The organism is Vibrio sp. 10N.261.54.E10, assembly GCF_002877735.2.
Lineage (GTDB): Bacteria > Pseudomonadota > Gammaproteobacteria > Enterobacterales > Vibrionaceae > Vibrio > Vibrio crassostreae_C.
Window position 1 is genome coordinate 633,931 of sequence record NZ_MCXE02000002.1, and the last position, 230,686, is coordinate 864,616.

At 44.3% G+C, this 230,686-nt stretch carries 197 protein-coding genes and 10 pseudogenes (2 of these 207 running past the window's edge); 88 read left to right on the forward strand and 119 right to left on the reverse strand.

All coding sequences use genetic code 11. The annotated features are described in order from the left end of the window. Window positions 1–185: the beginning of a carbohydrate porin gene (locus BCU07_RS13940; protein ID WP_081229325.1), read on the reverse strand. It extends 1,162 nt beyond the left edge of the window; the window shows 185 of its 1,347 coding nt (coding positions 1–185); its start codon is at window positions 183–185; its stop codon lies beyond the left edge, outside the window. 433 nt (window positions 186–618) lie between these two features. On the opposite strand from BCU07_RS13940, the gene glgX reads away from it, so the two are divergent. From glgX to BCU07_RS13955, 3 genes are all read left to right on the forward strand, one after another. After that, window positions 619–2,604 (forward strand): glycogen debranching protein GlgX, encoded by a 1,986-nt coding sequence (gene glgX / locus BCU07_RS13945; RefSeq protein ID WP_102428466.1) that lies wholly within the window; start codon window positions 619–621, stop codon window positions 2,602–2,604. A gap of 240 nt (window positions 2,605–2,844) precedes the next feature. Continuing rightward, the gene (locus BCU07_RS13950; protein ID WP_102428465.1) at window positions 2,845–4,587 is read left to right on the forward strand and encodes a diguanylate cyclase; all 1,743 of its coding nucleotides are present in this window, start codon (window positions 2,845–2,847) and stop codon (window positions 4,585–4,587) included. Between the two features lie 131 nt (window positions 4,588–4,718). Continuing rightward, window positions 4,719–5,447 (forward strand): tRNA (adenine(22)-N(1))-methyltransferase, encoded by a 729-nt coding sequence (locus BCU07_RS13955; protein ID WP_017069730.1) that lies wholly within the window; start codon window positions 4,719–4,721, stop codon window positions 5,445–5,447. 105 nt (window positions 5,448–5,552) lie between these two features. Here the strand turns inward: BCU07_RS13955 and BCU07_RS13960 are convergent, their stop codons facing one another. Then, entirely contained in the window at window positions 5,553–6,497 is a 945-nt protein-coding gene (locus tag BCU07_RS13960; RefSeq protein WP_017063993.1) for an acyltransferase, read from the reverse strand. 331 nt (window positions 6,498–6,828) lie between these two features. On the opposite strand from BCU07_RS13960, the gene BCU07_RS13965 reads away from it, so the two are divergent. Then, window positions 6,829–7,629, forward strand: a complete 801-nt coding sequence (locus tag BCU07_RS13965) for a ferredoxin--NADP reductase (RefSeq protein WP_102428464.1) — start codon at window positions 6,829–6,831, stop codon at window positions 7,627–7,629. 612 nt (window positions 7,630–8,241) lie between these two features. Then, on the forward strand, window positions 8,242–9,234 hold the full coding sequence (locus BCU07_RS13970) for a 2-hydroxyacid dehydrogenase (protein ID WP_102428463.1): 993 nt from the start codon (window positions 8,242–8,244) through the stop codon (window positions 9,232–9,234). Window positions 9,235–9,354: 120 nt separating this feature from the next. Here the strand turns inward: BCU07_RS13970 and BCU07_RS13975 are convergent, their stop codons facing one another. Together BCU07_RS13975 and BCU07_RS13980 are read right to left on the reverse strand one after the other, a co-directional pair. Next, the gene (locus BCU07_RS13975; protein ID WP_065583767.1) at window positions 9,355–10,227 is read right to left on the reverse strand and encodes a patatin family protein; all 873 of its coding nucleotides are present in this window, start codon (window positions 10,225–10,227) and stop codon (window positions 9,355–9,357) included. A 217-nt stretch (window positions 10,228–10,444) separates the two neighbouring features. Next, entirely contained in the window at window positions 10,445–11,896 is a 1,452-nt protein-coding gene (locus BCU07_RS13980; RefSeq protein ID WP_017066332.1) for a catalase, read from the reverse strand. 386 nt (window positions 11,897–12,282) lie between these two features. Between BCU07_RS13980 and BCU07_RS13985 the strand changes: the two genes are divergently transcribed. Beyond that, entirely contained in the window at window positions 12,283–12,492 is a 210-nt protein-coding gene (locus BCU07_RS13985; protein WP_065583766.1) for a hypothetical protein, read from the forward strand. 163 nt (window positions 12,493–12,655) lie between these two features. Here BCU07_RS13985 and BCU07_RS13990 read toward each other — a convergent pair whose 3' ends face one another. The 6 genes from BCU07_RS13990 to BCU07_RS14015 all read right to left on the reverse strand — a co-directional run bounded on the left by BCU07_RS13990 (window position 12,656) and on the right by BCU07_RS14015 (window position 18,210). Beyond that, complete coding sequence (locus BCU07_RS13990; RefSeq protein WP_065583765.1) at window positions 12,656–13,537, reverse strand: L-ribulose-5-phosphate 3-epimerase; 882 nt, start codon at window positions 13,535–13,537, stop codon at window positions 12,656–12,658. A gap of 8 nt (window positions 13,538–13,545) precedes the next feature. Then, window positions 13,546–14,193 (reverse strand): 3-keto-L-gulonate-6-phosphate decarboxylase UlaD, encoded by a 648-nt coding sequence (locus BCU07_RS13995; RefSeq protein WP_017064001.1) that lies wholly within the window; start codon window positions 14,191–14,193, stop codon window positions 13,546–13,548. A 4-nt stretch (window positions 14,194–14,197) separates the two neighbouring features. Then, on the reverse strand, window positions 14,198–15,019 hold the full coding sequence (locus BCU07_RS14000) for a pyridoxal phosphatase (RefSeq protein WP_102428462.1): 822 nt from the start codon (window positions 15,017–15,019) through the stop codon (window positions 14,198–14,200). Between the two features lie 109 nt (window positions 15,020–15,128). After that, window positions 15,129–15,827: an L-ribulose-5-phosphate 4-epimerase gene (locus tag BCU07_RS14005; RefSeq protein WP_017064003.1), complete on the reverse strand. Its 699-nt coding sequence runs from the start codon at window positions 15,825–15,827 to the stop codon at window positions 15,129–15,131. Between the two features lie 10 nt (window positions 15,828–15,837). Then, window positions 15,838–16,305, reverse strand: coding sequence for a PTS sugar transporter subunit IIA (locus BCU07_RS14010; RefSeq protein ID WP_017069724.1), 468 nt, complete (start codon window positions 16,303–16,305; stop codon window positions 15,838–15,840). Between the two features lie 66 nt (window positions 16,306–16,371). Beyond that, window positions 16,372–18,210, reverse strand: coding sequence for a PTS ascorbate-specific subunit IIBC (locus tag BCU07_RS14015; RefSeq protein WP_017060920.1), 1,839 nt, complete (start codon window positions 18,208–18,210; stop codon window positions 16,372–16,374). 339 nt (window positions 18,211–18,549) lie between these two features. Between BCU07_RS14015 and ulaR the strand changes: the two genes are divergently transcribed. The 4 genes from ulaR to BCU07_RS14035 all read left to right on the forward strand — a co-directional run bounded on the left by ulaR (window position 18,550) and on the right by BCU07_RS14035 (window position 21,472). After that, a complete protein-coding gene (ulaR, locus tag BCU07_RS14020; RefSeq protein ID WP_017064005.1) occupies window positions 18,550–19,305 on the forward strand; it encodes an HTH-type transcriptional regulator UlaR in 756 nt (251 codons plus the stop codon). A gap of 120 nt (window positions 19,306–19,425) precedes the next feature. Continuing rightward, the gene (ulaG, locus tag BCU07_RS14025) at window positions 19,426–20,493 is read left to right on the forward strand and encodes an L-ascorbate 6-phosphate lactonase (protein ID WP_017060922.1); all 1,068 of its coding nucleotides are present in this window, start codon (window positions 19,426–19,428) and stop codon (window positions 20,491–20,493) included. Window positions 20,494–20,561: 68 nt separating this feature from the next. Continuing rightward, window positions 20,562–20,804 (forward strand): hypothetical protein, encoded by a 243-nt coding sequence (locus BCU07_RS14030; protein ID WP_017060923.1) that lies wholly within the window; start codon window positions 20,562–20,564, stop codon window positions 20,802–20,804. Between the two features lie 206 nt (window positions 20,805–21,010). Further along, a complete protein-coding gene (locus BCU07_RS14035; protein WP_017060924.1) occupies window positions 21,011–21,472 on the forward strand; it encodes a hypothetical protein in 462 nt (153 codons plus the stop codon). Between the two features lie 43 nt (window positions 21,473–21,515). Here the strand turns inward: BCU07_RS14035 and BCU07_RS14040 are convergent, their stop codons facing one another. The 5 genes from BCU07_RS14040 to BCU07_RS14060 form a co-directional block, all read right to left on the reverse strand. Continuing rightward, window positions 21,516–23,747, reverse strand: a complete 2,232-nt coding sequence (locus BCU07_RS14040) for a hypothetical protein (RefSeq protein ID WP_102428461.1) — start codon at window positions 23,745–23,747, stop codon at window positions 21,516–21,518. Between the two features lie 431 nt (window positions 23,748–24,178). Then, window positions 24,179–24,517: a Fis family transcriptional regulator gene (locus BCU07_RS14045; RefSeq protein ID WP_065675754.1), complete on the reverse strand. Its 339-nt coding sequence runs from the start codon at window positions 24,515–24,517 to the stop codon at window positions 24,179–24,181. A 240-nt stretch (window positions 24,518–24,757) separates the two neighbouring features. Next, a complete protein-coding gene (locus tag BCU07_RS14050) occupies window positions 24,758–25,978 on the reverse strand; it encodes a winged helix-turn-helix domain-containing protein (RefSeq protein ID WP_102428460.1) in 1,221 nt (406 codons plus the stop codon). 34 nt (window positions 25,979–26,012) lie between these two features. Then, the gene (locus tag BCU07_RS14055; protein ID WP_102428459.1) at window positions 26,013–26,660 is read right to left on the reverse strand and encodes a DsbA family oxidoreductase; all 648 of its coding nucleotides are present in this window, start codon (window positions 26,658–26,660) and stop codon (window positions 26,013–26,015) included. A gap of 189 nt (window positions 26,661–26,849) precedes the next feature. Continuing rightward, on the reverse strand, window positions 26,850–27,647 hold the full coding sequence (locus BCU07_RS14060; protein ID WP_017069716.1) for a Cof-type HAD-IIB family hydrolase: 798 nt from the start codon (window positions 27,645–27,647) through the stop codon (window positions 26,850–26,852). Window positions 27,648–27,909: 262 nt separating this feature from the next. On the opposite strand from BCU07_RS14060, the gene BCU07_RS14065 reads away from it, so the two are divergent. The 5 genes from BCU07_RS14065 (at window position 27,910) to arsB (ending at window position 31,870) form a co-directional block, all read left to right on the forward strand. Then, window positions 27,910–29,073 (forward strand): glycosyltransferase, encoded by a 1,164-nt coding sequence (locus tag BCU07_RS14065; protein WP_017064013.1) that lies wholly within the window; start codon window positions 27,910–27,912, stop codon window positions 29,071–29,073. Further along, window positions 29,070–29,732: an START domain-containing protein gene (locus BCU07_RS14070; protein ID WP_102428458.1), complete on the forward strand. Its 663-nt coding sequence runs from the start codon at window positions 29,070–29,072 to the stop codon at window positions 29,730–29,732. The genes BCU07_RS14065 and BCU07_RS14070 overlap by 4 nt, the downstream gene beginning before the upstream one ends. A gap of 31 nt (window positions 29,733–29,763) precedes the next feature. Further along, on the forward strand, window positions 29,764–30,171 hold the full coding sequence (locus BCU07_RS14075) for a glycine zipper family protein (protein ID WP_029235181.1): 408 nt from the start codon (window positions 29,764–29,766) through the stop codon (window positions 30,169–30,171). A 192-nt stretch (window positions 30,172–30,363) separates the two neighbouring features. Then, window positions 30,364–30,705 (forward strand): ArsR/SmtB family transcription factor, encoded by a 342-nt coding sequence (locus BCU07_RS14080; RefSeq protein WP_017064015.1) that lies wholly within the window; start codon window positions 30,364–30,366, stop codon window positions 30,703–30,705. 109 nt (window positions 30,706–30,814) lie between these two features. Next, window positions 30,815–31,870, forward strand: coding sequence for an ACR3 family arsenite efflux transporter (arsB, locus tag BCU07_RS14085; RefSeq protein WP_017065681.1), 1,056 nt, complete (start codon window positions 30,815–30,817; stop codon window positions 31,868–31,870). An 89-nt stretch (window positions 31,871–31,959) separates the two neighbouring features. Here the strand turns inward: arsB and BCU07_RS14090 are convergent, their stop codons facing one another. Beyond that, window positions 31,960–32,850: a LysR family transcriptional regulator gene (locus tag BCU07_RS14090; protein ID WP_017066099.1), complete on the reverse strand. Its 891-nt coding sequence runs from the start codon at window positions 32,848–32,850 to the stop codon at window positions 31,960–31,962. A 130-nt stretch (window positions 32,851–32,980) separates the two neighbouring features. Between BCU07_RS14090 and BCU07_RS14095 the strand changes: the two genes are divergently transcribed. From BCU07_RS14095 to glpD, 5 genes are all read left to right on the forward strand, one after another. After that, complete coding sequence (locus BCU07_RS14095) at window positions 32,981–33,355, forward strand: PACE efflux transporter (RefSeq protein WP_102428457.1); 375 nt, start codon at window positions 32,981–32,983, stop codon at window positions 33,353–33,355. A 448-nt stretch (window positions 33,356–33,803) separates the two neighbouring features. After that, a complete protein-coding gene (locus tag BCU07_RS14100) occupies window positions 33,804–34,658 on the forward strand; it encodes an MIP/aquaporin family protein (RefSeq protein ID WP_004732234.1) in 855 nt (284 codons plus the stop codon). A 59-nt stretch (window positions 34,659–34,717) separates the two neighbouring features. Continuing rightward, window positions 34,718–36,238 carry a glycerol kinase GlpK gene (gene glpK, locus BCU07_RS14105; RefSeq protein WP_102428456.1) on the forward strand — a complete coding sequence of 507 codons (1,521 nt, stop codon included), beginning with the start codon at window positions 34,718–34,720 and terminating at the stop codon, window positions 36,236–36,238. A 260-nt stretch (window positions 36,239–36,498) separates the two neighbouring features. Then, a complete protein-coding gene (locus BCU07_RS14110) occupies window positions 36,499–37,293 on the forward strand; it encodes a DeoR/GlpR family transcriptional regulator (protein WP_004740378.1) in 795 nt (264 codons plus the stop codon). Window positions 37,294–37,581: 288 nt separating this feature from the next. After that, entirely contained in the window at window positions 37,582–39,141 is a 1,560-nt protein-coding gene (glpD, locus tag BCU07_RS14115) for a glycerol-3-phosphate dehydrogenase (RefSeq protein ID WP_102428455.1), read from the forward strand. 246 nt (window positions 39,142–39,387) lie between these two features. On the opposite strand, the pseudogene BCU07_RS14120 reads toward glpD, so the two are convergent. From BCU07_RS14120 to BCU07_RS14155, 8 genes and pseudogenes are all read right to left on the reverse strand, one after another. Beyond that, a pseudogene (locus tag BCU07_RS14120) lies at window positions 39,388–40,696 on the reverse strand (IS4 family transposase). A gap of 124 nt (window positions 40,697–40,820) precedes the next feature. Further along, window positions 40,821–41,717, reverse strand: a complete 897-nt coding sequence (locus BCU07_RS14125; RefSeq protein WP_102428071.1) for a LysR family transcriptional regulator — start codon at window positions 41,715–41,717, stop codon at window positions 40,821–40,823. 192 nt (window positions 41,718–41,909) lie between these two features. After that, entirely contained in the window at window positions 41,910–42,146 is a 237-nt protein-coding gene (locus BCU07_RS14130) for a YdcH family protein (protein ID WP_065606862.1), read from the reverse strand. Between the two features lie 267 nt (window positions 42,147–42,413). Continuing rightward, entirely contained in the window at window positions 42,414–43,286 is an 873-nt protein-coding gene (locus BCU07_RS14135) for a radical SAM protein (RefSeq protein ID WP_102428072.1), read from the reverse strand. A 199-nt stretch (window positions 43,287–43,485) separates the two neighbouring features. Next, a complete protein-coding gene (locus tag BCU07_RS14140; RefSeq protein WP_258182976.1) occupies window positions 43,486–43,608 on the reverse strand; it encodes a hypothetical protein in 123 nt (40 codons plus the stop codon). Between the two features lie 223 nt (window positions 43,609–43,831). Then, window positions 43,832–44,527, reverse strand: coding sequence for an aspartate/glutamate racemase family protein (locus tag BCU07_RS14145; protein WP_102428073.1), 696 nt, complete (start codon window positions 44,525–44,527; stop codon window positions 43,832–43,834). A 208-nt stretch (window positions 44,528–44,735) separates the two neighbouring features. Next, window positions 44,736–45,719, reverse strand: a complete 984-nt coding sequence (locus tag BCU07_RS14150) for an HAD family hydrolase (protein ID WP_102428086.1) — start codon at window positions 45,717–45,719, stop codon at window positions 44,736–44,738. Between the two features lie 236 nt (window positions 45,720–45,955). Continuing rightward, on the reverse strand, window positions 45,956–47,200 hold the full coding sequence (locus BCU07_RS14155; protein WP_102428074.1) for an NADH:flavin oxidoreductase/NADH oxidase family protein: 1,245 nt from the start codon (window positions 47,198–47,200) through the stop codon (window positions 45,956–45,958). Between the two features lie 279 nt (window positions 47,201–47,479). Between BCU07_RS14155 and nfsA the strand changes: the two genes are divergently transcribed. Beyond that, window positions 47,480–48,202, forward strand: a complete 723-nt coding sequence (gene nfsA, locus BCU07_RS14160) for an oxygen-insensitive NADPH nitroreductase (protein WP_017060948.1) — start codon at window positions 47,480–47,482, stop codon at window positions 48,200–48,202. 136 nt (window positions 48,203–48,338) lie between these two features. On the opposite strand, the gene BCU07_RS14165 is transcribed toward nfsA, so the two are convergent. Both BCU07_RS14165 and BCU07_RS14170 read right to left on the reverse strand, forming a co-directional pair. Further along, window positions 48,339–49,871: a phospholipase D family protein gene (locus tag BCU07_RS14165; RefSeq protein ID WP_102428075.1), complete on the reverse strand. Its 1,533-nt coding sequence runs from the start codon at window positions 49,869–49,871 to the stop codon at window positions 48,339–48,341. A gap of 443 nt (window positions 49,872–50,314) precedes the next feature. Further along, entirely contained in the window at window positions 50,315–51,196 is an 882-nt protein-coding gene (locus tag BCU07_RS14170) for a LysR family transcriptional regulator (RefSeq protein ID WP_102428076.1), read from the reverse strand. A gap of 281 nt (window positions 51,197–51,477) precedes the next feature. On the opposite strand from BCU07_RS14170, the gene BCU07_RS14175 reads away from it, so the two are divergent. Further along, window positions 51,478–52,665 (forward strand): MFS transporter, encoded by a 1,188-nt coding sequence (locus BCU07_RS14175; protein ID WP_017062388.1) that lies wholly within the window; start codon window positions 51,478–51,480, stop codon window positions 52,663–52,665. 81 nt (window positions 52,666–52,746) lie between these two features. Here BCU07_RS14175 and BCU07_RS14180 read toward each other — a convergent pair whose 3' ends face one another. The 5 genes from BCU07_RS14180 to BCU07_RS14200 all read right to left on the reverse strand — a co-directional run bounded on the left by BCU07_RS14180 (window position 52,747) and on the right by BCU07_RS14200 (window position 57,183). Next, complete coding sequence (locus BCU07_RS14180; RefSeq protein ID WP_017064028.1) at window positions 52,747–53,307, reverse strand: sugar O-acetyltransferase; 561 nt, start codon at window positions 53,305–53,307, stop codon at window positions 52,747–52,749. Window positions 53,308–53,509: 202 nt separating this feature from the next. Beyond that, on the reverse strand, window positions 53,510–54,508 hold the full coding sequence (locus BCU07_RS14185) for a LacI family DNA-binding transcriptional regulator (protein ID WP_102428077.1): 999 nt from the start codon (window positions 54,506–54,508) through the stop codon (window positions 53,510–53,512). Between the two features lie 99 nt (window positions 54,509–54,607). Continuing rightward, window positions 54,608–56,047 (reverse strand): 6-phospho-beta-glucosidase, encoded by a 1,440-nt coding sequence (locus tag BCU07_RS14190; RefSeq protein WP_017072131.1) that lies wholly within the window; start codon window positions 56,045–56,047, stop codon window positions 54,608–54,610. 170 nt (window positions 56,048–56,217) lie between these two features. Further along, window positions 56,218–56,742, reverse strand: a complete 525-nt coding sequence (locus tag BCU07_RS14195; protein WP_102428087.1) for a hypothetical protein — start codon at window positions 56,740–56,742, stop codon at window positions 56,218–56,220. Window positions 56,743–56,793: 51 nt separating this feature from the next. Then, window positions 56,794–57,183, reverse strand: coding sequence for a VOC family protein (locus BCU07_RS14200; protein ID WP_017064032.1), 390 nt, complete (start codon window positions 57,181–57,183; stop codon window positions 56,794–56,796). Between the two features lie 197 nt (window positions 57,184–57,380). On the opposite strand from BCU07_RS14200, the gene BCU07_RS14205 reads away from it, so the two are divergent. After that, a complete protein-coding gene (locus BCU07_RS14205) occupies window positions 57,381–58,280 on the forward strand; it encodes a DMT family transporter (RefSeq protein ID WP_102428078.1) in 900 nt (299 codons plus the stop codon). Here the strand turns inward: BCU07_RS14205 and BCU07_RS14210 are convergent. Further along, window positions 58,277–59,179: a LysR family transcriptional regulator gene (locus BCU07_RS14210; protein WP_017059462.1), complete on the reverse strand. Its 903-nt coding sequence runs from the start codon at window positions 59,177–59,179 to the stop codon at window positions 58,277–58,279. The two genes, BCU07_RS14205 and BCU07_RS14210, sit on opposite strands and share 4 nt — an antisense overlap. Window positions 59,180–59,367: 188 nt before the next feature. Between BCU07_RS14210 and BCU07_RS14215 the strand changes: the two genes are divergently transcribed. Beyond that, entirely contained in the window at window positions 59,368–61,440 is a 2,073-nt protein-coding gene (locus tag BCU07_RS14215; RefSeq protein ID WP_102428079.1) for an alkyl/aryl-sulfatase, read from the forward strand. 127 nt (window positions 61,441–61,567) lie between these two features. Here BCU07_RS14215 and BCU07_RS14220 read toward each other — a convergent pair whose 3' ends face one another. Next, entirely contained in the window at window positions 61,568–61,978 is a 411-nt protein-coding gene (locus BCU07_RS14220) for a LysR family transcriptional regulator (protein ID WP_017059460.1), read from the reverse strand. A 9-nt stretch (window positions 61,979–61,987) separates the two neighbouring features. Then, window positions 61,988–63,361 (reverse strand): MATE family efflux transporter, encoded by a 1,374-nt coding sequence (locus BCU07_RS14225; RefSeq protein ID WP_017064035.1) that lies wholly within the window; start codon window positions 63,359–63,361, stop codon window positions 61,988–61,990. Window positions 63,362–63,807: 446 nt separating this feature from the next. Between BCU07_RS14225 and BCU07_RS14230 the strand changes: the two are divergent. The 3 genes and pseudogenes from BCU07_RS14230 to BCU07_RS14240 form a co-directional block, all read left to right on the forward strand. Continuing rightward, window positions 63,808–63,966 (forward strand): annotated as a pseudogene (locus tag BCU07_RS14230) (enoyl-CoA hydratase/isomerase family protein); the annotation flags it as partial. Window positions 63,967–64,176: 210 nt separating this feature from the next. Then, window positions 64,177–64,998 (forward strand): SDR family NAD(P)-dependent oxidoreductase, encoded by an 822-nt coding sequence (locus tag BCU07_RS14235; protein WP_102428080.1) that lies wholly within the window; start codon window positions 64,177–64,179, stop codon window positions 64,996–64,998. 215 nt (window positions 64,999–65,213) lie between these two features. Then, entirely contained in the window at window positions 65,214–66,089 is an 876-nt protein-coding gene (locus BCU07_RS14240; protein WP_102428081.1) for a radical SAM protein, read from the forward strand. Between the two features lie 90 nt (window positions 66,090–66,179). On the opposite strand, the gene BCU07_RS14245 is transcribed toward BCU07_RS14240, so the two are convergent. The 3 genes from BCU07_RS14245 to ascF form a co-directional block, all read right to left on the reverse strand. Next, window positions 66,180–66,797, reverse strand: coding sequence for a bifunctional 4-hydroxy-2-oxoglutarate aldolase/2-dehydro-3-deoxy-phosphogluconate aldolase (locus BCU07_RS14245; RefSeq protein WP_065583747.1), 618 nt, complete (start codon window positions 66,795–66,797; stop codon window positions 66,180–66,182). 31 nt (window positions 66,798–66,828) lie between these two features. Then, window positions 66,829–68,259, reverse strand: coding sequence for a 6-phospho-beta-glucosidase (gene ascB / locus BCU07_RS14250; protein ID WP_102428082.1), 1,431 nt, complete (start codon window positions 68,257–68,259; stop codon window positions 66,829–66,831). 71 nt (window positions 68,260–68,330) lie between these two features. Next, on the reverse strand, window positions 68,331–69,809 hold the full coding sequence (gene ascF / locus BCU07_RS14255; RefSeq protein ID WP_017064040.1) for a PTS cellobiose/arbutin/salicin transporter subunit IIBC: 1,479 nt from the start codon (window positions 69,807–69,809) through the stop codon (window positions 68,331–68,333). Between the two features lie 242 nt (window positions 69,810–70,051). Between ascF and BCU07_RS14260 the strand changes: the two genes are divergently transcribed. Then, the gene (locus BCU07_RS14260) at window positions 70,052–70,576 is read left to right on the forward strand and encodes a gluconokinase (RefSeq protein WP_017059452.1); all 525 of its coding nucleotides are present in this window, start codon (window positions 70,052–70,054) and stop codon (window positions 70,574–70,576) included. Beyond that, window positions 70,573–72,369: a phosphogluconate dehydratase gene (edd, locus tag BCU07_RS14265; RefSeq protein ID WP_102428083.1), complete on the forward strand. Its 1,797-nt coding sequence runs from the start codon at window positions 70,573–70,575 to the stop codon at window positions 72,367–72,369. The genes BCU07_RS14260 and edd overlap by 4 nt, the downstream gene beginning before the upstream one ends. 73 nt (window positions 72,370–72,442) lie before the next feature. Here the strand turns inward: edd and BCU07_RS14270 are convergent, their stop codons facing one another. Together BCU07_RS14270 and BCU07_RS14275 are read right to left on the reverse strand one after the other, a co-directional pair. Next, window positions 72,443–73,450 (reverse strand): LacI family DNA-binding transcriptional regulator, encoded by a 1,008-nt coding sequence (locus BCU07_RS14270; RefSeq protein ID WP_102428084.1) that lies wholly within the window; start codon window positions 73,448–73,450, stop codon window positions 72,443–72,445. A 105-nt stretch (window positions 73,451–73,555) separates the two neighbouring features. Beyond that, entirely contained in the window at window positions 73,556–74,257 is a 702-nt protein-coding gene (locus BCU07_RS14275; RefSeq protein WP_017059449.1) for a biotin/lipoate A/B protein ligase family protein, read from the reverse strand. A gap of 185 nt (window positions 74,258–74,442) precedes the next feature. Here BCU07_RS14275 and BCU07_RS14280 point away from each other — a divergent pair, with 185 nt between their 5' ends. Together BCU07_RS14280 and BCU07_RS14285 are read left to right on the forward strand one after the other, a co-directional pair. Further along, window positions 74,443–74,727: a damage-inducible protein J gene (locus tag BCU07_RS14280; protein WP_102428085.1), complete on the forward strand. Its 285-nt coding sequence runs from the start codon at window positions 74,443–74,445 to the stop codon at window positions 74,725–74,727. Then, window positions 74,724–75,002 carry a type II toxin-antitoxin system mRNA interferase toxin, RelE/StbE family gene (locus BCU07_RS14285; RefSeq protein WP_017059447.1) on the forward strand — a complete coding sequence of 93 codons (279 nt, stop codon included), beginning with the start codon at window positions 74,724–74,726 and terminating at the stop codon, window positions 75,000–75,002. Before BCU07_RS14280 ends, BCU07_RS14285 begins: the two co-directional genes overlap by 4 nt. 149 nt (window positions 75,003–75,151) lie before the next feature. On the opposite strand, the gene BCU07_RS14290 is transcribed toward BCU07_RS14285, so the two are convergent. Beyond that, window positions 75,152–75,439 (reverse strand): type II toxin-antitoxin system RelE/ParE family toxin, encoded by a 288-nt coding sequence (locus BCU07_RS14290; protein WP_017064044.1) that lies wholly within the window; start codon window positions 75,437–75,439, stop codon window positions 75,152–75,154. Further along, the gene (locus tag BCU07_RS14295) at window positions 75,436–75,717 is read right to left on the reverse strand and encodes a type II toxin-antitoxin system Phd/YefM family antitoxin (RefSeq protein ID WP_011080399.1); all 282 of its coding nucleotides are present in this window, start codon (window positions 75,715–75,717) and stop codon (window positions 75,436–75,438) included. The genes BCU07_RS14290 and BCU07_RS14295 overlap by 4 nt, the downstream gene beginning before the upstream one ends. 372 nt (window positions 75,718–76,089) lie before the next feature. On the opposite strand from BCU07_RS14295, the gene BCU07_RS14300 reads away from it, so the two are divergent. Beyond that, window positions 76,090–77,046: an IS110 family transposase gene (locus BCU07_RS14300; RefSeq protein WP_206360870.1), complete on the forward strand. Its 957-nt coding sequence runs from the start codon at window positions 76,090–76,092 to the stop codon at window positions 77,044–77,046. Window positions 77,047–77,068: 22 nt separating this feature from the next. On the opposite strand, the gene BCU07_RS14305 is transcribed toward BCU07_RS14300, so the two are convergent. After that, window positions 77,069–77,662 (reverse strand): hypothetical protein, encoded by a 594-nt coding sequence (locus BCU07_RS14305; RefSeq protein ID WP_133154759.1) that lies wholly within the window; start codon window positions 77,660–77,662, stop codon window positions 77,069–77,071. Between the two features lie 336 nt (window positions 77,663–77,998). Between BCU07_RS14305 and BCU07_RS14310 the strand changes: the two genes are divergently transcribed. Next, window positions 77,999–78,955, forward strand: coding sequence for an IS110 family transposase (locus BCU07_RS14310; protein WP_413286171.1), 957 nt, complete (start codon window positions 77,999–78,001; stop codon window positions 78,953–78,955). A 36-nt stretch (window positions 78,956–78,991) separates the two neighbouring features. Here the strand turns inward: BCU07_RS14310 and BCU07_RS14315 are convergent, their stop codons facing one another. Further along, a complete protein-coding gene (locus BCU07_RS14315; protein WP_102427902.1) occupies window positions 78,992–79,615 on the reverse strand; it encodes a DUF4145 domain-containing protein in 624 nt (207 codons plus the stop codon). Between the two features lie 667 nt (window positions 79,616–80,282). On the opposite strand from BCU07_RS14315, the gene ltrA reads away from it, so the two are divergent. After that, a complete protein-coding gene (gene ltrA / locus BCU07_RS14320; protein WP_102428970.1) occupies window positions 80,283–81,629 on the forward strand; it encodes a group II intron reverse transcriptase/maturase in 1,347 nt (448 codons plus the stop codon). Between the two features lie 107 nt (window positions 81,630–81,736). Here the strand turns inward: ltrA and BCU07_RS14325 are convergent, their stop codons facing one another. Continuing rightward, window positions 81,737–82,039, reverse strand: coding sequence for a type II toxin-antitoxin system RelE/ParE family toxin (locus BCU07_RS14325; RefSeq protein ID WP_017040380.1), 303 nt, complete (start codon window positions 82,037–82,039; stop codon window positions 81,737–81,739). Beyond that, window positions 82,027–82,284 carry a type II toxin-antitoxin system Phd/YefM family antitoxin gene (locus BCU07_RS14330; RefSeq protein WP_017038125.1) on the reverse strand — a complete coding sequence of 86 codons (258 nt, stop codon included), beginning with the start codon at window positions 82,282–82,284 and terminating at the stop codon, window positions 82,027–82,029. The genes BCU07_RS14325 and BCU07_RS14330 overlap by 13 nt, the downstream gene beginning before the upstream one ends. A 152-nt stretch (window positions 82,285–82,436) precedes the next feature. Between BCU07_RS14330 and BCU07_RS14335 the strand changes: the two genes are divergently transcribed. Next, window positions 82,437–83,465, forward strand: coding sequence for an IS110 family transposase (locus BCU07_RS14335; RefSeq protein WP_017041084.1), 1,029 nt, complete (start codon window positions 82,437–82,439; stop codon window positions 83,463–83,465). A gap of 341 nt (window positions 83,466–83,806) precedes the next feature. Here the strand turns inward: BCU07_RS14335 and BCU07_RS14340 are convergent, their stop codons facing one another. Beyond that, window positions 83,807–84,709, reverse strand: a complete 903-nt coding sequence (locus tag BCU07_RS14340; RefSeq protein ID WP_017065221.1) for a hypothetical protein — start codon at window positions 84,707–84,709, stop codon at window positions 83,807–83,809. A gap of 90 nt (window positions 84,710–84,799) precedes the next feature. Here BCU07_RS14340 and BCU07_RS14345 point away from each other — a divergent pair, with 90 nt between their 5' ends. Together BCU07_RS14345 and BCU07_RS14350 are read left to right on the forward strand one after the other, a co-directional pair. Next, complete coding sequence (locus BCU07_RS14345; RefSeq protein ID WP_102332345.1) at window positions 84,800–85,825, forward strand: IS110-like element ISVisp6 family transposase; 1,026 nt, start codon at window positions 84,800–84,802, stop codon at window positions 85,823–85,825. Between the two features lie 587 nt (window positions 85,826–86,412). Continuing rightward, window positions 86,413–87,369: an IS110 family transposase gene (locus tag BCU07_RS14350; protein ID WP_017064050.1), complete on the forward strand. Its 957-nt coding sequence runs from the start codon at window positions 86,413–86,415 to the stop codon at window positions 87,367–87,369. Window positions 87,370–87,395: 26 nt separating this feature from the next. On the opposite strand, the gene BCU07_RS14355 is transcribed toward BCU07_RS14350, so the two are convergent. Further along, on the reverse strand, window positions 87,396–87,932 hold the full coding sequence (locus tag BCU07_RS14355) for a hypothetical protein (RefSeq protein ID WP_102428552.1): 537 nt from the start codon (window positions 87,930–87,932) through the stop codon (window positions 87,396–87,398). 177 nt (window positions 87,933–88,109) lie between these two features. Continuing rightward, window positions 88,110–88,574, reverse strand: a complete 465-nt coding sequence (locus BCU07_RS14360; protein WP_102428551.1) for a DUF2846 domain-containing protein — start codon at window positions 88,572–88,574, stop codon at window positions 88,110–88,112. A gap of 172 nt (window positions 88,575–88,746) precedes the next feature. On the opposite strand from BCU07_RS14360, the gene BCU07_RS14365 reads away from it, so the two are divergent. After that, window positions 88,747–89,772, forward strand: coding sequence for an IS110-like element ISVisp6 family transposase (locus BCU07_RS14365; RefSeq protein WP_102332345.1), 1,026 nt, complete (start codon window positions 88,747–88,749; stop codon window positions 89,770–89,772). Between the two features lie 585 nt (window positions 89,773–90,357). Then, window positions 90,358–91,314, forward strand: a pseudogene (locus BCU07_RS14370) (IS110 family transposase). Window positions 91,315–91,343: 29 nt separating this feature from the next. Here the strand turns inward: BCU07_RS14370 and BCU07_RS14375 are convergent. After that, window positions 91,344–91,703: a hypothetical protein gene (locus tag BCU07_RS14375; RefSeq protein WP_102429208.1), complete on the reverse strand. Its 360-nt coding sequence runs from the start codon at window positions 91,701–91,703 to the stop codon at window positions 91,344–91,346. Window positions 91,704–91,855: 152 nt separating this feature from the next. Further along, a complete protein-coding gene (locus BCU07_RS14380) occupies window positions 91,856–92,419 on the reverse strand; it encodes a hypothetical protein (RefSeq protein ID WP_133154782.1) in 564 nt (187 codons plus the stop codon). Between the two features lie 90 nt (window positions 92,420–92,509). Here BCU07_RS14380 and BCU07_RS14385 point away from each other — a divergent pair, with 90 nt between their 5' ends. Then, on the forward strand, window positions 92,510–93,535 hold the full coding sequence (locus tag BCU07_RS14385) for an IS110-like element ISVisp6 family transposase (protein ID WP_102332345.1): 1,026 nt from the start codon (window positions 92,510–92,512) through the stop codon (window positions 93,533–93,535). A gap of 755 nt (window positions 93,536–94,290) precedes the next feature. Here BCU07_RS14385 and BCU07_RS14390 read toward each other — a convergent pair. From BCU07_RS14390 to BCU07_RS14405, 4 genes are all read right to left on the reverse strand, one after another. Next, window positions 94,291–94,596, reverse strand: coding sequence for a hypothetical protein (locus BCU07_RS14390; RefSeq protein WP_017067214.1), 306 nt, complete (start codon window positions 94,594–94,596; stop codon window positions 94,291–94,293). 184 nt (window positions 94,597–94,780) lie between these two features. Beyond that, on the reverse strand, window positions 94,781–95,260 hold the full coding sequence (locus BCU07_RS14395) for a hypothetical protein (protein WP_102428907.1): 480 nt from the start codon (window positions 95,258–95,260) through the stop codon (window positions 94,781–94,783). Beyond that, window positions 95,250–95,597 (reverse strand): hypothetical protein, encoded by a 348-nt coding sequence (locus BCU07_RS14400; protein WP_054776246.1) that lies wholly within the window; start codon window positions 95,595–95,597, stop codon window positions 95,250–95,252. The genes BCU07_RS14395 and BCU07_RS14400 overlap by 11 nt, the downstream gene beginning before the upstream one ends. A gap of 225 nt (window positions 95,598–95,822) precedes the next feature. Next, window positions 95,823–96,959 carry a hypothetical protein gene (locus tag BCU07_RS14405; RefSeq protein ID WP_065622837.1) on the reverse strand — a complete coding sequence of 379 codons (1,137 nt, stop codon included), beginning with the start codon at window positions 96,957–96,959 and terminating at the stop codon, window positions 95,823–95,825. 347 nt (window positions 96,960–97,306) lie between these two features. Between BCU07_RS14405 and BCU07_RS14410 the strand changes: the two genes are divergently transcribed. From BCU07_RS14410 to BCU07_RS14425, 4 genes are all read left to right on the forward strand, one after another. Then, entirely contained in the window at window positions 97,307–98,263 is a 957-nt protein-coding gene (locus tag BCU07_RS14410) for an integron integrase (protein WP_102428906.1), read from the forward strand. A 109-nt stretch (window positions 98,264–98,372) separates the two neighbouring features. Then, entirely contained in the window at window positions 98,373–99,272 is a 900-nt protein-coding gene (locus BCU07_RS14415; protein WP_102428905.1) for a homocysteine S-methyltransferase family protein, read from the forward strand. Window positions 99,273–99,385: 113 nt separating this feature from the next. Continuing rightward, complete coding sequence (locus BCU07_RS14420) at window positions 99,386–100,396, forward strand: Gfo/Idh/MocA family protein (protein WP_102428904.1); 1,011 nt, start codon at window positions 99,386–99,388, stop codon at window positions 100,394–100,396. A 10-nt stretch (window positions 100,397–100,406) separates the two neighbouring features. After that, the gene (locus BCU07_RS14425) at window positions 100,407–101,927 is read left to right on the forward strand and encodes an SgrR family transcriptional regulator (RefSeq protein ID WP_102428903.1); all 1,521 of its coding nucleotides are present in this window, start codon (window positions 100,407–100,409) and stop codon (window positions 101,925–101,927) included. A 96-nt stretch (window positions 101,928–102,023) separates the two neighbouring features. On the opposite strand, the gene BCU07_RS14430 is transcribed toward BCU07_RS14425, so the two are convergent. The 4 genes from BCU07_RS14430 to BCU07_RS14445 all read right to left on the reverse strand — a co-directional run bounded on the left by BCU07_RS14430 (window position 102,024) and on the right by BCU07_RS14445 (window position 106,213). Further along, a complete protein-coding gene (locus BCU07_RS14430) occupies window positions 102,024–103,118 on the reverse strand; it encodes an HDOD domain-containing protein (protein WP_102428902.1) in 1,095 nt (364 codons plus the stop codon). Window positions 103,119–103,353: 235 nt separating this feature from the next. Next, the gene (locus tag BCU07_RS14435; protein WP_102428901.1) at window positions 103,354–104,409 is read right to left on the reverse strand and encodes an alcohol dehydrogenase family protein; all 1,056 of its coding nucleotides are present in this window, start codon (window positions 104,407–104,409) and stop codon (window positions 103,354–103,356) included. Further along, window positions 104,406–104,924, reverse strand: coding sequence for a TetR/AcrR family transcriptional regulator (locus BCU07_RS14440; RefSeq protein WP_065583851.1), 519 nt, complete (start codon window positions 104,922–104,924; stop codon window positions 104,406–104,408). Before BCU07_RS14440 ends, BCU07_RS14435 begins: the two co-directional genes overlap by 4 nt. Window positions 104,925–105,079: 155 nt before the next feature. Next, window positions 105,080–106,213 (reverse strand): multidrug effflux MFS transporter, encoded by a 1,134-nt coding sequence (locus tag BCU07_RS14445; protein WP_102428900.1) that lies wholly within the window; start codon window positions 106,211–106,213, stop codon window positions 105,080–105,082. A gap of 97 nt (window positions 106,214–106,310) precedes the next feature. Here BCU07_RS14445 and BCU07_RS14450 point away from each other — a divergent pair, with 97 nt between their 5' ends. Then, window positions 106,311–107,084, forward strand: coding sequence for an AraC family transcriptional regulator (locus BCU07_RS14450; RefSeq protein ID WP_102428899.1), 774 nt, complete (start codon window positions 106,311–106,313; stop codon window positions 107,082–107,084). Window positions 107,085–107,169: 85 nt separating this feature from the next. Here BCU07_RS14450 and BCU07_RS14455 read toward each other — a convergent pair. Together BCU07_RS14455 and BCU07_RS14460 are read right to left on the reverse strand one after the other, a co-directional pair. After that, a pseudogene (locus tag BCU07_RS14455) lies at window positions 107,170–107,928 on the reverse strand (glutathione synthase); the annotation flags it as partial. Between the two features lie 181 nt (window positions 107,929–108,109). After that, window positions 108,110–109,057 (reverse strand): LysR family transcriptional regulator, encoded by a 948-nt coding sequence (locus BCU07_RS14460; protein ID WP_017061092.1) that lies wholly within the window; start codon window positions 109,055–109,057, stop codon window positions 108,110–108,112. Window positions 109,058–109,183: 126 nt separating this feature from the next. Between BCU07_RS14460 and add the strand changes: the two genes are divergently transcribed. Continuing rightward, the gene (gene add, locus BCU07_RS14465; RefSeq protein ID WP_017061091.1) at window positions 109,184–110,182 is read left to right on the forward strand and encodes an adenosine deaminase; all 999 of its coding nucleotides are present in this window, start codon (window positions 109,184–109,186) and stop codon (window positions 110,180–110,182) included. A gap of 118 nt (window positions 110,183–110,300) precedes the next feature. Beyond that, window positions 110,301–110,867, forward strand: a complete 567-nt coding sequence (locus BCU07_RS14470; protein ID WP_102321248.1) for a sugar O-acetyltransferase — start codon at window positions 110,301–110,303, stop codon at window positions 110,865–110,867. Here BCU07_RS14470 and BCU07_RS14475 read toward each other — a convergent pair. Together BCU07_RS14475 and BCU07_RS14480 are read right to left on the reverse strand one after the other, a co-directional pair. After that, complete coding sequence (locus BCU07_RS14475) at window positions 110,864–111,058, reverse strand: hypothetical protein (RefSeq protein ID WP_017072485.1); 195 nt, start codon at window positions 111,056–111,058, stop codon at window positions 110,864–110,866. The two genes, BCU07_RS14470 and BCU07_RS14475, sit on opposite strands and share 4 nt — an antisense overlap. Before the next feature lie 37 nt (window positions 111,059–111,095). Then, a pseudogene (locus BCU07_RS14480) lies at window positions 111,096–111,718 on the reverse strand (HAD family hydrolase). A 277-nt stretch (window positions 111,719–111,995) separates the two neighbouring features. Between BCU07_RS14480 and BCU07_RS14485 the strand changes: the two are divergent. Continuing rightward, window positions 111,996–112,703: a GntR family transcriptional regulator gene (locus BCU07_RS14485; protein WP_086775952.1), complete on the forward strand. Its 708-nt coding sequence runs from the start codon at window positions 111,996–111,998 to the stop codon at window positions 112,701–112,703. Window positions 112,704–112,925: 222 nt separating this feature from the next. Here BCU07_RS14485 and BCU07_RS14490 read toward each other — a convergent pair whose 3' ends face one another. Beyond that, window positions 112,926–114,125: an enolase C-terminal domain-like protein gene (locus BCU07_RS14490; RefSeq protein WP_102428897.1), complete on the reverse strand. Its 1,200-nt coding sequence runs from the start codon at window positions 114,123–114,125 to the stop codon at window positions 112,926–112,928. A gap of 260 nt (window positions 114,126–114,385) precedes the next feature. Between BCU07_RS14490 and BCU07_RS14495 the strand changes: the two genes are divergently transcribed. The 3 genes and pseudogenes from BCU07_RS14495 to BCU07_RS14505 all read left to right on the forward strand — a co-directional run bounded on the left by BCU07_RS14495 (window position 114,386) and on the right by BCU07_RS14505 (window position 117,455). Continuing rightward, on the forward strand, window positions 114,386–115,819 hold the full coding sequence (locus tag BCU07_RS14495; RefSeq protein ID WP_102428896.1) for a PTS transporter subunit EIIC: 1,434 nt from the start codon (window positions 114,386–114,388) through the stop codon (window positions 115,817–115,819). Between the two features lie 113 nt (window positions 115,820–115,932). Beyond that, window positions 115,933–116,808: pseudogene (locus BCU07_RS14500) on the forward strand (sugar kinase). Between the two features lie 17 nt (window positions 116,809–116,825). Beyond that, a complete protein-coding gene (locus tag BCU07_RS14505; RefSeq protein ID WP_017065855.1) occupies window positions 116,826–117,455 on the forward strand; it encodes a bifunctional 4-hydroxy-2-oxoglutarate aldolase/2-dehydro-3-deoxy-phosphogluconate aldolase in 630 nt (209 codons plus the stop codon). Window positions 117,456–117,874: 419 nt separating this feature from the next. On the opposite strand, the gene BCU07_RS14510 is transcribed toward BCU07_RS14505, so the two are convergent. The 4 genes from BCU07_RS14510 to BCU07_RS14525 all read right to left on the reverse strand — a co-directional run bounded on the left by BCU07_RS14510 (window position 117,875) and on the right by BCU07_RS14525 (window position 120,001). Continuing rightward, window positions 117,875–118,930: an AI-2E family transporter gene (locus BCU07_RS14510; RefSeq protein WP_102428895.1), complete on the reverse strand. Its 1,056-nt coding sequence runs from the start codon at window positions 118,928–118,930 to the stop codon at window positions 117,875–117,877. A gap of 99 nt (window positions 118,931–119,029) precedes the next feature. Next, entirely contained in the window at window positions 119,030–119,242 is a 213-nt protein-coding gene (locus BCU07_RS14515; protein ID WP_102333542.1) for a hypothetical protein, read from the reverse strand. Next, on the reverse strand, window positions 119,229–119,717 hold the full coding sequence (locus tag BCU07_RS14520) for a hypothetical protein (RefSeq protein ID WP_065583857.1): 489 nt from the start codon (window positions 119,715–119,717) through the stop codon (window positions 119,229–119,231). Before BCU07_RS14520 ends, BCU07_RS14515 begins: the two co-directional genes overlap by 14 nt. A gap of 35 nt (window positions 119,718–119,752) precedes the next feature. Next, window positions 119,753–120,001: a hypothetical protein gene (locus BCU07_RS14525; RefSeq protein WP_010431939.1), complete on the reverse strand. Its 249-nt coding sequence runs from the start codon at window positions 119,999–120,001 to the stop codon at window positions 119,753–119,755. A gap of 305 nt (window positions 120,002–120,306) precedes the next feature. Here BCU07_RS14525 and BCU07_RS14530 point away from each other — a divergent pair, with 305 nt between their 5' ends. After that, window positions 120,307–120,735, forward strand: a complete 429-nt coding sequence (locus BCU07_RS14530; RefSeq protein WP_010431941.1) for a DUF2383 domain-containing protein — start codon at window positions 120,307–120,309, stop codon at window positions 120,733–120,735. Window positions 120,736–120,842: 107 nt separating this feature from the next. Further along, window positions 120,843–121,253 carry a hypothetical protein gene (locus tag BCU07_RS14535; RefSeq protein ID WP_010431943.1) on the forward strand — a complete coding sequence of 137 codons (411 nt, stop codon included), beginning with the start codon at window positions 120,843–120,845 and terminating at the stop codon, window positions 121,251–121,253. Between the two features lie 188 nt (window positions 121,254–121,441). Here BCU07_RS14535 and BCU07_RS14540 read toward each other — a convergent pair whose 3' ends face one another. The 6 genes from BCU07_RS14540 to BCU07_RS14565 all read right to left on the reverse strand — a co-directional run bounded on the left by BCU07_RS14540 (window position 121,442) and on the right by BCU07_RS14565 (window position 125,628). Continuing rightward, complete coding sequence (locus BCU07_RS14540; protein WP_017065202.1) at window positions 121,442–122,359, reverse strand: mechanosensitive ion channel family protein; 918 nt, start codon at window positions 122,357–122,359, stop codon at window positions 121,442–121,444. A 41-nt stretch (window positions 122,360–122,400) separates the two neighbouring features. Beyond that, the gene (locus tag BCU07_RS14545) at window positions 122,401–124,014 is read right to left on the reverse strand and encodes a diacylglycerol kinase family protein (protein WP_102428894.1); all 1,614 of its coding nucleotides are present in this window, start codon (window positions 124,012–124,014) and stop codon (window positions 122,401–122,403) included. Window positions 124,015–124,164: 150 nt separating this feature from the next. Then, window positions 124,165–124,593 (reverse strand): hemerythrin domain-containing protein, encoded by a 429-nt coding sequence (locus BCU07_RS14550; protein WP_010431952.1) that lies wholly within the window; start codon window positions 124,591–124,593, stop codon window positions 124,165–124,167. Window positions 124,594–124,663: 70 nt separating this feature from the next. Next, window positions 124,664–124,861, reverse strand: a complete 198-nt coding sequence (locus BCU07_RS14555; protein WP_010431955.1) for a hypothetical protein — start codon at window positions 124,859–124,861, stop codon at window positions 124,664–124,666. Window positions 124,862–124,869: 8 nt separating this feature from the next. Continuing rightward, window positions 124,870–125,040, reverse strand: coding sequence for a DUF1328 domain-containing protein (locus BCU07_RS14560; RefSeq protein WP_010431958.1), 171 nt, complete (start codon window positions 125,038–125,040; stop codon window positions 124,870–124,872). Between the two features lie 42 nt (window positions 125,041–125,082). Continuing rightward, a complete protein-coding gene (locus BCU07_RS14565; protein ID WP_017065851.1) occupies window positions 125,083–125,628 on the reverse strand; it encodes a BON domain-containing protein in 546 nt (181 codons plus the stop codon). A gap of 335 nt (window positions 125,629–125,963) precedes the next feature. On the opposite strand from BCU07_RS14565, the gene BCU07_RS14570 reads away from it, so the two are divergent. After that, on the forward strand, window positions 125,964–127,304 hold the full coding sequence (locus BCU07_RS14570; RefSeq protein WP_010431963.1) for a sigma-54 interaction domain-containing protein: 1,341 nt from the start codon (window positions 125,964–125,966) through the stop codon (window positions 127,302–127,304). Between the two features lie 123 nt (window positions 127,305–127,427). Here BCU07_RS14570 and BCU07_RS14575 read toward each other — a convergent pair whose 3' ends face one another. From BCU07_RS14575 to BCU07_RS14595, 5 genes are all read right to left on the reverse strand, one after another. Beyond that, window positions 127,428–128,852 (reverse strand): aspartate kinase, encoded by a 1,425-nt coding sequence (locus tag BCU07_RS14575; RefSeq protein ID WP_017065849.1) that lies wholly within the window; start codon window positions 128,850–128,852, stop codon window positions 127,428–127,430. Window positions 128,853–128,930: 78 nt separating this feature from the next. Next, window positions 128,931–129,317 carry an ectoine synthase gene (locus tag BCU07_RS14580; protein WP_010431969.1) on the reverse strand — a complete coding sequence of 129 codons (387 nt, stop codon included), beginning with the start codon at window positions 129,315–129,317 and terminating at the stop codon, window positions 128,931–128,933. A 13-nt stretch (window positions 129,318–129,330) separates the two neighbouring features. Continuing rightward, window positions 129,331–130,596: a diaminobutyrate--2-oxoglutarate transaminase gene (ectB, locus tag BCU07_RS14585; RefSeq protein ID WP_102428893.1), complete on the reverse strand. Its 1,266-nt coding sequence runs from the start codon at window positions 130,594–130,596 to the stop codon at window positions 129,331–129,333. Between the two features lie 35 nt (window positions 130,597–130,631). Continuing rightward, window positions 130,632–131,165, reverse strand: coding sequence for a diaminobutyrate acetyltransferase (gene ectA / locus BCU07_RS14590; protein ID WP_010431975.1), 534 nt, complete (start codon window positions 131,163–131,165; stop codon window positions 130,632–130,634). A gap of 466 nt (window positions 131,166–131,631) precedes the next feature. After that, window positions 131,632–131,892, reverse strand: coding sequence for a DUF5062 family protein (locus tag BCU07_RS14595; protein WP_102428892.1), 261 nt, complete (start codon window positions 131,890–131,892; stop codon window positions 131,632–131,634). Window positions 131,893–132,340: 448 nt separating this feature from the next. Here BCU07_RS14595 and BCU07_RS14600 point away from each other — a divergent pair, with 448 nt between their 5' ends. Then, a complete protein-coding gene (locus BCU07_RS14600) occupies window positions 132,341–132,556 on the forward strand; it encodes a hypothetical protein (RefSeq protein WP_029235681.1) in 216 nt (71 codons plus the stop codon). Between the two features lie 162 nt (window positions 132,557–132,718). Here the strand turns inward: BCU07_RS14600 and BCU07_RS14605 are convergent, their stop codons facing one another. Next, entirely contained in the window at window positions 132,719–133,375 is a 657-nt protein-coding gene (locus BCU07_RS14605; protein WP_102428891.1) for a Qnr family pentapeptide repeat protein, read from the reverse strand. Window positions 133,376–133,694: 319 nt separating this feature from the next. Between BCU07_RS14605 and BCU07_RS14610 the strand changes: the two genes are divergently transcribed. Further along, window positions 133,695–134,285 carry a TetR/AcrR family transcriptional regulator gene (locus BCU07_RS14610; RefSeq protein ID WP_102428890.1) on the forward strand — a complete coding sequence of 197 codons (591 nt, stop codon included), beginning with the start codon at window positions 133,695–133,697 and terminating at the stop codon, window positions 134,283–134,285. A gap of 115 nt (window positions 134,286–134,400) precedes the next feature. Here the strand turns inward: BCU07_RS14610 and BCU07_RS14615 are convergent, their stop codons facing one another. The 13 genes and pseudogenes from BCU07_RS14615 to BCU07_RS14675 form a co-directional block, all read right to left on the reverse strand. Continuing rightward, a complete protein-coding gene (locus BCU07_RS14615; protein ID WP_102428889.1) occupies window positions 134,401–135,648 on the reverse strand; it encodes an anaerobic sulfatase maturase in 1,248 nt (415 codons plus the stop codon). A gap of 118 nt (window positions 135,649–135,766) precedes the next feature. Beyond that, window positions 135,767–137,512: an arylsulfatase gene (locus tag BCU07_RS14620; protein WP_102428888.1), complete on the reverse strand. Its 1,746-nt coding sequence runs from the start codon at window positions 137,510–137,512 to the stop codon at window positions 135,767–135,769. 108 nt (window positions 137,513–137,620) lie between these two features. Beyond that, window positions 137,621–137,689 (reverse strand): annotated as a pseudogene (locus tag BCU07_RS14625) (sel1 repeat family protein); the annotation flags it as partial. Then, window positions 137,679–138,020 (reverse strand): annotated as a pseudogene (locus BCU07_RS14630) (hypothetical protein); the annotation flags it as partial. The pseudogenes BCU07_RS14625 and BCU07_RS14630, both read right to left, overlap by 11 nt. A gap of 72 nt (window positions 138,021–138,092) precedes the next feature. Next, window positions 138,093–139,508 (reverse strand): coniferyl aldehyde dehydrogenase, encoded by a 1,416-nt coding sequence (locus BCU07_RS14635; RefSeq protein WP_102428887.1) that lies wholly within the window; start codon window positions 139,506–139,508, stop codon window positions 138,093–138,095. Between the two features lie 286 nt (window positions 139,509–139,794). Then, on the reverse strand, window positions 139,795–140,277 hold the full coding sequence (locus tag BCU07_RS14640) for a MarR family winged helix-turn-helix transcriptional regulator (RefSeq protein ID WP_004732429.1): 483 nt from the start codon (window positions 140,275–140,277) through the stop codon (window positions 139,795–139,797). A 362-nt stretch (window positions 140,278–140,639) separates the two neighbouring features. After that, on the reverse strand, window positions 140,640–141,851 hold the full coding sequence (gene choV / locus BCU07_RS14645; RefSeq protein WP_102428886.1) for a choline ABC transporter ATP-binding protein: 1,212 nt from the start codon (window positions 141,849–141,851) through the stop codon (window positions 140,640–140,642). Between the two features lie 2 nt (window positions 141,852–141,853). Further along, window positions 141,854–142,696 (reverse strand): choline ABC transporter permease subunit, encoded by an 843-nt coding sequence (gene choW, locus BCU07_RS14650; RefSeq protein WP_102333552.1) that lies wholly within the window; start codon window positions 142,694–142,696, stop codon window positions 141,854–141,856. Window positions 142,697–142,803: 107 nt separating this feature from the next. After that, window positions 142,804–143,775, reverse strand: coding sequence for a choline ABC transporter substrate-binding protein (locus BCU07_RS14655; RefSeq protein WP_017070132.1), 972 nt, complete (start codon window positions 143,773–143,775; stop codon window positions 142,804–142,806). A gap of 119 nt (window positions 143,776–143,894) precedes the next feature. Then, window positions 143,895–145,607 carry a choline dehydrogenase gene (gene betA, locus BCU07_RS14660; protein ID WP_102428885.1) on the reverse strand — a complete coding sequence of 571 codons (1,713 nt, stop codon included), beginning with the start codon at window positions 145,605–145,607 and terminating at the stop codon, window positions 143,895–143,897. 72 nt (window positions 145,608–145,679) lie between these two features. Then, the gene (gene betB / locus BCU07_RS14665; RefSeq protein WP_102428884.1) at window positions 145,680–147,140 is read right to left on the reverse strand and encodes a betaine-aldehyde dehydrogenase; all 1,461 of its coding nucleotides are present in this window, start codon (window positions 147,138–147,140) and stop codon (window positions 145,680–145,682) included. Between the two features lie 105 nt (window positions 147,141–147,245). Then, entirely contained in the window at window positions 147,246–147,848 is a 603-nt protein-coding gene (gene betI / locus BCU07_RS14670) for a transcriptional regulator BetI (protein ID WP_048610022.1), read from the reverse strand. Between the two features lie 429 nt (window positions 147,849–148,277). Continuing rightward, entirely contained in the window at window positions 148,278–149,375 is a 1,098-nt protein-coding gene (locus BCU07_RS14675) for an alpha/beta hydrolase (RefSeq protein ID WP_102428883.1), read from the reverse strand. A gap of 288 nt (window positions 149,376–149,663) precedes the next feature. Here BCU07_RS14675 and BCU07_RS14680 point away from each other — a divergent pair, with 288 nt between their 5' ends. The 5 genes from BCU07_RS14680 to BCU07_RS14700 all read left to right on the forward strand — a co-directional run bounded on the left by BCU07_RS14680 (window position 149,664) and on the right by BCU07_RS14700 (window position 156,777). Beyond that, window positions 149,664–150,368 carry a response regulator gene (locus BCU07_RS14680; RefSeq protein ID WP_029235682.1) on the forward strand — a complete coding sequence of 235 codons (705 nt, stop codon included), beginning with the start codon at window positions 149,664–149,666 and terminating at the stop codon, window positions 150,366–150,368. Between the two features lie 36 nt (window positions 150,369–150,404). Next, entirely contained in the window at window positions 150,405–151,724 is a 1,320-nt protein-coding gene (locus BCU07_RS14685; protein ID WP_102428882.1) for a sensor histidine kinase, read from the forward strand. 135 nt (window positions 151,725–151,859) lie between these two features. After that, on the forward strand, window positions 151,860–152,135 hold the full coding sequence (locus BCU07_RS14690) for a hypothetical protein (RefSeq protein ID WP_017065177.1): 276 nt from the start codon (window positions 151,860–151,862) through the stop codon (window positions 152,133–152,135). Between the two features lie 572 nt (window positions 152,136–152,707). Next, a complete protein-coding gene (locus tag BCU07_RS14695) occupies window positions 152,708–155,077 on the forward strand; it encodes a M4 family metallopeptidase (protein ID WP_102428881.1) in 2,370 nt (789 codons plus the stop codon). A gap of 143 nt (window positions 155,078–155,220) precedes the next feature. Continuing rightward, the gene (locus BCU07_RS14700; RefSeq protein WP_102428880.1) at window positions 155,221–156,777 is read left to right on the forward strand and encodes a M28 family metallopeptidase; all 1,557 of its coding nucleotides are present in this window, start codon (window positions 155,221–155,223) and stop codon (window positions 156,775–156,777) included. A gap of 143 nt (window positions 156,778–156,920) precedes the next feature. Here the strand turns inward: BCU07_RS14700 and lhgO are convergent, their stop codons facing one another. From lhgO to BCU07_RS14720, 4 genes are all read right to left on the reverse strand, one after another. Then, complete coding sequence (lhgO, locus tag BCU07_RS14705; RefSeq protein ID WP_065584461.1) at window positions 156,921–158,135, reverse strand: L-2-hydroxyglutarate oxidase; 1,215 nt, start codon at window positions 158,133–158,135, stop codon at window positions 156,921–156,923. A 26-nt stretch (window positions 158,136–158,161) separates the two neighbouring features. After that, window positions 158,162–160,339 (reverse strand): TRAP transporter permease, encoded by a 2,178-nt coding sequence (locus BCU07_RS14710; protein ID WP_017065173.1) that lies wholly within the window; start codon window positions 160,337–160,339, stop codon window positions 158,162–158,164. A 212-nt stretch (window positions 160,340–160,551) separates the two neighbouring features. Next, window positions 160,552–161,565 (reverse strand): TAXI family TRAP transporter solute-binding subunit, encoded by a 1,014-nt coding sequence (locus BCU07_RS14715; protein WP_016789976.1) that lies wholly within the window; start codon window positions 161,563–161,565, stop codon window positions 160,552–160,554. Between the two features lie 318 nt (window positions 161,566–161,883). Next, window positions 161,884–163,227, reverse strand: a complete 1,344-nt coding sequence (locus BCU07_RS14720) for a sigma-54-dependent transcriptional regulator (protein WP_102428879.1) — start codon at window positions 163,225–163,227, stop codon at window positions 161,884–161,886. Window positions 163,228–163,457: 230 nt separating this feature from the next. Here BCU07_RS14720 and BCU07_RS14725 point away from each other — a divergent pair, with 230 nt between their 5' ends. Continuing rightward, window positions 163,458–165,521, forward strand: a complete 2,064-nt coding sequence (locus BCU07_RS14725) for a sensor histidine kinase (protein ID WP_102428878.1) — start codon at window positions 163,458–163,460, stop codon at window positions 165,519–165,521. A 158-nt stretch (window positions 165,522–165,679) separates the two neighbouring features. Further along, complete coding sequence (locus BCU07_RS14730) at window positions 165,680–166,987, forward strand: IS4 family transposase (RefSeq protein WP_029235596.1); 1,308 nt, start codon at window positions 165,680–165,682, stop codon at window positions 166,985–166,987. Window positions 166,988–167,064: 77 nt separating this feature from the next. Here BCU07_RS14730 and BCU07_RS14735 read toward each other — a convergent pair whose 3' ends face one another. The 6 genes from BCU07_RS14735 to BCU07_RS14760 form a co-directional block, all read right to left on the reverse strand. Beyond that, the gene (locus BCU07_RS14735) at window positions 167,065–169,515 is read right to left on the reverse strand and encodes a family 20 glycosylhydrolase (RefSeq protein ID WP_102429061.1); all 2,451 of its coding nucleotides are present in this window, start codon (window positions 169,513–169,515) and stop codon (window positions 167,065–167,067) included. A gap of 141 nt (window positions 169,516–169,656) precedes the next feature. After that, on the reverse strand, window positions 169,657–170,286 hold the full coding sequence (locus BCU07_RS14740) for a bifunctional 4-hydroxy-2-oxoglutarate aldolase/2-dehydro-3-deoxy-phosphogluconate aldolase (protein WP_102429062.1): 630 nt from the start codon (window positions 170,284–170,286) through the stop codon (window positions 169,657–169,659). A gap of 20 nt (window positions 170,287–170,306) precedes the next feature. Further along, window positions 170,307–171,254 carry a sugar kinase gene (locus tag BCU07_RS14745; RefSeq protein WP_017070149.1) on the reverse strand — a complete coding sequence of 316 codons (948 nt, stop codon included), beginning with the start codon at window positions 171,252–171,254 and terminating at the stop codon, window positions 170,307–170,309. A 90-nt stretch (window positions 171,255–171,344) separates the two neighbouring features. After that, on the reverse strand, window positions 171,345–172,859 hold the full coding sequence (locus BCU07_RS14750; RefSeq protein ID WP_048660497.1) for a sodium:solute symporter family protein: 1,515 nt from the start codon (window positions 172,857–172,859) through the stop codon (window positions 171,345–171,347). 206 nt (window positions 172,860–173,065) lie between these two features. Further along, window positions 173,066–173,458, reverse strand: coding sequence for a RidA family protein (locus tag BCU07_RS14755; RefSeq protein ID WP_017065166.1), 393 nt, complete (start codon window positions 173,456–173,458; stop codon window positions 173,066–173,068). A gap of 103 nt (window positions 173,459–173,561) precedes the next feature. After that, the gene (locus tag BCU07_RS14760) at window positions 173,562–174,995 is read right to left on the reverse strand and encodes an N-acyl-D-amino-acid deacylase family protein (protein ID WP_102428088.1); all 1,434 of its coding nucleotides are present in this window, start codon (window positions 174,993–174,995) and stop codon (window positions 173,562–173,564) included. A gap of 176 nt (window positions 174,996–175,171) precedes the next feature. Here BCU07_RS14760 and BCU07_RS14765 point away from each other — a divergent pair, with 176 nt between their 5' ends. Further along, window positions 175,172–176,446 (forward strand): amino acid deaminase, encoded by a 1,275-nt coding sequence (locus BCU07_RS14765; protein WP_102428089.1) that lies wholly within the window; start codon window positions 175,172–175,174, stop codon window positions 176,444–176,446. Window positions 176,447–176,644: 198 nt separating this feature from the next. Beyond that, entirely contained in the window at window positions 176,645–177,508 is an 864-nt protein-coding gene (locus tag BCU07_RS14770; protein ID WP_017062019.1) for a MurR/RpiR family transcriptional regulator, read from the forward strand. Here the strand turns inward: BCU07_RS14770 and BCU07_RS14775 are convergent. Further along, entirely contained in the window at window positions 177,505–178,044 is a 540-nt protein-coding gene (locus BCU07_RS14775) for a hydrolase (protein ID WP_017065162.1), read from the reverse strand. The genes BCU07_RS14770 and BCU07_RS14775 overlap by 4 nt on opposite strands. 192 nt (window positions 178,045–178,236) lie before the next feature. Here BCU07_RS14775 and BCU07_RS14780 point away from each other — a divergent pair, with 192 nt between their 5' ends. The 6 genes and pseudogenes from BCU07_RS14780 to BCU07_RS14805 all read left to right on the forward strand — a co-directional run bounded on the left by BCU07_RS14780 (window position 178,237) and on the right by BCU07_RS14805 (window position 183,498). Further along, window positions 178,237–178,821, forward strand: a complete 585-nt coding sequence (locus BCU07_RS14780; protein ID WP_102333566.1) for a porin family protein — start codon at window positions 178,237–178,239, stop codon at window positions 178,819–178,821. A 231-nt stretch (window positions 178,822–179,052) separates the two neighbouring features. After that, window positions 179,053–180,675 (forward strand): phosphoethanolamine transferase, encoded by a 1,623-nt coding sequence (locus tag BCU07_RS14785; RefSeq protein WP_017067114.1) that lies wholly within the window; start codon window positions 179,053–179,055, stop codon window positions 180,673–180,675. A 327-nt stretch (window positions 180,676–181,002) separates the two neighbouring features. Then, window positions 181,003–181,938 (forward strand): CorA family divalent cation transporter, encoded by a 936-nt coding sequence (locus BCU07_RS14790; protein WP_017062015.1) that lies wholly within the window; start codon window positions 181,003–181,005, stop codon window positions 181,936–181,938. Beyond that, entirely contained in the window at window positions 181,938–182,513 is a 576-nt protein-coding gene (locus tag BCU07_RS14795; RefSeq protein ID WP_017070158.1) for a mechanosensitive ion channel family protein, read from the forward strand. The genes BCU07_RS14790 and BCU07_RS14795 overlap by 1 nt, the downstream gene beginning before the upstream one ends. A gap of 18 nt (window positions 182,514–182,531) precedes the next feature. Beyond that, a pseudogene (locus tag BCU07_RS14800) lies at window positions 182,532–182,731 on the forward strand (AraC family transcriptional regulator); the annotation flags it as partial. A gap of 134 nt (window positions 182,732–182,865) precedes the next feature. Then, window positions 182,866–183,498 (forward strand): esterase/lipase family protein, encoded by a 633-nt coding sequence (locus BCU07_RS14805; RefSeq protein ID WP_050647609.1) that lies wholly within the window; start codon window positions 182,866–182,868, stop codon window positions 183,496–183,498. A gap of 151 nt (window positions 183,499–183,649) precedes the next feature. Here the strand turns inward: BCU07_RS14805 and BCU07_RS14810 are convergent, their stop codons facing one another. Then, a complete protein-coding gene (locus BCU07_RS14810; protein WP_102428090.1) occupies window positions 183,650–184,624 on the reverse strand; it encodes an arginine deiminase-related protein in 975 nt (324 codons plus the stop codon). A gap of 586 nt (window positions 184,625–185,210) precedes the next feature. Here BCU07_RS14810 and BCU07_RS14815 point away from each other — a divergent pair. Together BCU07_RS14815 and BCU07_RS14820 are read left to right on the forward strand one after the other, a co-directional pair. Then, on the forward strand, window positions 185,211–187,061 hold the full coding sequence (locus BCU07_RS14815; protein WP_102393785.1) for an ABC transporter ATP-binding protein: 1,851 nt from the start codon (window positions 185,211–185,213) through the stop codon (window positions 187,059–187,061). A 286-nt stretch (window positions 187,062–187,347) separates the two neighbouring features. Next, window positions 187,348–188,052 carry a hypothetical protein gene (locus BCU07_RS14820; protein WP_017065155.1) on the forward strand — a complete coding sequence of 235 codons (705 nt, stop codon included), beginning with the start codon at window positions 187,348–187,350 and terminating at the stop codon, window positions 188,050–188,052. Window positions 188,053–188,160: 108 nt separating this feature from the next. Here BCU07_RS14820 and BCU07_RS14825 read toward each other — a convergent pair whose 3' ends face one another. Next, a complete protein-coding gene (locus tag BCU07_RS14825) occupies window positions 188,161–188,649 on the reverse strand; it encodes an Lrp/AsnC family transcriptional regulator (RefSeq protein WP_004732526.1) in 489 nt (162 codons plus the stop codon). Window positions 188,650–188,927: 278 nt separating this feature from the next. Between BCU07_RS14825 and BCU07_RS14830 the strand changes: the two genes are divergently transcribed. Continuing rightward, window positions 188,928–189,098, forward strand: a complete 171-nt coding sequence (locus BCU07_RS14830; RefSeq protein WP_017071239.1) for a hypothetical protein — start codon at window positions 188,928–188,930, stop codon at window positions 189,096–189,098. A gap of 637 nt (window positions 189,099–189,735) precedes the next feature. On the opposite strand, the gene putP is transcribed toward BCU07_RS14830, so the two are convergent. From putP to BCU07_RS14850, 4 genes are all read right to left on the reverse strand, one after another. Beyond that, window positions 189,736–191,226 (reverse strand): sodium/proline symporter PutP, encoded by a 1,491-nt coding sequence (gene putP, locus BCU07_RS14835; RefSeq protein WP_029235685.1) that lies wholly within the window; start codon window positions 191,224–191,226, stop codon window positions 189,736–189,738. Between the two features lie 183 nt (window positions 191,227–191,409). Next, window positions 191,410–192,114, reverse strand: a complete 705-nt coding sequence (locus BCU07_RS14840; RefSeq protein WP_017065152.1) for a 1-pyrroline-5-carboxylate dehydrogenase — start codon at window positions 192,112–192,114, stop codon at window positions 191,410–191,412. An 11-nt stretch (window positions 192,115–192,125) separates the two neighbouring features. Then, window positions 192,126–195,263, reverse strand: coding sequence for a bifunctional proline dehydrogenase/L-glutamate gamma-semialdehyde dehydrogenase PutA (gene putA, locus BCU07_RS14845; protein ID WP_017065151.1), 3,138 nt, complete (start codon window positions 195,261–195,263; stop codon window positions 192,126–192,128). 181 nt (window positions 195,264–195,444) lie between these two features. Continuing rightward, a complete protein-coding gene (locus BCU07_RS14850) occupies window positions 195,445–196,269 on the reverse strand; it encodes an AraC family transcriptional regulator (RefSeq protein ID WP_017065150.1) in 825 nt (274 codons plus the stop codon). A gap of 483 nt (window positions 196,270–196,752) precedes the next feature. On the opposite strand from BCU07_RS14850, the gene BCU07_RS14855 reads away from it, so the two are divergent. The 3 genes from BCU07_RS14855 (at window position 196,753) to BCU07_RS14865 (ending at window position 201,078) form a co-directional block, all read left to right on the forward strand. Next, window positions 196,753–197,856 carry a PEGA domain-containing protein gene (locus tag BCU07_RS14855; RefSeq protein WP_017065149.1) on the forward strand — a complete coding sequence of 368 codons (1,104 nt, stop codon included), beginning with the start codon at window positions 196,753–196,755 and terminating at the stop codon, window positions 197,854–197,856. Window positions 197,857–198,100: 244 nt separating this feature from the next. Further along, window positions 198,101–199,930: a formylglycine-generating enzyme family protein gene (locus BCU07_RS14860; protein WP_102428091.1), complete on the forward strand. Its 1,830-nt coding sequence runs from the start codon at window positions 198,101–198,103 to the stop codon at window positions 199,928–199,930. Between the two features lie 365 nt (window positions 199,931–200,295). Continuing rightward, entirely contained in the window at window positions 200,296–201,078 is a 783-nt protein-coding gene (locus BCU07_RS14865; protein WP_102428092.1) for a PAS domain-containing protein, read from the forward strand. A gap of 102 nt (window positions 201,079–201,180) precedes the next feature. On the opposite strand, the gene pdxH is transcribed toward BCU07_RS14865, so the two are convergent. Continuing rightward, window positions 201,181–201,816 (reverse strand): pyridoxamine 5'-phosphate oxidase, encoded by a 636-nt coding sequence (gene pdxH, locus BCU07_RS14870; protein WP_017061203.1) that lies wholly within the window; start codon window positions 201,814–201,816, stop codon window positions 201,181–201,183. A 167-nt stretch (window positions 201,817–201,983) separates the two neighbouring features. Between pdxH and BCU07_RS14875 the strand changes: the two genes are divergently transcribed. From BCU07_RS14875 to BCU07_RS14900, 6 genes are all read left to right on the forward strand, one after another. Then, entirely contained in the window at window positions 201,984–203,891 is a 1,908-nt protein-coding gene (locus tag BCU07_RS14875; protein ID WP_102428093.1) for a sensor histidine kinase, read from the forward strand. Between the two features lie 84 nt (window positions 203,892–203,975). Continuing rightward, window positions 203,976–205,262, forward strand: a complete 1,287-nt coding sequence (locus BCU07_RS14880) for a sigma-54-dependent transcriptional regulator (RefSeq protein WP_017066341.1) — start codon at window positions 203,976–203,978, stop codon at window positions 205,260–205,262. A 112-nt stretch (window positions 205,263–205,374) separates the two neighbouring features. Continuing rightward, window positions 205,375–206,766, forward strand: coding sequence for an HlyD family type I secretion periplasmic adaptor subunit (locus BCU07_RS14885; protein ID WP_017061206.1), 1,392 nt, complete (start codon window positions 205,375–205,377; stop codon window positions 206,764–206,766). A gap of 59 nt (window positions 206,767–206,825) precedes the next feature. Continuing rightward, complete coding sequence (locus tag BCU07_RS14890; protein ID WP_019823329.1) at window positions 206,826–207,494, forward strand: transglutaminase-like cysteine peptidase; 669 nt, start codon at window positions 206,826–206,828, stop codon at window positions 207,492–207,494. Window positions 207,495–207,499: 5 nt separating this feature from the next. Beyond that, window positions 207,500–209,410, forward strand: coding sequence for a LapD/MoxY N-terminal periplasmic domain-containing protein (locus BCU07_RS14895; RefSeq protein WP_102428094.1), 1,911 nt, complete (start codon window positions 207,500–207,502; stop codon window positions 209,408–209,410). Window positions 209,411–209,428: 18 nt separating this feature from the next. Beyond that, complete coding sequence (locus BCU07_RS14900) at window positions 209,429–211,543, forward strand: type I secretion system permease/ATPase (RefSeq protein WP_102428095.1); 2,115 nt, start codon at window positions 209,429–209,431, stop codon at window positions 211,541–211,543. Window positions 211,544–211,666: 123 nt separating this feature from the next. On the opposite strand, the gene BCU07_RS14905 is transcribed toward BCU07_RS14900, so the two are convergent. The 4 genes from BCU07_RS14905 to BCU07_RS14920 all read right to left on the reverse strand — a co-directional run bounded on the left by BCU07_RS14905 (window position 211,667) and on the right by BCU07_RS14920 (window position 218,141). Then, entirely contained in the window at window positions 211,667–213,337 is a 1,671-nt protein-coding gene (locus BCU07_RS14905; protein WP_102428096.1) for a DUF342 domain-containing protein, read from the reverse strand. 419 nt (window positions 213,338–213,756) lie between these two features. Further along, window positions 213,757–215,850 (reverse strand): GNAT family N-acetyltransferase, encoded by a 2,094-nt coding sequence (locus BCU07_RS14910; protein WP_102428097.1) that lies wholly within the window; start codon window positions 215,848–215,850, stop codon window positions 213,757–213,759. A gap of 93 nt (window positions 215,851–215,943) precedes the next feature. Next, window positions 215,944–216,918: a ParB/RepB/Spo0J family partition protein gene (locus BCU07_RS14915; protein ID WP_017061212.1), complete on the reverse strand. Its 975-nt coding sequence runs from the start codon at window positions 216,916–216,918 to the stop codon at window positions 215,944–215,946. Window positions 216,919–216,923: 5 nt separating this feature from the next. Beyond that, on the reverse strand, window positions 216,924–218,141 hold the full coding sequence (locus BCU07_RS14920) for a ParA family protein (RefSeq protein ID WP_017061213.1): 1,218 nt from the start codon (window positions 218,139–218,141) through the stop codon (window positions 216,924–216,926). Between the two features lie 1,259 nt (window positions 218,142–219,400). Between BCU07_RS14920 and BCU07_RS14925 the strand changes: the two genes are divergently transcribed. Beyond that, window positions 219,401–221,380: a replication initiator protein RctB domain-containing protein gene (locus BCU07_RS14925; protein ID WP_017065140.1), complete on the forward strand. Its 1,980-nt coding sequence runs from the start codon at window positions 219,401–219,403 to the stop codon at window positions 221,378–221,380. A 380-nt stretch (window positions 221,381–221,760) separates the two neighbouring features. On the opposite strand, the gene BCU07_RS14930 is transcribed toward BCU07_RS14925, so the two are convergent. Both BCU07_RS14930 and BCU07_RS14935 read right to left on the reverse strand, forming a co-directional pair. Next, window positions 221,761–222,279 (reverse strand): transcriptional regulator, encoded by a 519-nt coding sequence (locus BCU07_RS14930; RefSeq protein ID WP_102320933.1) that lies wholly within the window; start codon window positions 222,277–222,279, stop codon window positions 221,761–221,763. Beyond that, window positions 222,276–223,064: pseudogene (locus BCU07_RS14935) on the reverse strand (ABC transporter ATP-binding protein); the annotation flags it as partial. The gene BCU07_RS14930 and the pseudogene BCU07_RS14935, both read right to left, overlap by 4 nt. A gap of 284 nt (window positions 223,065–223,348) precedes the next feature. On the opposite strand from BCU07_RS14935, the gene BCU07_RS14940 reads away from it, so the two are divergent. Together BCU07_RS14940 and BCU07_RS14945 are read left to right on the forward strand one after the other, a co-directional pair. Continuing rightward, window positions 223,349–223,543, forward strand: coding sequence for a hypothetical protein (locus BCU07_RS14940; protein WP_017061218.1), 195 nt, complete (start codon window positions 223,349–223,351; stop codon window positions 223,541–223,543). Between the two features lie 189 nt (window positions 223,544–223,732). Further along, a complete protein-coding gene (locus BCU07_RS14945) occupies window positions 223,733–224,293 on the forward strand; it encodes an NADAR family protein (protein ID WP_102428098.1) in 561 nt (186 codons plus the stop codon). 174 nt (window positions 224,294–224,467) lie between these two features. Here the strand turns inward: BCU07_RS14945 and BCU07_RS14950 are convergent, their stop codons facing one another. After that, a complete protein-coding gene (locus BCU07_RS14950) occupies window positions 224,468–225,226 on the reverse strand; it encodes a substrate-binding periplasmic protein (RefSeq protein ID WP_065584480.1) in 759 nt (252 codons plus the stop codon). Between the two features lie 88 nt (window positions 225,227–225,314). Here BCU07_RS14950 and BCU07_RS14955 point away from each other — a divergent pair, with 88 nt between their 5' ends. Continuing rightward, window positions 225,315–227,747: a response regulator gene (locus tag BCU07_RS14955; protein ID WP_102428099.1), complete on the forward strand. Its 2,433-nt coding sequence runs from the start codon at window positions 225,315–225,317 to the stop codon at window positions 227,745–227,747. Window positions 227,748–227,898: 151 nt separating this feature from the next. On the opposite strand, the gene BCU07_RS14960 is transcribed toward BCU07_RS14955, so the two are convergent. Continuing rightward, a complete protein-coding gene (locus BCU07_RS14960; RefSeq protein WP_017061222.1) occupies window positions 227,899–228,651 on the reverse strand; it encodes an SDR family NAD(P)-dependent oxidoreductase in 753 nt (250 codons plus the stop codon). A 12-nt stretch (window positions 228,652–228,663) separates the two neighbouring features. Next, window positions 228,664–229,359, reverse strand: a complete 696-nt coding sequence (locus tag BCU07_RS14965) for a sulfite exporter TauE/SafE family protein (RefSeq protein WP_017066352.1) — start codon at window positions 229,357–229,359, stop codon at window positions 228,664–228,666. A gap of 362 nt (window positions 229,360–229,721) precedes the next feature. On the opposite strand from BCU07_RS14965, the gene BCU07_RS14970 reads away from it, so the two are divergent. Further along, on the forward strand, window positions 229,722–230,686 hold the 5' portion of the coding sequence (locus tag BCU07_RS14970; RefSeq protein WP_017066353.1) for an aspartate aminotransferase family protein. Its footprint extends 352 nt past the window's final position; only the first 965 of its 1,317 coding nucleotides appear in the window; it begins with the start codon at window positions 229,722–229,724; its stop codon lies beyond the right edge, outside the window.

A 230,686-nucleotide genomic window follows, 5' to 3' on the forward strand; every position in this document is an offset into this window, starting at 1 on the left:
AAACGACCAACTGCATGCCCAAATGTAGTAGGGCCACCATTACCATAACAATATTGCGAGCCACCATCAGCATTCATACCGAAGCCTGCGCGCATATACCCATGAAAATCAACTTCGGCAGCGAAAGCTGAACCAGCCATCAATGTCGAAGCCACTGCTGCAGCAATCAAACTTACTTTTTTCATTCTTAACTCCATTAAGGACGATTTATTTTAGGTTTTTATATTTTTGCTCTCTTGCGGCAACCAAAGGCAGTAATGGTAGTCGTAAGATAGAGAGGTTTAGGGTTTCCCCTGATTCGTTTCAACGGGGTCAATATTAAGAGGGGATGACAAGTTTGACTTCCTCCGCCCCTAAGTTAATTAAGGGGGACTAGAGGGGAGTAGAAAATATACAGAATGGTGTTTTAAAGAGGTAGATCACTTAATATAGGAGGAGTAGACAGCACACAGATCTAATTATTCAACATAAGTGAGATCTAGCTCAAATATATAATTTGAACTTCATCGATGAATTATTTTTTTACCGTAATTAATCTGTGAAGTTGCTTGACCTTACTGTGACAAAGCCTTTTACTAATAGTTCACTGATGTTGATAAACGAACAAGAAATCAAGCAATGACTAGAACGCTCGCTCGCCCTTATCCGCTAGGCGCAACGCTAGGTAACACTGGCTGCAACTTCTCTATTTATTCTCCTGACTGTAAATCTCTTTCACTCGCTCTTTTTGACGAGAACGACGAATTCACCACTTATAAATTGGAAAATGAATACGCTGATATCAGATATGTCTTTATTGATGGTATTAAAGCGGGGCAAAAATACGGCTTCATTGCCGAAACGGACAATGGCCCTATCCTGCTTTCAGACCCGTATGCCAAAGCAATAAGCGAACCGCTCGATTACGTCACGCCATATACCAATGAAAAAAGCTTTGCTATGGCGAAATGTGTCGTTGTTGATGACACCTTCGATTGGCAAGATGTAGAAAAGCCACGCATTAGCCGCGAAGATACCGTTCTTTTTGAAACGCATGTAAAAGGTCTATCTCAACTGCACCCAGAAGTGGCTGCCAATACTAAAGGACGCTACTTAGGGTTAGTGAGCCCTGAAATGCTTGCGTTCTACAAACAGCAAAATATCAACTCTCTACAGCTTTTGCCCATTGCCGCATGCATGCATGAACCACACCTATTAGACATGGGTAAAGTGAACTATTGGGGTTACAACCCATACTTGTTTATGGTGCCTGACCCTCGCTACGCAGAGAAAGATGCCGTAAACGAGTTAAAGACTGCGATTCGCGAACTGCACCGCAATGGCATCGAAGTCATTCTAGACGTGGTGTACAACCACACAGCAGAAGGTGGGGAAGGCGGAACCACCTTCAACCTAAAAGCACTCGATAGCCGCTACTACATTAAACATGGCTGCCATTACGCGAACTTCACTGGCTGTGGAAACACCGTCGACCTTACCCACCAGCCCGCACTCAACTTAGTGATGGATACGCTTCGTTACTGGGTGAGTGAATTCAAAGTCGACGGCTTCCGTTTTGATTTGGCCGCGACGCTGGGACGTGAAGGCGATAATTACAACCCTGAAGCTGCTTTTTTCAAAGCCGTTGCTCAAGATCCTGTGCTCAAAGAGACCAAGTTGATTGCAGAACCGTGGGATATTGGCCCTAACGGTTATCAAGTAGGTAACTTTCCACTAGGCTGGAATGAATGTAACGACAAACTGCGTGATATCACACGTAGCTTCTGGCGCGGTGATCAAGGCTATCTAAAAGAGTTTGCGACGCGCTTAATGGGATCTCGCGATATCTACAGCGCAGCACACTGGCCATACAGACTAACCGTAAACTACATCACGTATCACGACGGCTTCACAATGCAAGATCTTGTCTCTTACAAACACAAGCACAATGAAGATAACGGCGAGAACAACCGAGATGGACACGGTGATAACCGCTCTGATAACTACGGTGTTGAAGGGGAAACCGAAAACCTATTGGTTGTTGCCACACGCGAAAAACAGAAACGTAACTTCATGGCGAGTCTGTTGTTTGCCTTTGGCATTCCACATATTCTGACAGCTGATGTGTTATCTCACACTCAAAAAGGTAACAACAACGCTTACTGCCAAGATGGCGTGACCAGCTGGCTTAACTGGGAAGATTCAGAGCGCAAGACTTACTTCAAGACTTGGTTATCTGAAATGATCTCTGCTCGTCAGCAATACATGGTGCCGTTTATTAAGGCATTCAGTGGCGAAAAGCGTAACTCTAACCGCATCTTCTGGAGCCGTGTCGATGGCACACTTATGGAGCATGACGACTGGAACCGCTTAAGCTCAGTCGCTTTGCATTTAGGTATTGGTAAAGATGGCGACGAGTTAATTTATCTTATCAACCAAACCAATGCGCCAGCACGTTTCTCGTTACCGAATGACCGTGAACAAAACTGGGTAACCATCTGTGATACCAACTTGCGAAACGTTAAACCCGGTCATGCAGAAGGTGAAATGTTGTTGTCGCCAACTTCGATGGCAATTTTGCACTATTCGCCAGATCAGGCTGATTTGATTAAAGCAAAAGCTTAGTCAGCTTAATAAAACACCGAAAACCATAGAAGCCAGTTATATTTATAGCTGGCTTTTTTGTTAGCTGAATATCACAAAAATCATTCATCCATATGGAATCATTTGCATTGATGTGGTTAATGAAACTGTTTAGTATTGCCGTACTATAAAAATGAATCTATAACGTCTTTGGATATCATGGCTTTACCTAAAACATTAATTCGGCTTTTTAAACCATACATTATTTTATTAACTGGAGGGATGCTCTATCTTGCTATGACTCAGCTTGAAAAAGTAGAAACAGCAGCAACAGAACAATCATCATCAAACATTCGTATCGCAAGCTCTACCATTCGTTCCAACATCGAAGCCACATTCGGCAAACTCTATTTTTTAGAAACCAGTCTAGGCTTGCCTAAAACGGCTCCAATCGGTGATAAAAAATTCAGAGAATTGAGTGATAATATTCTAAGAAGAACACCAAATTTCTCCGATATCGTTCGATACCAACCTAACTCCCAACATTATGTCTCCACTCGTGGCCTTCCTCTTTCCAATGAACAAATCGCCACAATACAATGGCATTCAATAGACGGTGTTGTAGAAGATTTTTACATCTCTTCGATTTACCAAAAAGCAGATGGTCGTTGGGTGTTCGCAGTTAAACATACAGCGGAAAGATTGAATGAAGAAATATGGATTGAGTTTGACCTTTTACACACCACACAAGGATTAAGAGACTTAAAAACGCTTAATCACGGCTATGTATTTGTCGTTGACCGAGCAACAGAGCGACTGGTATTCCACCCGGATCCACAGCGTATCGGTTCTAAATCCATCAGCTTCCATGCAGGGATAAGCCACCAACTCTCACAAGGTGAAACCGTTGGTAAGCACGAATATTACTATCAAGATAACTTCAAAATATCGGTATTTGACGCAGACAACAGCTTAAATTGGGTGTTCATTGCGGGCACTGACCGCCATGACATCTTAACCAGCTCACATCAATTTACGTTGACGGGCTTAGTACTGGGCTCACTCCTGCTATTGTGGATTGGTGCCAACTATCTGGCTTATCGTTTGAACGTGTCCTTGTCGCAACTGAATAAAGTCGATGACCTTGTAAGCTTTAAGCGAGAGTTAAAATCCATACTGGATAGTTTCACCTACCAAAAAGGCATTCAATTCTGTCTCTATCAGCTTGAGAACCACGCATTCAGTACCATCGACTATCACGGAAACAAATCCACGGTACATTGTGACAAAGCCCTTGCAGAGCGATTTACACCGGACACTATGGCTTACCGAAGTGGTAAGTACGCCGATCCACTGGCGTGTAAACTCAAAATACACCAACGTCATTACTGTATTCCTTTGCACTCTCGTCAGCAGTTGATCGCAGTGTTGTACGTAAACGTAAACTTACCGATCAGCCAGAGTATTCTACGAATGATCCGTGATTACACTGAAGTCTCTTTGTCTAACTTACTGCTTCAACATCAATTGAGCAGCAAAGATCTGATGACGCAGTTAGACAATAAGAGCAGTTTCAGCATCGCCATCGAAAACTACGTGAGCGAGCCCGATACCTATGTCGCTCTGCTTGATATCGATAACTTCGACCACGTAAACCGAGCCTACGGTGAAGCGGTTGGCGACAAGATGATCAAGCTGACTGCAGAATCGATACGCAGTTACTTCCCCAAGCCAAAGGGACTTTGCTTGGCTCGTGTTGGAGGAAAGGAGTTCGCAGTATTATTCAAAGCCAATGATGTGAAAGATGCCAAATTCCAGCTAGACCAGTGCAGAGTCGCAATCGCGGAGAAAACCATCGTCACTCCAGATATCACCTTATCGCTAGGGGTTAGCGTGGGATACTCGCAAATAGAGGGTGAAACAGACTCAGCTTTAGCGCTGGCGGAACAAGCGAAACTTATCGCGCAACAACTTGGTAAGAACCGAGTGGAAGGCCATATCAGAGCCGTTGCCAAAGCATCGTAAACCTATACTTACATTTCTGTAGCCACTACAAAGCACCTAGGATTCATACCCTAGGTGCTTTTGTTTTTATGGAAAGTCATTACAATGCGCGTTCAACACGACAATACCCCTTTTCTAACGACACGAGCCTTATGAAGCTAAGTAACCGACTGCAAACTCTCCATTCCCTTGTCAGCAATGACTACCAACATATTTGGGACTGTTGTTGTGATCACGGCTTCTTGGGTGTTCAACTGTTGTCGGATAACAAAGCACCTCAGCTTCACTTTGTCGATATTGTCCCGTCTCTTATGAGCGATTTGGAAAGCAAACTTACGCGTTACTTTCCGCAAGGTGCAATAGCAGAACAGAAAGTGACTAGCCAATGGCAAGTCTACTGTATGGATGTCGCCGCTATCCCGCTTGAGAAACATACTGGCAAACACCTGGTGATTATTGCGGGCGTCGGTGGCGATCTTACTCAAAAGCTCGTCGATGATATTCATCGTCAACACCCAGACAAAGCGATCGATTTCTTGCTTTGTCCGGTGCATCAGCAATTCGAGTTGAGAAGCCATTTAAAGGCGATCCATTTTGGTCTTATTGATGAAGTGTTGATTGAAGAGAACCGTCGTTACTACGAGATTTTATTGGTGAGTAATAGTCGCGGTGATTCAGAAAAGAGCCAAACCGTTAGCGAGATATCAAACGTCGGTGACAAGATCTGGACACCAAGTTGTGATGAACAAGTGAAGGTATCACAGCAATACAAAGCCAAAACATTGCAGCACTACTTACGTATCCATCAAGGACAAGAGAAGCAAGGCAAACCTAGCCAAGTAAAGCATATTATTGATGCTTACCAGGCGGTTAAGCCATAGTAAGTACTAACTTAATGGTTTGAATATTAAGAAAGTCAAATTAATAAAAAAGCCGATAGTTCAATGAGCTATCGGCTTTATTAATGCTATCGATTCAGTTTTAGCTTACTGTTCTTGTTTCTTATAAGCCACATCAGGCTCGTCAACTGTCTCTACCTCAGAAGGCTTATCAACCCCATAAACCGTATCAAGGTAGACGTCTTTCTCTTTCCACGTGCTGTTCAACCAATTGTGGAAGCGACGTTTAAAAGCCTTATCTTCAAAGTAATTACCGTTCACGTTCTCATCCATTGGATGCAATTTAATACGCACAACGACCTTAGTCATTTTGCCCTTCAGCATATCTTCAAACGGAGAGGTTTGGTTTTCAGGGTAAGCTAAGGTCACATCCACGATGCCATCCAAAATTGGGCCCATTGCAGATAAAGCAAATGCCACGCCCCCAGTTTTCGGCTTCAATAAGTGGCGATAAGGGGTCTTTGCTGACGCCAGTTTCTCGTGGTTTGCACGAGTCCCCTCAACAAAATTAACCAATGTTGTCGGTGCTAATTTGAACTTAGTACACGCTTTATTGATTGCATTAAAATCATCATTACGGCGTTCTGGGTTGCGTAATAGGAACTCACGAGAGTGGCGTCTCATGAATGGCATATCTAAGCCCCAGCAGGCCAAGCCAACAAATGGTACGTACAACAATTCATGTTTCAAGAAGTACTTCGTCATCGGCATTTTGTCTTTTAGGATTGAAGACAAAATCACAATATCTGCCCAGCTTAGGTGGTTAGACATCATCAAATACCACTGCTTGGTCGAAATATCTTCCCCCCCTTCCACTTGCCATTCGATATCGTTATTGGCGTTCAACATCCATAAATTAAGAGAAGCCCAACACCAGAATGTGAAGTTAGCTAAGCGAGTGCATGATTTTTGAACGACAGAAATTGGCAAAATAAGTTTGATTAGGGCAAACAGGCTCACAGCCAATGCGGTGAATGCAGTATTAATGGTCACGAACAATACGTTCAAGGCCATACGAAGATTATCAAGCATAAAACACAGTTATATTGAGAACGAAAGCCGCCATTATACGCATCTATAAATTATTCTCTTCAGTAATTGATTGAATATCCTAGGGGTCAAACCACTCAACCTATGTTAACTATGTTCAACCAGCTAAAGTCTATTAAAACGAAATCAAAACACATGCACGAGTCATTTGGACTCAAATAGTATATTGTCTTTTTGACAACATTCGACCCAATAATTAACCTTTAATCAGTATTGATAAGCATTCTCATTATTGGCGTGATACATGCAACTCTAAAGTGTAAATAGTTGAGTATCCTTAATGAGATAACTTCTCTTCTTAAAGGTGGATGATATGACAGATATTCCTCATGGTTTAGTTACAGGCAAAGTCCTAAACAAAACAGAATGGACAGATCAATTGTTCTCACTCCAGGTTAGTGCACCTGTCTCTTCTTATCAGGCAGGTCAGTTCACGAAACTTGGCTTACTTAACAGTGAGGATGAGTTCGTAAGACGCGCCTATTCGATGGTGAACGCGCCAGAGCACGAACAAGGTCATCAACATCTGGAATTTTTGATTATTAAGGATCAGAACGGTCAGCTTTCACCTCAACTTCATGAGTTGAAGATGGGCGATGACATCTTTGTCGGCAAAGACCCAAGTGGCTTTATGACCTTAGATGAGATCCCAGAGATCGCCGACGATCTATGGATGCTTTCAACCGGAACCGCGGTAGGCCCATTTATCTCAATACTTGAGAGCATGCAGATACAGCAAAATGAGTTGGCTTCAGACAAAGCCTCTTCATTCAAGAATCTGGTTCTAGTGCATGCTGTAAGAACAGAGCAAGACCTGACTTATCGAGATCGTATCACTCAACTCGTTAATCACTTTCAAGGGAGACTTAAATATGTGCCAATTATTTCTAGAGAATCAGTTACCGGAACTTTGCGCGGACGAATCCCAAATTTGTTACTTGGAGGCGGCCTCGAGCAAGCCGCGTCTGTCGCTTTCAATCAAACCCGCAGTTTTTTCTACCTTTGCGGCAATCCGCAAATGGTTCGTGACACAAGCGAAGCGCTAACTAGCTTAGGTTTCGAAAAGCACTTACGCAGAAAACCCGGTCAATTCAGCAGTGAGAACTACTGGTAAATAACAACCGCCACTCGTTAGACAGAAGCACAACTTTCAAAGAACAGTTAGAGAAGAGGTTTTATATGAGTCATTTACGTATTCCGTCACACTGGAAAATTCAACGTTCCACACCCGAAAGTAAGATTCATTCAATATTGATGAACTTATAAGCAAGCAACCTCGTAATGTGATTTTTAATGTTCAATAAGTGAAGACAAAAGATCAAATAACCTTAGCAATTACAATGACTAATGGTGATAGACAAGAGAAAAAAACTCTAGCACACTGAATAGAGTTGTAGGGCATGTTGACCTATCGAGCTGATTTTTGCAGCCGTTTGTGGGTTATTTATACAAGGCAGAGAATTCGACGTGTAGCTCGCCTACATGAGAATTCGATAACGCTGTAGAAAGGAACCACAAACACTGCCCGAAGGGTTCGGCTAAAATCGTTTTACTCTTTGTTGAGAGGGTTTTGCTTAGAATGACTAGGCGGCAAACCTCTCGTCGCGATTAAAACGATTTTATCTCGAACAAAACTTAACCGCGAAAGGTCAACATGCCCTTGTTTTAATCCCGTTTCAGAGAATGAATTAGTGGGTTATTTATATTTTAGGTAAGAGAGGAAGCCATGCTCAACATTGCTTTTTTTAGCTCAAAATCATACGACGAAAAATCATTCGAACTGGCAAAAGGCGAACTCAACGCTGAGTTTCATTTTCACGATTTTCGACTCACCACAACAACAGCAAAAATGGCGCACGACAACGAAGTGGTTTGTGCGTTTGTAAACGATGACCTATCGCGAGACGTGTTAGAGATTCTTGCTCAAGGCGGCACCAAGTTAATCGCGATGCGCTGTGCGGGCTTTGACAAGGTCGACCTAGACGCAGCCAAAGAGTTTGGTCTGCAAGTGGTTCGCGTTCCGGCTTACTCACTAGAATCGGTAGCAGAACACACGGTTGGCATGATGATGTGTTTGAACCGTAAACTACACAAGGCATACCAACGCACTCGTGATGCGAACTTCTCTCTTGAGGGGTTAGTTGGCTTTAACTTCCACGGTAAAACGGTCGGTATGATTGGCTCGGGTAAGATTGGCCTAGCGACGATGCGAATTCTGAAGGGTTTAGGCATGAATATCCTATGCTATGACCCATATCCAAACCCGTTAGCTGTTGAGTTAGGCGCTAAATACGTTGAACTCGACGAACTTTACCAAGAGTCTGATGTGATTTCTCTGCACTGTCCGATGAGTAAAGAGAACTACCACTTATTGGATGCAACGGCATTTGAGAAGATGAAAGATGGCGTGATGATCGTCAACACCAGCCGTGGTGAACTGCTGGATTCAACCGCAGCGATTGAAGCGCTCAAACAAAGCAAAATCGGCGCGCTTGGTCTTGATGTTTACGACAACGAGAAAGAGCTGTTCTTCCAAGACAAATCTAACGATGTGATTGTCGATGACGTATTCCGTCGCCTATCTGCTTGTCACAATGTATTGTTCACAGGTCACCAAGCTTTCTTGACCAAAGATGCTCTGTTCAATATCGCGAACACAACACTCACCAGTGTTGATGCTTTCTTTGCTGGCAACACCAGCGGCAACGAACTCGTTTAATAACAGATTGAGTTAACAGCAGGCTGAGTTAAAAACAAACTAGGTCTACAGATACAAAGCCACGCTATTCTGAAGTGAACAGCGTGGCTTCGTCGTTTATTCAGTATTCTAAAACCGTTCCTAGACGCAGAAATGACAATCTTCAGTGTCTAAACCATAAACGCCTTTTCTAATAGCAAGGTGCTCTTCACCGGCTTTGACGCCCATCTCGTAACCTGTATTAAGAGTACTTTGATCCATAGTTAAACGCTTAACCGCGAAGGCTTCAGGTGGCGCTATCACTTTAATAGTCGCATCTTTGGGTGGGTTACGAATGAACTCCAGAGACTGGTTGTAGTTTTCAGCACGCACCGCCATCGATTCAGCAATATTTGGGAATTTCTTTAATAGTTTCTTCAGCATCCATTGGTGCTTTTGAGGCTTCATTCGGTAGCTCAATGGGTGAGACAGAATCACGGTAATATCGCGTGCGCCACGGCGATATGCTTCACGAACCGGAATCGAATCGGCTACACCGCCATCGGTATAACAGCCACCAGAGAAACACGGAGTTTCACGGTAAGCGATAGGTAAAGCCGTTGTTGCTTCAACAACATTAGAAAGGTTTTCTGGCTTAATATGGTAGTAGTCTGCACTGCCCGTATCGACATTTGTGACAGCAGCAATGAGTGGGATACTTGAAAATAGCTCGCCACAGTCCAGCGGATAACGTTGATTGGATTCGTTCCATAACCACTTAACGTCCACTAAGTTACCGCCCTTGGCAAAGCGAGCAGGGTTAAAGAAGGTCTTATCCGTCGCCATCGTGGTGATCACATCATAACTGCGTTTTGGTGCATGAGATAAGTAGCCAACCAGATTCGACACACCTGCAGATACGCCGATGGCAAAGTCATAAGGACGGAAATCGTCTTGCATAAAGGCGTCTAAAACTCCGGCAGCAAAAATGCCTCTCATTGCTCCACCTTCAACGATTAATGCGCTCTTATTCATCTCAAACTCTTCTACTTTATAAACTGATAGTCGTAGAATAATCCCATCACTCTTACAAAGATAATGGGATAGATTTATCAATTCGATAGGTAAAAACTATCAATGTGGATTGTTATATTTTTCAATAACTTAGGGTTGCTTGATATTCAGCGAGATCAAAAAAGGCCATCGAGTAGTTCACTCAACGGCCTTTCAATTAACGAATCAAGATGATTGATTACGACTTAAATTCGCTCACATCGATTTCAAGCAGTTTACCAATGCCTTCACCGTATGCAGGGTCAGCTTTGTAACAGTGTCTTAGGTGACGCAATTGAATCTCTTTTGGCACGCCGCCTAGGTTGCGAGCAGTGTTATCAAAAAGAATCGCTTGCTTCTCTGGTGTCATTAGGCGGAACAAGTCACCCGGTTGCGAGAAGTAATCTTCATCTTCGCGGTGATCCCAGTGTGCTGCTGCGCCATCTAGGTTCAGTGCTGGTTCAGCGAAATCTGGTTGCTCAGCCCATTGACCTTCGTTGTTTGGCTCATAACCTAATGTGCCACCGAAGTTACCATCGACACGCATCGCGCCATCACGGTGGTAGCTGTGTACTGGGCAACGAGGCGCATTCACTGGAATGTGCTGATGGTTTACACCCAAACGGTAACGTTGTGCATCACCGTAAGCAAACAGACGACCTTGCAGCATCTTGTCTGGCGAGAAGCTGATACCTGGAACTACGTTCGCTGGGTTGAATGCTGACTGCTCTACTTCTGCGAAGAAGTTTTGCGGGTTACGATTTAGCTCAAATTCGCCCACTTCGATCAACGGGTAATCTGCATGAGGCCAGATCTTAGTCAAATCGAACGGGTTGTATGGAACCTTCGCTGCATCCGCTTCTGGCATCACTTGTACTTTCAACGTCCATTTCGGGAAATCTTGGTTATCGATGCTGTCTAGCAAATCACGTTGGTGGCTTTCGCGATCATCACCGATCACTTGTGCCGCTTCTGCATCAGAAAGGTTCTTAATACCTTGCTGAGATTTGAAGTGGAATTTCACCCAGAAACGTTCGTTATCAGCGTTGATGAAGCTGAACGTGTGGCTACCAAAGCCGTGCATGTGACGGTAAGTCGCAGGGATACCACGGTCACTCATTACGATAGTAATTTGGTGCAGAGCTTCCGGCAAAGAAGTCCAGAAATCCCAGTTGTTTTTCGCGCTACGCATGTTGGTGCGTGGGTCACGTTTCACCGCGTGGTTTAAGTCAGGGAACTTAAGAGGATCACGAAGGAAGAATACTGGCGTGTTGTTGCCCACCATATCCCAGTTGCCTTCTTCAGTATAAAACTTCAATGCAAAGCCACGAATATCACGTTCAGCATCGGCAGCACCGCGCTCACCCGCAACTGTTGTGAAACGTGCAAACAAGTCGGTTTTTTTACCTATTTCAGAGAACAATTTTGCCTTGGTGTATTTTGTGATGTCGTGTGTAACGGTAAATGTGCCGTAAGCACCTGAGCCTTTCGCGTGCATACGACGCTCTGGAATCACTTCACGATCAAAATGGGCCAATTTCTCCAAAAACCAAACGTCTTGAAGAAGTTGTGGACCACGTTTGCCCGCCGTTTGAACATTCTGGTTATGAGCGACAGGACAACCTGCTGCTGTAGTTAGTTTTTTACTCATGATCGATTCCTTAGAGGGTAAATGTGCACAATCGTTGTGACACCGTAAATTTAAGTAGACCCAGCATTTAAACCATTGAATTAGTGTGGATAAAGAATAGGTCGGCATTAAAAATAAACATAATCGTTTCTATTTATCTTTGTTATAGATAAAACCTATCAAGTTGACTGTTCATTTCTTCACACGAGACTGAACAACAACATCCCCGCCAAAGTTGGCATAATCCCATAAGAAAGACCATGGTATCAGTTTGCGATCAAATTTCACTACTTGCATATTGAAATCATAGTTTGAGGGCATCGTTCAAAACTTTGGGCTTAGCAGAGTGGCGTTGAATTAATCGATGATGATATAGTCCACCATAATAAAATATATTGGATATTATCATGCACTCTAGCGACATTATGAAACTGGCAAATTTGGGCGTTAATATCGAAATTTCAAAAGATTCTTCATTGCATCCTTCTGATGCGTTAGAGGTCGTGAAGATTGTTGCTGAAATCGGTAGCCAAATCGTCATCAAGAAGAAATACCATACGGACTACCTAATTAAGATGGCTGAAGTAGGCCGTGATCATGTGACTATTGCTGTTTAAGAACAGCCACTATTTCGAAATTGACATAACCTCAGCTTCAACAGTTTAGAGCGACATGTTGATATAAAAATGCAGCATATTGGGGGGCAATATGCTGCATTTTCTCTTTTCGTTAGGAGCATTGAGAACGCAAAGAGAAACGGGTTAATCATTCTAAGTAGAGCTAGTGGTCAAACAACATCGGAACACCCGTTTGCACACATACCTCGTTCAAACGCTTTTGTGCCGTCAGAATATTCTCTTTCCAACGCTCATCTTGAGCCCACATCTCAATCACGAGTGGTACGACGCACTCAGTCTCTTTCAACGTTTCAAAAATGGCATTAAAGTCGACTTCACCATCACCAATCACTAAGTCTCGAAATTGACCTTTGTATTCGTCAGTCACTTTATAAGTGTCTTTGAGGTGGATCTGAGTGATATGAGGCTTGCTCAACTTTAGTTCCGTCACTATGTCGTAATTCCAACCGGAGATATTACCCACATCTGGATACGCCGTGAAATACGGTGAATTGACTTCACGACTCAGCACTTCAAACTTGCTCAAAGAGTTCAAGTAATCGGTATCCATGATCTCCACAGCGAGCATAACGCCCGACCTTTCCGCCAACTGCGCAGAAAGCTTCATGCCTTCAATGAACCTCTGGTGAGTCACCTTATCCGCAGGCTCGTAGTAAACGTCATACCCAGCCAATTGGATGGTACGAATACCCAATTTGTAAGCGAGTGAGATCGCTTTTTCCATATGGATAGCCGCTTGTTCACGAATCACCGGATCTGCAGATCCAAATGGGAACTTGCGATGCGCGCTTAAACACATGGATTGCAGCGGTACACCATGCTTTTCACACAGGCGACGTAAGACATACACTTCATCGTCATTCCAATCCAAACGGCTACGGCGCTCGTCTGATTCATCTACCGATATCTCAAGAAAATCAAAGCCGAGCTCTTTGGTTGTTGCCAGTTTGTCTTCCCAGCTGAGTTCGTTAGGTAGGGCCTTCTCATAAAGCCCTACTCGGTGGCGTAATAAGTTTTGGTACATAACGCCTCCTAATTCCAGTAACGGTCGATCTGAGCTTTTAGTGCTTCTGCTGTTTCTTTACCTTTTTCACCCGCAAGTGCGCGACCTGCAATAAAGGTTTTCGCTTTAATGCCTTCAAATAGGTAAAGGTCTTCAGGCACGATGCCACCTGTGATAGAAAGCTCGATGCCCATTTCAGACAATGCACGCATCTTCACAAGATCTTCTTCAGTCCAGCCCACACCAGCTAATTCAGCGTCACGAGAACGGTGATAGATAGCTTGAGAGATACCTAGGTCGACCCAAGATTGAGCATCGTCCATTGTCCAATTGCCGTAAATTTCGATTTGTATTTCACCGTTAAATTCGTCAGCGACTTTCTTACACGCACCAATGGTTGCGATGTGTGCAGCCGCAGAAACGGTTATCCAATCAGCACCCGCTTCGAATGCCATTCGAGCCAAAATTGCGCCGCCATCGGTGGTTTTCATATCGCACACAAGGATATGGTCTGGGTGGTTTTTACGAAGGGTAGAAACCGCTGTCATACCTTCAGCAAAAGCCAAAATAGTGCCCACTTCAATCACATCAACAAAGCTTTCAACGTTGTTTGCCACTTCAATTGCGGCAGGAAGATTTGTTTGGTCTAGGGCGATCTGAATCATTGGTTTAGTCATGTTGTTATCCTTTAATTTGTTCACGTATTAGACGGGCTAAGCCATCATGGTTGTTATCTGTTGAGCACACGCGTTGAACGTGTGATTTGACGATGTCATCAGCATTGAGCATCGCTACACCGAATCCGGCGTACTTAATCATGGATATGTCGTTGTGGTTATCACCGACGGCAATGACGTCATCGGCGTGATAACCGAGTTCTGCGATGTATTCAGCAAGGCGTAGGCCCTTACTGTTACCTTTTGCAGCAAAGTCGATTCGGTTTGACCAAGAACGCTCACCGTTGAAGTTCTCTCCTATCCATGGGTGTTGCATTAAACGGTCGACGGAATCTTGGCTCCCCTCTACCACAAACTTCCAAACGTGTTCAGCTTGTTGAGCTGTTTCTATGAATGATTCCACTTGGTAAATTTGTGGGCGATGTTGCTCTGGTGCCGTTTCAGCCCAGCTTTCCAATGCCAACATGTAGGCAAATGGGTTGTACTGTGAGTACGTCATGGCATGAGTTATATACATCACCATCTTGAGCTGAAACTCGTCAGCCATGTTAATGAAAGTAAGTGCCTTATCTTTCTCTATCGCGTTTTGAGTCAGTACCGTTTCAGTCTGATAGTCGTAAACATAAGTGCCGTTACAGCAGATGATTGGCGTATCTAACCCCAATTCGTAGTAATAAGGTCGTGCAGCTGTGTGGTGTCGACCAGTCACAATCACGACATGACAACTTTGTTTGGCTTCTTGGATCGCTTTTTTCAGTTCTGGATGAATCGTGTGATCATCCTTTAACACGGTTCCATCGAGATCTAACGCCAGCACTTTATACATAGAGTCCTCTCACTTATTCCCTGAAGTCGGGCCTAATCAATATTGAAACTACTTAGAGTCGAAGCTCGTAACGGCTTACTTAAACGGCTTATTTAAACAAAAAGCCGATTTACTGTTGGCCGTAATAAGCATTTTCACCGTGCTTACGTAAGTAGTGTTTGTCGGATAGTTCTGGCTGAATTTTGATGCCGCTATTCAAGGTGCGCGTTGCCAACGCCATTGCCGACACTTCTTCTAATACCACCGCGTTATGAACGGCGTCGTTGGCATCTTTGCCCCAAGAGAACGGCGCATGTCCTGCAACAATCACACTTGGAACGGCCATTGGATCGATTCGACGTTGCTTGAACTCTTCAATAATCACCAAGCCAGTATTTTTCTCGTACTCTTCAGAAATTTCAGAGTGAGACAATCGACGTGTACATGGGATGTCACCGTAGAAATAATCAGCGTGAGTGGTGCCTAAGGCTGGGATGTCGATACCCGCTTGTGCCCAAATGGTGGCACTACGTGAATGCGTGTGAACAATGCCACTCACTTCAGGGAAAGCTTTATAGAGCTCTAAGTGCGTTGCGGTATCGCTTGAAGGATTGAGTTTCCCTTCAACAACCTTGCCTTCGAGATCGACGACCACCATGTCTTCAGCCGTCATATCACTGTATTCGACACCTGATGGTTTAATCGCTATCACTCCGTTAACACGGTCAAACTCAGAGACATTACCCCAAGTAAATGTCACCAAACCGTATTTCGGAAGTTGCAAATTGGCTTCTAAAACACGTTGTTTCAATTGGCTATATTTAGACATCGTTGCCTCCTTACGCCGCTTCCGCTTGAAGCAATGCAGCATCAATTAAACGCGCCACTTCTTCTGGGCTTTTGCACGCGCGAAGTTTTGAGAAGTCTTCATCGAATTCAATCAAGTTCGCCACTTGCATGGTGCCTTCGATGTGCTCTTCTGAGTCCTTACCCGCTAGTGTTATCAGCACATCTACAGGCTCATCAACACCTTCAAACGTAATTGGCGTTTCAAGCACGGTTAGCGCAAACCCAGTACGAATAACACCGTCTTCAGGGCGGCAATGAGGCAGTGCGAACGCATCGTGAATACAGATATAAGGGCCTTCTTCGCCAATCGCTTTAGTAATCGCGTCGTAGTAACGCTCTTCAGCCACGCCCGCTTTCACCAATGCGTCAGTACCTAGCTTAATCGCCGCTTTCCAGTCAGCTGCTTTTGCGTTCAGTAGGATAGAGTTATTCTTGATAAGAGATTCTTTTAAGTTCATGTTATTGCTCACTTATATAATTGTTTTTATTGGCTCAGCAGTGCGACACCACTGAGCCGTTTTTAATTATTTATGGAAGTTGTTCTCGATGATGGAAACAAGTTCGTCGCCGAAAGTTTTCACCATAATCATGTTCTTAACCGCTAACTGTTGCTTACCTTCCGGCAGACCCGTGATCTTCGCTGCAAGAGCAACCGAAGTAACGATGATGTCGAATGAACCAAGGTGTGATTTGTAATCAGTGATGGCGCTGTTAAAGGTCGAGCTTGGGATGCCTTTCTTGTCCAAATACTCTTTGATTTTCTTAGAGCACATCATTGAAGAACCTTGTCCTGAGCCACAGCACACTAAGACACGAACCGGTTTCTGGTCAGCGGCTGGTGAGATTCGAGTTTCTGATGTTGTAGAAGCTGCCGTTGTTGAAACAGATGGTGCTTCAGCGGTTGCTGTCGATTGTTGTGGAACCGCGACTTCAACCTCAATACCTTCAGGCGTTACTGCGGTCATTGTTTCAGCAGCAGCTTCTGCGTCTTCTTCAGCTCGTAGTTGCTTAGAAGCGAAGTACATGTAGATGCCAGCCAAAGCCAAAATCACAAAGAAGAACATGCTAGAGCTTGAGATACCTTGCATGATTGGTGGGAATACCAGAGCCCAGTCAGCCATGCCCATCCAGCCATTAAACTCAGTACCTGATTGAGCGAAGATATGGATTGCCCACGCAGAGCCAACCACTTCGATGATGCCCATCACGAAACAGATCTTCATCACCGCTTTCCAGCCACCAAAGTGGTTAGCAAACACACCGATAGTGGCGTTCGAGAAGAACATTGGGATAAAGCCAGGAATGATCATGATTGGTGCGTCAAACGCTAGCATTGCAAGAACAGCGGTGAATTGACCCACTGCGCCCCACATGAAACCAAATACCATTGCGTTAGGAGAGTAGGCGTAAATAGCAGCACAATCGATTGCTAAAACAGCGTTAGGAATAAGGCGTTGAGAAATACCGTTAAATGCCTCGGACAGTTCCGCAACGAACATGCGAACACCAGTAACGATGACTTGAATGGCAACAGCGAATTTCAAACCAGTTTCAAAAATGTAGATAAACCAGTGCGTTTTACCTGCCATGTCCTGAAGGTTATCAAGACCGAACGAAAGAAGAATAATGCCGAAGAAGCCAGTCATTACTAACGTTGTTGCAGCGATACTGTCGTGGAAAATGTGTAACCACTTAGGCAGTTTGATGTGGTCAACACTGTCGTTCTTGTCGCCAAGCTTCGGTGCAACCTTGGTGGCTACCCATGAAGCAAACTGTTGTTGGTGACCAATCGAGAAACCCGCACCACCAGTGACTTCTTGAGTCGGCTTGAACATGATGTTTGAGGAGATACCCCAGTACAACGCCATCAATATTGCTGAATAAATAATGGTTTCCCACATACCTGCACCAAGCACGAAGTAGAAAACAGCAATGAGGCCAGCTTGCTGGAACATGATATGCCCAGTCAGCATGATGGTTCTGATACCCGTAATACGTCGGAAGGCAACAAGTAGAATGTTTAGCCCAAGAGCCAGTAATACTGCATACCCAACCCAAGAGTAGTTGTCGCCCATGGTTTCCATGGTGGACATCATGGAGGTGTACGGGTCAATTACCGATCCCGTTAATCCATGTATTTCACTCATTTTTTCAATAACCGGTTTAAAACCCGCTACCAATGTTCCTGCACCTACCTGCACTATCATGAAACCAACGATGGTTTTAATAGAGCCGGAGATAACAGTTGTTGCGTCACGTTTTAGAAGGATGTAGCCGAGACAAGTAACAAGACCGAGTAGCAACGGTGCTTTGGTCATTACCTGACTGTAAAAAATATAGAAAATATCATATAAGAATTCCATATCTTTACCCCTGATTGATTTTTAATTTTAATGATTTGTAGGATGTGATGATTCTAGTTTTGCTCACGAACTAGACTTTACCAATCAAAAGTAATCATTCAATGCTCACTTGTGATTACTTTGATTTATATCAATTAACCACACCCAGAATGTGCTTAATTGAGCTTTAGATCACACATAAAAATTATAAATACAATAAAATCAACCACTTATAAAACATTGTGATTAATGTCTGGTTTTTATAGCGATGTGGTTTGACAATCATGATGGTGATTATTAGAATCAAAACAAATCAAAAGTAATCATTAAATTGTCACAACGACAAAAAGAGTGATAAATATGAATGAAGTACAAAGACATAACGGCATCTTGTCGCTGTTAGAAGATATGCAGACAATCAACGTCTCTCATATTATTGATAAATTTAGCGTTTCTCCTGCTACTGCTAGGCGCGATATCGCTAAGTTAGATGAAGTTGGCCGACTTAGAAAAATTCGAAATGGTGCGGAACGAGTAGAAACTCAGAAGAGAAAGTGGTCACCACTGAATATCAACAGCACTGAGTTCTATGAAGAGAAATCAGAGATTGCTCAAGCAGCTGCAGGGCTTTGTCAGGCTGGCGATACAGTCGTGATCAACTGTGGTTCGACGGCTTTCCTACTCGGTCAGCAATTATGTGGCGATGACGTTCAAATCGTAACGAACTACTTTCCACTCGCAAGCTACTTGATCAACGAAGATCATGACGATGTCATCATCATTGGTGGTCAATACAACAAAGCGCAGAACATCTTTCTAAACCCTGCCCCTAATTCATTAGGCGGCTATGCGGGAAACTGGATGTTCACCTCAGGTAAAGGCTTAACCGATGCCGGGCTGTACAAAGCCGACATGTTAACGGCCGTAGCCGAACAACAAATGCTCGAACAGGTCGATAAGCTTGTCGTCGTGGTCGATAGCTCAAAAGTTGGACAACGTACCGGAATGCTCTTTTGCAGCACCAAGCAAATAGACATCGTCATCACCGGTAAAGACGCCAATCCCGAAGTCGTAAAACTGATTGAAGCTCAAGGGACGCAAGTCATCCTAGTTTAAATCGCAGGGCTAACTAGCCCACCAATAATAATAAATTTAGCTCAGTGCCTTAATCCAAATTAAGGCGCTCGGCTCCCTACATCCAAAATTAATCAAATTATTGAAATAAAAGGTATTATCATGAGCAATGTAAACGAAATCACTCGCGAGTCTTGGATCCTAAATACATTCCCTGAGTGGGGCACATGGTTAAATGAAGAGATTGAACAAACAGTTGTGCAACCGGGTACCTTTTCTATGTGGTGGCTGGGTTGTACAGGTATTTGGCTAAAATCAGAAGAAGGTGCAAACCTATCAATGGACTTCTGGTGTGGTACTGGTAAAAAAACACAAGCCGTTCAAAAAATGAAAAACCAGCACCAAATGATGCGTATGGGCGGTGTGGAAGCACTTCAACCAAACCTACGTACCGCGATCTTCCCATTGGACCCTTTCGCTATCAAAGAGATCGATGCAGTTATGGCATCTCATGACCACGGCGACCACATTGATATCAACGTTGCAGCGGCAGTTCTACAAAACTGCGGCGACCACGTTAAATTCATTGGCCCTAAAGCGTGTGTTGATTTATGGATGAAATGGGGTGTGCCAGAAGATCGTTGTGTTATTGCTAAAGTTGGCGACGAGATCAAAATCAAAGACGTGAACATCAAGGTTCTTGACGCATTCGACCGTACAGCTCTAGTGACACTTCCTGAAGGAACATCTTCCCTAGACAAAGAAATTCTAGACGGAATGGACGACCGTGCAGTGAACTACCTAGTAGAAACAACAGGCGGTTCAGTTTACCACTCTGGTGATTCTCACTACTCAAACTACTATGCTAAACACGGTAATGACCACAAGATCGACGTTGCACTGCTTTCTTACGGTGAGAACCCACGTGGCGTAACAGACAAAATGACATCTTCAGACATTCTTCGTGCTGCTGAGTCTTTGAACTGTGAAGTAGTTGTTCCGTTCCACCACGACATTTGGGCTAACTTCCAAAATGACCCGCGTGAAATCGAAATGCTGTGGAACATGAAGAAAGAACGTCTTCAATACGGCTTCGCACCTTTCTTCTGGCAAGTTGGTGGTAAATACACATACCCAACAGATAAAGGCCGCATGCACTACCAGCACTTCCGTGGCTTTGCAGACATCTTCACAAATGACCCAGAACTGCCATACCGCGCATTCTTGTAAACATTAAGAAAAGCACTAACTAGGGAGCAATGCGCTCCCTTTTTTTATCATCGAATAAGGATGTTGATATGGTATTACGTGAGTTCAAAAAGCATTTCAGTCATGGCGACCTGAAAGCAGCAATTGGTGTCGTATCACCCGGCGCCAATGGTTATTACTTAATGGTCAAAAGTCATAAGTGGGGAGTAAACAGCTTTCTTGAATCCGACAGAAAAATGCAACCCAGAGTATTCAAGACTCAACAAGCTTTGTTGAACGCCGCTAAAGCGATCGGCTTTCCTTACCACTCGATCGATATCCAACATCTCTAACCGCTCATATTCCGATTAAATTAAGATCGGAGAGAGCCGTTATTCCAGCGGAACAAGCAAACCATTCGCCTAGCGAATAAAAGAAAACAGAAAGCATTTATTAATCCACTCGACAAAAATAATTCTTACAATTAAGCGTTTATATTCATTAATAATATTGGCGGCGGGCGGCATAATAGCCGCGAATCCTTCTAACGAGTTTGGTTATGTTCTACAAGCGTCTTTTGGTATTGGCTTTACCGCTTACTTTTGTGTTTCCCATCCATGCTGAAACGTTTGGTGAGCGAATGGCGCGTATCGAACAAGAGAATGTACTGGCGAAAACCATGAGTGAAGAACAAGTTGAGTTGATACAAAAAGTCGTACAGACCAATCACTGCGCTAAAGTGGCGTTAACCCATCACCAACGCATTTTGGGCCAATATAAGGTTGAGACATCTTCTTCTGAGTTATTTGTAAAATGGCGTCAACTCGGTAAGCAGTTAGACGCTCAATACGAGACAGATTACCCCGGCTACCCTAAGCACGCTTTTCAAGAATATCCTGCGGCTTCAAGCAAAGTCGATGGCTACCTTTTTGCTCTAATCGACAATGGTTTAAACGAGCAATCGTGGATCGCCAAAGAATTTAAGCAGTGTAAAAAGAATAAGCTCATATCCCGAACCTAAGCTCTAGTCTGCTCTGGTTCGAGAGTGCTCACTCGCATTAGTTCTAATAAAGTAAGAACAGCCCTTCATAACCGCCAATTTCTATTTCACTCACATAGTCACCAACGTTACCGTTAGCATCAACAGGTTTCATTGGAACATCCAGCGCGATGGTGAGTTTTGCCGCGTCATAAAAGCTCGGATTCTTACCGTGGAAATCCGTGCGATACAACACACGACCATTGCTGAACTCTCTCGCTAACACCATGTCCTCAGGGCCACCAGCAACCACCTGATTTTCAGATTGATACATAAAGTACGTGAACGTCGGTAGAACGTGAGTGATACCATTGGGCAGATCAGCATGCACCATTTCGTTCATCGAGGAATCGCCAACGATGGTGTAGTCAGCAGGCTGAGGTGTCGTTGTCGAAAGCATCAAAGGAATCGGCGCAAAGCCATGTGGGATTTGATGACTCGGCTCTCCCAAATCAACAGCCAATAACGAACTGGGTTGGTAGGCGATGTTTTTAGGGACACCACTTTGCCAGAAAGTGTCAGCCGTCGTATTGCCACTTCCATAGACGTAACCATTGTTCCACTGATTAAAGTAGCTATGTTGAGCGTGTCGATTGAGGTGGTAGATCGCTAGGGTCGAGTATTGGTCTTGCTTCCAATTATCTTCACTATTTCCAAGATACTGAACTCGCCCATAACGCGTTGTCGCCTGAAAAATAACACTTTGCCCATTGTAGGCGAGCGCAGAATTATCCCAGAATTTTGAGATCCCCGAGTAACCACTAAACCCAGTAGACGGAAAAATGTAGTGCTCGCGTAAATACAGAGAGCCCGCCTCGCTAAGATGAGACTGTCCATTTCGACCCAGTAAGTTCGCGGTTCCGATATTCAACCCAATCGACGCATCACTTTCTAAAGCAGAAAGATTTTTGAGAAACGCTGAAAATTGTTGCTTGTAGAGATCATCCGCTTGATTCGAACCCGCAACAGCTCCTAACTCTTGAACATGCCCGCCAGAGTGAACATAGAACTGGTTCGAGCCAATGAGTTTATTTGTGTCGTCGTTGTACGCACCATTCAAACCTTGTCTTGCCCAGCTTTGCTTGTAGTAGCGATGAATAGCAGATAGATAATCCGCGTTTGCGACGTTCGTTAGCGACCAAGATGAGTTAGCGCTCCACATTCGACCAAATGGCACCACTCTTGATTCCCAACGAAAACGTGCTGTCGCGTTCTTATTGGTTCGATTTCGATACTCGCTTGGCGACAAGTAGTTATCACCATCTAGGTCTGCAGACACATCAAAACCACGGATTTTTCGCCATTGGCTGATAGCATTGCCGTCCGGGGTTGAAGTCGGAGCATCGGTTAACTTGACGGTTGGAAAACTGTTTTTGAGTTTTACTTCTTTTAAACGCGGCCTGTCGTCGGCATTCTCACTTTGCCAACGAACTCTCACAACGTATAAGCGCCCACCATCTCTCAAAAAGGTTGAACCAAAATACTGGCCGCCGCCATAACTCGCACCGCTCCCATCATGAGTTGTAGCTCTTAACCAGTTATCCGGAAGGTTCCAGATCACCGATTGGTTTTTGGTCATATTGAGCGTTTTGTCTTTCTTTACATCAAGCCTTTCCCATTGTGAAACCCTACCCTGAGAATCAATAGCAGTTGGGTATTCAATCCAAAATTCACCGCTGCCAGCAAACTGTGAGAACTTAAAGGTCAGCCGTTCGAACTGTTCAGCATGATAGACATACAAAGCCCCACCCTGTTCGAAATTCTCAAACACATCGGCATCCCACGGAGGCTCTTGATACAACCAAAAACCAGCATGGTCTTCACTGGCTGTATAACCCAAGATCATAGGTTTTCGGTTTAAAAGGGTCTTTTCGCCATGAGTTTTATCAACTTCGGCAATGACAGTATCTTCAGAAAAGTGCAGGAAATAGTCTTCGAAATTGAGGCCTTCTAACTCAGCTTGGTTACGGAGATCATTCTCCAACCAACCCGAGTTCATCGCCATGACTTGGTTGTACATATAACCAATTGTCGTGGCCCGCTCATTGTCGGCTTTGTCGGCATAAGCTCCGAACACAATGTCACTGTTGGTAATTTCCCAATCAATGACAGCATTCGCAGATAGTGGGGAGCCCGAAAGATCAACACCCGCTTCATGTTGCCCTGGCAGCACAACTGCTGTACCAACAGCAAAAGCGTAGCCAGCGATTAAACATGACGGTATGAGTGCGAGCAGCCCAGAAATGTAGGTTTTCATGATTCAAATTTCCTAATCGATACTGTCATGCCTTAAATCACAAGACGAAAAGTCAGCCAACTTACGTGTCAATTTAGGAATCAAAATACGAAAAAAGTATCGACTACATGGCTCTATTGTTCAAGTGCTCGTCTGTCTTGTTTCATCGGTGGCAAGTAAAACGAGCAAATGCCGATTCAAAATCAATGCATTAAGGAAAATATAAGTTTTTGTGATTTTAATTTTATTTGGAAACCAAGTATCTCCGGCTAACGAGAAATCAGCTCAGATTTTCTCAAAATGAGAATAATACGGTTTGGAAGATGAGAAGTTATCAGAGCCTAGAACTCAGAATAGGACTTGGATTTGCTGTATCGAATCTCAGTTTGAGCGCCACACTATTGAAACTCAATTTGGATAGGCTGTCTAAACAAGAACGATGACAACGCACCTTAAAGCCTCTTGTTCCACTTCCCTTGGTGGTCACGGTCGCAATTTTCTTGTGTATCGTAACTAACATGCTTATCGATATTCTTCAGTTGAATCCCAACTTGATTGAACGCGTGTTGGATAGCCCCAGAGGCACTCTGTTGACCTTCGCCACTTAAGAAGTTCGTTCTATCCTGATTGGTATCGAATACACAGACAATTTTCAAACTTTGCGGAAAAGATGAGAAGTTGACCGAGTGAGTCACCCATAAAAAACCATCGAAGCCTTTCAGCGTGTCTTCACAAACGTCAGTTAACACGTCTCTGATTTGATTCTCGATTTTCTTATCTGATTTACGCATGCGGCAAAGGTCCTATTTAACACCCTAAAAAATAAGGTTTTTCGGTCAGTTTCGTACTACCTGATATTGGACACTGTGGCGGTTTCAAATGCAAAGTATTTATTGGGGAGAGTCGACTGGAAGATATAGAGGAAACGCCTCATGTTTGATCGCTTACGAGGCAATCATACATGAGGCGAATATAGAATTTACGACGATGTTAGCTCGCCGCTTGTTCCCAATCAGTCAGTAACTTCATGATCACGCGAGAGTCTTGGTGGGTTGCCATTGGCTCATCAAGCGCTTGCCAAGATCAGAGGGCGTGGTGTTATGGACGATCATCTCATCACATTGGTTGAACACCATGAAGTGTTTTAGTTCATCGCATAAAGCATGAACCAACAACTCATGGTTTTTAATTCGCTCTTCCACAACCAAGTTACGGATATTGAGCAAACCACTCTTCCTGTCGACCTTGCAATCCATTCGTGCCACCAGCTCACCTTGCCACAGAATCGGTAAGCTAAAATAACCAAACTGACGCTTGGCCTCTGGAACATAGCATTCTAGGAGGTAATCAAAGTTGAACAATGATTGCATTCGCTTTCGTTGAATCAGCAGGTTATCAAACGGAGACAGTATCTTAAGCTTGGTTCTGGAAAGAGGTTGATTCAGCAGTTCAAAAGCACCTGGCAGGACATAGTAATCAGAGCCTTGAATATCTACTTTCAGAACCTGCTTATCTTCAAGCATCTGTTGGAGTGCTCTCTGAATCAAAGGCTTTGTGTTCTTGAGTAGGTAGCTCATTTCCGACGCTATTCCAACTCCGTTAGCCTCTAAATAACGTGTTATCAGATGCTCGATGTACTCTTGTTCTGTCGGCTCAGAGGTATCAATTCCGCTCGGTAAAACTCGCTCGGTTAGGTCATACACCTTATGAAAGTTAACTCGGCTTGGCACCATTAAGTCGCCTTGCATGAACAATGTTTCTAATGCTTGCTTGGCCGGTTTACCGCCCCAACCGCCGGGGTTTGGCCTATCCCCTTCAAAATCTTTCGCCATCAACGGCCCTTCATTCTCAATACGTTTGAGAACATGAGCCATCAGTGCGTCATTCTTTTTATACCAATGCTTGAGCTTACCGCTCGCAAAGCCATTCTTGCGGTGTAGGCTGAATCGGAAGTCACGCATGGGTAAATACGCGGCGGCATGCGACCAATACTCAAATACTTCTCGACGCTCTAACAGCTTATCAAGATGGTTCAGTTGGTAATCTTGATTGCGATTCCAAAGCGTGTGGTGGTGAGCTCGCTGAATCACAGAGATGGTATCAATTTGCACATAGCCAAGGTTTTCAATCGCAGACAACGTGTTCGCCAAAGCGCCCCCATTGCGTTGCTTTTTAGGTGGCAACTTCTTAGGCGGCAGCTTTTGCGAAAGCAATACCAGTTTTTGCGCTTGAGCGAGTGACAGTGATTCCATGAAATTCAGACTCTAATTGATAGCAATGATCCGTTTATGATTCAGCAATAAGCTCTTGAAGAATCTGCTTGTAGGTTTCTACCGTCTGCGCGCCCGTTACTGCACTCTTACGGTTGAACACCACAGCAGGAACCGCAGAGATCCCCATGCGTTGCCATTCAAACTCTTGCGCTTCAATTTGCTTCAAGTTGTCGGTGTTCTTTAGGCGCTTCAGTGCCTTCGTTGAGTCTAAGCCAACCGCTTCAAGCTCTTGTGCAATGACTTCAAGATCGGACAGGTCTTTTTGCTCTGTGAAGTGAGCAGCAAAGAAGCGTAGCTTTAACTCAGTCTGTTTGCCGTGCGCTAGTGCAAAATCGAGAAGTACATGTAGATGACGTGAATTGACCATTCTCATACTGTCATAGAAATTGAAATCGAAACCAACCGCTTGGCCGCGAGCCGAAAGCTGTTCTCGTGAACGTTGGCTCTCTTCTGCGCTAGAACCGTATTTTCTCATGATATGGGCACGCAGGTTTTCGCCCTCTTGCGGCATGTCAGGGTTAAGCTCAAACGGCTGCCATTCAAGTTCAATCTGGTCTTCTAAACCAAGTTCCGCAACGGCTAGCTCTAAGTTTTTGTAACCGACTACGCACCACGGGCACATTACGTCAGAAATAATATCGAGTTGAAGTTTCTTGCTCATCGTCATTCCAAATATAGTTGATAAGGCATGTCTACAGTAAAAGCAGGCATCCAATTTATCTTCAGACTACAACAACCTGAACAATCGTTCAAATTCAACTAATACCAATCACAGCACCTGTAGCCAACAAAAAAGCCAACTCATTTTCACGAGTTGGCTTTGATAAAAATCGAATCTAGCTTAAGAGCGTTACGCTAGCAACTTCTCAAGTACTTGGAACACACCCGCGTCAACGTTACTTGGCGCGCCAAAACGCGCGATCTCTTTTAACTTTGGATGCGCGTTTTCCATCGCGTAAGAGTGGTAGCTCTCTTTAAGCATTTCCAAGTCATTTAGGTAATCACCAAAGCTCATGGTCTGCTCGTAAGTGAAACCTAATGTGTTCTGTAGATGTTTAATCGCCGCACCTTTTGACGCTTCAGCGTTCATCACATCTAACCAAATTTTTGCGCTTACAACCACTTGGTAGTTCTCACCGAATTTGGCATCAATAGTTGGGTTCACTTTCTCTTGTGAACCGTCGAAGTGACAGATAGCCACCTTGATGAAATCGTCTTCTACCGCCAGTAAGTCTTCTACTTGCTCACGGCGATGGTAGTACTTAGAGATCTCCGCCAGAGCACGCTCATCTTTGGTTTCGATGTATGCCGATTTCTTACCGCATAGCACCACATGCGCGCCTTCAATAGCTCGAGCTTCTTTAATGATCTCTTTAATGGCATCGGTATCAAGCAAGCAGCTGTAAAGTTCTTGGCCTTTGTGCATCACTAATGTGCCGTTTTCAGCAATAAACATCATGCGATCTTTAAGCGGGGAAAATGTTTCTAGCAAGCTGTAATACTGGCGGCCAGACGCGGCAGCAAAAATAATATCTTGCGCTTCTAAGCGCTCATAAAGATTGAAAAACTCAGGGTCGAGCTTTCCATGCTCATCGAGTAAGGTGCCATCCATATCAGTCGCGATAAATTTGATGTTTTGTTGGGGCATGTCGGGCGTACCTATTATTGGATTATGATCATTCGTTATCTTGAGTAACGGTTCTGGGTTCGATTATATCGCTAGAGTCGCTGGTGAATACAATGCTTATTTTACCGCCTGTCAGTCACTGTTTCACATCTTTCCAAGGCAAACGCTAACAGAAGCGCATTCCAGTTTGAAGGGTTAAGTCCTACATACAAGATGTGCGTTAGATCACACTCCACTATATTCTTTCCCGTCTCTCCATCACTTTATTCCGACCACAGTCATTATGATTTTAGCTATTATTACGACCTTGCTTTGCATCGTTACCGTCAAGTTTCTAATCACACTTGCGAACTTAGAGCGCCATCGTATTCACATTGAACCTAAAATATCGTTCAAAAGAACTGAGTGGCCGACTGTTTCCGTCATTATTCCTGCGCGAAATGAAGAAGACAATATTGAAATCAGCCTTGGCTCTCTATTGAAGCAGAGCTACCCAAAAGACAAGTTTGAAGTCATTGTTGTTGATGACTTTTCTACTGACTCAACCCGTGCAAAAGTAGAAGCATTGATCAGTAAGTTCGACGTTAACGCGCGCTGTATTTCAGGTAGAACGTTACCGACCGGATGGCTTGGTAAGAGCAATGCATGTATGGCTGGCGCACTCAACGCGAGCGGTGAATATGTGTATTTCATTGATGCAGATACCGATTCAGCACCCGCGATGCTACAGAGCGTTATCGACTTTGCTATCCAACAAAAAACTGATCTCTTATCGTTTAATCCAAAACAAACTTTTGCGTCTGTGGCAGAAAAAGCGACCTTGCCGGGCATCTTTCTATCGATCGCATCTTATATGAACTTTAAAAACTCGAACGACATGACTAAGGAAGAAGCGATTGCTAACGGTCAGGCGATGTTGTTTACCCGAAAATCCTACGACGCAGTCGGTGGACACGCCGCAGTAGCAAACGCGATATCGGAAGACATCGCCTTTGCAAAAGTCATGAAGGTCAATGGATTTAAGATTTTCTGGGCATTTGCAGACAAACTAATGAGTACGCACATGTATTCAGACTTCAACTCAATCTGGGCTGGCTTTTCCAAAAACATGAATCTTATTGTGAATTGTCAATCGCAAGCACAAGCTTTAAAAGTCTTCATCAAAGCCAACATCATCGCATGGGCGGGACCGCTTTTGATGCTGGTATCGGCGAACGCCTTCATCAGTGACATGTCTGCCATTCATGCTTATTCGCTCATTGTCAGCTCTGTGATGCTCTTGGTGTCGATCGTCACCTACTTCATTTTGGTTAAGGAACTGTTTGTTCCCGCAAAATTTGCGTTAACCGTACCCTTCGGTATTTGTGTTCAAAGCCTACTCGTGCTGAACAGTTACCGCTTATCTAAAACCAATAAAATCAGCTGGAAAGGGCGCTCATTAACATGATGAATAAGATTATTACTTTGCTTCTTCTTGCTTGTTCAGTTTCGGTGTTTGCATCAGACACCGATGGCTGGTCACTGGCACGCGATAAAAAAGGCATCGAGGTTTATAACCGTAAAATTGAAGGCAGTCACTTTAAAGAATTTCGAGCAGAAGGCGACATCAACGCGTCCCTCGCTTCTATTATCGCACTCTTTATCGATACCTCTGTTGGCACGCAATGGGTAGAAAACATCGATGACATGGAAGAAATAGAGCATTTTAGTGCGGCGCACACGATCACCAAAACCTATACCAAGGCACCTTGGCCAGTTGCCGATCGTGAAGCTATCGTAGAGAACGTCATCACTCAAGATCCAGAGACGATGGTTGTCACCATTGATCAGCATGGTAGGCCTGATTACCTGCCAAACAATAATAAAAAAATCATCAGAGTGGCTGAATTAGAGGCGAGTTGGATCCTGACACCAATCGACGAAAACACCACCCATATCTCTTATCGAGTATTGAGTGATCCAGGTGGCGATATTCCGTATTGGCTCATTAACATGGTGGCCGTTTCTCAGCCTTACAACACGCTTCGCGGGTTATCTAAGATGTTGGATTCTGGTGAGTACACCGATCGTCGCCTTGATTTCATCGAGAACTACACGTCACTTTAACAATGCAATGAATACTCTAGAGGTCTATATTGTGAAATTTCCATTCTCTCCAATCGCAGCGATATTGCTTGTAGCATCAAGTTCAGTATTTGCTAATCAAATTATTGTCGATACTAAAGGTGTTGATGAAACACAGTATCACGCCGATCTGTATGAATGTGAGCAATACGCTCAACAAGTGAAGCCTGAAGAGGTCGATTCTCTTGGCAGCGATATTGTCGGTTCAACCGCTAAGGGTGCAGCGCTGGGTGCGGTTGGTGGAGCCGTCTCTGGCGGGAGTGGTCATGATGGTGCAAAAATTGGTGCTGGCATCGGTATTATCAGCGGCGCTTTAAAGCACGGTGCTCAAAAAAGACAATCCGCCGAGCTATCTGAGCAGCAGAAGTTTCAAGTGAATCGTAACTGTATGATCAACCGAGGCTATACCGTTCTTAACTAGCGGATAACCGAGCAAAATGGCGTTTAATCGATGTTCACGCCATTTTGCGTAGCTGAGTCAAAGCAGAGTTCAACCATAGTCCCTGAATCGCCACCTTAAAGTTCGTTCAAATAGACAGTGAGCATTGACCTCTATTTAAAATAGGCTTATCATTAATCGTCTTTTAACGATTAATGAAAGTGAGACGTCAATATGAACTCAACTTGCTCGACATCTGGTGGCTGTTCTCTGCCCATCGAACACGGTGATGCTAAAGCAGAAAAGCAAATGGCCGCACTGGCGAAAGCACTCGCTCACCCAGCAAGAATACGTATATTGAGTATCCTTTCCACGTTAGAAAAATCGGGCGGCTGCTTGAACAGTGATCTGGTGAGTGAATTGGGTTTAGCTCAATCAACGGTATCAGAGCACTTAAGAATATTGAAAGCCTCAGGTTTTATTACGGCTGAGTCGATTCCGCCGAAGATGTGTTACCGCATCGACCGCGACAATATTCAACGCTTCGAATCGATATTTAACAGCATTTTAAAATAGAAGTTCACGCTTGAATGATCGGCTTTGATAGCCTTTACTTTTAAGCGTGTTTTTTTGCCACAACCAATCGTTTTTCGACGATTTACGATATCAACTAAGAGAGATTATCATGAAACCAAAGTTAGGTTTTCTAGATCGCTACTTAACACTGTGGATTTTTATTGCCATGGGCCTTGGTGTACTACTCGGCACCCTATTCCCACAGATCGAACAGTGGAACGATTCAATGTCTGTTGGCACCACTAACATTCCGCTTGCGATTGGCCTTATCTTAATGATGTACCCACCTCTGGCTAAGGTTAACTACAACCTGCTAGGCACTGTGGTAAAAGATAAGAAAGCCATTAAGCTCTCTTTGATCATGAACTGGATCGTTGGTCCAATTCTGATGTTTGTATTGGCACTAACTTTCTTGGGAGACCACCCAGGTTACATGGTTGGGGTGATTCTGATTGGTCTTGCTCGTTGTGTGGCGATGGTTCTGGTTTGGAACGACATCGGCGGCGGTAACAAAGAGTACGGCGCGGCATTGGTTGCTCTAAACAGTGCATTCCAAGTGGTGAGCTACAGCTTTATGGCGTGGTTGTTCATCAGCGTTCTTCCACCAGTATTTGGTTACGAAGGCATGTTGGTTGATATCTCGATGATCGACATTGCACACAGTGTACTTATCTACCTAGGTATCCCATTCCTAGCGGGCTTCCTAAGCCGTAAGATCCTTGTGTCGATGAAAGGCGAGCAGTGGTACAACGACGTATTTATTCCACGCATCTCTCCAATCACACTGATTGCACTACTGGCAACCATCGTTCTGATGTTCAGCCTGAAAGGTGAAATGATTGTTGAACTGCCAATGGACGTTCTATTAATTGCGGTTCCACTGACTATCTACTTCACTGCGATGTTCTTCATCAGTTTCTTCATCGGTAAAAAGATGGGCATCGAGTACGACAAGAACGCATCAATTGCATTTACAGCAACAGGTAACAACTTCGAGCTAGCGATTGCCGTGGCTATCTCAGTATTCGGTATCAACTCAGACCAAGCGTTTGCAGGCGTTATCGGTCCACTGATTGAAGTCCCTGTGCTGATTTACCTTGTGAACGTGGCGCTTAAGATGAAAGACAAGTACTACAACGGTCAGACGGTTAAACCTAGCGTATAGCATCTACGTCTACACCTAGAACTAGAACTAACAAAAAGCAGCATCACTTTGAACAGAAAGGCTCACACGTTAAACGGTGAGCCTTTTCTTTATTCAGTTTCGTCTAATAGGCCTTTCAATGCTTGTTCAAGCCAAAGTAATGCAGGACCTTTTGAGCGTGTTTTAGACAGAACAAGATCAACCGGAGGCGACCAAGTTTTATGGTCAAATGACACATTCACCTCTACCAAGCGCTGTTTAATAAGCTCTTCTTCAACAAGGTGTTTCGGTAAGTATGCCCAACCGATATCGCTACCAAGAATCATCTCTTTAATGACGATAAAGCTGTTTGACCACCATACCTTTCCGGCAATCAGCGGAAACTGATCCATCACCTTACCTTTGTCTCCCCTCAACATTAACTGACGATGCGGGAGTAAGTCAGAGAGTTTCGCCACACCTGTTTTTGCGAGCGCATGACTTGGATGACACACAGCAATAAACGGTAAGTGACCGATAAAGCAAGGCTCAGAACCGACATCAAAAGCCAAGTTAGTAAACATTAATCCAATGTCGGCCCTCTCTTCGATAATTAACGGATTGACCTCTGTCGTGGTACACGCAACCAGTTCCACTTCAGTCGCAGGGAATTGTTGACTGAACTGACTAAGGATCTTAGATAGATTCGGGACCAATAGTGAATCATCTAATGCAATTTTGATGAGCCCCTCTTCACCACTGCCCATCGCACTAACCGTCACATTCAGATCTTCAACCTGAAGCACGATCGCTTTCACCTGTTTAAATAACTGCTCGCCCGCTTTGGTTAGTGAAGGCTTTCGAGTCGAACGATCAAAAAGCTCAACATTAAAATCTATTTCAAGATTACTGATGCCTTGGCTCACCGCCGACTGCACCTTCCCCAAATGACGAGCACTGGCAGAAAATGACCCTAATTCAACGGCATACACAAACATTTTCAGTTGTTCAATGTTGTACATTCGGTGTCTCCCAAAACTTACTATCACTATATGTGATGCTAACTATCTTTATATTATCACTTAAGTAGATATTATTTAGCCAAGTCATTAGCCCATCGGCGGCTATTTAATCGTAAAGAGAGTTAGAAAAATGTCACATAAAGAACGCATGTTGCACATGGTGCTATTTGAAGTGTTCGCACTGATCATGATGGCGGGGTTAGCACTTGCGATGTCGCTAATAGCAATGGCTTGGAACTACGTCTACGACAAAATCTTCGGGGCAGACAGAACAAAACGAACGAAGAAAACCCGAGTTTTACACGGATTGGGGTTTGAACTTGGCTTAATGACAGTGACTCTACCTGTCTTGATGTGGGTTCTACAACTCGATTTCCTAACCGTACTGATCATGGACATCGGCCTAGTTATTTTCTTCGTACTTTACGCGATAGCGTTCAACTGGGCGTATGACTCGGTTCGATATCAATTGGTTGCGAAAGGAAAAGTGGCAGCTCTGGTTTAGAGCGGTAAGTTCGTCTCGTATAACAAGAACATACACCCAAATGAAAACTGCCAAACTACAAAATAGTTGGCAGTTTATTCATTTATGCATATAAGCTCATTTGTTAACTCCCTTGTTACATAGCAAAAACATCACACAGCCCTCCCTAATTAAGTCTAATAATCCGCCACTCACGAAGTAGCATCACAAATCCAAACATAAACTCCTCGTACCAGTTGCGCATTCATTTACATATAGGTAGTTTGAGCGGCTTCGCAACCTATCAATTCGAGCAATGACGTTCATGCGAGCATCTTTTTCGAGCAAAAGTGTTCGGATTAACATTTCAAGTGACTTTAATTAACAATTTTATGCTCAAACGCTCACTTTTGATGTTCGTTTATTTTCGAGTTCGCAAATATATGCACAATACACGTGCTAGATAAGCAAAACTAAAAAGGACTCGAACATGACAACAAACAAACACCCTTCTTTATTTGGGCAATGCTTGGCTGAATTTATCGGTACAGGATTACTCATATTCTTTGGCGTTGGCTGTGTGGCCGCTCTGGTATTAACCGGTGCGACATTCGGACAATGGGAAATCAGCATCATCTGGGGCTTCGGTGTTGCGATTGCAATTTACTGTACTGCCGGCGTTTCAGGCGCACACATCAACCCAGCCGTAACGATTGCACTGGCCATGTTCCATGGTTTTGATAAAGCGAAAGTGGTGCCTTACATCATTTCGCAACTGCTTGGCGCTTTCTGCTCTGCAGCATTGGTTTACAGCCTGTACAGCAACCTATTTACTGACTACGAAATCGCACATAACTTTGTTCGTAGCAGCCAAGACGCACTATCAACTGCTGGTATCTTCTCGACTTACCCACATGCTTCACTTTCTTTCTTCGGCGCTTTTGCTGTGGAATTCGTGATTACTGCAGTGTTGATGTTTGCCATTTTAGCGTTAGGTGATGAGAACAACGGCGCATCTCGCGGTGCAATGAACCCTCTACTGATCGGTATTCTTATCGCGGTTATCGGTGGTTCTTTAGGTCCACTGACGGGCTTTGCAATGAACCCTGCTCGTGACTTCGGACCAAAACTGTTCGCTTACTTTGCAGGTTGGGATTTCGCACTAAGCGGTGCACGTGATATTCCTTACTTCATCGTTCCAATTCTTGCTCCAATTGCTGGTGCGTGTTTTGGTGGTTGGTTGTACCCACGTGTTATCGGTGCTTACCTACCAGTAGAAGGCCAAGGCTGCACAATTCCAAACCAATGTGAAACAGAAGAAGAAGCTGAACAAGCTCAAGCTTAATCCCTAAGCGACCTTACATTTACTAAAATATAAATAACGAAAGAAAAAGGATTCTTACCATGACCGAGCAAAAATACATTGTTGCCCTAGACCAAGGCACCACAAGTTCTCGCGCTGTAATCCTCGATCACGATGCAAACATCGTTAGTTCTTCTCAACGAGAATTCACTCAGATTTACCCGAAAGCGGGTTGGGTTGAGCATGATCCAATGGAAATCTGGGCGACTCAAAGCTCTACATTGGTTGAAGCTCTTGCTAAAGCAGGCATCCGCAGCGATGAGCTAGCGGGCATTGGTATCACGAACCAACGTGAAACCACCATTGTTTGGAACAAAGAGACAGGCAAGCCTGTTTATAACGCAATCGTATGGCAGTGTCGCCGTACTGCAGACATCTGTGAAGACCTAAAAGCGCGTGGCCTAGAAGACTACGTACGTGACAATACAGGCTTAGTCCTTGACCCGTATTTCTCAGGTACAAAAGTAAAATGGATTCTAGACAACGTTGAAGGCGCTCGCGAAGACGCTGAAGCTGGCAAACTATTGTTCGGTACCGTTGATACTTGGTTGGTTTGGAAGATGACTCAAGGACGTGTACACGTTACGGATTACACCAACGCGTCACGTACTATGTTGTTCAACATCAACGACCTATGCTGGGATCAGAAGCTACTTGATGAAATGGGCATTCCAGCAATCATGATGCCTGAAGTGAAGCGCTCTTCTGAGGTTTACGGTCAAACGAACCTTGGTGGTAAAGGCGGTACTCGTATCCCAATCGCGGGTATTGCAGGTGACCAACAAGCAGCGCTTTACGGTCAAATGTGTGTTGAAGCTGGTCAAGCGAAAAACACATACGGCACGGGCTGTTTCCTACTGATGAACACAGGCCAAGAGAAAGTAACATCGAAGAACGGCCTATTAACGACATTAGCATGTGGTCCTACAGGCGAACCAGCTTATGCACTTGAAGGTGCGGTATTCATGGGTGGCGCATCTATCCAATGGTTACGTGATGAAATGAAGCTACTGGCTGGCGCAGAAGACTCTGAGTACTTCGCAACTAAAGTAGATACGTCAAACGGTGTTTACGTTGTTCCAGCCTTTACTGGTCTGGGCGCACCATACTGGGATGCTTACGCTCGCGGTACGATTGTTGGCTTAACACGTGGCGTTAACTCTAACCACATCATCCGTGCAACACTGGAAGGTATTGCTTACCAAACTCGTGACGTATTGGATGCGATGCAAGCGGACTCTGGCATCAAGCTAGCAAACCTACGTGTTGATGGTGGTGCAGTAGCGAACAACTTCCTAATGCAATTCCAATCAGACGTACTAGATACAGAAGTTCACCGTCCTGAAGTAACTGAAGTAACGGCTCTGGGTGCAGCATACCTTGCTGGTCTAGCAGTTGGTTTCTGGGACAGCATCGATGAGCTTCAAGACAAAGCAGTACTAGACCGTACGTTCTTGCCACACCACGATGAAGAAAAGCGTAACCGCCGTTACAAAGGTTGGAAGCGTGCTATCAAGTGTGCACAAGTTTGGTCTGAACTGCACGATGACGACGAAGAGTAAAATCGAGCGTTCGAATAATCACTCTCTTATCGATTGAATTGTTCGTTCCTCAGTAAACGAAACTAAAAAGAGCACTATTTTGTGCTCTTTTTTGCGTTTGGAGCCAATTTTTCATGTTTTGATCAACGTTTTTGCGGTTTGGACATAATTCCTTACTATCATTACTTCTCTCTCCTCATCAATTCGAGCACAATAGCGCGAGTTAATATTTTCGATTGTGACGCGCTAGAGCCCATAGCGTGCAGGGAGTGGTAAGTTAAGTGAAGCAGATACCAAGACACCAGCAGATTGTAGACCTGGTAAAAACACAAGGATATGTGAGCACCGAAGAGCTCGTAGAGAAGTTCGATGTTAGCCCACAAACCATCAGACGAGACCTCAATGAGCTGGCTGATAGCAACAAAATCCGTCGTTATCACGGTGGTGCAACCATTCCTCTTAGCTCAGAAAACACCTCTTACAACACGCGTAAAGCGCTTAACTTCAATGAAAAAGATGTGATTGCCGACGAGCTGGTAAAACACATTCCAGATGGTGCAACCTTGTTCGTTGATATCGGCACCACACCAGAATCCGTGGCACGCGCGCTGAACAAAAACCACAAACAACTCAGAGTCGTGACTAACAACATCAACGTTGCCAGTATCCTGCTACCAAACCCAGAGATAAAAGTTATCTTGGCAGGTGGCGAGGTAAGAAACCGTGATGGCGGTATCGTGGGTGAAGCAACACTCGATTTCGTGAAGCAGTTCCGCCTCGATTTCGGCATTCTAGGGATCAGCGGCATCGACTTTGACGGCTCACTGCTTGATTTTGACTACCATGAAGTTCGAGTGAAGCAAGCTATCATCGAAAACAGCCGCAGCATCTTCCTGGCAGTCGACCACAGTAAGTTTGGTCGCAACGCAATGGTTAAGCTGGGTAACATCTCTCAAGCACACATGGTGTTCACCAATAAACAGCCACCAGAAGAGATCCTGAACATCCTCAAGGATTCATCGATCCCATTGGAAGTGATCGAGACCGCGTCTCAACCACTAGCGTCGGACGAATAAAAAAACGCTCAGAAATCATGTTCATTAAAAGAGCCCATTATTGATAGATCACTTTATCGATAATGGGCTTTTTTGTTACTTGGAAAGTCGCACTTGAACATGATTAATATCACTTCTATGCTCGAATGAGAGTTATTTGGAACCTTCGCTGTCATAAGCGAAGGTTTTTTTATGCGCAAATCACATAAAACGCGCATAAACGAAAATAATAAATGACCGCAAACGAAAGTTAATATACGATTCAATTATGTTCTAAAATGCTCGTTCGCTCAGAAAGAGGTCAAAACCATGAGTGCTCAACAAACTAATTCAAACAATAGTACATCTTCAACTCTAGACTTAATCGTTATTGGCGGCGGCATCAATGGTGCGGGTATCGCGGCAGACGCTGCTGGTCGTGGTCTAAACGTTGGTTTATACGAAGCAAATGATTTCGCCTCTGCGACGTCTTCTGCAAGTTCAAAGCTAATCCACGGTGGTTTACGTTACCTTGAACATTATGAATTTCGTTTAGTTTCAGAAGCACTTGCAGAGCGTGAAGTGTTGCTGAGAAAAGCACCTCACGTTGCACAACCAATGCGTTTCCGTTTACCGCACCGACCATTTTTACGCCCGGCTTGGATGATCCGCTGTGGCCTATTCCTTTACGATAACTTAGGTAAACGTACGACTCTTCCTGGAAGTAAAACGGTGAACTTGGCTCAATCAGGTTTGCTTAAACCAGAAATGAAAACAGGTTTCGAATACTCAGACTGCTGGGTCGATGATGCGCGTATGGTATTGCTGAACGTATTAGCGGCGAAAGAAAACAACGCAGAAATACGCAACTACTGCCGAGTTGAAAAAGCGCACCGCGAAGGCGACATTTGGCACGTAACGATTCTTGATGTGATGACAAACCAACGTTTCGAGCGCAAAGCGAAAGCATTGGTCAACGCAGCTGGCCCTTGGGTGAAACAGTTCTTTGATGATGGTTTAGAGCAGGCTTCGCCTCGTAATATTCGTCTGATCAAAGGCTCGCACATTGTTGTGCCACGCATTCACGACGAACCACAAGCGTACATTCTGCAAAACAAAGACAATCGTATTGTGTTCATGATCCCTTACCTAGATAAGTTCTCGATCATCGGCACTACCGACCTTGAATACAAAGGCGACCCACGTAACGTCGCAATTGATGATGTCGAAGTAGATTACTTGATTGATATCGTTAACCAGCACTTTGTTAAACAGCTTGGCCGTGAAGACGTGGTTTGGACATACAGTGGCGTAAGACCGCTTTGTGATGATGAATCTGACTCGCCACAAGCGATCACTCGTGACTACACACTGGAGCTGGATGCAGAAATGGATCAAGCACCACTGCTATCTATCTTTGGTGGCAAGTTAACGACTTATCGTAAACTCGGCGAAGCGGCACTGAACAAGCTAGAACCTTACCTGAAACACATGGGCGCACCTTGGACAGCTAACGACACACTACCGGGTGGTAACTTCAGCTGCAGCAGAGAACAGCTCGCTAAGATGATCCACACCAAGTACCCTTGGATATCAGAAGCACTGTTACTACGTTATGTGACTCAATTTGGTACTTACACTTGGAAGCTGCTGGAAGGTGCAACGAGCGAAGCTGATCTTGGTACCCAATTCTCAAGCGAAGCACACGGCGTTTATCAAGCTGAGATCGATTACTTGATCAATGAAGAGATGGCGATGACTGACGAAGACATCTTGTGGCGCAGAACCAAGCTTGGCCTGTACTTAAGTGAAACAGAGCAGCATGCAGTTTCTAGCTACTTAAAAGAGAATCTTGAAAGCACTGTGGTGAACTTTTCTCAAGTCGGTTAGTTCTTCTAGCAAAACCATCCGCTCCTGAATATAAATAATGACAAAGCTTAGCGCTCCCCACGCTAAGCTTTTTTATTGTCTACTATTCCGCTCAGCCTGAGACTTTATTCACACCTCTATTTTCAACAAAAACTAAATAGTGTTTTATTAATCCGGTTGATTATCAACTTCACAAAAGGTTGCTATTCTTTATCTCAACGAAACAACACATTTAAAAACGCTCACCATGTCAGTAATGCCGTTCACTTAAGAGTGAACGGCATTTTTGTTCTTAGCATACCGTTGTGGTCTGGGTTTAACTCTTCTAGGGAATGTCCTTTCCCTTCGCCCTTCAAGTATTAAGCTTTCAGCCATGTTGTGGAACCCCTTTAGCTGACGAGGTATTGCGCCTGGTGTTGAATAAGGTAAGCCTACAAGTAACGCTGATACATGAGCTAACGTGCCGTTAAAACTCAGTTGATAAGGAAGGTAATTTCCCTTTAAATTGAAGCAGAGCTCGACCATCTGATATCGGATTAAATTGTAAGTAAGCAAGATGCCCCATAACTCCTGCTTGACCAGCTCTGGTAAACGACTTCGCAGCGTAAGACGGTTTCCAAGCATGTATTGTTTTTGCTCTCGGTAGCCCAGCTCTATTTCCCAACGATGCTCATAAAGGCCTGCAATATCTTTTGATGGGTAACGCAGGGAGTCCGTCATGGAGGTTAATATTTGGTAGTCTTTTCCTTTAATTTTACGAGTGACAAGTCGAGCGGTTATCGACTTTGGTAAATCAGGCCATAGCTTTCTAGCTCTTGGATTACTGTGTAATTGAACAAGTTTGTCATTTCGCCCTAAAGATTGAACAATGTCATATTGTGTATTTTTCTTGAGGGGGGATAAGCCAATGGCGCTCTGAGCCAGAGTCTTGCCATTTATGTAATAAACCTAAAGAATAGAACCCCTTATCGAACATTGTTACGCTATGGTTTGGTGTTGTTTCTATCAGTTTTTCAGCTAATATCATTTCGTTTGTATTGTAATTATCAAATGCACTGGCCGTAATAATGTGACTGCTTAGTTCCATTTGGCAGACCATTCTCACTTGCGGATATTGCGTCCCTTTTTGTCGAGAAAATGCTTTTTCATTTTGCGGGTTATCGGGCGTTCGCCAAACAACGCCATCGACGCCAAGCAGCGTTAATCCATTCCATTGGGGTAACTTTGCACTGTTTAACCATGACGTAGTCATTCGCTCAAAGACCGCTTTAATTGCGTCTTCACCCAACGTCTTTCGACGTTGAGTTAACGCACTCGGTGCGACAAAAGCTTTACCTGTACGGTCGACAATATCAAGTTGGTTCACTAAATCTTTCATGGATTTACTGTTATAGATAGCCATTCCAACAAGCAGCCACACCATGGATTCTAAAGTTAATTTCCTCTTTCTCATCGTGACAGTATCAGTAAGAGAATAGGCTTCGTCGATGAGTTCAATTGGAAGCAAGTCAGACAAAGTCTCAACGCTGCTAGGTTTCCAATCATTAATTATGTTTAGAGCTTGAGAAACATCCATAAAAAAATCCAAGTGCATTAAATACACTTGGATTTTGACAGCTCTGAAGGATCCTTCAACCGATCGCTTTGGCTTTAACTGATCGGCATTACTCACCATGTCAGCGCTTTAATAACGTTTGTCTCTATGTTTTCTCCCAATACGGCGGATTACCATAATATTCAGAGAAGTAGTCAATGAAGGCTCTCACCTTTGGTGCAAGTAACCTTGTGCTTGGGTACACAGCCCAAATTGCAGGCTCTGATGTTAATGGGTAATCTTCTAATATTTGAACCAGCTGACCGCTTTTCAGTTGTTCATAGGCACACCAATTCGATGTCACCGTGATACCCATACCACCTGAGGCTGCGTCACGCAGTGCTTCTCCGTTATCTGCCCTGAACGACCCAGATGCCTTAATCGTCTTAGGCCCGCTTTCAGTATTGAACGTCCAGTTTTCTAAACCAATTAAGCTAATACACTGATGATCATTAAGATCTCGAGGTGTGGCTGGCTTACCATATTTGATTAAGTAATCAGGCGATACACACACAATACGCTTGTCTGTCGCAAGTTTTCGGGCAATCAGTGTCGAGTCTTTCAGCTCCGAGATGCGAATCGCGATATCAAAGCCACCTTCAACAACATCCACCATCGAATCTGATAGTCTGAGATCGACTTTTAACCCAGGGTAGCGCTCTAAGAATCCAGGTAAAGCAGGGACAAGATGCAAACGCCCAAAAGACGCAGATGCGGTAACTCTCAGCGTTCCGGTTGGAGAGTCACAGCCCACACCAACCGCCGATTTGGCAGCATCGACGCTCGATAACACCTCTTCAGCATGAGGCAAGAACGCTTCCCCCTCTTCGGTTAAAGAGACCTTACGAGTGGTTCTATGCACCAAGCGAACGCCTAAATTGTCTTCCAGTTTACTAATGTGCGAGCTTGCAACAGCAGGAGACAAACCAAGCTCTTGCCCAGCCATGCTGATGTTATGTGTGGAAGCTAAACGAACAAACAATTTGAGGTGTTCAATATTCATGAGATTACCAATAAAATCTTAAAAATCGTGTACCAGTAACCCTCATTATGCGTCATTAACATAACAATACAACGTATTAACTCAGTTGAATTGTGAAGAAGTGATTGAGCCAAAACGAAAAAAAACTCCCGAAGGAGTTTTTGTCTAAGTCTGTAATTCGCCATTTAGCTAGTCAGCAAAATTGCCAACTCACTAGCCAGTTAAACGAGCATGCAGTGAATCTTTAAGTTCAGAACGATCATGTTTCAATTGGTGCATCGAGCCGTCATCAATGGGTGAATCTTTCAGCTCTAGTTTACGAATCTCTTTATCAAGGTTGTCGTATGTCTTCATATCTTCTGCAAAGCCATCGTCAGTTTTAGCAAGCTCAGCAATTTTGTCTTTCATTTCAGGAAATTCGTGAACAAGAGAGTGATTTTCACCTAGCATAGAAACCTCTTAAGTTGAGTAAAGTGATTGGTAGTACACATTCATTATTTACCTTAGCAAGGGACTCAAATAACAAATGAGATCCAGTACACAGCCTAGAATATAGACAGTTCAGATTCACAAATTTACAACATCCACCAAGAAAATGGCTTTACTGATTTTGAATTGTCTCAGTAACGGAAGTAGGCTTATGGCGATTATCCCGCCTCGAAAACAATACTTCTTTCGATTTTTACTTAGCCTGCAAGTATCGTTTTTAACTAAACGCTACCAAGCAAACGTCTGAATAACACTGTCTTTAGCCATTGGGTTTGATGCTATCGCATGGTTCACCTTAGCCAAAAATTGCTCTCTTGAATCAAGCAGGAAACCTTTCTGAGTCACGATGTTATTACCATGGTCGCCCCAATAGAAAGTGTCGATGTTTAGATTCTCAAGCAGATACTTTTCTTCTTCTAAGATCTGAAGTTGCGTCGGCATAACGAACTTGCCACCTTTTACTTCTTGTTCCATCACGGTTCCTGGCTGAATCGCTAACGCCATTGGCGCTATCTGCTCAGGCTTCATGATATTCAGTAATCTTGTGGTCTCGACAATATGTTCACGTGATCGATCACGACCGCCAAGGCCGAAGATAAACGAAAGTAAGGTTTCAATGCCGGCTTCTTTGGCTAATTCCATGCCTTCGATCGCTTGTTCTGGTGTCATGCGCTTTTTGATGTTGTCGAGTACAACCGCATCGCCTGACTCCAACCCCGCATAAGACATAGTGAGACCGGCACTTTTAAGCTCTTTAAGTTCGCTCAAGCTTTTACGACGGAAATCGTTCAAACCACTATAGAGCGATACTTTTCTGCTTTCTGGAAAGGTATGACGAAGCTTATCCAAAATCTTAAGGAGATAATCCGTGCGGGCGGCCATCACGTTGCCATCGATAAGGAAAATTGATTCAACATAAGGATAAATCAGGCGAGCTTCTTCGATATCTTTAAACACATCCTCAATATCACAAACCTTGAATCGTTTATCGCTGAACATATTACAGAACGTGCACGTGTTGATACTGCAACCTAAAGTGGTTTGAATCAGAATGCTCTTCGCCTCTGTCCATGGACGATATACTTTTCCCTCGTAATTCATATTGGTTTCTCCGGTCTATAAGCACGAGAGCGTGCTTTAATAAAACAGAGTTTATCAACACCAGTATTCATTGATAATTCGCGATATAGTCGAATCAGTTTTTAGATTTTGTATAAAATAAAAGCCTTGTGACAACACAAGGCTTTGTAGGGGTAACTCTCTACCGGAGCAGCTGAAAATGTGTTTCCACAAAAGAAGATTAGCTGCTGCACCCTTGGGTATGAACTCGATTCATGTCGTCACCGACTTGTGCTTCTTGAGACCCCGTCGATTGGCATCCTGCCACGAATAACAGCGTTACAGATAAGATAAGCCATTTCATAATAAATCCTCTTTCGGTCATGACTAAAGCATAGTGCTTAAAAGCGCGGATACCTCAGTCATTAACTAAAACCTTACCTACCGATAAGGCCTTGGTTAATGAACAAAGCATCGCTTCTTTAACTAACGACCTGCTTTTGTACAAAAAACTTTCACTTCAACGAATGAAAATCGTACAAGAGCGAAAATAGGACAGCTATGGAACTAAGAATAAGAACTAGAAGTTAGTCACTCGTCGCCAAACGTACAGCCGCTTCTGCATGAATGGCTGTGGTATCAAACAAGGGAACATCAGTGTGTTGCTGCTGAATCAGGAGGGCGATTTCAGTACAGCCCAGAATAACGGCTTCTGCACCTTGTTGGCCTAGCTTCTCAATGATTTGACGGTATACATCTCGAGATTCTTCTTTTACTTGGCCTCGACACAGCTCTTGATAAATGATGTTGTGGACTTTCTCTCGGTCACTCTCATCAGGAATCACCACATCGATACCGAATTTGTTAGTCAGACGGCCTTTATAGAAATCTTGTTCCATGGTGAAAGCGGTACCGAGTAATCCAACTTTCTTTACACCCTGTTCAAGCAACTTCTGCGCTGTGGTATCAGCGATGTGCAAGATAGGAATCGTGACCTTCTCTTCGATCTCAGGAACGACCTTATGCATGGTATTGGTACAAATCAGAATGAAATCAGCCCCGCCCTTCTCTACCGATAAAGCCGCGTCCGATAAGATATCCGCCGTCTCAGCCCAGCGACCTTGATGTTGAAGCTTTTCTATCTCATCGAAGTTCACGCTGTACATACAAACCTTTGCAGAATTGAGCCCGCCGAGTGTGGCTTTAACGCCCTCGTTGATGGATTTGTAGTAGCTCACTGTCGACTCCCAACTCATACCGCCGAGCAAACCGATCGTTTTCATTTTTCTATTCCTTTAATTTCCGACTAACTCGATTAAACCGTCATGCATTGAAAATTTATAGTACGTTCTTGCTTAAAGCGAACCCATAACACCTTATTCCTTTCAAACGATTGCTTTCAAACCGTTCATTCCCAAAACCTCCGCTCACAAAAAAGGCTCGAATTTAAAATCCGAGCCTTTGAAGTTTTGACCAAGGGTATACTTGGCGTTAGTACACCTCACACCAATCGGATTTCATGTCGATCAGTGTCCAATCCTCTCTGGAATTCGGCTCATCTAGCGCTTTATCAAGCTTGCCAACGTGAGACTCACGATCGTACTGCCACTCGCGCTCAGCATCAGTGTGATGAACAATCATCGCCATTGAATTGGGTTGGCTCGTTGCCCATTGCATCATCGCTTGGTCACCGTCTGAGTTGCCGACCGCTAGAATAGGTTTCTTGCCGATAATATGCTGAATGTTAGTGACCTTTCCGGCTTTGTCATCAATGGTCAAAATCAACGAATCTTTGGTCACCGTTGGTTTGCCATCGTTGTAGCTGTAGTTGTATTTAAGCGCACTACCGATGATTTGCTCTGTAGGAATATTGTAAGCTTGTGGAGCCCACGCCCTCATGAAATCAACGCCTCCGCCCGACACAATATAAGTCTTAAAGTCATGCTCTTGCAGGTAAGTCAGCATCTCTTTCATTGGCTGATAAGTAAGGTCTGTGTAGGCTTTGTTGAAACGTTTATCTTTTGCTACCGTCAGCCATTGCTCAACGTCTTGCTGGTATTGCTCAACAGTCATACCAGAATGTGTCGCCATGATGATTTTCAATAGCCCTTCTTCACCGCTGCCCAGAACGCTCTCAATATCATCTTCGAGTACAAACTTAAACGGTGCTTCGGTTTTCCATTCAGGGTGATCAGGCGCCATCTCTTTTACACGATCTAGTGCAAAGGCTAATTGGAAGTAATAAGGCTTTTCCGACCAAAGCGTACCGTCGTTATCGAACACGGCAATGCGATCTTCAATTGCCACGAACGTATCAGACTCAGCTTTAGTGGCTTGCCCAACAAAGTCGACGATAGCGGATTTGCTCTCGCTGTCCTTCCAAGAAGGCAGCAAGTTGGGATCACAATCTTTAGCAAAAGATGAGAAAGAGAGACTGGATAAGATCGCGACAGATAAGAGGGTTATTTTCATCATAGCAACTACCATGTTGTTGAATTAATTGTAGGGTTTAATTCAATTCATCCTAGTTGGTCTACTCTGATTTGCCACTTATGAACACTATAACCAATGCTCATGTTGGTATTAGATTAGTACCACAGCTAAGCTGGCTGAGGGTGCTCTGCGATGTATTTATCGAGAACTTAAAAGGAGACAAACAAAAAAGCAGAACTTCAATTCCTCAAAGTTCTGCTTTAACAATCCATGACTGCTTACGCTCTGCGCTTTTTGAAAGCGTGCCAGCCGGCGCTGAAAATTGTTTTTACCACCACGCTTAATGCGCTAAGTTTAGGGTCAGCATTCTTGCCAGAGGCAATGCGCCACATCTGATGTTCATACCAAACCAGCCCGACCATCGCCACCTTGTCTAATGCGGGTTTTCCTGTGGTTGGCACCGTTAGTGGCATGCCGTGGCTAGGGTTTTCAATTAACTTGTTAGGGAAATCAGGATCAACCGCCATTGTTCGCGCAATACCAATAAAATCGGTCGCCGAGGTGTTTAATGCTTCATTCATTGCTTGCGCGGTTCGAAAACCACCCGTGACCACCAGCGGAGTGCTGACGAGTTTTCTCGCCTTAACCATGTAATCCATAAAATACGCTTCACGTTTTACTGTGCTGGCCTTGATTGGTTCAGTTTTGCTTTTCGACCCCATCATTGATGGGCTTTCATAGGTGCCGCCGGAGATCTCAATCAGGTCGATACCATTGTCACTGAGTGTTTGTACAACCTGCATCGACTCTTCTTCAGTGAAGCCACCTTTCATGAAATCAGCACTATTGAGCTTAATTCCGACAGGGAAATCGTCACCGACCTCTTTTCGAATCGCGCGATAAACCTCAAGCACGAAACGAAGTCTGTTTTCGAGTGAGCCACCCCATTTGTCTTGGCGTTGATTATGTCTTGAAGACAAAAACTGACTCACGAGATAACCATGAGCACCGTGGATCTGCACACCGGTAAAACCCGCTTGTTTTGATAGCTTTGCACTCAGCGCAAATTTATCAATGATTGCGATTATTTCCGTCTCAGTCAGAGCTCGTGGCGTATTGAAGCCTTTCTCTAATCCACGCTCTAAAGAGATAGCCGAAGGAGCAACCGGGCTATCACATAAGAATTTAGGGATTTGCTTTCCTGGGTGGTTCAATTGCATCCATATCTGCGAACCATTTTGTGTTCCAGCCTTCGCCCACTCACGAAATACGCTTAAGTCACTTTGTTCATCCAACACAACGTTTTTAGGTTCACCAAGCGCGCCTCTATCGACCATCACGTTACCCGTTATGGATAGACCAATTCCTCCTTGAGCCCAACGCTGGTAAAGCGTGACTAAACCTTGCTTAGGGTTATGATGTTTATCACCTAGCTGTTCACTCATTGCCGATTTGAACAGGCGATTTTTGATCACTTGGCCATTAGGAAGAGAAAAAGGGTCGTTGAGGCAGATCGGATTCATGCGCGTGGTTACTTTCTTGGGTTTATATATTGAGTCCAGTATGCCCTATTTTATCCGACAGTTTTTATCATTTAGTGCCTATTTCGAAGCAAGTTTCGCTCAATAATAAAATGCCAGCGGCATAGCAGCTGGCATTAATCGATTATAAATAGAATCTCAAAAACTGGGCTGACGCTGCTGAAATATGTCAACCAGAAAGGCTCGAACACCCTTTACGCTCATGGTAATTGTCGTTATTGTGATTCTCTACGCCATCATCACAAGGACTGTCTGAGAGTTATGAACAGCACGATTGAAACTATTCTGGGGCACCGCTCCATTCGTCAATATACAAATCAACCGATTGAAAAAGCACAACTTGATGTGATTATTCAGGCTGGTCTCGCGGCTTCATCATCGAGCTTACTGCAGGCTGTTTCTATCGTGAGAGTGACAGACACAGAGAAGCGCAAGTTGCTAGCTGAATACGCAGGCAATCAAGCTTACGTGGAGAACGCGGCTGAGTTTTTGGTGTTCTGTATCGACTATCAACGCCACGCTCAAATTAACCCTGAAGTGAAAACCGACTTTACTGAACTGACCCTGATTGGCGCGGTCGATTCTGGCATCATGGCGCAAAACTGCATGCTGGCTGCTGAGTCTCTAGGTTTGGGTGGCGTTTACATTGGCGGGTTGCGTAACAGCGCACAACAAGTCGATGAACTGTTAGAACTGCCACAGCACACCGCCGTGTTGTTCGGGATGTGCTTAGGTCACCCGGCACAACAACCAGAGGTGAAACCTCGCCTCCCTGCTCACGTAGTAATGCACGAAAACCAATACCAACCGCTGAGCCTAGATGAAATTGCCAGCTACGATGATTCGATGCAAAGCTACTACGCAAGCCGTTCAAGCAACCAAAAGCAGAGCAGTTGGTCACAGCAGATCACACAGAAACTCTCTGGTGAATCTCGCCCACATATCCTGCCTTACTTAAACAGCAAGCAGCTGACCAAGCGTTAAGCCGTTAAGCCGTTAAGCCGTTAAGCCGTTAAGCCGTTAAGCCGTTAAGCGATTAGAGCTAGCAGCAAACAGCAGTACAAACAAAAATGTCAGCGTAATATACGCTGACATTTTTATTTATCCGGAGGCGGCTAGCTTACAGATATTTCTCAATCGGTAACAACTGTAGGAAACCTGATTGCATTCGTTCCCATTGACCAGTGTCAGGTTCGCTGTCCCAACGTTGATCGCCTGAATACCAATACACATCACCGTCTTCCAGTTCCAAGCGCCAGCTATTATCTTCACTCATCGCTTGCTCAATGGTGTCAGCTAACATTTCAGCAATCTCTTTGTTCTCGATGATCAAAACCGATTCCGTATTGAGGTAGGTAGAACGCAAGTTGAAGTTAAATGAGCCAATGCTTGCGATGCTGCGGTCGAATACAACTGATTTAGCGTGCAAACCATAGGCCGTCTCAGGCGCACATTTAGACACGTCTTGAGTCGATGCTTCACACAGCTTAGATTCTGGTTTTAGCTCAAACAGATCGATGCCATGCTCCAACATGTCGTAACGTCTGCCTGCATAAGCAGAATGATTAGTCACCAGATCATTAGACGCCATAGAGTTAGTTAGCGCTTTTATCTCAACGCCCTTGTTGTTCAATACCTGCCACTCTTCAAGCTGACCATCATCGAATACAAGGTAAGCGGATTCCAGCAAGATCTCTTGTTTCGATTCTCTCGCTAATTTCCCTAGAAGAATCGCAGTCGCTTTCGGTTCATCGGTATTGTCTGAATCATCAGGGACGGGTTGATCGTAAACAAAACGAGCATTCACCCATGTCATCTCACCAATCACCTCTTTCAGCAAACTATCAGCAGCCTCACGGTCTAATGGTAATTCAGGGTAATTTTGATAGTGCGGAACGACAATATTATCTATCTTTGAGAGATCAGGTTGTTCGTCATCCCCCAGCATATCGACAGGGTAAGACCAACGACTGTTCCAGTATTCAACAAAACTGGTTTGGATGGTGTTAACTACCGAGCCCATGACTAATACATCGCGGTCTCGGAAATTGATTTCATCAGAAAGGTCAAAGTATTCATCACCGATATTACGGCCACCCACCACAGACAAAGTACCATCTACGGTAAACGACTTATTGTGCATACGGCGATTTAAGCGAGAAAAGTCACCGACAAAGCTCAGCCATTTACTGAAACCGCGGCGTGTTGGTGTTGGATTGAAGATACGAATCTCGACGTTCGGGTGCGCATCCAGTGCCGACAGCAAACCTTCACGTTCGTTGAGGTTGATATCATCCAACATTACGCGCACCTTCACACCACGCTCAGCCGCGGCTAACAAACGGCTAGCGAGATAGCTGCCCGATTCGTCAGAGTTCCAGATGTAGTATTGAATGTCGATGGTGTGCTCGGCACTTTCGACCAGTGCTAATCGCTGTGCCAAGGCATCCCAACCAGACTCTTGCAGACGAACCGCGGTGGTGCCTTGCTCTAAAGCTTCAGGCTGAAATTCATTGGTTAGAACCGATAAAGAACTAGGTGCAGGAGAGGTTGGCGGTTCTGTTGGATGATCGATGCCTTCAGGAAGTGAAGAACACCCACCTAAAACGGCGATTAAGATTAACGTTAAACTGATGCGTTGGAGCACAGGCATGTATCTGACTTCCTTTTCACGATGCGTCTTTAGAAACTTTCCGTACAGCTTTTCAATGAACAAGCTATTCCGATCTATTCATTGATTATTACTGCTAAATCCTGAAATTTATAGGTAATTATCCAGTATAAATTTGAAGATCAGTAAATTGACCTACAAATCACCTAAGTTGAGTGAGTGTCAGGCAATATAAACTTAGCGGGTTTTCTACCATTTCGATGGTGAGTCTGTTCGGTCTGGGTGATGCTTCACCATTGTTTGGAGATCTAGTTTCACCGCTTGATTTCACACTAACAGGCGTGTCGACTTACTTATATGAGATTGTGCAAACGCATTACTTACGTAAGCGCTAAAGCTGTTGTTGATCTAAGGGGCATGTAAGGATCAACACCGAAAACATTGTTCACGCTACATAACGTTTATCGTCCCTACACAAGCCTTCCCTACAAGCTCAAACGGGGCTGAATAAAGTCAATAAACGCCGAGATACGTTTAGAGACAGAGGACGACTTGTAATAAACCGCATTCACTCGCTCTCGGTCTGTGTTGGCAAGTTTGTCTTGTTCCAAGATAGGGATTAGACGCCCTGCTGCCATATCTTCCTGCACCATAAACCCCGATAAACAAGCAATCCCATTTCCAGCTAAGACTAGTTGACGCACGGTTTCACCATTACTGGCTGTCACAGTAGGCGCGACATCACTTTGGTTTGGTAAAGGCCAATGGTTAAGCACTTTGTTACCCGCAAACCCCACAATTTGATGCGAACTCAAATCTTCAGGTCTGGTGGGCAGCCCACGCTTAGCGAGATAATCAGGTGACGCAACAATATGGAGTAAACTTTTTCCTAACGGGCGAGCGTGCAGTGTTGAATCGGACAACTTACCGATTCGAATCGCAACATCAGTTCTCTTTTCGAGAAGATCAACGAAGCCTTCGTTGGAAGTGAGTTCCAACTCAATGTCTGGGTAAGCCTCTTTGAATGACTGCACCAACGGCACTAGCTGATGGAATACGAATGGACTGGCGGCATCGACTCTTAAACGACCTTTTGGCAACTCTCCGCGCGACACGATTTCTTCTTCCGCGCTCTGAATCATCTGTAATCCCACCCTGACTGAATCGACAAACTGCCGTCCTTCCTCCGTCAATTCCACGCGTCTCGTTGTTCGGTTGAATATTGAGACGCCGAGTTGCGACTCAACCTTACTCACCGAACGAGATACCTTGGCGACCTGCACATCCAGCGCCTCTGCCGCCGCAGAAAAACCACCAGCATCGACAACGGTGAGTACCATTTCTAAATCATCTGAACGGGTTAACATAAGGCTCCTTCGCTATCTTCATTTTGTTTAATGTCATCTCGCTTGTGCTCATCACAGCTCAAATCATCTGTGTCTTTTCGATCTCATCAGCTTAATCCAATGATCGGTTAACTCTCCAATTATTGCAAATAACACAAAGGTTATTTGTTAATAGCGTCATTTATCACAAATATATATTGCTAGATAATCCTCGCCATCAAACGAAGCGCTCCTATTGCAGTCACAAGCTGCCCCATTTTATCGCGCTCGGTATTTAACAAAGAACAGTAAGAGAGATGATTATGCCATTAGCATTACTTGCATTGACGCTCAGCGCCTTTGCCATCGGAACCACAGAATTTGTCATCGTAGGCTTGATTCCTACCATGGCGAGCGACTTGAATGTATCTCTGCCATCGGCAGGCCTATTAGTCAGTTTATACGCGCTTGGCGTTGCCATTGGCGCACCAGTATTAACGGCATTAACCGGCAAATGGAATCGTAAGGCGGTGTTGCTGACCGTGATGGCATTGTTTGTCATTGGTAACTTATTGGCGTGGCAAGCTCCGGGTTATAACACGCTGATCGCCGCACGAATTTTGACTGGCCTTGCCCATGGCGTGTTCTTCTCGATTGGATCGACCATCGCGACAGGTTTGGTTTCAAAAGATAAAGCAGCCAGTGCCATTGCGATCATGTTTACGGGTTTAACGGTTGCATTGGTAACCGGCGTACCACTGGGCACTTATATCGGGCAAACCTTTGGCTGGCAAGCGACCTTCTTGATCGTGGCTCTGCTTGGTCTTATTGCTCTTATCGGTAGCGCTATCTTGGTTCCAAGCAACCTTAAGCAACCACCAGCGGCGAAGATTTCGGCACAACTAAAGGTTCTAACTCAACCACGCTTACTGTTGGTTTACGCTATCACAGCACTAGGTTATGGCGGCACATTCACAGCGTTTACGTTCCTTGCTCCAATACTGGAAAATGTATCAGGATTTGATTCGAGCTCAATCAGCTTAATCATGTTGGTTTACGGTGTGTCAGTGGCGGTCGGTAACATCTGGGGCGGAAAAATGGCCGACAAGATGGGCCCAATTAAAGCACTGACCGTTATCTTCTCTGGTTTAGCCGCAGTACTGGTGGTATTCAACTTTACCGCAGTAAACCCTTACGCAGCTGTTGCTACCATTTTGGTTTGGGGTGCATTCGCATTCGGTAACGTTCCAGGACTACAAGTGTATGTTGTGAAACTGGCTGAGAAATACACACCTGACGCCGTCGATGTCGCTTCTGGGTTGAACATTGCAGCCTTCAACGTCGGTATTGCATTGGGATCATGGGGTGGTGGTTTGATTGTCGCGAAATCTGGATTAATGAACACCCCTTGGGTAGGTGCTGTGATCGTTTTGATCGCTCTTGTTCTGACTCGATTCAGTGGTGCGTTAGATAAGAAGCAAGCACAACAAGCTGTTCCATCTAGCATCTAGCATCTAGCATCTAGCATCTAGCAAGAATAGAAAAAACAAAGCCCGAACCTAGGTTCGGGCTTTATCAATTCAATCTGATTATTACTCGTTATCGATCGCTTTCAGCACTTTACATGGATTACCGACTGCAACCACATTGGCTGGGATGTCTTTGGTTACGACACTGCCCGCGCCAATCACGCTGTTTTCGCCAATGGTGACACCGGGGCAGATAATTACACCACCGCCAAGCCAAACATTGTTGCCAACATTAATCGGTGTGCCAAACTCAACGCCTTCTTCTACACGGCCTTTCACATCGAGTGGGTGACCTGCAGTCAGGATTTGAACGTTCGGACCAAGCAGCACATTGTCGCCAATAGTCACTTCAGCCACATCCAAAATCACGCAGTTAAAGTTAGCGTAGAAGTTCTTGCCTAGCTTGATGTTCGAGCCGTAGTCACAACGAAATGGAGGTTCTAAATGCGCATTTTCACAGTCCGGAATGAGCTCTTGCGTTGCTGCTTCCCATTCAGATGTGCCAGGAATACTGTTATTGAGTTTTTGAAGCACCTTGCGACATTCGATACGAGCTGCATAAAGCTCTTTATCCCAAGCCTGATAAGGTTCACCTGCTAGCATTTTTTGTTTTTCTGTTTTCACGTTACTTACCTGTTCTCACATCAATTAGCTATTTTCATATTACTTATCTAGCTTCACATTACTTAACTAATGGTGGTCAATTCATCGACCAAAAACGCAATATCGCACATCTAAATAACAGTGAATAAGGAGTGTTTGAGCTTGGTTTAAGAGATGCGCAGCTCGTCACTTTTTGTAGGTAAAATATGAAATTCGAACAGTGCTAATTTAGCTTCGCTATCGAATCACGTAACACCAAACTACCAGTGGTATTGATGGTGGTCGCTTGCTCTGTTTCACCGACAATTTGCAGGATCGCCTTTTGCGTCATTTGCTCTAATGGCACACTCACAGACGTTAAGCTTGGCGTTAAAAACGCCCCCACTTTGCTGTTATCAAAGCCGACGATCGAAACATCTTGAGGCAATGAGTACCCAAGTTCGGTTAACGCCTTAATCGCACCAATCGCCATATCATCGTTTTCAGACAAGATAGCAGTGAATGTGGTTCTGCTTTTTGCCAAAGCCTGAGCCGCGTGATAACCGCTCTCCATCGTCCAATCACCTTGAACAACGTTGGACTCATCCAATGCAACACCATATTTAGTTAACACATCTTGATAGGCTTGGTAACGCAGCTCATCGGTCGAAGAACCGGCTTTACCACGAATCACTGCAATATCGGTATGACCCTGCTCGATGATGTGTTCAACCATCAAACAAGCGCTCTGATAATGGTCGGTGGTAATAGCATGATTGGGCTTCGACGGCATTTCTCGGTTGAGTACCAGAATCGGAGTGTCAGTGCTTTCGATGATCTGAGCTATCTCGCTTTCGGTTAAACATTGCGGATAGATGATGATGCCCGCGCACTTCATATCCAGCAGGAAATTGATCGCCTTTCTTTCGTCTTCAGCGCTGTGTTTGCCATCGGTGATCACCAATTGGTGATTCGACTTTTCGCTATAAGAAGCCGCGTGATACATCAAGGAAGAGAAGTAAGGGCCATTGAACAACTCATTGGTAATTACAAAGCCGATGAAATTGGTCTTCTTGGTCGCCAATTGCTGAGCCAACAAGTTCGGTCGATAACCTGTTTCTTGAATCGCATCAAATACCTTTTTCACCACATCTGGGCGCACGATGTTCTTGCCATTTAAGACACGAGAAACGGTCGATTTAGATACGCCTGCGCGGTTTGCGACATCAAGCATGGTTACCATTCGCTTCTTTTCCTTTATAAAAAATTAGCCGACATAGGCCGACTAATTCATTGCAAAATGACAGCTCACAGTTCACATAACTGCGCTGGGGAATTCATTCTAAATAGTGGCACCGTTAGATGCAATCACACCTTTATACCACTCGAAAGACTTCTTGCGCTTGCGTTCTAGTGAGCCAGATTGATCGTTGTGCTTATCTACGTAAATGAATCCGTAGCGTTTTTTCATCTCGCCCGTGGTGAACGAAACTAAGTCGATACAGCCCCAAGGGGTGTAACCCATCAAATCAACACCATCAATCGCAACGGCTTTTTTCATCTCTTTGATGTGGTCGCCAAGGTAAGCGATACGGTAGTCGTCATTAATGCTGCCATCTTCTTCAATGGTATCAACAGCGCCAAAACCGTTCTCAACGATGAACAATGGCACTTCATAACGTTCATACAGAGACGCTAAACAGAAACGCAAACCGGTTGGGTCAATTGGCCAGCCCCAATCGCTAGACTGGATAAACGGGTTATCGACCGAGTTTTCATGACCGCCGTCCATCGCTTCTTCAGTCGATTGGTGAGAAGAAGAATCCAAGGTATTAGACATGTAGTAGCTAAAGCCTAAGTAATCAGCCTTGCCTTCTTTTAGGATCTGCTCATCTTCGGGCTGCATCTCAATATTGAAGCCTTTGATTGCCCAGTCATGCTTAGCGTAATTTGGGTAATGACCACGCACCATTACATCCGAGAAGAAATAACGGTCACGCATCGCTTGCTGTGCCACCATGATGTCTTCTGGCTTTGAAGAACGAGGATAGAAAGGCACCATCGCACACATTGCGCCAATTTGAAGATTTGGATTGATCTCGTGACCTTTCTTAACCACCAAAGCACTTGCAACAAACTGATGGTGAACCGCTTGATACATGGCTTCTTGCGGCTTTTCACATTGCGGGAACTTCACGCCTGAGCACAACCAACCGAAGATGTCTGCCGAGGTGTTCATCTGGTTGTTGATCTCGTTAAACGTCATCCAGTATTTCACTTTGTGCTGGTAACGCTCCATCACCGTAGTTGAGTACTTAACGAAGAAGTCGATCACTTTACGGTTCATCCAGCCACCATATTCGTTAGCTAGATGGTAAGGCATTTCAAAGTGACTCAGTGTTACCACTGGCTGAATATCGTATTTCAACAGCTCATCAAACAAATCATCGTAAAACGCTAAACCCGCTTCACACGGCTCGGCTTCATCGCCATTTGGGAAAATACGCGTCCAAGCAATACTGGTTCGGAAGCACTTAAAGCCCATCTCAGCAAATAACTTAATGTCTTCTTTGTATCGATGGTAGAAATCAACAGCGACTTGGTTTGGATAGTTTTCGCCATCAATCACACCATCGGTGATTCGACGTTGTACGCCATGAGCACCCGCTGTTAAAACATCAACAACACTGACACCTTTACCATTCGCATCCCAGCCGCCTTCTAACTGATGCGCTGCAACCGCACCACCCCATAAAAAATCGTTCGGAAATTCGTTGTTCATACCATTACTCGCTACAAGTTATTCGTGAAAAAGATCAGGATTAGAGCTGCGGCCACAGCTCTGAAATCGGTTTCAATAAAAGCCAAGATACAGATTGAAACCGGTTTCAGCAATAACTAAACGATCTTTTTCTGATCGAACTACAGACTAGTTAAAAGTCAGCGTTACGATCAGTGCTCTTCAAAATATTGATTATGTGTGTGTTTGCTAGATTGGTCTTGAGTTCCCGGGTAGAACTGAACGAGGGTCTGATCGGCTAGTGTGAGGTGAATCCAACCCTCTTTGACTTTCAGCCAATTGGTGCCGTTGGTCTCGTAGACGGCAGGAAAACTACCCCAGCCTGATTCTGATACCTGCAACTCTTGAAAGCGATTAATCGGGGTGAGTTTATTGCTTCTGAAGTCAGCCTCGGAGTAAACCAAAAGAGGCTCGATAGCATCGTTTGGCTTAAACGTATAACAGCTTACAGAGGCGGAGGTGCGATCAAACCACTGGTAAGGTTGTGCGCCTGTTAGATCATAGACCGTACAGTCGTTAAATTGAATGGCCCACTCTTGGTGAGCTTTAAAACCGAGGTAGCCTATTGGCTGTGATGGTTCAGGTTTCGAGTCAGCTTCTGGTTCATACACAGGTTCTGAGGTAGCACATCCCATAAGCCCAAGACTAAAAAGGAAAGTCACAGCAAGCTTCATCATTGTCATACCTCAGTTCCGTTAGTAGATGAGTAACTCAATTAAGTCTCTACATTAAACGGTAAGTTCCAAACGATTACCATCCGGATCGAGTACACAGCTCTCATAATAGCCATCGCCTGTTCTTCTTGGGCCATCTAAGCGCTCATAGCCGTCTTCGACCAAGTGTTGAGTCAGTTGATCGACCGCCTGTTCCGAACCTAATGATATCGCCATGTGAATGAAGCCTGTGAACTGGTCATAGATGTCGTCTTTCGATTCAGGGACAGAGTCCATTTCCATAATCTCTAAACGACTTCCCGTATCAAACGAGAGGAAGTATGAAGAAAACCCTTTGGTTGGGTTGTGATATTTTGAGTTCAATGTCGCGCCGAAATAATCTTCATAAAATCGCTTCAGTACTTCGAGTTGTTTGGTCCAAATTGCGATGTGTTCAATCTTCATTTTGTTTGCCTAAGTTTGATGTCTAACGCTAGATTACTCATCAAATAAGGAACAATAAACAGAACGAAATTCATCGAAATTGTTCCTGATTAACGGGCTCGATTTTATGTCCATAACTGCACAGTATTGGCATCTATGTTTGTGTAATAGTTATCTTTCCTCCATAGTCAGGTTTTACACAATCTGAGATTCAAACTGTGAGCTTTTTAAAACTGATACTACTTGCGGCTATATGGGGAGGCTCGTTTCTTTTCATGAGAATGGCCGCCAATCCATTAGGGCCCGCAGTCTTAATTGAAGCGCGAGTTCTGTTTGCAGCACTTACTCTGCTTTTAGTTTCTTTCTATTTAAAAAAGAAGCTCTCTTTTCATGATCACGCAAAACACTTCTTCATTCTCGGCCTGTTTAACACCACACTTCCTTTTTTGCTTTTCGCTTATGCCGCGCAGACACTTAACGCCTCGACACTCGCCATCTTGAACTCTACCGCGCCAATATGGGCGGCAATCATTGGTGCAATATGGACCAAAACAGCACTCGAGGCGAAAGTTCTATTGGGACTTGGGATTGGGGTAACAGGAGTTGGCGTGTTAGTCGGTTGGGATGCGATGAACATTGGCCGTGAGGCTATGCTTCCTATCTTTGCAGCAGTGATGGCGGCCTTTAGCTACGGAATAGCGTCAAACTATACCAAACAAGCCCCTAAAGTTGAGGCATTCAACAATGCTCATGGCAGCATGTGGGCTGCGGTATTGCTGGTTTTGCCGTTTGTATTCTTTATTCCGATGAGAGAAACACCCGACGTTACGATCACTACATCGGTTGTCTTATTAGGCGCGGTATGTACTGGGTTAGCGTATCTACTTTACTTCAATCTCGTCTCTGAACTCAGCGCACCTTCAGCCCTGTCCGTGACCTTCATCATTCCGGTATTTGGTATTCTATGGGGTAACTTATTCTTAGATGAAGCAATTGGCATCAATACGATTGTTGGTTCAATTCTGGTTATCACCGGCACCATGTTGGTGACAGGAATGACGCCTTCTAAGATGATAGAGAGCGCCAAACAGAAACGAGCAGCAAGAGCGGCTCGTTAATCAGCCATATATTGCTGAATCTTGTTTCTCAGCCACTGATGAGCAGGGTTCAAATCGGTTCTTTTATGCCAAATCATGTATTGCTGCATCGGTAAGATTTCAAACGGCTGATCAAGGACTTGAAGCTGGAAGGATTCGGAAAATTGATTGGCAAAATCACGCGATGTACTGCCGACACAATCTGAGCCCGATACCAGCACACACATGGTCATCAGCGAGTCACACTCGGCACTCACTTTTCTCTGTTTCAGTGGCGACTTGGTAAAATAATCTGCCGTGTATAAACGGGTTCGACGCATTCTAAAAGTAACATGCTTTTCGTTGTAATATTGCTCTTGCGTCACAGAGCCATTGATTCTCGGATGCCCCTTTCGAGCTATCAGCACCAACTCATCTTCAATCATCGGCTGCTTCATGTAGCCGTTAACTTGCGGGTAATGGATATCAATCGCTAAATCAGCTTGTTGCATGCTCAAGCCTTGCAATAATTCTTCTTCGTTGTTCGGCACCATATTGAATTCAATCGAGATATTGCCCAACGTCTCATCTTGCTCGACGAGAGGTTGAAGCTTGGTTAATCCAATCTCATTCACCAGGATACGAAACACATGATGCTGCTGATTATCAAATGTCTTTAAAGTGCTTACTGCGCTGCTTATCCCTTCTAGAGCAGGCTCTACTCGGTCTGCCAATTGCACCGCAGCGTTAGTCGGAATAATCCCACGCCCTTCACGAATAAACAGGTCGGTATCAAGCTGAGATTGCAATCGCTTCAATGCCCCGCTAACCCCAGGCTGAGTCATACCAAGCGATTCTGATGCAAGCGTGATCGACTTTAATCGATACACTTCTAAGAACACGCTCAATAGATTTAAATCCAACTTTTCCACGTCGCTCACCGTTACTCTCCCTGTCAATGTGGTCTTAATCAATCATAGGTCAGGATTCGCCTTCGTTCCCCAACCATTGCATGACTCAATACATAGCCAATCGTGATGTATTAAATAAAGCTTACTTTATTTTTTGCTATATGTCTTATTCCTATAATCGCCTCAACGAAACAAAATTCTGAAATGAAGAGGCTCTTATGACAACTTCTCGCACGTTCAAAAATGCATCACTGTTCCTAGCTATCTCGCTCGCATTCCCTGCAGTTGCAGCTAACCATGACCACGCACACTTCAGCGAAATTGGCGACCAAGGTGGCAAAAGCGCAACCGAGATGACGACTAAGGCAAACCAAGAGTTCGCAAAAACACTTAACTTTGCCGACACTCGCGCTTTCGACAATAACAACAAGGGTCTTATTGCTAGCTTCGACCAAGAGACGGGCGACATCATTCGCAATAGCTTTAACTTTATCGACCCAAGTGTGACGAATGCAGACCAAGCACCAGATTCAGTAAACCCTTCACTGTGGCGCCAAGCGGTATTGAACCAAGCGGCGGAAGGTTTATATGAAGTTGTTCCGGGTAAAGTTTACCAAGTTCGAGGTGCAGATTTAGCGTCTATCTCTTTCATTCGTAGTGACAACGGTTGGATCGCCTACGACGTTCTTCTTACCAAAGAATCAGCCGCCAAATCACTCGAATTCTTCAAGAACAATGTGCCTGACGGCGGTGAACTGCCAGTCGTTGCCATGATTTACTCTCACTCGCACGCTGATCACTTTGGTGGCGCAAGAGCAATCAAAGACGCGTATCCAGATGTAAAAGTGTACGGTTCGAAAAACATCACTAAAGAAATCGTCGACGAAAACGTATTGGCGGGTAATGCAATGTCTCGTCGTACCGCATATCAATATGGCGCAACCCTGAACCGACACGAACACGGTATTGTGGATGCGGCACTGTCTAAAGGCCTATCAACCGGTAGCATTACTTACGTATTGCCAGACTACGAGCTGAACCATAACGAAGAGATTGAAACTCTGGTTATCGACGGCCTAGAAATGCAATTCATGGATGCTTCAGGTACCGAAGCGGCCTCTGAAATGGTGACATATATTCCAAGCATGAAAGCACTTTGGACTGGCGAACTGACCTACCAAGGCATGCACAACCTGTACACGCTGCGTGGCGCTAAAGTACGTGACGGCTTGAAATGGTCTAAGAAGATCAACGAGATGTTAGTCACTTGGGGTGAAGATACTGAGGTGCTGTTTGCGTCTCACTCATCGCCAATCTGGGGCGAACAAGAGATCTCTGATTACCTAAAAATGCAGCGTGACGCTTACGGTTTTACTCATAACCAAACGCTTCGCTTAGCCAATAACGGTGTGGTTCTACAAGACATCGGGGACGAGATTTACAAGGTCATGCCAGACAGCATCCAACAGTCTTGGCACACCAACGGTTACCACGGTACTTACTCTCACAACGCCCGCGCGGTGTACAACATGTATCTTGGTTACTTCGACATGAACCCAGCTAACCTAAATCCACTACCAATCAAGCCAGAGTCAGTGAAGTTTGTTGAGTACATGGGCGGCAGCGACGCTGTGATTGAAAAAGCGCAGCAAGACTTCCAAGAAGGTGAATATCGCTTCGTTGCAACAGCACTGAATAAGGTGATTCAAGCAGAACCAGAGAACAAAGTTGCACGTGGCTTATTGGCAGATACGTACGAGCAATTGGGTTATCAATCAGAAGGTGCAGGTTGGAGAAACATCTACCTAACGGGCGCTCAAGAGCTTCGTATTGGCACACAACCGGGCGCACCGAAAACTGCATCTCCGGATGTGTTAGCGAACATGACGATTGAAAACCTACTCGATTACTTAGCCGTAAAAGTGGATTCGCTAAAAGCACAAGAAACACCATTTACATTGAATATTCAGTTGCCTGATGTAAAAGAGTTCTACTACGTTGAGATGTCTAACGGCAACCTGAACAACATCCAAGTATCAGAGCTGCAAGATGCGGATACGACACTGATCATCAATAAGTCTGACGTGTCTGACATCGTGCTTAAGAAAACAAGCCTTGGAAAACTGTTAGAAGACGGACAAGCAGGCGTGAAAGGTGATAAGACATCACTTAACAAACTGCTGTCTTCATTGACAGAAGCTGACACCTCTTTTGAGATTGTACCGCGTCCAAAAAAAGGCGAAGAAGTTGATGCAGAGCTATACCAAGATTCAGCGGTACACGCTCATTAAACGCCGGATACACTAAATAAAAACAACAGCAGTTAGCTAGAAAAACGTTCTATAAAGAACATAAAAACAAGCCCCTCCCTTTTGGTTAGGGCTTTCTTATTTGTTCTCAATATATGCTTCTGAATCGCTATTGAGTTTGCCCGTTTACGTCGCAATCCCAATAAGAAGGTGAACCATAATATTGAACAAAGTAATCGATAAATACGCGCACCTTTGGTGCAAGTAACTGAGCACTCGGGTATACCGCCCAGATAGCCGCCTCATCCTTTAAAGGGTAATCCGGCAACACCTCAACCAGCGAACCTTCCGCGAGCTGCTTGTATGCTATCCAACTCGCGCACATGGCAATGCCCAAGCCATCGACACATACATCCCTTACCGCTTCACCGTGATCGACGCGGATAGCACCTAGGCTCTCTTCGAGTTTTCCGATATGAATACTGGCTACCGGAGGTGACAACCCAAGCTCTTGTCCTGCTTGACCTATATTGTGCGTAGACGCGAGTCGCACAAACAATTTTAGATGTTCAATGTTCATCAATAATGGCTAGCCTGCGCTGAGTACACGCTGCTTATTGGCCGCAGCGGCACGGGGAATAATGTGAGTTTTAATATAGGCATTAAGCTTAAACCATGCAAAAGCGCCCGCTAAAACATTGGCGACTGTCGCAGCAATAACCGCATTGACCATGTCTCCGGTTATCGAGCCGATCCATAAAGCGGGAATGTAGAAAACAAACAAGCGTAGGAAAGAGACATTCAAAGCTTTACGCGGCACACCCAAGGCATTAAAGACCGACGCAACCAACATGCAAAGCCCAAGCGGCCCATAGCTGAACGGTATAAATAACAAGGTCACTTCAAACCAGCTGCGTATGCTTTGTTCTTCCGAGATAACAGGAATAATCCAGCCACTAAACAGCGCCAACAATGTTGCCATCACGGTGTGGAAAACCAATAAGAACTTCGCTGTTGTATTCAATAGCTCAGGGATTTTGCATCGCTGCTGCGCCCCTAGGTAACGACCAATCATAGGCGGGATAGACATCGTCAGAGCAAGAGAAAACACCAGCATAAAACTTTCAACACGGGCGAGTAAGCTCCAAAAAGCCATCTCATCGGTTCCGATTCTCGCAATCAATAGCATTGAGAAGAACGCGCTGACCGCAGGTAATATCTGATTCGCAGTGGTTGGCATTACCGTCTTGAATAACTCAAAACTGTAGCCTTTGATTCGGTTACTGCACGCGCCATTGAAGCCAAACCAACCTTTGCCGCGAGACTTGATTAGCATGTAGATTGCGCCGAAAGCGTAGCCAATGCTCGATGCGATCGCCGCCCCTGCGATGCCCATATCCAATCCAAAGATCAGAATAGGGTCGAGAATTAGGTTAATCACGCTAGCAGCCAAGAACATGCTTCCGGTTGTTTTGGTATCGCCATTGGCACGATAAACGCAGGTGGCCAGATAAAGCACCGCCACCATCAATGCACTGAACAACCACAGTGGCCAGTACACATTAAAAATAGACAGCATGGATTGGTATTGAGCGTCAGAGACATCATTCACAAACGACGCAAAAACAGAATCGCTAAAAACAATCAGCCCTATGCAGATCAAAGCAATCACCAACACTCCAAATCCAACCGACAACGTCGCAATTGAAGTAGATTTACGTTGCTCTTTTGCCCCTACCGCTTGAGAAATAATGGACGTTGCCGCGACACCGATTCCCACTTGAACCCCGGTAAACGCCGCTTGAAATGGCAAGGTGATACCGTGAACCGCCAACTCATTCACCCCTAGCTGACCAATAAAGATCGAATCGACCAATTGAACCATCATGATCGCAAACACACCCAGCGTCAGTGGCAGCGTTTTCTCAATGATGGTTTTCAAAGTCGCGGATCTCATCTGCATAAGTCGGTTCACTCTTGTCTGTACCTTGGGGCTAATTACCTAGTTGAGCAGTATACGAAGCTAAATGAAAAGGATAAGAGCACCAAACAAGGAATGAGTTTTTAGATTTCGTTGACAATCGAATTAGCAAGATACCTTCAACGTTAAAATATCCATCTAAGACACTGAATAAATTGAAATTATAAAACCCGCCAACACTCTTAATAATTCGTTAATAGTGTTTCGTTTAATGGTTAATTGTTGGTTCGAACATTCCTCGCTAGCCTGAATTTAGGTCGCATTCACACTGAATAGGCTGAAATGAAATCTCTCAGAAGGAATATGGAAATGGTATATCAAGGTTATACAACGTTTAAAGCTCAAGCCGAGGATGGGATTCTTACCGTCACTTTTGACTTCGGTACTGTGAATGTTCAAGGGCAAGAGACTTTGATGCTGACGAAGCCGAAGCACTCAAAGCGGAAGCTTATTGGTTGTATCAAGCTACGAGCAAAACCCCTGCGGTTAAGCGCTTCCAAATTGCCGATGAGCAAGGCCTAGAGCACGATATGGAAAACCAACGTAACTGGGAAACTCTGGTTATGAACGTTCAAGACATCAAGTAACTCGGTCACTTCTCTTAATTTGGGTCAGTCACAAACTGACCCATTGTCTTACTTAATCGTTAAACGCCAACGGTTAACCACCAAGTGTTAAAATGGTCATTATTTGCCCCATAGACTCACATTTGAGTCTTCAGCTTGTGAGCCAAATGCAACTATGTGTCATTAATCTTTGTTATAACGTTGTTCAAACTATTTTTTGAAGGACGGAATATGCAAAAAATAATTCTGATCACAGGTGCCACGGATGGCATTGGTTTAGAGACCGCAAAAGCACTAACGCAGCAAGGGCACCATGTTCTAATTCATGGCCGCAACCCAGCTAAGGTCAATAAAGTCGTGACCGCTCTGTCTCGCCTGTCTAAGAATGCAATCATCGAAAGCTACATCGCAGACCTATCGACGCTCTCCGAAGTTGAGGCGCTCGCAACCCAAATCAAAAGCGATCACAAACGACTCGATATACTCATTAACAACGCAGGTGTGTATAAAGTGTCGGACATCACCACTCCAGACAATCTTGATGTGCGTTTTGTCGTAAACACCATTGCGCCGTATCTCCTGACACAAAAGCTGCTTCCTCTTTTTGATGCGACAGGTCGTATCGTCAACCTATCTTCAGCAGCCCAAGCACCCGTAGATTTAGATGCATTAATCAGTCCGAATGCAGGTGAACTGGATGGTCCGGTTTACGCACAAAGTAAGCTCGCGCTAACGATGTGGTCCATCGAATTAGCCAATACTCTTTTAGACAAAGGCACTGCAATTATCCCTGTAAACCCAGCCTCTTTCCTTGGCAGTAAATTAGTAAAAGATGCTTATGGCGTTGATGGCAACGACCTTGCGATTGGAGCCGATATTCTTTGTCGTGCTGCGCTCAGTGATGAGTTTGCCAACGCTTCTGGTCAATATTTTGATAATGATTCTGGGTTGTTCAAAGACCCGCACGCCGACGCATTAGACAACACCAAGAACCACAAGCTGGTGACCGTGCTTGATCAATTGCTCGAAGAAAAGCTGTGCGTTACGCACTGATCATTAATTAATAAAAATACCACTAACACTCCCCCCCACCACCACACACACAATCCAAGCCGCAGTTCTATCTATACAGACAAAGAACTGCGCGCTCTTTCGATTATTAAGATTTCTTTAATACTGATTCCCCGCTTTGCCCAATTATCACCCAAGATGCAGATTGCTAAACTTGCCCCCGTCGAAACAACACAGGCTACGGCCGAGGAGCATTTATGCGTTTTGAAGGTAAAGTTTATCGTCCTTGGATGGAAGCAGAGAGCGTACTCATCCAGACAACATTGGGGTGCAGTAATAACCAGTGTACCTTCTGCACGATGTTTGATGATAAGCGTTTCAAAGTAAGAGACATCAAAGACATCTTTGAAGATATTGATGCGGCGAGAAAAATCTACCCGCATGTTGAATCTATCTTTTTGGTCGATGGTAACGTGATGGCTATTAGAACCGAGATGCTGATTTCGATTCTGGATTACATCAAGATCACCTTCCCAGAGAGCAAGAACATTTCTCTGTATTCGGGGTTCAATGACTTCCGTCGTAAGAGCTTGTCTGAATTAAAAGAGATTAAGTCGGCAGGTTTAAGCATGGCCTATTCTGGCTTGGAGTCCGGTGACCCAATTGTGCTTGAACACATTCAAAAGCGCATGACGCGTGAGCATGCAATTGAAGGTATGAACCTAGCCCGTGAAGCAGACATCAAGGTGCTGGCTTCATTTATCTTTGGCCTTGGCGGCAAAGAGCGTTCTATAGAGCATGCGATTAATACCACCAGCTTGTTGAACATCATGCAGCCAGATGCGATTGCACCGATGGCTTTAGCCGTTCAACCGGGATCGGTATTGGAAAAAGAAGTAAACCGTGGCGAGTTTGTTTTACCAACGCCATTGCAGATTCTGGAAGAAGAAAAATACTTGCTCGAAAACCTAGAAGATTTCGATTGCTACTACTGGGGTGACCACGGCAATAACATCTCACCAATGCGTGGCATGTTGCCTCAGGCTCGTAAGCCGTTTCTTGATAAGATAAATCAAGACATCGCGCATAACCCAATCACTAAGCAAAACGTCATTAAAACCTTTGCTTGGTAACGAGTAACCTCTACATCGTTTGAAGCAGCCACAAAAAGGGCCAGTGTCAGCTGGCCCTTTCATTTTCTAGCTATGTATCTCTCTATCGAACTATCTGGAGCCGACCGCTCGGACTAATTCTGCGATTCCATCCCAATCACCCTTGTCCATTTTGTCTGTCGGTACCATCCAAGTTCCACCGCAGGCAACGACTGATTTCAGTGCTAAGTAAGACTCAACGTTCGCTGGGCTTACACCGCCTGTAGGCATAAAGTTAACCGGGTAAACAGCCGTCAACGCTTTCAACATTGCGACACCGCCAGATGGCTCGGCAGGGAAGAACTTTAGTGTCTTAAGCCCCATTTCCATTGCTTGTTCAACCAAGCTTGGGTTACTCACTCCAGGAACAATCGTAACCCCTCTTTGCTGACAGTATTTGACTGTGGTTGGATTCAAACCTGGGCTGACAATGAAATCAACACCCGCATTAATGGCAGTATCCACCTGCTCTGTAGTCAGCACAGTACCTGCGCCAATCAGTAACTCAGGGTAAGCTTCACGCATCAAACGAATCGACTCTGCTGCCGCTTCTGTACGAAATGTCACTTCAGCACAAGGCAAGCCATTTTCAACCAGTACTTTCGCAAGCGGCACAGCCTGAGCAACGTCATTAATGGCGATCACCGGAACGATGCGAATATCTCTGAGTCGCTGTTCAATTGTTTTCATTGTTCATTTCTCTCATTATCAAACAGACAAATTAAGCCAAGTCGCTGCCGTTGCTTGCGATCACTTTTTTGTACCAGTGGAATGACTTTTTAGGAATACGATTTAACGTACCATTGCCTAGGTTGTCTCTGTCCACGTAGATAAACCCATAGCGCTTGCTCATCTCTCCGGTCGACGCCGCAACAAGATCGATACAACCCCAAGGTGTGTAACCCATCAATGGTACACCGTCTTCCATTGCTTCATGCATCGCAACAATGTGCTGACGAAGGTAATCAATGCGGTAATCATCGTTCACTTCTCCATTGTCATCCAAGGTATCATGAGCACCTAAGCCATTTTCTACCAAGAAAAGTGGTTTCTGGTAACGGTCATAGAGTGTGTTCATCGTAATTCGAAGACCTGTAGGGTCAATGACCCAGCCCCAATCACTTGCTGGAAGATGAGGGTTTTTGATGGACTTAACGACGTTCGCTGCACTCGTATTTCCTGCATTCATATCAGCGGAAGCACAGCGTGAAGCGTAATAACTGAAAGAAATGAAATCGACGGTGTTCTTTAGAATCTCGAAATCTTCATCTTGTGTTTCAAGCACCACACCTTTGTTATCAAACACTTTTTGAGCATAAGATGGGTAGTAACCACGCGATTGAACATCGATAAAGAACAGGTTCTCGCGGTCTTTTTCCATAGCCATCAGCACATCTTCTGGCTTACATGAATATGGATAGAAGTTACCGCCCGCCAGCATACAACCCACTTGGTTTTGCTCATCAACTTCATGGGCAATCTTGGTTACCAAAGCGCTTGCTACTAGCTCATGGTGAGCTGCTTGGTACTTCACTTGATCGTGATTTTCGCCTTCCTGAAACAACAATCCAGCACCAGAAAACGGGCTCGCTAGTAAAATATTGATTTCGTTGAAAGTTAACCAGTATTTCACCAAGCCTTTGTAGTTTTCGAAACAGGTTCTCGCGTAACGGCTAAAGAACTCAATCATCTTACGATTACGCCACGAACCATACTCGTTGACCAAGTGCATAGGCACATCGAAATGGCACAAGGTAACGAGCGGCTCAATACCGTATTTCTTACACTCTTCAAAAACATCACGGTAAAAATCTAAGCCAGCTTGGTTCGGCTCTAGCTCGTCACCTTTTGGAAAGATTCGGCTCCAAGCGATGGATACGCGGAAGACTTTAAATCCCATCTCTGCCAGCAAGGCGATGTCTTCTTTGTAACGGTGATAAAAGTCTATCGCGTTATGGCTTGGGTAGAACTCGTCTTCGCTGAGCGTCACCTTATCAACCTGACCAAGCTTAATTGGCATGCGGTTCTCACCATAAGGGATCATATCTACGGTTGTTAGGCCTTTACCACCCGCTAAGTGAGCGCCTTCAGACTGGTTTGCAGCAATAGCGCCGCCCCATAAGAAATCTTCGGGAAATTGAATGTTTGACATCGAATACCTCGGAAACAATAAAAGTCACCTTACGCTGAAGTAAGGTGACTGAATAAATTAATCAATTCTAATTAAGACGCGGACACTACTGTCGGCTTGTCTTCTGCCTTACCAGCTTCTTTGTTTGCTGACTCTGAAGTTGCTTTCTCATCGGCATCATCTTCTGGAACATCTTCAAAGCCTAAAACTAGGGTTAGAACAAATGACAGAACAATAGACAATGCGATCAGACCGAACACCCAAACGATACTCATTGGGTCATTCACATCGAAGAACTGAACACTCGTAAACAAGCTTGGTGCTGCCATCGAGTGACTCGCAAGGCCACCCATGCCCGCTAATGCACCTACGATAAAACCAGTAATCATTGTTGCGATAAGTGGACGTTTCAGACGAACAAGCACGCCGTACAATGCAGGCTCAGAGATACCGGCGAAGATAGCTGAAGCACCTGCGGCTAATGATGTCTGCTTTAGTGCGCTGTTTTTGGTTTTGTAAGCAACAGCCAGACACGCACCACCCATACCGAGGTTGGCACCGATTTCTGAAGGCATAACCATACCTTCACGACCCGTCTCAGCAATGGTTTGAATAATCGTTGGAGTAAATACACGGTGCATACCAGTAAGAACAAGTAGAGGCCACAGTGCGCCCATGATAGCAACCGACAACCAACCTAATGTGTCATGAATTGTGTAAACAAGCGCTGAAAGTGCAGTACCAACCCAAATACCAAATGGACCGATAAGTACGATAGCAACCGGAGCTGCAATCAATACGATAAGCATAGGTTTCAGGAAGTTTTTAGTCACAGCAGGGGTAATGCTATCTACCCAACGTTCTATGTAAGAAAGAGCCCAAGTCATCACAAGTACAGGAATAACCGTGTAGGTGTATTTCACTGACGTGATTGGGATACCGAAGAAATCAACGTGCTTGCCTTCTGCTGCTTGCGCCATCAATTCCATAAAGTTCGGGTGGATTAAGACACCGGCAATCGCAATGGAAAGAGACATATTGGTCTTGAATTTGATCGATGCGGAAGCGGCAACCATAACCGGTAGGAAGAAGAAGGCGCCATCGCCAATCGCTTTCAAGATAATCAAGGTAGGTGCATTTGGCTCAACCCAGCCCAGCATCTCAAGTACCATGGCGAGCAGTTTGACCATTGAAGCGCCAATGATTGCTGGGATAAGAGGCGACATGGTACCAACCAGTGCGTCCAACATTTTCGCACCAATTGACTTAGCCGTTAGCTTCTCTTTTTTAGCAGGAACCTCTGACTCAGATACAGTGGATAGCTCACAAAGCGCCATCACTTCTTTGTATGCATACGATACCTCGTTACCAATGATAACTTGTACTTTGTCTCCATTATCAACAACACCCATCACACCTTTCAGTGCTTTTAGCTTGTTAATATCGACGCCATCTTGGCTGTGTAAAACGAATCGTAGTCGAGTCATACAGTGTGTTAGGGCAGCCACATTTGTCTTGCCCCCAAGATGCTCAACAACAGATTTCGCAATTGCGCGGTAATCGTTGGCCATTTTATCCCCCAAAGATCTCTTTCCAGTGATTTTTAAACGCGAATATAGTGAGATGTGACTAATTTTCCGTCAGTAGGATGCAAAAACAATCACAATTGTTGTGAATTGTTGTTTTGTGTCCTTCATCACACTTCCTTAAGTTACCGGTAACATGTTACCGGTAACGCTTATAAGATAAAGCCATATTTACAAGCGATGTTCAAAATTGAGATCACGCGCAAATTTGTTAAGAGGATTGAGTTATGGCTGGTAGTAGTGTCATCGTCATGGGTGTCAGTGCTTGTGGGAAAAGCACGATAGGCGAGCAGTTGGCAAAAAAACTTGGGCGTAAGTTCATTGATGGTGACGACCTTCATCCTCGAGCAAACATTCAAAAAATGGCGTCAGGCCAACCTCTTAATGATGATGATCGCATTCCATGGCTGGAACGCGTTCGTGATGCAGCGTACAGCCTAGAAAGTAAAAATGAGCACGGCATTATTGTGTGTTCTGCGTTGAAGAAGAAGTACCGCGACCAAATTCGCGAAGGGAACAAAAACCTCACCTTTCTCTTTTTAGATGGCAACATTGACCTGATCTTGCATCGAATGCGTCAGCGCCAAGGCCACTTCATGAAAGAGAACATGATTAAAAGCCAGTTCGAAACATTAGAAAGACCCGATCACGAGCCAGATACGGTTGTCATCAGCATTGATGGCGATATTGATGACGTTGTGGACTGTGCTGCGATTGTGCTTTCAATGACTGATGAGGCAGAAACAGCATGACCCTTCCAACCATCCAAGCGGTGACTCAACGATTAATTGAACGAAGCAAAGAGACTCATGAAGCGTTTCTAAACCGAACCCAACACCAATCCTCTGCTGGCAAAGGTGGTAAAGGGCTTTCTTGCGGCAACTTGGCTCATGCTGTCGCAGCTTCTTGCTCCGATGAGAAACGCTCGATTCTTGACCTCACTAAATCCAATGTGGCGTTAATCAGCTCTTACAACGATATGTTAAGCGCTCACCAGCCGTATCAACACTATCCAGATCAGATCAAAAAGGCGTTAGCTAAGTTCGGCCACACCTCTCAAGTAGCGGGCTGTGTTCCCGCGATGTGCGATGGGGTAACTCAAGGCCAACCAGGCATGGATATGTCTTTGTTTTCAAGGGACTTGATTGCTCAATCGACCGCTCTTTCACTGAGTCACAACGTGTTTGATTCAACCCTATTGCTTGGCATTTGCGACAAGATAGCTCCAGGACAACTGATGGGCGCGCTCTCTTTTGCGCATCTACCAACTGCCTTTGTTCCGGCAGGCTTGATGGCAACGGGCATCAGCAATGATGAGAAAGTACACATTCGCCAAGAGTACGCGGCTGGCAAGGTAGGAAAAAGTGCCTTGCTGGACATGGAGTGCAACGCTTATCACTCAGCGGGCACCTGCACTTTTTACGGCACAGCCAATACCAATCAGCTGGTATTTGAAGCGATGGGGCTGACGCTTCCGGGCTCAGCGTTTGTTCACCCTGACTCTGAATTGCGCGCATCACTCACTCAGCATGCCGCCATTGAAATTGCTTCAATGACACCACAAGCCGCAAACTTCCGCCCACTTTCTGAAGTCTTTACCGCTAAAAGCTTAATCAATGGCATTGTTGCCCTACTCGCATCAGGTGGCAGTACCAACCACAGCATTCACATGGTCGCGGTAGCACGCGCAGCAGGATTTATTCTGACTTGGCAAGACATCAGCGATCTATCCGATGTGGTGCCTTTACTTGCTCGAGTTTATCCCAACGGCCCAGCAGATATGAATGCGTTCCAAGCGGCAGGAGGAGTTCCCGCGCTGTTACGCCGTTTAGATCAAGCCAACTTACTGCACCGAGATGTCACACCTACCTTTGGCTCGTTTGAAGATCAAATGAGTATTCCAGAGCTTGAAAATGGAAAGCTAACGTGGAAAAAATGCAAACAGTCGGCAGATGCAGAGGTAATTGCAGGCCAAGAACAGGTATTCCAAAGCACAGGCGGAACGCGAGTCCTTTCAGGGAACCTTGGCAACGCAGTGATTAAAGTGTCAGCGGTTGCAGAAGAGCAACGTGTAATAGAAGCACCTGCGGCAGTTTTTGATTGCCAACATAAGGTGGAAGCCGCGTATCAACGAGGTGAACTCAACAAAGATTGCATTGTTGTGGTAATAAACAATGGCCCAGCTGCGAACGGTATGCCTGAACTGCACAAGCTTATGCCGATTCTAGGTAATGTTCAGAAACAAGGGTTTAAAGTGGCTCTGGTTACTGATGGGCGCCTTTCTGGAGCCTCAGGAAAGATCCCATCCGCGATTCATGTCTCACCAGAGGCCATTCGAGGAGGAACTATTGGGCTTGTTCGCGAAGGCGATATCCTGCGCTTAGATTGCGCGAGTGGCGAACTCAATAACCTCAACGACATGCAATCTCGCCAAGCGAGAGTGTTTGAGGTAGACGCTAACCAGCAAACCATGGGGCGCAACCTATTTAGCGTGATGCGCCAAAGCGTTTCGAGTGCAGAACAAGGGGCGAGTTTTATCGTCTAGCTGTGTCATCGCTTAAATGTAAAAGCAAAAGGGGCATCATTTCGATGCCCCTTTCAGTTTCCACGATACTTGGTTAAACGCTTTCGCCATCCGTGATGCGATAGCCCATATCCACTACCGTTTCCGTGACTGGCTCACCTTTCAATCGGGCAAGCAGTAGCTCGGCACTTTTCTTACCTATTTCATAACGTGGCGTATCCACGCTAGTCAGTTTTGGGCGTATGGTTTGACCGATATCTAACGCGTTATAGCCCACCACAGATAGCTGTTGCGGCACTTGGATTCCACGTTGCTGGGCAATGAGCAAGGTACCTATCGCGATGTCATCATTGGTGCAGAACACGCCATCTAGATCTGGGTAATCCGCAAGAGCGCGATCAAGCAGATCTTCAGCCAAAGAGAAGTTAGAGTGCTGTTCAGTCAACACGTGTTTAGGCTCTAATCCAGCCTCATACATCGCTTTGTCATAGCCTTGCAAACGCAACTTGGTTCGCGCATCCAATCGAGCGCCAAAGTAAGCAATAGAGCGTTTACCAGCTTCAATCATTCGCTTCACGACATGGTAAGAAGCATCAATATGGTCCAAGCCAACAACCATATCGATCGGATTGGTTGGGAGTTCCATCGTTTCAACAACAGAAACACCTGAATTCTTGAGCATCTGTAACGTGCGGGGGGTGTGGTGGCTTTCCGTCAATATCAACCCATCAACTTGATACGAAAGCAGCGAAGCAATCTTTTCCTCTTCTTCCACAGCATCATAGCTAAAGTGAGCAAGCAACGTCTCGTAGCCATTCTCTTTAGTAACCGTTTCGATACCTTGAACAAACGCGGCAAAGATTTGGTTTGATAACGAAGGGAGCAAGATACCGATCGCTTTACTCGACGATTTAGAGAGCATAGCTGGCGCTTTGTTTTCGATGTATCCCATCTCTTCAATAACCGCTGCAATTTTAACGCGAGTTTTGGCTGCGACTGAATCGGGATTGCGCATGTAACGAGAGACGGTCATCTTTGTGACCCCCACTTTGTCTGCAACATCTTGAAGTGTGGTTCGAGTTTTCTTCTGCTGTTCTGTCATAACTATTTGAACTCTTTATTATGTTACAAGTAACATTATAAAGTTCTCACCGCCTTAAGTTCAACCCATCCGACAAATTAGCATGGCGTTAACGAAAGGTTGGTATCACGCATGCTTGATGAAAGCTTGGCTTAACTGCTGAAAGAGTGAGTCTACGTTGGGTAGAGTTGTCAGATGTGCGGACAACGGAGTATGAACTTGCGCGTCCACCACGGTTGGATTGCCACAAACTTGATTATAAAAATTTACGGGTGCAACGATGTTCTCTAGGTCGACATCCAACAAGATACAAGCTTGCGAAAGTACGATTTGGCCGCCCCCTTGTTTAAGCAAAACACGCTGCGCCGTGCCCACTATTTTTTGTTTATTGATATTGAGGTTGTAGTCACCATCACAATAAGAACCGGGAGTCGCGTGTACATCCACATCGATGCCCAGTTCTTTAAAAAACAGGGTTAAGACATTGCACAGATGTAGATACGCTTTTTGGATGTTGTAGGCTTCATCACGAGGCCAATGGTAAATGTGCGATAAGTTAATGATCCCCGGCAGTTGGGGAACGGGAGCGCCGCCTGTTTTACGTGAGGTGAGTTGCCAACCTTGTGCCGCGAGTTGTTTTCTAGACTCTACGGTCACAGGCCACTTTTTACCTGCGGGCAAAACAAGTGTCGGCGCTTTTGCTTGCCACAACATTAAGGCTTGCCCAATCTCACCCGCCTGAATTTGCTGCAATAATTCAGCTTCTTTTTCAAACGCACGATCAACATCAATGTGCGGGTAACGTACGAGTTTATTGGTTAACTTCAATGCACTTTCCTCTACAGATTGTGGTGACCTATCATTTAACGTTCTGCAATGGTTGATGAGATATGGGACTATGTGCGATGAAACATAGCACCAAAAGTTAGTTATTGGCGCCATAGTAGCTTGTCAGTTGCCCATCTCAAAGGTGAGTGCTAACATTTGTACACACACCAATAAAGGAATACATCATGGACACTAGAATTCAATTTCGTGTTGATGAAGAAACAAAACGCCTAGCTCAACAGATGGCTGAGAGCCAAGGTCGCACACTGAGTGGTGCTTGCCGTGAGCTTACTGAGCAACTCGCTGAGCAACAAAGACAGACATTATCTCACGATGCATGGCTAACTGAACAAGTAAACCTAGCATTTGAGAAGTTTGACTCAGGAGAATCCGTTTTCGTTGAACACCAAACTGCTAAATCTCGAATGGAAGTACGCAAAGCCAGAATACGTAATCGAGGTAAGCAATGATTTTATGGGAAGAAGAATCACTCAATGATCGTGAAAGGATCTTTGAGTTTATCTATGACTTCAACCCTGATGCGGCAGAAAACGCTGACAACCTCATTGAAACAAAAGTAGAAAACTTGCTTGAGCAGCCTCTAATGGGTGTACAGAGAGACGGCATTCGTGGGCGATTACTTATAATTCCTGAGATTTCAATGATCGTCTCCTATTGGATCGAAGGCGACATTATCCGAATTATGCGCGTACTCCACCAGAAACAAAAGTTCCCAATGGATTGATTACTTCCTCTGGGCAACTAGCCCAATTAAGGGGTGAACAACGCCTCCACCCAACCTAAAGCATTGTGCCATAAACACTTAACTTGAAGTAGGAGCAAAAGTGCCAAGCGTTGTGAATCCCTCTTAAATTGCTTGTTATAACACAATTGCTACACGTCACTTTCCGTTAGTATCTGACGACAATTTCGCACTGTAAGGACGCGAATTTCATGGCTGAGGCTATATATGATTCGATAGTGACCAAACAAAATTTCACGGTAATTGGTATGAGGCAGCTCAGGAACCATTCGCCCCATGTCAGGCATACTTGAGAGTAAATCAGTTTTATCAAAAACCTCATTAACCCAGTTTTCTGCCGCCACTGGATTATCCAGTGAAATAAACTCGGCTGCATCACCTAACTTTTGTAATGCTAGTGGTGACCAGACTACTTTCATTTCTTAATGCGCCCCAATACTTGAGCACGAGCGTCTTCATTGGAAACACCTAAACCTGAAGCTAATTGTGCTTCAGCAGTACGCATTTCTTCCAGTAACTCGATCTTCTCTTGCATTGCTTCATATTCTGCAACATCAAGGACAACCGCAACACCCTTACCACGTTGTGTGATAACTAGTGGTCTGCGAGTTTCGTTAATCTGTTTAATAAATGACGTCACGCCAGCACGAAATTCAGACAAAGGCTGAATATCTTGATCAAAATGGATGCGGCTCATGTTGAACTCCCTATGGTACAATTTAATGTACAAATAATAGTTCAAATAGCAATTTTGAGCAATAGCCTGATTTTGTGTTATAGCCGCGTTAAGTAGTGAGCGACGCTTGGCTATACTTGAGCGAAGCGAAACTGCCAAGCGTTGCGAATCACTCTTAAATGCTTTGTATGGATAATAAGCGCTCCAATCGGGTAATGTGAGACCCAGGCTTTAGCTGCAACTAAAGCTTTCTATGTAGCAGTTCGTTTAAACGCTGGCTCCTCTATCGAGAGACCGATAACAAACATGAACGCTACATAGGACTTCAAGCATAAACCTCGAATAGTCGACTGGGTCTCGAACCCGCATTACGCAAGCATGAGTTAGCTTATTATGAATACTAAAATCAATCAAAGCATCAACGTTGGAGTTGATACCGGCAAAACACAATTAGACATCCACATCAGGCCACTAGACCTATTTTTCTCAGTAGAGAACAATGATAAAGGCATCAAAAAAGCACTCAAAACGATTAAGAGTCACAGTCCTGAACGAATCGTTATTGAAGCTACAGGCCGATTAGAAATGCCTTTTGTTCTTGCATGTGCAGAGGCTCAATTACCTATTGTCAGAGCAAACCCTGTCCACATAAAACGATTCGCTGGTGCTATTGGCCGCAGAGCCAAAAATGATCGTTTAGATGCAGAATTGATCGCTCACTATGGAGAAGCAATCAAACCAGCTCTTACTGTCATAAAGCCAAAAAACATACGCCTAATGAGTGACTTAGTCATTCGCCGAAACCAGTTGTTATCCATGCAAACCATGGAAAAGAACCGAATCCAGATACTTCCCGCCTCTCTCCATCCGACTATCAAACCAATGCTAACCACGATAAAAAATCAAATCACCAAGTTAGAAGAAAAGCTCGTTAAACTCATTGAAGATAGCCCTGAATACCAAGCTAAAAACACAATATTGCAAAGCGTCCCAGGAATAGGAAACATTGCCGCTGCATCAATAATTAGCAACGTACCTGAACTTGGTTACATCACGAATAAACAAGCAGCATCACTGATTGGTGTCGCTCCAATAACACGCGAAAGTGGGCGCTACAAAGGTAAGCGCGTGATCCAAGGCGGTCGAGCGCAAGTACGAACCGTTTTATACATGGCGATGATGTCAGCCATGCAATGTAACCCCATATTCAAAGCGACTTATGCTCGACTTTTAGCTGCTGGGAAACCTAAAAAAGTCGCAATAATCGCGTGCGTACGAAAGATGGTTGTGACACTTAACTCTATGCTCAGAGATGGCGCCATGTGGGATGAAAACACAGCCAAAAATTAATCATTGACGCCATAGTCGTTTGTTATGTTTTTGTTTTCTTGAGCTTTTTGTACGCTTCAGACCATTCAAATGAGATATGTATCATAGCCAACGGACTAAACAAAGCAGAAATAAAACCAAAGCTAGTATCACCTGTTAATTCATCAACAATTGGGGTACACAAGAAGCAAAGATAGACCCAACCGTAATGTTTACGAAAGTGCTTGCTGTTAGTGAAAACAACTCGGAAATGATTTGAGAACAAAGAAAAACTAGCAACGATACCCAACACACCAACCACTATATTTCCTTGTATCACAGCTAAGGAAAGAAGGGCAGCACCATAAACTGAAAACCCAATTAGACCCGCTTTATGAGTTATTGAGTAAACTTCCCATTGTAACCTGTCTTTCTCAACGTTACTGCAAGGACCCAAAACGTCAAAACCAGAGTCATTACTTTTCGACAAGTTAACACTTAGAACGCACAATACTGCGCCACATATGAACATCAATAATGGTGGCACTATCACCCCAAAGAAATTAGTATTAGTCAAATCTAAAGAAGCAAACAAAGCACAAAAAACCAGCACCATACCCGTCCATAGAGCTAGATTTCTAAGCAGTATTCTCATCATTCCTCCTCGGAAACATAGCCCTGTTAAGGGGTGAGCAACGCAATACCGAAGCCGCCGCATACCACCTTAATCACTTAAACCAACGCATAGTGAAAATGCCACGCGTTGCGAATTCCTCTTGAACAGTTTGTATGGATAATAAGCACTCCAATCGGGTAATGTGAGACCCAGGCTTTAGCTGCAACTAAAGCTTTCTATGTAGTAGTTCGTTTAAACGCTGGCTCCTCTATCGAGAGACCGATAACAAACATGAACGCTACATAGGACTTCAAGCATAAACCTCGAATAGTCGACTGGGTCTCGAACCCGCATTACGCAAGCATGAGTTAGCTTATTATGAATACCAAAATCAATCAAAGCATCAACGTTGGAGTTGATACCGGCAAAACACAATTAGACATCCACATCAGGCCACTAGACCTATTTTTCTCAGTAGAGAACAATGATAAAGGCATCAAAAAAGCACTCAAAACGATTAAGAGTCACAGTCCTGAACGAATCGTTATTGAAGCAACAGGCCGATTAGAAATGCCTTTTGTTCTTGCATGTGCAGAGGCTCAATTACCTATTGTCAGAGCAAACCCTGTCCACATAAAACGGTTCGCTGGTGCTATTGGCCGCAGAGCCAAAAATGATCGTTTAGATGCAGAATTGATTGCTCACTATGGAGAAGCAATCAAACCAGCTCTTACTGTCATAAAGCCAAAAAACATACGCCTAATGAGTGACTTAGTCATTCGCCGAAACCTGTTGTTATCCATGCAAACCATGGAAAAGAACCGAATCCAGATACTTCCCGCTTCTCTCCATCCGACTATCAAACCGATGCTAACCACGATAAAAAATCAAATCACCAAGTTAGAAGAAAAGCTCGTTAAACTCATTGAAGATAGCCCTGAATATCAGGCTAAAAACACAATATTGCAGAGCGTCCCTGGAATAGGAAACATTGCCGCTGCATCAATAATTAGCAACGTACCAGAACTTGGCTACATCACAAATAAACAAGCGGCATCACTAATTGGTGTCGCTCCAATAACACGCGAAAGTGGGCGCTACAAAGGTAAGCGCGTGATCCAAGGCGGTCGAGCGCAAGTACGCACAGTGTTATATATGGCAATGATGTCAGCCATGCAATGTAACCCCGTATTCAAAGCAACTTATGCTCGACTTGTAGCTGCCGGAAAGCCTAAGAAAGTCGCAATAATCGCGTGTGTTCGAAAGATGGTTGTGACTCTTAACTCTATGCTGAGAGATGGCGCCATGTGGGATGAAAACACTGCCAAAAATTAATCATTGACGCCATAGTCGTTTGTTAAGTGTTTTTAGCTATCCGTCCCTTTTTTCTACCGCTTTTAAAGCACCTTTAGGTAACTTGCCATAGAGCTCAGCAACTTTTTTGGGACGAGATATGCGATCCTCTACTATGAAATTAACCATTTCAAATAAGCTATGTGCAATATCAGGATTATCTGTTAACTCTATTTCTCCCGGATGTACACCATTGTTACCGACAACTCTGCAGTAATCTAAAGCTTGTTGAACCTCGATGGGTAATCCTTTTTTTACAAGGGCACCGATATCATCGTTTATGTTTTTACCTTTTTCTCCTAGTTCAACCATTAACTTCTGGACGCATAAACGAAGTAAAGCGGCTGCAGCTCTTGGAGAACGTGCAACAATATCTCTTGCTTCATCATATTCAGATATGCAAGTTTCTGGTAAATCTTTATGAGCGGGAGGCACTGGTGCTTCAGATGGTACAACCATACGATCTTTATACCAGTACGAGTTGTCATAACAGTGTGAGCATTGGCTAAACTTAAAGTCCGTGGTGTGAGAACCTTGATAATTGCTCCACCTTAAATCTACCCAAGTTTGCTTTGCATACACACCGCATAAAATACAATGAAATTTTTCTTCACCAAATATTGGAGGGTAATACTTGCCCATTTTCTTCCCTTTATCTGATATAAACACTGACACTTAACGCCCGCTTAAGTGGTGAGCAACGCAATATGGTGTTTCCGCATACCACCTAAATCACTAAAATCAACGCATAGTAAAAATGCCACGCGTTGCGAATCCGTCTTGAAGCGTTTGTGTACGCCCAGCATGGGCATGAACTAATGAGGTGAAAGTCCTCTGTAGGAAGATCACCGTTCAAATAACGTACTGTTATTAAACGTTAACTACTAGCGAATGGCAAGGGCTTACCCGCGAGGGTTGGTCTAGAGGAAGCCGCTAGCAAATTTGCGAGCTGATGAACAAGAACATCATATGAGGCGTAGGCTAGAGGTGAGTTGGCACAAGACGACGAAACCACGTGATCTAATGGCTACCGTAAATGATGCAGCAGTGCAAAGAAAGTTCATGTTCTTATCTGGGGAGGTCTGCTTAGCAAGCGATCGTTAACTTAACCAGCTTGGCCTCTGGTTCAACGGGCCTGGCGTGTGAGCATCATCAACTTATGCGAGCGAAAGTGATGAATAACGATAGCGCGGATCGGAGCAATTCGGTCTGTGATTAAGCAGAAGTCAGCAGACGGCATAGTAGCCCAACGCCCATCGTAATGGATGGGACATGGTGAAGGCCTGAACATTTAGAAGAAGGAGGAGTCATGTCAAACTTGCCGATACCCACTACGTCGCCAGACGATTACTATCTGCAGCGTCTTGATCTGCAACCGGCCTTCAACAACGATCTATTTCAGCAACTGCTCAAGCCTGAAAATTTACACCGAGCATGGCGTCAAGTTAAAGCCAATAAAGGCGTGGCAGGCATCGATGGGATGACCATCGACGCTTTCCCGCAATGGATGCAACAAGGCGGCTGGCAACAGTGTAAAACCCAGCTTGAGTTAGGAGAATATCAACCTTCAGCGGTCAGGCGCGTAGAGATCGATAAGCCCGATGGCGGTAAACGTAAATTGGGGATCCCTAACGTTATTGACCGTGTCATACAGCAAGCGATTGCCCAAATACTCACCCCGCTATTTGACCCATTTTTCTCGGCTAACAGCTTTGGCTTTAGGCCGAACAGAAATGCCAAACAAGCGGTATTGCAAGTTAGGGATATCATCAAACAGAAACGCAATTTTTCCGTGGATGTTGATCTGTCTAAGTTCTTTGACCGAGTTAATCATGATTTACTCATGACTCAGCTAAGGAGTAAGGTTCAGGATAAGCGCCTATTGGCCCTTATTGGTCGTTACCTACGGGCTGGTGTGATGGTCAATGAGCAATTTGAAGCAAGCTTTGAAGGTGTTCCTCAGGGCGGCCCCCTCTCGCCATTACTATCAAATATTATGTTAGATAGTTTGGATAAAGAGCTGGAAAGCCGAGGGCATCAATTCGCCCGCTACGCGGACGACTTTATCATCTTGGTAAAGTCTCAACGAGCAGGTGAACGGATACTCAAAAGTATTACTCATTACCTAGCCACTAAGCTGAAACTGGTTGTTAATGAACAGAAAAGCCAAGTGGTTAAAGTAAGTCAAAGTAAATTTCTAGGTTTTACATTTAACCGAGGCAAGATCCAGTGGAATGCTAAAACGCTGCACATTTTCAAACAAAAGATGAGACGGCTGACGAACCGAAACTGGGGCGTAAGCATGAGTTATCAACTGTTTAAAGTGCGGCAATACCTGCAAGGTTGGATCAACTACTTTGGCATTGCCAATGCCTATCAAGGGTGTGTCGACCTAGACCATTGGATCCGTCGTCGCGTACGTATGTGCTACTGGCGTCAATGGCGAAAACCACGGACTAAAGTACAAAACTTACTTAAACGTGGTGTCAGGATCCAATCAGCCGTTGGCTGTGGTATCACAAGTAAAGGTCCATGGCGAAGTTCGAAGACCCCCGGAATACAGCAAGCACTGAGTAATGAATACCTTAAGAAAGCGGGACTATTTTCACTAAGAGATGGATGGATCGCAGTTCATTACCCTAACCAGAAAGTTTAGGTTAGGCGTTCTAAATGAACCGCCCTGTGCGGAGCCGCATGCAGGGTGGTGTGGGGGCTGAGGGTTAGACACCCTCGGCTACCCGATTAGCCGTTCATTCCCAAAGGTTATTGCCTACTCAACAGGAACTTACGCAAATCTCTTTCAGCTCGCATAACAAACAGAATAAAGACCTTGTCACCGTCTTGTTTATAGAAAACACGGCACGGATTAACGACAACTTCACGATAACTTAAATGTTCTAGTTCGGGCGGAATACGACCTGATTCTGGAAAAGTTTCTAGGCGTTCAACTTTAGAGAAGATCGTTTGTACCAACTGCTTTGCAGCTACAATATTTTCAAGTGCTATGTATTCAGCGATATCGTTGAGGTCAGATAGCGCTGGCTCAGTCCAGATTATTTCAGCCATTTTGACATTTTGTCCTTGGCTTCATCATGACTTACCACTTTACCGTCAGCTAGTGCACGCTCGCCTCGTGCAATGCCCTCCAGAATAACCAAACGATTTTGCATAAACTCGTAATCATCAACATCAACTAGATACGCTGATGGCTTACCATGCTCAGTAATTAATACTGGTTCTTTAGTGTCGTGGAGATCAGCGAGGATCTTGGTTGCTTGACGTTTAAGTGATGTAACTAGTTCTACTTTCATGAAAGCTGCTCCAAAGGAATACTAGAGTGATACTATTCTATCACTTTAAGTATAGCAAGCTCCATGACGGCTAACGAATGATATGGACTCCCTCTACCTGACACTCTGCGTGCCATACTTACTTAGTACACGCTGAAGAACTGGAGGTTACTATGTCCACCATTCAAACTATTGGCGTTGACCTTGCCAAGAATGTGTTCAGTATTCACGGCGTTGATGCATATGGCAAGTGCGTCCTACGCAAAACTGTCAAAAGAAACAAACTCTTAGACACATTCGCGAAGTTACCTCCCTGCCTCATCGGTATGGAGGCGTGCTCTGGTGCACACCACTGGGCGAGAGAGCTACTGAAACTAGGTCATAACCCGAAAATTATGGCGTCCAAATTCGTTATTCCATATCGACAAAATGAGAAGAACGATGCCAATGACGCAGAGGCCATCTGTGAAGCGGTATCTAGACCCAAAACACGATTTGTCTCTATAAAAAGTGAAGAGCAACAAGCTGTGCTTTGCCTGCACCGTATTCGACAGGGGCTAATTAAAACAAGAACGGCGACTATTAACCAGCTCAGAGGTTTGCTTTCCGAATTTGGTATTGTGATGCCTCAGGGGCGCTACTCGGCTCAAAACACTATTGGTAGTGTCCTTGAAGATGCAGAAAATGGTTTGCCTATACTCGCTCGAGAGCTACTTCAAGATCTATCGAACAAGATTCAACACCTTAACCTAGAAGTATTGCACTATGATCGTAGAGTCTCTGCTTTAGTTCGTGAGATGGCTTCAGCCAAAGCGCTCATGGATATTCCAGGTGTCGGTGAACACAGTGCAAGTGCCATTGTCGCAACCGTCAATGACGCCAAACAATTTGGCTCTAGCCGCCAATTTGCCGCTTGGATAGGGTTGGTTCCAAGACAATACTCAACAGGTGGTCATGTTCATCTTGGTCGCATCAGCAAAAGAGGCGAAAAACACATTCGCACTCTACTTATTCATGGCGCAAGAGCCGTTATTGCACGATGTAAAGAGAAAACCGATCGCAACAGTATTTGGTTAAATCAACTCGTTGAACGACGAGGTTATAAACGAGCAGCTGTCGCCCTAGCAGCAAAAAATGCTCGTATAATATGGGCATTATTAACAACAGGAAAAGAGTACAAGATTAACTATGTAAACGGTTAACACTCACCGAGTCAAAGCAATAGCAAATGATGACAATACGACCAGACCGAGATGCCTAAACCTGTTTAATTGGGAAGTAATAAATACTGTTTAACGAATGAGGCTGGCATCAAGCGAATATCATCAAGGTGACGGAACGATTCCGATTAAACACCGAATGTAGAGCTGCTGTCCGATCCACTGTTGTCAGCGGGAGCTATTGTTGACAAAAGAGGGAGTCCATGTAGCCCAATTAAGGGGTGAACAACGCCTCCACCCAACTTAACGTATTGTACCGTAAACACTAAATTTGAAGTAGGAGCAAAAGTGCCAAGCGTTGTGAATCCCTCTTAAATTGCTTGTTATACGGTGGGAACTTCTCCCATCTGTTTTAGGTTAACAAGCGTTGTCATGAACTCTACTGCATTGTATTCACTGGATACTTTTGGCTCTTCAGCATTCCTTAGGCGAAACTTGCCGTAAACTAAAAACTGTTTGTCAAAATCAATTATGGGTAATTTTAGTTTTTTGGAAATCCGGATTATTGGATAGTATTTAGTACCTTTTACATTCTTGGGTTTACACTCAAAGTATTCAAAGTCGTCAACCACACCAGAAAAAACTTTGCGAGTAATTTGAAGATCAATCGCTGCATTTACGTATTTATCTTTAGTAAGGCAATGCTGAAAGTAACGGTATTGTCCAATGCCAAAGAAAAAGTCTTTCCACTTAACAGTGCTTTTATTAACCTTTATTTCGAGGCTATCCCTTTCTTTAGGGTTTTCCTTTCCATATATATACAGCTTCGCAAGGTCACTACAGGCTTTGACGTAACAGGGCATCTTACCCTTGTTATAAAAAACACGTTTAGTAGTATCTTCGGGAAGCTGGTCGGCAAAAACTTCTTCTTTTTGCTTTAACTGAGAAGCTTCGTCATGGTTTAAAATATGAACCCGAAATAAAGTCTCACCGTCTGCGATTGCGTCTTCGACATTGGAAGTTCCAATTTTCGCCTCAATTTCGTAGTTACCTGAGGTTTTAAAACTGCAGCTATCTGAGTGATCGAAGTTTTGATAAAGACGAAAGATAGCAGGAATTAACTTGCCGGTGTTTCTCCTTTTATGACCAACAACATGTGTAACTCGTGTCCCACAACCTCTACCTCCGCAAAAAATTGGTGTCGGATAGCCTAGATCTTCATACTGATCGATGTAAATCGTATTCCCTATCCTGTCTTTGACAAACGGAATTGCAACTCCGCTCATGTTAAATTACCTCCGTATAACGAATGACATGGATTCCCCCTACCGAGGATCTGCCACACTTATGTGGTACTTAAATGCATCGGAGGCACCATGTCTGATTATTCTTATTTCTGCGGTATCGACCTAGCTAAAAACCACTTCAGTCTTCATGCCGTAGACCAAAATGGTAAGGTCATACTTCATAAGTCGGTAACTCGCTCTAAACTACTGACTACAATAGCAAATATGCCACTCATGCGTATAGGCGTTGAAGCGTGTGGTGGTGCACATTATTGGGCAAGAACACTCAATAAACTTGGGCACGACGCCCGCATTATGGCCGTTAAATACGTGGTTCCTTATCGAACTAAAGGAAAGAACGACCTTAATGATGCTGTTGCCATATGCGAAGCTGTTCAGCGTCCATCAACTCGCTTTGTGCCCGTAAAATCCCCCGAGCAACAAGCCATCTTATCGGTACATAGAATGAGAGAGCATTGGGTTCGTGAACGCACCGCGCTTATGAATCGCATGCGCGCCCTACTCTCTGAGTTCGGGTTAATCATTCCTGTTGGCCGCTCTTCATTAATGAAACACGTTCCCTTAATGCTTGAAGATGCAGAAAATGAACTGCCACATCTCGCAAGAACGGTGATTGCCGATGCTTATCACCACCTTGGAGAGTTGAATCAACGTATCGCCGATACTGAACAAGTCTTCGACTCTTTTGCTAAGGTCAGCGCTAATGTTCAACGAGTGATGAAGGTTCGTGGCATTGGACCGCAAACCGCTACTGCGATACTTGCTTCGATAGGCAATGGTTCTCAATTTGATAAAAGCCGTGATTTCTCTGCTTGGCTAGGACTCGTACCAAAGCAATATTCGACGGGAGGAAAGCCTCGCTTAGGTCGGATAACCAAACACGGCGACAAATACTTGCGAACACTATTAGTTCACGGGGCAAGGACCGTGATTGCCAACCTTGGCGACAAGCAAGATAAGCTAAGTCAGTGGTGTCGAGGCGTTCTAGAACGAAGAGGAATGAACCGAGCGATAGTGGCACTGGCCGCGAAGAACGCACGAATTATATGGTCGCTTTTACACAATCAAACCGAATATGAAAACTATGCTGCTTAAGTAGAAACCTAAGCAGCATAGAGAGTTAAACCCACCGGGTCATTGCAGACGCTAATGATGGAGATAGGTTAAGACCACTTGCGGAGAGCCTGTTAATGCGGCGGACACACTAGATGTCATCTAACGAATAAGGCACCGCAGTCGCGCAAAGTCATCAGGGCCACGACGTATGCGAATCGTCGATAAGTAGGCCGAATGTAGAGCGGCAGTCCAAAACCCATCAACATAAGTTTAGCGGATGTTTGACAACCGGGGGAATCCATGTAGCCGCATTAAGGTGTGAGCAACGCTACCACGAAACTTAACCCAACCACCGTAAACACTAAACCCAACGATGGAATGAAAAATGCCATGCGTTGGGAATCACTCTTAAATGCTTTGTATGGATAATAAGCGCTCCAATCGGGTAATGTGAGACCCAGGCTTTAGCTGCAACTAAAGCTTTCTATGTAGCAGTTCGTTTAAACGCTGGCTCCTCTATCGAGAGACCGATAACAAACATGAACGCTACATAGGACTTCAAGCATAAACCTCGAATAGTCGACTGGGTCTCGAACCCGCATTACGCAAGCATGAGTTAGCTTATTATGAATACTAAAATCAATCAAAGCATCAACGTTGGAGTTGATACCGGCAAAACACAATTAGACATCCACATCAGGCCACTAGACCTATTTTTCTCAGTAGAGAACAATGATAAAGGCATCAAAAAAGCACTCAAAACGATTAAGAGTCACAGTCCTGAACGAATCGTTATTGAAGCTACAGGCCGATTAGAAATGCCTTTTGTTCTTGCATGTGCAGAGGCTCAATTACCTATTGTCAGAGCAAACCCTGTCCACATAAAACGATTCGCTGGTGCTATTGGCCGCAGAGCCAAAAATGATCGTTTAGATGCAGAATTGATTGCTCACTATGGAGAAGCAATCAAACCAGCTCTTACTGTCATAAAGCCAAAAAACATACGCCTAATGAGTGACTTAGTCATTCGCCGAAACCAGTTGTTATCCATGCAAACCATGGAAAAGAACCGAATCCAGATACTTCCCGCTTCTCTCCATCCGACTATCAAACCGATGCTAACCACGATAAAAAATCAAATCACCAAGTTAGAAGAAAAGCTCGTTAAACTCATTGAAGATAGCCCTGAATATCAGGCTAAAAACACAATATTGCAGAGCGTCCCTGGAATAGGAAACATTGCCGCTGCATCAATAATTAGCAACGTACCAGAACTTGGCTACATCACAAATAAACAAGCGGCATCACTAATTGGTGTCGCTCCAATAACACGCGAAAGTGGGCGCTACAAAGGTAAGCGCGTGATCCAAGGCGGTCGAGCGCAAGTACGCACAGTGTTATATATGGCAATGATGTCAGCCATGCAATGTAACCCCGTATTCAAAGCAACTTATGCTCGACTTGTAGCTGCCGGAAAGCCTAAGAAAGTCGCAATAATCGCGTGTGTTCGAAAGATGGTTGTGACTCTTAACTCTATGCTGAGAGATGGCGCCATGTGGGATGAAAACACTGCCAAAAATTAATCATTGACGCCATAGTCGTTTGTTAGCTATTTGATAAATGAATTACTCTTTTCATACTGAGATACCATTTTCGCTGAATACGACTTTAATTCTGATAAGTATTGAGAGATATTCTTAGCTTCTTGTGAATCTGCGTCATGAGTTATAGTTGTTTCATCAATAGTAAGAACAAAATTTGGGTGAAACTCTGACTGATAGGTTACCTTAGTAGTTAGGGTAATTGTCGCATCTTTAGTCCAAGTAACACTATCGATTGACAATGGCTCTTGTTTATCTGCCACCCTACTTTTATTTACTTTGTCTAACATCTCTATTAGATCTTCACGAGCAGAAGAATAGAGATCTTTAGTATTAGCATAAACAGACGTTGAAGCACGTTTATCACCATCAAAAGTAACTTCATATGAAGTACTAAGTGTCTCACGATAAACTTCACCAAGCCTAATTTTTCCTGATGTTACTTCTATGACATTTCCAAACTGTTTAAAATTATTGAGTTGTTCTATACCGAGAAGCCCTGAAGCCGCGATTATAGACGCACCTAATACCAACATACGTTTCATTTTTTGACCTTATTATATATACAAATTTTGACTCGGATAGCTAGCCGCATTAAGATGTGAGCAACGCAACCAACTGACCTAAAGCATTGTGCTGTAAACACGAAACCCAACCTTGAACTCAAAATGCCAAGCGTTGGGAATCATTCTTAAATGCTTTGTTATAGCGCTGCTCGCCCTTTAGATGGAAGGACAGCTACCTTTTTCTGCCATATCTACTTTGAGAACTTCCGCTTTGCCCTTGTTCTCGTCAACTAACTCAACACCCGCACCACCAACAAATACACCCATTTTGATGTATTGGTTGATAAAGTAATTACGACCTTCCTCGGTATAGATAGTTAGATGATTCTCTGAGAACTCTGACTCTGTGCTCACCTGATGCTCTTTATTACCTTCTACCTCATGGTAAAAGAAGACACCCGGAGCAGTCTCACCTATACACTTACCATCAACGTAAACATATTTTTTGAGCGCCGCTCCAACAAAGCTATCCTCTCGATAAATGTAAAGTCCAGAATTACCTTCTTGGGGAGCTTCAAATGACTTGGCTTCATTTGAGATTGTTGAATCGACCGTCGGAACTGAAGCACAACCTGATAATCCCAACAGAAGAGCAGAGCACAAAATTACTTTATTTTTCATATCATTAACCTAGCCTTAGTAAAATTTGAGGCCAACGATACTATATGTCTGCAACCAAATTAATAACCATATTTTAAATCTGTGATTAACTCGGCGCTATAACGAATGACATGGATTCCCCCTACCGAGGATCTGCCACACTTATGTGGTACTTAAATGCATCGGAGGCACCATGTCTGATTATTCTTATTTCTGCGGTATCGACCTAGCTAAAAACCACTTCAGTCTTCATGCCGTAGACCAAAATGGTAAGGTCATACTTCATAAGTCGGTAACTCGCTCTAAACTACTGACTACAATAGCAAATATGCCACTCATGCGTATAGGCGTTGAAGCGTGTGGTGGTGCACATTATTGGGCAAGAACACTCAATAAACTTGGGCACGACGCCCGCATTATGGCCGTTAAATACGTGGTTCCTTATCGAACTAAAGGAAAGAACGACCTTAATGATGCTGTTGCCATATGCGAAGCTGTTCAGCGTCCATCAACTCGCTTTGTACCCGTAAAATCCCCCGAGCAACAAGCCATCTTATCGGTACATAGAATGAGAGAGCATTGGGTTCGTGAACGCACCGCGCTTATGAATCGCATGCGCGCCCTACTCTCTGAGTTCGGGTTAATCATTCCTGTTGGCCGCTCTTCATTAATGAAACACGTTCCCTTAATGCTTGAAGATGCAGAAAATGAACTGCCACATCTCGCTAGAACGGTGATTGCCGATGCTTATCACCACCTTGGTGAATTAAATCAACGTATCGCCGATACTGAACAAGTCTTCGACTCTTTTGCTAAGGTCAGCGCTAATGTTCAACGAGTGATGAAAGTTCGAGGTATTGGGCCGCAAACCGCTACTGCGATACTTGCTTCGATAGGCAATGGTTCTCAATTTGATAAAAGCCGTGATTTCTCTGCTTGGCTAGGACTCGTACCAAAGCAATATTCCACAGGAGGAAAACCTCGCTTAGGCCGAATAACCAAACACGGTGATAAATACTTACGAACACTATTAGTTCATGGCGCAAGGACCGTGATTGCCAACCTTGGCGACAAGCAAGATAAGTTAAGTCAGTGGTGTCGCGGCGTTCTAGAACGAAGAGGAATGAACCGAGCAATAGTGGCACTGGCCGCGAAGAACGCTCGAATTATATGGTCGCTTTTACACAATCAAACAGAATATGAAAACTATGCTGCTTAAGTAGAAACCTAAGCAGCATAAAGAGTTAAACCCACCGGGTCATTGCAGACGCTAATGATGGAGATAGGTTAAGACCACTTGCGGAGAGCCTGTTAATGCGGCGGACACACTAGATGTCATCTAACGAATAAGGCACCGCAGTCGCGCAAAGTCATCAGGGCCACGACGTATGCGAATCGTCGATAAGTAGGCCGAATGTAGAGCGGCAGTCCAAAACCCATCAACATAAGTTTAGCGGATGTTTGACAACCGGGGGAATCCATGTAGCCGCGTTAAGTAGTGAGCGACGCTGCCGCCCAACCTAAACTATTGTGCCTTAATCACTAAAGCTGATTCAAACCGAAAATGCCGAGCGTTGCGAATCCCTCTTAAACGCTTGTATGGATAATAAGCACTCCAATCGGGTAATGTGAGACCCAGGCTTTAGCTGCAACTAAAGCTTTCTATGTAGTAGTTCGTTTAAACGCTGGCTCCTCTATCGAGAGACCGATAACAAACATGAACGCTATATAGGACTTCAAGCATAAACCTCGAATAGTCGACTGGGTCTCGAACCCGCATTACGCAAGCATGAGTTAGCTTATTATGAATACCAAAATCAATCAAAGCATCAACGTTGGAGTTGATACCGGCAAAACACAATTAGACATCCACATCAGGCCACTAGACCTATTTTTCTCAGTAGAGAACAATGATAAAGGCATCAAAAAAGCACTCAAAACGATTAAGAGTCACAGTCCTGAACGAATCGTTATTGAAGCAACAGGCCGATTAGAAATGCCTTTTGTTCTTGCATGTGCAGAGGCTCAATTACCTATTGTCAGAGCAAACCCTGTCCACATAAAACGGTTCGCTGGTGCTATTGGCCGCAGAGCCAAAAATGATCGTTTAGATGCAGAATTGATTGCTCACTATGGATAAGCAATCAAACCAGCTCTTACTGTCATAAAGCCAAAAAACATACGCCTAATGAGTGACTTAGTCATTCGCCGAAACCAGTTGTTATCCATGCAAACCATGGAAAAGAACCGAATCCAGATACTTCCCGCTTCTCTCCATCCGACTATCAAACCGATGCTAACCACGATAAAAAATCAAATCACCAAGTTAGAAGAAAAGCTCGTTAAACTCATTGAAGATAGCCCTGAATATCAGGCTAAAAACACAATATTGCAGAGCGTCCCTGGAATAGGAAACATTGCCGCTGCATCAATAATTAGCAACGTACCAGAACTTGGCTACATCACAAATAAACAAGCGGCATCACTAATTGGTGTCGCTCCAATAACACGCGAAAGTAGGCGCTACAAAGGTAAGCGCGTGATCCAAGGCGGTCGAGCGCAAGTACGCACAGTGTTATATATGGCAATGATGTCAGCCATGCAATGTAACCCCGTATTCAAAGCAACTTATGCTCGACTTGTAGCTGCCGGAAAGCCTAAGAAAGTCGCAATAATCGCGTGTGTTCGAAAGATGGTTGTGACTCTTAACTCTATGCTGAGAGATGGCGCCATGTGGGATGAAAACACTGCCAAAAATTAATCATTGACGCCATAGTCGTTTGTTATGTGTTATTTAGAAGACGAGTAAAGGTACTCATTATAGCTTGATTCTGTTCGCTCAGGTTTAGGGCCATATTTCACTGAGATTTCTTTTATCTGAGCTTGTAGGCTATATATTTCTGTTTTTAACTGCTCATTTTGTTGTTCAAGTTTGCTCGTATTTAACTTTACCGCTTGAGCAATTGCTCGGCCTTTAGCGCGATGAGCTTCATGTATCTCGTTGTCTAGACTGCGAATAATCTCCAATAACTTATATGTAAACTCTTTGTCCACTCGAGGAAGGCGTGTTAACTCATCAATAGCCAATTCTATTTGGCTATTTTCAATGTAACTAAGAACTTTTTGAGTTGAAGGTTGATTGCTAAACATTTAGATACCCCAAAATTGTTGACTCCATATTGTAACAGTATACGGTGCGGCATGACACATAACGCCTTGCTAACGGGCGATAACGCAATACCACCCGACTTAAAATTTGTGCCCTAAACACCGAAGCTGATTTGTATGAAAGTGGCCAAGCGTTAGGAGTCCCTGTTAAGCGATTTGTTAGCAATTTTTTGCCACGCTGATTGATGATATATCCAAGCAACCCATTTGTATGGGTCAGCATGCCCCATAATAAATAGGAACCCTTTCTTATCTGACAACTCCTTTGAAATCGGGCTAGAGTTAATGATGCGATGCAAGTATTCAAGCTCTACTTTCTCAGACTCTTCGCAAGGCGGATAAGACACTACTACTTTGAGCTGGCTATTGATTAATAGGAGGTGAGATACCTCTTGAAACAACCCACTCTTAAAATTATTTTCATGCTCAAATGCTATACTTATGTTTGTCAAATAACATTGATTTGGGAAATCATCTATAAAGTCAGTTTGGTCATAAAAGACTGAATCTAAGTAGTAGTAGTCTGCATTGTAGCAGTACAATCCAAGCCTTTTTGCTATATCCATCACAACGGAATTTTCAGAATGGATGATAAAGTTCGTATAGGCCTTATTGTTACACCAATTCTGATTTACTTCATCATCTCTCTCTTCAACGATACTGCACCAATGTTCAAAAAAATCTTCTGCTAACGTCATGACCTCTCCTAAATTGCTAACGAATGACATGGATTCCCCCTACCGAGGATCTGCCACACTTATGTGGTACTTAAATGCATCGGAGGCACCATGTCTGATTATTCTTATTTCTGCGGTATCGACCTAGCTAAAAACCACTTTAGTCTTCATGCCGTAGACCAAAATGGTAAGGTCATACTTCATAAGTCAGTAACTCGCTCTAAACTACTGACTACAATAGCAAATATGCCACTCATGCGTATAGGCGTTGAAGCGTGTGGTGGTGCACATTATTGGGCAAGAACACTCAATAAACTTGGGCACGACGCCCGTATCATGGCCGTTAAATACGTGGTTCCTTATCGAACTAAAGGGAAGAACGACCTTAATGATGCAGTCGCTATCTGCGAAGCTGTTCAGCGTCCATCAACTCGCTTTGTACCCGTAAAATCCCCCGAGCAACAAGCCATCTTATCGGTACATAGAATGAGAGAGCATTGGGTTCGTGAACGCACCGCGCTTATGAATCGCATGCGCGCCCTACTTTCTGAGTTCGGGTTGATCATTCCCGTTGGTCGCTCTTCATTGATGAAACACGTTCCCTTAATGCTTGAAGATGCAGAAAATGAACTGCCACATCTCGCAAGAACGGTGATTGCCGATGCTTATCACCACCTTGGAGAGTTGAATCAACGTATCGCCGATACTGAACAAGTCTTCGACTCTTTTGCTAAGGTCAGCGCTAATGTTCAACGAGTGATGAAAGTTCGAGGTATTGGGCCGCAAACCGCTACTGCGATACTTGCTTCGATAGGCAATGGTTCTCAATTTGATAAAAGCCGTGATTTCTCTGCTTGGCTAGGACTCGTACCAAAGCAATATTCCACAGGAGGAAAACCTCGCTTAGGCCGAATAACCAAACACGGTGATAAATACTTACGAACACTATTAGTTCATGGCGCAAGGACCGTGATTGCCAACCTTGGCGACAAGCAAGATAAGTTAAGTCAGTGGTGTCGCGGCGTTCTAGAACGAAGAGGAATGAACCGAGCAATAGTGGCACTGGCCGCGAAGAACGCACGAATTATATGGTCGCTTTTACACAATCAAACAGAATATGAAAACTATGCTGCTTAAGTAGAAACCTAAGCAGCATAGAGAGTTAAACCCACCGGGTCATTGCAGACGCTAATGATGGAGATAGGTTAAGACCACTTGCGGAGAGCCTGTTAATGCGGCGGACACACTAGATGTCATCTAACGAATAAGGCACCGCAGTCGCGCAAAGTCATCAGGGCCACGACGTATGCGAATCGTCGATAAGTAGGCCGAATGTAGAGCGGCAGTCCAAAACCCATCAACATAAGTTTAGCGGATGTTTGACAACCGGGGGAATCCATGTAGCCTCATTAAGCGGACAAAAATGGTTGGCTAAAATCGCGAAGCGACGGCCAACTGTTTTTGTTCCGTTTAAATGACTTGTTATAAGGCACTTTCGTCAATGATTCTGAACTGCTTCGGTACTAAAAATGCCAGTATGACTGCCAAAATTAACATCATTATCACTCGTATACTCATTGAGGGAATCAACGATTCAAGTAATGTAAAACTCAGCGCTGATGAACCGCCAACAAACATGCCTAAATAGGAGCGTCTTGGTGTCCATTCGATCAAAGCTGAACATTGGGTACAGCGATACTTTGTCCTATTTCCACTAAATAAAAACCAACTAAGTGAAATCTTCTGTTGACAATTAGGGCACTCTCTATTCTTCATACTAAATCAAACTCCATGTGACTTATAACGCCTGCTTAAGCGGACTAAAATAGTGGGTTAAAATGTGTAGCGAAGCGAAACCTAACCCACTGTTTTAGTTCCGTTTAAAGCTCTTGTTAGCCGATCAACTTATAAGAGAAAACAAACTCTTTATCTGGCTTACTGCTTAGCATATTAAACAATATGTCAAAGTCGGTTGCATCTTCCTGATGAGCACGCCAAATTGCTGAAGTATCACCTAAAGTGAGAGCTAATTGGTCTGCCATTGTTAATTGAACTTTACGAGATTTATTTATAGTATCAACAATATGAAATAGGTCGCCAGATATAACTTTAAGCGCCATCTGCTCTTGATTCTTACTAGTAGAAGAACGAATATGCTCTAATGCTTTCGAACTCACTTTGACTGATATAAGACTCATAAATACCCCTTAGAAACAATATTACATATCGGATTAATAGATTCGGCTAACGCCTGCATAACACGTTTACTACTATGCAATTATACTTAAAATTAACGCCTTAAAACGAGAAACACCCGGCAACCTAAGATGCCGAGTGTAGTAAATCGTGTTGATGCAATTGTTATGTAACTTTCCAATTTTGTTAATATAACTTTAAATATTTAATAAGATCAATTGGCTGAAATGGTTGTGTGAACTCTTGATTTATAAATTCAATTACATTTTCAGCACCAACAGAGTCCACGCCTTCAATTGTATATTTATTAGATTTATTTAAACCAAGCCAATTATCCAGAAGCTCTTTATCTCCGGTCTCTGCGGTATAACGTAAAAGAGCGTTTGAAAAACTTAATTCTTCCAATTTATAACATTGCTTACTCGCATAATCACTTGCAAATAAAATAACATCTTTCTTTTGTTGATCTGTCAAAGTACCAAACCAATCACTTTTTATTGGTTTTAATACAAAGCTTTCACGCAGCTTACTACAAGCATCTACTTTTACATTTAAAGCTTGGTACTTATAGCTAAGATCTTTTTTTAAAAATTCAGCCCAACTTTCAGATAAGACAGAAGACGAAAATATACAACTAACAATTAATAATATAGCTTTATAATGCATTGTATACACACTCCCAAAATTTACGTTCCTCACCACTTGTGTCTAACATTGCTCTCATAGCTACATTTTCTAAGCGTTCTCTTTCAATTGGAGCAATCGCTTTTACTGCACTTTCATACAACTGCCAATCATACGTTGAAACATTATAAGAAGCAGATGCTAAAGCTACTCCTTTGTAAGAATCTCTACCTGCAAAAATTTGGAAGAAGGGAATAGCAAACAGGATCTTCTCCAGCACCGAAGACATATCAGTAATGTGCTCCATTTGTTCGATATATTCTTTTGTTCTATTACTTGGTTCAAATCCTTTGATTGAACAATACTCTTGCTTGGCCATGATACCCTCCATCATTTAATACGTTTTTATTCTATACCAAATTAATGGGCATCAATAGATGTCAAAATAACTGAAATTACAGTGACTTTGACCATTACCTTTTGTTACATAACGCCTGCATAACACGTTTGCTACCATGCAGATTAAGCCTAAATTTACCACTTAATACGGCAAACCCAAAGAAATCTAGAATGCCGAATGTAGCAAATCGTGTTGATGCGATTGTTAGCTTCCTGAACGCAATAAGCTACACCACCAATTATTTAGAACACCATTAACAAAATGATTAAATGTATTCATTGTTATAGGAAGATCTTTACTTTCCCAACTTGCGCCTAATGTATGCGTAGCTAAACCTGTACCGCCTTTTTCTGTATAACTATCATGCGATATAAGTTCTGGAGGAGTACAAAGTGGCGCAGGAAATGGAATACCTCCATGTAACGCTGAGGACCTATAACCATACAATTTATTTAATATAACCTTAAAGCCAGTTTTAGACCAATTAACTTTATAACAGTCAATCGGTCTTTTTTCTGGTTCTTTCGGCATAAAATGAAGACAAAATTTAATAAATTTATTTGTTGCTCCCAATGTTGGAGCGATCTCAAGAGCTACATTTTGGAGTAATGTTTCCCCCCCGCTTTCTAATAATATTTTAGCAAGTTCAGGTTTGGCAGATCTTAACCTTTCAACTGGAGACTCCTTTTCTGAAGACCAATGATTAGCTGCTGTTTCTACTGCCGAAATTAACATTAACCAAGCAAGCTCAGGTTCACTCTCTGCGACCCAAAGTGCTTCTTGGTACATTCGAGCTGAACGAACTAATGCAATATATTCGCACTCACTTAACTCACCTAATAAATGTATATTATCAACCTCAGCAATATCGACTGTTTTTACAGCATTAGGTAACATAGCACCTCGCACTTTGATATTAATTTGTGGAGCTTTCTCCCGAGTTGAGCAAGGACTACCTAAAGGGTCATCTGAATAGCAATCAAATGAACGTGTCATTTCTCCAGCTTTAACTCTAATCCCTAACCTTAATGAGATTAGCGAAGCTAATTCATCAGTAACCCAACCACCATGATATCTTGTGGTATCAGTTTGAACTTTATAACTAGCTCTATTATCTATATACCAATTGATTCTTAATGTTAGCGCATCTTTCACTACTTCTTGATTATTAAAGTTAGCTATCATATTCAAGAATTTATAAGGGCTTTTTCCATCTTTCAATTCACCAACTATGTGTGAGTCTGTATACAACGGAAATTCTAATATAGATAACGGTTTATCTTCTGAATGAAATTTTTTTAAATTCCAATACGATAAAACACCACTGATACTCTCGTCCATTTATTACCTCTAAACTACTGGGGAAGCTAACATTTTAATATTGTGCAAGCACGAATCCATCCGCTTAACATATCAAAAAGGTCACTCATAACCAACTGAATGCTATGCATTTAATATAAAAGTGGGTCTAAACAATAAGTGTGAAAACGTGCAAGCACATATTGCCGACTATGTAACGCTCGGCCTCATTCTTAACCACCCATAAATCTGCAGTATAATCAATAATTTAAAATAAGCCTCTCGTTAAATTCGTGCTCAATCAGAGTTAAAAACCACTCTTTTTTAAGTCATTAATTATTCAACAAGCAATAAACTGTCTGTATGTACAGATTTTGTGAGGGGAATATATGGCGAGTCAATTCATGCAGGCAATTTGCGAACATATGACGATGCGAGGCTATAGTCGCAAGACAATCAAAGCCTACTGTTACTGGATAAAATACTTCATTCATTTTCATAAGCTTAAACACCCTGAACAGATGCATGCCGCTGAAGTTGTCTCCTTTCTTTCTCATTTAGCTAATCAACAAAAAGTAGCCATCAATACTCAAAAGGTAGCTCTCAATGCTCTAGCCTATTTATACAATCAATTTATTAAGCAACCTCTAGGAGACTTAGGGTTTAGCTATGCGACTCGGTCTCGAAAAATTCCTAGCGTACTCAATCATGCGGAAGCTATCTCGGTGATCAATGAAATAGATCCTAAATATCAACTGTTTTTTCGCTTGTTGTATGGTTCAGGTTTGAGAGTATCGGAATGCCTGAGGCTTCGAGTACAAGATATAGATCTAAAACAAGGGTATCTCACTGTTCACAATGGGAAAGGAAATAAAGACCGAGTGACAATTTTAAGTTTTTCACTCACTGAAGCTATACAAGACAAAATTTCACAAGTTGCAGTTCTGCTCGCTAAAGATAACTTGAATGGGTTTGGGCCATCTTTGCCTCACCGATTAGGTAAAAAATACCCTAGTGCCTATCGACAACTTGCTTGGATGTACCTATTCCCATCAAAATCCGTCACTCAACACTCTGAGTCGGGGATCGTATGCCGACACCACCTACATGATTCGGTACTCCGAAAAACGCTGAAGAAGGCGACTAACTCTAATAAATTGCGCCACAAGCGAATTAGTTGTCATACTTTCAGGCACAGTTTTGCTACGCAACTTCTAAAGTCAGGCTCCGATATCAGAACGGTTCAAGAGCTACTGGGGCACAGTGATGTTAAGACAACTCAGATTTACACTCACGTTATTGGGCAACACTTTAGTGGCACGACTAGCCCGCTAGACGGCTTATAACGAAACTCCCTCATCGATAGTTGAACCTTGGCTTGATGGCTTCTGTCTGACAAGGTTGTCTGATATGGTGACGGCAGAACTTCAGCAACTGTTTTAGATAGTATTAAATATGAAAACACTAACCATACTTGATGGCGGCATGGGCCGAGAACTCAAAGAAATTGGCGCGCCATTTTCTCAACCGCTTTGGAGTGCTCAAGCGCTGATTGAAGCACCCGAATTTGTCAGCCAAGCACATCAAAACTTTGTCGATGCAGGTGCTGAAATCCTAATCACCAATAGCTACGCCTGTGTGCCTTTTCACTTGGGTGAAGAGCTGTTCGAGCAACGCGGTTTTGAACTAGCCACACTGTCTGGTGAGCTGGCTAAAGCAGTTGCAGACAATGCTACCCACACAGTGAAAGTCGCGGGCGCGATTCCACCGCCATTTGGCAGCTACCGACCAGACTTGTTTAAGGTAGAAGAGGCAGCGCCAATCATTCAAACGCTTTACGATACCCAGGATCCAAACATCGATCTTTGGATAGCGGAAACCATCTGCAGCCTGCAAGAGTTCGAATCCATTCATGCGGTTCTTAAGCAGTCAGATAAGCCGTGTTACTACGCATTCAGTTTAGAAGATACCAAGGGCGATTTTGCCAACATTCGTTCTGGCGAGAGCGTAACAGACGCCATCAAACTTGCCTGCCAATCAAACGCGACAGGCATTATGTTTAACTGTTCAGTGCCTGAAGTGATGGATCAAGCCATTATCGATGCCAAGAAAGTGATCGATGAGCTAGGCAGTGATTTAGAAGTTGGTGTCTATGCCAACAATTTTGCGCCTATCAGCAACGAACATGAAGCGAATGATATGTTTCAGGAGATGCGTGAGCTGGATGGCCAAGGTTACTTAACTTACGCTAAACGCTGGCACGCACTGGGCGCGAATATTATCGGTGGCTGTTGTGGCATCGGGCCAAAACACATTAAAGCCCTAGCCGATTGGAAACACTCAATACAGAGCTAATCCTGAGCTTCAACTAGAATAAAATAAATAGAGAACAGGTTGAGAAATCTGTTCTCTATTTGTATGTGACGTCTCTGAGTACACTGATACAAAACAACGATTTGGAGCAACAGATGAGCGACACGCAACGCAAAATAAAATGGGGCATCGCAGGGCTAGGCAATATCGCCAATCGATTCGCAACCGCAGTCACAGAGCACTCTCTGCATGGTGAGCTTGATGCGGTTGCCGCCAGAGATCACTCACGCGCAGCCACGTTCGCCAACAAGTTTGCTTGCGACAAGGCTTATGGTTCTTATGAAGAGATGGCGAATGACCCAAGTGTTGAAGCGGTTTACATCGCTACGGTTCACCCATACCACCAGCCACTCACTGAGTTGTTTCTAAAGAATAAAAAACATGTATTGGTCGAGAAGCCGGCTTTTACCAACCTTGCTGACTGGCTTGAGATGAAAGCTCTCGCGAAGCAAAATGGCGTGATGCTGTTAGAAGCAATGAAAACCGTGGTGTTTCCCGCATATCGTGAGCTCCAATCATTCTTGGTCGATAACAACATTCAGATAGATTCAATCGAAGCCAGCTTTGGTAACCATCATGACTATGAGCCCGATTTGTTTATCTTCAATCCGGATTTGTCAGGCGGAGCAACACTCGATGTTGGGGTCTATGGGCTTTGGTTCTTTTACGATCTGTGCCGAACGCTGGGTGTAAACCCTTCAAAACCTCAGGTAGAGATGTCGTGTCTTTATGAGGGAGCGAATGTTGATACCAATGCATGCTTTACATTCTCTGGTGATATAAGCGGTAAGATATCGGCATCAACAGTGCAAAACCTTCCCCGATCAGCACACTTGAGTGGACCTGAAACCAAAATCACCATTCACGAAAAATGGTGGAATCCGGCCTTTATTGAGATTGAACATCAAGGCAAAAAGTCGACCATTAACTACCGAGTGACAGGGAATGGATTCGAGTTTGAAATCGACCATTTTTCAGATTTGGTGCTTCAAGGCAAAACTGAATCGAATATCCTGAGCTCAGAGATAACCTCTCGAGTTCTCGATACGATGGAAAACGCACTGATTGATTCTGGCTATTCACATTTAACTCAACCTCGTCGTTAGGAAAAGCAAATTGGGCAACCTTAAGCGTAAGCTTGAACTGTATGAAAAGATATTTCAGGCTTTTGGGCCTGGAGTATCACACTGTCAGGTCAACCAACTGGCCACACTGCTGCACGTGAGTGAACGTCACGTTCAGACCTTACTCAAAGCGATGACAGCACAAGGCTGGATTGAGTGGCAAGCTAGCTCAGGCCGCAGCAAGAAGGCACAACTCACGTGTCTGGTTGAACCCATTGAGGCGTGTTACCAATACGCACAAACCCAAGCTGACGCAGGCAACATAGAACAGGTGTTTAGCACCTTGAGCTTCAACGGCCGCAATGCTGGCACTGAGTTGCAAGCCTTTCTAAGCAATACCAATCCGTCGACGCAGAATATCGCGTACATCCCGTTTCACCGAGAGCTCGAGGCTCTTCACCCTCAACGAGTACTTAGACGCACCGAACGCTTCCTAGTGATGCAAGTTTGCCAACGCCTTACCACCGTTCAGCACGGCAAACTCAGCGGCGATCTGGCTTATCATTGGCAGCCTAATCAAGATGCGACACAGTGGCACTTTCAAATTCGTAATGGTGTTCAGTTTCATAACGGAAGAACACTCGAACCTCAAGACATAGCGCGCAACCTTAACTCGCTCTGCCAAAGCAAAATATGGCGTCGTTGTTATCAGCATATTGATGAGGTCTCTATCGCGGCAGGCAATGTGGTTGTCGTGAAACTGAATCAACCTGATTGGCATTTACCACGCCTACTTGCCAGAACTGAAGCCTCCGTATTTGATCCCTCATCACCGACTGATAGGCTGATTGGTTCTGGCGCGTTCTCATTAGACATTTTCTCGAGCAAGATGTTGAGATTGAGCCGCAATAACGCGTATTCACAAAGCACGCCGATTCTCAATCGAGTCGAGTTGTGGGTCTATCCAGAATGGGCACAGAGCAAAGCCTGCGCTCAAAATCAGGTGTGCGTGAAACTGCCCGAAAAGACGACCACAGTGCGTTGCGATAACCATGCTTCCCAACCGGATTTCGGCTCAACCTTCTTCAAGATTCAAAACCCAGCGTTGTCGAAAGCCGTTCGTGAGTTCACCGTTGAAGACACCTCTGAATGCCAAACCCTTTTCGATCAGTTGTCAGTGTCTGGCGACCACAAAACCAGCGTGGAATATGGGCACTACCTAACTCACTACCTAACTACCAAAGACGTCGCGCTGTGCAGTATTATTGATGAGAACGACACCTTCACTTCGTGGTTAAGCTTTTTCACTCGCTTCCCGTTTGAGGAATTAACTTTACCTTCTGAGATGCTAGAGACAATCGAACAAGGCTTAGCCTCAATAACAAACCAGCCCAACTTTGAGTTAGCAATGAATGCACTGTTGGTGCTTCGGCATTGGTTGCATGAATCTGGAGTTGTGGTTGAGCTCAAGCAAGAGGCGTTCAACTTAGAGGTTTCTGAAAAGATACACGGCGCACAAGTGAATGGTTTCGGTTGGTGCGAACTCGACAAGCTGTGGATTAGCCATTTGTAAGCGTATTTCGTAGCTGAATGTATTTCACAACCTAGCCCAACCAAGCTGCAACCAATCATTATGTTCAGTCACAGCGTAGGTCGAATAGGCTAAGGGTTAGCTCACTAGCGATAATTCAGACTCTTTATAGATACGGTTAGCCACTTTGTATGCAGCCGGAGACATCAGTGTCTCTTTGCATCTGCGCTTAAATTGCTCGACTTCAATCGTTTGTTCTTCCAGTAAATAGCACAGCTCACTCAAGTAGTTAGCTTCAAACACAGCTTGACCAAGTGGTGTGCATTCGTATCGGCTCGACTCTTGGTAGCCAATCGCGGTCAACACTGATTCTGGCAGTTCCCAGAACTTAGCAATGGTGTAAGTCAGGCGAATGGAGTAGCTGTTCATCAGGCGCTTCAATGCTAACGAGTTAGGTGGAAAAGAAGGATCAACATGCTTGAAGGCTTCTACCATCATCTGGAAAATGATCATCTTGCCTAAGTTGCGAATCAACCCAACAAAGTATGCCGCTGCTTGATCTTCTTGAGATGAAGAGTCTTTCATCAACTCCTTAGAAAACGACGCGGTTTGAACACTGTGATTCCAAATTTTCTCACCGAAGTGACGCCAGTAAATATTGTTCCCCGGCGTGAAGTTCTTCATGTAGCTATTCACCACCCCTTCAACGAGCCCTTGAGAACCCATATTTAAGAATGCTGTTTTTAGGTCGGTAACCTGTTTTTCATTGCGTTTGTAAAAGGCGCTATTTGCCAGTTTAATCACATCGGCAGCCATACTCGGCTCGCGCTCAATCACTCTTAACAATGCATCGACATCAAACTCATCACTCTGTAATTCTGCCATTAACGTGGTTACAGAGGCTGGCATCACTGGCAGTTCATTAAGCAGGGCTTTTGGAGAGCGAATCAAACGTTCGATTTGGCAAGCGACAAAATCACTAAATGGGTCTGACTCCGTTCGAAGGCGAGACTCTCCAAACAAATAATCAAGGAACTCACCATCGTGAAGGCTAAGCGTCTTATCGACGATTAATGATGATGGTTGAGCTGACGAAGGCGGAACAAAGATTGAAGACTGAACAGAATCAGTAGCAACGGTTTGTTGTTGCTCTTGTTGGGCAGGCTCTGCAGAGGGTTTGTTTTTTGAATAAACAAAAGGTGAGAATAGTGCCTGCAATACCCTTTTAAACATCAATACGGCTCCTAGATGATTATCAAACAGTTCGGGATATATAATGGCGGTAATTATCGCACAGTTAATTCATAAACCACACAATGATAAATGAATCATTAACTTTTCAGCTGTATAGGATCTGTTACTCAACGGGTTGCAAGACTGAGCCCGCCAGCATTCGCCAGAAACAAAAAAGCGAGCACATGATACTGGCTCGCTCTTACATAAATCTAAACCGTGAAGCTGACTAAAACTAGCGCTCTGCCACTTCCAACACGATCTTACCAACGTGTTTTTTCTTTAAAAACTCATCTTGCGCTTTATGAATATCGGCTAACGGATAAGACTCTGCGACGATGGCGCCAATCTGCTGCTTCTCAATACGGTTGACTAGGTTCTGGAATACTTGTGGTTCTAAAACTGTGCAACCAAAAAAGCTGAGATCTTTAAGATATAAAGTGCGAACATCAAGCTCAACCATAGCGCCACCAATCGCGCCTGATACGGCATAACGGCCATGTGGTTTCAGCACTTCAAGGAATTCCGGCCACTTATCACCGGCGACTAAATCGATAACCACATTCACGCTGCTTTCGCCTAGCGCGTTAACCAAATCTGCATCACGGGCAATCACTTCATCTGCGCCAAGTTCAAGTAACTGTTGGTTCTTGCTTGGGCTAGTGATGGCAATAACATACGCGCCACGAGCTTTTGCTAGTTGAATAGCCGCAGAGCCCACACCGCCCGATGCACCTGAGATAAGCACGCGATCACCTTCAGCCACATTGGCACGAGTTAGCATGTTCTCTGCTGTTGAGTAAGAACATGGGAAAGACGCTAGCTCAACATCCGACATGGTGCTGTTCACCGCGTAAGCGTGCTTAGCTGCTACTTTGGTGTATTCAGCGAAACCACCATCGCATTCAGATCCGAAATACCATGGCTGTGGCAGATCTCGTCCATAAACCTCGGTCAAACAAGGCTCAATCAGAACACGCTCACCAATACGGTCAACTGAGACTTCATTGCCGACTTCCACGATAAAACCACACACGTCAGCACCTTGGATACGAGGGATCTTTAGCGCTTCACCCGACCAACTGGCATCGTCTGAATCATCACTTTTTGCATACCAACCGATTCGCGTGTTGATGTCAGTATTATTAACGCCTGCAGCCATGACTTTGATCAGCACTTCATTAGGTTCGATTTGAGGAACCGCGATATCTCCGCGGTAGCCAAGCATTTCTGCTCCACCGTGACCCAACATCTCTACGCCTTTCATTGTTTTCGGTAGTTCGAATTTCATCGTGTTTCCTCGAGTAATTTTGTCACCATATTCTGTGCTGATGCCACCGCTTCTTCGCCTAATACTGGCCACGCGCTTGATACGCCTTCATGAAGTAAAAACAGTGGTGTCGCGAGATCCTCTCGCAGGCTCTGCTTGCCTATTAGCAAACGAACTTGTTCTTTATGCTGTGTAACCGCTTGGCTGATAAGCTCATTATCGGGAAACGCGGCCATCGCATTCATCGACATGCACCCATGTGGCGCATACTCTTCTAACCATTGTTGGAGCTTGTTGAAGATATGAGTAACCGATGCGAGCCCCTTTTCAGGCGACGTTTCCAACAAGAAATCTAAGTAGCGTTGGTGTCGATATTCCAAGGCACCAACGATCATCGCTTCTTTTGAAGGGAAATGTTTATACAAGGTTCTTAGGCTTACATCGCACGCCGTTTTCAGCTGTGCAACGCTCGGCTCAGCAAAACCTTGCTGGCTAAATGCCACCTCTAAGCTTGCTGCAATCTGTTCTCTCAACATAGTGCTCTCTCAATACCCGACAAAGGGTAGAATGATTGTTCTACCTACAGAGTAGAACGATCACTCTACCCCTGTCAATATCCAAATTTACAAACCAAGAAATGATAAATTCCGCGCCAAACAGGACACGGAATTTATCAATACAGATGAGAGACTTAGCGTTTAAGCTGGAGTCGACTGCGTATCGTCACCAGAACAGATAACGCGCCACAAAGTACCAACACTACACCTAGATCTTGGAGCATTCCCGCTAAAGCGAGCCCTGAGCCGATCAAGGTGTAATACATCAAACCAAACAGTGCGCCTGCACTTCCTGCTTGAGATTGGTAACGTACCAACGCTCGGCTCAATACATTGGGAATCGCAATGCCAAACGCCATAACCACCAACATCATTGGAAGCAAGAACCAGATCGTGTGTTGTGAAAAATACACACCCACCGCACCTAATGTTTGAAGCCCTGCTGCGATACCAATCAGAGACATTGAAGACACTTGTCTCTTCAACAATGTCTTGTTCACCAAGCTTCCCAACAGAGTCCCGAACCCAAGCACAATGCCGCTGTAGCCAAACTGCTCAACGCTAAATCCAAGTTGAATGAAGGCAAATGAACCCAATTGATAATAGGAAAACAGTGCAATATTGAACGACGCAACCAGCAACGCAGACATCCATATATTGCTATCTTTGATCATGTGAATACTGAGTGACTTTAACTGCAATGGCTGCTTAGATTGTTGCGTTTCAGGCAATGACCATAGGCTATGTGCCAACAACGCTAACACCATAATAAACAAGGCAATAAACACATATTGATGCCCGCCCGCTTGGCTTAGTTGACCGCCAAGAAGCAGCCCGATGATTGGACTAATCGACAGCCCCATCCCCATGTAACCAAACACCTTGGCCAGTTCCGCGCCGCTAAAGGCATCGCGCAACATGGTTTGTGTCACCACCGAGCCCACCGCAAGCCCGAAAGCACCCATGGCTCTGGCTATCATCAACCACGTAAAGCTGTCGGTTTGCATAGCAATAAGTGCTGAACAGGCGAATAACCCCATGCCCAGTAACATGGTTGGTCGACGCCCCCATTTGTCTGCCAATATGCCCCATACCACAACACCGAGCGCAAACGCTGAGAAGTAGATCGAGAGGGTTTGCGCCGCTTGTGCGTAACTCACATCAAAGGATTTCGATATTGAATCCAGAGTCGGGCTATAGATGGTTTCTGCGATTTGAGGGAACATCAGCAATAGCACCATTTGCCATAAAGAAGGTTTTGTTTTCATCATTTTTCCAAGACCAGTGAACTTGACGAGGAGTCTAGGGGAAACTAACCTTGGCTCGTTAACAACATTAAAACCAAAAACAACAAGATTAGGACAAATGGCATTAATCAGCGAAACGATTGAGTTTGATGCAGACAGCTTACCTGCGCCCGTAATAGGGATTGCGGCAGAGCTAGGTCAGCATGATTCAGGAATACATCACCACGTAAAAGGACAGTTGCTGTATGCTCCGCAGGGTTGCATCACCTTGACCTTAGAAAACGCCATTTGCATTTTGCCGCCGACTAAAGCCGTGTGGATCCCGCCTTATACCAAACATCGCGCGCAGATGACCAATGTGGTTGCTTATCGGTCGCTCTATTTTGATAGCAGTATTTACACCTGCCCAGAAGCGATTGAAATTGTGGAAGTGAATGAGCTTTTAAAAGCCCTGATCAATAAGATGGCTTTCTGGGATTGGGATGTTGCCCGCGAGCAAACCACCAATACCGCCAACCTATTCTGGGAAGAGTTTTACAGTGCTAACCAACACTCGTTTATCTTGCCACTACCGACAGATCGCCGCTTTAAAAGCTTTTGCAAACAAGTCCGAACCGCTTCCTTTCTTGCCCCAGCCCTCTCGACATTAGCGAACTCGGTTGGCGCAAGCACCAAAACGATTACTCGATTATTCAAAGCCGAAACAGGCATGACTTACCAAGAGTGGCGACAGCAATGGCGCTTGTTTAAAGCGATTGAACTGCTCTCAGAAAACCGACAAGTCGGTGATGTGGCACATTTGCTAGAGTTCTCATCTAACAGTGCGTTTATCGCCTTTTTCAAACAGCAAACCGGACAAACCCCGTTGGCCTTTACCAAGTTAGCAGCGTGATTATTGTTATCCAAACTCTGAAGTTTTACTTAGCTCAGATACAAAAAAACCAGAACATGAGTTCTGGTTTTTAATGCCGATTCAACTAATCAATCAACACCAACGAATCGAGAATCCCTTTGCCACTGTGGATTCCACCTTCATTTTCGCTGGCAGGTTTACTGCGGATCAAGCAACCCGCGTAGCCGTCTAGCTCTGTTACTGGTTCACCTTTGAAGTAAACGGTGAACAAACCCACTTCGCTGACTAAGTCTGTCACGAGCGTTTGGTGAGTGTCACGCACTGCAATGGTCGGCACGTCACGTTCATGCGGGTACAAGCGCTGCATCAATGCCCACGCGTCGTACTCTTCTGGTTTAAGCTGGCTCAGTTGTTCGCTGATGTCGTCACCAAAGACACAATGACCACCGCCCTCACCTTGGTTTTTCAGCACCCATTCTTGCTTATCAGCTTGTGTGTTAAACCATTCAATTGCTTCATTGGTGATAGGCTTCATATCAGCCAGAACACTCTTGACCAGTTCGGCTTCTTCTCGCGTTAAACCCCAGCGGGCGTATTCTGCTGCTGACATCATGGTCAGCAGCATTTGCATGGTTTTGCTGGTCGCTAATTGCTGGCTGATAGTCGCGTTCATTGCGACATGGTGTTGCTCCATAAACAAGCGAGTCTGACTTAACGTATGGCAACACACCGATTCATTTAGCTCTGGAGCCCAATAATCTGAATACTGGTAGCCCGCTCTTAGGTACACCACATCAACCGCGCCGACATCTTGCAATAACAAACGTTGGTTATCACCCGATGAAAGCTGACAACTCAGTTGTTCAAAGGTGCGACGAACCGTGCATAATTGCCCACTCACAAGCATCTTCAATGACTTGTTGCGGAATCGATGGCATTGGATTCATTTAGATATCTCATTCTTGGCGGGCATTTGGCACCCGTAATAAGACAATGCTCATTCTAAAAAGACGAAATAAATTTAAAAAACTTATTTCGCCGTTTTGATCATCGTAGCTCGCGGTTTACAGCTGAGGTTCTTGGGTCTTATTGACTATGAGGTCGCGAAGCCATTTGTGGCTTGGTTCAGAATCAAAGTAACGGTGCCAAAGCAAAAACAAACCACCGGGAACCAACTCAATAGGAATCGGCTTCATCACCAGTTCGCCACTCTCAATATAGTCACGAACCGAGTTGTACGGATAACACATCAGCAAATCGCTTTGTTTGCACAGCTTTACTGCGCTGGTGATGTCCGACACGTTGGCGGCTTTGTTAATTTGAAGCTGTTTGGCTTGCAAGATTTCCAGTAGCAACCAGTCGCCAACGCCACCGGTCACCAACTGAATATGACGGTATTTAAGGAAGGCTTGCAGATTCCACTCTTCTTGAAGTACTGGGTGATCATTTCGCATCAAGCACACAGAGTAATCTTGCAGCAACTCGACGTGGTTTAGCTCGGCAGGGATATTTTGAATGTGGGTGCTAGCCCTTTCATCGAGCTCAAAAATTCCAATCCCGAAATCGACCTCACGCTTTAGTAAGCGCTTAAAGGTTTCGCTGCTCCAAGTAGTGCTGTTTACCGTAATGTTCGGCGCATCTGCTAGCGCGTTAGGCATAAATTTAGGGTAAATCGCGGTATAAGCGGTTTCAACAAGATCGATATTAAAAGTACGTTCGCTGTCTTTCGGCTCAAAAATGTCCGGCACGGTTAGCTGTTCAACTTGCAGAAGGATTTGATGAATTTTAGGCGCTAAAGAGGTGGCTTTCGGTGTTGGAAACAGGCCTTTTGACTCACGTTCAAACAAAGGGTCGTCAAACAAAGAACGCAGCTTAGTGAGTTGTTTACTCACCGCAGACTGACTAAGGAACAATCGCTCTGCCGTTTTGCTCACGCTGCGCTCTTCAAGCAACACGTGTAAACACAGCAGTAAATTCATATCACATTTGAGTAAGCTTTTAACATCTACCATGATATTCCTTAGATTCAGATTAATGATGACTTTATGTCACTTTAAATCATATCACAAACTTGTTAATTTAAGCCCATGTAACCTATGAGTTAATAACTCAAAAAATAATAGACCTAAGGAATACTCATGAACTTTCTAGCACTCCCTAAGATTGATCTGCACTGCCACCTAGACGGAAGTGTTCGTCCAGACACCATTATTGATCTGGCGAAACAGTACGGAATCGAACTTCCAGAAGACCGTGAAGCGGTAGTAAAGTCTCTAACAGTGCCTGAAGATTGCAAAAACCTTGATGAGTACCTAGCTTGCTTTAGCCTGCCACTGCAAGTGATGCAAACGGAAGAAGCGATTGAGCGTATCTCTTTTGAGCTTTACGAAGACGCAGCACTAGAAAACGTTAAGTACCTAGAAGTTCGTTTTGCACCGATTCTTCACGTAAACAAGGGCTTGTCTCTTGATGCAATCATCGCAAGTGCGGTTAAAGGCATGAAGCGTGCAGAAGAGAAATACGACATTAAGGGCAACTACATCATGTCTGTACTTCGTATGTTCCCGAAAGACTCAATCAAAGATGTAATCGACGCTGGTAAACCATACCTTGGTAAAGGCGTGGTTGCGTTTGATATTGCAGGCGGTGAAAAGCCGGGCTTCTGCGCTGAATTCCCTGAGTACACGCAATACGCTATTGAACAAGGCTACCGTGTGACGGTTCACGCAGGTGAGCAATGGCATGGTCAGAACGTTTACGATGCAGTCACACTGCTTGACGCTGAGCGTATCGGCCACGGTGTCCACATCCAAGGTAACGAAGACGCGTACAACATCGTTAAAGAGAAGCAGGTTGCGCTTGAAACTTGCCCAACAAGTAACGTGCAAACTAAATGTATTCACAAATTCAGCGACCACCCAATTGCTGAATTCAAGAAAGACGGCATCGTTGTAACGATCAACACAGACAACCGCACTGTGTCGAACACAACCATGACTAACGAAGTGAAGCGTGTATGTGAAACGTTCGGTCTAACACAAGAAGACTACGCAGAGATCTACAAGTACTCTGTAGAGAGCGCTTTTGCTTCAGACGAAGTGAAACAGCACCTAATGGGTTTCGTTGAGCAAATCTAATTTGAGCAATCTTGATTGCTAAGTAGAAAAACAGGAAGAGAAAGGCTTAGGCTTTTCTCTTTTTTTATGTCCAATTATCCGTATTCTAATATCGATGTTGACGAATGGGATGCAAACAATGAAAACAGAACTCGAGAAAATGCTGTCCGGCGAGATTTTTGATGGCGCAGACCATGAGGTAGACCACATGCGCACTCACGCCAGCAAGGCGCTATCAGACTTGAATCAATGTTCAGACGATACTCAACTGCCAAGTCTTCAGGCTAATCTGTTTGGTAAAGTAGGAAGCAGCGTTGTCCGTCCTCCTTTTCATTGCGAGTTTGGCAAAACCATCGAGATCGGTGACGACACCTTTATCAACATGAACGTGGTGATGCTTGATGGCGCGAATATCAAGATTGGTAACAATGTATTGATAGGGCCAAGTGCCCAGTTTTACACAGCCTCCCACTCACTGGATTATCTCAGCCGCCGTAAGTGGGAAACTTTCTGCCTACCTATCACAGTCGAAGACGATGTGTGGATTGGTGGAAACTCAGTCATCAACCAAGGCGTTACGATTGGCGCTCGCTCTGTTATCGCAGCGAACTCAGTGGTTAACAGTGATGTACCACCAGATTGCCTGTACGGCGGCACTCCAGCCAAGTTGATTCGGCATTTGAATGCCGAACAAACTCGCGATTAAACAAGAAAGCGCGTATCCAAATCTAAAAAAGAGCGATGTTTCAATAGCATGGCTCTTAATCTAATTATCAGCGTTGTTTTATCGCACGCTTGTTCACCGCGAATTTGAAGCACGACAGCCGCAACTAAAACCAGCGCTGATATAGTCAAAAACAAGAATGCAACGATAGACTTAGGTGGGTATCTTTTCATTTACTACACCCTCAAATTTAACTCACTCGCCAAGGTGTCAATCTAATAAATTAACGCCAAGCGCCTGCAAGCTGTTTTCACACTGAACGGCATCGGTAAACTGGATAGCAGCCATACCCACAGATCTCGCACCTTCAACGTTATAAGGCATATCGTCAATGAAGACCGTTTCTGAAGCTTTGAGCCCATAATTAGATAAAAGCTCTTGGTAGATTTCAGGTTGTGGCTTAAGCATACCAAGCTCAGCGGAGACTGCCGCACCATCAAACAACGCCCAAAATTGATAAGTATTTTTTAAGTATTCAACAATCTCGACCACATTGTCGGTAAGCGCGTACACACCATAACCTGCAGACTTTACTCGCTCGATGAGTTCAACTGAACCGTGCAATAAGATCTGCGTTTGCTTAACGTAATAGAACAGGCGATCGCACTCTAACGGGGACAAGTCGAGTTCTTGTTGATAACGAAGCTTGGCCTCACTTTCGGTCAAGAACCCTTTGTTCAAATCCATCCAAATCGTACTTTGAAAAATAGAACGAGCTCGAGACTCCAATTCTTCAGTATCACCAAAAGTAAGCCGGGCAATTTCCAGAGGTGCCCAACGCACAATGACATTGCCCACATCAAATACGACATTTTGATTTGATTCGAACTCATACCCTACTCCTGAATTAGTCACTTAAAATAGCAACAACACAGACATTAAATGCCGCACGTTAAAGTTCATAATCTTGTTTTACAAAATGAGGACTAGAATCACAAGATGTAATCAAGTCAGCGCAAAAGGTGGTCACTAGTACCCCTAACTAACCCTATTTATCATCACCCACTTAACCTTCTATGTTACAATTATGAGTCATTCAGAGCGTACTGAATCCCTGATTTAGTTCACTATTCTTTAGTCACAGTGAATACACTTTAAAGTTATTGATCTATGAAAAAGTACGAGTTAGTTGTCCAAGATATTGTGAGCAAGATCTGTCAAAACAGTATCAATCATAAGCTTCCCGCGGAAAGAGAACTGTCTGAAATATATGGATTATCTCGATTTACTATTCGAAAAGCGCTAGCCAAGCTAGAGGCTATTGGCATGGTGAAATCTAAGGTGGGTTCTGGTTACTTCGTCAACACTTCTCTCATTGGTACACCACTGGTGTACAACTCCATTACTGAAAACAGTTTTGAAGAGATCTCTTATAAAAAGCTCCAACTGAATAAAGCGCTACCCGATAACCACGAACAGCAGATTTTTTCTTTAGACGACAATGACTACATCTGGAAAATTAGACGGCTTCGATTGATTAACAACAAAGTAGTTCAGATTGAAGAAGCCAAGATCCCTGTCAGTGTCTTCCCAGAGATGAATGCCGAGATCATTGAAAGCTCAATCCAGAAACATGCATTGGCGAAAGGTCTTCAGATCGATAGCTACTTAACGACGTATCAAGCGATCAACGTATCTAAAGAAGACGCGGAGTTGCTCGGCTGCAAAAAAAATGCGGCGGCGATGAATATCACCAACCGAGGTTTCTTAGCATCGGGTGAACTGTTCATCGTCAGCGACATCATCGACATCAACTACCAATGCACCTACCACACGCCTTTTAACAGTGAGAGCATGAGCTTCCGAGATAAGAAGTAATAATTTATTTAGATGCCCACCATTTTAGTTAATTTAAATAACTAACCCAGTTAAGTATTTACAATCAATAGCCTATCAGTTAATAACTGTACTTAAATATTTATTAGTTACAATCTTGCTAACTAAAAATAAATTATAGACCTTTGATAAATTTAATTGAGTAATTAATACTAGTCAAAAAAAATGGCCGCTTTAAGCGGCCATTTTAATTAACTCGATGAGTTATGGAGTGTGAATCGCGCCATCAGGAAGGCGACTTTGAGTCCACTCGTGGGGGCGATACATAACAGGGAACTCGGCTGCAACCTCTCGGTCGATTTCAACACCAATACCTGCTATTTCAGAAGCGTATAAGTAGCCATTAATTGGCTCTGCAGCGTTCGGGAATACCTTGTGCGTATTCTCGTTGTACTCGACATGTTCTTGAATGGCGGCATTGTGTAAATGCACATTCAAATGCGTGTTTACCGCTGCACCAATTGGCGTCATATCTGGTGGACAATGCCATGCAATACGAATACCGAAGTTCTGACATAGATGGCCTAGTTTCAGGGCTGGGGTAATACCACCAATCTGTGAAACATGACAACGAATGAAATCAATGCGGCGGTTAGCAATCAGTGATTTCCACTCTTCAGGGTTATTAAATAACTCCCCTAAACCTAATGAAACTGAGCTTTGGCTACGAATATTATCCAACCATTCCGTTTGATTTGGCGGCAGAATATCTTCAATGAAGTAAGGCTTATATTGCTCGACTTCTTTGGCAAATTGTATCGCTTGATTCGGGAATAGGCGCTCATGAACATCATGAAGAATATGGAATTGGTTACCATATTTCTCTCTCAACGACTTAAACATCGTTAGAGTATTGTCCATGTACTGATCTTGGTCGTAGTACGAGCCTTCAGTCGGATTTTGAGTGGTATGCAAATCGGTTGGAACGCCGCCATAGAAACCAAGCTGACAACGAATGTGCTTGTAGCCTTTGTCTAGGAAAGATTCCACCAGCTCATAAATACCTTCCATTGTGTCGCTAGTCGCGTGTGTGTATACAGGAATAGCATCACGAGACTTACCACCAAATAATTGATGTAACGGCATACCCGCTAATTTGGCTTTTATATCCCACAGTGCCATATCAACACCGGAAATTGCATTATTGATAACAGGGCCATTTCGCCAATAAGCGTTGACCATCATCATTTGCCATAAGTCTTCAATATTATTGGCGTTTTTACCAATAAGAATAGGTTTTAAATATTCATCGACCATTGTTTTTACAGCAAGCGGTCTTTGTTGGAATGTCGCACAACCAAACCCTGTCACGCCTTCATTCGTTTCAACTACCACGGTAATGAGGTTGTGTCTGTCTGGTTTAGTAATAATACAATGGATATCAGATATAATAGTTTCTTTCACAATTAAATAACCTAAACTTAAGTCAACTCCTATTATCTAACCGCTTTAAAAACCACATTTCAAGCGCTAATTTTTCGTAAAAATAATTGGTACGTTAAGAGTATTTTTTTGATAAACAAAACATACCAATTGGCTAAAAACGGTGGAAAAATAATTTTTCGAATTTTAAGTGTGATTGAGATCTCTTTCTACTGCGTTGGATTTAAATTGATTGTCGTTATGATTGCTCGAGTTAAATATATTCCAATAACAGGTGTAGTATGCAAATGGTAGAAAAGAGTGATGCCGTTATTAATAACTCGAAGTCATCATCGAAAAATAAAAATTTCAAAGAAAATATACAGTTATTAATCACTGCACTTGGTGGTGAAGACAATATCGTGAGTATCACGCACTGTATGACAAGGCTGAGATTCAAATTAGCAGACGAGTCGCTGGTAGACGAAGAAGCAATCAAGCAGATCGCAGATGTGAAAGGTGTGGTACTTCAACAAGGCCAAACTCAAGTCATCATCGGTGTTGAGGTCGAGAAGTGGTTCAACGCGCTATCAAACACTCAACAAGCTGACGCTAATCCGGCTGATGAACTAGAGAAAGGCAAGCTGTTCCAAGGCGTGATGCGTATTGTCGCAGGCATCTTTGGTCCGGTTGTACCCGCAATCGCTGGCGCGGGTATGTTGATGGGCCTGTTGTCTGGTCTTATTGCAACCAATGTTATCTCTGAAACCTCAGACACAGTTTATTTCTTCCGCTCGATCTCTGTTGCTGTGTTCTTCTTCTTACCTATGCTGGTTTCTTTCTCTGCTGCTAAGGTATTCAAAGTAAACGAATACATTGCGCTTGCTGTCTCTTCAACAATGCTAGCGCCTCTGCTTGTTGATAAAGCAACAATGCTAAAAGACGCAGGCGCTGCTCCGGAGCTGACCGTTCTTGGCGTGGTTCCTATTGAGCTGCTCAACTACGGCGGCGCGATTGTTCCCGCGATTCTAGCAATCTGGTTATTGTCTAAAGTGACTCCGTTAGTTGACCGCCTAGTTCCTTCTTCTGCGAAGCCTGTATTTACACCACTGCTTGCCTTTACGGTAACTTCGACCATCACGCTATCATTTGTTGGCCCTGCTGGTATCTGGCTAAGTAATGGCGCAGGTTGGGTGATGAGCTCACTACTGGAAATCTCTCCGACGTTAACAGGCTTTGTGTTTGGTCTAACTCGCCCGATCACCATCGTATTTGGTATCCACCACAGCATGACGCCAATCAGCCTGAACAACTTTGCACTGTATGGTAAGGATCTACTTATGCCAATCATGTGTTTGGGTAACATGGCAATTGCTGGCGCGACAATGGCTATCTGGCACAAGCAACGTAAAACGGTTTCTAAAGAGCAATCTTCAATTACGATGGGCTCAAGTGTTACCGCTATCTTAGGCATCACGGAACCGGCTCTATTTGGTGTACTCACGAAATACACCAAAGCGATGATGACCGCGAGCTTGGCTGCAGGCGTGTTCGGTGCTATCTCGGTAACAATCGATACGCACTTAACAAGCTACATTCTTTCTTCTGTATTCAGCTTGCCAGCTTACCTTGCAGGCGGTACGCAAAACTTCATTCAAGCACTGATGGGCGTGGTGTGTGTATTTGCACTGTCTTTCGTCCTAACGATGTTGTTCGTAAAACTAGACAACAAGTAATCGGCTAGTCTCACTCCCGTAAGATTAGAATCGAAAAAGCATGACCATATCTCATTATGGTCATGCTTTCCTCAATACGAACAAACCCAACCTTTCCTTTCTAAGGCTATATTATGACCCACATCGCAATCATCGGTGAGTGCATGATTGAACTGAATGGGGCTCCATTTGGCGACATGCATCAAAGCTATGGTGGAGACACATTAAACGCGGCAATCTACTTGAACCGCAGCGCTGCGGTTAGCAACCCCATGAACTGCAATAACACTGCGAATCCAGCGATGCGAACTAGCTATGTCTCGGCGCTTGGCTCTGACGCTATCAGCCAAGAGATGCTTAACCGATGGCAAGATGAAGGACTATCAACCGAATTCGTGCTTATTGACGAGCAGCGTTCACCCGGGCTCTATCTCATTCAACTCGACGATGTTGGTGAGCGCACCTTCCTATACTGGCGCAACGATTCGGCGGCTCGCTACATGGTACAGCACCCCGATTTCGATAAGATAGCCAACTAACTTCACGATGTTGATATGGTGTTTCTGAGTGGCATTTCCCTCGCGATACTGCCACACAGCGATCAGCTAAAGTTGCTCACTATCATTGAAGGCCTGCGTGAACGTGGCGTTACCATCGCCTTTGATAGTAACTACCGACCAAAACTATGGGGCGATCAAACACCTCAAGACACCATCGACCGACTACACAGGCTTGGCGTGCAGACCATCATTGTAAAACTCGGTGCTGAAGGCTGTTTGGTCAGTGAAACTCCAGCCCAAACACCAAGCCTAATTGAAACCACGCCAGTAGAAACCGTGGTTGATAGCACTTCAGCAGGCGATTCATTCAATGGCGGATTCTTGTCTTGCTATCTATCTGGCGGCTCTGTTCAGCAAGCCTGCCGCAAAGGCAATGCACTGGCGAGACTGGTCATTCAACATCACGGCGCAATCATCCCAAAACCCATCACCGACACTCTTTCAAACTGATATTAAGAAGTAAACCCATGTCTACAATTAACGAACAGCTAAAAGCACTTAAAGTTATCCCTGTTATCGCCATTGATAACGCAGAGGATATTATCCCTCTAGGCAAAGTATTGGCTGAGAATGGGCTTCCCGCCGCTGAAATTACGTTCCGTTCAGACGCCGCTGTTGAAGCTATCCGACTGCTTCGAGAAGCTCAGCCTGACATGCTGATCGGCGCGGGCACCATCTTGAACCGTGAGCAAGCACTCGCAGCAAAAGAAGCGGGCGCAACATTTGTGGTTTCACCGGGCTTTAATCCGAACACAGTTAAAGCATGCCAAGAGATCGGCATCGATATCATTCCAGGTGTGAACAATCCAAGCACCGTTGAAGCGGCATTAGAGATGGGCTTAACAACCTTGAAGTTCTTCCCAGCAGAAGCATCTGGTGGGATCAGCATGGTTAAATCGCTCGTTGGCCCATACGGCGATATTCGACTCATGCCTACAGGCGGTATCACGCCATCAAACATCGATAACTACTTAGCAGTGCCTCAAGTATTAGCTTGCGGTGGTACATGGATGGTGGACAAGAAGCTGGTTATAAACGGGGAGTGGGACGAGATCGCACGCCTAACACGCGAGATTGTTGAGCAGGTGAATCACTAGTCTATGTCATTCAGGTAAACAGAGCCTGTTTAATTTCTAACAATAAAGCCACAGCACTTTGGTGAGGCTTAATTATATGATCCGCCTCACTCTCAAGCCCTTAAGCTTAGAGTCGGCTCTCAGAGTGAGGTGAACCAAATATCTTCTATCCATACTTTAGGTATCGACCTAGGTAAACATTGCTTCTATGCTATCGCACATAACCGTTGTGAGGTGGAGGCGCTTCGTCGCAACCGACTCTTAACCTTTCTAAGTGAAATAGAACCAGCAACTATTGCTTTTGAAGCCTATAGCGATACTAGTTTGATCTCACACAGAGTTTAACCTCAGCCAGCTGTCCAAAAAGGAGTCATAAAGCAACAGAACTAACACTCACAGAAAGAAGTGACGCTGAGTGGTTATCAAGGCTTACTTCTGCTCTACTGACCTTTATGAGCATTCAACCTTGGATGTCTTAACTGTTCAAAAAATACATTCACACAGACAAGTAATGGGACCCCTACTAGCATTCCCATAGAGCCCCATAGCCAACCCCAAAATACAAGCCATACAAATAAAATCAGCGGATTGAGACTAAACCTTTTCCCCAGTAATGTAGGAGTAACCAATTGGCTTTCTATCAAATTAATCGCCAGGAAGATCGCAGCGACCGTCAATGCGTAGCTAAACGACTCAAACTGTATAAAAGAGACTAAAGCAAAGCACGTAACTGAAACCATCGGGCCAAGATAGGGGATAAAATTCATTAAGCCTGCAAAAGCGCCCCAAAGGAAAGGGTCTTGCAATCCCATCATATAAAAAGCAAAGCCAACAGTGAGTCCTAAGCAAACATTAATGATGGTGATGGCGCCTATGTAACGAGACAAATCCTTTTGAACAACTTTAACCAATTCAACAGCCCTACGCTTATCTGAAAAGCATTCAAAAAGAGATAAGCTTTGAGAATAAATTTTTCGACCGTAACTCATCATGAAATACGCCATAAGAAACGCAACCAACAACTGAGTAACAATGGTTGGTGTTGTCGTAAGCACTGATTCTATAATGGAAAAAGCCGTGTTATTGGTAAGCCCATCATTGGTAACAGTACTACTCATGGAGAACCCGGTGGCGTCAGTTAAGCGACTGTTTTGAGTAACCTCACTCACTTCATTAGATACATTCTCAACCAACATTGGTAATTTTGACCACCATTGCTGAGCGGGCTCACTCAACATATTCAAACTAATCACAACAAAGCCAATAAAACCAATAAGTACAGCCATTACGTTAATGACTCGAGGGATACCGAAGCGAGTAAGGTAGTTAACTAGAGGGCTACATAGCAAAGAAATAAAAGCACCAAAGATGATTGGCAACAAAAATGGCTTGGCGATATGTAATGTAAAAATAGACATCATGAGAACAGCAAGGAGCATAAAACTAGTTTGCAACACACTTCGTTGTCTAAGAATACTGTATTTTTTTGATGTCATTTTATTCCTATGAGTAGAAGGTTTTGTTTTTGAGGCTTCGTCAATTTGAATCAGGCACTCGATACCGTCAGCCAACACTAACTTGAATCAAAATGATGGTTACTTAAGTAAATTAAGTATTAGCGATAGCTGTTTATAACCAAAAACAGACGATTTAAAACGATGAGTTCGATTCAAAATTACAACACCAAGGCCTGTGATGCCAAGAGCATACAAGGGGTACTTGTGAACAAACTCTTTTCCTTTGTGACGAATAAGTCCCATACAAAGTTCAACTTGACGAGCTCTACTTCTCCCCTCAAGTCTTTTCATTTGAATCTGTCTTTGTCGATTTTTGAGTGCTGACATGTAACCCCTCCTTCAATTGCTCTTTCGTACATTCAAAACCTATAAATTGCTTTAAGTAACTAGAACGAAGTACCAAGCATATTAGAATCAAACCGAGTGTGAATATAAACGCGCCGTAACCCGCTAACAGATTCAAAGTGAAGTAGTAGATCACTACTCCAGCACCGACGGCGATACTAAAAAGAAACAGCGGTAACAACGCAACAAAGAGGAGCTGAAACACAAGACGCTTTTTAAATGCATCAACACTATTGCGAAACTCCAATAAGAAAAGCTCTAAGGTCGATTGAGACCATTGCTGGGTATGTGTCTGTAATATAGCTAAGTCTTTCCACAATCCATTTAACTCAGAAGCAGAACGTTTAAGATCATCCACCTTACGATCGCTCGATTTATCATTGGCAGAGTTTACTGGGTCATTTTGACTATTTACCTGCATAACGGTGCTCTCTCAATTGCGATGTTGATATATGGCTATTTGATTAACTTCGAGACAGCCCAACCAGCGAGAAACGCACAGCCAACACTCAATAATGGACGCTCTTTAATGATGTTTTCCGCTTTCTCAGACGTGTTCTTCACACTTTCAGAGCTGGCCTCGAGAGTTTCATGGACCGCCTCTTTCACATTTTCGATAACTTCTACTGCGGCCTCTTCAGCTTTTTCATAAGTTTCTTCAATTTGTTGTTTGGCTTCTGAATTTTTAGCGTTTGACTTTGGCATAAGTTTTCTCCTTATTTGATTATCATAAGCCAGAGAATAATATTAATACTATTAATCTCTAGCTACTTTAATAATCAATGCTAGCATCGTGCCAACTTTCACAAGTACCAGAATAATTGAAGATAAGCTCCCATATCATTAATAAATGGCATTAATCAATGTAATAATTTCACTAGAAAACATCTATTAATGTATTTTTTACAAAAACAAAGTAAAACCTTAGACGAAACAAGCTGAATATAGGGTTATTAATTGGCATAAAAAATGCTATAAACCAAATACAGCTTAGAACCAAATGAGGATTCATGAGAAACCAAAGTATATTATCTATTGTTAACCTGATAAAAAGTGGAAATATTATTTACGAAAAAGCGATATCCAACATAAGAAGTGAAAAGATGGCAAAAAATCTTTTTGATATCTACACGGTAAAGAAATGTGCAGAGTTAAAGTTACAATCTTTAACTTACTACTCAAAAATACATCAAGAACAGATACCCGCTAGTTATACGATAAATGCCAGAGAGCGCTGTATTGAAGCGGAAGATACAAAAGGTAAAAACAATCAAGAGCTCTATTTAAAGCACCTAGAAGGTGTCGAGACAAAGATCATTTCCGACATTGAATCACTGCTAGAAACTAACCCTGATTTAGAAGGGAGAAGAAGATTAAAAGTGGTAAAAAATGAAATGGAATCATGTCGAGACCAAATACACAACATGCGTCAGAATTAGTTATTAGCGAATGATGGTTGGAAATCAGAATCAAAGAAAAGGCTTATTTTAATTATTATAAATCAACTGAAATTATAAATACTACTGAGATAAAAAGGAGTAATGATATGTTGTTTAAAAAGGACAATGATCCCCTTGAGGTAATTCACTATAAAGGCATAGAAAAAATACTATGTACATTGAAAGATCACTACTTCTCATGTGTTGACCTAATTGAACAGAAAGCACATGGGAACATTGCAAGAGCTGCAAATCGATTTATAAAAGTTGAACGTTCATTAATAAACGAAGTAAACACCAAGTTCTGCATTAACAATGAAGTTAATGACAATGACATATTGAGTCAGCCCCCTGCGTTAATTGTTAGTTATAACGATATGTACCAGAGTAATTTAAGCCTAATTTCTTACCTCAAAAACACTATTAGAAAGTTTAACAATCAACATATGTCTGCTTTTTTCTCCTATTGGGTTGCGGCGTTGCAAGTTGAAAATGATGAGATAGCAAAGCATTTGTAACAGATATAACCCATCTAAAATAGATACGATTAATTAACTTGAGAAGAGAATCAAAGCCTACAACACAATCATTAAACAGTGGGAATAATCTAGGTTTAATTCTGATCTAATTCTGACATCACTCAAAATAAAAAGCGTCGAGGCATATTGCCTTGACGCTTTTTTACGAGAGGGACCGCTATGTTATTCTAGGAAGCGTCATCGACAGCCCCAGTCATCATTCTAGACAGACTTTTACCGCCTTTGGGATCAAAATCAAGTGTTCTAATCGGAAACGGTATTGTCATTCCAGCCTCTGATAATGACTCTTTAACCGCTATAATACCGTCGTGCTTTGCGTCCATATAACCAAAACCTCCTGGGTACTCAATCCAAAACCAAACCAATAAGTTAACGCTACTATCAGAAAAGCTTGAAGCGTAAACCGTCGTATCTTCTTTCCGACTAACATAAGACTTTTGGTTTATCGCTTTGGTTATCACCTCAGCGGCTCTTTTGGGACAGTCTGCGTAGGAAATCCCCACAGGGATCTCGACCCTTCTTCGTCCTTTTCGACTGTAGTTCGTCAAAATATTTCGGAAAACCATCTTATTGGGAATCATGACGTGTTGACCAGAGAACGTTTCAACCAGTGTATTTCGTAAGTTTATTTTGACTATGGTACCCATGACATCGTTGGAACCAACAACATCGCCAATTTTAAAAGGTTTACGAATACTCATTGTAATACCTGAAATGAGGTTCTCAGTCATATCTTGAAAAGCAAAACCGATAGCTAAACCTAGAATACCGGCACCGGCAAGCAACGATGTAACCGTACCTTGGAGCCCAACAAAATCTAACGCGACAAAAAATCCAATAGTAACAATGGTAACCTTAACAATAGAAGCCAGTAAGTTAATGACTTCTTGAGAGTCGACAACTCTATTGCTCAATCTTTTAAACAACTTACCGCTTATGTTGGCAACAAAGATAAAAATAAGAAACGTAACAAAAGCAACAATCAGGTTAGGGATAAGTTTAATTGCTTCAACTAACCAATGCTCTAACTTACCCTCTATCAGATGCTGAAACTTCTCTAAGTTAAAAGAGAGATTCATGTCCATGGTGTCTCCTTCTTATTCAATATGCGGATTGTTCAATACATTCATGGAATACAAACCGTTAAGGCTTGCTTATCAATACTTATCTCCAGCGAATCAGCCGAATACGTCTCTCCATCAATCACGTATGAAATAGGTCGGTCAGAATCAATTTTAACGAGCTGTGCCGAAGCATAAGTAAAGTAACTAGCTTGTTCTTTCGCTCCGAGACTCGATAACAACAGATCAGATAGAGCGATAGCTCGTTTACTAAGTGAATTTGTGTTTTCCAAATAGGTAATATGCAGCTTCCCATCATCCGGCCTAGGAGGCTGTCCCCCTTGAGCAAGCACAGTACTAAAAGGGGAAGAGTTCGCCACGACCAAACTTTGTAATTTCATACTTTGTGATGGTTGGTCATCGATTGAAATTTGAAAGTGTTGATTATCGTCGGTGATTACTGCATTGAAGAACCCAGTCAAATACGCGAATTGCCCTTTTTCATTTTTTTGTTCTCGATGTGCGTAATCGATCATCTGTTCTTCAAACCCAATACCAAGAAGCAGTAATATTGGTTGTTGATTACAGAACGCCAGATCGATTCTTTTTGAGTTGCCAGATAAAATAGCCTCACACGCTTTTTCAACAGGCGATATTTTCGAGGTCAATCCATAAAGCATATGACATAGAGCGTTCGCGGTACCCAAAGGTATAATCCCGAGTTGTGTATCAGTCTTCCTAACTTGCCTTGCGACTTCACTAACCGTCCCATCGCCACCTGCAACGATAATATGCGCAGTATTCCGGTCTTTGGCCTGCTTAGCTAATATTTCTGCTGATACTTCTTGGCTAGTAAGAAAAATATCTAAACTGTACTTTCTCGTAAGTTCACGAATAACCTGTTGTTCATTCGCCAACCATTTACCACCACCTGCAACAGGGTTGGCAATAAGGCAAGCTTTATGGCCAAGAGTGAGCAAACCTTTATCACTGATTGCTTGAAGTGTTTTTAGTTGTAGATGGTTCAATTGGGCTGTACTTCGCACGTCGTTAATACTTTTCAAGACCTGCTCTACAGTAAGTGACGGATTTTTTGCTAAAAGGTAGGCAGCTACGACAAAGACAGAACGTCCTCGACCGAGAGCACAATGCACAACAACCGATCTAGATTGATTGATTTGGGTATCGATCCAATTTATAGCATGTTTAAGCTTATGCGTTTTAGGGACTTTATGATCAAGAACCGGGGTGTTTAAATAGCGAAATTGATCACCGGTCATTGCACTTTCTAAACCAGAAAACTCAGCTGTAACATCTACAATACAATGGATGTTTTGAGATTCTAAGAACGATAAATCTGAAGGGAACAAACGACGAGATACATATAAACCTTTTCCAACCTTCTGTATTGGTTCAACTTTATCTCTTTTAATTGCCCATGCATTGTACAGTCGAACACCTAAGAAGAATGGAATGAAGATCCATCTAATCCACCACACTATTTTCCCATCGCTAGTCTTCCTAAATATTGACGGCATATCGAAGATGTAGGCAACACTAACGATGAACATCGACAAACTACACCAGGCAAAAACACCACGGATTATTAGCTGTGGTATAAGAGCAGCAGCAAAAAAACAAGCTATAGCAAGAAGCATATAATATTTAATAATAAACATGTTACGCCTTAATTTATCCGTGAATTTAAATATATTTATCCGTAAATTTATCTATCTCTAAATTAAATAAAAGAAGGGCTCAAGAATGAGCCCTTAGCTTGATAACAAAGCAGTTTTATACTTATTTAAAGAATTTGATTACTTCGTGATTCAAGCAACCTCTTTTTCATATTTACGAGCTAATGTTTCTTTTTGTTCAGTATCTAAGACTCGACCTGCGGTTTGAAAAAAACGCTGCTCTTCTTCTTCTAAATGATGTTCAACCTTATCTTTTAATGTTTTCATTAAAACAAGCCAAGCTGGTGAAGACATCTCTGTATCATCGAGTTGAGCGAGTATTTTGTCGATTCCATGATGTTCAGCGATTCCATGTCTAGTCATGTCAATGGATTGATCACTCTCGATCAAAGGTGCATAAAAATGGCGCTCTTCTGCAATCGCATGCTTGGTTAACTCATCCTTAAGGTTAACATAGAGTTCTTGCCTAGCTTGTGTGTCTCCCGAAGTTTGGAGTAACGCATCCATCAAAAGTCGTTGCTTTTCATGACTGTCTTTGAGCACATCAAATATATTTTTCATGTCTAATTCCTACTTCATTGGTTTATTTTTATGAGGATTTTGGCATCTCATTGCACTCTAGATGACAGTTCTAGCAATCTTCATCTTTCGCATCTAAATGCTCTTTAATATTTTCACAGCTATCTTCTATTGCGTTTTGAGTATCCTCTACAGCCTCATCTACATTTTCCCCGGCTTGTTCCATCGGACCTTCATCACTACATGCCGCAAGTGCAAATGTAATACCCACAATAGTTAAAAAACGGTAAGCGTTCGATTTGATGTTCATATAAACTCCTAATGTTTGTTTTTATTCAGCAACATAATTACCACTGAAACCAGTAGTGATATTGCAAATATATAAAATATGATCTTTGCTACTGTCGCAGCAGCCCCAGCGATACCACTAAATCCCAATAGGGCGGCAATAATTGCGACAATAAAAAATATTAGCGACCAGCGAATCATCGTTATTCCCCAATTTTTAATAAATTACCAATTGTAGAGAGGTTAAATAATATTTAATTTATCCACCACTCTCTCTACATTCGGGGTATTATTTGCTATAGATAAAGCTAAGTCGTGTTCACTGCTTGATGAAACTGAACCTTTCAAGATAACCACACTGTTTTCGGTTTCAACTTGAATATCGCTACCACTAACATTGGTATTCATTAATAAACGAGTGATTACCAGTGTCTTTATGTGAGCATCAGTCAAAGCTTGTACGGCTGCGGGTGTTTTTTCTTTGTCTTCATCAATCACTGTAAGTTCGTTTTTTACAGACTTAACGTCATCTAGGCTTAGCACTAACTCTTCTGCCAAATCTTTCTCTGTTTCATTTTTAACCGAGCCAGTTAAAGTAACCACTCGATTTTTAACGTAGGTGTTGATGTCAAATGAGTTTAAATTAGTATTCAGTAATAAAGTCGTTTCTGCTTTTCCATCAATCCACGCATCGAAAGTTTCTTTTTCCCACATGCTATTAGCAAAAACAGTTGATGAAGAAGTTGCAATCAAAGTAGCTAATAATATTTTACTTGCAGTATTTCTCATTAATTATCTCCTCTAGTTAACTGACACTTGTACAATTGCAACCAGCATGCCAACTTTTTAACTGACTGAAAATAAAGGATTTACACTTTAATTTTGAAAATTTACCATTGGTAAAATAATCGGAGGTGTATTAATTACACGAGTATTTTGTAAAAATTATCATCAATGGAGATCCTAGAATAATTAATATCAATACTGTTAATTAGCCACTTCTACTATCAGTAATATTGTAACTACATTTAAAAGGTGGCGTATAGTAAATGATAGATTCGTATTTGAAGGACATTATGTTATTATCAAGGTCGTTTTCTGTCGTACAAAAAGAGAGTTAAATCATGTCATTACCGACACTTTTTATAGAGTTAAAAGATGAATTATTGCGGTCTAAAATAAACTCTCTAGATGAATTATCAAGCTTTGAAATAATTCAAAGTACTATGGATGTTCATTGGATTGACAAGCTACAACAACTGCAACCAGATACTGCTATTGTTGAAGTCTCTCGATTTACTAACGATGATTTTAAGTCCTTATCGAGTGCAACAGGGTTGGACGAAATGGACTTGATTATTATCAGTACAGGTACGCCAAACAAAAATTTAGACATGATGATGAACCATGGCGCAATCTTCCATTATAGAAAGCCCGTCGACATGCAAATATTGGAAGATACCCTTGCAGACTTCAGTCAATACTTCCTCCAGAAGCAGGAAGAAGGGCGTAAAGTGTCCACCAGCGATTTAGACCAGTTCGGTATGTTAGTCGGTTCTTCTAAGCCTATGCATAAGCTGTATCGAACTTTAAGAAGAGTCGCGAAGACTGACACCAATGTTTTGATTGTCGGCGAAAGTGGGGCAGGTAAAGAATTAGTCGCACAAACGATTCACCTTGCCAGTGATCGTAAAAACCAACCTTTTATTGCGATCAACTGCGGTGCTATCAGCCCTGAGTTAGTTGATAGTGAATTATTTGGTCATGAAAAAGGCGCTTTTACAGGGGCGAATCGCACACACCAAGGGGTGTTTAGGCAAGCAGAAGGTGGCACATTGTTTCTCGACGAAATCACCGAAATGCCACTTGAACACCAGGTCAAATTACTACGAGTTTTAGAAACAGGTGAATATCGCCCTGTAGGCAGTAATGCAACGAGTATCGCTAATACTCGAGTCATTGCAGCGACAAACCGAGATCCACAAGTCGCTATTGAAGAACAGTTTTTGAGAGAGGATCTCTATTTCAGGTTGGCTCACTTCCCCATACATGTCCCTCCATTGCGTGAAAGAGGCGACGACATCGTCGGCTTAGCAAAACATTTTATTGCTCATCGCAACGCAAATGAAACCACTGCGAAGACCATTTTCACATCAGCGCTTCAAAAAATATCAGCCCATGCATGGCCAGGGAATGTCAGGGAATTAAAACACTGTATTGAAAGAGCTTTTATATTGGCAGATGAGACGATTAAAGATGAACACCTAATTTTTGATACTCCTCCTTTAGAAACAGGGACTACCGTTGAGGATATGGTTCCGGCGGGTGTTTCTCTTGAGAAGATTGAGAAAGCGGCGATTATCAATACGCTCGAAGAAAATGAAGGCAACAAAAAGGAAACAGCACAAGACTTGGGAATCAGCATCAAAACGCTTTATAACAAGCTCGATAAGTATCAAGAGTAGTAATACTCATATCTGATGTTGCTGTGTGATCAAAATAGATACAGGCGATCGTTAATTTGCAGTTGATGTTTTGCTTTTCCATGAAAATTTAACAGTGGAGGGTGAGCCCTCCACTGTTAAATTTTATGCTGCATTCACCGATGTCTCGGTTCTTTTATCTTGGTCAAAGAATTCTTCATGCAACGCGCAAATCGCTTGTTGATACTTGTCATCACTCACAACAAATTGCACATTTACGTTTCTCATAGACGAATGTAATGCAATAGGCGTAACACTATGGTTCATCAAAGCCAATACACCATTAGCGAGCGTTTTATTGGTATCAATTTGAGAACCGATCGCTGAGATTATAGCGACCATTCGACCTGAAATAGATGCCTGAGGGTAACGTTTCTCAGCCTTATAAGACACCTTGTTTAAACTCTCGGTGCTACCACCTAGATAATAGGTAATAGAATTGGCGTTCATCTCTTTACCAATAAGGTTCACTCTAGCATCTGCGATAATCTCCATTAACTCATAACTAACATTGTCCGCCTTACCGACCATTCCCTGGTCAAAAACATGTAACGCATATACCTTCTGTTTTCCGGCAATGATCTCAATGTGATTAGTGTCTGGTCGGTAATCAGAAGAAATCAGTGTTCCCTCATGTTCTGGCTCGAAAGTGTTTTTGATTTGCAGTTCTATGCCACTTTCTCGTAACCCAGCAGCCGCATTAGAGTGAATAGCTTCCATACCAAGGTTAGCCAGTTGATCGGCAACATCATAATTGGTTGCCCCAATCGGTTTAACTGAACCTACACCAACGACTTTTGGGTCAGCCGAACTAAAATGATACTCCTTATGGATGATCGCCAATGATGCCTCAGTAATAGTAGCGATACGACTAAACGTCATCTCACTGTAACCACGATCATAAGTATGCATCAAACCTTCTTTGCAATATGCATAACCAGTTACTATGGGAAGCTCCTCAGTAACATCAATGTCAGAGAAAGCCTCTCTAATGGTATCGTCCAAACTTTGAGGGGTTTTGTTGTCCCAACCAGAAAGGTCAACAAAGGTCGAGTTTATACCAATGTTTTTTAATTTAAGAGCCGTGTTGTATGCACTATGAGACTCTCCAATTGAAGAAAGAAACTCTCTAATCTGTGGTAAATAATGTCTCAGTGAAAACTGTCCGTATTGACACGTTTCAAGAATGTTAGTGATACAGTTTTTAGCTTCTGAAATACGAGACCGGATGAACTTATCAGCTCTCATACGATTCATTGGATCCGCAAAAATATGCTCATTGGTCAATAGCATGCGGCGTTCAATATAAGATAGAGCATCCTTCCACGAATCGTCACGCATCGCTATCAATTGATAGATACCAGGCTTACCTGTTTTTTTACATTCCAACAATGCATCCGTCATACCGCTGTATGCGGACACAACAAAGATTCGGTTATACGGATTTTGAGGGCGGAGAATAATATTGTCGAGCACAGCATCAAATGCTGTCATTGATGTACCGCCGATTTTTTCTACGGTAAATGTCATAAAAGACCTTTTGTTCTTGAAGAGATTAAAGACGAAATAATAGGGAGCGGGGTGAGATATCACCCCTGAAGATATGGGTTAATCAACGAGTGGATAAACGCCGTTTTCATCGTGTACTTCAGCGCCAGTAATTGGTGGGTTAAACACACAAGCCATTGTCATTTCTTTGTTTTTATATGCGCGTAAATAATGCTCGTCATTCTTATCTAGGATGTACAGCGTACCGGGTTTGATTGGGTAAGTTTTACCACCAACGACTTCAATCTCTCCTTCACCACTCATACAAAACACAGACTCCAAGTGGTTTTGGTAATGGATATGTGTTTCTGTCGCTTCGTAAATTGTTGTGATATGAAAAGAAAATCCCATATTGTCATCTTTCAATAACATGCGAGTACTTTCCCAGTTATCCGATACAATACGTCTTTCACTATTACGACATTCATCAAGTGTTCTAACAATCATTTTACTCTCCCTATTACGATGCTTTCTTGAAATGCTTGGTTGCTACCACTTCAACTGAGTCTTCGAACATAGTTAAACCTTGCATCAATTCCGATTCTGAAATGGTTAATGGACAAAAGAACTTCAAGATTTCATCGTTTGGACCTGCGGTCTCAATTACCATGCCCTTGTCAAAACACACTTTTGCAATCTCATCAGCTGTGTTCCCATCTTTACATTCAATGCCAATCATCATTCCGCGTCCCTTGCGTTGAACAAATAGCTCAGGGAAACGCTTGAGATTGCGTTGAATGACATCATCGACCATGCTTGAGCTACGTTGAATATGATTTTCAAAATCATCATTTGACCAATACATTTCTAACGCTTTCGCAGCAGTAATGAACGCATGGTTGTTACCACGGAAGGTGCCGTTGTGTTCTCCCGGCTCCCACTTGTCTAGTTCAGGTTTTAATAAAACCACAGCCATCGGTAAGCCATAACCACTTATCGACTTAGATAGCGTAACGATATCTGGTTTTATACCTGAAGGTTCAAAGCTAAAAAACGTTCCTGTTCGACCACAACCGGCTTGAATATCATCCACAATAAGTAGGATATCGTGGGCTTTACAGATTTTGCTTAACTTCTGTAGCCACTCATTTGAAGCGACATTTAACCCACCTTCACCCTGAACCGTTTCCAATAAAACGGCAGCAGGTTTATCCATACCAGCGGAATTATCGGTTAACATCGTTTCAAATAATTTTAAACCATCGATTCCAGCGTAACCTTCAAATGGCAAACGCGTAACGTTGTTGAGATTTGAGCCCGCACCTTGCCTGTGGTGTTGGTTGCCTGTAGCAGCCAATGCACCCGCCGTACAACCATGAAAACCATTGGTAAATGCAACAATACTGCTTCGACTTTTTACTTTTTTCGCCAACTTAATCGCTGCCTCAACCGCATTTGTTCCTGTCGGGCCGGTAAATTGAACTTTGTAATCTAATGCTCGAGGTTCCAAAATAAAGCGACTAAGAGCTTCTAGGAATTCAGCTTTGGCTTCTGAATGCATATCCAAGCCATGTGTAATTCCATCCATTTCAATATACTCAAGTAAAGCTTGCTTAAGTATTGGATTGTTATGACCGTAATTGAGAGATCCTGCTCCAGCAAGAAAATCGAGGTAACGATCACCTTGTTTTGTTTCAAGCCAGCAGCCTTTTGATTTAGCAAAAGTGACTGGAAAACTATTCGAGTATGAACGTACGTTAGATTCCTGCTCTTTAAAAATATCCATGATAAGGCCGTTATTTGATTCCTATAAGTTAATGATTATTTAAGGGGTATTCGATACAAATACTCAGTATCGTGCAGCCCTTTAAAATGAACATTTTCATCTAAGAAAGTGGTCACTTTTCCAGTGCTACTATTTTTTGCGTCTAGCTTTTTAAAGAGTGCCCAAGACGCTTGATTTGACTTAGTAATGGTTGTTTCAATAGCTTCTATACTCTTCAGCCACTCTCGACGAAGTAAGCTGTTCAACATCTTGTAAGCTAAAGAGTGACCTCTAAATCGAGGGGCAACTGCAACTTGCCAAATAAAGAGAACATTAGGCTCACTCGGTTTTTGATAACTCGAGATAAAGCCCGCAAGCTCACCTTTGTTCTCAACCAAAATACAAGTTTTACTAAAGTGAGTGGATTGCAAAAAATTGCAATATGACGAGTTGGTGTCTAGTGGCGGACATTCTGAAATCAGTCGATAAATGTCGTTGCCATCTGAAGCTTTGGGCTCGCGAAAACTCCATTCTTCACTCGTTTTTTCTATCACTTCTGGACACAACACCCAAGGCGCTGATGTAATCATACCGAGAAATTCCTTTGAACTCTAATTAAATTCCTTTTTATTATGAGCATTTACCCCCTACTAAGATCAACACCTTAACTTTAAAAAACAAAAATTAGTGATCTGTATCACATTTAATAGCGGTCAGCATGAATTAAATAATACTTTGAGTTCTAATGTATTTGATCGGTGGAGATCTTAAGACAATGTCTTTAACCGAATAAGCGTCAAAAGAAGGTTAGAGTCATTAGTAAATTATGTGCTCAGATTGCCAATCAAGCGGCATAAATCACCAACACTCTCAGTGTTGAACATTCTATCGAGTAGATAACAACGCTTCGAATGGCAGTGACTCGCTATCCACTATTAAAATATCGGCCTCAAAAACAAAAAAACCTAGCGAGAGCTCGCTAGGTTTCTTATCTAACATATCGATGAATAATGAACTCAGAGGAAACGAGTCCAGAAATATCAGCTTGGAAAAGGTTTACTTCAAGGGATCATTATCAGGCAATGCTTTATGTATCCATAGCGCCAGACGCTTTTTAATGTTTGCCCCATCAAGCTTACTTTCTGGTAACGGCGTGATCTGATTTACTTCAACAAGAAACAAGTACACCGCTTTGACCTTTATTGGTTGAGATGAATGTGGCAAATCAAAACCTTGCAATTTAGCCATTTTAAAACCGACCTCAACTGCTTTTTTCACTAGTTTATCTTCATTCATGATCTTCGCGGTTTTCGACATATCATCTCCATCATCTTCGTAGATTGAACCTTGAGTATACCAAACTGAATCTAAGACAAGATTACCGCGCTCTCAATTCGAACACTCTCTTTGATAAATGACATTAAACGAATTTCAGCCCCTAAATAGATACCTGCCTAATTGACATGTACAGGGCGGAAATCAATACGCAAACGGTCTCTTAACAGAACACTCAATAAATGAGATCTTAAGTCAAAAAACAAAAATTTGAATAATATTTGACTTAGCATTCCAAAGAATACGGAATATTATGATGTTCATTTTGAAAGTTAAAATTCAATAAAAGATCAATAACCTGCTGTTATTTAAGTGGTTTAATACTAATTCGACTTAGATCATATTTACAACCAATTGTAACCAATTGTTATTTACAAAATACTCACTAAGAAAATAGAATAAAACCACTAATTTTATACTGGTGTTGAAAATGCGTTACCTCTGGGCTTCATTCTGTCATAAAAATCCAATTCCGGGTCGAATTGTTCATATCCTTGTTATGTTGATAGCGCTAGCTTCTATCACCATTCCATTGATTTCAAAAGACGCCACAACCATCTTAACTTCACTGTGTGCTGCTCTAGTCTGTTTCGTCGTTTTTGTCTTCTTTGCGCTCGCCGACAAAATGCGCTCAGGCATGCATTAATCAACCAATCAGTTCTCTATCACCAAGCATTCTCTTTTTAAAAATTCATTATAAAATGCTGGTTACCAAATACGGAAAAGCCCAAAGTTATTAGCTTTGGGCTTTTCTTCTATAGCGAATTCTTACATATTCCAAATAGCCTGTAGTTAGAAATTACAGCTATCAATCAGGCATCACCACAATACCCATGCTTTCAAGCAGTTGTTCTTGTTGCCACGCGACAATTTTGATTCCTGTTGTATCTACTTTGCGAGGATCTAACCCTTCTAATTCAGCATGGCATAAATTCGCCCCTTGCATACTAAATTGCCCCCATACATCTTCCGAGAACACACCTCGGCTGAGATCAGACTCTTTCAGTGACGCGCCGCCAAGGTAAGTGCCTATCCAACGGTTCTCAAACAGCTCACACTTCTCTAAACAAGCTTGTTCAAAATTGGCGTATGACAGATTACAGCCCGTAATATACGCAGAGCAAAAGTACATTCTATTGCTTACCTGATTGGCAAAGTTAGCGCGAGTAAAGTTCGCCCCTTTCAGGTCGCATTCACGTAGCTCAATCCCATAGCAATTCGCATTACTAAAATTCGCCATCGCCAACTGGCAATTCTGGAAGCTTGCATCTCGTAAGTCGGCAACATCGAAGTGGCATCCCTCAATATCGCCTTGTTCGATAAACTTACAGTTAATAAACGTTGCATCACGTAAGTTCGAACGTCTGAAATCACAACGGATAAACGTGCAGGCTGTAAATGTAAGCTCTGATAAATCTTGCTGAGCAAAACTGTGCTGATGATAAGTGCTGTTATTGGTGTCCATTTAGCCCCCTAAAGAAATTAAGCTAAGACTACCATTGCGATCTCAAGAAAACACCAAATTAAAAACCAACAAAAACAGTAACTTAAAACACCCTGATTTAGCCATTTTAAGGCACCAAACAAGCCCTTTAAGGTTGTTATTTTCGATTTATAGGATGTGCTTATCTTGAAAAAAGTTTTATCGCTTAGAAGTGTAAGCAAGAGAAAAATCAATTTGACGAAACGAGTCAATTATTGACCGTGTCCTAACGCGCTAGACTGGACGGTTGGTATGTTGCTGGTTACACTATTCCTCATTCTCAGCATAAAGAGTAAGAACAATGAAAGACATGCGACAAGCTATGCTCGATGCAGGGTTTAGCCTTATTAATGAACACGGGTTTGCTGGTGTTGGCCTGATGAAAATCATCAACCAAGCGGAAGGCACGAAGGGTTCTTTTTACCACTACTTTAAATCCAAAGAACACTTTGGTGAGATCCTGCTTACTAACTACTTTGATGAGCATCTCGCTAAGCTGGACGACTTTTTAAGTGATGAGTCGCTTTCTCGCCGTGATCGCGTTAAAGCCTATTTCGAGTTTTGGTGTGCATCGAAACTGACTGAAGACTTCAATATCCAATGTCTTGTCGTAAAACTGGCGGGAGAAGTAGCTGGTTCTGAAAACCCGTTGCAATCGACCATGGCAGTAGGCGCAGAAAAGATCATCCTGCGTATGGCGAAGCTATTTGAAGAAGGCAATGAGACCGGTGACTTCACGATCGCAGAGCCCGAATCGCTGTCTCGAATGCTTTATGGCCTATGGCTAGGCTCAACGCTCATGGCCGCCATGCAGCGTAACCGTTCGATTCTAAACAATGCCATGGAAGAGACTCTTCTCGCCATGAGCCCAGCCCAAAAATCGGCTGACTAGATATACCCGTTACCAAATACCAAATACCAAATACCAAATACCAAAAGGCTCGCACAATTTAGCGAGCCTTTTATCTAACTTTAAATCTAGATTGAATTCATTCACGCCTACTCCGTTACCCCAGACGAGACGGAATATTATTGGCTTTGAGTAAGCCCTTAATAACAGGGTCGATATGCTTGAAGAAGCTCAGCCATCCTTCACAGAGATAATTTAACCCAGCCTCACCATCTCGGCTTTTGATGATGCGGTTTTTAGGGCACTCGCCATGGCATGCAAATTTAAACTCACAGGCTTGGCATTGTTCCGGCAGAGACTTCTGTTTGGCGAACCCAAAACGCTGCTGCTTTGGCGAGAAGGCTAAAGTTGAAAGTGCTTGTTCCTGAATATTACCCAGCTGAAATTCAGGAAAGACATAATGGTCACATGAATACACATCGCCATTGGGCTCAACCGCTAACCCTTTTCCGCAGATCTCACTCAAGGTACACATGGTGCTTTCTCTGCCCATCCACACTCCGACAAAATTTTCAAAGTACGGCACTAATACCCGACCAAAATCGTGCTCAATCCACTCGTCAAAAACGGTAGTGAGGAACTCTCCCCATTGTGCAGAATCGACACTCCAAGCCTCAACCTCACCTGATACGGGAATGATCGCTTGTTGGTTGCTCAACCATTTATTGTTGGTGTGAGCTTCGCGCTTATCGACCACAGGTATAAAATGCAATTGCTTCGAGCCCACTTCATCACGCAGAAAGCGATAGACCTCTAATGGATACTTTCCTGTCACATCATTCACGCAGCTTAGGGTCGCGAATTCGACGTTATGCTGCTTCAAGTAGTGAATACCACGCATTGTTTGAGAAAAAGTGCCTTTGCCTGCACGGTTGGTTCGGTAGTGATTGTGTAAGTGCTCTGGGCCGTCAATGCTTACACCAATGATAAAGTCATTCTTTTTGAAGAACTCACACCACGCATCATTCAGTAACGTGCCGTTGGTTTGAAGGTCGTTGCTGATCTTACTGTGGTTAGGACAATATTTTTTCTGCAGCTCGACGACTTTTTGAAAGTACTCAATCCCCAACAAGGTAGGCTCTCCACCGTGCCAAGAAAAGATGATTTCAGGCGTATTCTGCCCTTCTATGTACTGCTTGATATAACGCTCGAGCAGAACTTCATCCATCGTATATTGAGAGCCTTTTGGGTATTCAAGCAGCTGCTGTTTTTCTAAGTAATAACAGTAGGTGCAACTGATATTACACACCGCACCAATCGGTTTTGCTAACGCCTGAAGTTTGCTGTGTGCTTTGCCATTGAACTGCGGAACTGAACTCAAATTTGATAGCGATAATGTCGTCATGAAGAGTGCCTCGATGTAAAAGTTATTGTATTAGCTAAAACAATTCGTAATTCCTTTACACGGTGTACATCGGCCAACCAAGCTTGATGGCATTAGGTTGGCCGAGTGATTTTTTCCTCTATTTCACGTTTTCAAACGGGTTCCACACTTCGTCAACCGGGACGATATTTTGCGTTTTTTCGTATTCTTGATATTCAGCGACCATTTCAAGGAACAGATCTGGCATTTCATTTCTCAAGTCATGTTGCTCAGCTGGATCTTTCTTGGTGTTGTATAAGTGCCACTCACTGTCGCCACCCATTCCCGTAGAAATTCGGATGATCTTATGATCACCTTTAAGCAGAATTCCGCTACCAAACAATTCAAATGGAATCGCATTGTTGGCACTGTGCACGTCTGCCGTTTCCCCTTTGAAGTAAGGCAACAAACTCACACCACTCATCGGCGCCACTTCTCGACCTTGATATTCGGTTCCTGGATGATCGACCTCTGCAATCTCAAGAATCGTGGCTGCAATGTCCTTCACTTGGGATAAGTCGTCTGTCTGAGTTCCCGGTTGCAACGCATCTTCACCGTCTAAAAGCGCTTTGGCTGGCTTAACGATAAATGGCACACGGATACCGCCCTCTGCTGTGTAAGCTTTGTACCAAGATAAGCCACCGGTTGAAGCGCTTGCCCACTCAGGTCCAAGTGACACACTGGAGTTCGCCTTGCCCAAGTTTTTAGTCGAATTATCAAAATGATGAGCAGTCCACGTTCGGATCAAATCACTGATATTTTCACCGGTAATATCCGCCGCTTCTGGGCCGTTATCCGCTAGGTACATGATGTAAGTATTATCGTATTCCCCGATTTCTTTCAGGTAATCGACTATCTGACCGACTTGTTGGTCCTGCATTTCCATCATGCCCATCGCGACAGCCATTTTCTTTCCGTACCACTTTTGTTCTTTCTCAGAGAGCGAGTCCCAAGGTCGGCTTAATGCGTTACGATCTGAAATATCGGCGTCTTTTGGAATCACACCCATCTCTTTCATGCGTTGGAAACGATCTTCTCGAACCGAGTCCCAACCATGTTCAACGTAGTAATCGACTTTATCTTGATAGGCAGACTCAGGCGCTTGCAGTGGCAGGTGAATACCGGTGAATGGGACGTAAGCGAAGAAAGGCTTACCGTCGTCTTTTTTGCTGTCGATCATCTTGATGATCTCGTTGGTGTAAACTTGGTCTGAGTACTCGCCTTTGTACTTATCCTCAACCACTTCACCGTTGCGGTAAGTTGGCTCAACTTCAACACCGGGAATATCGCCTTTTTGCAACGCATCCGCTGTCGCAGCGTTTTTGGCCGGGAACATCATATCTCGATTAAAGTGATTAGAGCCGCCCGCTAATATACCGTAACTCTCTTCAAAACCTCGATCGTCAGGTAAGAAGCCATCCTCGTGCCCCAAATGCCATTTACCAGAGAGGTAAGTGTTATAGCCGCTCTCTTCAAGCAACGTGGCGACCGTAACCCCTTTCTTGGTGAGGTAACCTTCATAACCCGGCTTACCAATCGCGCCCGGATAGACGGCATAGTCGAAGGTGCCTAGCCCAACCTCGTGACTGTTTGCTCCGGTTAACATCATAGAGCGCGTTACCGATGAGGTTGGTGACGCGTGAAAGTTAGTAAACTTAACCCCCTCTTCAGCCAGCGCCATTAGGTTTGGTGTATTGGCTTCTGAGCCATAAGGCTGAGTATCGGCAAAGCCCACATCATCGCCGACAATGACAACAATATTCGGTTTTTCTGATTCAGCCGCAAGAGCAGCACTGCTTGCCGCAGCCATTGCAGTGAAGACTAAAGATTTCTTGAATGTCTGCATAAGACGTTCTCCAATTTCTGTGATTAACTTGTTTCAGTAATTAACTTTTCTGCGAGTAACTTTTTCTGAGGTTAACCTTTCTGTGATTAACCTGAGTTAGGATTTGAATTAGTGCGCGGCTTGAGACATCCAATGTAATAAGTCGAGCGCAGGGTCATACTCTTGAGCTGCTGCCATAGAACCACTCATAATCGTTGATACACACGTTGTATAAGAAGATGCCAACAAACATCGACTTCTCAAATGCGCTGTAAATCATGGTTGAGGTACGCAGCGATTTGTACTTCGCCGAGAACATCAACAACACACCAATACAGCCAACCACCACACCCCAGTGTTGATAAGTACCGAGCAAATACTCTTTGTTTTCCATCATGGTATCGTTGTACGAGAACAGCGTCTGCATACTCCAATCAGGCGCTAGGAAAGTGGAAAAAGCCGTCGCCGTTAAGAAACCTGTAATCATCAAATACGATTTGATCGTACGTTCAAAAAAACGTTCCAACATAAAAGTAACCTCTTAAAATAATTTCGTGAAAATAACTTTTTGAAAAATAAACAGTGTCATACCAACAGTGATTTACTGGCCAAGCATGCCCATCACTGCTGTTTCTAATTCGTTGTCTTCTTTTGAAAACAGATGCTTAACTCGATGATCTAAACCTGTTTCCAACACAGTTTTAGCGTGAGAGAAAGTGATAAACCCTTCTTTACCGTGATAATTGCCCTGGCCTGATTCGCCAATGCCACCAAACGGCGCCTCATCAACCGCTAAATGGAAAACACAGTCATTAATACACATGCCACCGGAGTGAACTTGGTGCTTAACCTGAGCCTGTAAACTCAAATCAAAGCTCATCAGGTAGAGTGCTAACGGCCTTGGTTTGCTATTGATGACTTGGAACGCCTCTTCGACATTGCGATACGTAATCAAAGGTAATAATGGGCCGAAAATTTCTTCGTTCATCACCTTGGATGACAGGCTTGGTTCAACGATCAAATGTGTCACCAACCGATGAGTATTTAGGTCCATCGATTCGTCATGGCAAGCAACGATTCGTGTCCCAGCTTCCTGCTCTTCATTCAACAGACCAGCAATACGATCACATTGGCGAGGGTTAATGAGCGAGGTTAAACTCTCAGAGTAGATCCCTTCATCAAATAGCTGTTGATATTGTTTTTTGTACTCCAAAATGAAGGCTTCGAGCTTATCTTCAGGGAGTAGCACGTAATCTGGAGCGACACATACTTGGCCGTTGTTTAGGCTTTTACCATAAATAATTCGCTCTACCGCAATATCAATCGGCATGTCTTCTGCCACGATAACCGGCGACTTTCCACCCAGCTCTAGCGTGACTGGGGTTAGCGTATCAGCCGCTGACTTCATCACTTGGCGACCCACTTGGGTTGACCCTGTAAATAGAAGATGATCAAACGGCAACGCCGAAAATGCGGCTGCGATTTCTACCTCACCTTCAACCAAGCACACCTCATCGGCATGGAAAACTTCCGCCAATAGCGCTGTTAATACTTGGTTCGTCGCTGGGGTAAATTCGCTCATCTTGATCATGGCGCGATTTCCCGCAGCCAACGCCGAAATAAGTGGGCCGACGGATAACATGATCGGGAAATTCCACGGAGCAATAATCCCGACGACGCCTTTGGGTTGATATACCACTTCAACACGAGAGGTTGAAAGCAATGGGCCGGAATGACGAATCGAAGATGTCGACCAATGAGGTAAACACTCAATGCTGTGATCAATATTTCCGATACAAGGCAATATGTCAGCCATCAAAGTGTCTTGTCGGCTGCGGTGACCATAGTCCTCACTCACGGCTACACACAAACGATCTGTGTAATCGATTAGCGCAGATTTAAGTGCGAGCAGCTGCTCAATTCTCTCCGATATCGCTGGCATCGGTTTCTGTGCAAAAGCTCCCTGCATGCTGTTCAACGTCATGGTCATTTGTGTTGGCGTCAATTCGTGTTTCATACATCACCTCGTGGTTAAGATGAACACACAACAATACACAACAATACACAACAGACCGGTCGGTCTAGAATTTTATTGTCAAAGAATCGTCAATGGAGTTTTGATTACAATCCAATGAGGCGGCTACAAACGGGGCAAAAAGTCAGGGGAATTTAAAATAAGAAGGCGTAGCTAACACGCAAGGCAAATAGAGAATTTTAAATGGCAGGATCAAAAATGGCCGCTTAGTGCGACCATTTGACAATTATTTAAGTTGTTGTTCTAAATAAACAATTTATAAATAAGGTTAGCTCTTGGCTACGTTTGCAATGCCTTCAAGTTGAAGTACTGGAGCGGCGTCGATGTCTTCTGCGTTCATCATTGCTGATACACGCTGCATCGAAGAAAGCAGTAAGCTTTGCTCCCACGTCTCTAGGTTTTGGAATTTTTTAACGAAGTTATCTTGCAGCGGCGGTGGCGCATTGTTTAGCAACTCTTGACCTTTTTCAGTCAGGTTCGCGTGTACTTTACGGCGGTCCGATGAACTGCGTACTCGTTGTACATAGCCATTTAACTCAAGACGGTCGATGATCGTCGTCGTCGTTGCTTGGCTTACATTGGTCTGATTAGACAATTCTTTGATCGTCACATTACCCATTTCTTGGATTGCTCTCATTAAGATTAATTGAGGGCCAGTCAAACCATACTCTTTACTCAGCTTCTTCGAGTGTAAATCGATAGCGCGAATAATTTGGCGAATAGCGACCAGGATTTCGTCATGTTTGTCCAAGATGCAGACCTTTGTACTAATATACTGTGAATGGTTTTACAGCGTCGAAGCGATGAAATGTCTCGAGTGATTACGTCACGCGCGCTCGAATTACACTGTAAATTGATAAATTACTTCATTGATTTTTCCGCATTGTACTGATGTTCATACTATTCTCAATCTTTTCTATACCACTAAACTTGCGTGGTACGGCACTTTTGCTTAATGAAGGGGAAATGAAAGCTTCAATGAAGACAAAAATAATGAACCAGAGAATACAAACTCAAAGAATAATATATTTTAATAATCATAGAGGTAAAGAGACTTAACCCTCTCCACCTAATAAAAAACCAGCCCTAATCGCCAAGCTGGAAAACGAAATTTTACGCGGCTGTATTCATCTGAAAATTACCCGTTAGTGCGTTGTAAAACTCGCTGTTATCCAGAATACCGACCAGTTGATTGTCTTCCACCAGCAAAATCGGGTGGTTACTGATCTGCTTGAGCTTAATCGCATCACGCATGCCAATTTCCGGGCTTGCCACAACTACACTCGACTCGCTGATTGCAGTTAAGTCGTCAGATTCACTCCACTCGACAAGCGCCAAAGCAGATTCACCTTTCACCGATAAAGCACCTTCACTCTGTTCAATCCAGAGATCTTTAGAATCGCAGATCTTCCAGCTTTCATTCTCTTGCGTTAGTGAATCAAGAGGCTGCATCAAAGAGCGACCTTTAAGCACATTCAATGGATTGGTATGAGCAACGAAGTCTTTTACGTATTCTGTTTTTGGCGTCAATACGATCTCTTCAGGCTTACCGTGTTGAATCAGCTTTCCTGACTCCATGATCGCGATGTTGTTACCAATCTTCAGTGCTTCATCTAGGTCGTGACTCACGAACAAAATCGTTTTGTTGAGTTTGCTTTGCAGTGTGATCAGTTCATCTTGCAACTGAGCACGAATCAGTGGATCAAGCGCCGAAAACGGTTCATCCATCAACAGAATGTCGGTGTCCATTGCAAACGCGCGCGCCAAACCAACACGTTGCTGCATGCCGCCAGAAAGCTCATGTGGAAATTTGGTTTCCCATTCCGCCAGGCCGACCATTTCTAATTGCTCACGCGCTTTTGCACGACGAACATCTTTCGCTACACCCTGCATTTCAAGACCAAACGCTACGTTGTCTAATACATTAAGCCATGGCATCAAAGCAAACTTTTGGAAAACCATGGATACACGGTGAGTACGAAGATGACGCAGAGTCGCTTCATCACACTGTGCTAAATCGACTTGTTGGTCACCGTCTTTGATTGTCAGTGAACCACGGCTGATCTCGTTCAAGCCGTTAACTGCGCGAAGCAAAGATGATTTACCAGAACCAGACAAACCCATCAATACACAGATCTCGCCTTCTTCAACGGTCAGCGACACATTATCTACGCCAACCACTTGGCCAGTCTCATCAATGATCTCTTGGCGAGTTTTACCTTGGTCGAGTAGCTCAAGCGCTTGTTTCGATTTATTACCAAACACAACATCGAGATTCTTAATGGTAATCGCGTCCATTGTCTTTTTTCCCTGAGAGTTAGACATGATTAAGCTTCCTTCTGGTTTGGTGTTTTGCACAAGCGATCAAGAATGATAGCGACTAATACAATCGCCAACCCGGCTTCAAAACCTTGTGAGATGTTCACTGTGTTCAATGCACGAACAACAGGTTTACCAAGTCCGTCAGCTCCGACAAGGGCGGCGATAACCACCATCGAAAGCGACAACATAATACATTGAGTTACACCCGCCATAATGCTTGGTAAGGCAGCCGGTAATTCCACTTTCATCAGCAATTTCATGCGGCTTGCACCAAACGCTTTACCCGCTTCAATCAACTCTTCAGGCACTTTGGTTACACCTAAGTAGGTCAAACGAATTGGCGCGGCAATGGCAAATATGATGGTCGAGATTAAGCCAGGAACGATGCCCAAGCCGAATAAAACCAAAGTCGGAATCAGATACACAAACGTTGGAACCGTCTGCATTAAATCAAGAATGGGTCTAAGCACCGTATACAACCAAGGGCGATGCGCGGCCATAATGCCAACTGGTACGCCAATTAATACGGAAATCGTTGTCGCTGCAAACACGAGGACAAAGGTTTCCAGCATTTCTTGCCAGTAGCCAAGGTTTAAAATAGTCAGCAAAGCTGCAACCACGAAAATCACAAGCGAGGGTTTACGGTGTAAATACCATGCAATCGCCGCGGTCATCACGATTGGTAAAGCCGGTGGCATCCACTTAAATACATCGACTAAAAACATAATGACGGTTTCTAGAAAAATCGAAATAGCGTCAAAGAGTCCTGCTGCATTGATTGTTAGCCAATCAACACCCGCTTCCATCCATTGACCAACAGGGATTTTGTTTTCCGTAATAAAATTCACAATATTGCCTTTTATTATGGGTGGGCTACTTCAAACCAATAGACAATTGGCAAGCCCACCTTTTTTATTTATAGAGCTTTGATAAATAGAACGATAGGTAGGTAAAACTAAGCTTTAACTTGTTTTAGGTATTCAGTAACCGCTTGAGTCGCTGATTCACCTTTATGCGTTTTTACGTTGTCTAACCAAGCTTCAACTTGTTGAGGGTTATTGTTCAACCATTGTTGAGCCGCTTTTTCTGGCTTCACTTTTTGGTTAAGAATCTCTTCCATCAACTGGTTTTCCATCTCTAGTGTGAACTCTAGGTTTTGCAGAAGTTGACCGACGTTTGCACATTCAGACAGGTAGTTTGAACGAACATTGGTGTAAACATTCGCGCCGCCGTAGTTAGGGCCGAAGAAGTCGTCACCACCTGATAGGTATTCCATCTCAACATTGCTGTTCATTGGGTGCGGCGCCCAACCTAGATAAACGATCCACTGGCTACGACGAGCAGCGCGAGATACTTGCGACACCATGCCCGCTTCGCTTGATTCCACTAGGCTGAAATCTTTCAAGCCAAACGCGTCTGAATCAATCATTGATTGTATTAGGCGGTTACCGTCGTTACCCGGCTCGATGCCATAGATGCGGTCTTTAAATTTGTCGGCATGTTTTGCTAGGTCGGCGAAGCTTTTTACACCTGAGTCGTACACGTATTTTGGTACGGCTAGCGTGTATTTTGCGCCTTCAAGGTTGGCACGAACGGTTTCAACCGTGCCCTCTTCACGGTACTTAGCAATATCGCCTTCCATGGTTGGCATCCAGTTGCCTAGGAATACGTCAATATCGCCGTTCGCCATTGAAGAGTATGTCACCGGTACTGAAAGTAGGTCGGTTTTGGTTTTGTAACCAAGGCCTTTTAATAGTTCAGAAGTAACGGCGGTTGTTGCGGTAATGTCAGTCCAGCCTACATCAGCGAAGCGGACGTTTTCACATTGCTGTGGTTCAATAGAAGCGTTAGCACCAAATGCAAATGAACTGATGGCTAATGTTGCTAATACCTTTTTTGTAGCGGTTTGTTTATGTTGAGTCGTCATAATGATTCCTTTTTATCTTTCCTTTTTCTGCCCTAACTCATACTAATCAGGGCAGTTTTGCTGACTTTTGACTAATTTTGGTTGTTACTTTTTATTATTTTTATCTCAATAACAGAGGCTTACGCTTCTCTTACTGGTTTATTGATTCTTTGCTTCTCTTGCCATTCAGGTGCAATCCACACTGGAACGTCCTGCTCTTTGAGCATTGGCTTACCCAAAATCAAATCGGAAGCACGCTCAGCCACCATAATGGTCGGGGCGTTCAAGTTTCCGTTCGGAATAACAGGGAAAACAGATGAGTCAACAACGCGCAGATTATCAATGCCGCGAACGCGACACTCTTCATCAAGCACTGCCATTGGATCATCATCAGCGCCCATTTTGCAGCCACATGAAGGGTGGTACGCACTTTCCACGTTCTGTTTAACCCATTCGTCGATTGCTTCATCGGAAGTCACACTTAGACCCGGCTGAATCTCTTCACCTCGGTAAGCATCCATTGCTGGTTGAGACAAAATCTCACGCGTTAGACGAATACAATCGCGCCAATCTTGGCGATCTTGTTCAGTCGAGATGTAGTTGAAAATGATCTCTGGCTTGGCATGCGGATCAGCAGAAGTGATCGCAACCGTACCGCGACTCTCTGGCTTGTTAGGCCCAACGTGTACTTGGAAACCGTGACCATCAAAGGCCGCTTGTCCGTCGTAACGCATCGCTGCTGGTAGGAAGTGATATTGAATGTTTGGCCACTTCAATCCTTTGCGAGAACGAATAAACGCGCACGATTCAAAGTGGTTAGTGGCACCAAGGCCTTTACGAGTCAAAATCCATTCTGCACCAATCATGCCTTTGCTGACTAAACCAAGCTTGCTGTTGAGCGTGATGGGTTCGTTGCAGTGATATTGGAAGTACACTTCTAGGTGATCTTGAAGGTTTTCACCGACACCGCTTAGTTCGTGTTTAACTTCAACGCCGGCCTTTTCAAGCACGGCTTTCGGGCCGATACCAGAAAGCTGCAGCAGTTGAACCGAGCCAATAGAACCCGCAGAAGAGATCACTTCTTTGTTCGCCACAGCCACCTGGGTATTGCCTGACTTTTCAAACTCGACACCAACCGCTTTCAAGCCTGATTGACCTTCTAAGTCTTGTGCTTCAAGTAAGAAACGACGCGCCACGATACCTTTCTTCAAGGTCAGGTTTGAACGCTTCAATGCTCGACGTAAATAAGCGTTAGAGGTTGAGGCTCTAACACCCTTGTCTACCGTCATATGCATAGTGCCGAAGCCTTCTTGCTGGTAGCCGTTGTAATCGTTGGTTTCTGGGTAACCAGCGTCTTTACCTGCATCGATGAACGCTTGGTAAAGCGGGTTGAGCTCCATATCGTTACCATTACAAGTGCCGACAGGGCCATTGTCTCCACGGTATTCATCACCACCTTTGTTCCATGATTCAGCACGGCGGAAATAAGGCAGACATGCTTGGTAGTTCCAACCCGCAGCGCCCTCTTCTTCCCATTGGTCAAAATCACACGCGTGGCCACGAACATAAACCATGCCGTTAATTGATGAGCTGCCGCCTAACACTTTGCCACGTGGGCAGTGCAGTTCGCGTCCATCAAGGCCCGGTTCTTGCTCTGTTTCAAATTGCCAAGCGTACTTTTCAGTATTCATTGGGTAAGAAAGCGCGGTTGGCATCTGGATAAAAATACTCTTATCCGTGCCACCAGCTTCCAGTAATAAAACGCTATGTTCACCGCTTTCCGTTAGCCTATCCGCTAACACACAGCCGGCCGAACCCGCGCCGACGATAATATAATCGTAGCGTTGTTCCATGTTTTGATTTCCCTGAGATGAGTCAGTAGGGCTAGCTCTGTTAAGCTAACCCATAAAATTGAGTGTTACGCGTTAGGCATAAGGACAGGCGTAGTCGCCAAGTTCAATAAGAATGCTCTTAGTCTGCGTATAGTGAAGTAGGGTTTCGGGTCCATTTTCACGGCCAACACCCGAAAGCTTGTAACCCCCAACTGGCATTTCTGCTGGTGAGTCGCCCCACGTATTAACCCAACAAATACCTGCCTGCATTTGATGAATAACACGGTGCGCACGAGAAAGGTTTTGCGTGAACACACCAGCCGCAAGGCCATATTTGGTGTCGTTAGCGCGGCGAATCACATCGTCTTCGTCCGTAAACTTCAACACTGACATCACAGGGCCGAAAATTTCTTGCTGAACGTGAGGCATGTTGTCTTCGCAATCCACAAACACGGTTGGGATAACAAAGTTACCGTTCGCTAAGCCGTTGTCTGTCACTTGATAGCCGCCCGTCAGCAGGGTTGCACCCGACTGCTTAGCTAGCTCAATTGCTTCAAGGACTTTTGAAAGGTGGTCTTTAGAAATCAACGCGCCGATCTGAGTCTCCATATCCATTGGGTTACCAATGATCAGCTTCTCAGTGCGTGTTTTAAGTTGGTCGATGAATGCGTTGTAGATGTTTTCGTGTACATAAACACGGGTACCGTTAGTACACACTTCGCCTTGGGTGTAGAAGTTAGCCACCATCGAAGCTGAAACTGCATCATCCAATTTCGCATCATCAAACACGATCATTGGTGACTTGCCGCCAAGTTCCATGGTGACTGATTTCAGCGTCTTAGCGCTGTCTGCCATTACCGCTTTACCGGTACCGGTTTCGCCCGTGAACGACACTTTCGCGATGTCTGGGTGCGCCGTTAGCATCTGACCAACACGGTAATCGCCCTGAACCACGTTGAACACGCCATCAGGAAGACCAGCTTCGGTAAAGATCTCAGCAAGCTTGAGCGCTGTGAGCGGCGTTTCTTCTGAAGGCTTGAAAATCATCGCATTACCCGCAGCGAGTGCTGGAGCCGATTTCCACATCGCGATTTGAATGGGGTAGTTCCACGCACCAATGCCCGCACAGATGCCTAGCGGTTCGCGGCGAGTGTAGAAAAATTGAGATTCGCTCAGCGGTTGTTGGTCGCCCTGTAGCGTTGGAGCCAAGCCAGCAAAGTATTCAATAACATCAGCGCCAGACGCCACATCCACTTCAATTGCTTCTTGCAGCGGCTTGCCCGTATCAACAACCTCAAGGTTTGCAAGGTCATCATTTCGAGCTCTAAGTATTTCCACTGCCTTCAACAGAATGCGGCTGCGTTCCACAGCGGTCATTGCAGACCATACCGCAAACCCGCGTTTCGCAGATTCAATAGCACTGTCGACATCTGCTGAAGATGCTTGGCCTAAGGTCGCGATAGGTTCACCGTTGGCAGGGTTAATGCTATCAAAGGTTTCACCAGAGGTTGCTTTAACCGCTGCGCCATCGATGTATAACGAGTTCATTTCCATTTGAGATTCTGACTTAATTATTGTTATTAGACTCTACTGGTCTAGTTTGAATTTTGGGTGTAAGTATTGGTCGTTCTAGTGCTGTTCTAGTTCTAACACTGCGTTCTATTTGGTACTGCACGAGTAGAACGTCAGTTGTTTATCTAGATAATCATTGATGATGGCACGCGCCTTTTGAGCATCGATACCATCTGGGTTTAGTGTGCCTCTCAGCCACAAACCATCAATCAGAGACGCAATCCCGTGAGCAACGAGATCCGCTTGTTCATGATTCAAAATACCTTTCAACTCAAGACGTAAGTGTGAAATCAAACGTTTTTCATTCACACGTTGCAGTCTTTTCAGCTGCTCGTCATGCATTGAATATGACCAAAATGCCAACCACGCCTTCGCGACCTTATTTTCTGCTTGGTAACCTTCGAAGTTACCATCGATGATCGCGTTGATTCTCTGTTGGTGAGCATCAACAGGAAGCGCTTTTAGTGAAGTCGTGATGGTATTAGAAAGTTGGCGAAGGATTTCACGCATGGTCTCTTCGAGCAGCCCATGCTTCCCGCCAAAATAGTGATTAATAATGCCAGTGGAGACTCCCGCTTCTTTGCTGATCAACGCAATACTCGCGGCATGCAAACCCACTCGATCAATCACCGTCATGGTGGCTTGAACAAGCTGTGGTTTACGTATATCAGGCATCCCAACCTTCGGCATTTCTCAGTCCTTTTATTTTATATTGAACGTTCAGTTAAATATAAAATGACAGAAATTTAGTTAGGGTTCAAATGATTATTTAAAGCAAACTCGTAACAATACAGCATTCAAAACAACAAAAATCATTATAAAACAATAAATTAAATATCATTTAGAGCACTAATGAAAACAATTAAAGATTTGAGGTATGATAGTTATTGGTCAAATGTTTTTGCTTAGAAAGTTCAAGAATCAATCAGTGAGAGTCCTTGTAGAAACTTTTTGGGGAGGGAGTGGAAAGGAAGTATCAAGGAATTTTCATACTGAAATTTAAGACAAGGAAATCCACAATCAACACAGGTAACGAATCAAAAAATAAACAAAAAGGTTGGCGACAACAGCGTCATCACCAACCTTCTCAGTCGTTTCTAATGTTATTGCAAGCCTAAGCTACTCAATGCGTGTGATGAAACCGTATTTATCTGACTCAGCCTTAGTCACCCAGTGTTCGCCAGAAGCCGGAGCAGAATCCAACGTGAAGATATAGAAGTCGATTCCTTTGTCTCCCATTACCTTTTTAAAGTAGGTCGCTTGCTTGCGATGGCTTTCGTTCGTGTATGGGAAGTCTTTGGCTGTTTTATCATCCTCAGCCCAACTGTGGACACCAACCTGCTTATTAAGCTCAATGGCTTTAGTGGTATCTGCTCGTTGCAAAACTCGTGGGTTACCCGCAGCGAAAAGATCCGTGCCGCCAGAGAACACCGACCCCGTAGGCGTTACGATCGTCGTCATGTTGTTACTGTGGATCATGCGACCGGTGTACATATTGATATCATCGTCGGCACTTCCACCAATATGGTTGGTAAACTTCAACGTCATCTCACTGCCTTGATACAATTTCACGATATCAAAAAGCTGAGAATAGGTTGATGCGCCTAGAGTGGAAGTAATGCGATCAACAGCGCCAGTCTCGTTGAGCACATCACGGTAAAAAGCGTTGAAAGCAAACGAGGTGGTTATCGTTACCTTGTTCCCACTTTTAGTGGTACTCAGAATGGTAGACCCAAGGCTAGTCACGTATTGAACCAGTTCATTGTGATACTCAAGCTCGACGGGTTTATGAGTATTCGTCGTCGTGTTAATTAACGTGGTGTCATTGCCGATTGAACGTTGAGCAACACCACAATCAAATGAATCAAAAAACTTACCCTCACTGTAAATCGCACAATCGTCAGTCCCTGCATCAGGGAGGTACAGATCCACACTCTGACCTAAACTATCCGCAAGCCTAACCACTTTTTGCTTATCACTAATATCTTCCGCAAACAGAACGATTTCATACTGCACACCGTTGTAATCAAGTTTTATGGATTCTTGGACCTCTTGTCGCTCTTTATACAACTCACCCAGTTTCGCTGATGAAAATACGTAATCTGCTTGAGGTTTTGCTTGCACTTTGGTGGCAGCTTTACCTGAGTTAGAGCTTGAATTACAGCCCGCTAACAGAATCAAAGGTAACGCCAGTAATGCATTTCTATAGTCGTTCATACCGTTATTCCCAAAATATTTGATGAGAAAATTCTATTGTTTAGCGCTGAATTTATCTGTCGTGGAAATGTATGAGAATGTCGAGCCTATTTGAACGATGTTTTTTATTTTCCTATAAATGCCAATTCATCATTGAACTAACTTATAAAGTGTTTAATCATTCGCTTTAGGTATTTGGCGAAGCATCTGAACTTATATGCAATAGCGTATAATCGTAATGGTTCATCACGACGAAGACTCGCTCACCTAATCTCAATAAGTGAAACGCACGACAAGGCTGATAATGGAATGACAAAACCTAAAATGATCATCGTGGAAGACGATTTGAAACTTCAGAAAATGTTGCAGGACTACTTCGTCGCGCAAGATTTTGATGTCACGGTGTTGGACGATGGCAGTGATGCCGCACACACCATCCTCACGGAGCAACCTGACATCGTACTGCTGGATTTGATGCTTCCTGTAACTGATGGACTTACAATCTGCCGACAGACGCGTACGCACTATAAAGGTAAAATCTTGATGCTCACTGCTAGCGATGACGACTTTGACCACGTCGCTGGTTTAGAGACAGGGGCTGATGACTATGTCACCAAGCCAATCAAACCAAGAGTTCTGCTGGCCAGAGTTCGTTCGCTATTACGCCGCCAAGACACCAATACCGCTTCAGTCGATGACTCAGACACCCTTCAGTTCGATCAACTCGTTCTGAAAAACACTTATAAGAAGTGTGAACTTTCAGGTGCGGTTTTATCACTCACTGACAGCGAGTTTGACCTACTTTGGTTATTGGCAAGCAACCCAGACACGCCGTTATCTCGTGACTACTTGACGCAAACATTGCGCGGGATTGAGTACGACGGAATAGACCGGACGATTGACAACAAGGTTGTACGTCTAAGAAAGATTTTGGGCGACGACCACACACCAGCAGAGAAAATTCAGACCATTCGCGGGAAGGGTTACTTATTTGTTTCGACCGCCTGGCGTTAACCTCGCTCAATACGAGCGTAATAAAAGAGAGCGATTATGCGACGTATCTTTTTGGAGTCCTTAATAGGGCTGTTAGTTTGCTTTATGGCCGGCCTTGTCGCCTACGAGATTAGCGTCTATCAGCTCAATACCGACTACGAATACGTACTGGAAGATTACGAAGCGGCTGCCCACCAGCAATTGATCGAGAACATCGCTAAAAATCAAGGCCTTGAAGCGGCTCATCAAGCGATAAACCAGTTTGTAGAAACCACACGAAATAAATTGGTTACATTCAGCCCAGACGATGAAATACCCAGCCCCGTTTCAGAGTTCTTCAGCACGAATCCGAATACCTTTGTTTTTCACGATGATGAACGGGACCTATGGTTTCGCTTAGCAAGCAGTGACAATACCTATCACTACCTCCCCAACAGTGAAGCGTTCGTTAGGCAAAAAATAGAGTTGGAGGATGACCTCATTTGGTTGTTCTTTTTAGCGAGCTTTATCTTATATGGGTTATGTCATCTATTTATTATCTTCCGCCGAGTTAAAAAGCTTGAGGCTGCCACTCTGCGTTTTGCGGAGGGCGATCTCTCGACACGAGCCGAGACTTCAAGTGGTATTGCGATTGGTTCATTGAACAAATCCTTCAACCTAATGGCCGACAGAATTCATCGCTTGGTAGAAAGTAATCGCTCACTCACTAATGCTGTCGCTCATGAACTGCGCACGCCAATATTCCGTATTCAGTGGCAAGCTGAAATGTTGAAAGACACCCAGCTAAACGCAGAGCAAGAAAGCACGATTGAGAGTATTGTCGAAGACACGGAAGAGATGGAAAAGATGGTCGATGAACTATTGTATTACGCCAAACTCGATAGCACTGACCTAGAAAACTTAAAAAAGCCATTAGAGATTCGAGACTTTCTCGACCACGCAATGGCGCGTTGGAACAAAGACACTCAGCTCAACATCGACCTATCGCTACCAGAGCAACCTAGCTCAATAATGGCGGATGAAACGCTATTTAACCGAGCACTAGATAACCTAGTGCGTAACGCAATGAAATTCGCACGCTCGCAAGTGTCGATAGAAGCAAGCGTGCACCAAGAACAACTGAAAATTGCGGTACATGACGATGGTGATGGCGTTGCAGAGGAGCACCGAGCACATCTGTTCGATCCCTTTTATGTTGGCGACAAAGCACGTAATAAAGCTAAGAGCGGCCATGGGTTAGGGTTATCTATCGTCGAGAAGATCTGTGCTCAACATAACGCAACTGTGGAAGTGGGTCAGAGCCAAGCCTTAAAAGGTGCAGTATTCACCATAACCATTCAGCTATGTAATGATTCAGCTGACAAACCCATACAGTAACGACAAAACACCTCTGGAATAATGTTCAACATCGGTCGGGAGATGCTGTCTCCCATGAACTTATTAAATCTAGATAATCATGCCACTGCCTTTGTGCCTTGCCATCTAGGTTCCAATCATTCTTAAGGTATTTTTATGAAAAAGTTATTAGTTGTTTTAGGCATTGTTTCTCTAGCAGGTTGTTCTGGTATCAGCCACAACGAAGAAGTGTACACAGCGCACGCAGAGAGCTTCAACATTGTCGGTTTCCAAGTGCCAGGTAACACTCAAGACCGCGCAATGGAATTAGTACCTGAAGGTGCAACGGTTGATACGATTCGCTCAACAAACTCTGATACGAGCTCTGTTCTGGGTATCATCAACCGTATTATCGGTATCGACTACGTACAAGTTGGCGGTAAAAAGCAGTAATTCGCTATAGTGACGTTAGCCACGTACCATAATTAAGTGTCGCAGTTGCCTACCTATATTCAGTAGCCTGCACAAACTAAGTTAATCTAAGCCAGTGACCCGTCGCTGGCTTTTTTCATCCAGCAGATTTTGTGCTCTGTGCCAAACAAGTGCCCGATTCCCCTTCCCTCTTTTAACTAACAATTCGAAAAATAAGCCGAAAAGTCTTCGATTTCTTATCAAAATTGCCCCTAAATTCGCTAAATGGCCTTCTGTTTAAAGTGACACTTTCAAATCGTTGATCCTTCTATCAACCCAGAATCCGTTAATTGAGGCACAGATCAATTTACTCGAAAATCTTAATTTCCAAGAGAAATAAACACTTAATAAAAGTGTCACGATTTTATAAATAAACATATAGGTGCGTTCAAAAATAAACAGAAATGATAACTATCTGTAAATACGAGAAATATAAGTTTCATGAATAAAAGAGATCATTGCCATGCTACTAATTAATCAGATCGAATGATGTAAATTCGCTGTGATTAATTTGTTACGTTTTCTTGAATTTTACATGGAAAGAGAAAACAACAATGAAAATAAGAAAACGTTTAGTTGCCGTTGCTATAGCCAGTGCTATGTCTTTGTCAGTGCATGCAAGTGAATCCGTTCAAATCGATCAACCGATCAACTTTACTAGCTTCTCTGGGTTAAACGCTCAGTTAGGAGTCAGTAACGCCTCTAGCTTCAAGATGGTGAAAGAAGTAAACCTGAAAAAGCGTGGTATCTATAAAGTTAAGATCCAGCAGAACATCTGGGGAACACCGGTATGGGGACATTACCTAAATGCCACCCAAAGTGTCCAAGGTGGCGCACTTAAGTCCGTTCAAGGTCGCTACCTTAAAACAACGACCTTAGAGCGATCTTTTGTTAAGCCATCAATCAACAGCGCTCAAGCGGTTGAACTCGCAAGTAAAGATCTAAAGACTCAAGGCTTAACCAGCAAATCTCTAGACAACGTTCAACATCAGCTATTTATCTATCAAGGCTCTGTGAAGCAAGGCATCGGACAGCAAAGCGTAGATAAAACACGACTAGTGTACGTTGTCTCTTACCTAGTAGAAGGCAGTGAACAGCCGACTCGACCGTTCACCATGCTAGACGCGCACACAGGCGAAGTCATCGACCGCTGGGAAGGTATTGCCCATGCTCAGATCGGTACTGGCCCTGGCGGCAACGAAAAAACCGGCATGTACGAATACGGCACCGACTACCACTACCTTGATGTTCAAGAAGTGGGCACAGAGTGTGTAATGGAGTCTGAAAATGTCGTTACCGTTGACCTTAATGGCGCGACCGACGGCGACACCACTTACAGCTATGAATGTCCTCGTAACGAATATAAAGCCGTGAACGGCGCATTCTCACCACTCAACGATGCCCATTACTTTGGCAACATCGTGTTCGATATGTATAAAAACTGGTTCGACACAGCGCCACTCTCCTTCAAGCTCATGATGCGTGTTCACTACGGTGAAAACTACGAGAATGCATTTTGGGACGGCAGAGCCATGACCTTTGGTGATGGGGAGAGCTTCTTTTACCCGCTTGTTAGCCTAGATGTATCAGCCCATGAAGTGAGCCACGGTTTCACTGAGCAAAACTCAGGTTTGATCTACGCAAACCAATCGGGCGGTATGAACGAAGCCTTCTCTGACATGGCCGGTGAAGCCGCAGAATACTATATGAAAGGCACCAACGACTGGATGGTCGGACGCAATATCTTTAAAGGCGAAGGTGCGCTGCGTTACATGGACGATCCATCACGCGATGGCTCTTCAATCAACAACGCATCCGAGTACTACGATGGCTTAAACGTGCACTACAGCTCTGGCGTGTTCAACAAGGCGTTCTACCATCTTGCAACCACACAAGGTTGGGACACCAAAAAAGCGTTCGAACTGTTCGTGCTAGCCAACCAGATCTATTGGTCTGAAAACAGTGACTTTTGGCAGGGCGCCTGTGGCGTGAAAAACTCAGCAACCGACCTTGGCTACAGTGCCGATGATGTTGTTTCTGCGTTTAACTTAGTGGGTGTATCACCGTGTGGCGAACCACCACTTCCACCAGAACCGGAATATCAACGCCTTGAAAACGGTGTTGAAGCCGCAGTTGCTGGTGAAACAGGCTCAAAAACTTACTTCGATATCGAAGTACCAGAAGGCCAAGACAAGCTAACGATTGATCTTGCTGTGTCTACTGGTGATCCGGATATGTATGTCGGTCTAGATTATGCGCCAAGCTCTCAAGAGAATATCTGTAAGAGTGAAAGCGTAACCGATGAAGTATGTGTAATTGAAAACCCAACAGCTGGTCGCTACACGGTGAACATTCTGGGTTACTCAGATTACGCAGGTGCAAATCTGAAAGCATCGTACGGATCAGGCAATGCTAACGTACCGCCAGTTTCTTCTTTCGAACACACGGTCGTAGGCAAAGAAGTAGAGCTGCGCAGCACAAGTTCGGACAGCGATGGTCAGATCGTTTCTTACCAATGGAACCTAGGCGATGGCAACACACAAACAGGTGAAGTGACTCGCTATACCTACGCTGAAGCTGGCGACTACGTGGTTACTCTAACCGTGACAGACGATGCAGGCGTTGCAACATCAACAAGCAAGTCGATTACGATTGAAGGGGACTCAGCGGAAGGCTTCCCATTAAAACTGAAGTTTGGTAACAAAAAGCCGAATGGCAAAGCTCGCGTTAAGCTGGCATGGGATTACGACACCAATGACTACTTCGTGATTAAGCGTAATGGCAAGAATGTTGGTGCTACAGACTTTAACTCATACGTCGACAAGTTCCGTCACAACGGCACAGTAGATGTTGAGTACCAAGTGTGTACCTCAAGCGATATCTGTTCAGAAACCAAGCACTACCGTTTCATTAAAACACAGTAATCAATAGCAAATTCAGGGCTCCGAAAGGGGCCCTTTTCGCGGTTAACTGTTCAGCAAATGAAACATCTACACAAATACATCCACGTATTACACAAAAATCACCCCCATCAACATAACAATACTCACCATAAAAAGGACGACAAATGGCTATTCAAAAAAGCATGCTAGCTTTGGCTGTACTCGGAGGTTCTTTAGCCTTAATCAACAGTACTTCGGCTTACGCATCACTAGGCATCACACCACCAGCGAACGAAGAAGTTTGGATCACCACCGATGCTGACGCACAGCATATAATGACTCAGCATGGCGCAACGGTTTATCCAAGCGTGACTGGAAACAAGCATTCCATCGTCGCGAAAATCAACCAGAAAGAGCTGGCGAAACTATCCAGCCACATGCACGAAGAAACTCACCGTTGTGGTGGCTACATGGTGCACGAAGACAAAGCAAGTGCTCTCAAAGCGGCGGCTATGCCATTGACAATGAGCAGCTTCGAAAAGCCAGTTATCAGCCATCAAGATACGGTGAACGACCTACTCGCTCAGGTCGAGCCGAACAACATGGTCACGACCATCGAAAATCTAACCAACTTCACCAACCGTTTTTATACTACTTCTACTGGTGTCGCGGCTTCAGATTGGCTTTTAGAACGTTGGGAGACGGAAATTAAAGATGTGCCTTATGCGTCTGCACGCCAGATCACGCATGCCGAATATCCGCAAAAATCCGTTGAAGTGACACTGCTTGGCGCTAAATATCCTGAAGAGATCGTCGTTGTTGGTGGGCACCTTGATTCAACGGTTGGTTCTTGGACAAGCGAAGGCACCATCTCACCAGGAGCCGATGATGATGCGTCTGGCATTGCAACGGTAACAGAGTCGCTTCGCCTGATGATCGCCAGTGGTATTCAGCCAGACAAGACCATTAAATTTTATGGTTATGCAGCCGAAGAAGTGGGATTGAGAGGCTCACAAGATGTCGCCAACGCTTTAAGAGATGAGCAAGCCAACGTTGTATCGGTATTGCAATTAGACATGACCAACTACAACGGTTCAGCGCACGATATCACCTTCATCACAGACTACACCGACAACAACCTTACCGCCTACTTAAGCGAGCTGATCGACACTTACGCGAGCGACATCAGTTACGGTTTCGATGATTGTGGCTATGCCTGTTCTGACCACGCCTCTTGGCACAATGTTGGCTACCCAGCTGCCATGCCATTCGAAAGCATGTTCAATGATTACAACCCAAGTATTCATACCCAACACGACACGCTTGAGAACTCCGATCCTACGGCGACACACGCGACCAAGTTCGCCAAACTAGCCATTGCTTACCTTGTCGAAACCAGCCTTGATTCACCCGTTGCAGGCCCTAAAGAGCTGCAAAATGGCGTGCCTGTTAAAGGACTTACTGCAGGATATGGTGAAGAGCAGTTCTTCACATTTACGACTCAAAGTGCAGGTCAGTTAACGGTAACATTAACCGGCCCTCGAAGTGGCGATGCCGACTTATATGTGAAACACAACGGCACCGTATCGAAAGCGAACTACGACTGCCGCCCATACCAGAACAGCAGCAACGAACAGTGTGTATTGAACAAGCCAGCGGGTGAATTCAGCATCATGGTGCGCGGTTACCGTAACTTTAGTGATGTCACCATCGTCGCTAACTTCGTTCCTGATTGGCTTTAAGGTTGGTTAATTGACTAACAATTAAACCTAGCAAACACGGCTAAAACTAAAAATCCGCAAGCCCACGATCATAAATAGATTGGAGCTTGCGGATTTTTTATTGTCTTCGGAGAGCATCTCAACTTAATAACCTTTAGTTATCATCAAGCCGTCTTTTTCATTACCTTGCCACAGATGTACTCGCCAATCGGCATTGCAGAGGTCGCAGCCGGTGATGGCGCGTTACATACATGTAAGCTTCTTGGGCTTTCGGCAAACAGGAAATCATGGACCAAGGTGCCATCCTTCAGTACCGCTTGAGCACGAATCCCAGCAGGATAAGGCTTAAAATCATCAACCGTAATACTCGGGCAGTATTTGTTCACTAGCTTTAGATATCCCGGTTTCCACCACGAGTTCTTAAACTCGACCAAACCCGTTTTCAAGTGATTCGCAGTCACTTTCCAAAAACCCACAAAGCTCAGCATCTGCCAAGTGTCCTTGAAGCTAAAGTTAAGCTTGCCATAACCTTCTCGCTTCCAGCCTTGAACTGCATTTGGCCCTACTGTTACGGAGCCATCAATCATGCGTGTTAAATGCACGCCCAAGAAAGGCAGTTCTGGGTCAGGGATCGGATAGATAAGATGATTCACCACTTGGTTGTGCTTAGCGTCTAACTGATAATACTCACCGCGATAAGGCACGATTTGGAAGTCGGTTTCGATGTCTAACATCTTGGTCATTCTATCGGCCATCAAGCCAGAACACGTGATCAAGAATCGACTGTTCAGTTGAAGAGTCTGACCATCTACTTTGCACGTTAACTGCACTTCATCTTCTTGCTCATCGGCCATGATCACTTCCGTACCAAGGCTAAGCTTACCACCCGCCTCAACAAACTCTTGAGCCATCACTTCGGTGACTTTTTTGTAGTCGACGATACTGGTGGTTTTGACATAAATCGCACCCAAACCCGTGATATTTGGCTCGGCTAGTTTGAGCTGCGCTTGGTCCAACAAATCGACATCAATGTCATTATCATGACAACGTTGATAGAGCGCGTTCATGCGCTCCACTTCCTGCTCATTGGTAGCGACCAACAACTTACCGCAGTTTTCGACGGGGATATCGTGTTGGCTACAAAAGGCGATGGTGCGCTCTACGCCGCGTTTACAAAAATCCGCCTTTAAACTGCCCGGAGCGTAGTAAACACCAGCATGAATCACCCCGCTATTATGGCCAGTTTGGTGCTGCGCGAAACCACGTTCCTTCTCGACTAAAAGGATACTTTTATCAGGGTGAGCTTGCTGTAATTGCCAAGCCGTAGACACGCCAACAATGCCGCCACCAACGATAATATAGTCGTATATTGAGTTCATAATATTCCTACATTCAATCCTTTTAATTATAGGGAAGACGCGACAGTGTTAGACCCGGTTTGAGGTAACTTTTTTTCCTCACTTTCTGATTCCATTTTCACTTGATTAGCATCGTATTTACGACCGCTGTAGATAAAGATGCCAACAAAAATGGCAACACATACCAAACGGATCACGACTGAAACATCAGGCCATACTAGAGCTATACCTACCGCAACCAACACTACTCTAGTAATAATATTAACTTCGCTCTCTAGATAACCTTCAATCGCCGCGATAAACGCGTAAGTACCAATAACAGCAAAGCCACCCGTGACTAACACGGAGATCACATCCCAACTTACCAAGTTAGTGTAGGCAATCAACAATGGTACTAAATACAAGCCTTTGGCTATCTTCCATGCCATTAATCCCGTTCTCATCGGGGGTGTTTTAGCAATGGTTGCAGCCGCAAATGCAGTTAAACAAACAGGCGGAGTCACGTTGCTGTCTTGCGATAGCCAGAAAATGATCAAGTGGGCAGAAAGCAGTGCAAGGCTGATCGCTTCTAAGCCAAGGCTCTGTTCAAGCAGAGTTTCCACAAAATCAGCAGGGACTAACGCAATCATCTCTTTGGCTGTTTCAAGTGCCATTGGCGCGTTCAGCAAATCAAGCTTATCTGGCGCAGCCAACATGAAGATAGCTTTCGCCTGTTCCGGTAACTGTCCCGAAACCAACAGGTCGAGCAACTGACTTTCAGCAATCAGTTTATACAAAGCTGGTGCAGACAGAGTACCCAACACGATATAAGCCGCGGTTACTGGTAAGCCCATGCCCAGAATCAAAGACGCCAGTGCAATTAAGGCGATCATCACCAGTAACTCGCCATTCGCCCAGCTGTTGATCATCAAAGAGAAGGTGTTACCAATTCCCGTAGTGCTAATGACATTAACAACTAGACCAATACCCACTAGCAACACAGCCGTGGTCGCCATGTTTTTTGCGCCTTGAGAAAGCGCTTCGATGATCGCCTTTGGACCCATTTTGTGATTTTTAGAGAACCATGAAGCCACCACGACAGACAGAATCGAGATGCCCGCAGCGTAAGTCGGCGTAAAGCCCTTCACCAACAGAGTCACTAACACCGCTAATGGGATCAGGTTGTGCCAACCCGACAGCAATACTTTCAATAGAGGCTCACAGCCAGAAGTCACCTTTTGCACACCACTGCGTTTTGCTTCGATGCGCACGAAGAATGCCACAGACAAAAAGTAGATAAGCGCAGGAACGAAGGAAACCGCAATAATATCGACATAAGGAATTTGCGTGTAAGAGGCCATGATGAACGCGCCCGCACCCATCACAGGTGGCATCAGCTGCCCGCCAGTAGATGCAGCCGCTTCAACACCTGCCGCGAAGCGCGAAGGGAAACCTGCCTTTTGCATCAAGGGAATACTGATCACGCCCGTCGATACTGTGTTTGCTACGCTCGACCCGGAGACTGAGCCCATCAAGCCGGAGCCAATAACGGCAATGAAACCAGGGCCACCAATCACTTTGCCCGCCGCGGCACGAGATACATCAATAATGTAGTCGCCGACACCAGATCGAACTAAAAATGCGCCAAATAAGATGAACATGAACACGAAGGTCCAACTGATTCTTGAGATCGAACCAAACATCCCTTCTGATGAATAAAAGCTTCGATAAAGTAACGTCTCAAGGCTTAAACCCGGAAAATGAAAAATACCGCTGGTCCATTGTCCCCAAAGCACTACATAGCTTAAACACACTAAGATAAGCACTGGAATGAACCAGCCCATAGTGCGTCTAATCAGCTCGATGACGATGGCAATCGCCAAGATAGAGAAAAACCAATCACTGGCGATAAATTTTACGCCTCGGTCATAAAGGGCGTCTTCTGCGAAGGGGATATAGATAAGACAAGCCAGAGCCGCCAAGGCAATTCCGATGTCGACAGCCAGCGCTATCTTGCTATTTTTCAGCGAGATATGAGCGGGATACCAGAGTGCACAAATGATCGCAAAGCCAGCGAAGTGGGTCGCCGAGATCCAAAGTTCAGGCAAGGTAGATAAGGTGTTAAACCAAATGTGTAACAACGAGAGGAGCACTCCCATTGTCGTTATTGCTTTGCCCACCCACGGAAAATCCGTTCGGGTCGGCAGTTCAAATTTTTTCAGTTCCTGCTGCAGCGAATCGCTCATAGAAAACTCCTGCTCTCCGCAGCAAACACGAAGAGAAAATCCATAAAGTAGGGTGGTGCGTTTTCACTTCAAATAATCGAACGAATCGGAGACGGTCAAATCAAACAAAGCAACCGAAACATATGAAAACGCACCAAGCAATTAATTAACGCGAATATTCAGTTCACGCCAAATAGCGAGTTAAAGATAAATGGCTAATCGAAGACAAAGGGTTAGTCGACGATCAACTCAGAAGGGATTTCTATACCCACTTCTTTATAGTAACGAGCAGCACCTGGGTGAAGCGGAACAGGAAGGCCTGCGATCCCTTTCTCAAGTGCCATTGCTTTGGTTGCTTTGTGGATACCTTGTAGGAAAGGTAGGTTTTCATAGATAGCTTTGGTCAGTTGATACACATCTTCTTCAGAAATGTCTTCACGAACCGCTAGGAAGTTAGGTTGGGCAATCGTAGTAATTGGTTTATCGACACCTGGATAAGTGTTTGCTGGGATCTCATACTTGGTCCAAATATTGTAATCACCATTCGCTTGTTTGATTTGTGCATCGGTAAACGACAAGATTTGAATATCTTCACCCAGTGCTGCAAAGGCTTGCGTCACCGCACCAACAGGAACACCAGCAGGCGTGTTCATACCATCAATTGTGCCATTTTGTAATGCGCTCGCACTGCCACCATAACCCATAAAGGCGAGTTTAAATTGTTCTGGGTCCACGGATAAGCCTTGCATGATTTGACGACCTGAGTTTTCAGTCCCAGAGTTCTTCTTACCGATAGAGAATTTCTTACCGTTTAGGTTCTCTAGATCGCTTACCGTACCTGTTTTTGCTAGATCTGAACGCACAATAAAGTGTTCTACGTTTTGCCATAACATGGAAACTGAACGCAGTTGAGTTTGTCTGCCAGATTTCTCATATGGCCCTAAACCCTGCCAAGCCCAAGCACCATACAAACCTTGTAGAATAGCGAACTGAGCTTCGTTCTCGTTCAACAACTTTACGTTCTCACCCGAGCCCGCAGAGCTGATAGCCGCTAAAGAAAAGTGCTGCTTAGGCGCAAGCTTAACTTTACTCAATGTCGCTAAGGCCACACCTACCGGATAGTAAGTACCACCCGTTGAGGCCGTCGCTAAAATATAGCTGCGATCTTCTTCAGCTGACGCATGACTGATAAGGCCAAGAGAAGCCATTGCTATCGCTAAAGTTTTAACTAGCTTGTTGTATTTCATTGTTACTCTCCATGTAGGGTTATTCACGTTATATTTTTGTTAACAACAATCACTAGATAGCAAGCACAATGCCAGTTTTTAACCATTTGTTTTAATTTACTTTTATTTTAAAACCTATTTAAAATAAGCCGTTTTTTGCTTATTTCACTACTAATGAGTAAGCTATTTTTTGCTTATACAAAGCCGCAGTTAACATCCCCTTAAAGGTGGTCAGGTCACATCATGTTATATTTATGTGATCAATATTTATCACTTTATAAATATATGATGAGCCATTTATTGCTCATCAATATCCAATAAACACGACTTTCAAACCGATCATTGAGAATCGACGTAGTCACTTCGATTTAACCCATAACGCACCATCTTTTGGTTCAATGTTCGACGAGGTAAATCCAAGTCTTGCATAACATCATTGATGCGTCCCTGATAACGAACTAGCGCATCATGAATCACTTTCCGTTCAAAGCTCTGCACTTGAACCGCCAACGGGATGCCTGCCGTTGTGGACTCTGTGACAGAATTGGGACGACACGCCAAAATATCACCAACGGTCAGGCTTTCATCCAGCGCAAAACGAATCGCAACATTACGCAGTTCACGCACATTGCCCGGCCACCCATACGAGAGCAGTGCATAGCGATCAGCCTCACTGGCTATACGTGTTTCGGAATTGGCTTCTTGGGTGAAGTGTTCAAACAAAAGTAAGGCATCTTCTTCACGCTCACTGAGTGGAGGCAAATGCAGCTGGGCAACATTCAAACGATAGAATAGATCTTGGCGAAAGTCGGGGTGATTCAGTAGATCGCTTTTCGAGGCAGAGACCACTCGTAGATCAACATGTTGTTGCTGATTCCCCCCCACGCGTTCGACGACATTATCTTGCAAGGTGCGCAGCACTTTTACCTGCATCGACAGCGGCATACTCTCTATTTCATCAAGGAACACTGTGCCTTTGTCGGCAAATTCCAGCTTACCAATGCGTCGTTTGGCCGCACCAGTAAACGCTCCGGCTTCGTGTCCAAACAGCTCGCTTTCAAAGAGATTTTCTGGGATTGCGCCACAGTTGAGCGGAACAAACGGATGGGTTTTACGTTGGCTGAATTCATGTAAGCAAGAGGCGACCAGCTCTTTACCACAACCCGTTTCACCATAGATGATCACGTTGGTGTCTATGGAAGCGACTTTCTGGATTTGCTCGCGCAGTTCACACATCACTTTACTGCGACCGATCAGCACCTGTTCAATGCCCTTAAGGTTATCCAGATAGTTCTGACGACTGTTTCTGTCTTGGCCACTTTGATGTTTATCTACCGCTTCCGATACCGTTTGAGACAGACGCTCTGGGTCGAATGGCTTCTCAATGAAGTCATAGGCACCTTGCTGTAAGGCTTTCACCGCCATATCGACATCACCATGCCCAGTAATCAAAATAACAGGCACATCTGGCACAAGACCTTTGAAACGCCCTAGCAGATCAACACCATCAATATCAGGTAAACGAACATCGGTGATAATGGTTTGAAAATCACCCTGCTCTACGGCGTTTAACGCATCTTGTCCTACTTCAAATGCGGTGACATCGAAGCCCGCCAGCTGCAACCATTGGCTGGTTGCTTGACGCACAATCGCGTCATCTTCAATTAAAGCAATACGCTGCATAGTTTGGTTCCGCCACTCTACATCTGATTAATATCGTCCACGGTATGTAAAAAAACCTCAGACGAAAAGGAGCTAGCTCCCACTTTGAATAACACTCCTTTAACAGTTTAATAATGTTTGTTAGCTTCGATTTGTCTCACTCTCCATTCGCTTAAAAAGCAAACATAAAACCTTGTCAAACCACTAGCTCAAAGAGGCAAGCCACTAATTTTAAAGGGATTTGATCAGAAATGATGAATAACAATCGATATTGGTTATTCCTGTGTACCTGTTTATTGATTGGTTTGGTGCAGGTCACCACCAAGAATGGCATCAGCCAGTGGAAGCTTGAACAAGCCCAACGCTATGCCGAACAGCGCTTCCTTGGCTACATTGCCGAAGCAAGGCGAACCCTTAAGCGTTTCTATTATCTGCCCTACCTAGTAACCAATGATGAAACCAGTGTGCGCTTCATTGATGGTGAAGCCCGCCTAGAAAAACGCATTAAGAAGCAGTTGATTCAATTGGATAAAGCCGCCAACACCAAGGGCTGGTATCTGCTTTCTGGCGAAGGGGACTTGTTGGTATCGAGTGTTGAAAGAAGCAAACTGAGCAATAAGAACGCCAGTACAATTGTTTCGAAGATCCACCAACAAGGTGGTGCGATTTCAGTGGTGACAAAAAACAAAGGCGTGACACCCGATTACTTCATAGCGGCACCCGTATATCGAGCCTCTGATGTGGTTGGCATTGTCGCGGTGCAAATCGATTTGTCATTGTTAACCGATCAATGGTTTGCCGATGGTGAGGCGATACTGTTTCAGAACCCTCGCGATCAGTTCTTTCTCTCCAGTGACAACAGGTTGAGTGCCGATTGGTTCAATGACACCTTCAATTCTCAGCCCACAGCGACAAAACGTGAGCTGTATGACCAAACCCATATTCGCGTGTGGCGATTGCAAGATAAAGATTACCTAATTCAGTCCATCAAGTTAGACGATCTGAATTGGCGTTTAACCTACCTAACGCCATTAACCAGCCTCAACCAGACCACGAACTGGATCAGCTGGAGTGTGGCGGTTGGCTGTCTTTTCATTCTGTTACTGTTGGTTATTCTTTACCAAAGACGCCAGAAAAAGCTCAGCAATCTGAGAATCCAAAAGCTTATCGAAGAGTCTGAGAAACGACTGTCTGGGATGATCAATAAAACCCATGTTGGGTTAATACTGATCGATAAACACGGACGCATTCACGATATCAACCTGATGGCGAAGAACTACTTTTCACTATCTGATTCAATGATCAATAACATCAAGGCGTGGCAGTTATTTGAGGCAGGTAATCCGAATTCAACCACCTTGCAACTGCTCAAAAACTTAGAGCAGCATCAAGAGCTGGCCGAGATAACTAGCGTCGAAACCATGGCAAGACGCAGCGATGGCAGCTACTTCCCTGTTTTATTCTCTATTAGCGCCTTTCCTTGGCATGCGACGACTTACTACCTGTGTACCGTAATCGATATCAGCAAACGTAAGAAAGCCGAAATTGCGGTGCAAAACGCCAATAAAACGCTACAACTGCGGGTCGAAGAGCGAACTCAAGATCTAAAAGATGCGCAGCAAGAACTTGTCGAATCTAGCAAACTGGCTGCACTAGGGCGGATGTCGAGTGCGATTACTCATGAACTCAATCAGCCGCTTACTGGCCTAAAAACGCTACTTTCAAGTAACCAGCTATTGATGGAAAGAGGCGAGACCAAGATGTTGAAAGCGAACATGGACTTAGTCATGAGCCTGATCGACAGAATGGCTAACATGACCAGCCAATTGAAGTCGTTCGCCTTCCAAAGACTTGAAAAGCCTTACCCAGTTTCACTGACAGACGCACTGCAAGAAACCCTGCGAATTCATCAAGCCGAACTGGAAAACGTCGATATTCGCGTGCGTGTCGCTTCCAATATTTCGATGGTAATGGGAGAAGAGGCGCGACTTCGTCAAGTGCTTGGTAACCTGCTTAGAAACGCTGTCGATGCCACGCAGAATCAGAAACCAGCAACCATTGTGATCAGCGCACATACCGATCAACAACGTGTGATCATCAAGGTGCAAGACAATGGCTGCGGTGTATCAGAAGACCAACTCGAAACCATTTTCGAACCGTTTCATACCAACAAAAAAATGGGCGAAGGTTTGGGGCTGGGGTTAGCTATTACAGCCAACAATGTACGGGATATGCAAGGCACCTTGATAGCAAAGAACAACCCAGACCAAGGCATGACATTCACATTAACGCTGAAGAATATAGATAGTGAGTAGTTACTAACAAAAAGCATTAAATCGCACCACATAAAGAAGACAGAACTAAAAAACCGCCCACAGAGGGTAATGCCGATCAGTTAAAGCCAAAGCGATCGGTTGAAGGATCCTTCAGAGCTGTCAAAATCCAAGTGTATTTAATGCACTTGGATTTTTTTATGGATGTTTCTCAAGCTCTAAACATAATTAATGATTGGAAACCTAGCAGCGTTGAGACTTTGTCTGACTTGCTTCCAATTGAACTCATCGACGAAGCCTATTCTCTTACTGATACTGTCACGATGAGAAAGAGGAAATTAACTTTAGAATCCATGGTGTGGCTGCTTGTTGGAATGGCTATCTATAACAGTAAATCCATGAAAGATTTAGTGAACCAACTTGATATTGTCGACCGTACAGGTAAAGCTTTTGTCGCACCGAGTGCGTTAACTCAACGTCGAAAGACGTTGGGTGAAGACGCAATTAAAGCGGTCTTTGAGCGAATGACTACGTCATGGTTAAACAGTGCAAAGTTACCCCAATGGAATGGATTAACGCTGCTTGGCGTCGATGGCGTTGTTTGGCGAACGCCCGATAACCCGCAAAATGAAAAAGCATTTTCTCGACAAAAAGGGACGCAATATCCGCAAGTGAGAATGGTCTGCCAAATGGAACTAAGCAGTCACATTATTACGGCCAGTGCATTTGATAATTACAATACAAACGAAATGATATTAGCTGAAAAACTGATAGAAACAACACCAAACCATAGCGTAACAATGTTCGATAAGGGGTTCTATTCTTTAGGTTTATTACATAAATGGCAAGACTCTGGCTCAGAGCGCCATTGGCTTATCCCCCTCAAGAAAAATACACAATATGACATTGTTCAATCTTTAGGGCGAAATGACAAACTTGTTCAATTACACAGTAATCCAAGAGCTAGAAAGCTATGGCCTGATTTACCAAAGTCGATAACCGCTCGACTTGTCACTCGTAAAATTAAAGGAAAAGACTACCAAGTATTAACCTCCATGACGGACTCCCTGCGTTACCCATCAAAAGATATTGCAGGCCTTTATGAGCATCGTTGGGAAATAGAGCTGGGCTACCGAGAGCAAAAACAATACATGCTTGGAAACCGTCTTACGCTGCGAAGTCGTTTACCAGAGCTGGTCAAGCAGGAGTTATGGGGCATCTTGCTTACTTACAATTTAATCCGATATCAGATGGTCGAGCTCTGCTTCAATTTAAAGGGAAATTACCTTCCTTATCAACTGAGTTTTAACGGCACGTTAGCTCATGTATCAGCGTTACTTGTAGGCTTACCTTATTCAACACCAGGCGCAATACCTCGTCAGCTAAAGGGGTTCCACAACATGGCTGAAAGCTTAATACTTGAAGGGCGAAGGGAAAGGACATTCCCTAGAAGAGTTAAACCCAGACCACAACGGTATGCTAAGAACAAAAATGCCGTTCACTCTTAAGTGAACGGCATTAGCCCACAGAGGGCGGTTTTGATTCACTTATTAGCGTATGACTTATCAGTTAATCAGTTCGCGACTTACTCAGCTAGCTGCTTTAACAGTAACTCAGTCGGGCGAACAATCGCGATGATTGATTCATCATAGATTTTCGCCGAATCAGACAGTATCGCTTGGTAGGCATTCACGTCTGCTTCTCTTACTTTCTCGCCTGCTTGTGCTTTAGCAATCAAGGTTAACGCCAAGTCTGCCACTTCAACGGTTTTCTCTGCAACCACCACAGTCTCTACCGAAGATACGTTGCCAACGAAGACAGTTTTAGCCGCTAGTGCAGCCGATTTTGCTTGCTGATAATGCTCAGCAAGTTGCTCAAGCACTTGTTGATTGCCTGTCGCCATGTCATTGACCAAGTCTTGCATCTCATACACGGCGTAGCTTTCCACAGGCAGCGCATCAACGAAGCGGTTTAAGCGCTCGTATTGGCTGTATAAAGTGCCCTTAGGTTCCGTAGAATTCCACTTCTCCCAGTTGCGAGCGTAGTATTGAGCAGGCTCGGTGTATTTAGCTAGCACGCGCAGGTCGTGAATATCTTGGCCTTTTGCAATGCGCTTCAACAACATGTCAGCATCGGCGTGGTGACGTAACCCAACCGACACTTCCGACCATGTATCCATCGCTTTCATGCGCTTATACATGCTTCGTTCGTCGGTCAGTTCTGCATCCGACCAGAAACGCTCTGCAATTGCATAGCTACGTGGCCATAGGTAGTTTTCAACCGTGAGGCTGTCTTTGTTTTCTAGCCACATGGTGATCTCGCCGCCTAAAATCAGCTCTTTTTCTTTGTCGGTTAGCTCCGCGGGGTAGCCTCCGTTTGGCTCAGGGATCACGCTGCCTTCTACATCGCTGCTCGCAATCACTTCGCCTGTGGTTGGCCAGCGCACGTTACCAATTAACTGATAGCTGCCTTCCGCAAACCCATTTGGATTCAAGTTCAGGTTGAATTCGGTATACGACATGAAGTTATCGAAGTGGCCGACAAAGGTTTTACCCGGCACATAATCAAGGATGTAGATCTCTTCACGAGACTTACCGTTGTAATCACTGAACGCGCGGAAAGTACCGTCTTGCGCTTCAATGATAGTCAGTGTTCCCTTACGTGGGCTGCCTTTAGAGCGAGGCTTTTGCCATTGGTAAGTCACAAACTTCTCACCACTGTGCAGCTTATCGTCAACCGTGATGCCACTTGGCATTGGATCATTGCGATAGTGGTAACTGGTTGGCTGAGGTTGGTCTAGGTAGTAACCCGTAGACAGAATACCTGGGTAGCCCTCTTTCGCCGCACGACCGATACTGTCGTGTCCTTGCCAGCTTTGAATCACGATAGAAGTTGGCAGATCTTTATGCCAAATCTCATCCCAACCCGTCATCTTCTTGCCACGCTCTTCCAGCATCTTTTCAACTTTTACGTTGAGGTAAGACTGTAAGCCGCGCTCGCCATCGATACTGTTCTCTTCGATGAACTCTTGGTGCTTTTCGCTGTTTTTCCATTGCGCATAGTTCGGCTCATCGCCACCAATGTGGAAGTACTCGTCTGGGAACAGTTCTGTCACTTCATCAAACACGTCGCCCAGCATTTCATAGAGCTCTGGGTTAAGTGGGTCCATCAATGGCTCAAACACGCCCCAACCACGTTCTTGTTCGTAGCTTTGACCTTCACCACCCGACATCAAGCGTGGGTAAGCGTGCGCCACAGCAGAAGAGTGTCCCGGCAGTGAAACTTCTGGAATAACACGAATACCAAGATTACGAGCGTACTCAACTAAGTAACGAACTTGGTCTTTGGTGTAGTAATCACCATCAGTGGTTTCTGACCATAGACGCGGCCAAGATTCCGTTTGAATGCGGATACCTTGATCGTCCCAGAAGTGCCAATGGAACACGTTCATTTTCGCAGAAGCCATCGCATCTAGCTGACGAATCAACACATCAAATTCAATGAAGTGACGCGAGGTATCGTAAGAGACTCCACGCCAACGAAAGCGGGGCTCATCAACAATGGTTACGGCAGGAATATGGTAGCCAGTTGCTGTGGTTTCAACGAGCTGTAAAAGGGTTTCGATGCCGTGAATAGCGCCATATGGGCTTGGTGCGCTCAGCGTGATTTGCTCACCCTGAGTCGTAATTTTGTAAGACTCTACAGAGTCGATGTTCTGTACTTCAGACTTTGGCGCCGCGTCGATATCAATGATCAGGTTCGCTTCGTCTGCGCTATCAACCTGCCAGTTTAGAATCGGCACGCCAGTTTGGCGCTCTAGGCGATCGATAAAGCGTTTCGCGGTGTATTCAACGCGATCAGAGTTAAAGCCTTTGATGTAAACCTTGAAGTTACCGTCGACCTTAACTTGCCCAGCTTGCAGCTCGACTGTTTGTGGATACGGCATTAAATTTAGATCGGTATTCGGAGCCATTGCTAACGCCATTGGGGACACTACTGAACTTGAAATCAATAGAGACAATATAGTTTTTTTCATTATTAGTTTTCCTATATAACGGACGTTCTGTTTTGTTTATCGGAGGCGATTCACAAAACAGAACCTTCAGCCACTACTGTTGTTTATCGTGAGCTCAAAGCCTATCGTCTGTGAAAAACGAATGAGCTCACAAACTTATGATTAGCTAACCAACTCAACCGCTTCACGAACCAACACCGCGATCTCTTCCCACTGTTCGTTCTCGATCATCTTTGGAGAAACCATCCACGTGCCACCGCAACATACGACGCGATCAACGGCTAAGTAATCATTCACGTTGTGTTTGCCGATACCGCCCGTTGGCATTAGTGACACATCAACGTAAGGCGCTAGCAAAGATTTCACCATGTTGATGCCGCCAGACGCTTCTGCTGGGAAAAACTTCAAGAAGTTAAGACCAAGCTCTAGCGCTTGCTCTACTTGGCTTGGGTTGTTTACGCCCGGAACGATTGGCATGCCGATCTCTTGGCAGCGTTTTACGGTGTTTGGATTCAGGCCCGGTGCTACGATGAATTCGCTGCCCGCCTCTTTCGCAAGGTCGATCTGCGCAGGTGTGAGTACTGTACCTGCACCGATACACATCTCTGGGTAGGCATCACGCATCGCACGAATCGAATCCGCTGCCGCTTCGGTACGGAACGTCACTTCTGCGACTGGCAGGCCGTTTTCTACTAACACTTTTGCTAGTGGAATCGCATGTTCCACCTTGTTGATTTGAATAACAGGGATAACTTTGAACTGCTTAAGTGTGTTGATCATTTCTTGAGACATAATAAATTCGCTTTGTTTTTCTATTTTTTAATTAAGTGATTCATAGCGCTTACCGGGATGATCGCGCCTGAGTATTGAATAACGGTAGAAGCCAGTTGGTGACCCAGTTCAGCTGCATCATTGGTGCTCTCACCTGTAAGACGCGCCGCCAGATAACCCGCAGCGAAGGAGTCACCTGCTGCGCAGGTGTCGACCACGTTAGAAACACGAGTCGCGGATACATAACTCTCAACAACATCGCCTTGTTCAACTTGAACAATCTTGCATGGCTCACAGCCACGTTTGATGACGATCTCTTGGCAGCCTAAGCGAAGGCAGCGTTGTTGAACGCTCTCGCCATTGCCCCAAACCAGCAGGTCGTCGTCTTCGGTAATCAGTGCAATGTCGACCAATGGTAGTAACTTGGCGTACCAATGCTGAGCTTGTTCAGTCGTCCAAAGTTGCGGGCGATAGTTGTTATCAAAAATCAGCTTGCCGCCTTGATTTGAGAACACGCTAATAGCTTTGAATAAGCGCTCACGATAGGCGTCATCTAAAATCGCGATACTGATACCGCTGATGTAAACCGCATCGACTTGTTTCTCGGTCAGGGCGATTTCAAGCTTATTCAGATCACTAGCTTGAAAGTAAGATTTGACTGCCGCGTCGTTGCGCCAGTAATGAAAGTGTCGCTCGCCTGTCTCGTCGGTTTCAACCATGTAGAGTCCAGGAAGCTTGTTCGCAATGCGTTCGACGAAATTGGTTTGAATGCCTTCTAGTTGCCAGCTATCAATCATATTTTGAGACAGCTCATCACTGCCAAGCCCTGTCGCATAGTGCACAGAGAGGTTTTGATGTTGAGTTAAGCGAGAAAGGTAAAGTGCGGTATTAAGTGTGTCACCGCCAAACTTTTTGGTTAATGGAGAGCCGCTGATTTCGACCATACATTCGCCAAAGAAAGCAATATTGAAATGAGAAGATGCAGGCATAGCCGATCCTAAAATAGAGAGATATATGTGGGAGAAGGCCCTGCCACTAAGCAGGGCCTGAATTAAGCAAACCAGTTGTGGAGACTAGGTTTAGCTTGTTTGATTTGCAGGACGTTGAGGTGCCGCTTCTTCTTCAAGTACGCCAGTCTCAGACATTTCCATCTCCATCAGAGCACGCTCGTCATCAAGAATCGCTTTTGCCATTTCAGGTGTTACTTGGTTAGCCGGAGTCACTAGGCTCACAACCACACCTGCCGTTAGAGCAAACAGACATGATGGGATAACTGGGTTGCCCCAGAAGGCTGTGTAGTCAGCGTTTAACATTACTACGAATGAAGCTACAGAAGCACCCGCTAGTGTTGCAAGCGCACCTTGCCAGTTGTAGCGTTTCCAGAATTTACCCAACATACCGCACACAAACATGCCCGACATAACCGTTGAAATCATCTTAGTGATGTAGCCAATGATGTCGTTTGACGTCAGTGCGAACAGTAGTGCGAAGCCAATCACCACAACCAAAGCTAGACGAGAGTAGTTCAACATTGATTCTTTGTTTGGTACGCGGCCTGTGAACATCACGTACACGTCACGCAGTAGGATAGATACACCGGCAATCGCATCTGAGCTTGCACTCGACATGGTTGCTGATAGACCTGCGATAAGAACAATCATGCCTACGCCAACTGGAAGAACCGTTGCAGCTACGTATGGGAACGAGTAGTTCGGGTTATCCAATGATGGGTCGATTGCGTGCGCAGCCATACCAATGATTGCTGGAATAATAGAGAAGAAAAGGTACAACACACCAGAAGCGACAAATGAGCGACGGATAGTTGAAACATCTTTACCAGAGTAGATACGCTGACGGAATGAAGGTGTTGCAAGTACGCCCACACCGATAACCACAGCCAGAGAAACAGCAGGCAGAATGCCCAGTTTATCGATTGCTAAAAAGCTTGTAGCAGCAGGGTCCATCGCAGCGTAAAGGTTATCCATGCCACCAATGTGATCAACAGACATTACCGCCATTAGGATGAAGCCAGCAAAAAGGATGATTGCTTGAATCGTATCGGTCCATACAACTGCTGTGTAACCACCGATAACAACGTAGATAGTGAAAGCTGCAGCAATAATAATTTTCGCAAGGTTAAGGTCGATGTCTGCAATCCACGCTAGGTACATGCCGCCACCTAGAATGTGCGCACCTAACCAACCGATTGACGCGATAAAGATAAGTAGGCCAACCACGTTTTTTACGATTCGGTTAGCGCCAACGTAATAAGCCAGCTCTTCACTCATGGTCATGAAGTTCAGTTTACGAACCGGAGCAAACCAAAGTGCAAGCAATAGGATGCCCACAGCACCGCCAATTCCGTACAGAGCACCTGCCCAGCCATTTGCGTAGCCGAAGCCAACCGCGCCCATACTTGAACCCGTGCCGACCATAGTCGCAACCGTTGTACCAAGTACTAAGAATAATGGCAGGCCACGGCCGCCTAATAAGAAATCTTCGCCAGATTTTTGATTACGCGAGACAAACCAGCCTAACCAAATTAGAAAACATACGTACACGCCGAAGCCTGTAAGAAAAAGTGTGCTGTTCATTTGACACCTCTCAGTGAAATATTGAGTTCATTCTTGAACTTTATTTATGATTCATTCATTTTTATATTTCATATAATTACTTTATTGATTTTATCTATTTTAATTAAAGTAATTTTTATAAATGTAGGGTGAGAGTATTAAAGGATAATAACAGTGATGACTAACCCCTAATACTCTCTAAGTAGGTAATTGTGATTAGGTTATTACTAAACGCGATCCGCGCGGTAGCAAGTCACATCTACTTCAACCTTCACGTCTACCACTAGGTCACAGACCATGCAGATACGAGCCGGTGGGTTAGCACCGAAGAACTCTTTGAATACCTTATTAAAAGATTGGAAGTAACGAGAATCCGTTAGCACAACCTTTACGTGCATTACGTCTTCTAGGCCGTAGCCCGCTTCAGTCATGATATCGACACAGTTTTGGATCGCTAGGCGAGACTGGTCAACAATGCCACCCTCTACCACTTCACCATCTGTCATCGGTGTCTGGCCAGAAACGTATAGGAAACCACCCGCTTCAGTTGCGCGTGCAAATGGTAAATGTTGTCCGCCTGTACCTGTACCGCCTTCAACACCGTAACGTTTAATAGTCATTTTTTAACTCCACTTCTTTATAGATAATATTGGTTCTGTTCCAATATATTTAAATTAATTCGTCGTTTTCTTATTACTGTATATTTAATAAAATAATTAAATTCTAATTACGGTAAATAAAAACGCCTGAACGATTATTTTTTACTTTTCCTTTTTGGTAAGTTAACTCACCATTTACAAATACACTTTCGATTCCCTCAGCAACTGAAATAGGGTTTTCAAATGTTGCTGTGTCTTTAATATTCTTTGGATCAAATAAAACTAAATCGGCAAATGCGTCTTGGCGAATCTCACCTCTTCCCGCGAGGTTGTAGCGCTTCGCAGACATTCCGGTCATTTTGTGAATCGCTTCTGGCAGCGCAAACAGTTTTTCATCTCGGCAGTAGTGGCCTAAGACTTTCGGGAAAGTGCCCCACAATCTTGGATGTGGATGCGGGTCATTTGGTAAACCATCAGAACCAACCATGGTCAGCTTGTATTTCAATACGCGCTTTACGTCGTTCTCATCCATGCAGTGGTAAACCGCACCGGCTGGTTGAAGCGCTTTTGCTGCGTCCATCAGTGGTAGGTTCATCTCATCAGCAATCTGCTTAAGCGTTTTGCCTGCATGTTCAGGCTTTGCTTTAGACCAAGTGATGAAGATGTCGAAATCGTCTGTCACCTGTTTCAGATCTAATGTCGAAGAGCTCGCTGAGTATGGATAGCAGTCGCAAGACACATCTTGGTGCTCTGAAACCTTGTCCATCAAATCAAGCACTTCAACAGTTCTGCCCCAGTTGCCTGCACCTGCACATTTAAGGTGAGAGATAACAACCGGTACTTTCGCGTATTGGCCTGTCTCAAACGCCTCTTCCATCGCGCTTAAGATCTCTTCAAATTCGGTACGCATATGCGTGGTATAGATGCCGCCATGGCTAGACAGCACTTTGGCTAACTGCATCACCTCATTCGCGTTGGCTTGCTTCGCACTTGCGTAAGCCAAACCAGAACTCAAGCCTAATGCGCCCTGCTCCATTGCTAAATCAAGGTTGCTTTGCATTGCTGCAATTTCTTCTTCGCTTGCGGTGCGTTGTAGGTCGTCCATCACTTGGTTACGCAGTGTGGTGTGGCCAACTAACGCTGCTACGTTCACCGCTGGTTGCGCCTGCTCCACTGCTTGTGCATACGCGGCAAAGGTTGGGTATTTGAAATCAACCTGCGCGCCTAAAAGGTTCATTGGGTCTGGTGGGTCGCCGGCCAAAACTGTAGGTGATGCACTGATACCGCAGTTACCAACAATCACGGTTGTCACACCTTGGCTGATCTTTGGTAGGCAGTCTGGGTAACGAATAACATTGGTATCGTCGTGTGTGTGTACATCGATGAATCCAGGAGCCAATGCTAAGCCTGCTCCCTCAACCAACTGGCTGCAATCTTCATGATCGATTTTGCCAATTTCGGCGATTTTTCCATCTCGGATTGCTACATCGGCACAAAACGATTGTTCGCCGGTGCCATCGAACACCTCTACATTTTTAATTATCGTATCGAACAACATTTCTCACTCTCTCAATCCACTCTGTTGATGGAGCTATATTAGAAATTCAGCCGATTATTTTCAGTGACAAAACACACATAATATTTTAATTTGTGTGATAGTTTCTACCACAAAACAGATTGTGGATATATTTAAACATTAAATAACAACAACTTAAATCATGTTAGGAATCAGTAATGAAACATAACCCTGCACATAAAGATGTTATAAAGTATCAAAACGATAGTTTTATCTTGACTGAAAAAGGCCAAAAAGGGAGAGCAATATCACAATCTGAGAACGGTATTTACCGACTGGTTGATGAAGATATTTCGCTCCCGGTAGCAATTATCAAACAATCCGCCTTAACCAATAACCTGAATTGGATGCAATCATTCGCCGATCACCATCAGGTTAAATTGTCGCCACATGGCAAAACATCAATGACACCTGCTTTTTTCCGCCAACAACTAGAAAATGGCGCTTGGGGTATTACAGTAGCAACGCCTGCACAGGCAGAAGTTGCCGCTATGGCGGGTGCAAAACGCATCATCATGGCTAACCAATTGGTGGGTAAAACCAACATGGCGATCGTTGAACAGTTGATCAGTGAGTTTGATATCGACTTTTACTGTTGTGTGGATTCTTCGGTAAACGTGCAGCAACTTAACCAATATTTCTCTAATACAAAACAGACACTAAAAGTACTGATCGAATTTGGTGTACCGGGCGGTCGCTGTGGTTGTCGTTCACCACAAGAAGTTCTAGAACTGGCTCAAACCATACAAGACACACCTGCCCTTTCGCTGGCAGGTATTGAGGTATATGAAGGTGTGATTCACGGTGACAATGCAGAACAAGACATTCGTACCTTCTTAAACCAAGCGCTGACCTCGGTCGAAAGCCTCGCATCAGACGGCTTAATTACCGGTCAACCTATCATCACTGGTGCAGGTTCGGCTTGGTATGACGTGGTTGCAGAATGTTTAGCGAACCTAACCGATTACTTGGCGATCATCCGCCCGGGCTGTTACGCGATTCACGACACAGGTATCTACCTAGACGCTCAAAGCAAGGTGTTGCAGCGTGCCCAAGTAAACCAAGGTTACGCGTGCGAATTGGGTGGAGATCTGGAATCGGCACTTGAGGTATGGGCGTATGTAATCTCTCGCCCAGAACCGACCAAACTAGTTGTTGGGCTAGGCAAGCGTGATGTGGCCTTTGATGCGGGGTTACCTATTGCCGAACGCGGCTATCGCAATGGCGAAGCTATCTCTGTGAAAGGGCTGACTGCGACCGCCGTGATGGATCAGCATACCTTTGTTGAAACGGACGGCTCTTCTGAGATTGAAGTGGGAGACATGATTGCCTTCTCAACCTCACACCCGTGTTTAACCTTCGATAAGTGGCGCTACATTGCCATCAGCGATGACGACCATCAGGTAACAAACTGGGTGGAAACCTGCTTCTAGTTCGATTTTTCAATAAGCTAGAATCAGCGAAGCAATAAGATATACTAGCGGGGCTAAGGCTTAGTTTTTAATGGATTAGTGCTCATAAAAAGCTAAATGGCTAAATGACAAAAAAAGCTAAACCGCTTGGTTCTTACGAGCTAGGTTCTTAATAACTAGGTAATAACGATTAGCCCCATCAACAAAGGATCAGGATTCTTGAGTTTAGAAGTAGATATCATTTCACAGATAACGGAGCGTTTTCCCGCTCTTCGTGATGCAGAGAAAAAAGTCGCTAAGCTGATCATGGACGACATTGATTTTGCTGCCAATGCCAGCATCACAGAGCTTGCTGAAAGCGCTCAAGTCAGTGAAGCCACCATTACACGTTTTGCTAAGGCTATCGGCTGCAGCAACGTACGTGATATGAAGATCAAGCTTGCTCAAACACTGACAGTTGGCCAGCGTTTTATTCTCGAACCGGTTGACCAAACGGGTTATCAAGGTATCTACGAATCGATCAAGCAAAGCCTAGACATCAACCGCACCTTGTTCAAAGAGCAAGACGTTGAAACCGCAGTCAGCTGGCTGCATAACGCCAGACAAATCATTGCTATTGGTATGGGTGGTGGTTCAACCATTGCTTCTCAAGAGCTGCAACATCGACTGTTTCGTTTAGGCTACCCAGTGGTGTCGTACAACGATGGCTTGATGTCACGTATGGTTGCTGCCACGGCAGATGCTAATGACGTAATGGTGATGATCTCTGCGACTGGCTTTACACCAGTGATCACAGAAACGGCAGAGCTGGCTAAGCAGTACGGACTTAAGATCATTGCGATTACCCCACAAGATACACCGCTAGCAAAAATTGCCGATATCTTGTTACCCATCAAGCATATGGAAACCGACTTCATCTACAAGCCGTCGGCTTCTCGCTACGCTATGTTGGCGTTAGTGGATGTGCTTTCTATGGGAATCGCAGTCAATCACAAGAACCGCTCGCGCGACAAACTGCGTCGCTTGAAAGTTGCGCTCGATTCTTACCGAGGCGGTGGCGATAGACAGCCTCTCGGTGATTAACGAATCAAGGATAGAATGAGCTTAAATTCACGCGCGCGGCAGTCTTTCACAAGCTCGTATAAGCTCATTTCTAATCCTGTGATTTGGATACCAGCATCCATTAGTCGACGGATTGCCAGATCTTTGTTGAGTGCCGTTCGTGAGCTAACACAGTCGCCAACTACCTGAACCTTGTACCCAAGTTCCAACAACCCCATTGCGGTTTGATAAACACAAATATGAGCCTCAATACCACACACTAACCAAGTCTCTACATCCTTGGCTTGAACCGCCTCAACAAACTTGGGCTCATCACACGCGTTGAAAGTGAATTTAGGTATCGGCTTTGCATCATTCAGCAAGTCATTAAGTTCGTCGACTGTAGCACCTAGCTTCTCTGGGTTCTGCTCCAAACGAATAATTGACAGCCCCAAAACCTGCGCTCCTTGAGCTAACTTCCCGCAATTAGCAATCAGCGTATCGCTCTCATCAACAAGGCGTGCGAGCTTGCCTTGTACGTCCACAACCACCAAACCTGTGTTTTGTTTCGTTAGCATGTTTATTCCTTGTTTTAAACAGCCTGACTCACTAAGCAACCTGATGTGTATTTTTTCTACTATGTAACGATTCAGCTTACAAAGCCATACAGTAATACATACAAGACTACGGAATAATACTCACCAACGGTCGAAAGGTCGCAAAATAAAAATTATTGATACTGACATGACATTTAAGAGTGAGTAACAAAGATGAACAAGATAACGAAATCAGCATTAGCACTGGGTTTAATCAGCGCAGTTTCTCTTCCAGCTTTAGCAGCAGGTACTGACGGCGGTGCGTACATTGGTGGCGGACTTAGTGTCTACCAAGATTCTGACACAGACGGTCACGGTAGCTTAGATTCAGATGGCATGGGCTACAACCTATACGGCGGCTACCAATTCAACCGTATCGTAGGTGTTGAACTTGGCTACACAGATTACGCAAACTACAAAAATAGCGCTGAAAAGCTGTCTCCGACGTCTGTTTCTTTGTCAGCAAATCTTGGTTACACATTCGACAACACAATCCGCCCATTCGTATTGGCTGGTTTAAGCTCTGTTGACCTAAACGCAAATAAGAGTGCTGGTTACGCTGATGACAGCGGTACGGGTTTCCACTTTGGTGTAGGTGTTGAATACACGCCAATCGAACACCTAACGCTACGCTTAATCTCGCAAGCGGATGCAGTGAGCGTAGACGACACAGTCCAATTTGGTAACTCTCAAATATCAGCTGGTGACCACACGCTTGCCTTCAAAAGCATTAGCTTCGGTGGTTCATACAACTTCTAATGTGATTGAACCACATAGAATAAGCTGAACATACTAATTCACTTTGCTGTTCCACCTTGTCATGAAGGTCACTCAGTAAAGTAAATTTTTTGTATCTACACACCTTAGCGTCATTTCACTTTAGCCAGTTTATCGCTCACCATCACTGATTGAGCTTTATGCGTTGATATTAGAGCTTTCTTGGTAGCGAGACTAAAATAAAGGGATAAGTGACACAGGAAGACAAGACCTATGAATCTACCACGCTTAAACATGTCGATAAACAAACTCCCTTTCGTTTTGGCAGTGTATTACCTGCTTGTCATTAACTTGCCTATCTCACGCGAACTGTTCAATATTCTTAGTGCCTCACAAGCCGAAAGCATTGGGTTTATCATCTCGATCCCATTTTTCTTTCTCGCCGCATTCAACTTTATCTTTCAAGTATTCAACTGGCCGATATTCGCCAAAGCTTTTTTTATCTTGTTACTACTTACTTCCTCTTTAGTCAGCTACAGCATGTTCAACTACGGCATTTTCGTAGACTATGGAATGATAGAAAACGTCTTCGAAACCAACAGCGGAGAAGCCGCTAGCTACCTAAGCAGCTATTCTATTTTATGGTTTGTTCTGATGGGAGGAGTCCCGTCACTGCTGCTTTTATTTACGGATCTTGAAAGAGAATCTTGGAGAGATTTTGCGATTTGGAAGTCGATAGGGCTGCTGTCTTCGTTGATCGTCATTGCCATCATTGCCGGGTTGTTTTACAAAGATTACGCATCGATTGGTCGTAATAACTCTCATCTTAAAAAGATGATCATTCCGACCGAATACGTCGCTTCAACCGCAAAATACATCAACAATACTTACATCAAAGAACCGATTCCTTACCAAGAAATCGGCTTAGATGCGCAGCTAAAACCAGAAGCTAAACAAGCTGAAAAACCAACCTTATTGGTGTTTGTTCTTGGTGAAACGGCACGTGTATATAACTACCAATATTATGGCTATGAGAAAGAAACCAATGCTCATACCAAACCCTATAACCCGATCTTTTTCTCTGATGTTCAGTCATGCGGAACAGCCACTGCGGTTTCTGTGCCGTGTATGTTTTCTAACATGAATCGCAGCAACTACGATCGTGATAAAGCCTACAACCAAGATAACGTAGTCGACATTATGAACCGCGCGGGCATTCACTCTATCTGGCGAGAGCACGATGGTGGAGACAAGGCGGTCGCACATCGAATCAAAGAGATGACTCTCGTCGCCAAAGACAGCGACCCGCTGTGTAATAACGATGTGTGTTATGACACAGCCATGCTAGAGAACTTCGAACAAGATACTCAAGATCTTAAACAAGATAGCATCATTTTCTATCATATCTCCGGATCTCACGGCCCAACTTACTTTGAGCGATACCCAGAAGATCATAAGAAGTTTGTGCCAGACTGCCCACGTTCAGATATCGAAAACTGCACCAAAGAGCAAGTGGTCAACACCTACGACAACACCATCTTGTACACAGATTTCTTTCTATCACAGGCTATTCAGAAACTAGAGAAACTCACCGATAAGTACAATGTCGCGCTGATGTACATTTCCGATCACGGAGAATCATTGGGAGAAAATGGCATCTACTTACACGGCATGCCTTATTCATTGGCACCGAAAGAGCAAACCCATGTGCCTATGATCCTATGGATGTCTGATGGTTTCGCCGAGCAGAAAGGGATAAACCAGACCTGCTTAAGAAAGGCAGGCAAAGAACAGAGCTTCTCCCAAGATAACCTGTTCGATTCTTTACTCGGCCTAATGGATGTACAAACCAAAGAATACCGAGAAAACCAAGACATTTTTGCTGCGTGTCGGTAGTGTTTTTGCTTATGTAAACCATCGGAAAACTCGAGTTGCCTGAACAAGCTCTCCTCAACTTCCCCTAAAAAGAAAAGACCTCGGTCTTTTCTTTTTTTTCGTCGCTAACATGGAGCCAGAGTGCTAATTTATAACGACGAAACAATGAGCTACATTTAATAGAGACAATAATGGAAGAGTCCGTCGTACTCCAAAGACCAACATGTCTTATTAGACTTCATCTCACTCACATCGCTCATTGAACTTACCACGATTAAGCTCAGTTCAATACCGCGCCTGAATGGCGCATAATATCAATGTTTACGTCATATCATTAAGGACAAATGAATGGACGCTTTCATAATTTCAAGCTGGCAATTTTCTGAGGGGGTGGCACATGAACACACCACCAGCCCAGCCTCATTCGAGCAATCAACTTGGTATCACTGCCAAAGAGATGCTGACGGTTTGAGAGAATGGCTCCACAGTAATACGGTTCCAAATGCCATCATCGATTCATTACTCACCGATGACACCCGCCCTCGGTTCGAACAATTTGGCCACGACTGTTTTTTGATGATTCTGCGAGGCATTAATCTAAACGAAGGTGCTAACCCTGACGACATGCTTAGCCTACGCATCTTATGGTACAAAGGCACTTTAATATCGACACGTAAAGTTCCTTCAAAAGCGGTCAGTAATCTGATATCTGATCTCAAACAAAACCAAGGCCCTACATCATTACCTGATGTGTTGTTGGGCATGATCCGTGGAATCAACCACAGCATTTCAACCTTCCTAGCACCCGTCGAACTATTAATTGACGAGTTAGAATCTACATCCAATATCGACATAAGATCCATTAACGCTCTACATTCAAGGCTACTCAGACTAAGGCGTTATTTGAAGCCACAGAAATACGTTTTTGAAGATTTAATGAGTGACCTACCTGCGCCATTGAGTAAGCACAACAGTCATATAAAGAACAGCCTTGATACCATCCTGAGAATTAACGAGTCTGTTGAGTTTTACATCGAACAAATTAATGTATTTTTAGCGAGCCTAAGTCAGCAACAAGCTGAAAAAATGAATAGAAATACGTACCTATTTTCTATCATTGCAGGTATTTTCCTCCCTGCTGGGTTTTTCACCGGTTTACTGGGTGTCAATATCGCTGGGATACCCGGAACAGATAACCCGATAGCATTTCCACTATTTTGCGTTGGGCTGCTCGTGGTCATAGCGGCAGAGGTCGTTATTTTGAAAAAATTGAGGTTTATTTAATGGTTGAGTTTTTGCAATCCAATATGTGGCTTAGACAAGTAGTTTTAGGTTTACTTCTTATCACTGTGTATTGGGTGATCAAACGCTTAGGTAAGAACTGGATAGAAACATTAGCGGAAAATAAGCGTGTCGAATTGAAGCGAAAGCAGTTCGTGATTAAGTGTTTCAATATTGTTCTGTTTCTACTCTTCATCGCTGTGTTTACGATTGTTCTTAACTTGGGTTTTGGTGATATTTCTCTGTTCTTGTCTTCGATATTTGCGGTGCTGGGTGTCGCTTTATTCGCGCAATGGTCGATTCTAAGTAACCTCACAGCCAGCGTACTAATATTTTTCGTCTTCCCTTATCGCATTGGCGACAGAGTAAGAGTCGCGGAGAAAGACGAAGACATCAGCGGTGTGATCATCGATATCACCATGTTCCATGTTATTCTTCGACACAGTTCGGGCAACATTATCACCTACCCTAATAACCTGATCCTACAAAAAGGCGTAATCAAAGTTTTGGTTGAACCGGAAGCAAAAAGTGAAGCAGGTGATACTGAGCTAACCAAAACTGAAAATTCAGAATCATAAGATTTACTGGTGCCTTAGATATCGGCAAGTCAAACAGATAGACACAGCGAACTGATTCGTAAGATATTAAAAGAGCTTAGTTCGACATGGATTGCAAAACTTGGCGATAAAGGACATTAGAGAGAAGCTTCAATAAGGTAAAAAGTCTAACACCCAATACTTACGCCAAACAAGGCGGATTAACCATAGATGTGTATGGTGGAGTGAGATCTGACTAACCCACCTTTTCTCTATGACGAACGCACTGTTTATAACGTACACCTCTGTCTTTTGTGCCCCATTCGTAGCAAGTTTTATTGAGTTTAGATTTGCGACTAAATATACTGGGGACATCATCAGACGGAGGACAAAAATGAATAATAAAAACAAACATATAGTTTTAATTCATGGTCTATATATGCCTGCGTTGATCATGCAGTATCTGGATAGAAACTTCAAAAAACGCGGCTTTACAACGCACAAGTTTGCCTACAACTCGCTGCGTTTCCCTTCTGCAGCCAAACGCCTCAATCGCTTCGTGAATGCTCGCTTTAATGAATACGATGAGGTCTATTTCTTTGGTCACTCACTCGGTGGCTTACTCATTCGTCACTACTTTAAGTTTTATCAGCCCAACTTTGCCGACACCTGCATTATTACCGCAGGGACGCCGCACAATGGGGCAACTATCGCCAAAACACTGTCGAATCATGGGCTTGGTTTTATATTTGGTTCGAGCAAAATGATCTTAAGCGATGGCCTGGGTGACTACGATATTGATGTGCCGATTGGCGTGATTACAGGTACCTACGACGCCGGAGTCGGACGTATTGTTCTGGGAAGAAACCCGGGCGATGGCACAGTCACACTCGAAGACGCCAACCTGAGAGGAGCAACGGATACTTACGCCCTCAAACTCAACCACACGGCGCTCGTCTACTCCAAAGAAGTCGTAACACTGTCGGCTCAGTTCATCGAACACAGAGCTTTTAAGGACGCTTCATAGCTTATTTCCATTAGCTTTTGCGCGTTGACTCCTGTATCGAGCTCTGTTCTCTTATATGTGAAAGACAAAAACAAAAATACCACTCTGCGATAAGAGTGGTATTCAAAGATTCATTACTGAAAGTGAGTGCTTGTTATACTTTCTATACTTGTTACAAGCGATTAACTCGTGTTGGTAGGAACACCTCACCCAACATGCATCGCACCGAACCACCGCCAATGTCTTCAATCGTTTTCACGTTAAATGGCAGCAGTTTTCCATGCGTCGAAAGCTGAGCTAACTGGGCTGGAGAAAACGCATCGTAAGCCGATTGAGACATCGCGATCACCTTGTCGCCATTCACGGTTTCAAGCTGCAGGATGTTGCCACAGAAACGGTTCATCTGATCAATTGAGATAGAGATAACCTGCTTATCTTTAGCAAGCGACTTCACCACAAAGCGGCGTTCAAACTCAGGAATCACTTCATGACAGATCACGCAGAAGTTATCGCCAATCGCCATCATCACATTGGTATGGTAAATCGGTTGGCCAGACGGTAATGCCGTTTGGAACGAGACCACGCGAGAATAACCAATGCGCTTCGCATAATCTTCTAACACTTCGCGGTCACAACGCTGAGAAAGCGCAGCGTAGATGGTCTTGTTGATATGGTCGATAACCATCACGCCCGTGCTCTCTAGATAAGAACCTTGCGCGATGTAAGACTCTAGAGACTCGCTATGGTTAACAATGCGACCCGACGCTTCTAACGCTTCAATAAGAGCATTTGGCTTAACTTCATTCTGACGGTTTTCACACGCCATAGGGAACGTGAATAAGCTTCCATCACTACAGGTACTGAACCAGTTGTTTGGGAAAACAGCATCCGGAGTTTCAACGCCCAATTCTGGGTAATCAAACTCTACAACTTGCACACCTTCTTTACGCAACGAAGCGACCATCGCCTTAAACTCAGCCATGGTTTCTAATTTTACCTCGGCTTCGGTCAGGTTTACTCTGTGCTGAAACTCATTATCTTGTGCCGTTTCTTCATTAAATTTAAATTCTTTTGGCGGCACCATAACAACGCAATTGGCGTTTTGAACATTAGTAATGTGAAGTGATTTTTTGTGTAGGTTTAACATCTCAACCGTCCCTATCTTTTATTTACCTCAGAATTGTAAACAACTTGTTACGACAAGATTCACTGAAAAGAATAATGATTTGAATATTTATCCCAAACAATTCCTGCAAAAGTCAGTTTATTCGGTAATTTTTACTGCAAGATAACAGCACATCAGAAAGAACCAACTGTATGCATATTCGTTAAGTCACTTTATGGATAAATATTCTGATTCCATTTTCTCGCCCATCACGAGTTTTGATTACAATTCAATCCATTTAACGTTAGGATTATCACCGTTGCATAACAATCAATTACGTTTGAAATAAGCTTAACTTTTCCTGTCTGATTCAATCTAAAATAAGCGTCATGAAAGACACTCTTTGGACCTTTCCTGTATCGCTTAGACAAAGTTTTAGTGTTTTAAAGCCAAGTGCCTAAATAGGCGCTAGAACAAAATCCATCGAATGACTTAATGCTGATAAGAACCCATGGGCGCTTATATAATTTCAAACTAAGGCAGTTAAATTTCGAATCAAGACCATAAAAACAAAGCTGCACCAACGATGCAGTCGCTTATAGATGCACTAGTTTATAAAGGGAAATCTATGTACAAGAAATTTGAAGGCTTTACTGAAGCCTTTCCAAAGGGAGAGCCGATACAACCTCCTACTGGCATACTGGCATTCTGCCGCCATTACACTCGAGGTTTCGAAAAACCATTGATTTTGCTCGGGTTGATGAGCATGACCATCGCGATCATCGAAGTCGCGCTGTTCGGTTACATGGGGCAATTGGTCGACTGGCTATCAACAAGCAACCCAGACACTTTCTTAGCAGACAACGAATCGACATTGATGGGGCTCGGTATTCTGCTGTTGGTTGTGATGCCAATCTTGATCAGTGTTTACTCGCTATTGCTTCACCAAACTTTGCTGGGCAACTACCCAATGTCGATTCGTTGGTTAGCACACCGCTACCTTTTAAAGCAAAGCCTGTCCTTCTATCAAGATGACTTCGCCGGACGTGTCGCGACCAAAGTGATGCAAACCTCGCTTGCAGTGCGCGAAACTGTGACCAAGATGGTCGATGTGTTTGTCTACGTGACGGTTTACTTCACGGCGATGCTGTTCATGCTTGCTGAATCAGATTGGCGCTTGATGGCTCCGATGCTGATTTGGCTATTCGTTTACATCGGTATTCAACTGCACTTCGTGCCAAAGCTAAAAGACGTGTCTTCAGAGCAAGCGGATGCGCGATCGTTAATGACAGGTCGTATTGTCGATAGTTACACCAACATCGCGACGGTGAAATTGTTCTCACACAGTAAAAGAGAAACCGAATACGCCGAAGAAGGCATGGAAGGCTTCCTAGATACTGTGCACCGCCAAATGCGCTTGGTAACCGGCTTCAACATCTGCGTGGAATTCGCTAACTATCTATTGGTGTTCAGCATTGCGGGTATCTCTATCTACCTATGGCTAGATAGCGCAATCACCGTGGGTGCAATCGCGATTGCGGTCAGCTTGGCTCTGCGTATTAACGGCATGTCGAAATGGATCATGTGGGAAATTGGTGGTCTGTTTGAGAACCTTGGTACCGTGATTGACGGCATTAAAACTCTGTCTAAGCCTATTGCTATTGAAGACAAGAAAGACGCGAAGCCTCTGGAGGTTCCACAAGGCGGTATCAACTTCGACAATGTAAGCTTTAACTACGGTGAGAATAAGGGGGTGATCAACAACCTAAACCTCAACATCAAACCGGGTGAAAAAGTGGGTTTGGTTGGCCGTTCAGGTGCAGGTAAATCGACCCTAGTTAACTTACTACTGCGTTTCCACGATGTAGAAAGTGGTCGCATCCTGATTGATGACCAAGAGATCTCGAGCGTTACTCAAGATTCTCTGCGTAGCAACATAGGTATGGTGACCCAAGATACCTCACTGCTGCACCGTTCGATCAAAGACAACATTCTTTACGGTCGACCAGAGGCATCAGACGAAGAAGTATACGCGGCAACTAAACAAGCACACGCGCATGAGTTTATCGAAACGCTAACCGACCCGTTTGGCAACATTGGTTACGATGCTCAAGTAGGTGAACGTGGCGTTAAGCTTTCTGGTGGTCAGCGTCAACGTGTCGCTATCTCACGTGTTCTTTTGAAAAATGCACCACTATTGGTTCTCGATGAAGCAACTTCTGCACTCGATTCTGAGGTAGAAGCGGCCATCCAAGAGAGCTTAATTGAGCTAATGGAAGGCAAAACGGTTATTGCGATTGCACACCGCCTGTCGACCATTGCAGCGATGGATCGCCTGATCGTGCTTGATGCCGGCAATATCGTAGAAGAAGGCACGCACCAAGAGCTGATTAACCAGAATGGTATTTATGCGCAGCTATGGAATCACCAAACCGGTGGCTTCATTGCCGATGACCTTGAGCAAGCTACAAACGCTTAATTTTTGTGCTATTTTAAAAGTGCGATGTGATTCACAGCAATTTGTTTATTAGCGGTAAATTACACATGGCAGAATGTTATGTCGTAATTATATAATGACATTAACACCAAAGACGCCTCGCTTGCGCGTTCTGGAATAAGGCTAGACTTCGGGGGGAGGCTAGCCTTTTTTATGCCTGCTATTTGGCGCTCTTTGCTACCTGTCCAATAAACTTCATCGATCCTTTTGTTTTTTTCTTGGCGTTTTTTTCTTAAAATGCGCGCAATATTCTTTCTAGAGATCAACCATGAACAAAAGTGTCTTAACTAACGTTATCGCGTTAGCGCTGCTTGCTGGCGGCTATGCGACAGCAAACCAATACTTGCTTTATGCAGGCCTATTCGCCTTTTCTGGTGCCATCACCAACTGGCTTGCGATTCACATGTTGTTCGAGAAAGTACCCGGCCTATACGGTTCTGGAGTGATTCCAGCGCGCTTTGAAGAGTTCAAGGCAGCCATCAAGCAACTGATGATGGAGCAATTCTTTACAGAAAGTAACATCGACCGCTTCCTAAGCAGCGAGATGACAGGAAAGTCGCTCAATCTAGAACCTGTGATTCAGAAGATCGACTTTAACCCTGCATTCGACTCACTGGTGCATGTTATCGAGAACTCTCAGTTTGGCGGTATGTTGGCAATGTTTGGTGGCACAGAAGCACTAGAGCCAATGAAAGCGCCGTTTGTTGAGAAGATGCAAGAATCTGTGATTGAAATCAGCAAGAGTGATTCTGTAAAAAATGCCATCAAAGACGAGCTAGAATCGCCTGCGATGATGGATGAAATCAAAGAAAACATTGAGGCGATCATCGATCAGCGCTTGAATGAACTAACACCTAAGCTGGTTAAAGAGATGGTTCAGACCATGATCAAGAAACACCTTGGTTGGCTTGTGGTTTGGGGCGGTGTATTCGGTGGTGTGATTGGCTTAATCTCTGCGGCCATTACGCTTTAAGGCGAACAAGTTTATCGGGTTGCTCTTTATCTGACGCTCAACAAAAAATGGAAGCTTATTGCTTCCATTTTTTATATCTAAATCACGTTGGTAAGCGAAATTAGGCCACTATTTTAGAGTTGCCAACAACTCAGGGTTCACGCCGAAGCCCTTTTTATGCTCTTCAATCACCACTTCACTACGTGTCTGAATCACACCAGGCAAGGTGCCCAACTTCGTTGCCATAAACGCTTGGTACGCCTTCATGTCTTTCACTCGAACCTTGATCATGGTGTCAAAGTCACCCGACAGTGAGTAGCACTCTTCCACCTCAGGCATCATTTCCACGGCTTGGGCAAATTTGTCGAAGATCGAAAAGCTAGTCTGATCGAGACGGATATGGATAAAGACTTGAACATCGAGTCCCAGCTTTTCTGAACAAAGCTCAGCATGATAGCCCGTGATGTAGCCCTCTTTCTCCAATCGCTTGAGTCTATCAGAGCAAGGTGACGTCGTAAGGTTGACCTGTTTTGCCAGTTCAACAACAGGTAAACGCCCTTTCATATGCAGAATTCTTAGTATCTCTTTATCGATACGATCGAGCTGATGCTGAGACATAACATTCCTTAAACATTCTAAATTCCGCTCAGTATATTCCATACCAAGTGCAATCGAAGAAAACCTCGCTCACACATTTAAAAACTAAATGCACGGATGATATTCACGCCAGATATAAACACATACAAATAGATAAGAACCCTTATAAATCAAACTCTGGTTATTAACAAATTATTATAGAAATGACCCGATTAACAAATAAGTTGAGCCGGAAACGAAAGAAAGGATATAGGCCAAAGTGAATAATAGTATTATCAAAGAGAAAGGATGACTCTATTATGAAAACGCAAGAACTCGCATATAAACCTTACGGTATTGGTTCATGGACACACGTAACGGTATCAAAAGATGTTGCTCAAGCACTAGCAAGTGAATACTCAAACTACGGATGGGAAGTAAAAATTGATGGCAATGCCATTGAAGCTGAGCTTGCACTCAAGGCTGCTTAGAAACACAAAAACCTCCTAGCACGGAGGTTTTTTGAATCAAGTTAGTAAGCACTTACTATGAGTTAGGCTAGGCCAACTTGGGGAACAGCACTTCCAGTTTCGCAACGACAATTGCACGTGCGGCAGAAGTGCTGAGTTTCCATATCGTAGTACAGGTTTCCACTAAATAGTTTTGACGTCCATTGCATCATACGGCCAGAAGCTGTCTCGGGCTCTGATTCACAACGTTTCATTATAGACTTATGTAGTGTTGTTTTTTTACATCCTTTGCAATAGAGATCAGGCATACCTTTGTCCTATAGGTCTTTAGTGGTTACTGACAATTGACACATCATGTCTAATTCAGTTCAACAATTCACCGAGCTAATCACAAAAGTGAGCGCCAAGTTCAAAAAATAGCCATTTTCTGTTTTATTTTTTGACATCACACGCCACCAACAAGACAGACCTTTCATTTCTCGCTCAAGATCCTTCGCTTTCGATTTACATTGTAAACCCCCATTTCAATATCAGAAAACCTCGAATAAACTTAATTTGAAATAAGACAAAGGTCGTACTCACATAAAAAAATAGAGCCACCGAAGTGACTCTATTGTTCATGTCTTTTGCTAATTCATTGGTATTTTTACAATGTAAATTAGTCTAGCTCAACGAGGTTCTTCTCGAACTCAGCGTGTTGCTTCTTAACTTCGTCTTCAGGCTCGCCCGTAATTAGACTCACGATAACGATAGAAAGAGTCGATAGGATGATTCCCGGTACGATTTCGTACACATCGAACCAACCGCCCGTGAACTGTTTCCAAAGTACGATAGTCACACCACCAACCACGATACCCGCGAGAGCGCCGTTACGGTTCATACGAGACCAGTACAGGCTCAATACAATAGCTGGGCCGAATGCAGCACCAAAACCAGCCCATGCGTAAGACACAAGGCCAAGTACTGAACTGTCTGGCGTCATCGCTAGCACAAGTGCAATCAAAGAGATTAGGATAACCGCGAAGCGGCCTACACGAACAATCTCTTCAGACGTCGCATCTTTCTTAAGTACTTGCTTATACAGATCTTCTGCTAGTGCAGATGAAGATACAAGTAGCTGTGAATCCGCAGTACTCATGATTGCCGCTAGGATTGCAGCAAGTAAGATACCTGCGATTACTGGGTGGAACATCGCGTTCACAAGAAGCATGAAGATCTTCTCGCCATCGTCTAGCTTAGGTGCGCCCGAGTTCGTCACGTAGATTAGACCAACAAGACCTACTAGCATTGCACCAACCATAGACAGAGCAGACCATACCACCGCGATACGACGCGCTGTTGTTAGGTCTTTGTTGCTACGTGTTGCTTTGAAACGAGCAAGGATGTGTGGCTGACCGAAGTAACCTAGACCCCATGCCGCTAGCGAGATGATCGCGATAGCAGAAAGTGGCTCACCTTTCACATCATTCCATAGCGTGAGAAGCTCTGGGTTGATGTTGTGAAGATCAGTCGATAGCTGACCAAGACCACCGTTCATCGCTGCGATTGGTACAATCAATAGCGCAGCAGACATCAGCAGACCTTGAACCAAATCCGTCCAAGATACCGCAAGGAAACCACCAAATAGCGTGTAAGAAACCACACATACTGTACCGATGATTACCGCTGTTGTGTAATCTAGGCCGAATACTGTTTCAAACAATTTACCACCTGCTACCAAGCCAGAACTTGTGTAGAAAAGGAAGAATAAAAGGATAAAGAAAGCAGAAATTGTTTGGATCAGCTTAGAATTATCATTGAAACGACGAGATAGGAACTCAGGTAGCGTCAGTGACTCTGTTGTAATGCTGTAAGTACGCAGACGCTTAGCACTGATTAACCAGTTCGCCCAAGTACCAACTAGCAGGCCACCAGCAAGCCAGAATGCTTCAAAACCAGCAGCATAAGCGTAACCCGGTAGACCAAGTAGTAGCCAACCACTCATGTCTGATGCACCAGCAGAAAGTGCAGCAGGCCATGGGCCTAGCGAACGACCACCTAGGAAGTAGTCTGTCGAGCTAGAAGTACGTTTGTAAGCAATAACACCGATTGCCAGCATCATAATTAGATACGCAATGAACGTCGTCGTTATTGCAAAACTGTTTTCTATCATTTGATAGTCCTCATTTGTAAAAAGCCTTCCATACCTAATTCAATGCAAGACACTCACCGTAAAGGCAAGCGAGTGCATTGAGTTAGGTATTGAGGCTCCAAGGCACTATGAGTTAAATCCAAAGATGGTGAAACCAACAATGGAGAAAACAAAAGTGCTTAGAGCCAATGTTACTGAAGGTTAGTGAGCTTCGCTTCCAAGTTCGAGCAAGGTCGCGTTACCGCCCACGGCTGTTATATTTATAGTTCGCGTACGCTCGGTAATGAAACGCAGCGATAAGTGTGGATCGTGAGCAACATGCATTGCTGTCAGATCCGTTTCAGCTACTAAACTGACGATGGCACCGTCACGCTTAGCAAGTTGTAAATTGATAGCTTGAGCCGTTTGTGAGTTACCTACGTAACCTGCGCTACGTACATCGCAAGACAGCAGCTGTTGAGCCGCGTCGTACGAAGCAACCTGCACCAAGTTCGTCGGTAAATTCGCTTGTTTCGCTGCATCAGCGATCAAGGTGTTGAATTGCACGTCATCACTGCACAATTGCACGCTGTTACCCGCTAATAGTGCTGCGGTAATCATCGCGGTTGCTGTTTGCAGTGCTGGCTCTTTGTCTTGGCAATCATCAACAATCACCAAAGCCACACCACGTCCTGCAGCATACAGCTCGTTTGTTTCACCAGTCGGGCCAGCCATTAGGTGCTGCTCAGAAAGCAGCGCAGAGGCTTGCTCTAGGTGATAAGTTGCCACTGCCGCCAAAGACGTAGATTGGCTTTCGATCTCTGATTTGAATGCAAGTACCTGAGCACTCTTATGATCAAAGTCGGTAAGATTCCATTGTTCCCACGCTAACAAAGCATCAGAAAAACCTGTCACTTGATGAACCATGATACTGCTCCTTATGCCTTGTCTTGTGATTGAGAAAAATGAACATCAGTAAAGCGGTATAGGTAGTGAGGACCACCCGCTTTAGGGCCAGTACCCGACAAACCTTGACCGCCGAATGGTTGAACACCAACAACAGCGCCCACTTGGTCACGGTTGATGTAGCAGTTACCCACACGAATGTGTTTCTCGATCCAACGGTAAGTTGTTTCGTTACGGCTGTGGATACCCATAGTTAGACCAAAACCGGTTTGGTTAATTTGGTCTACTACTTGTGTCAACTCACTCGCTTTGAAGCGAACGATATGCAGTACAGGACCAAACTGCTCTTCTTTCAAACAGCTGATGTCATCGATTTCAAATGCACTTGGTGGAACAAAGTCACCATGTTCACAATCCGCTCCTAGAGAAAGTTGAGCCACTTTCTTCTGGGTCTTAGTCATATTTTCTAGGTGCGTCATCAACTTCTGCTTCGCGTTTTGGTCGATAACTGGGCCCACATCCGTTTTATGAAGATGTGGAATACCAACGCTTAGCTCATCCATCGCACCGTGAATTAGTCCAATCACGCGATCTGCAATGTCTTCTTGAATGTAAAGCACACGTAGCGCAGAACAACGTTGACCTGCAGAAGCGAATGCCGAACGAATAACATCACGGACTACCTGTTCAGGCAGTGCGGTACTGTCGACGATCATCGCATTCTGACCACCGGTTTCCGCGATAAACGGAACAGGCTTAGCGTTACGACTCGCCAATGACACGTTGATACGTTGTGCTGTTGGTGTTGACCCCGTAAAGGCAACGCCCGCAATCGCATCATGACTGGTTAGCGCACTGCCGATCTCAGCGCCACGACCCGGTAGTAACTGAATCGTGCCAGCAGGGAAACCCGCTTCATTCATCAATTCCACTGCGCGAGCTGCAATTAAGCTTGTTTGCTCTGCAGGTTTCGCCACAACCGTGTTACCCGCCACTAGTGCAGCTGTAATTTGGCCAAGGAAGATCGCCAATGGGAAGTTCCAAGGGCTGATACAAACGAATACACCACGACCTTGTCGCGAAGCGATTCGAGTTAGACCATCAAAGCCTTTTAGCTCAAAACCTTGTAGGTTGTTCGCTTGTTTTGCGTAGTAACGACAGAAGTCGACCGCTTCACGCACTTCATCAATGCTGTCGTGAATTGTCTTACCCGCTTCTTGATGACAAATTGCCACCAGCTCAGCCAGGTTTTCTTCCATCAGATCCGCCAACTTCTCAAGCGCAGCGGCTTTGGTTTCAACCGATGTCGCATTCCAATCAGCAAATGCGGCGTCTGCACCAGTGATCGCTGCGGAAACATGATCAAGGTTTGCAAAAGCCACCTGACCCACGCTAATACGACGATCGTAAGGTGCTGTTACTTGTTCAACATTCTGATCAGCCTTGATCATGCTTTCGGCAAGAGATTCGCCGTTGATCACAGGTCCAGCAGTCCATTGATTGTTCAAAAAGCCTTTTACTTGCTCTTCAAACTGATGCGCTTCGCTCTCGATATCAATGTTCACACCGTATGAGTTCTTACGCTCAGGGAATACCGCTGGCGGCAGAGGAATCTTAGTGTTGTTCAACGTATCGAATGCCAAAAGCATGTCGACTGGATGCTGTGTTAGCTCTGCTACAGGGCAACGAGCATCAACCAAACGGTGTACAAACGAGCTGTTTGCACCATTCTCTAACAGACGACGTACTAGGTATGGCAGTAGATCTTTATGGCTACCAACTGGCGCGTAAATACGTACCGACTGTTGGTAAGCTTCCATTGCATGGTTGTAAAGTGAATCACCCATGCCGTGTAAGCGTTGGAATTCAAAGTCTTTATGGTCTGTCATCACTGCAATAGCGGAAACCGTATGAGCATTGTGGCTAGCAAACTGCGGGAAGATATTGCCACGAACACTTGGGCTCAATAGATAACGCGCACACGCTAGGTAGGCTACATCAGTCGCTTCTTTGCGAGTGTAAACAGGGTAGTTATCGAAACCAGCTTGTTGTGACCATTTGATCTCACTATCCCAGTAAGCACCTTTAACTAGGCGAAGTGGGATTAAGTCACCCTGCTCTTTTGCTAGGCGGTTTAGCCAAACTAGAACCGGTAACGCACGCTTTGAATACGCTTGAATAACCAGACCAAACTTGCCCCAGCCTTTCACTAGCTCGCTGCGATACAGTTTTTCGAATAACTTAAGCGAAAGCTCTAGGCGATCCGCTTCTTCTGCATCAATCGTGATCGCAACATCAAGCTCAATCGCACGGCGCAGTAACTGCTCTAGCGTGTCGCATAGCTCAGTCAGTACGCGGTCTTCATTCGCCACTTCATAACGTGGGTGAAGCGCAGAAAGCTTGATAGAAACAGACGGTGCTGGGCTAGATTTTGAAGAGACGTATGTGTCTCGACCTACGGCTTCAATCGCCATTAGGTAATCTTTGAAGTATTTGTTTGCGTCAGCAGTGGTCAGTGCCGCTTCACCTAGCATGTCGTATGAGTAGGTAAAACCTTTGTCACGCATAGACTTACCGTTCTTCTGCGCTTCAGCAATGCTGCGACCAAGAACGAATTGGTGACCCATCACCTTCATCGCTTGGTGCATCGCTTTACGAATCACCGGCTCAGAAAGCTTGTTCACTAAACGGTTAACCGCTTGACCTGCACTCTGCTCTTTAGATGAAAGTCCAACCACCTTGCCTGTTAGCATTAGGCCCCAAGTTGATGCGTTAACAAAAACCGAGTCAGAATTCTTCAGGTGAGATTTCCAATCCGCAACGCTAAGTTTGTCGCGAATCAACGCATCAGCGGTTGCCGAATCAGGAATACGCATCAAGGCTTCCGCCAGACACATTAGCAAGATGCCCTCTTGAGTATCTAAGCTGTATTCAAGCAACAAGGCGTCGATCATCTGAATAGATGTTTTATCCGCACGGATAGACTCAATCAACGACGTCGTTTTGTCTGTAATTTGCTGCTTTTCAGACTCAGAAGGGGTAGCTAGCGGCAGAAGTTGCTCTAGCCATTGGGTTTCATCCACCATATATAATGGTGAGATAAGCGTCCAAAGATCAGCAAGCGACTGCTCATTGAATTCTGGCTTTAACACATCAGTAGCTGTAAACATGCGTTTTCCTTAATCTCACACCCGAAAAGAGTTCGGGATCTCTACAATGGCTGCAGTGTATTTAGAGTATATAAGGATTACTTGTCAAAAACTCCGAGTTTTTTGCTAAAAACTCGCTTTATTAACAAAACAAACACAAGGTCACATATGAAACTTTAAAATAATATGCCGTTTTGTTTCACTATTTAACAGAAATTTTCTTTTTGTATTGGGATGGTGACATGCCTTGAAGGCGTGAAAAGGTGTGAGTAAAGGAAGATTGACCGGAGAAACCAGCCAGTTCAGCGACCTGACCAAGGCTTAGATTACCTTGTTCAATTAAACGACGAGAACGGTCGATGCGCTTGCCAAGAACGTACTGGTGAGGGGTAATGCCCATTTGCTCTTTGAATAACATATGGAACTGGCTTTCACCCAAGAACACACTACCCGCAAGCTGCGCGACAGAGATCTTGTTTGCTAAATGCTGTTCTATGTAGCGATCCAACGCTTCAAGATCAAAGCGTGAATCTTTGATTGAGGTTTCAAATGCCGAGATGTGCCTTTGCATCAATGCAATCACCGTATCATTGCACGCACGGCTTAATAACAGATCATCAGGACTGGCCTGCATCTCTTGCACCAACATATGGATAAGCTTTTGAATTTGCGCATCTAATTGGAAGTAGACGTTCGATGATTCTAACTGGTTAATCTTCTCTAGCATCAGAGGGTCATCATCGGTTGGCATAGGCATGTTGAGCACGAGAATATCCGACTGACCAACCACTCCGCCGAAAGCATGATCAGAGCTCGCTGTCACCACACAACCTTGTCCTGGGCCAACAAGATTCCCCTTACCACTCACTTCAAATTCCGCCTGACCTTTTAAACCAATCACCACCTGAGAATAATGGTGATCGTGGCAATCCATATGCGATGGCAAAGTGATGATCTCAGCAGGACGAGGGCCAGTAAGGCCTAGCGGAGAAAGGTCTAGGTTAGGAAAGGGTAAAGGTTTAGACATGACAGAAAAATACTCGGGTCAACATAGTAAGAATAATACTCCTAAATGCGCATAAGATGAATTTGTAAATGCTCATGAGAGTTATTTGCTCGCGAGAATGAAAAGATCATTATCGCGATCATCTTGATCATGCCTCCGGAAGGATGATCAAGAGTGTACAAACTACGGGCATTGTAAAACCAATCGTTCCGGCGAGTTTAGGGACTTCACAAGCAATCACACAAGCACGAAAAACCATGTGGTCAATAAATGCTTTTTCACGCCAACATAATGAATAAATTTTCTTATATAGCTCAAATAATTGGCTATAAGCCTGTAAAAAGTGTATCCGAAGTACCGAAACTTGGCTTTTGAGTAGATTGGATAGCAATAAAACGGTATAAAGACGGGTACTGTGTTAATTGCTAATAACTAGTGACTCACAACTAGGAAGTAGACACTTTATTAACGAGCCAATTTTCAATCTACAAGTTGCAGGGACCTATGACTAACTTTCGAATTTCAGCGCTTTTACTTGCGCTATCCCCACTTTGGGTATCTGCATCGGTATCCGCTGAAGAACTGAATCAAGTCGATCCCGTTTCAGCTATCGATGCAAAGCTAACAGAGAAAAACTCAGATATTGAGCGTATTTCAGCAACCAAAGTATCGGCGACTGAAAACCTAAAACAACTTCAAAACAAGAACAGCAAGTTGTTGCGCGAAGGTGAAGAACTTAAGGCAAAACGTAACAGAGCCAAGTCTGTACTCGACAAACAGTACAGTCGCTTGCTTGAAGATCCAGAAACAGATTTAGTCTCTTTCCAGAAAAGTTACCAAGACGCTTGGGCTGCGGTTAAAGAGAATCAATCGTCTCAGCTAGATAACGAACAAGCGATCAACGAGAGCGAAATTCACCTTTCTCAAATCAAGCAAAAGCAAGCTCGCCTGAATAATGAGCTGGCAAACTTGAGAGAGTCAAAAGTTGAAGCTCGCGTAAAACGTATCGCAACAGAACTGCGTGAAAGTGCGGTGCTTGAAACCAGCTATACCACCACATGTTCATCAACAATGACACTTGGTGAGTGTACTGCACAGGGTAAACACCTGACCAATCAAAAAGCCGTGCAAACGTTCAAGAGCCAATTACTTGAGCAGCTCACAGAAAGCACACTTGCGAAGCAAAACTTACAAGGTGTTCAGCTGAATATCCATGTTCAAGACAGCCAAGCGATCAAGAGCGGCTTCTCTGGTAACAACTCTTACTTCATGCAGATGCAAGCTCAACTTCAAGCAAAACCTGAAGCAGTTGCAGCATGTAACCTATTGAATGTTTCGACTCGCTACTGTTTAACAGGCAGTGACGCAGCAGTCGTTAAGAAGAGTGACAAACAGTGGGCTAACGTGACGGTACGTTCTGATCAGTACAACGACTCAGTAACCATCAACGGCATTAAGTATGGCAGCACCCCTCTTGAGGTTGCGCTACCAAGTGGTCGTCACCAAGTAACCATTTCAAAACAAGGTTACGAGTCTTACAACCGCACAGTTACCATCAACGGCAGCGACACGATTTGGGTTAAGCTTCTTCCTAGCAAAGAAAGCTAAACACCCTTTGTATATAGAGCCTGAGCCAATTCAAAACGCTTAGCTCGATATCAGATAGCCGTGCCTATTTCACAAAGCTGAATGAACACTCGCCATTTTGTTGATAGTTATAAACTGTATGATCGTTACAAATTTGTATGGTCGTTATAACCTTGTTTTATCGTTATAAACAGTAGCGGCAGACGAAATGGCGTTCTCGTTTAGAATATTCGATTAACCTAAATTACGATTGAAGTAGCCCATCATGCGCCAAGGTCTTCCTACTCTATTATTTGCACTTGCTCCATGCTTAATGACGCCAGCTGTTTTTGCTGAGGCAACACCACCAGCGATCGCGTCATCTGTCACCGACATTGAAAGCTCACTTTTTGAAAAGCATGCCGACTTAACGGCTGTTGAAAAGAAATTAGCCGACAAACAAAACGAAGTCGACAATCAGGCGCAGCAAACGGCACGTCTAGCTGAGTTATCAGCTCAAGCAGAGCAAACACTCGCAAAGGCAAAAGCCAGCCTAGAGCAAGATTACACGCGCATGATTGATGATCCCGATTTCGATATCTCGCTTGCTCAAAAACGCTTCCAAGACGCTTGGAAAACCGTAAAAGAAGGCAAACTTGCGATTTCAGACTCAGAGCAAAAGCAGCAAGGCTTGGTGATGGAGCTTGAGGCTATCCAAGCCGAGAAAGCCGCGGCAGAAGCTTCAATCGCAAACCTAAACCAAGACAAGCTAAGAGCAAGAGCAGAGCGACTAAGATACGAGATCACTCAGACGGAAGAGCAAACTGTTAGCTTTACCAACCGTTGCAGCAGCGATATGACACTGGCGCAGTGTTCAGACCAAACGGTGACTTTGGCACTTCAAAAAGCGGTAAAACAATTCCAACACAGCCTAATCGATAACGCGACTGAATCGAAAACAGTGAAAGAGCACCTTGCGTCTGCTTCGCTGAACATTCACGTTCTGCAACACAAAGTGAAATCCTCTGGCTTCTCTGAAGATAACCGTTACCGAGCGGTGATTGCGGCGAACCTAGAAACTCGTCCAGATAAGAACACACCTTGTCGCCTGCTTGGTATTCAGTCATCAAACTGTTTCACACAAAGCGAGCAACAAGCCAACGACCAGCAAAAAGAAGTTGCTTGGGTTAACTTGGTGGTGCGTTCAAATCAATACAACGACAATGTTTCTATCAACGGCGTGAACTATGGCAGTACACCGGTTGAAGTGATGTTACCGACGGGCCAACACATGGTCACGATCGAAAAAGAAGGCTACCTTTCTTTCCATCAAGAGCTGAAGATAGCCCGCGATCACAACCTACGAGCCGTATTGCAAGCGAAACAGAATTCATTAAATGTCGGCACCAAGTTTGCCGATCCGATGGGTAACGATATTCAGAGCCCTGAAATGATTGTTGTCGGCTCGGGTCGCTACCTACTGGGTGAAAATAACGCACAACAAGTGACGATCAAACAGCCGTTTGCATTAGCCGCAACACCAACCCGTGTTCAAGACTTCAAAGCATTCGTAAAAAACACAGGCTACCAGACAGACGCTGAGCTGATGAACACCTGCGATACATTCGTCAATGCAGAGATCACAACCGTTTCAGATAAAGACTGGCAGAACCCAGGCTTTAAGCAAGCTAATAACTCACCGGTAGTTTGTGTTAGCCAAAACGATGCCAAAGCTTATACACGTTGGTTATCTAAAAACACCGGCTTCACTTACCGCTTGCCAACACCACAAGAGTGGGAAGCTGCAGCAAGAGCTGGCCAAGACACCAACTTCTGGTGGGGCAATGAATTCCGTTCAGGCAAAGCCAACACTGGCTGGGCGGGTACACCATGGTCAAACGTTAGTACATCTCCGGTTAAGTCATTCCAACCAACACCAACAGGCTTCTACGACATGGTCGGCAATGTATGGGAGTGGACAACCGTTCAAAAGGGCCTAGCCAAAGGTGGCGCGTGGAGCTTCTCTCCTGAAGAGGCCAAAGTATTTAACGAGCTATACGTTGCGCCTTCAACAGCAGCCAACTACCTCGGCTTTAGAGTGTTACGAGAGCTGTAAGCTCTCGATAGCTCGCCCATTACTTTAAAATATTTACTCTAGGCTCTCATTTATCTCATTGAATCGTGTTTATAGGGGAATTCCCCCCTTATGCATAGGTACGCCTAGGAGTAAATTCGTCGATAGAGTAGTAAGTCACTCTGGGTATCTAACTGATGCCTCAGCTTAATTTGCCTGACCCTCGTAAATTAAGCTGAAAATCTTCTACATGTCGACAAGGCATATCTTGTCTTTAGCCAGCCCCTCTTCAGGCTGGCTTTTTTTTGCCTGATTATCACCCTTTATGCCCATCGATTCTCCGTGATTGACACAGTTAATCAACAGTCCGTTTAACTGTCAGTCACCCCTTATTTTTCGTACTCTAATTGCCATTGCAGCGCTATAAGAAACTGATATCATTGCCATACCTCAGCTTACGAGATAAAACCTTGCCAGATCCACTCAACTCCATACATCGTTCTTTATTCGAACAACTTCCAGGCTGCTGGGGCTGCAAAGATACTGACTCGGTCTTCGTGTATGCCAACCTTGCTTACAACCAATTGATTGGCTTAAAACCCAATGAGACTTGTACTGGCTTGACCGACTTCGACATGCCCAGTCAAACCACTGAGTGCGCACAAGATTTCAGGGCTCAAGACAAACATGTAATGGATACACGCAGTACCCTTAAGATTCTCGATATTCACCCCTATCCAGACGGACGCTGGCACGCCCATATCTTTACCAAAACCCCTTGGCTTGATGATGACGACAACGTCCAAGGCACCATCTTCTATGGCCAAGAGCTTACCGATACCGCGATCTTAGAGGTTGGTCATTGGGTTTGTCAGGCCACAGGAACAAAAGGCAATCAGGCATCGCTTGCGGGGTCAGAGCCGCGTGTGTCTAAACTGCAAAAGCGGCTGACTTCGAGAGAATCAGAGGTGCTGTTCTTACTGCTTTTCGGCAAGAAACCACAGTACATCGCGTTGACGTTAAACATTTCAATCAAAACGGTCGAAGGTCATGTCGCCAGATTGAAACAGAAGTTTGATGCACGCAGTAAAAGCCAATTGATTGAGTATGCATTGGATTCAGGATTGGGCTCAGTGATCCCAGAAACTCTGCTCAAAAAACAGATCTCTGTTGTTCTTCACAGTAACTGATTGACTGTTCATCTGAAAATGCAGACAAAAAAATGCCGTTGATTTGATCAGTCTAATCAACGGCATTTTTGGATCTGTTAAGCAGCTAAGCGATCAAGCAGCCTAAGGCGCTAGGCGATCAATATCCCAACTGTTGTCTTGGCGTGAGAACAAGAAACGGTCGTGCAAGCGGTGTTCACCACCCTGCCAGAACTCAATACTATCCACACGAACTCGGAAGCCACCCCAGAAAGAAGGCACAGGAATCTCGCCTTTGGCAAACTTCTGTTTAAGCTCTAGATACTTACCTTCTAAAATTCCACGCGCTGAGATGCGGCTACTCTGCTTACTTGCAATCGCGGCCAATTGGCTCTCTTTTGGACGTGACGAGAAGTACTTCATATTTTCCATAGCCGTCAGCTTTTCAGCCGTGCCCGTAATATGAACTTGTCGCTCAAGTGGATGCCAAGGAAAGTGCAAACTGATTTTGCTGTTGTGCTCAAGCTGGTGCGCTTTACGGCTACCTAGGTTGGTGTAAAAAACGAAACCGTCTTTATCCACATTCTTCAGCAGAACAATGCGTTGGAATGGCTGACCATTTTCATCAACCGTAGCAACTGTCATGGCAGTAGGGTCCGTCAACTTCGCTTCAATGGCTTGCTCTAGCCATAAATTGAATTGCTCAATCGGGTCTGCGGCCAAGTCTTTACGTCTCAATCCACCCTTAGCGTATTCGCGACGAATATCTGTCAGTTCCATTTGCTTGCTCCTTTAAATTTTTTTGTGATTTTGCGCCGTAATCCTTTGAAACACAAGTCTAAGCCATGGTTTTGTCTCACAGAAGGTGCTCTGTGTTAACAAGATCTCGGTACTCTCTCCATCATATTGATAATCTTTATACAAACCGATGACAAGCTGAGATCCGAGTGACCAAAATACTGCCTAACCTAATGACACCCTTTGTTTTATTCTCATTGTTATTGGGAGCTGCAGGGCTGACCGCAACCCACTTTATGGCAGTGCAATTCCAAGAAAAAATCGTCACTCAGCAACTCGATGAAGCAGCGAATAAAGCCAATCTACAAATCGACTCTGAATTGGATAAATTCAAACAGATCCCAGATTTGCTCAGCCATGACCCGCGCTTGCTCTCTTATTTTGACTCATCGATTTCCGCCGCGCAGCTCAATCAATTGCTGTTTGAATGGTCGAATCAAAGCCAGGCCGACACCATCTATATTCACGACCCGAGCGGTACTGTGGTCGCTTCCAGTAATTACCAAAAGCCTCGTACCTTTGTAGGTGAGAACTTCTCGTTTCGTCCCTACTTTGCTTCTGCCATTCAAGGTAACAACACACAATATGTCGCGCTAGGCGCTCGCTCGAACGTACGAGGTTATTTTCTGTCTTCACCTCTGTATATCGACAAGGAAGTTGTTGGCGTTATCACGGTAAAAGTGAGCTTAGAAAATCTCGAAAACATCCTGACCAGCGACGATTTTGAGATCGTAGTACTCGACTCTAACCAAGTGGTCTTTCTATCAAGCCAAGCTCCGTGGCTTTACCATTCATTGTTGCCATTAACGCAGCAACAACAAACGGATATCGCACTTCAACGCCAATACGGTCAAAGCGAAATTTCGATCATCGAAGCCTTTCGTTCTTCAAGATCTCAGTCAGAAGCTAGCAACGCCAATCAATCTAGCAACCTTCAATCCAATGAAATCCGAAAAGAGCTCACCGCCAACCAGTTATTCAAGCTTGGTGCATTTAATCTTTACCCCGCTACCATCAGCAACAATCAGTACCAAGTTGTTGCCCTAAAAGAGACCAGAGCTGAACTTATTAAAATCTTGCAGATCGATGTCATCTTCGTGGTGATTTACAGCTTGGTGATGCTCATCGCTTGGTCGTGGCGCCAGACTTATCTCGCGAAAGTGGCGTTGACCCGACTCAACCAAAACCTAGAGCAAACCGTTGATAAACGCACTCACTACTTGAAGCAATCCAATCAACAGCTGCAACAAACCCTTTTTCAATACCAAGAGTCGCAATCCAAGTTGAAACAGACAGAACAAGAGCTGACACAAACCGCGAAATTAGCGGTACTCGGCGAGCTGTCAGCGAGCATTAACCACGAAATCAACCAACCGCTTGCAGCGTTGCGAACCTACAGTGAGAACAGCTTAAAACTGCTTGAAATGGAACGAACCGATTTGGTGAAAAGCAATCTTGAGAAAATGATTGGCCTCAACAACACCATTACCGACATCATCGCGCGACTCAAAGTCTTTACTCGCAAGGTCACTAAACAAGAGCATCATATGGCGAACCTGCACCAAGCGGTCAACAACGCCACTAGCATTCTCAGTGCGCTGATGATCAAGCAAGGAATTACGCTAAGGCTAAGCACGGTGCCAGATGACATCAATATTGCGATTCATCCAACCGAACTCGAGCAAGTACTGGTGAATCTGATTCACAACGCGACTCAAGCGCTGCAACATCAAGTTCTTGAACAGAAAATCTTGCAGGAGCAACAAAACCTGGAAAGCGTTGACCAACAGGCTAGCCCACAGATAGGCATCGAATGGCAACTGCATCATGACTCTTGTCAGCTGATCATTTGGGATAACGGAATTGGCATGCCAGATGACAAACTAGAACAGCTGTTCGACCCGTTTTTTACCACCAAACCGGAAGGTTTAGGGCTAGGGCTTTCAATATCGAAACGGATTATTGAAGCGTATCACGGCACGATCAGCGCGAACCGGTTAGAGCCTTCAGGCATGGTATTCTCGCTAAACATCCCGTTATATAACGATAAGCGCTAACACGCCGTTGTTATTGTTAACGGAAAACGAATTTCACATTACTGCTAATCTCACCTACAGCTAAGGAATCGGCTTTTGCACTCTATGCCTAAACTCTATTTTGTCGACGATGAACCCGCCATTCGAGACTCGGTAGAACAAGCCATGCTCATTGAAGGTATCGATATCGTCGGCTTTCCCAATGCTATTGAGGCATTAAAGAAAATAGATACCACGCAAGCCGGAATTGTCATCACCGATATTCACATGCCGGTAATGGATGGCATTCAATTAACGCAAAAGTTGCTGAGTCAAAATCCTCATTTTCAGGTCATCGTACTTACCGGACATGGTGACGTGCAAACCGCGGTATCAGCGATGAAAGCCGGTGCTTACGATTTTCTGGAAAAGCCATTTGTGGTCGATGCCCTACTCACTGCCGTTAAAAAAGCCGCAGATAAGCTCGCACTGGTTGAAGAGAACAACCTATTGCGTAAAGAGTTGGCAATGCAAAATCAGGTTGGCCCGAAACTGATTGGTCAATCACCATCAATGCAGGCATTACGCCGAGAATTGATCACCCTAGATACCAAAACTAACCCACTTCTATTATTTGTTGGTGATTTAGGGACGGGGAAAAGGGTCACAGCACAATACACCCATGATTTACACAGTCATCAAACCGCGGAGCTTTGCCCTGTCGCTGCGTTTAATTTGCCACGCAGTGACGAAGCGACATTCCATCAGTTTATTTTGCAACTGTTCTTGAAGCATCAAGGTGGAACACTCTATATCCATGAGACAGAAGCACTAACTCAGGATCAATGGCTGTGGTTAGCGAACCTAAAACCCACTCTACTTCGTGAAAACTCATGCAAGACCAATGCAACTTGTATCATTATCGCAACTACAGTAGTTCCTACTACAATTACAGGTGAACTGCGCCGATTTAATTTACTACCCTTGGCGCAAAGAACGGAAGATATTGGCTCTTTGTTCAAACACTTTGCTCGTGGTGCAGCCAGTCGCTATCAACTGCCGCCACCCGTCATTACAGAAAAAGAGATTCAGCGACTCATTGCAACGCATTGGACGGAGAACATTCGTCAGCTTCGCCAACATGCTGAACTCAGAGTGCTGACTCAAATTAAGCAGCCGTCGCTCGACAGCGATACTGATGAGCAAAATGAACTCGATATGAGCATTGAAGAGCAACAACAGTCGTTGAACCAACGCACCGATAGCTTTGAACAAATTATCTTGATTGAGGCGCTACATCGCCATCAAGGTCGTTTAAAAGAGGTACAACAAGAGCTGCAGGTGTCGCGAAAAACACTGTATGACAAACTAAGAAAGCACCAACTCGATAAAACAGATTTCAAGAACCGATAAGTCTTAAAAAATATATAAATTCAAAGATTTAAAGGAGTAAAATCTTAACATTTATCAAAAGTAAGAATACACTCAATAGGCTTGCACTTTTATTTAGCGAACAAGGACTGTTATGAGTCAGAAAAATTTCAGCAAATTGAACGAGACCGAGCTTGAGTATGTCGATGATAAAACAGCGGCACTACTCCTCAATACGCCCACCAGTGCGCGAATTATGTTGTGGGTGATCGTTCTGTTTTTTATTGCTGCTATTGGGTGGTCTGCATGGGCAGAGATCGACAAAGTTACCGTTGGCCAAGGCAAAGTGATCCCCTCCTCTCAGATCCAAGTGGTACAAAACCTTGAAGGTGGCTTGGTTAAAGAAATCTTAGTTAAAGAAGGCCAACGCGTTCAAAAAGGTCAACAACTGCTGTTAATCGATGACACACGATTCCGTTCTGACTTCCGCGAACGTGAACAACAAGTCGCGAACTTGACCGCCAACGTGTTAATGCTTTCCGCTTCCCTGACCAGTGTTGTCATCAATGAAGAATTCTCTGAAAAAGAATGGAAGAAAAGTGTCACTCTCGATTATGGCAAGCTTGCGTTCCCACCTAAATTCTATGAACTTCAACCTCAACTGGTTAATCGTCAAAAAGCAGAATACCGTCAAGATCTCAATAATCTGAGAAACCAGCTTTCCGTTTTTGATCAACAAGTTGAACAGAAACAGCAAGACCTAGTTGAGATTAAAGCGCGTGTTCGAAACCTAAAACAGAGCTACCAGTTTGCTCGCCAAGAACTGGATATCACCAAACCTCTCGCCGATGAAGGGGTGGTACCACGAATTGAATTACTTAAACTGCAAAGACAAGTGAACGACACTCGCCGAGAAATGACTTCGAGCGAGCTAAAAATTCCTCTTTTACGCTCAGCAATCAAAGAATCCATGCTCAGCCGTATTGACGCCGCACTGAACTTCCGCTCCGAACAACAAGAAAAACTCAATCAAGCCCAAGACAAGCTCTCTGCAATGACCGAATCTGCCGTTGGCCTAGAAGACAGAGTAAACCGTACCGTGGTGGTTTCTCCTGTAACAGGCACCGTTAAAACATTGGGTATTAATACTGTCGGCGGGGTTATCCAACCGGGTATGGACATCGTTGAGATTGTACCAACAGAAGACTCTCTATTGGTTGAAGCGAAAATCGCCCCGCAAGATATCGCGTTCCTACGCCCAGAATTGACTGCCATCGTTAAATTCAGTGCTTATGACTTCACTAAGTACGGTGGTCTAGAAGGCGTGTTAGAGCACATCAGTGCCGATACCACTCAAGATGAAGAAGGCAATAGCTTCTATATCGTGCGCGTGCGCACCGAAAAACACAATTTTGGACAGAACGAAGAGTTGCCAATCATTCCAGGTATGACCGCCTCTGTCGATATCATCACGGGTAAAAGAACCGTGCTTGAGTACATGTTGAAGCCACTATTAAGCGCTCAAAACAATGCACTAAAAGAGTAATGACGTTTGATGTTTGATAACGCCTTTCAATACACAGCAAATAGACAAGAGCAGAGGCTATGAAGTCTCGGATTTCGCTATTGCTGCTGGTCCTCACCTCTTTCACCTCTGTGGCGCTCAACAAGAGCGACCAACGGTGGATAGATGCAGTGACCAAAACCTACGGCGATAGAGCCGGAAAGCGAGTGGCAACATGGCGCTCAAATATGACGTCATACGACGGATTAAGTGAAAAAGAGAAGCTCAGGTCGGTGAACCAGTTCTTCAACCAGATGTACTTTGTCGATGACAACATACTGTGGGGAAAGAATGACTACTGGGCAACACCACTGGAATTTTTAGGCAGCAACGCCGGTGATTGTGAAGACTTCACAATCGCAAAATACTTCTCTTTGCTTGAACTGGGCGTCCCAGATAAGAAATTACGATTAGTGTACGTAAAAGCACTGGAACTAAACCAGTTCCACATGGTGTTAGCTTACTACTCAACACCGAGTGCAGAGCCATTAATTTTGGACAACTTAAACCCTGAAATTAAACGCGGTTCCAAACGCCCAGATCTACGACCAATTTACAGTTTTAACGGTAAAAACCTTTGGTTGATCAAGTCGGCAGCAGGCAGCGGCAAATTGGCAGGGAAATCTTCAAGATTGAGCTTATGGAACGACTTACGTTCACGTGAGCGCTCTCTAAAATTAAACAAACCCATTATCAATTACGATGAGTAGGTACAATGACTTTATATAAACAGCTTGTGGTCGGGATGGTTGCAGTGTTCATACTGCTGATGACGTCAGTTTTTATGATCGAATTCAATACCACCCGTGGATACTTAGAGGAGCAGCAACGCTCTGAGGTAAGTAATACCATTAATACTGTTGGACTGGCTCTCGCCCCTTACCTAGAAGAAAAGGACAAGGTGGCAGTGGAGTCTGTTATCAACGCCCTGTTTGATGGCAGTTCTTACTCAGTCGTTCGATTGATCTTTCTCGATAGCGGTGAAGACATTCTCCGCTCATACCCTGTAAAGCCAACTGGCGTACCAGAGTGGTTTACCAACCTAAACCTGTTCGAGCCTGTTCATGACCGCCGCGTGATCACCAGTGGCTGGATGCAATTGGCCGAGGTCGAGATAGTAAGTCACCCAGGCCCTGCCTACGATCAACTTTGGCAAGCATTCATCCGCTTACTGAGCATATTTGGCACGATCTTCTTGCTCGGTTTGGTGTCTATCTCTTGGATCCTTAAGCGCGCTTTACGCCCGCTCTCGTTGATCATTACCAAGATGGATCAGATCGCCAAGAATCAGTTTGGCGAACCTCTGGCTCGTCCAAAGACAAAAGATCTCACCTTGGTTGTCGATGGTATCAACCACATGTCGACTCAAGTTGAACTGGCATTTAAAAACCAAGCGAAAGAAGCTCAGAAGTTACGTGAAAGAGCATATATCGACCCTGTATCTCAGCTAGGTAACCGTGCTTACTACATGTCTCAGTTAACTCAATGGTTAGAGGAGTCGAGCTTAGGTGGTTTAGCGGTACTTAAAGCGGAGTTTATCAGTGAAGAGTACGATGAAAAGGGCTATCAAGAAGGTGATGCCTTGGTTCATCAACTGGCTGAACAGCTGCAAGCTTCAATTTCATCACCAGACATCACCATCGCTCGTATTTCTAGTGACGAATTTGGTTTCATCATGCCAAACATTGATGAGAGCGAACTGAAACTTGTCGCGAGCAGCATCGTAAACTGTATCCAGAGCCTAGGTTCAGACCCAACAGGCACTGCGAACCCACACATTGCTCTTGGTGTGACATACAGCAACACGCGTAAAACCAGTACTGAAATCATGTCGCTGGTGGATAACGCACTTTCAAGTGCCAAGGCGAATCGAGAACTTGCTTACGGCTACGTAACCGCAGACGATCACGGCGCAGTGATGGGCAAACAACAATGGCGTATGTTGGTTGAAGAAGCGATCATCAACGACCTCATTACCTTCCGTCTGCAGGCTGCAAACAATGCCTTTGGTAAAACGTATCACCAAGAGGTGTTCTCTGCGATTGAAAAAGATGGCGTGCGTTACGGTGCTAACCAGTATCTATACGCGCTAGAACAGCTTGAAATGAGCCACATTCTCGACCAATACGTTATTGAGAAGATGGTTGAAAAGCTCAATGCAAAAGAAGTAACCAGCCCAGTCGCTATTAATCTCTCGCCAAGCAGTATATCTCAACCAAGCTTCATCCGTTGGATCGGTAAGACGCTTGAACAGAATGCTTCAATCGCTCACCTGCTGCACTTTGAGATTCCAGAAAACTGCTTCATCAACGTTCCGCACTACACGGCACTTTTGTGTAACACCATTCGCAACGCTGAAGCGGTGTTTGGTGTCGATAACTACGGACGTAACTTCCAATCACTGGATTACATCAACGAATACCGTCCAAGCTATGTGAAGCTAGATTACCTGTTCACACATAACCTTGATGACGAAAAACAGAAGTTTACCTTAACGTCGATCTCTAGAACCGCTCACAACCTAGGCGTCACCACCATCGCGTCTCGAATAGAAACTCAGACTCAGCTAGATATTCTGTCTGATAACTACGTAGAAGTGTTCCAAGGCTTCATTGTTGATAAATAGTTGTAAGGGTTATATCACATGCAAGATCCACTATTGAACTCACTGATCTACGTTAGCCGGTATTACGGGTTAGCTAACTCGCCCGAAGCGTTGATCAATGGGCTACCACTATCCGATGGAAAGCTAACCCCTTTCCTATTCCCACGCTCTGCTGAACGAGCAGGATTAGTGGCAAAAGAAAACCGTTCCGACTTAGAAAAGATTCCTCACCTGATACTGCCTGCGGTCTTACTACTTAAACAAGGTGAGGCGTGCGTTCTCAACAGTATCGATTTAGAGAAGCAAGAAGCGGAAATCATTACTGCGGAAAGCGGAATGGTGCCAATCATCATTCCTGTCGAAGAGCTGAAAGAACAATTCATCGGCCGCTACTTCTTGGTAAAGAAACAGTTCCGTTATGATGAACGTTCACCAGAAGTTCTAAAAACACGTAAAGGGCATTGGTTTTGGAGCACGATTTGGGAATCTAAAAACATCTACCGAGATGTGTTGATTGCCTCCATTCTTATCAACATCTTCGCGATTGCCGCGCCGATGTTTACACGCTTGGTGTACGACAAGGTAGTTCCCAACCTCGCCTTTGAAACTTTGTGGGTGCTGGCAAGTGGTATCTTTGTCGTGTTCCTATTCGATTTGCTGCTCAAATTGATGCGCAGCTACTTCATTGACGTTGCCGGTAAGAAATCCGATATTCTCATTTCCTCCAAACTGTTCAGTAAAGTACTGGGGATTCGTATGGAAGCGAAGCCTGCTTCTGTCGGTGCTTTCGCTAAAAACTTGCAAGAGTTCGAATCCATTCGTGAATTCTTTACCTCTGCAACCATTGGCTCGTTAATCGACCTCCCCTTCGCACTGATGTTCTTAGCGCTAATTTGGTTAATGGCTGGAAACCTTGTGTTTGTTCCCGTTGCTGGCGTGGTCATTTTGATCGTCTATGCATTGCTAATCCAAGGTCCACTGCGCCGTACCATTGAGGAAGGCTCTCGTCTTGCTTCGCAGAAGTACGCGAACTTAATCGAGAGTTTGGCAGGGTTAGAGACGGTTAAGCTGTTCAGTGCGCAAAGCCAATTCCAATTCCGTTGGGAAGAAGCCGTTGCTCACATGGCGAATTGGAATATCAAAAGTCGACGCATCACTGACAGCATCCAAAACACCGCCGGCTTTGTTCAGCAAAGTACTAACGTTGGTATGATCATCTTTGGCGTGTATCTAATTGCAGAAGGTGAACTTACGATGGGTGGCTTGATCGCTGCAACCATGTTGAGCGGCCGAGCGATTGGCCCGCTTGTTCAGCTGTCTTTGCTTTCGACTCGTTACAACCAAGCAAAGTCATCAATGACTCTGATTGAGCAAGTGATGTCGATGCCTGATGAACAAGAAGAAGGTAAACGCTACATTCACCGTCCGATTATTCAGGGCCATATCGCGCTAGATAAAGTGACGTTCCACTACCCAGATTCACCAGTGGCTTCAATTAGAGACTTAACCCTCAATATTAAACCCGGTGAGAAAGTGGCGATCATTGGACGTATCGGTTCAGGTAAAACCACACTAGAACGTCTGATTATGGGCCTCTACAAGCCCACAGAGGGCCATGTACGCATTGATGACACCGATATGGAACAACTGCATCATGTCGACGTACGACGCAATATAGGCTGTGTGCCGCAAGACAGTAACTTGTTCTACGGTTCGGTAAGAGACAACATTACTTTAGGTCGCCCTTTAGTAGATGACCGTGACGTGATGGATGCAGCAAACCGTGCAGGGGTAACCGCGTTTACTCAACAAGATCCGGCAGGTTTGGAACGCCAAGTGGGTGAAGGTGGTGCCTTGCTGTCTGGTGGTCAACGTCAGTCAATTGCCATTGCTAGAGCCTTCCTTGGCCGTCCGCCAGTGTTGTTGATGGATGAGCCGACCAGTGCTATGGATAACCGTTCAGAGATGCACATCAAACACCAACTTAACCAATTGCTACCAAGCGAGACGTTAATTCTGATTACACACAAAACGTCGATGTTGGACATTGTCGATCGAGTGATCGTAATGGAGAAAGGCTGCATCATTGCAGATGGTCCAAAAGCACAGGTTCTTTCAGACCTTAAACAAGGTCGAGTGAGAGCAGTAAGCTAGAGTGCTCAAGCTACCTAAATAAATCATTATCAGTAGAAACCAAAAGGGGAGCATCAGCTCCCCTTTTTTATTTGTCAGTATCGGCACCTTAACCATACGTAACTTTGTGTTCAGCACAAAAGTCTACAAAGCAATATCCTCTTGCTCCATCTTGAATGAACATTGGATCTCGTATTGGTTGAATGAGAAAACACTTCCGCCATGGGTTCGCTTGGTTGTGACTGTCTCATCACCAAATTGAATCGTCACTCGGGTATACACTTTTTCGTGAACCTCTACCGTGCATTCAGCAAGGTTGGTTTCAAACTCCGCTTCGAGTGTATCTAGCTGAGACTTTGTGTTTTCTATTGCAAGGTTATTCTTCTCACGTTGCTGCTCAATTTCTAGGGCTTGCTCTTCGCTTCTCTCGGCTTTCGGGCGCTTCTTAAATTCTAACTCTTGGCGAATTACACCCATGGTTTGCTCTTGCGTATGTTTATAAGTTTCCTTCAGCTCGGCTATCTTTTGGCGGTAGCCATCGTAGCGCGCAAAACCATGTACCTTGGTGGCGGTATCTCCCTCAACGCCTAAGAAGACACATTCGACCTTTCCGCCGACTTTGGCTTCACCACCGCTGAGCGTGCCGTGTTTTTTCAAACTGTCCATCACGATAAGGTTGTTACCACAGCGAATGTCATTACTCATACTGTGCACACCAAGTCGAAGGTCATTGGCCGTTTGTAGCTCAGCATTCTGTGCGTAACTTGCGGTGATAGAACCTTTGCTAAGTACTTTACAACTTTTTGGCTCACTCTCTTTAGTCGTGTGGCCGATAATGCCTTTGGCGACTTTGATATCCCCCTGGGCTTGAACTTCGGCCGATTCGATAAAGCCACCAACCGTAACACTTCCGGTCGCCTTGACGATCATACCCGGCTCGATGTTGCCAGAGACAAACACATTACCTTTAAATTTAACGTGCCCAGTTGAGACATCGACGTTGCTGACACATAAGGCGTCATCCACTTCGATGGTTCGATCTTTAATGATGGGCAATCCAGGGTGTGAGGCGAGTAGTAAATTGGGATCTTCAGGGGAGATGTAGGTGCCCTTTCCAGGCTTGATTAAACTGTCTTGTCCAGGAAGCGGTGGGATAATTCGGCCTTGAACGGTAAAGCCAGCGATACCTTTGGTAGCGGGGGTACGTTTCATTAAGTGATCATTTTGACCAACGGTAATGGTTTGTCCCAAGTCTCGCATATCAATCTTGCCTTCGTCTTTGCTGCGAGGCTTCAAGACTTGGCGAGTAATGTCTTCAACCAAAGCGGCAAACTTAGCGTCTTTACCTTTTACTGGTTGTGTCCCTTTAGCTACGGGCTGAGTAAACTTTTCACCGGACTTAAGTTTGCTACTCATCATCAGAACTTTTCTGAGCGCTAACTTATTTATTCCTTTTGTTATTTGAGCTTGAGATAAACAATGAATGATGTCGCTGCCACGCAGTGGGTGTCCATTGTAGGGACCAGTGACCACGAGGCTCGCCAACATCTCATCATCAGACAGTTCGACCGCAACAGTGGCATTTCGAACTTCGGCAATCAAGATTCCTTCATAAGCTTCACCCTTACCTTCTTTAGCAAGAGTAACGAAACGCAACACCTCTTCTTCGAAAAGAAAATAGTTTGATGCATTCAAAGCTTCCAAAGTTGGTGGCAGCGTCTTGTTATCAAAGCTTGCGTCAACCACAGTCCCGGTTGGCAGACATGCCATTACTTGTTGCTTGTCTTCCGACAATGTAACGATGTTATCCCACATTCGAATTGAGTATCCCTAATGACTCAGTTGTTATTCAGTCTATATAATTCATTCTGCGCTGAGTATCACATTATTAGAATAATCAGCGTCACATCACTTACTTTCGACTCTGCAAACATGACTCATAAATAAGACTTACACATTTTATGATCTGCTTCGCCTTTACAAATACATAGGAAAATTTTTTCAGAATATTTCGTGCGATTGAATGTTGATTCGATGTAGGGCTAGATAGTAAAGGCGAATAGCTTTAGAAGATTAAAGGCTGTAGTGGAGAGATGAAACAGAAGTGATGTAACAGATAATCAGGGTAAAAACGGATTTGAATATGGAGCTTCAGTTTACAGTGTAAATCCAAGATTCTAATTTACACTGTAAATCTAATTTGTAGCGGTCAGTCTATTTAAATGATGGCTAGCCTATTTACACTGTAAATTTGCTAGCAAAACATCGACATCTTTACGAAACTGAATCTCTGCTTGTTTACGACCAACAAGATTAAACTGTTCGACACAAGTCCCCCACTCTTTCTGCTGAACAACCTTTGCGATGAGTAAGTCAGAAATACCTATGTTTCGATCGTTGCTGAGTAGAATCAAGTTCAGTACGCTGAAGCTGATCGCATCATAACTGTTGCCACCGTTCACGTGATTTCTAACTAACTGAGTTTCAAACTCGCTAACAGTGTGAACACTCTTTGGCAGCAGCGCTCGTACCATATCGGTTTCAAGTGAAACCAAAGAACCTGAAACAAGAAAACAGTAGCTACGCTCGAAGTGATTTTGAACTTGGCTTATCCAGCCTTGAGAGTTTGAGTTAAGCGCCTTAACCATCAGAACCGAGTGACAGCCACTGGCCTGATCTCGCTGGTGGCCGATGTGCACAGCTTCAAATTCACTACCACGCCAAAAAGAAATCAATTCGCTGGTCGCGCCAAAACTTGTCGCCAGATAATCTGCTTGGCTGGTTTGCTGTGATAACTGAGCCAACATCCAACGGCCAATACCCAAACCTTGATGACGCGCTGAAACAGCAATGCGCATCACTCGAAGGCAACGACTGCTCGCCGCATGAGTACAGCCAAGTTGGTTTGCCAGTAATACTGGAGCAAGGTGACCTTGAGGCCTGCGTTTTCCAAGTTGAATTTGAGTAATCAACTCGCTGTCCAAACCACCCTCTTCCGTCACTAACATACAACCTAAACATTTATCTTGCTGCCAAGCGGCGTATAAACGGATTGCTGGATTGTTGAGAAATTGCATTAAGTCATTTGGCGAGGTCTGATAGTGCGCATCCACGAGAAGAGAAAAACATTGTTGTAGCTGCTCAGGATTAGCCAAGCATTCTGATTTTGATAACTCGCCCAAGTTTAATTGGTTGATTGCGTCAGCAGAAAAGCCTTCGATTTCATCAACCGCCGATTCAGTGACTGATGCGTCATTACCAAGTAGGAAGCAATCAAACAACCAAGCTTCTAGCGGATCGTTGCTATTCCAACGAATCGGTTGTTCGAGCTTAAAGCCTTTCCACCCCGGACGATGCTCAGAAAGCCAAGACTCAAACTTAATACCGAACCCTCGTCCACTGCCTTCGTAACCGTGTACCGTGGTCGAAAAAACCATACGGTGATAGATGTCGACCATGGATTTAAGCATCGGAATTGGAATTGTAGCCGCTTCGTCAACAAATAGAAGGTCACAATCGGGCTTGGATTTAAGTAATTCATCTGGCGCGACGAATCTCAAACTTCCCCCTTGATGGCGAATGTGAGTAGCGTTGACCACTTCGCAAGATTCTAACCCTTGGCCAGCATGAGAAAATACCGGCTCTACCGCTTTCACTGAAGGCGCAGTAACAATAATATTAAAACCGTGACGCTCAACTAACAGCTGCGCTGCGGCAATACCCAATGTCGAGCTTTTACCACGCCCTCTATCCGCAGTGAGAATCAAAGGACGTTTACGATGTCCAGACACCACTTTTTTGACTAATTCAACAGCCGTGTTTTGCTGTTCAAATTTATCCAATCCGTTTTGGGCGCTTTGCATCTGAGGAAGAGCGTGAGTTGCTTGAACTACATCGCCGGCTTCATTATGTTGTGAAACAGAAATCAGTTTATCGAAATGACGTTTTAACCAACGTTGGCCAAAGCTTTCACTATCTTCAGAGGCATTAACTTTTGGCGGCAACACCAACAACAACCCACCACCAACTAACGAACCCAACGCGGCACTAAAACCATTCGCATCGAACTGCTCTCTAAAATCACAAACAAGAACTTGGCACTCACGACCAAGCAGTTGTTGGCCTTTTTTTACTGGAGCATGAATCACACCTTCAAATGGCGTACCGCCAACCTGGAAGATGCTCGGAGTGTTTGAATCTTGAAGGAAGGTAAAAACAGCAGAGTTTTGCCAATCAAAATCGCCATCAAAGACCACGCCGTAACGGTGATCGTTATGCTGAGCAATATTAGAAAGTGTATGTAGAAAAGTGTTGGTTGGGTTTGTCATAGTTAGCGTCCAGGTTCATCTAAACACAGTTTATCACAGCCAAATAAAAAGCCGCATAAAGCGGCTTTAGAGGAGTAATGAAAAGTCGTCGACTTAGTCGAGCTTCGATTGTACGAAGGCGAGGATTTCTTCCATTGTTGCGTCATCAACTTTCTTAAGGTTCAACGCCAAGTTTGAACCCTTGCGGCTGTATGATACGCGGCCCTTAATAAGCTCAACTTTTGGAGAAGCTTTCTTCGCTGGCGCTGGCGCCAATTCAAGAATCCAACCTTCCAATGTTTCGGTCACGTCTTTGGTTAGACGAGTTACGCCTTGAGCTTCGCTACGCTGCCATACAAAACCTTCAGAAGCATCACACTTAGTCAGCAGTGTTTGCTGCTGTTCACTCGTCAATCCACCAAACTGCTTGTGCAGTTTAACAATAGTTGGACGACCAAGGTCGCTCACATTTGGGTAAGCTTGTAGCAATTCAAGTGGCAAAGCGGCTGCTTTCAATGCACCACTCACCAAAGCTTCACTGCACTGGAACATTTTTGCCAGTGCTTTCTGGTCTTCAGCTTCGCCTTTGTCCAGCTTCGCTTGCATCTCTTTGCCCTTCTCGTAAAGAGAAAGCGGTTTATGAGCGTTAGCTACGTCTGATAGGAATTTAGCGTGTTCGCCGTTAATGTTTTCAGCAACATAGATTAGGAACTCTTTGTCAGCCAAAATACATGACATACGACGACGGCTACCATCAAGAACTTCAATCTTACCGTCTTTGTTCTTACGACCAACTGCTGGGTATTGCTGACCACGTTCTTTCAATGTTGTAAGAACATCAGAAAGCGCGTGCTCGTTTAAGAAAGATTGCTCACGAGCATTCTCTTCAAAGACAACCGTTCGAGTTGCCACTTCAGCCGCAGGAATTCGAACCAATTCAAATGAAACCAAATCTTCGCCAGCAACAGAAAGCTCAATCACTTGAGCCTGTTCTTTTGCCGCTGTTTGCGCTTCTTGTGGTGTTGCTACGCGACGTTTGTTTGCTTTACCAAATAGCTTTGCATTTAAGTCAGATGTTTTAATTGCCATTGTTGTTATCCCTGATTAAGTGAAGGCCAGTTGCTATGTAATACACGCTCTAATTCTAGAGCACTTTTTTGTACTGCGTCTTGAGCAACAGCTAGAGTTTTCTTACCGCCCTCAAAGTCGCTTACCGTTAGATCGAAAACCGTGCTGTAAGTGTCAGCACAGGTTTCAAAAGCACGGCTTCTTGGAATGGTTGCCATCATTACTTGATCATTCAACAGGTAGTTCATTTCCGTCAGAACTGACACCTGTTTCTTGTTGTCGTCTTCAAACATGGTTGGCATTAGACGAACAAACTCGAGACCTTTCCAATCATCCGGGAACATTTCGTAAACCGTTGGTAAGTGCTGGAAGAAGTTAACCGTTGAAGCCCAATCCAAACGCTTAGCTGCACATGGAATCAGAAGTGCGTTCGACGCGTACATTGCATTCCATACTAGAGGGTCAACGTGCGGGCCGGTATCAATCATAATCACATCGAAATCATCGGCGATTTTGTCGATAAGCTTCTCTTTTAACAGACGAACAATATCAAGTGACTGATCTTGTGAAAGGCTTTGCCACGCTTCAGCGTTAAACATCGCATCTTCTGGGAAAGCAGAAATTGTCTTCAGGTTTGGATACTGAGTTGGCAATAGTACGTTCTTACGAAGAAACTCTAGATCGACATCTTGGCCTTCAGGCACATTGTCCAACATGATATCGACGGCAGAATAGATGCTGTCGTGCTCTGCCCCACTAATTTGTGGATTTAGGAACAGACGCAAAGAGCCCTGTGGGTCCAAGTCAATCAGACAGATACGGTAGCGCTTATCCAAATTCAGAGACAAACAAGCGGCTAAGTGAACTGCTGTCATTGATTTACCCGTACCACCCTTCTGGTTTTGTACGTTGATAATCCATGGCTTATTGTCAGCGTGCTGCTTACGTTCATGGAACTTCGGCACTTCTGCCGCGTCCATCAACATGTGAGCTTCTGTCAATGAAATCGAGTAATGATTAGCGTTGTTCTTTGTGAACTGATGGCCATCAGCTTCAAGTTTAGTGATCGCTTCATCGAGCTTACGACGCGTTAAACCAGAACGAGTCTCCATCATAGCTTTAGACATTGGAGGGAAATGTTCATCACTTCGCTCTTCCAAAATAATCTCAATTCGGTCAGCCTGAACTTGTTGAGTTTGTTCGGCTAGCTGATAGAGCTTATCAATCGTTTGTTCTCTTTTCATTGCCAGTTTCCGTAATGATTAACTAAGTACAAATTGTACAGCGATTAACAACAAACACAACAAAAACATGAACATACATTTATGAGTAAAATCACATAAAATAGACCGCGTTTTTACAATTTGATGAAACATCGCCTTAGACAAACACAAAAATGACTGTTTCTATCATGTATAACCATGCTATTTCTAGTCTACATTTAAAATGTTACAGCATCACTTATTTACAATGTAAATGGAATTTCAACGAAAAACCTTCGGAACGATTGAAATACAACCGTAGATTACGGTTGGTGTGATTTGCATTCGAATTTATAGATTTTCAATCCAATAAAAATTAAAAAACACTCAATGACCAAAAAATTCAAAACAGAAGAGAAGATGGGGTGTCAAAAAACAACAGAGGATTGGAACCTAACCGGAAGAATGATCATGGAGCACATCCAGTGTAAGATAATTGATAACGCCAAATTATGAAGCATGATCAAGGCGTAAACTGAGCAATATTGATCCGAGCAACTGCACATTGAAAATGATCAACCTCCGGAAAAATGATCAAGTAAACATAGTTCCGGAAGCATGTAATTTATGAACTAAGTTACGGACAAATGCTTTTGGAATGGGGATTCAACGCCTATAAGGGCTCAATGATTGAAAATTCAATCGACACAGACCAAGAATACACAAACATGACAATTTCATGATCATGCTTCCTAGTTAAGACCCACCCGCTCTAAATACATCAAAGCAATCCATTTCCAGCGGATACAGACTAAATTTTGCACTCAATAGGGTAGGAACGATAAAAAAGTATGCTCTCTTGATCATTGTTCCGATAGATTGCCACCACAAGTGTCCACTTAGACAACTCAAAAGCGACTTAGAAACCGATGTTGAATTCCGATCTGTGGATAAGCTGTATAAGTATAATGATCATGCTTTCGAACCAATAATGATCATGCTTACAATGACTTAATGATCATCGTTCTGATGTTCTGTGATCATGCTTTCTTAAGTTTAATGATCATAGTTTCGGAACCTTTATGATCATGCTTTCCAAGGCGATTTATTTTAATGCTTTAAATTCAGCCACTTATAAGCAAGGTTACGTCCAGATCATTAGATCACTTAATCATTTAAGATCATATTAATCAAAAAGATCAGTTATTTAAAAGCCAATAAATTCTCTTTATTTATGATCATTCTTTCTTTATCATTCAGGAACTATAGTGAAATTACGGTTAGTGTGATACGGATCAAAAATGAAACCAGAAGAGAAATTGTTAATTAAGGCACGAAGCCACAAAGATGGTCATTTATTTGAGGTATCTGAAACAGCCGTTGAATGGATAGAACAATATCAACACTTCAAAGGTGTCACCAAAAGCATAGTTGAGCTTCTTAACCTAATTTCACTTCGTGGGTTTAGCAGTAAAGACGGGTACGTTTCCACCACTGAGATTATTGAATCAACCGATGGTCAAGTCACTCGCGCAGCCTTACAGCAAAGGCTGAGAGCTGCAGTTAATATCGGATTGTTCAAACAAATCCCCGTTCGCTTTGAAGAAGGCCTTGCTGGTAAAACCATGTTGCATCGCTTTGTGAACCCAAACCAATTGATATCGGTGCTGGGTGCCACCAGCTTAGTGACAGAAAGCGTGAAGCAAAATGAAAAGCAAAAGCGCTCTAAAGCCCTAGCTCAAACCAAAGTAAACAAGCGCTTACTGAATGAACATGGGTTGAATACCCCACCAACGATGAAAGATGAAGCGGATCAATTCATTGTTTCGCCAACCAATTGGGCGGGGATTATTGATCAAGCGTTAGCGCCACCTAGAACTCGTAAGAGCTACCAGAAATCCATGGTTTCGATCTCTGGCACTCGCGCTGTGATCGAGACACGATCTTCTAAAAATATCATGACCGTTGACGATCTGATGACGCTATTCGCGTTATTCACTCTCACCGTTCAATATCATGATCATCACCAAGATGATTACCATCTAGACGCGAAACACACGCCAAACAAAACACCACTCTACATCACTGATATTTTGTCTTTACGTGGCAAGAAAGACAGCGGCCCTGCACGTGATTCTATCCGCGACAGTATTGATCGTATCGAATTCACGGATTTCCAACTGCACGAGCTTACAGGTCGTTGGCTTAGTGAGAACATGCCAGAAGGCTTTAAGAGTGATCGTTTCCGATTCTTAGCTAGAACCATTACCGCATCGGAAGAAGCGCCTACAGAAGGCTCTGACGGCGAAATTCGCATTAAACCGAACCTATACATCCTGGTTTGGGAACCTTCGTTCTACGAAGAGCTGCTGACGCGTGACTATTTCTTCCTATTTCCGCCAGAAATCCTGAAGCAACATACCTTGGTTTTCCAAGTGTATTCGTACTTTAGAAGCCGCATGGCACGTCGCCATTCAGATAGCATGTTGCTCAGTGAGCTCAACCAGAAATTGGCGCGTAACATCGATTGGCGTCGTTTCTCGATGGATCTGATCCGCGAGCTCAGAAAATTGGGTGAAGCCGGGGATCAAGAAGATACCTTCCTGGTTAATCTATGGGGTTATCACTTGACGATCACCGCGTTGATCGAAAAAGGGAAAACGACCGATTATCAGGTAGATATCAAATGTAATGTGGAAGAAGTATTACGTTACTCAAGAGCGCGTACCACTAACGCAGGTAAGCGTAATATGGCACCAACGCTGCCGAACCCACTTCGTAACGAAATGGTGTCTAAGCAGAAACTGGAAGAGCTGTCTGAGATTATCGACGGTGAGTTTGAACCCATTCAGCGTAAAGCACCGTCGCCAAGAGGCAAATTGGGACGTCGAGTTAAGCAGCGTAAACACTCTGTTGAGATCAACGCTGACGAGATCATGATTACTCTCTCTAAATATACCTCTGCAGAGGCTCTAGAACGCAGCATAACGGCTTTATCTGCTATGACAGGGCACTCACATGCCTCAATCAAAGAAGAGTGCTCAGAGCTCATTGAGAAGCTTGATTGGTTGAGAGTAGGGGAGGACGTTATCCCATACGAAACACTGAGTCGCTTGATTGAGCTATATAACGACCGAGATAGCACCAGCAATCGACATCTGTCCATTGAACGTTTGATCTCTGGTTTAGCGGTGCGTCGTAAAGTGTGTAAACAAGTTCATGAAGGTCATTTAGACGAAAACGTGTTCCTTGCGCTCGATGAAATGGCGATTGGCCACTAGTCATTATCCTATCGCGATAAGCCTGTTTTACCGTCGCTGAATGGATAGTTTTGAACACATTAGGTGCTGATTAAAATCGCACCTAACGCTGACAAAGTGATGACAAAGTAGCGCATCTAGTTGATTATTATGTATCCCGAATAGACAACCTTTGTCCTTTCTTGTGATTAATAGATTGGCTCATATTTTGTTACATCATACTGAATAGATTTTTGCGAGTTCCCAAGGGACTCGCTTTTTTTTGCCTAAAATTCAGTCAATCATTAAAATTCAATAGCTTACAGAGTTAAACGTCGAAGCATGATCAAGGCTCGATCATGCTTTCTACGGATCTAGCTCTGGTGAGATTCTGATTTGATGCTTGATCGAGAAGGGCTTGATCAGTGGAGATGGCGTTGAATAATTCCTTGATCATCGTTTCGGGGATGGGTTGCCATAAAGCGTACATGCGACTCGATCAATTTTTCAGACTCTGCTTTCCAACGTGGTTCTTGCTGTTGGTTCGTAAACTCCAAAGCCAATACACACAAGTGTTGTAGCCGCTGTGTACACCACTCTTGCAATCCTGCTTCTGATTTTGGGTCACATGACACCGCTTGCAGCTTACTGTAGGCAAACATTAGGTATTGGTAGGCTTTATCTTGATGGCTTGAGCTGTTGGCCTCCTGCGAAGCCAAGTCCGGATTCGATGAATCCGCGAGGTGGCGATAGAAAGTAAAGATTCTCAGGCATCCGTCTAGCCAACATGCGATGCCTTTGCTCTGCTCATCCGTGATCAATGGCCCCCAGAGCGCATCTGGAGGCGTTAAGATCAAAGGTTCTAACCGGTCCACTTGATCATGCTTTCGGTCTTTGTACCAATCTCCGATCCGCTCTAACCAAGTGTCTAGTTCATTCATGCAACGTTATCCCACTGTTTTACAAAGTGATTATCAGAAACTTGTTTGATTTCATGCTGTATTTCACTGCTCTGCTCTCGAATACGATCAGCGTCTATTGAATAGTTTGGCTCATTTTTGACGAGTTCGCCAAATGGCAGATCGGGATCTGGTACCGCAGAGATCAACAACTTAGTGTACGGGTGTCGTGGATTGGTTAAGATCGACTGGGTTGATCCCCATTCGACGATCTGTCCTTTGTACATAACCGCTGTCTCTTCTGCGATGTAATGTGCTGTGGCAAGATCGTGGGTTATGTACAAAAAGCCAATCCCCAACTCTTGCTTCATTTTTTGCATCAGGTTCAACACGCCAAGTCGAATCGAAACGTCCAACATCGAGGTGGGTTCGTCAGCAAGAATAACCTCAGCGCCAACGGCCAGTGCTCTCGCTAGGTTAACCCTCTGTCTTTGGCCTCCACTGAGCTCGTGCGGGTATTTGGCGAGCGTTTCGATGGGTAACTCCACCAGCGTTAATAACTCTTTGAGGCGTTCTGTGAGAGCCTGTTTAGTGGCTACCTGTTTATGGATCTTAAGTGGGCGCGTTAAATGGTGCTCAATGGTGTGAGTGGGATTAAGTGAACCAAAGGGGTCTTGAAACACCATTTGCACACGGCTGCGATAATCCAAGATATCTTTACGGCTTTTCAGCGTAGAGATGTCTCTGCCTTTGAACAGTATCTCTCCCTCTGTCGCAGGGTAAACCTTGGTCATCAATCGTGCGCAGGTGCTTTTCCCGCAGCCAGATTATCCGGCTAAGCCGAAAATCTCGCCTTAGCCTATGTGAAAGCTAACGGATTTGATTGCATTGAAAGAGGGGAAAATGAGAGTTGGATCAAACCACATTTCTTATGGGGAATCTTTTAAATATAATTGCAGAAAATGGCTTTGGCAAAGTTTAAATGAGGCATTTATTAATTAGCTTTGTGAAGCGTCGGAATCATCACACTTCAGTACAGAATTTCTTAACAAGCGAAAAAGCATTTGCTACAGATTACCTGTCCATTACATGGTGCTTTTCGGAGGAAAACATGTCCATTAATTCTATCAACCATGATGAAATGACAAATATTGCAAACAAGTGGGATGCTGAAGAAGAAGTATCTTTCAAACCAGAAAAGAAAATGAAGTCTGCTGAAGCTCGTCGTCGTATCGAGACTCTAAGAGAAATTAGAGAAAGCGGTTTGAGTCTGGAAGAAGCGAGGGAGCTAGGTCTTATTCACTAATAATCCCCATTGCATTTAGAAGGGTGGCACAACGCCACCCTTTGATTTATAAGTGTTTTTTCATGTTCCCTATCCAGATTTAATCAACTCCTTGATTCTTTGGCTCACTGTTCCGTTTAGCCTATCCCTTGTGATATTACGCTTTTCAGATGAAAAACACGCACATGGCATACTCTTGAGCTAAGTTGTTTGACAGTCATATTCAACGCCACTAATTTTAAAGTTAAAGCAAAAATATGCGATGTCGTTGGTAAGGAGAAGGCTATGTCTAATTCTGTGGCTCAAGCTAAAGAAGTGCTGTTTTACGAACCCGAAGATCCGAACGGATACCTGTCAAATTTTGCCGCTTGTCCTATCAAGGTGGGTGATCAAGTTTGGGCAACCAGCGAACATTATTATCAAGCGATGAAGTTTGTCTCCGAAGCGCTACGTAATACCATTTTGGAAGCCAGTACACCTGCTGAAGCGTTCTCTTTAAGTCGTGACTACGAAGACCAAGTTCGCGAAGATTGGTATGACATTCGTGTTGAAGTGATGCAGTTTATTGTGACGGAGAAGTTCAGACAGAATCCACAGTTTGCGCTGTTTCTTACCAATACCGGAGATTCGGTGATCAAAGAACATTCGCACAAAGACCACTTCTGGGGCGATGGCGGCGATGGAACCGGCGAGAACCATTTGGGTAAGATTCTGATGGCAGTGCGTCACCAGCTTCGCACTCAGCAACTGCATTTAATTGCTTCGCACTGATTCGTCGATTCAGATAGCGGCATGCTTATCATTACTCCTTAGACGCATTTAAAAGGCCGCCCTGCTATCTAGTATGAAGCAGGGCGGCCTTTTCGGTTTTAGAGAGTCAGGCATCAACGAGAGTTAACGTACGTGACTAAGCTATCCGTTGATAAGTTCTACGTTACGCTGGTGCTATAAGTAACTCTGTACGATGTCGTCAAGCTGTCCATCGTCTTTCATTTGGTCTAGGCGTTGGTTGATGAAGCTTTGCAGCTTAGGATCCATCTCAGGGTCAAACGCCAAATGGATAGGGTAGTTATTGATGACAGAACCAAACTCATGCATCTGGTAATCATCAATACTCAGTTTTTGCTCGTTTAGGTTGTATTTGATTCGTGATTCCATTTCCACAAACACGGTGTCGCCAGGTGCTCGGTTCAGGACACGAAACGCAGCAGTGTAATCTTTTACTCGAATCTCGTTGAGCTTGCCCTGTTGGATATAAGATTCCAAGTTCGGATACTCAAATCCTTTCAGCAATACCACGGCTTTCCCATCGAGATCATCGATTGTATTGAACTCAAATGGCTTTTTACCGCTGCTGAGTAATACGTGTTTTACATTGTAAATCGGGTCTTCAGATAGGTTCGCAGATTGAATATTCCCCCAACTAGGGCTGCCATAGGTAACCCAGTTTGGATTCTCTCTCGCATCGAGCTTGTCGATCATTCGATTAAAAGGGTAGGTGTGGTAGTTGATCTCATATTGGCTGTCATCAAACACGGCTTCCACAATATCTGAAACAATTCCTCTGTGAGATGACCCGTCAGTTTCGATTTGAAAAGGTTGCGCTTGGCTCGCAATAATGTAGTAGTGAAGAGGTTCGCTTGCAGAAGCATAACTGCTTGAAAACAAACTGACTATGGATGCAACGATAAGATGTTTTTTCATAACCTTCCCTAGTTATTTGATGAATGACTACTATTATACTAGTTGAGTAATTGTAGTTTGCTAGGATAACAATAATGGTAATTTGTGTATGGTGACAAAAGGAAAACGCTACGTTGGACTCTCCCGACAGTTGATCGGGATGATAATAGCGATCAGTACCTTATTCACAGTTATAGTGACAGGTCTCGGGTTGTATGTAGAGTACCAAAGTCGAGTTTCTTTTATCAGCTCTCAGATCGAGCAGGTCAAGGCTGGCTACCTTTCTGGTTTAACGGCAAGTTTGTGGGTTGAAGATCGAGAGCAATTGTTTGTGCAAGCCGAAGGCATCTCTCGCCTCCCTTCGGTCAGTTACCTTCTTATCGAAAGTCCCGATGAAAAAATTCTAGAGTTAGGTCAAAAGACCGAAGGCCAATCTTATTCTCAGTCTTGGGAAATGGTGCACCAGATGGGCGGCACAGACTTCCCGTTGGCGACGCTCACGGTGCAATCAGACTTGAGCATGATCCTAGATGACTTTGAAGAACGAGTGTTATTGTTGCTCGCCTTCGAAGCCGTTAAAATCTTCTTGTTGTCTCTCGTATGTTTAACCATCGTCTATCGTCTTGTCGTAAAACGTTTGATGACTATGTCTTCCCAAATCAACCAACAACAGGTCGAAGACAACAAACCGCGCTTTATAACGCCAACTCACTCTACTTACAAAGATGAGATATCGACTCTAGAGAGTAGCTATAACCGATCGGTAGAACGTATTCGTCAACAATATCAAGAGCTGGAAAAAGCCAAAGATGTTGCTGAGGTGGCCAACCGCAATAAAAGTGAATTCCTTGCCAATATGAGTCACGAAATCCGTACACCAATGAATGGGATTATCGGGTTGTCGTCTTTGCTCTCTGAAATGGATATGCCGAAAGAGCAAAAAGAGTACATCAACATGCTCAACACCTCTTCTCTTACGTTGCTCGACTTAATCAACGACATTCTCGATTACTCGAAGATCGAAGCGGGGCGACTAGAGCTTCAGCAAGAGCCGATGAAAATGATGGGCATTGCGGCCGACGTTGAATCAACCTTTCGAGTGAAAGCCGAACAGAAAGGGCTTCGATTCCAATTAGCGATCGACCCTAAGATCCCAACCATGGTGATTGGCGACGGTATACAACTAAGACAAGTCCTAAATAACTTAGTAGGTAACGCGATTAAATTTACCGAGCATGGCCACGTCACGCTCTCGCTTCGTTTGGAAGAGGTGGTTGAGCCTGAGCAAAAACTCAGAGTGAGGTTCGAGGTTGTCGACAGCGGTATCGGTATTGCAGAAGACAAACAGAAATCGGTGTTCGATAAGTTTCAACAAGCCGACGGCAGTACCACACGTATTTATGGAGGCACAGGGCTTGGTCTAACAATATGCGAGAAGATAGTGACATTGATGGGCAGCAAGCTTGAACTCACCAGTGTTGAAGGTAAAGGCAGTACCTTCTATTTTACGGCTGACTTTGACCTGTGTTTAGAAGCCGATGAAAGCAATATCGATTTCAATAAGGTTTCGGTTCTGCTTGTGGATGATAGCCAGCTGAACATGCGTATAACGTCTACACAGCTTCAATCCTTTGGCGTTAAGTCTGAGTGCTGTGAAACGGCAAACCAAGCGTTAGAGTTGGTTTCAGAGTCTGTGGCTAAGTCATCACCTTATGATCTCGTTCTGATAGACAAAGTAATGCCGTCCGTTGATGGCTTTCAACTGGCGAGAAGCTTAGTTGAACGCTTTGGTAGCGAGTGTCCCAAGTTAGTGATGATCTCTGCTGACCCTAGAAAGCAAGATGAAGCTCGTGCTAAACAAGTCGGTTTTGTTGCCTACATTGCGCGTCCTTACCAAGATAATCAGCTTAAATGGACCATCAGTGAGGTACTCGCGAGAGCGGCTGATACTTCAGTCTTTACCTATCCGAACAGAGGAGAGGTTGCGTTTAAAGACAATGAACCTGTGCCGTTAAGTAAACCTGCAGCGGTTGTTAAAGATGCTCCCATTGTCTCTGTAAACGCCACACCAGCCGATAAACAAGCTCCAATTCAAGCAGAGTCAAAACCTGTCGCAGTTGCCGGAGAATTTAGTGGTACAGTTTTAGTTGTTGAAGACTCGCGAGTAAACCAACAAGTCGCCAAGATGATGCTCAAGAAGCTTGGCTTTGAGGTTGATATTGCCGACAACGGTGAAATTGGTGTCGAGAAATTCAAAGCCAACGAATACGAGATGATTTTTATGGATTGTCAGATGCCGGTTCTCGATGGCTTCGAAGCGACCAAGCAGATCCGAGCGCTCGAAGAAGGGGCTGCAAAGCATATTCCAATCATTGCGCTGACGGCCAACGTCGTGCAGCGAGACAAGCATTTGTGCTTCGATGTAGGCATGGATGAGTTTTTACCTAAACCGGTTAACCAAGGCAAACTGAGAGAGATCGTAGTGAGTTTCTTGTCGAAAGAGACGGAATCAAACAAAGAACATGAGCAGCACATTGTTTAGTTGAGTATCTCTAATCTTACTTTCATTAAAAGAGTAATGAGGCGAATTAGACATAGTCTTTTATGCCGTTGGTTATATTTGAAGTATCGTGTGAAAGAAATGATAAAGGTGGCCTGAAAAGACCACCTTTTTTGTATGTGTCGGTTTGAACTTAATCTCTATCGATTGCGAACGCAGACCATGCTTGACGTGTCGGCATCACTTCGACTCGGTTAATGTTGATGTGATCTGGCAAGGTTGCGATATAAAACATCTGCTCGGCAATATCCTCTGCTGACAACGGTGTAGTGCCTTGGTAAAGGTTGTCTGAAGCCGTCTGGTTACCTTTAGTTCTTACAAGAGTAAATTCCGTTTCTGCAATACCAGGGGAGAGGTCAGTCACTCGTACCCCTGTGCCTTGTAAGTCACAACGTAGGTTGTAACTGAACTGCTTTACGAACGCTTTACTGGCACCATACACATGGCTTCCTGGGTAAGGCCACTGTCCGGCGATTGACCCAACATTGATGATTGAGCTTCCTGCGCCTTTTTTAATTAACGTAGGCAACAGCGCATGAGTAACATTAACCAAGCCTGTGACATTGGTATCGATCATAGTGTGCCAGTCTTTCAAGTCCACATCAGGCGCGCCTTCTGGTGCCAAAGCTAACCCAGCATTATTGACCAATGCGGTAATCGATGAAAATTCAGCGGGTAATGAATCAATGGCTTGTTTTACGGCGTCTGCGTCTCGAACGTCGAGTTGAATTACATGCACAGGCACCGTTAATTCTTCCTTTAGGTCGAGTAGCCTTTCGATTCGACGACCAGACAGCACTAACGACCAGTTATCTTCTGCGAAACGTTTTGCTGCCGCTTTGCCGAAACCAGAGGTTGCCCCTGTAATGAACGCTATCTTATCCATAAATACATCCTTCTAATTTGAAATTAACATAAGTAGTGCCATGCCGATCAAAATCGGCGCGGTCGTTGTTTTTGCAGACAAGTTCGGTACTGATAGATACAGTTTTTGCCCCAGTACATTGCCAATCAAAGCTGCCGGTAATAGCCATAAACCTGTGATGAACGATTCTTGGTTAAATGCGCCAATCCATATGAAGCCGATCAGTGAAATCGCTGAACTCAGCAGAAAAAACACAATCGCGGTGGCTCTCTGTTCACTGGTTTTAATGGTCAGGTTCATCAAATACGTCACTAATGGCGGACCTCCTGAAGAAGCGGTGGTCATGCTAAACCCCGAAATGGCTCCCGCCCAAAACGCGTGTCGTTGGTGCAACCAAGTGAGGCGTAAGTCCAAAATAATCAGCGTGCTAGCGACCAAAGACATCATCGCGATAAAGGCCTTCAAGCCTGATTCCGATATCGTGCTAATGAAATACAGCGAGAAAGGCACCGCAACCAACATGCCAATACACAGCGGCGCAATAAGCCGGATATTGATGGTGGTTTTACTTCGCTTGAGCAGAGGAAAGGCACTTAAAAAGTCCAACAAGATAGCGATGGTTACCGCTTGCAATGGTGGAACAATAAAGCTGAGGGAAAGCGCTACGATAATCGCAAACCCAAATCCTGAATAGCCTCGAACTACTCCTGCAAACAGAATCAATGTCATCGCTAATCCTAATTCCACTCTTGCTCACCTCTTTGCTTTTGATATTGCTGCTGCGTTAATTAGCGTTCGATGAGACCTGTCTCGTCTGCCTTTCAATCTATTCACACCTAAGAGTTTTGAATAGAGCCAGATCGACGATTGGATTGGGTCAGGCAGTTTGTTGGATCGGGGATGAGACTTGGGCTGATGTACTGGCCCAATGTTTTGTTGAAACTGACACTATGACCTCCGCCCTGTTTGGGATGAAGATTATTCCATCCGATAGCGCAGCCTTTTCAATGTCGTGTTTTGTGTCTTTCATTCTCGAAGACGAGCCAAGCACGAGCGGCTGTGAATCTAGTGTTGTTAATGGAGACGATGAAATGGAAGTATCAACAGAACAGCTTGTGAACCAAGATATTATCGACCTCGACAAGAGCGTATTTCATTCTTGGTCGATTCAAGAAGCAGCGGAGCCTATCGCCATTGCGGGTGGGCAAGGATGCAAAATGTGGGACTACGAAGGTAAAGAATACCTTGATTTTAGTAGCCAACTGGTTAACACCAACATTGGTCATCAGCATCCACAAGTGATCAAAGCGATTAAAGATCAGGCTGATTCATTAGTGACCGTTGCCCCTGCGACCGCCAACCTCACTCGTGGTTTGGCGGCTAAGCGTATCTTGTCGAAAGCGCCAAGCTCGTTTAAGAAGGTGTTCTTTACCAATGCAGGGGCAGATGCCAACGAAAATGCGATTCGCATGGCGCGACAATTCACAGGGCGCGACAAGGTGCTATCTGCTTACCGTTCTTACCATGGCAATACAGGTACTGCTATTGCTGCGACGGGGGATTTTCGTCGAATTCCAAACGAGTATAGCCGTGGGCACGTTCACTTCTTCAATCCATTTCTCTATCGAAGCGAATTCAACGCGGCGACTGAGGCAGAAGAGAGTGAGCGTGCCCTGCAGCATTTAGAGCGAGTGATTGAATGCGAAGGACCAACGGCGATTGCGGCGATTATCCTAGAGACGATTCCGGGAACGGCTGGTTTTCTCATTCCGCCCAAAGATTACCTTATCGGCGTGCGTGAGCTGGCAACCAAACATGGCATTCAGTTGATATTCGATGAAGTCATGGTCGGCTTTGGTCGCACGGGTAAGTGGTTTGCGTTTGAGCACTTTAATGTCGTGCCAGATCTGATTACTTTCGCGAAAGGGGTGAACTCGGGTTATGTGCCGGCTGGTGGCGTGGTGGTCAGCGAACCGATCGTTGAGCACTTTAAGTCAAACTTCTTTATGGGCGGCTTAACGTACTCTGGTCACCCTTTGGCGATGGCTTCTATCGT

Excerpts from the sequence above, each read along its gene's own strand:
- glgX (WP_102428466.1), top strand. The coding sequence starts at position 619 with ATGACTAGAACGCTCGCTCGCCCTTATCCGCTAGGCGCAACGCTAGGT.
- BCU07_RS13950 (WP_102428465.1), top strand. The coding sequence starts at position 2,845 with ATGCTCTATCTTGCTATGACTCAGCTTGAAAAAGTAGAAACAGCAGCA.
- BCU07_RS13955 (WP_017069730.1), top strand. The coding sequence starts at position 4,719 with ATGAAGCTAAGTAACCGACTGCAAACTCTCCATTCCCTTGTCAGCAAT.
- BCU07_RS13960 (WP_017063993.1), bottom strand. The coding sequence starts at position 6,497 with ATGCTTGATAATCTTCGTATGGCCTTGAACGTATTGTTCGTGACCATT.
- BCU07_RS13965 (WP_102428464.1), top strand. The coding sequence starts at position 6,829 with ATGACAGATATTCCTCATGGTTTAGTTACAGGCAAAGTCCTAAACAAA.
- BCU07_RS13970 (WP_102428463.1), top strand. The coding sequence starts at position 8,242 with ATGCTCAACATTGCTTTTTTTAGCTCAAAATCATACGACGAAAAATCA.
- BCU07_RS13975 (WP_065583767.1), bottom strand. The coding sequence starts at position 10,227 with ATGAATAAGAGCGCATTAATCGTTGAAGGTGGAGCAATGAGAGGCATT.
- BCU07_RS13980 (WP_017066332.1), bottom strand. The coding sequence starts at position 11,896 with ATGAGTAAAAAACTAACTACAGCAGCAGGTTGTCCTGTCGCTCATAAC.
- BCU07_RS13985 (WP_065583766.1), top strand. The coding sequence starts at position 12,283 with ATGCACTCTAGCGACATTATGAAACTGGCAAATTTGGGCGTTAATATC.
- BCU07_RS13990 (WP_065583765.1), bottom strand. The coding sequence starts at position 13,537 with ATGTACCAAAACTTATTACGCCACCGAGTAGGGCTTTATGAGAAGGCC.
- BCU07_RS13995 (WP_017064001.1), bottom strand. The coding sequence starts at position 14,193 with ATGACTAAACCAATGATTCAGATCGCCCTAGACCAAACAAATCTTCCT.
- BCU07_RS14000 (WP_102428462.1), bottom strand. The coding sequence starts at position 15,019 with ATGTATAAAGTGCTGGCGTTAGATCTCGATGGAACCGTGTTAAAGGAT.
- BCU07_RS14005 (WP_017064003.1), bottom strand. The coding sequence starts at position 15,827 with ATGTCTAAATATAGCCAATTGAAACAACGTGTTTTAGAAGCCAATTTG.
- BCU07_RS14010 (WP_017069724.1), bottom strand. The coding sequence starts at position 16,305 with ATGAACTTAAAAGAATCTCTTATCAAGAATAACTCTATCCTACTGAAC.
- BCU07_RS14015 (WP_017060920.1), bottom strand. The coding sequence starts at position 18,210 with ATGGAATTCTTATATGATATTTTCTATATTTTTTACAGTCAGGTAATG.
- ulaR (WP_017064005.1), top strand. The coding sequence starts at position 18,550 with ATGAATGAAGTACAAAGACATAACGGCATCTTGTCGCTGTTAGAAGAT.
- ulaG (WP_017060922.1), top strand. The coding sequence starts at position 19,426 with ATGAGCAATGTAAACGAAATCACTCGCGAGTCTTGGATCCTAAATACA.
- BCU07_RS14030 (WP_017060923.1), top strand. The coding sequence starts at position 20,562 with ATGGTATTACGTGAGTTCAAAAAGCATTTCAGTCATGGCGACCTGAAA.
- BCU07_RS14035 (WP_017060924.1), top strand. The coding sequence starts at position 21,011 with ATGTTCTACAAGCGTCTTTTGGTATTGGCTTTACCGCTTACTTTTGTG.
- BCU07_RS14040 (WP_102428461.1), bottom strand. The coding sequence starts at position 23,747 with ATGAAAACCTACATTTCTGGGCTGCTCGCACTCATACCGTCATGTTTA.
- BCU07_RS14045 (WP_065675754.1), bottom strand. The coding sequence starts at position 24,517 with ATGCGTAAATCAGATAAGAAAATCGAGAATCAAATCAGAGACGTGTTA.
- BCU07_RS14050 (WP_102428460.1), bottom strand. The coding sequence starts at position 25,978 with ATGGAATCACTGTCACTCGCTCAAGCGCAAAAACTGGTATTGCTTTCG.
- BCU07_RS14055 (WP_102428459.1), bottom strand. The coding sequence starts at position 26,660 with ATGAGCAAGAAACTTCAACTCGATATTATTTCTGACGTAATGTGCCCG.
- BCU07_RS14060 (WP_017069716.1), bottom strand. The coding sequence starts at position 27,647 with ATGCCCCAACAAAACATCAAATTTATCGCGACTGATATGGATGGCACC.
- BCU07_RS14065 (WP_017064013.1), top strand. The coding sequence starts at position 27,910 with ATGATTTTAGCTATTATTACGACCTTGCTTTGCATCGTTACCGTCAAG.
- BCU07_RS14070 (WP_102428458.1), top strand. The coding sequence starts at position 29,070 with ATGATGAATAAGATTATTACTTTGCTTCTTCTTGCTTGTTCAGTTTCG.
- BCU07_RS14080 (WP_017064015.1), top strand. The coding sequence starts at position 30,364 with ATGAACTCAACTTGCTCGACATCTGGTGGCTGTTCTCTGCCCATCGAA.
- arsB (WP_017065681.1), top strand. The coding sequence starts at position 30,815 with ATGAAACCAAAGTTAGGTTTTCTAGATCGCTACTTAACACTGTGGATT.
- BCU07_RS14090 (WP_017066099.1), bottom strand. The coding sequence starts at position 32,850 with ATGTACAACATTGAACAACTGAAAATGTTTGTGTATGCCGTTGAATTA.
- BCU07_RS14095 (WP_102428457.1), top strand. The coding sequence starts at position 32,981 with ATGTCACATAAAGAACGCATGTTGCACATGGTGCTATTTGAAGTGTTC.
- BCU07_RS14100 (WP_004732234.1), top strand. The coding sequence starts at position 33,804 with ATGACAACAAACAAACACCCTTCTTTATTTGGGCAATGCTTGGCTGAA.
- glpK (WP_102428456.1), top strand. The coding sequence starts at position 34,718 with ATGACCGAGCAAAAATACATTGTTGCCCTAGACCAAGGCACCACAAGT.
- glpD (WP_102428455.1), top strand. The coding sequence starts at position 37,582 with ATGAGTGCTCAACAAACTAATTCAAACAATAGTACATCTTCAACTCTA.
- BCU07_RS14125 (WP_102428071.1), bottom strand. The coding sequence starts at position 41,717 with ATGAATATTGAACACCTCAAATTGTTTGTTCGTTTAGCTTCCACACAT.
- BCU07_RS14130 (WP_065606862.1), bottom strand. The coding sequence starts at position 42,146 with ATGCTAGGTGAAAATCACTCTCTTGTTCACGAATTTCCTGAAATGAAA.
- BCU07_RS14135 (WP_102428072.1), bottom strand. The coding sequence starts at position 43,286 with ATGAATTACGAGGGAAAAGTATATCGTCCATGGACAGAGGCGAAGAGC.
- BCU07_RS14140 (WP_258182976.1), bottom strand. The coding sequence starts at position 43,608 with ATGAAATGGCTTATCTTATCTGTAACGCTGTTATTCGTGGCAGGATGC.
- BCU07_RS14145 (WP_102428073.1), bottom strand. The coding sequence starts at position 44,527 with ATGAAAACGATCGGTTTGCTCGGCGGTATGAGTTGGGAGTCGACAGTG.
- BCU07_RS14150 (WP_102428086.1), bottom strand. The coding sequence starts at position 45,719 with ATGATGAAAATAACCCTCTTATCTGTCGCGATCTTATCCAGTCTCTCT.
- BCU07_RS14155 (WP_102428074.1), bottom strand. The coding sequence starts at position 47,200 with ATGAATCCGATCTGCCTCAACGACCCTTTTTCTCTTCCTAATGGCCAA.
- nfsA (WP_017060948.1), top strand. The coding sequence starts at position 47,480 with ATGAACAGCACGATTGAAACTATTCTGGGGCACCGCTCCATTCGTCAA.
- BCU07_RS14165 (WP_102428075.1), bottom strand. The coding sequence starts at position 49,871 with ATGCCTGTGCTCCAACGCATCAGTTTAACGTTAATCTTAATCGCCGTT.
- BCU07_RS14170 (WP_102428076.1), bottom strand. The coding sequence starts at position 51,196 with ATGTTAACCCGTTCAGATGATTTAGAAATGGTACTCACCGTTGTCGAT.
- BCU07_RS14175 (WP_017062388.1), top strand. The coding sequence starts at position 51,478 with ATGCCATTAGCATTACTTGCATTGACGCTCAGCGCCTTTGCCATCGGA.
- BCU07_RS14185 (WP_102428077.1), bottom strand. The coding sequence starts at position 54,508 with ATGGTAACCATGCTTGATGTCGCAAACCGCGCAGGCGTATCTAAATCG.
- BCU07_RS14190 (WP_017072131.1), bottom strand. The coding sequence starts at position 56,047 with ATGAACAACGAATTTCCGAACGATTTTTTATGGGGTGGTGCGGTTGCA.
- BCU07_RS14195 (WP_102428087.1), bottom strand. The coding sequence starts at position 56,742 with ATGATGAAGCTTGCTGTGACTTTCCTTTTTAGTCTTGGGCTTATGGGA.
- BCU07_RS14200 (WP_017064032.1), bottom strand. The coding sequence starts at position 57,183 with ATGAAGATTGAACACATCGCAATTTGGACCAAACAACTCGAAGTACTG.
- BCU07_RS14215 (WP_102428079.1), top strand. The coding sequence starts at position 59,368 with ATGACAACTTCTCGCACGTTCAAAAATGCATCACTGTTCCTAGCTATC.
- BCU07_RS14220 (WP_017059460.1), bottom strand. The coding sequence starts at position 61,978 with ATGAACATTGAACATCTAAAATTGTTTGTGCGACTCGCGTCTACGCAC.
- BCU07_RS14225 (WP_017064035.1), bottom strand. The coding sequence starts at position 63,361 with ATGCAGATGAGATCCGCGACTTTGAAAACCATCATTGAGAAAACGCTG.
- BCU07_RS14235 (WP_102428080.1), top strand. The coding sequence starts at position 64,177 with ATGCAAAAAATAATTCTGATCACAGGTGCCACGGATGGCATTGGTTTA.
- BCU07_RS14240 (WP_102428081.1), top strand. The coding sequence starts at position 65,214 with ATGCGTTTTGAAGGTAAAGTTTATCGTCCTTGGATGGAAGCAGAGAGC.
- BCU07_RS14245 (WP_065583747.1), bottom strand. The coding sequence starts at position 66,797 with ATGAAAACAATTGAACAGCGACTCAGAGATATTCGCATCGTTCCGGTG.
- ascB (WP_102428082.1), bottom strand. The coding sequence starts at position 68,259 with ATGTCAAACATTCAATTTCCCGAAGATTTCTTATGGGGCGGCGCTATT.
- ascF (WP_017064040.1), bottom strand. The coding sequence starts at position 69,809 with ATGGCCAACGATTACCGCGCAATTGCGAAATCTGTTGTTGAGCATCTT.
- BCU07_RS14260 (WP_017059452.1), top strand. The coding sequence starts at position 70,052 with ATGGCTGGTAGTAGTGTCATCGTCATGGGTGTCAGTGCTTGTGGGAAA.
- edd (WP_102428083.1), top strand. The coding sequence starts at position 70,573 with ATGACCCTTCCAACCATCCAAGCGGTGACTCAACGATTAATTGAACGA.
- BCU07_RS14270 (WP_102428084.1), bottom strand. The coding sequence starts at position 73,450 with ATGACAGAACAGCAGAAGAAAACTCGAACCACACTTCAAGATGTTGCA.
- BCU07_RS14280 (WP_102428085.1), top strand. The coding sequence starts at position 74,443 with ATGGACACTAGAATTCAATTTCGTGTTGATGAAGAAACAAAACGCCTA.
- BCU07_RS14285 (WP_017059447.1), top strand. The coding sequence starts at position 74,724 with ATGATTTTATGGGAAGAAGAATCACTCAATGATCGTGAAAGGATCTTT.
- BCU07_RS14290 (WP_017064044.1), bottom strand. The coding sequence starts at position 75,439 with ATGAAAGTAGTCTGGTCACCACTAGCATTACAAAAGTTAGGTGATGCA.
- BCU07_RS14295 (WP_011080399.1), bottom strand. The coding sequence starts at position 75,717 with ATGAGCCGCATCCATTTTGATCAAGATATTCAGCCTTTGTCTGAATTT.
- BCU07_RS14300 (WP_206360870.1), top strand. The coding sequence starts at position 76,090 with ATGAATACTAAAATCAATCAAAGCATCAACGTTGGAGTTGATACCGGC.
- BCU07_RS14305 (WP_133154759.1), bottom strand. The coding sequence starts at position 77,662 with ATGATGAGAATACTGCTTAGAAATCTAGCTCTATGGACGGGTATGGTG.
- BCU07_RS14310 (WP_413286171.1), top strand. The coding sequence starts at position 77,999 with ATGAATACCAAAATCAATCAAAGCATCAACGTTGGAGTTGATACCGGC.
- BCU07_RS14315 (WP_102427902.1), bottom strand. The coding sequence starts at position 79,615 with ATGGGCAAGTATTACCCTCCAATATTTGGTGAAGAAAAATTTCATTGT.
- ltrA (WP_102428970.1), top strand. The coding sequence starts at position 80,283 with ATGTCAAACTTGCCGATACCCACTACGTCGCCAGACGATTACTATCTG.
- BCU07_RS14325 (WP_017040380.1), bottom strand. The coding sequence starts at position 82,039 with ATGGCTGAAATAATCTGGACTGAGCCAGCGCTATCTGACCTCAACGAT.
- BCU07_RS14330 (WP_017038125.1), bottom strand. The coding sequence starts at position 82,284 with ATGAAAGTAGAACTAGTTACATCACTTAAACGTCAAGCAACCAAGATC.
- BCU07_RS14335 (WP_017041084.1), top strand. The coding sequence starts at position 82,437 with ATGTCCACCATTCAAACTATTGGCGTTGACCTTGCCAAGAATGTGTTC.
- BCU07_RS14340 (WP_017065221.1), bottom strand. The coding sequence starts at position 84,709 with ATGAGCGGAGTTGCAATTCCGTTTGTCAAAGACAGGATAGGGAATACG.
- BCU07_RS14345 (WP_102332345.1), top strand. The coding sequence starts at position 84,800 with ATGTCTGATTATTCTTATTTCTGCGGTATCGACCTAGCTAAAAACCAC.
- BCU07_RS14350 (WP_017064050.1), top strand. The coding sequence starts at position 86,413 with ATGAATACTAAAATCAATCAAAGCATCAACGTTGGAGTTGATACCGGC.
- BCU07_RS14355 (WP_102428552.1), bottom strand. The coding sequence starts at position 87,932 with ATGAAACGTATGTTGGTATTAGGTGCGTCTATAATCGCGGCTTCAGGG.
- BCU07_RS14360 (WP_102428551.1), bottom strand. The coding sequence starts at position 88,574 with ATGAAAAATAAAGTAATTTTGTGCTCTGCTCTTCTGTTGGGATTATCA.
- BCU07_RS14365 (WP_102332345.1), top strand. The coding sequence starts at position 88,747 with ATGTCTGATTATTCTTATTTCTGCGGTATCGACCTAGCTAAAAACCAC.
- BCU07_RS14375 (WP_102429208.1), bottom strand. The coding sequence starts at position 91,703 with ATGTTTAGCAATCAACCTTCAACTCAAAAAGTTCTTAGTTACATTGAA.
- BCU07_RS14380 (WP_133154782.1), bottom strand. The coding sequence starts at position 92,419 with ATGACGTTAGCAGAAGATTTTTTTGAACATTGGTGCAGTATCGTTGAA.
- BCU07_RS14385 (WP_102332345.1), top strand. The coding sequence starts at position 92,510 with ATGTCTGATTATTCTTATTTCTGCGGTATCGACCTAGCTAAAAACCAC.
- BCU07_RS14390 (WP_017067214.1), bottom strand. The coding sequence starts at position 94,596 with ATGAGTCTTATATCAGTCAAAGTGAGTTCGAAAGCATTAGAGCATATT.
- BCU07_RS14395 (WP_102428907.1), bottom strand. The coding sequence starts at position 95,260 with ATGCATTATAAAGCTATATTATTAATTGTTAGTTGTATATTTTCGTCT.
- BCU07_RS14400 (WP_054776246.1), bottom strand. The coding sequence starts at position 95,597 with ATGGCCAAGCAAGAGTATTGTTCAATCAAAGGATTTGAACCAAGTAAT.
- BCU07_RS14405 (WP_065622837.1), bottom strand. The coding sequence starts at position 96,959 with ATGGACGAGAGTATCAGTGGTGTTTTATCGTATTGGAATTTAAAAAAA.
- BCU07_RS14410 (WP_102428906.1), top strand. The coding sequence starts at position 97,307 with ATGGCGAGTCAATTCATGCAGGCAATTTGCGAACATATGACGATGCGA.
- BCU07_RS14415 (WP_102428905.1), top strand. The coding sequence starts at position 98,373 with ATGAAAACACTAACCATACTTGATGGCGGCATGGGCCGAGAACTCAAA.
- BCU07_RS14420 (WP_102428904.1), top strand. The coding sequence starts at position 99,386 with ATGAGCGACACGCAACGCAAAATAAAATGGGGCATCGCAGGGCTAGGC.
- BCU07_RS14430 (WP_102428902.1), bottom strand. The coding sequence starts at position 103,118 with ATGTTTAAAAGGGTATTGCAGGCACTATTCTCACCTTTTGTTTATTCA.
- BCU07_RS14435 (WP_102428901.1), bottom strand. The coding sequence starts at position 104,409 with ATGAAATTCGAACTACCGAAAACAATGAAAGGCGTAGAGATGTTGGGT.
- BCU07_RS14440 (WP_065583851.1), bottom strand. The coding sequence starts at position 104,924 with ATGTTGAGAGAACAGATTGCAGCAAGCTTAGAGGTGGCATTTAGCCAG.
- BCU07_RS14445 (WP_102428900.1), bottom strand. The coding sequence starts at position 106,213 with ATGAAAACAAAACCTTCTTTATGGCAAATGGTGCTATTGCTGATGTTC.
- BCU07_RS14450 (WP_102428899.1), top strand. The coding sequence starts at position 106,311 with ATGGCATTAATCAGCGAAACGATTGAGTTTGATGCAGACAGCTTACCT.
- BCU07_RS14460 (WP_017061092.1), bottom strand. The coding sequence starts at position 109,057 with ATGGTAGATGTTAAAAGCTTACTCAAATGTGATATGAATTTACTGCTG.
- add (WP_017061091.1), top strand. The coding sequence starts at position 109,184 with ATGAACTTTCTAGCACTCCCTAAGATTGATCTGCACTGCCACCTAGAC.
- BCU07_RS14470 (WP_102321248.1), top strand. The coding sequence starts at position 110,301 with ATGAAAACAGAACTCGAGAAAATGCTGTCCGGCGAGATTTTTGATGGC.
- BCU07_RS14475 (WP_017072485.1), bottom strand. The coding sequence starts at position 111,058 with ATGAAAAGATACCCACCTAAGTCTATCGTTGCATTCTTGTTTTTGACT.
- BCU07_RS14485 (WP_086775952.1), top strand. The coding sequence starts at position 111,996 with ATGAAAAAGTACGAGTTAGTTGTCCAAGATATTGTGAGCAAGATCTGT.
- BCU07_RS14495 (WP_102428896.1), top strand. The coding sequence starts at position 114,386 with ATGCAAATGGTAGAAAAGAGTGATGCCGTTATTAATAACTCGAAGTCA.
- BCU07_RS14505 (WP_017065855.1), top strand. The coding sequence starts at position 116,826 with ATGTCTACAATTAACGAACAGCTAAAAGCACTTAAAGTTATCCCTGTT.
- BCU07_RS14510 (WP_102428895.1), bottom strand. The coding sequence starts at position 118,930 with ATGACATCAAAAAAATACAGTATTCTTAGACAACGAAGTGTGTTGCAA.
- BCU07_RS14515 (WP_102333542.1), bottom strand. The coding sequence starts at position 119,242 with ATGAAAAGACTTGAGGGGAGAAGTAGAGCTCGTCAAGTTGAACTTTGT.
- BCU07_RS14520 (WP_065583857.1), bottom strand. The coding sequence starts at position 119,717 with ATGCAGGTAAATAGTCAAAATGACCCAGTAAACTCTGCCAATGATAAA.
- BCU07_RS14525 (WP_010431939.1), bottom strand. The coding sequence starts at position 120,001 with ATGCCAAAGTCAAACGCTAAAAATTCAGAAGCCAAACAACAAATTGAA.
- BCU07_RS14530 (WP_010431941.1), top strand. The coding sequence starts at position 120,307 with ATGAGAAACCAAAGTATATTATCTATTGTTAACCTGATAAAAAGTGGA.
- BCU07_RS14535 (WP_010431943.1), top strand. The coding sequence starts at position 120,843 with ATGTTGTTTAAAAAGGACAATGATCCCCTTGAGGTAATTCACTATAAA.
- BCU07_RS14540 (WP_017065202.1), bottom strand. The coding sequence starts at position 122,359 with ATGGACATGAATCTCTCTTTTAACTTAGAGAAGTTTCAGCATCTGATA.
- BCU07_RS14545 (WP_102428894.1), bottom strand. The coding sequence starts at position 124,014 with ATGTTTATTATTAAATATTATATGCTTCTTGCTATAGCTTGTTTTTTT.
- BCU07_RS14550 (WP_010431952.1), bottom strand. The coding sequence starts at position 124,593 with ATGAAAAATATATTTGATGTGCTCAAAGACAGTCATGAAAAGCAACGA.
- BCU07_RS14555 (WP_010431955.1), bottom strand. The coding sequence starts at position 124,861 with ATGAACATCAAATCGAACGCTTACCGTTTTTTAACTATTGTGGGTATT.
- BCU07_RS14560 (WP_010431958.1), bottom strand. The coding sequence starts at position 125,040 with ATGATTCGCTGGTCGCTAATATTTTTTATTGTCGCAATTATTGCCGCC.
- BCU07_RS14565 (WP_017065851.1), bottom strand. The coding sequence starts at position 125,628 with ATGAGAAATACTGCAAGTAAAATATTATTAGCTACTTTGATTGCAACT.
- BCU07_RS14570 (WP_010431963.1), top strand. The coding sequence starts at position 125,964 with ATGTCATTACCGACACTTTTTATAGAGTTAAAAGATGAATTATTGCGG.
- BCU07_RS14575 (WP_017065849.1), bottom strand. The coding sequence starts at position 128,852 with ATGACATTTACCGTAGAAAAAATCGGCGGTACATCAATGACAGCATTT.
- BCU07_RS14580 (WP_010431969.1), bottom strand. The coding sequence starts at position 129,317 with ATGATTGTTAGAACACTTGATGAATGTCGTAATAGTGAAAGACGTATT.
- ectB (WP_102428893.1), bottom strand. The coding sequence starts at position 130,596 with ATGGATATTTTTAAAGAGCAGGAATCTAACGTACGTTCATACTCGAAT.
- ectA (WP_010431975.1), bottom strand. The coding sequence starts at position 131,165 with ATGATTACATCAGCGCCTTGGGTGTTGTGTCCAGAAGTGATAGAAAAA.
- BCU07_RS14595 (WP_102428892.1), bottom strand. The coding sequence starts at position 131,892 with ATGTCGAAAACCGCGAAGATCATGAATGAAGATAAACTAGTGAAAAAA.
- BCU07_RS14600 (WP_029235681.1), top strand. The coding sequence starts at position 132,341 with ATGCGTTACCTCTGGGCTTCATTCTGTCATAAAAATCCAATTCCGGGT.
- BCU07_RS14605 (WP_102428891.1), bottom strand. The coding sequence starts at position 133,375 with ATGGACACCAATAACAGCACTTATCATCAGCACAGTTTTGCTCAGCAA.
- BCU07_RS14610 (WP_102428890.1), top strand. The coding sequence starts at position 133,695 with ATGAAAGACATGCGACAAGCTATGCTCGATGCAGGGTTTAGCCTTATT.
- BCU07_RS14615 (WP_102428889.1), bottom strand. The coding sequence starts at position 135,648 with ATGACGACATTATCGCTATCAAATTTGAGTTCAGTTCCGCAGTTCAAT.
- BCU07_RS14620 (WP_102428888.1), bottom strand. The coding sequence starts at position 137,512 with ATGCAGACATTCAAGAAATCTTTAGTCTTCACTGCAATGGCTGCGGCA.
- BCU07_RS14635 (WP_102428887.1), bottom strand. The coding sequence starts at position 139,508 with ATGAAACACGAATTGACGCCAACACAAATGACCATGACGTTGAACAGC.
- choV (WP_102428886.1), bottom strand. The coding sequence starts at position 141,851 with ATGTCTAACTCTCAGGGAAAAAAGACAATGGACGCGATTACCATTAAG.
- BCU07_RS14655 (WP_017070132.1), bottom strand. The coding sequence starts at position 143,775 with ATGACGACTCAACATAAACAAACCGCTACAAAAAAGGTATTAGCAACA.
- betA (WP_102428885.1), bottom strand. The coding sequence starts at position 145,607 with ATGGAACAACGCTACGATTATATTATCGTCGGCGCGGGTTCGGCCGGC.
- betB (WP_102428884.1), bottom strand. The coding sequence starts at position 147,140 with ATGGAAATGAACTCGTTATACATCGATGGCGCAGCGGTTAAAGCAACC.
- betI (WP_048610022.1), bottom strand. The coding sequence starts at position 147,848 with ATGCCGAAGGTTGGGATGCCTGATATACGTAAACCACAGCTTGTTCAA.
- BCU07_RS14675 (WP_102428883.1), bottom strand. The coding sequence starts at position 149,375 with ATGAACGACTATAGAAATGCATTACTGGCGTTACCTTTGATTCTGTTA.
- BCU07_RS14680 (WP_029235682.1), top strand. The coding sequence starts at position 149,664 with ATGACAAAACCTAAAATGATCATCGTGGAAGACGATTTGAAACTTCAG.
- BCU07_RS14685 (WP_102428882.1), top strand. The coding sequence starts at position 150,405 with ATGCGACGTATCTTTTTGGAGTCCTTAATAGGGCTGTTAGTTTGCTTT.
- BCU07_RS14690 (WP_017065177.1), top strand. The coding sequence starts at position 151,860 with ATGAAAAAGTTATTAGTTGTTTTAGGCATTGTTTCTCTAGCAGGTTGT.
- BCU07_RS14695 (WP_102428881.1), top strand. The coding sequence starts at position 152,708 with ATGAAAATAAGAAAACGTTTAGTTGCCGTTGCTATAGCCAGTGCTATG.
- BCU07_RS14700 (WP_102428880.1), top strand. The coding sequence starts at position 155,221 with ATGGCTATTCAAAAAAGCATGCTAGCTTTGGCTGTACTCGGAGGTTCT.
- lhgO (WP_065584461.1), bottom strand. The coding sequence starts at position 158,135 with ATGAACTCAATATACGACTATATTATCGTTGGTGGCGGCATTGTTGGC.
- BCU07_RS14710 (WP_017065173.1), bottom strand. The coding sequence starts at position 160,339 with ATGAGCGATTCGCTGCAGCAGGAACTGAAAAAATTTGAACTGCCGACC.
- BCU07_RS14715 (WP_016789976.1), bottom strand. The coding sequence starts at position 161,565 with ATGAAATACAACAAGCTAGTTAAAACTTTAGCGATAGCAATGGCTTCT.
- BCU07_RS14720 (WP_102428879.1), bottom strand. The coding sequence starts at position 163,227 with ATGCAGCGTATTGCTTTAATTGAAGATGACGCGATTGTGCGTCAAGCA.
- BCU07_RS14725 (WP_102428878.1), top strand. The coding sequence starts at position 163,458 with ATGATGAATAACAATCGATATTGGTTATTCCTGTGTACCTGTTTATTG.
- BCU07_RS14730 (WP_029235596.1), top strand. The coding sequence starts at position 165,680 with ATGGATGTTTCTCAAGCTCTAAACATAATTAATGATTGGAAACCTAGC.
- BCU07_RS14735 (WP_102429061.1), bottom strand. The coding sequence starts at position 169,515 with ATGAAAAAAACTATATTGTCTCTATTGATTTCAAGTTCAGTAGTGTCC.
- BCU07_RS14740 (WP_102429062.1), bottom strand. The coding sequence starts at position 170,286 with ATGTCTCAAGAAATGATCAACACACTTAAGCAGTTCAAAGTTATCCCT.
- BCU07_RS14745 (WP_017070149.1), bottom strand. The coding sequence starts at position 171,254 with ATGCCTGCATCTTCTCATTTCAATATTGCTTTCTTTGGCGAATGTATG.
- BCU07_RS14750 (WP_048660497.1), bottom strand. The coding sequence starts at position 172,859 with ATGAACAGCACACTTTTTCTTACAGGCTTCGGCGTGTACGTATGTTTT.
- BCU07_RS14755 (WP_017065166.1), bottom strand. The coding sequence starts at position 173,458 with ATGACTATTAAACGTTACGGTGTTGAAGGCGGTACAGGTACAGGCGGA.
- BCU07_RS14760 (WP_102428088.1), bottom strand. The coding sequence starts at position 174,995 with ATGTTGTTCGATACGATAATTAAAAATGTAGAGGTGTTCGATGGCACC.
- BCU07_RS14765 (WP_102428089.1), top strand. The coding sequence starts at position 175,172 with ATGAAACATAACCCTGCACATAAAGATGTTATAAAGTATCAAAACGAT.
- BCU07_RS14775 (WP_017065162.1), bottom strand. The coding sequence starts at position 178,044 with ATGCTAACGAAACAAAACACAGGTTTGGTGGTTGTGGACGTACAAGGC.
- BCU07_RS14780 (WP_102333566.1), top strand. The coding sequence starts at position 178,237 with ATGAACAAGATAACGAAATCAGCATTAGCACTGGGTTTAATCAGCGCA.
- BCU07_RS14785 (WP_017067114.1), top strand. The coding sequence starts at position 179,053 with ATGAATCTACCACGCTTAAACATGTCGATAAACAAACTCCCTTTCGTT.
- BCU07_RS14790 (WP_017062015.1), top strand. The coding sequence starts at position 181,003 with ATGGACGCTTTCATAATTTCAAGCTGGCAATTTTCTGAGGGGGTGGCA.
- BCU07_RS14795 (WP_017070158.1), top strand. The coding sequence starts at position 181,938 with ATGGTTGAGTTTTTGCAATCCAATATGTGGCTTAGACAAGTAGTTTTA.
- BCU07_RS14805 (WP_050647609.1), top strand. The coding sequence starts at position 182,866 with ATGAATAATAAAAACAAACATATAGTTTTAATTCATGGTCTATATATG.
- BCU07_RS14810 (WP_102428090.1), bottom strand. The coding sequence starts at position 184,624 with ATGTTAAACCTACACAAAAAATCACTTCACATTACTAATGTTCAAAAC.
- BCU07_RS14815 (WP_102393785.1), top strand. The coding sequence starts at position 185,211 with ATGTACAAGAAATTTGAAGGCTTTACTGAAGCCTTTCCAAAGGGAGAG.
- BCU07_RS14820 (WP_017065155.1), top strand. The coding sequence starts at position 187,348 with ATGAACAAAAGTGTCTTAACTAACGTTATCGCGTTAGCGCTGCTTGCT.
- BCU07_RS14825 (WP_004732526.1), bottom strand. The coding sequence starts at position 188,649 with ATGTCTCAGCATCAGCTCGATCGTATCGATAAAGAGATACTAAGAATT.
- BCU07_RS14830 (WP_017071239.1), top strand. The coding sequence starts at position 188,928 with ATGAAAACGCAAGAACTCGCATATAAACCTTACGGTATTGGTTCATGG.
- BCU07_RS14840 (WP_017065152.1), bottom strand. The coding sequence starts at position 192,114 with ATGGTTCATCAAGTGACAGGTTTTTCTGATGCTTTGTTAGCGTGGGAA.
- putA (WP_017065151.1), bottom strand. The coding sequence starts at position 195,263 with ATGTTTACAGCTACTGATGTGTTAAAGCCAGAATTCAATGAGCAGTCG.
- BCU07_RS14850 (WP_017065150.1), bottom strand. The coding sequence starts at position 196,269 with ATGTCTAAACCTTTACCCTTTCCTAACCTAGACCTTTCTCCGCTAGGC.
- BCU07_RS14855 (WP_017065149.1), top strand. The coding sequence starts at position 196,753 with ATGACTAACTTTCGAATTTCAGCGCTTTTACTTGCGCTATCCCCACTT.
- BCU07_RS14860 (WP_102428091.1), top strand. The coding sequence starts at position 198,101 with ATGCGCCAAGGTCTTCCTACTCTATTATTTGCACTTGCTCCATGCTTA.
- pdxH (WP_017061203.1), bottom strand. The coding sequence starts at position 201,816 with ATGGAACTGACAGATATTCGTCGCGAATACGCTAAGGGTGGATTGAGA.
- BCU07_RS14880 (WP_017066341.1), top strand. The coding sequence starts at position 203,976 with ATGCCTAAACTCTATTTTGTCGACGATGAACCCGCCATTCGAGACTCG.
- BCU07_RS14885 (WP_017061206.1), top strand. The coding sequence starts at position 205,375 with ATGAGTCAGAAAAATTTCAGCAAATTGAACGAGACCGAGCTTGAGTAT.
- BCU07_RS14890 (WP_019823329.1), top strand. The coding sequence starts at position 206,826 with ATGAAGTCTCGGATTTCGCTATTGCTGCTGGTCCTCACCTCTTTCACC.
- BCU07_RS14895 (WP_102428094.1), top strand. The coding sequence starts at position 207,500 with ATGACTTTATATAAACAGCTTGTGGTCGGGATGGTTGCAGTGTTCATA.
- BCU07_RS14900 (WP_102428095.1), top strand. The coding sequence starts at position 209,429 with ATGCAAGATCCACTATTGAACTCACTGATCTACGTTAGCCGGTATTAC.
- BCU07_RS14905 (WP_102428096.1), bottom strand. The coding sequence starts at position 213,337 with ATGTGGGATAACATCGTTACATTGTCGGAAGACAAGCAACAAGTAATG.
- BCU07_RS14910 (WP_102428097.1), bottom strand. The coding sequence starts at position 215,850 with ATGACAAACCCAACCAACACTTTTCTACATACACTTTCTAATATTGCT.
- BCU07_RS14915 (WP_017061212.1), bottom strand. The coding sequence starts at position 216,918 with ATGGCAATTAAAACATCTGACTTAAATGCAAAGCTATTTGGTAAAGCA.
- BCU07_RS14920 (WP_017061213.1), bottom strand. The coding sequence starts at position 218,141 with ATGAAAAGAGAACAAACGATTGATAAGCTCTATCAGCTAGCCGAACAA.
- BCU07_RS14925 (WP_017065140.1), top strand. The coding sequence starts at position 219,401 with ATGAAACCAGAAGAGAAATTGTTAATTAAGGCACGAAGCCACAAAGAT.
- BCU07_RS14930 (WP_102320933.1), bottom strand. The coding sequence starts at position 222,279 with ATGAATGAACTAGACACTTGGTTAGAGCGGATCGGAGATTGGTACAAA.
- BCU07_RS14940 (WP_017061218.1), top strand. The coding sequence starts at position 223,349 with ATGTCCATTAATTCTATCAACCATGATGAAATGACAAATATTGCAAAC.
- BCU07_RS14950 (WP_065584480.1), bottom strand. The coding sequence starts at position 225,226 with ATGAAAAAACATCTTATCGTTGCATCCATAGTCAGTTTGTTTTCAAGC.
- BCU07_RS14955 (WP_102428099.1), top strand. The coding sequence starts at position 225,315 with ATGGTGACAAAAGGAAAACGCTACGTTGGACTCTCCCGACAGTTGATC.
- BCU07_RS14960 (WP_017061222.1), bottom strand. The coding sequence starts at position 228,651 with ATGGATAAGATAGCGTTCATTACAGGGGCAACCTCTGGTTTCGGCAAA.
- BCU07_RS14965 (WP_017066352.1), bottom strand. The coding sequence starts at position 229,359 with ATGACATTGATTCTGTTTGCAGGAGTAGTTCGAGGCTATTCAGGATTT.